The sequence below is a fragment of the Sphaerisporangium krabiense genome (assembly GCF_014200435.1).
GTDB classification, from domain to species: domain Bacteria; phylum Actinomycetota; class Actinomycetes; order Streptosporangiales; family Streptosporangiaceae; genus Sphaerisporangium; species Sphaerisporangium krabiense.
In genome coordinates, this window is record NZ_JACHBR010000001.1 from 5,643,500 (window position 1) to 5,874,185 (window position 230,686).

Genomic DNA, 230,686 nt, shown 5'->3' on the forward strand with positions numbered 1-230,686 from the left:
TCACCGCGCACGGCCGGTGGGGGCTGCGCGAGGTGTTCACCCGCATGGGCCTGGCCGCGCCGGTCGCCCCCGACCCGGCCGAGGGCGACGCCGCCGCGCTGGTCGCCCTGCTGGTGGAGGGCCACCCGGCCTGGCTCGCCGAGCAGGACATCGCCGCCTGGCTCGGCAGGCGGGAGCCGGAGGAGGCGGCGGGCGAGCTGCTGGCCGCCGTCCAAGGGGGCGAGGCCGCCGCGCGCGGGGTCGCGCTGACGATCGTCGACCGGCTCGGCCCCGAGGCCGCGCCCGCGGTGCGCGACGTCCTGGACGACCCCTGCCTGCGCCCCCACGCGCTCGTCTGGCTGGCCTCGCACGACATGGAGGCCCCCGCGCCGACGCCGCGGGAGGCGCTGTGGGCGGGCGTGGACACCCTGGCCTTCGCGCTGGCCCGCGAGGCCGACGATCCGGACGAGATCGCGAGGAGCCTCGCCCAGTCGGCGCCGTCGGCGCAGGTCATCGAGGACATGTGGCAGGTGGACCACCCGGACGTCGCCGAGGTGCTCGACCTGCTCGGGCGCCACCTTCCGGACCGGGCTCTGGCCAAGGCGGCGCGCAAGGCCGCGTTCAAGGCGCGCTCCCGCGGCATCCACTGACCCCACGCCGAACCCGGTGAAGGCCGCGCGGAGAGCCCGCGCCGGAGCCGTGCCAGGGCCGCGCCCCGGCGTGCTTTGAGCGTTCTTCGCCGGACGGACGGGCGCCGGTGTGGTGATCATGCCGAACGTCCGCGGACCCGTCATCGGGTGTGGCTGGTGTGGAGTAAGTTGCCTGAATGGCCAACAGCGGGAACGGCGGCGTCTTCGATCTCGGAGAGCTGCGCAACCTCATCGACGAGCTGGGCACCGTGTCCGGCGAGGAGCGCGAGGCGCTGCTCTCCGAGATGGCGGGCGAGAGCGACCCGTGCGACTGCGAGGACTGCGAGAGCGAGGTGCTGAGCTTCCCTCCGGTCGAGCTGGCGCCGGAGGCCGAGCTGGCCGGCGCGGTCCTCTCGGTGCCGCTGGTCCGCGACGCCCGGCGGCTGGCCGCCTGGACGGGCTCGCGCGAGGTCACCGAGGAAGGCCACCTCACGCCGGGCGACGCCCGCGAGGCCTCCGGCGAGCTGGGCCTCACGCTCGACCGGCTGCGCCTGGTGTGGGTCGTCGCCGTGAACGGCGGCCTGGCGCGCGTCACCCGCGCGGGCGCCGTGCCCGGCCCCGGCCTGCCGCCCGACCTGATGAACTTCTGGGACGGCGTCGTGATGGACGTGCTGGACCGCACCGAGGAGGGGCTGACCGGCTCGGAGGTGGCCGACGAGCACCTCACCGAGATGCTCGCCACCATCTACGCCACCAGCGACGGCATCACCTACGCCGGCCTGGTCGAGGGCATGCTGCAGGCCCACGAGATCGGCTGCGAGGCCCGCGCCCACGAGATGCGGCGGCTGCGCGAGGTGCTGCCCGGCGAGCTGGACGCCGCCCTCGACCTCCTGGAGTACTGCGGGCTGTTCGAGCGCACGGCCGACAGCGTGCGCCTCACCCCGCTCGGCGTGTGGGCCGTCCGGCAGGACCTGCTGCGCGAGGGCCATGACGCGCCGCTGCTGTCGGAGATCGCCGGGTTCGCCGAGCTGAGCGCCGCCGAGCTGGTGGACGCGATGCTGAGCGGCGAGGCGCCCTCCAGCGCCCCGGCGCTGTGGGCCGAGCGCCGCGTCCCCGAGGACGCCGCCCGTGAGCTGATCAAGGTCGCCGCCTCGGGCACGCCCGGCCAGCGCGGGGTGATCGGCACCGTCCTGGCCGAGATGGGCCCGGAGGCCGAGCCCGCCCTGCGCGAGGCCCTGGCCGAGCCCGCGATGTGGCGGCACGCCGCGGTGTGGCTCGCCGTCCGGGACCTGGACGCCCCCGTCCTGACCGAGGAGGACGGCACCTGGCTCGCCGTGGACACCCTGGCCACGCTCCTGCACATCCCCGACGTCCCCGAGGCCATGGGCGAGTTCGAGGCCCTGGAGCCGGGGGAGGAGCTGCTGCGCCTGGTCGACGACATCAGCCGCAGCGGCCACCCCGACGCCATCGCCGTCCTGGAGCTCCTCGGCGCCCACCACCCGGACACCACGGTGGCCAAGGCGGCGCGCAAGGCCGCGATGAAGGCCCGCTCCCGCTGAGCCCGGCGCCGCCCGGCGGTCAGACCGGGCGGCTCGCGGCGCCCCATAAACTTAGGTGACCTTTCCTTCCTGACGTGATCGGAGTCGTCCGTGGCAATTCAGCCGATCCGCCTGTTCGGCGACCCGGTGCTGCGTACCCCCGCGGAGCCGGTCGTCGACTTCGACAAAGAGCTGCGCAAGCTCGTCAAGGACCTCACCGACACGATGATGGACGCGCCGGGCGCCGGTCTCGCCGCGCCGCAGATCGGGGTGAGCCTGCGCGTCTTCACCTACTACGTCGACGAGCGGCTCGGCCACCTCATCAACCCCACCCTCGACCTGTCGGACGAGCAGGACGAGGAGGGCGAGGAGGGGTGCCTGTCGTTCCCGGGCCTCGCCTTCCCCACGCCGCGGGCGATCCGCGCCGTGGCCAAGGGGTTCGACATGCACGGCGAGCCGATCACCATCGAGGGCACCGACCTCATGGCCCGCTGCGTCCAGCACGAGACCGACCACCTCGACGGCGTCCTGTTCATCGACCGCATGGACGCCAAGCAGCGCAAGCTGGCGATGAAGGCCATCCGCGAGGCCGAGTGGAGCGGCCTCGCCGCGCCGGTCGTGAAGGTCTCGCCGCACGCCACTCAAGGGAAGGCCATCTAGCCCGTGCGCCTCGTCTTCGCCGGAACCCCGGAAACCGCGCTGCCCTCGCTGCGGGCGCTGCTGGACTCGCCCCGGCACGAGGTCGCGGCGGTGGTGACCCGCCCGGACGCCCAGTCGGGGCGCGGGCGCCGGGTCCAGCCGAGCCCCGTCGCCGAGCTGGCGGCCTCGGCGGGCGTCGAGGTGCTGCGCCCGGCCAAGGCGGGCGACCCGGACTTCCTGGCCCGGCTGAAGGCCATCGCGCCCGACTGCTGCCCGGTCGTGGCCTACGGCGCCCTGCTGCCGCAGGCGGCCCTGGACGTCCCACGGCTCGGGTGGATCAACCTGCACTTCTCGCTGCTGCCCGCCTGGCGGGGCGCGGCGCCCGTCCAGCACGCGGTGCTGCACGGGGACGAGATCACCGGCGCGGCGACCTTCCAGATCGTCAAGGAGCTCGACGCCGGTCCGGTGTACGGCGTGGTGACCGAGGAGGTCCGGCCCGCCGACACCAGCGGCGAGCTGCTGGCCCGGCTGGCGGAGTCCGGCGCGGGCCTGCTGCTGGCCACGCTGGACGGCGTGGAGGACGGCGAGCTGGTGGCGCGTCCCCAGCCCGCCGACGGCGTGAGCCACGCCCCCAAGCTGGAGGTCTCGGACGCGCGGGTCGACTGGACGGCTCCGGCGCTGCGCGTGGACCGGCTGGTGCGGGCCTGCACCCCGGCGCCGGGCGCCTGGACCGAGTTCCGCGGCGAGCGGCTCAAGCTCGGCCCCGTCACGCTCGTGGCCGAGGGCGCCGGGCCGGTGCCGGGCGCGGGGCCCCTCGGCCCGGGCGAGATCGCCGCGGCCAAGAACACCGTGCTGGTGGGCACCTCCACCCGCCCGGTACTGCTGGGCGAGGTGCAGCCCGAGGGCAAGCGGCGCATGACCGCGGGCGAGTGGGCGCGCGGCGTGCGCCTGACCCCGGCCGACCGGCTCGGCTGAGCGGCCGCGGGGGAGCGTCGACGTCCGGACATGAGGCGACATGATGGGCTTGATGGCGGGGGAAGTGTGACAGGGGACGACGCCGCGCCGGGCCGCGGGGCCGCGCGGGGAGGACGACGCGGGCAGAGCAGGCCGGCGGGCAAGAGGCGGCCGGTCCGCGACGAGCCGCGCAACACCGCCTACGACCTGCTGAGGGCCGTCGACGAGCGCGACGCCTACGCCAACCTGCTCATGCCCACCCTGCTGCGCGAGCGCGGGCTGGCCGGCCGCGACGCCGCCCTGGCCACCGAGCTGGCCTACGGCACCCTGCGCGGCCTCGGCACCTACGACGAGATCATCGCCGTGTGCAGCGACCGCCCGCCCGAGCGGATCGACCCCCCGCTGCTGGACGCCATCCGCCTCGGCGTCCACCAGCTCCTCAGGACCCGCGTGCCCTCGCACGCCGCCGTGAGCGCCACCGTCGACCTCGCGCGCCTGCGCGTCGGCGTCGGCGCCTCCAAGTTCGCCAACGCCGTCCTGCGCAAGGTCGCCACCCGCGACTACGACCGCTGGCTCGCCATCGTGGCCCCCGACCCGGCGCAGGACCTCATCGGCCACCTCGCCGTCGCCCACAGCCACCCCCGGTGGATCACCTCGGCGCTGCGCGACGCGGTCGGCGGCGACCCGGAGGAGACCGCGGCGCTGCTGGCGGCCGACAACGAGCGCCCGGGCGTCACCTTGATCGCCTGGCCGGGCCGCAGCACGGTCGGCGAGCTCGTCGAGGCCGGCGCCGTGCCCGCCCGCTACTCGCCGTACGCCGCCTACCTGCCCGAGGGCGACCCGGGCGCGGTCCCCGCGGTCGCCGAGGGCCGCGCGGCCGTCCAGGACGAGGCGAGTCAGCTCGTCGCCCTGGCGCTGACCCGGGTGCCGCTGGAGGGCGACGACCGGCTGTGGCTGGACATGTGCGCGGGCCCCGGCGGCAAGGCCGGCCTGCTCGACGCGCTCGCCCTCCAGGAGGACCGCCACCTGCTGGCCTCCGACCAGCGCTTCCACCGCGCCCGGCTGGTCTGGCGCGCCACGCGCACCGCGGGGGTCATCACCGCGGACGGCACCACGCCCGCCTGGCGCGCGGGCGCGTTCGACCGCGTGCTCGTGGACGCGCCGTGCACCGGGCTCGGCGCGCTGCGCCGCCGTCCCGAGGCCCGCTGGCGCCGTGACCCGGCCAGCGTGCCCGAGCTCGGCGACCTGCAGCGGCGGCTGCTCGGCTCGGCGCTGTCGTCCGCCCGGCCCGGGGGCGTGGTGGCGTACGTGACCTGCTCGCCGCACCTCGCCGAGACCCGCGCCGTGGTCGAGGACGTCGTGCGGCGCCGCGGCGGCGCCGAGGTGCTCGACGCCCGCGCGTTCCTGGACGAGGTGGACGGTCTGGGGGAGGGGCCGTACGCCCAGTTCTGGCCGCACCGCCACGGCACCGACGCCATGTTCCTCGCGCTGCTACGCCGCACGCCCTGAGCGTTCTCGCACGACACGGAAGGCTTGTCATGTCATATCCGGAGCCGCTCTACCACGCCGAGACCGGCGAGGTCAGCGGGACCCTCCGGCCGGGCGGCTCGGAGCCCGAGCTGCGGATCGGCGGCCCCGACGGCACCCACGTCCGCTACCTCGCCACCGGCGCCACCACCGGCGGGCTGTTCGGGCTGTACCGCTGGGACATGGGCCCCGGGCCGAGCGGCCCCGGCGCGCACTTCCACCGCACCATGGCCGAGTCGTTCTACGTCCTGTCCGGCACGATCCGCCTGTACGACGGCGCGCGCTGGGCCGAGGGGACCGCGGGCGACTTCCTGCACATCCCCCCGGGAGGCGTGCACGCCTTCCGCAACGAGTCGGGCGAGCCCGCCTCGATGCTGCTGCACTTCGCCCCCGGCGCGCCCCGCGAGGCGTACTTCGAGGAACTGGCCGAGATCGCGGCGACCGGCCGCACCCTCACGCCCGAGGAGTGGACGGAGCTGTACCTGCGCCACGACCAGTACATGGTCTGAAACAGGCGGCCGCCGGGGACCCGGGCGGGCGCTTCGTCGACGTGGTGCAACACAAGGTCCACCGGGACGGATGACCTTCACCCCGGCCGCGTCCCGAAAGGTCATCACAACAGGTAATCGATCGTAAACTCTCCGTGCTGTCCCGAGACGGGAACGGAACCCCGTCCGGCCTGATTCGGAGGTCCCTCATGACGATCGGTTCAGGGCACGTCCGCGCCCTTTGCGGCAGGCTCACGCTCGTGATCGCGGGCGGGCTCGCCGCCGCCCTCGCCACGGCGTCCGCCGTCCCCGCCGCCGTGGCGCCGCCCCGCATCGGCGTGCTCAAGAGCGACGGCAAGGCGCTGGTCAAGGAGGGCGGCCTGTCGGCCACCTGGGTCACCGAGCACGACGGGATCAAGCAGATCGCGCTGGCGGGCGACCGCATCGGCGTCCTCAGGGCCGACGGCGCCGCGCTGGTCAAGGAGGGCGGCCTGTCCGCCACCTGGGTCACCGAGCACGACGGGATCAAGCAGATCGCCCTCTCCGGCAACCGCATCGGCGTGCTCACCGGCGACGGCAGGGCCCTCGTGAAGGAGGGCGGCCTGTCGGCCACCTGGGTCACCGAGAACACCCACGTCAAGCAGATCGCGTTGTCCGGCAACCGCATCGGCGTCCTGAAGAGCGACGGCACCGCCCTGGTCAAGGAGGGCGGCCTGTCCGCCACCTGGGTGACCGAGAACACCCGGGTCCGCCAGATCGCGCTCTCCGGAAACCGCATCGGCGTCCTCAAGGGCGACGGCACGGCCCTGGTCAAGGAGGGCGGCCTGTCGGCCACCTGGGTCACCGAGAACACCGACGTCCTCGAACTGGCCCTGTCCGGCGACCGCATCGGCGTCCTGAAGAGCGACGGCGTGGCGCTGGTGAAGGAGGGCGGCCTGTCCGCCACCTGGGTCACCGAGAACGACGACGTCATCCAGCTCGCCCTCGCCGGCGACCGCATCGGCGTCCTCAAGGGCGACGGCGTGGCCCTCGTGAAGGAGGGCGGCCTGTCGGCCACCTGGGTCACCGAGAACGACGACGTCACCCAGCTCGCCCTCTCCACCGGCAACGACTGACCCCCCGAGCCCGGCCCGCCCCACCCACCGCCCGGGGCGGGCCGCCCCAGTGGACCGGGCCGTTCGCCTGCCATGACGGGCGGGCGGCCCGGTTCGCGCCAGGTGGGGCGAGTCGTTCACCCGTCACGACGGGCGGATGGTCCGGTTCACGCCCAGGTGGGACGCCCGTTCTGCGGCCGGGCGGCCGGGTTCTAGACTTCGGCATCATGGCCGTACAGATCTCACCGAGCATTCTCAGCGCCGACTTCGCCAGGCTCGCCGACGCCGCCGCCCAGGTGGGCGCCGCCGCCGACTGGCTGCACGTCGACGTCATGGACAACCACTTCGTGCCCAACCTGACCATCGGGCTGCCGGTGGTCGAGTCCCTGCTGAAGGCGACCGACCTCCCGCTCGACTGCCACCTGATGATCGAGGACCCGGACCGGTGGGCGCCGGCCTACGCCGAGGCGGGGGCGGGCAGCGTGACGATCCACGCGGAGGCGGCCAAGGCCCCGGTGCGCACGCTCCGCGAGATCCGCAAGGCGGGGGCCCGCGCCGGCTTCGCGCTCAACCCCGGCACGGCCGTCCAGCCCTACGAGGACCTGCTCGGCGAGATCGACATGCTCCTGGTGATGACCGTGGAGCCCGGCTTCGGCGGCCAGCCGTTCCTCGACATCGTGCTCCCCAAGGTCCGCAAGGCGCGCGAGCTCATCGACAAGCACGGCGGCGAGGTCTGGCTCCAGGTCGACGGCGGCGTCTCGGCCGCGACCATCGAACGCTGCGCCGAGGCCGGCGCCGACGTCTTCGTGGCCGGCAACGCCGTCTACGGCGCCGCCGACCCCGCCGGCGCCGTCCGCAGCCTCCGCGCCCAGGCCGAGCACGCCTCCTCCGCGCCCTGATCGGGCCGGCGCCGCACGCGCCTCCTCGGGCCCAGGCCGATCGCCCGTTCTTCGCGCGCTGATCGGCCGGGCCCGTGGACGCGTTCTCCGCGCCGTGGTGAGGACGTCACGGACGGTGGGTCAGGCGAGGCCGCCGGTGGCGTGGATGTTCTGGGACGTGATCCAGCGGGCGTCGGGGCCGGCGAGGAAGGCCACGACGTCGGCCACGTCCGCGGGCTGCCCGAGACGGCCGAGGGCGGTCACCTGGGCGGCCGTCTCCAGGGCTTCCGCGGAGTTGGTGCCGCGCAGCAGGTCGGTGTCGGTGGCGCCGGGGGAGACGGTGTTCACGGTGATGCCCCGCGCGCCGAGCTCCATCGCCGCGACCGCGGTGAGCTGCTCGACCGCCCCCTTGCTGGCCGCGTACGGGGCGATGCCGGGCGCCGGGCGCGTGGTGTTGAGCGTGGAGATGTTGATGATCCGCCCGCCGTCGGGCATGTGCCGGGCGGCGTGGCGGACGGTCAGGAAGACCGCGCGGGCGTTCACCGTCATCGCCTGGTCGTACAGCTCCTCGTCGAGTTCGGCCAGCGGCGCCGGGGTGAAGCTCAGCGCGGCGTTGTTGACCAGGATGTCCACGGCCCCCAGCCGCTCCTCGGCGATCTCCATCAGCCGCTCGGCGGCCCCCGCCTCGGCCAGATCGGCCCGCACGGCGTGCGCCCGTCCCCCCGCCTCCGCCACGACCTTCTCGACCTGCGCCGCGGCCTCGGCGTTGCTCGCGTAACTGAACACCACCGCGGCGCCGTCCCGGGCCAGCCGCTCGACGATCGCCCGGCCGATCCCCCGGGAACCCCCGGTGACCACGGCCCTCTTCCCCTGAAGCGCCGCCATGACGCCCTCCTCGCCGGTGAATCGTGATGGGACTTCCGGTTTCGAACCTACGGCCTCCGGTTCACCCGCGCACGCCCGGATGATTCGGTGAAACAGGCACGCGTTACTGAAACGCCGCGGCTTTGGCGACCTCGCCGCCTCGCGGGGCGGGATAGCCCTCCGAACCCTGTTCGATATGGCGGGAACGCCCTGAAGATCGGCCGTCACCGACCGTGATGATCATCCGGGATCTCGCGGCCATGGGGGCCCAATCGTGCAGGGCTTGCGCGGGGACTCAACTGGCGGGATCACACAGCGTCGCCGCCGGTTGGCGTTCGAGGCATTGACACTGCCTCTAACCCGCCATGATCATGGGGGCGCTCGGTGCGATTTATATCTCTTTTATGCGCGTTTCAATGAGGGCCATGGCGCGCCTCGCCGCTGGCTGACGTGGTTATCGGAGGTTGTGCTGTGCGCCTTCAGCGTGTCCGCATTTGGTTACCCGCGATCCTTTCCATGGCGTTACTCATTTCGTCCGTGGACGCGGTCACCGACCTGACCGCGCCGGCCGTCTCGTCGGCGGAGTCCCCGGTCGAACCGTCGGTGGAGGGACGTCCGATCCGCGAGGTCGCCGCCGTGCGCGGGGCCGAGGACACCGCGCCCGTCACCGGTCCCGCGACCAGGAGCGCGACACCGCCCGGCGCGGGAGCGGCGGAGGTCGCGGTGGGCGCCGCGCCCGCCCGCGCGGCCGGCCTGCCGATCACCGTGCGGAAGGCCGCCGGCACGGACGCGCCGGGCAGGGTCCGGGTGGAGTCGCTCGGCGCCGACGCGGTCGAGCGCCTGGGCGGCACGGCGGTGGGCCTGCGGGTCACCCGCGCCGACGGCGGACCGCGGCCGGCACGCGTCCGGATCGGGGTGGACTACTCCACGTTCGCCGCCGCGTTCCCCGCCGGGGCCGCGTCCCGGCTCGGAGTCATCGAGATGCCGGCCTGCGTGCTCGCGGCACGGCCGGACGCGGCGTGCGCCAAGGCGGCGGAGAGGGCCCGCGTCGTGCCGAGCGGCGACGACGCCGCCGCGCGGCGGGTGACGGTGGACGTGGAGGCCGCCCCGGACGGGTCGCCCGCCGCCGGGAAGGTGTACGCCCTGACCTCGCTGGCCGCGGCCGGCGACCCCGGCGAGGGGACCACCAACTTCGCGGCGACGGACCTGAAGGCCGCCGGATCCTGGCAGGTCGGACTGTCGGGGGGTGGCTTCTCCTACTCCTATCCGATCCCCCTGCCCCCGTCCGTGGCCGGCGAGGCCCCGGAACTGGCGCTGTCGTACTCCTCGTCCGCCGTCGACGGCCTGACCAACTACACCAACAACCAGGCGTCGGTCGCCGGGATGGGCTGGGAGATCTCCCCGGGCTTCATCGAGCGCCGGTTCCGGCCGTGCGCCGACGACGCCGAGGAGACCACCAAGAACACCGAGCAGCGCGACTGGAAGCACCAGTGCTGGGAGTCGCCGGACGAGAACGACGGCGACCCGGCGACCACCGACCACACCACCTCGCACCTGACGCTGTCGATCGAGGGCAAGTCCTCGCCGATCGTGAAGGACCGCACGAGCGGCGGCTGGAAGACCGTGGAGGACTACGGCTGGAAGATCGACTACCAGCCCTCCGCCGCGACCGGGCAGCCGTACTGGACGGTGACCACCACCGACGGCACCCTCTACCGCTTCGGCTATAACCGCGATGCGATGTGGCAGACCGCCTACGTCGGCGACGACCCCGGCGAGCCCTGCAAGGACCGGTACTCCAAGACCGGCCTGCCCGGTCTGTGCGACGCCCCCTGGCGGTGGAACCTGGACCAGCGGATCGACCCGGACGGCAACGTGGCCGACTACACCTTCGACCGGGAGGAGAACTGGTACTGCAAGGTGGTCGGCGCGCTGTGCCAGCCCGGGCCGTTCGGGGACGGCCGGGAGTTCCGGGTGCCCTACGACCGGGGCGGCCACCTGGCTCAGGTGGCCTACGGCCGCAACGTCAACGTGGCCGGGTCGGCGCACACCGCCAAGGTCGTCTTCAACGCCGTGGACCGGGGCAGGCCGCCCGCGTCCGGCGCGCCGTGGGACGACGACACCCCCAAGGACCTGGACTGCCCGTCGAGCCCGCGCGACGTGATCACCGCCTGTGACACCCCCGGCCCGGCGTTCTACATCTCCAAACGGCTCGACACGGTGGTGACCTCGGTGCTCAACGCCTCCGGCGGCTGGGACGAGGTCTACCGGCTGGAGGCCGGGTACAAGTGGGTCTACACCCAGATCCTGCAGAGCCTGCCGCCCGCGGGGCCCGTCCTGTGGCTGGACACCCTGCGCCCGGTCGGCCTCGCCGGGACCGGCCCCGACATCCCCATGCCCCCCGTGGACTTCGAGGCCACCCTGCTGGACAACCGGGCCGACCACGACGACGCCCAGGGCAGGCCCCGGCTGCGCATGCCGCGGATCTCCTCGGTGTACAACGGGCTCGGCGGCCGCACCGACGTCACCTACGGCCAGGCCAACCCCTGCCCGGTCCCCTCGGGCTACCCCACGACCGGCTGGGACACCGGCGCCCGCGACTGCTACCAGGCCACGCTCGGCACCTACTACGACGACGGCGGCATGCGGCACACCAGCCGGGCCGTCTACATGAAGTGGCTGGTCACCCAGGTCGTCGACAAGGACCTGGTCGGCGGCTCGCCGGACGTGCCCATCCGGTACGAGTACCTGGGCGCCCCTGCCTGGGCGCGGGCGTTCGACTACGCGCGCGCCGACACCACCCCGGGCGTGCTGTGCAGCCCGCCGTCGACCGGCTCCTGCAAGACGCTCGTCGAGGACTGGGACCAGTTCCGCGGCTACCAGACCGTGCGCACCGTCAAGGGCGCCGGGAGCGGCCCCGACGACTTCACCGTCAACACCTCCACCTTCTACCGCGGCATGTACGACGACGTGCGCGCCGACGGCGTCCGCAAGGGCGCCCGGATCACCGACTTCGACGGCAACGCCCGCGACGACCTGCGCGCACTGGCCGGCCGCACCCTGCAGGAGCAGTCCTGGCGCGCCACCACCGTCAACGGCGCCGCCCCTGAGCGGGCCACGCCCGGCACGGCGGCGGGACCGCGGCCCGGCGACGCCGAGACCGCGCGGCCGGGGCCGGGGAAGGCCGGAACCGCCGCCCTGGGCTGTACGTATCCGGCCTGGCAGCAGTTCGCCTCCTACACCAAGGGCGCCAAGGTCTCCTGGACCGGCCACCACTGGGAGGCGCTCGGCCCGAGCGTCAGCGCCGAGCCCGGCAAGGTGTCCGGCGCGTGGAAGGACCTCGGCGACTGCGCCGCCGGCCCCACCCCCACGCCCACTCCCACCGGCGGCCCCACGACACCCCCGGGCGGCCCGGGTCTGGGCGGGTACACCGAGATCGGCTCGACCCGCTACGAGTACACCACCCGCCAGGCGGGCGACGGGCCGGGCATCTACGACCCGCTGCTGATCACCACCACCCGCCAGGTCGCCCGCGAGGCCGTCACCTCCGGCTTCCGCTACACCGACCAGCGCACCACCTACGACGCCTACGGCCTGCCCACCAAGGTCAACGACTACGGCGACACCACCGACCCCGGCGACGACAGCTGCACCTCCACCACCTACGCCCGCGACACCGCCAGATGGCTGCTCGACTACCAGGCCACCGTGGAACGCAGAGCGGGGGAGGACTGCGCCGGCGGCGCCCTGCTGGCCAGGACCGTCACCCTGTACGACGGCGCCGCGGGACCGGCGGCCAACACCCCGAGCCGGGGCAACGCCACCGAGACCCGGGTGTACACCGGCGACGACGACTACGCGGCGACCCGGAGCGGCTATGACGGCTACGGGCGGGTCACCTCCAGCGTCGACGCGGCCGGCAAGACGACCCGGTTCGCCTTCAGTCCGGCGACCGGCTGGCCGGCGGGCGGGGTGGTCACCACCAATCCGCTCGGGCACACCACGACCACCTGGCTGTCGCCGTACCACGGCCAACCCGTCCAGACCCGTGACCCTGACGGCAACGACACGGTCATGGACCACGACGCCCTCGGCCGGGCGACCGCGCTGTGGACGCCCCAGCAGCCCAGGAGCGGTGGCACCGCCGCCGCGTCCATCACCTACACCGTCCCCTTCGACGGCGCGCTCGGCCAGCCGACGGCGGCCGTGCGGACGACGCTGCGCCGGCTGCGGTCCGGCTCGGGCGCCACGGCCACCTGGCTGACCGCCCACACCTACATCGACGGCCTCGGCCGGGTCCGGGAGAACCAGTCGGCGTCCCCGGCGGGCGGGCGGATCGTCACCGTCACCGCCTACGACGCCCGCGGGCTGGCCGCCGCGGCGTCCGAGCCCGCGCACAACACCGCCGACCCGGGCTCGGGCCTGCTGAATCCCGCGCTCACCAGCCTGCCCCAATGGTCCAAGACCGTCCACGACGGCGCCGAGCGCGCGACGGCCGAGATCGAGTACTCGTTCGGCGGCGAGCTGCGGCGCACCACCACCGCCCACTACGGCGACCGCTACGACGTCCAGCCGCCCGCCGGCGGGAAGAGCGTCCACTGGACCGACGCCGACGACCGCGTCGTGAAGATCGAGGAGTGGACGGACGCCACGTCCCACAAGGACACCTCCTACGTCTACGACCGCGACGGCCGCCTGACGACGATGACGGACGCCAACGGCAACGTGCGCAGGTTCGCCTACGACCTCGCCGGCCGCCGGACCGCCTCCCACGACCCCGACGCCGGAGACGTGGAACAGCACTACGACGCGGCGGGACGGGTGAGCTGGACCAAGGACGGGCGGGGCCAGAAGCTCTCCTACGGCTATGACGACCTCGGCAGGAGGACCGCGTTGTGGGCCGGGGACGAGGGGACCGGCACCAGGCTGGCCTCCTGGACCTACGACACGCTGGCCAAGGGCAAGCCGGTCTCCTCCACCCGCTACGTCGGCGGGGCCGCCTACACCGATCGGATCACCGGCTACGACACCATGGGCCGCCCGACCGGCTCCACCCTCACCATCCCCGCCTCCGAGGACCTGCTGGCCGGCGACTACACCTTCACCACCGCCTACGACGCCGCCGGCGAGATCACCGAGATGGGCATGCCCGCCGCCGGAGGGCTGCCCAAGGAGAAGGTGACCTTCACCTCCACCGACCTGGGGCTGCCCAAGGGCGTGGCGTCCGACTACGGGGGCGGATTCACCTACGTCAAGGACACCCGGTACACCCCGACGTCCCAGCTCGCGGAGCGTTCGTACGGCGCCACGGGGGCGATCAGGCGCGCCGTGGCCTGGGACGCGTCCACCGGCTGGATCTCGCGGGTCACCACGACCGCCAAGGCCGACACGAGCACGCCGGTGCTCGCCCAGGACGACCGGTACTCCTACGACGTCGCCGGCCGGATCACCCGCCTCCAGGACGCGGCGTCCGCCGTCGCCGGCGCGCCGCAGGGCCAGTCCGAGTGCTTCGCCTACGACGGCCTGCGCAGGCTCTCGGCGGCCTGGACCACGACCGCGTCCTCCTGCGCCGGCGGCGTGGCGGGCGCGGACGGGCTCGGCGCCGACCCGTACCGGCAGCAGTACGCCTACGACCCGGTCGGCAACCTGACCACGCTGAACGACAACGGCCAGGTGTCCACCTACAGGTACCCCGCGCCGGGCGCCTCGGCCGTCCGCCCGAACGCCGTCACCTCCGTCGAGCGCCCTGGCGGCTCCGACACCTACGCCTACGACGGCGCGGGGCAGCTCGTGTCGCGCTCGGTGGCGGGCAAGCCGGCCGCCTTCCAGTGGAACGAGCTCGGCCAGATGGCGAAGGCCACCGTCGGCGGCCAGGACACCTCGATGGTCTACGACGCCGACGGCGAGCGGCTGATCCGCCGCGACCCCTCCGGCAAGGTGACGCTGTACGCCGGGGACATGGAGATCGAGCTCGCCGGGGGCAGGCTCACCGCCAAGCGGTACTACACCACCCCCGACGGCGCCCTGGTCGCGGTGCGCACCGGCGGTTCGGAGCTGAAGTGGCTGACCTCAGGGGCGCACGGCAGCATGCAACTGGCCATCGACGACGCCACCGGCCGCGTCGACAGGGAGCGATACCTGCCGTACGGCGCGCGTCGCGGCGCCGACGACCTGCCGTTCACCGACCGCGGCTTCCTCGGGAAGATCGAGGACGACCAGACCGGCCTCGACTACCTGTCGGCCCGCTACTACGACCCCGCGCTCGCGAAGTTCGTCTCCACCGACCCCCTGCTCGACCTGACCAGACCGGGCTGGGCCAACCCCTACGCCTACGCGGGCGGCGACCCGGTCGGACTGTCCGACCCGACCGGTCTGCGGCCCGCGCCCCTACCCCCGTCCGGTCCGTGCGACAAGCCCAACAGCCTCGCGTGCGCCAAGTACAAGGCCGACCTGGCGAAGGGCAAGGTCAAGGACTGGGAGAAGCGGCTCCTCGACGCGCTCATGGCCCTCGGCAAGATCGCCGCGGACGAGCTCGGCATCACCGCGGGCATCGAATGCCTCACCACGGGCGACCTCGGCGCGTGCGGCGAGACGGCGCTCAACATCCTCGGCTCGCTCGCCGGCGGCCTGGTGGCCAAACTCGGCGTCAAGTACGCGCTGCCCTGGAAGTGGAAGAAGGGCGTGCGGCTCGCCGAGTCGGTCTGGAAGCACGCCCGTCAGGCGATCGACTCCTTCAAGGGCTGGGTGAGGTCGAAGGACGAGCTGAAGGCGGCGGAGGGCGTCGTCGGCAAGATCATAAAATCCTGCAGCAGCTTCGTGCCGGGGACCGAGGTTCTCATGGCCGACGGCACGCGCAAGGACATCGAGGACGTACGCGCCGGGGACGAGGTGCTCGCCACGGACCCGCAGACCGGTGTGACGGCGGCGAAACGGGTCATCGCCGTCGTCACGAGCGCCGGGACGAAGAACCTCGTACGCGTCACCCTCGCAGTCCCCGGTTCGCGAGGCGCCACCGACGTCGTCGCCACCGGCACCCACCCGTTCTGGGTCGCCGGCGAAGGCCACTGGCTCAACGCGTCCGACCTACGGCCCGGAATGACGCTGCGGGACGCCGACGGGAGTGCCGTCACGGTGCTCGGCGTGGTCAAGTACCAGGTCGCGGGTCAGCGGGTGCACAATCTCACCGTCGAGGACGTCCACACCTACCATGTGGCGGCGGGAACGGCCGATGTCCTGGTCCACAACGCGGGCGCGTGCTCTCTCGCCCAGGCCGGTGAGGTGCTCGCCGACCGGTGGGGCAAGAATCGCGTGACCGTTCAGTCGGGCGACGTGCGGTACGCCGTCGACCTCCGGGGAAGGTCGCACTTCGACAAGAAGACCGGCACGTACATCGACACACCCCACGTCAAGATCTACCGCTACCACCGGGGGCCGAACGGACGCGGAGGCTGGCAGGCCGAAGACACCCGTGCCGCCACCTGGGCCGACCTGAGAATGGTCAGGAAGTACTTCGAGAAACTAGGCAAGTAGGGCACACGGTGAGCATCTGATCATGGCCGAGTTCCTGGGTCTGGACCCCTGGCACGACGAGGGCCCGGTAGTCGACTTCTCGACACCGACCGGCATCGTCGACCTGCACAACAACGCGACGGTCGAGCAAGTGATCTTCGCGCCACGCGAGGCGGTCCTGCGGATACTCTTCCGGTACGCGGAGGACTGGCGCACGATCGACACCGAGGGCCGTCTCGTCGAACTCGAATTCCGCGAGGTCAGAGATTTGCGCATCGCCCAGGCCGCCGACTACGACCCAAGATCCTCCACCACCTTGGAAGGGCTGGTCCACCGTCTCGAAGGCCCCATGTCCGCCTTCGAGGTGGACATGGGAGACATCACATGCTCACTACTCGCCGGAGCACTGACCCTGCACCTGCCGGAGTGACCCACCCCGTCGCCCGTCGCCCTCCCGGCGCCGGGCGACGGCCGCACGGGCCGCCACCGTCCCATGCCGATACCGGTGCGCAAGTTCATGGTCGAGGCGTGGTCGGCGCAAGAGTTCGCGCAGTGGTGCTCAGAGCAACCGCGTCGAGGTTCGGTTCGATGGTGCCACCGTGTGGCTGCGCTCAGAGTCGCGAAGTTCGCTCTGGCGAGCGCGATGTCGATTCCGTGGATGGTTGGGGGAGGCAAGTATGAGGCAAGAGACCTGACCGTGCCGTTCGCTCGCTGATCGGCGTCCGGTTGAGGACTGCTCAAAGGACTGGCAGTCCAACGAACTTTGTCATTCGTTTCTGTTGAGGAACGTGATCAGATCCTCGTTCTCCGAAGGTGTCCGGAAACCAACGTTCCGGCGAGCCAGCTCACGTAGCGTTGGGGAACGATAAGGCTTGGGCAGAACTGCCGACCCTATACTGTCCTGCCATACTGTCCCTGCAATCAAGACCGATCCGTCTATGGCCGACATGGCAAATCCTGGATGACCATATTCTGATCCGAGAACGCCGGACGCCGCCCCTGCGCCTGCGAGATCCCACTCGTCTGACAGTTCCACCAATCCCCACGAGTGCTCCCACCATGCAGGGTCTTCCCAGTCGTCGGCTTCCTCGCGAGCGCTGTTGAAGGCTGGATCAATGGCGGGGGTCAATGAGACCAGGAAACGGCGATCCGCCGAAAAAAGCCCGTACTCGGTAGATAGTTCGTACCAGTCGGCATTGAACTTCCCGACGCGTTGCGGGTCGTCAAGTCCGACAACCCGGTCTCGTCGCCCCTCCTCCGGGCTGCACGAGGTCGCCATTCCCGCGATGAAGGCAGGAATCCCGGTCCTACGTGTAAGGCAGACAAACCTCATGCCGAAGCCCGCCATCAACCTCGCCACCAGCTCTTCGTTCAATACTTCCTCCGGCCTGCCTGGGAATCGTGAGCATCCAAGCCGCTCGGCGTAGAACCCCCGGTCGGGCAGCACGAACGTGACCGGGCACCTGATCCGCGCGTACACGTCCACGCTCGGATGGATCACCGCGTCCGGAGCGGGCGCGCTGACGGTGGCGATCTCCTCGATGGCCGGGCGGCGTTCCCAGAGTCCGTCCGCGCGACGCAGGAAGGCGCGCAGCGTGACCTCACGCACCGCCACCAGGCGACAGTGATCCACCAGACGGGACGCCACCTCCGTCCACACCGCGGCGTTGTGACCGCTGCCATGGACCAGCGACACGCCCGTGGTCCCTGGCCGCCGAAGTCCAGCCCCGCCGGCACGCCGTCGCCGACGGGGAACTCGATCTGCCTTACCGACATCTTCGACACCCTGCCCGTCGGTACCCGAGCAAGGCGACCCGTTGACACCGTCGTCCGGGTCCTGGCCGCCGGCCTCCCGGCTCCGACGTGTGGTCCGGTCAGGCGAGGGCGGGGTCGAGGACGATGTCCTCGCCGTGGGTGGTGGGGGCCTCGGGGTAGTGGCAGGCCGTCAGGTGGCCCTCGTGGTTGCCGTCCAGGCGGACCAGGGGGGGCTCCTCGGTGGCGCACTTGTCCTGGGCCTTCCAGCAGCGGGTGCGGAAGCGGCAGCCGGACGGGGGGTCGATGGGGGAGGGGACGTCGCCGGCGAGGCGGATGCGCTCGGTCGTGGCGTCCTCGCCGGGGTTGACCTCGGGGACGGCGGAGAGGAGGGCGTGGGTGTAGGGGTGGCGTGGGCGCTCGTAGATGGACGTGCGGTCGCCGACCTCGACGATCTTGCCGAGGTACATGACCGCGACGCGCTGGGAGAAGTGCCGCACCACGGCCAGGTCGTGGGCGATGAACAGGAACGCGATGCCGAGGTCCCGCTGGAGTTGCTGCAGCAGGTTCACCACCTGGGCCTGGATCGAGACGTCCAGGGCCGAGACCGGCTCGTCGGCGACGATCAGGCGCGGCTCCAGGGCGAGGGCGCGGGCGACGCCGATGCGCTGGCGCTGGCCGCCGGAGAACTCGTGCGGGAACCGGTTGTAGTGCTCGGGGTTGAGCCCGACGATCTCCAGCAGCTCGCGCACGCGCTTCTGCCGCCCGCCGGGCGGGGTGATGCCGTTGACCTCCATGGGGCCGCTGATGATGGCCCCGACCGTGTGCCGGGGGTTGAGCGACGAGTACGGGTCCTGGAAGATCATCTGGATCTCGGACCTGATCGGCTTCAGCTCGCGCCGGCTCGCGTGGGAGATGTCCTTGCCCTTGTACGCGATGGTGCCCGCCGTCGGCTCCAGCAGCCGTGACACCAGGCGGCCCGTCGTCGACTTGCCGCAGCCGGACTCGCCCACCAGGCCGAGGGTCTCGCCCGCGCCGACCGAGAGGTCGATGCCGTCCACGGCGTGCACGCGCCCGACCTGGCGCTTGAAGACCAGCCCGCCGAGGACGGGGAAGTGCTTGGTCAGGCCGGACAGCTCCAGCAGGGTCTCGGTCACAGGCGTTCCTTGATCGTGCCGTCGAAGATTTCCCGCTTCTGGGCGAGGGTCAGGTAGCAGGCGTCGCGGTGTCCCTCGGCGGGGGAGAGCTCGGGGCGCTCGGTGGCGCACACGTCCGAGCCGACCCGCGCCATGTGGTCGCACCGGGGGTGGAAGGGGCAGCCGGACGGGGGCGCGAGCAGGCTGGGCGGGGTGCCGCGCACCGGCAGCAGGGGGATGTCGACGTTGGAGCCCAGCTTGGGCATCGATCCGAGCAGCCCCCAGGTGTAGGGGTGGCGGGGTTCGCGCAGCACCTCGCGCACCGTCCCCTGCTCGATGGCGCGGCCCGCGTACATGACCAGCACGTCGTGCGCGGTCCTGGCCACCACGCCGAGGTCGTGGGTGATGAGGATGATCGAGGTGCCGAACTGCTGCTGGAGGTCCTTGAGCAGGTCGAGGATCTGCGCCTGCACGGTGACGTCCAGCGCCGTCGTGGGCTCGTCGGCGATGAGCAGGTCGGGGTCGCAGACCAGCGCCATCGCGATCATGACCCGCTGGCGCATGCCGCCGGAGAACTGGTGCGGGTAGTCGTCCACCCGCGTCCTGGCGTGCGGGATGCCGACGCGCTCCAGCATCTCGACCGCGCGGTCGCGCGCCTCGCGCTTCCCCACGCCCTTGTGCTTGCGGTACACCTCGGAGATCTGGCGGCCGACCGTGTGGTACGGCGACAGCGAGGTCAGCGGGTCCTGGAAGATCATGGCGATGCGGTTGCCGCGCAGCCGCTCCAGGGTGTGCCGGCTCGCCTGGAGCAGGTCCTCGCCCTCCAGCAGGATCTGCCCGCCGAGCGAGGTGTACGCCCGGTCGTGCAGCCCGAGGATGGCCAGGTTGGACACCGACTTGCCCGACCCGGACTCGCCGACGATGCCGAGCGTGGTGCCCTTGGCCAGGTCGAACGACAGGTTGTCCACGGCGTGGACGACGCCGTCCTCGGTGGAGAACTCGACCGTCAGGTCGCGCACCGACAGGAACGGCGCACGGCCGCCGGCGGCCGCGGGCTCGCGCTCCCAGGTCACGGTGGTCACGGGCCGCTCCTTCGCGTTCTCGGGGCGCGCGCCGGTCATCCGAGCCGCACGCGGGGGTCGATGACGGCGTACAGGACGTCCACCACGATGTTCAGGATGACGATCGCGAAGGCGCCGACGAGGGTGACGCCGAGCAGCATGGGAAGGTCGGTGTTCTGCACGGCGCGCACGGCCAGTTCGCCGATGCCGTGCAGGGTGAACGTCTGCTCGGTGATGATCGCGCCGCCGAGGAGGGTGGCGAGGTCCACGCCGAAGATGGTCACGATGGGGATCATCGCGCCGCGCCAGGCGAACCTGAGGAACACCGTCCGGCCGGACATGCCCTTGGCCCGCGCCGTGCGGACGTAGTCCTCGGCGAGCTGCTCGACCATGGTCGAGCGGGTCATGCGCGTGTAGTTGGCGGTGAAGATGATCGACAGCACCACCCACGGGATCAGCAGGTGGACGAACCACCCCAGCGGGTCCTCGGTGAAGGGGATGTAGGAGGGGCGGGGCAGCAGCCCCAGGCTGTCGACGATGAAGAACACCAGCAGCGGGCCGACGAAGTAGATCTGCAGGGACGCGCCGATCACCGAGGACGTGCTCGCGATCTTGTCGAGCGGCTTGCCCTGCTGCCAGGCCGCGATCATGCCGGTGACGACGCCGAAGGACAGGATCACGACCGCCGCGCCGAGCGTCACCGACAGCGTCACCGGGAAGCGGTCGAGGATCGCGCCGAAGACGGGCTCCTGGGTGGCGAACGAGTAGCCGAGGCAGGGGGCGGCGCACACGCCGAACTGCACCAGGTCGCGGCCGGTGAAGATGCCGGCCAGCCAGTGCCAGTACTGGACGAACAGCGGCTGGTCCATGCCGAGGTTGTGCCGGATCAGTGCCAGGTTCTCCGGCGAGCAGATCTTCCCGCAGAACGCCCGCGCGGGATCACGGGGGACGGCGTAGAAGAGGAAGAACGTGACCACACTGATGATCAGCAGGATCACGACGGCGCCGATGAGGCGGCGTACGAAGAACCGGAACATGGCCTCGGGCTTCTTCTGCGGGACGTGCGGGGGACGGGCGCCGCCGCCCGGGCGTTGCCGGGCGGCGGCTCAGGACTACTTGACGTACACGTTCAGCGGGGACTGCTCGCCCTGGACGAGGCTGAACTCCACCCCGCCGAGGCCCGAGCCGTACAGGCCGAAGTAGGTCTGGTAGTACTCGGGGACGATGGGCGCCTGCTCCATGATCTTCTTGTCGAGCGCGGCCCACGCCTTGCCGGCCTCGGCCGCGTCGGTGATCTTGTTGGCGGCGTCGATCGCGGCGTCCACCTCAGGGTTGCTGAAGTGGCTGTAGTTGGTGGAGTTGTCGGCGATCAGACGGCTGTCGAACAGCGGCTGGATCGCGGTCTGGCCGGTCGGCCAGTCGGCGGCCCACCCGGTCCAGTAGATGTCGTACTTGTTGTCCACCGGGCCGATCGCGTCGTAGTAGGTCGCCGGGTTCAGCGGCTTGGCCACGACGTTGAAGCCGGCCTTGCCGAGCGCGTCCTTGATCGCGACGGTGATCTTCTCCTGCGTCGGCGTCTGGTTGTAGGCGTAGACGACCGTCGGGTTGGGCTTGCCGGCCTCCTGCAGCAGCTTCTTGGCGCCCTCGGGGTCGCCGTTCGGCTTGGCCAGCGTGCCGTACAGGTCGAAGGCCTCGTAGCCGAGCACGGTCGGGCTCATCACCGTGGTGGCGATCTTGCCGCTGTTGATCTCGCCGCCCGAGATGAGCTGGAGCTGCTTGGACGGCCACGCCTTGATGATGGCCTGGCGGACCTTCACGTCGGTCAGCCGCTTGCTGTTGAGGTTGTAGAACGTGGTGAACGGCGTCAGGCCCTGGATGGACCGCTTCATCGCCTCGGCGTTGCCGAGGACCTCCTGCACCCGCTCGGGCGCGACCGCGTTGTGGAACGTCATCGCGGTCTTGTCCGGCCCGCTGTCGGCCAGGAAGCGCTCGGTGGACTGCTGCGACTGCAGGCCGAACTCCATGTGCCACTTGTCGGGGAAGGCGTTGCGGATCGGGTCGGTGTTCGGGTCCCAGTGCGGGTTGCGCTCCAGGTCCATCGACTTGTCGGTGATGTGGCTGACGATCTGGTACGGGCCCGAGGAGAACGGCTTCTTGTCGTACTTCTCCTTGGTGTCCTGCGCCTTCGGCACCGCGCCGTAGCCGGTCATGGCCACCGTGAAGTTCAGGTCCGGGTGCGCCTCCTTCAGCTTGAAGACGACCGTCTTGTCATCGGGCGTCTCGATCGCGTCCAGGGACTTGCCGTTGTACGGGCCCTCGTAGGCCTTGCGGTAGTCGGCGCCGGCCAGCCACTGCTGCAGGTAGGTCGGACCCTCGGTGATGAACGGCGCGAAGAGCCGCTCGACGCTGTACTTGATGTCGGCCGAGGTGATCGCCGAGCCGTCCTGCCACTTCAGGCCGTCCTTGAGCGTGAACTTCCACGTCTTGCCGCCGTCGGTGGTGGTGCCGGTGTCGGTGGCCAGGTCGCCCACCAGCTTGAGCGAGCCGTCGGCGGCCTGGCGGTAGCCGGTGAGCTGCCGGGTGAACAGCAGCGACGCCGTGGCGTTGTAGTTGAGGTAGACCCGGCCCGGGTCGAGGTGGGAGAAGTCGTCGCGGTCGATCATGTTGACCGTGCCGCCGCGCTTGGCGCCCTCGACGGGGTTCGCCGGGCCGTTGGAGTCGGCCGCGGTGCCCACGGTGATGGCGCTGACGGCCTTGTTCTCCAGGGACTTGGTGGGCGTGGCCGCGCCGCCGCCGGTCGCGGCGGGGCCGCCGCCTCCGCCCTTGGCGCAGCCCGCAAGCGTGAGGGCCCCGGCCGTGAGGATCGCCGCCGCCGCGGTGACCCTCCTGCGTGAGACTGTCATAACGCCCTTCCTGATCATGTACGTGCTGGTCCTGGTCCGCAGGTCAGCGGGGGGTGGAGCGGCTCATCGCCGGGTCTTGGGGTCGAAGGCGTCCCGCAGGGAGTCGCCGAGGAGGTTGAAGGCGACGACGAAGATCACCATGGAGACGCCGGGGAAGATCAGATAGGTGATGTCCTGGTGGTAGACGTTGGAGCCGACCAGGAACATGCGCCCCCAGTCCGGGGTGGGCTCGGTCATGCCGACGCCGAGGAAGCCGAGGCCGGCCTCCGCGCCGACGTACAGCGGCAGCGCGAGCGTGGACTGGATGATGATCGGCGTCCAGAGGTTGGGCAGCAGCTCCTTGAAGATGATCCGCGCCGGTGACGCGCCGGTGACCCGCGCGGCCTCGATGAACTCGCGCTCGCGCAGCGAGAGCACCTGCGAGCGCAGCAGCCGTGAGATCGTCGCCCAGCCCAGCACGGTGAGCACCACGCAGATGGAGACGTAGCGCAGCCAGACCGGGGTCTCCTCCTCGGGGGACACGAACGCGGCCTCGACGACCGGCAGGAACACGATGAGGAAGAGCTGCGACGGGAAGGCCAGCAGGGTGTCGATGATCCGGCCGATCACGTAGTCGGTCTTGCCTCCGGCGTATCCCGACCAGATGCCCATGACGACGCCGATGATCGTCGTGACGATCGTGACGATGATCGCGATGGACAGCGAGGTGCGGATTCCGTAGACGAGCTGCATGAACACGTCGCGGCCCAGCCCTGGTTCGAGGCCGAACCAGAAATCCCCGCTCATGCCCCCGTTGGGCGCGATCGGGTAGCCGTACTCGTTGAGCAGGCCATCGGCGTTCTGGCCATAGGGCGTGTAGGCGTCCTTGCCGTATAGCCAGGAGATGACCGGCGCGAGCAGCGCGACGAGGAAGTAGAACGCCACGACGAAGGCGGCCGTGACCCCGGTGCGGTCCCGGCGGAAGCGGCGCCACATGAGCTGGGCCGGCGAACGGCCCACCAGGGATGAGCGGGCCTCGTCCGCGGCCGCCGGGCCTTCGCCGGGGCCGGGGGCCGTCTCGGACCTGGCCTGTGAGGGGAGTGTCATTGTCCGGGTGCCACCAGAGATCGATCGCGGTAAATCGTGACTTGAGGGAACCTTGGCAATTTATTACCTGCCGGTCAATGTCCCAGACGCATCCTTTACACGATTTCGCCGTTCGTTGTGCAATGTCAATCAGGTTGTGTCCACAGCCCTCTTGACCTGCGGTGATCAGGTAGGACAGACTGCGCATTACACGCAGATTCAAGTGTCACGATTTTGTGACACAAGCAAGACCTGGACAAGACGATTTCATCGGATTATTCGTGATGTGCCGCCAATTACCCCCGCGCGGCGCTGGTCGTCCCCCTCCGCCCGAGCCCGCCACCCCGGCTCGCGAGCGTCCGGGTGAGATAGGGGTGCCGAGGGTTACGTCCTCTTTGCGTGGCATGGCACACTGAGAGCAGAGCAGCGTGCTCCGGGGTCGGTGAAATTCCGAACCGGCGGTGACAGTCCGCGACCCGGCCGAGTCCATCGGCCGGTGGACCTGGTGGAACTCCAGGACCGACGGTGAAAGTCCGGATGGGAGGCAGCGCGCGCGTCCGGCGACCCCTGTCGCCGGGCATCTGTGTGGTGCGCGTGCGCCGCACTCTTCCCCGGGGCCCGCCGTGGCAGCAAGCCGCAGGCGAGGAGGGGCCGGGTGCGACGACAGACGTCACCGTGTACAGCACGTCCACCACGTGTCATCGCGTTCATCGCGTTCTTGGCGTTCTCAGCGCCGGCCTCGCCCTCCCTGCCACGCCCCTGCCGCCACCGCGCAGGAAGACGCGGGGGCCGCTCCGGGTTGCTTCCTGTCGCAGGACCTGATCGTCCCGGGCCCCGGCCGCCCCGGCCGGCAAAGGAGCGTTGATGTTCACTGGAATCGTTGAGGAGCTCGGCGAGCTCGCCACCGTGGAGACCCTGCCCCGCGCGGCGCGCCTCGCCATCCGGGGGAAGATCGTCGCCGACGGCGCCCGGCACGGCGAGTCGATCGCCGTCAACGGCGTCTGCCTGACCGTCGTGGACGCCACCGGCGACACCTTCACCGCCGACGTCATGCAGGAGACCCTGGACCGCAGCTCGCTCGGCTCCCTCGTCCCCGGCGCGCGCGTCAACCTGGAACGCGCCGTCCGCGCCGACCAGCGGCTCGGCGGCCACATCGTGCAGGGCCACGTCGACGGCACCGGCGCCGTGCTGGCGCGCGAGCCCGGCGAGCACTGGGAGGTCGTGCGGATCTCCCTGCCCGCCGAGCTGGCCCGCTACGTCGTCGAGAAGGGCTCGATCGCCGTCGACGGCGTCAGCCTCACCGTCGTGTCCGTGCGGGACGACGGGCCGGACGGCGGCCCGGAGTTCTCCGTCAGCCTCATCCCCACCACGCTCCAGCTCACCACCCTCGGGCACAAGGCCCCGGGCGACCCGGTGAACCTGGAGGTCGACGTCATCGCCAAGTACGTCGAACGGCTCGTCACCGCGAGAGGCCCGGCGTCATGAGCTGGACCACGGCGGGCTTCGAGGTCTTCGGGCAGCACGTCCTCTGGACCGACCTCGCGGGCAACGCCGGCGCGCTGTCCACCGTGTGGCTGGCCATGCGGCGCACCGTGTGGACCTGGCCGGTCCAGCTCGCGGGCTCGGTCCTGCTGCTGGTGGCGTCCCTGCAGGCCCACCTGACCGGCAACGCGCTCAAGCAGGTCATGTTCGGCGTGCTCGCGATCTACGGATGGGTCAGGTGGACGCGCGGCGTCAGGGGCGGGCACGACCTGCGCGTGCGCCCGGGCACCGACCTGGAGCGGGCCGCGCTGATCGCCGTCATGGTGGCGGGCACCGGCCTCGTCGCCCTCTTCTTCGCCGCCACCGGGTGGTCCTGGGCGCCGCTCCCCGACGCCTACATCTTCGTCGGCAGCGCCGTCGCCACCTACGCGCAGGGCAGGGCCCTCATCGACTTCTGGTGGATCTGGGTGGCCGTGGACCTGGTCGGCGTCCCCCTGGCCTTCACCTCCGGGCTTTACGTGTCCGGGGTGGTCTACGGAATCTTCTTCGTCCTGGTCATGCTCGGCGTCCGCGAGTGGTCGCGGCAGTACCGGACGCGCACCCCGGAGGTGGCACCAGCATGAGCGACATCACGTTCGACACGATCGAGCGCGCGATCGCCGACATCCGCGCGGGCAGGCCGGTCGTCGTGGTCGACGACGAGGACCGCGAGAACGAGGGCGACATCATCTTCGCCGCGTCCAAGGCCACCCCCGAGCTGCTCGCGTTCACGATCCGCTACACCAGCGGCGTGATCTGCGTCCCCATGACGGGCGAGCACCTGGACCGCCTCGGCCTGCCCCTGATGGTCCAGCAGAACCGCGAGCGGCTGCGCACCGCCTACACGATCAGCGTGGACGCCCGCGACGGCGTCACCACCGGCATCTCCGCGGCCGACCGGGCCAGGACCATCCGCGCGCTCGCCGACTCGGCCACCGAGCCCTACGAGCTGGTGCGGCCCGGCCACATCTTCCCCCTGCGCTACCACGAGGGCGGGGTGCTGGCCCGCCGGGGCCACACCGAGGCGTCGGTCGACCTGGCCCGGCTCGCCGGGCTCACCCCGGCCGGGGTGCTCGCCGAGATCGTCAACGACGACGGCACCATGGCCCGCCTGCCCGAGCTGCGCAGGTTCGCCGACGAGCACGGCCTGGCGCTGATCTCCATCGAGCAGCTCGTGGAGTACCGCAGGCGCACCGAGAAGGTCGTCTCGCGGGTCGCCGTCACCGACATCCCCAACCGCTACGGCATCTGGCGGGCCTACGGCTTCGCCAGCGGCATCGACGGCGGCGAGCACGTCGCCCTGGTCTACGGCGACCTCGGCGACGGCGAGAACGTGCTGGTGCGCGCGCACTCCGAGTGCCTCACCGGGGACGTCCTCGGCTCGCTGCGCTGCGACTGCGGCGTCCAGCTCGACCACGCCATGCGCGCCGTCGCCGCCGAGGGCAGGGGCGTCATCGTCTACCTGCGCGGGCACGAGGGGCGCGGCATCGGCCTGCTGGCCAAGCTCAGGGCCTACAGTCTCCAGGACAACGGCAGCGACACCGTGGACGCCAACCTGGAGCTCGGCCTGCCCGTGGACGCCCGCGAGTTCTCCAACGCCGGCCAGATGCTCGCCGACCTCGGCGTCAGGTCGGTGCGGGTGCTGACCAACAACCCGGCCAAGCTCCGCGGCCTGGACGGGTACGGCATCAAGGTGATCGGCAGGGAGCCCATGCCGGTCGCCGCCAACGAGTACAACATCAAGTACCTGACGGCCAAGCGCGACCGCCTCGGCCACCAGATCGAAGGAGTCAGATGAGCGAGCAGCGCCCGGCGGCCGGCGGGGAGCGCCGATGAGCGGCGAGGGGCGGCCCGCCGCGGCGCCCGTCCGCGCCGAGGGCCTCACGGTCGGCATCGTGGCCGCCCGCTGGCACGAGCGGATCACCGACCGGCTGGTGGCCCGCGCCGAGCGCGCCGCCGACGACTGCGGCGCCCGGCGCCGCACCGTGCGGGTCGCCGGGTCGCTGGAGGTCCCCGTCGTCGCCCAGGCCCTGGCAAGGACGCACGACGCCGTCGTGGCGCTCGGCGTGGTCATCCGCGGCGAGACCGCGCACTTCCAGTACGTATGCGATTCTGTGACATCCGGGCTGACCCGGGTGTCGCTGGACGAGTCGACTCCGGTGGGCAACGGCGTCCTCACCTGTGACACTCTTGACCAAGCCGTAGATCGGGCCGGTCTGCCCGGCAGTCACGAGGACAAGGGGTACGAGGCCACGGTCGCGGCGATCGAGACCGCTCTGGTCCTGCGTGAGCTGAAAGGATGACCCAGTGCCCCGCCGATCCGCCCGCCTTCCGCGTCGTGTCTGAGCCCGAGCCGCCGCCGCTGCCGGTGATCTGGCGGCCGCGCCGGGCCCGCGTCATGGCCTACTCGGCCGCCACGGTGATCGTGGTCGGCGCGGTCGTGCTCGCGGTGGTGCTGCCGCCGCCGTTCCGGCTGCCCGACAAGATCGGCGTGGTGGTGTTCGCGGCGCTGGTGGCGTTCATCCTCCACCTGCTCGGGCGGCTGCGGGTGGAGGCGGACGAGCGGGGCGTCACGGTCGTGAACGCCGCGCGCGTCCACCGCTACGAGTGGGCCGAGGTGCTGGGCGTCACGCTGCCCGAGGGGGAGCCGTGGCCCAAGCTGGACCTGGCCGACGGCTCCAGCGTCGGCGCCATGGGCATCCAGGGCACCGAGAAGGCCAGGTCCCGCAAGGCGGTGGCGGAGCTGCGCGCCCTGATCCAGAAGTACGGCGAGGCCCCGGACCGCGGCTGAACCCGCGGCCGTGGCTCAGGCGTCGTCTCCGGGGCGCTGGGCGGGGTGGCGGCTCTTGCGCCGTGACTCGGCGGTCGCCTGCTCCTCCAGCTGGCGGGCCAGGTCGTCGAGGTCGTCGGCGCCGAGGACGTTGGACACGCCGAACCGGGCCGCGGAGGTCGACCACGGGTTGCGCCGGTATGCCACCCACCCGCCGTAGAAGTCCAGGATCTCCCACGTCCTGCCGTGGCGCTGCCGCACCTCGGCGAGCGACAGGCGTTTCACGAGCGCCATGAGGCGTGGCCGATGAGAGTCACGATGACAGCTTCCCTTCGCCGGTAACCCGAGTCAACATCGCATTCACGGAATGTCATGCGAAGCGTTCAAGTGCTGGTCGCCGCGGGACCCGCCGCGGACACGCCCGAGTAGCGATTCAAGTACATTCCGTGGTCCCGCGGGCGGGAAAGACCGACCGGGTCAGGCCGTATGCCGTGCGGACGGCCCCGCCGAAGGCGGGCGCGGGCACGCCGAAGGCCGGCCGCCCCCGGAGGGAGAGGGCGGCCGGCCGGGCGGGAGGGTCAGGCGCTGAGCCGGACGGGCGCCCGCGCGCCGTCCAGGGCTCCCCGGCGGCGCAGCTCGGGCAGCACGCCCTCGCCGAACCAGTACGCCTCCTCCAGGTGCGGGTAGCCGGACAGGACGAACTCGGCGACGCCCTGCGCGGCGTACTCCTCGATCAGGTCGGCGACCTCGGCGTGGCTGCCCACCAGGGCCGTGCCCGCGCCGCCGCGCACCAGCCCCACCCCCGCCCACAGGCCGGGGTGGATCTCCAGGTCGTGGACGCCGCCGCCGTCGCGCCGGAAGCCCTCGTGCAGGGCCAGCATGCGCTTCTGTCCCACCGACTCGCTGCGGGCCAGGGTCTGCTGCGCGGTGCGGACGTCCTCGGGGTCCAGGCCCGCGAGCAGCCGCCCGGCCTCCGCCCACGCCTCCTCGGAGGTGTCCCGGGCGATGACGTGCAGGCGGACGCCGAACCGCAGCGTCCGTCCCTCCTCGGCGGCCAGGCCCCGCACCCAGGCGATCTTCTCGCCGACCTGCGCGGGCGGCTCCCCCCAGGTCAGGTACGTCTGCACGTGGCGCGCCGCGACGCGGCCCGCCGCCGCCGACGAGCCGCCGAAGTACAGCTCGGGGACCGGCGCGGGCGGCTCGGCGACCGTCGCCCCCTCCACCTGGTAGTGGACCCCGGAGAAGTCGTAGGGCGTGCCGCTCCACGCGCCGCGCACGATCGACAGGAACTCGTCGGTGCGGGCGTACCGCTCGTCCTTGGACAGGCGGTCGCCGAAACGGCGCTGCTCGGCGGTCTCCCCGCCGGTGACGACGTTGAGCAGCAGCCGGCCGCCGGAGATGCGCTGGTAGGTCGCGGCCATCTGCGCCGCCAGCGTGGGGGAGACGAACCCGGGCCGGAACGCCACCAGGAACCGCAGCGTCCTGGTCTGCTGGGTGAGCGCGGCGGTGACCAGCCAGGCGTCCTCGCACCAGGTGCCGGTCGGGGTGAGCACGGCGTCGAACCCGAGCTGCTCGGCCGACCGCGCGATCTGGCCGAGGTAGTCGATGGACGGCGGCCGGTACGCCGCCGCGGAGGCCCGGCCGTGGCCGCGCTGGAGCCCGTGGCCGCCGCCGATGAGGGACCGGCTGTCGCCGGAGGTGGGCAGGAACCAGTGGAACCTCAGGCTCATCAGGCGTCCTTCTTCACGAGGTCGTTGAAGCGCCGGTCGGCGAAGCCGGCGAAATCGATCTTTCCGGGGATGAGGCCCTCGGCGCCGAAGGCGTCGGCCATCTCCTGCTCGGAGGCGACCAGGGCGTCGTCGATCCGCACGATCCTCGTGACGCGGTTCGCGGCGGCGGGCCCGGTCACCTCGACGGGCAGGCCGGTCTCCTCGGCCCAGACCTTCGCCCATTCGTCCTGGTGGGTGTTGGCCCAGATCTTCGCGCGTTGCAGGCGTGCCAGGTAGTCGCGGATCGCGGCGGTCTTGTCCTTGTCGGCGAGCGCGTCGCGGCCCGCGACCTGGAAGTTGTAGCCGTTGACGTAGCCGGTGCCGTCCACGAGGATCCTGGCCTTGTTCTGCACCACCGCCTGGGAGGTGTAGGGGTCCCAGATGGCCCAGGCGTCGATCCGGCCGGAGGTGAACGCGGCCAGGGCGTCGGCGGGCTGCAGGTAGCTCACCGTGATGTCCTTGAAGGACAGGCCGTCCTTCTTGAGCACGGCGAGCAGGTGGTAGTGCGCCGAGCTGCCCTTGGCGACCGCGACGCGCCTGCCCTTGAGCTGCGCGGTGGCGGTGATGGGGGAGCCGGGCGGCACGACGACGGCCGAGGACTTGGCGTTCATCTGGTCGGCGGCCACCACGGCGATCTTGGAGTTCGCGGCCGCCGCGAAGATCGGCGGGGTGTTGCCCACCGCGCCGATGTCCACGCCTCCGGCGTTGACGGCCTCCAGCAGCGGCGGCCCCGAGGTGAACTGGGCCCAGGTCACCTTGTAGGGGAGCTTGTCGAGCTCGCCGGAGGCGGTGAGCAGCACCTGGGAGCCCGCCTTCTGGTCGCCGACCCGCAGCGTGACCCCGGCGAGGCCGCCCCCCGAGCCGGAGGACCCCTGGGAGGACGCGGACGCCCCGCAGGCGGCGAGCGTCGCGGCCAGGCCCGCCGCGGCGAGCAGCCGGACGGCCTTGGCGATCATGGTGCGGCCTCCGGTGCGAGGGGTGGGGTGGTCATCGCGGTTCCTCCGGGGGGGTCGGTGCGGTGCTCGCGCGCCGCCACGCCGAGGGCGCGGAGCAGGCGGTCGCGCAGGTTCACGAGGTCGGGATGGTCGCGGTGGCGGGGCCGTGGCGCGGTGATGGCGTACTCGTGGGCGATGCGGCCCTCCGACAGCACCAGCACGCGGTCGGCGAGCAGCAGCGCCTCGTCCACGTCGTGGGTGACGAGCAGCACGGCGGGGCGGTGCAGGGCCCACAGGTCCAGGACGAGCTGGTGGACGGTGATGCGGGTGAGCGCGTCCAGGGCGCTGAACGGCTCGTCGAGCAGCAGCAGATCGGGCTCCCTGACCAGGGCGCGGGCGAGGCTGGCCCGCTGGGCCTCCCCGCCGGACAGCGTGAGCGGCCAGGCGCCCGCGCGCTCGCTCAGCCCGACCTCCTCCAGAGCGCGGTCGGCGCGCGCGCCCGCGTCGGGGACGTCCAGGCCGAGGGCGACGTTGGCGTGGACGCGTTTCCAGGGCACCAGGCGCGGCTCCTGGAAGGCGACGGCCACCGAGCCGCCGACGCTCAGCTCGCCTTCGAGGTCGCGGTCCAGGCCGGCCAGCGCGCGCAGCAGGGTGGACTTGCCCGAGCCGCTGCGGCCGAGCAGGGCGATGAACTCGCCGCCCTCGATGTCCAGGTCCAGGCCGGAAAGGACGGCGCGGTCGCCGAAGCGGCGGGTCAGCCCGCGCAGCCCGGCTACTCGGCGAGGAATCCGCGTCTCCATGAGAGCGCCCTCCGTTCCAGCAGCCGTACCAGCGCGTCGGTGAGCAGGCCGAGCGCGCTGTAGACCAGCAGGCCGACCACGATGACGTCCGTGCGCAGGAACTCGCGGGCGTCGTTGATCATGAAGCCGAGCCCGGCGTCGGCGTTGACCTGCTCGGCGACGATGAGCGCCAGCCAGGCCACGCCGAGGCTCTGCCGCAGGCCGACCAGCGTCTGGGGCAGCGCGCCCGGCAGCACGATGTGGCGCAGCAGCGCGGCGCGGCCGAGCTTGAGGGTGCGGGCGACCTCGGCGAGCTTGCCGTCCACGCCGCGGATGCCGGCGAAGGTGTTGAGGTAGAGGGGGAAGGACACCGCGAGCGCGACCAGGGTGACCTTGGGCGTCTCGCCGATGCCGAACCACAGGATGAACAGCGGGATCAGGCCGAAGAACGGCAGCGCCCGCAGCATCTGCATGATCGGGTCCACGGCGTACTCGCCCGGGCGGCCGAGCCCGGCGACCACGGCGAGCAGCACGCCGGCGATCGCGCCGGCGGCGAAGCCGATGGCGACCCGTTGCAGGGACACCGCGATCGCCGTGGGGAGGACGCCCTCGGCGATCAGGTCGGTGGCGGTGGCGGCGACCGTGCTCGGCGCGGCGAGCAGGCGCTCGGGCAGCAGCCCGGCGCCGCTGGCGATCTGCCAGAGGACGACGACGGCCAGAGGGCTGAGCCATCGCCGCCAGGCCCGGGCGCGGCGCGGGGCACGGGACGCGCGCGGGGGCGGAACGGAGACGGTGGACGGCCCGGCGGCCGGGCCAGGGGCCCGTGCCGCCTGAACGTCCAGTGCGGGGGACGACATCAAGGAACCTCGCAGGGGTTGTTCTCGTGCGGCCTCCTCCCCATAATTGCCGTCATTTCCTACCGGGTCAATAGGGTTTTATGACCGGCCCCAGACGCGCACCGGCAGCCCTCCCGGGTCGTACGGCCCCCGAGCGGACGGGGGCCGCCGCGCGTAGTCTGATGAGGTGTCCGAAGAGGTCTCCGCCGTGGCGTCCGGCACGGTGCCGGATGCGGCACCCGGTACGGTGCCCGATGCGATGCCGGATGCAGGTGCCGATGCGGCTTCCGGCACGGTTCCTGATGCGGTGCCCGATGCGGTGCCGGATGTAGGTTCTGATGCGGCTTCGGGCGCGGTTCCTGATGCGGTGCCCGATGCGGTGCCGGATGCAGCTTCTGATGCGGCTTCCGGCGCGGTGACGGAGCCGGTACGCCGGGCGTCCGAGATCGGCGGCCCGGCCGCGCTCGCCGAGCTCCTCGACGCCCACGCCTATCTGGCCGGCGAGGGGCTGGCCACCGCGTGCTTCCTCGCGCTCAAGATGGGCAGGCCGCTGTTCCTGGAGGGCGAGGCGGGCGTCGGCAAGACCGAGCTGGCCAAGACCCTCGCCGCCGTGCTCGGCGCGCCCCTGATCCGGCTGCAGTGCTACGAGGGCCTGGACGCCGCGCAGGCCCTGTACGACTGGGACTTCGCCCGCCAGCTCCTGCACCTCAAGGCCGCCGAGGCCACGGGCGCCACCGGGGCCGCCGAGGCCGCGCGCCTGGAGGGCGAGCTGTACGACCGCAGGTTCCTCATCGCCCGTCCCCTGCTCAGGGCCCTGGAGACCCGGCCCGCCGTGCTGCTCGTGGACGAGATCGACCGCGCCGACGACGAGTTCGAGGCGTTCCTGCTGGAGGTCCTCTCCGACTTCAGCATCTCCATCCCCGAGCTCGGCACCGTGCGGGCCGCCGAGCCGCCCGTGGTGGTCGTCACCTCCAACCGCACCCGCGACGTCCACGACGCGCTGAAGCGCCGGTGCCTGTACCACTGGCTGGAGCACCCTCCGTTCGAGCGGGAGGTGGCGATACTCCTGCGGCGGCTGCCCGCCTGCACCGAGGCGCTCGCCGCCCAGGTCGCCGCCGCGGCCGGGCGCCTGCGCGCGGCCGGCCTGGTCAAGCCGCCCGGCGTCGCCGAGACCCTCGACTGGACCGGCGCCCTTCTCACGCTCGGCGCGCGCGACCTGGACCCGGGCCTGGCCGCCGCCACGCTCGGCGCCCTGCTGAAGTACCGCGAGGACCAGCAGACCGTCCTGACGAACGGACTGCTCCGCCATGCCTGACCCCGCCCGTCCCCCCTCCGGCGCCCGTCCGGCACCCGGCGGCGGTCCCTTCGGGACGGTCGTCACGAGCCCCGCGCGCACCGGGGACGCGGCCGCCCTGGCCGCGACGGTCACCGGATTCGCCCGCACCCTGCGCGCCGCGGGCGTTCCCGCCGACCACGAGCGCACCCAGGCCATGCTGGACGCCGCCGCCCACCTGGGCGCCGCCGACCGCGCGGCCGTCTACTGGGCCGGCCGCCTCACCATGTGCGCCGGCCCCGACGACCTGCCCCGCTACGACCGCTGCTTCGCCGCCTACTTCGGTGGCGAGCGCCCCGGGCCGGGCCGCCCGGCCCCCGTGGTCACCGTCGTCCGCCACACGATGGCCCTGGACGGCGACGGCCCCTCCGGCGACGCCTCCCGCGAGGCCCTGGCGGCCACGGCGGCCTGGGCCGAGGTGCTCAGGCACCGCGACGTCGCCCGCATGACCCCCGCCGAGCTGGCCGAGGTGCACCGCATGATCGGGCTGCTGCGCGCCCGCAGGGAGCCGCGCCGCTCCCGCCGGTTCGCATCCTCCCCTCGGGGCAGGCTCGACCCGCGCCGCACGATGCGCGAGACCCTGCGCAGGGGCGGCGAGATCGCCCGCCTGCGCCGCAGGTCGCGCCGGGTGCGGCCCCGCCGCGTCGTGCTGCTGGTCGACGTCAGCGGCTCCATGGCCCCCTACGCCGACACGCTGCTGCGGTTCGCCCACGCGCTGGTGCGGTGCGAGCCGCGCGCCACCGAGGTGTTCAGCGTCGGCACCCGGCTCACCCGGATCACCCCCGCGCTGCGCCACCGCGACCCCGGCGCGGCCATGCGCGAGGTCTCGGCCGCCGTCCCCGACTGGCGCGGCGGCACCCGGCTGGGCGAGGAGCTCAAGCGGTTCCTCGACGCCGGCTCCACGGCCAGGGGCGCCATCGTCGTGATCGCCTCGGACGGCTGGGAGCGCGGCGACCCGTCCCTGCTCGGCCGGCAGATGGCCCGGCTGTCCCGCCTCGCCTATCGGGTCGTGTGGGCGAACCCCCACAAAGGGCACGAGGGGTACCAGCCGCTGACCGGCGGCATGCGCGCCGCGCTGCCCTACGTCGGGGCGTTCGTCGCCGGGCACAGCCTGGCCGCCTTCGAGGAGCTCGCGGAAAGGCTGTCGCATGCGTGACGTGCTCTCCCAGATCGTGCGCTGGTGGGAGGCGGGGGAGCGGTTCGGGGTGGCCACCGTCGTGGACACCTTCCGCAGCGCGCCCCGGCCGCCCGGCGCGTCCATGGCCGTCCTCGGGGACGAGGCCGTCGGCAGCGTGTCCGGCGGCTGCGTCGAGGGCGCGGTGTACGAGCTGTCGCGCGAGGTCGCCGCCGGAGGGCGCCCGGTGCTCCAGCGGTACGGGGTCAGCGACGACGACGCCTTCTCGGTCGGGCTCACCTGCGGCGGGATCATCGACATCCTCGTCGAGCCTGTGTCCAAGGACGACTTCCCCGAGCTCGGCGAGATCGCGGCCTCGGTGCGCCGCCACGAGCCGGTGGCCGTCGCCACCGTCCTGCCCGGCCCCCGGCGGCGGGGCGCGCGCCGGGTGGTGTGGCCCGGCCGCGCCTCCGGCTCGCTCGGGCCCGCCCGGCTCGACGCCGCCGTGGACGACGACGCCCGCGGCATGCTCGCCCAGGGGCTCACGTCCGTGCGCAGGTACGGGACGCGCGGCGAGCGGCGTCTGGACGAGCTGCCGGTCTTCGTCCACTCCTTCGCCCCGCCGCCGCGCATGCTCGTCTTCGGGGCCATCGACTTCGCCGCCGCCGTCGCCAGGATCGGCAGGTTCCTCGGCTACCACGTCGTGGTGTGCGACGCCCGCCCGGTGTTCGCCACGGCCAAGCGCTTCCCCGAGGCGGACGAGGTCGTCGTCAAGTGGCCGCACGACTACCTCTCCACCGCCCACGTCGACGCCCGCACGGTGATCTGCGTGCTCACCCACGACCCGAAGTTCGACGTCCCCCTGCTGGAGGTCGCGCTGCGCACCGAGGCCGGGTACGTCGGCGCGATGGGGTCGCGCCGCACCCACGAGGACCGCCTGGCCCGGCTGCGCGAGGCGGGCCTCACCGCGGACGAGCTGGCCCGGCTGCGCTCCCCGATCGGGCTGGACCTCGGGGCGCGCACCCCTGAGGAGACCGCCGTGTCCATCGCCGCCGAGCTGATACAGCTCCGCTGGGGCGGCTCGGGCCGCGCGCTCAGCGACACCACCGGCCGCATCCACGGCCCGGCGGACGGCGGGCACGACACGGGCGCGACCGGTCCCGGCACGCGGGGCGGCGGATGAGCATGGCAGATCCCGGCACGGGGGGCGGCGGATGAGCGGGCCGTGCGCCGGGCTGTTGCTGGCCGCGGGGGCGGGGACGCGGCTCGGCACGCCCAAGGCGCTGCTGGAGTTCCAGGGGGAGCGGCTGGCCGACCGCGGGGCGCGCCTGCTGCGCGAGGGCGGCTGCCATCCGGTCGTCGTGGTGCTCGGCGCGGCCGAGGTGCGGGTCGGCGGGGCCGTCGCCGTCCGCAATCCCGACTGGCGCACCGGCATGGCGTCCTCGCTGCGCGCCGGGCTCGACGCGCTCCCGCCCGCCGCGGACGCGGTCGTGGTGGCCCTGGCCGACCAGCCGCTGGTCCGCGCCGAGGCCGTGCGCCGGCTGATCGTGGCGCGGGCGGCGGGCGCGGCGGTGGCGGTCGCCACCTACGGCGGCGCGCCGCGCAACCCGGTGCTGATCGGCCGCGAGCACTTCGGCGAGGTCCTGAGGCTCGCCGCCGGGGACGCGGGCGCGCGCCCCTTCCTGCGCGCCCATCCCGAACTGGTCACGCCCGTGCCCTGCGACGACGCCGGGGACCCGGCCGACATCGACACCGTGGCCGACCTGGAGCGCCTCACCGCCGTGCCGCGGCCGCCGGTCGCGCCGGACGGCCGCGACCGGCCCTGAGGGGCGGCAGCGGCGGCCGGGCGGGAGACGCCGCGCGCGCCGGGCTTTCCCGCCGCCGGGGGACTCGGTAGCCTGTCCGTGACTGGAACATCATTCGGTTTCTTTGGCGAGGGGACTCGACATGCGCGTGGGCATGGCGCTCAACTACGCGGGTGGCTTCAAGGAGACGGTGGCCGAGCTGGCGGACTACGAGAGCGCCGGGCTCGACATCGTCTTCGTCGCCGAGGCCTACGGCTTCGACGCCGTGAGCCAGATGGGCTACATCGCCGCCCGCACCCGGCGCGTCCAGATCGCCTCGGGCATCCTGCCGATCTACTCGCGCACCCCCTCCCTGCTCGCCATGACCGCCGCCGGCATGGACTACGTCTCCGACGGCCGCTTCGTGCTCGGCCTCGGCGCCTCCGGGCCGCAGGTCGTCGAGGGCTTCCACGGCGTGCCCTACACCGCGCCGCTCGGCCGCACCCGCGAGGTGATCGAGATCTGCCGCAAGGTCTGGCGGCGCGAGCGGCTCACCTACGAGGGCGCGCACTACACGCTGCCGCTGCCCCCCGGCCAGGGCACCGGGCTCGGCAAGCCGCTCAAGCTGATCAACCACCCGGTGCGCCCGCGCATCCCCATCGTGCTCGCCGCCATCGGCCCGAAGAACGTCGAGCTGACCGCCGAGCTGGCCGAGGGCTGGGAGCCGATCTTCTACGTCCCCGAGAAGGCCGCCGAGGTGTGGGGCCCGTCGCTGAAGGCGGGCACGGCCCGGCGCTCAGGCGACCTCGGCGAGCTGGACGTCATCGCCCAGGCCGCCCTCGCCATCGGCGAGGACGCGGGGGACCTGCTCGAGCTCGGCCGCCCCATGGCCGCGCTCTACATCGGCGGCATGGGCGCCAGGGGCAGGAACTTCTACAACGACCTGGCCCGCCGCTACGGCTACGAGAAGGAGGCCCGGCTCATCCAGGACCTCTACCTGGACGGCAAGAAGGACGAGGCCGCGGCGGCGGTGCCGAGAGAGCTACTGGAGAAGATGTCGCTCGTCGGCCCCGAGGGCTTCGTCAGGGAACGCGTCGCCGCGCTGAAGGAGTCCGGGGTCACCACGCTCAACGTCGCCCCGCTCGCCGCCACCCACGAGGAGCGCGTCCGGCTCGTCGAGAAGATCCGCGACATCGCCGCCTGATCCCCGGCGGGATATGACGGGCGAGGCCGTACAGTCTCGGACATGACCGCCATTCACCACACGCGGCGCACCCGGCTCGCCGCGCTGCTGGCCGGGCACGACGTGGACGCCCTGCTGGTCACCCGCGGCGTCAACGTGCGCTACCTGACCGGGCTGGCCAGCTCGAACGCCGCGGTGCTCGTGCGGGCGGACGCCTCGGCCGTCCTCGCCACCGACTCCCGGTACATCGAGACCGCGCGCCGCCACTGCGCCGGCGTCGAGGTCGTCGAGCGGCGCGACGTGGCCGGCTCCCTGGCCGGGATGGCCGCCCGGCCCGGCATCGAGGCGCACGACATGTCAGTGGCCCTGTACCGGCGCCTCGGCGGCGACCTCGTCCCCCTGGACCGGCCGGTGGAGGCGCTGCGGGTGGTCAAGGACGAGAGCGAGATCGACGCGCTGCGCGTCGCCTGCGAGCTGACCGACCAGGCGTTCGCCGACGTCCTGCCCGCGATCGCGCCCGGCACGACCGAGCGGGAGCTGGCCCGCGCGCTGGAGGCCCGCATGGGCGAGCTCGGCGCCGACCGGCCCGCCTTCGACACCATCGTGGCGAGCGGCCCCAACGGCTCGGTGCCCCACCACGCGCCCACCGCTCGTCCCATCGAGCGCGGCGACCTGGTCACCATGGACTTCGGCGCCCTGTACCAGGGCTACCACGCCGACATGACCCGGACGGTCGCCGTGGGCGAGCCCGCCGCCTGGCAGCGCGACCTGTACGAGCTGGTCCTGCGCGCGCAGCGCGCCGGGCGCGAGGCCCTGGCCCCCGGCGCGGACATCGCCGAGGTGGACGGGGCGGCGCGCGGGCTCATCGAGGCGGCCGGGCACGGCGAGCACTTCGGGCACGGGCTCGGCCACGGCGTCGGCCTGGAGATCCACGAGGATCCGTTCCTGCGTTCCACGGGTGCCGGTAGACTTGAGGATCGAGTTCCGATCACCGTCGAGCCCGGTGTCTACCTGCCGGGCAGGGGCGGCGTCCGGATCGAGGACACTCTCGTCACGCGTGCCGGCGGCCCGGAACTCCTCACCCGGACGACCAAGGAACTGCTGGTCCTGTGACGGGCGGGAAAGCGGCCGAGCTCAGCGTGACCATCACGACGCAGGAGATTACGAGTGGCGACGACCAACGACCTCAAGACCGGCCTTGTGCTCAGGCTCGACGGCGGCGAGCTGTGGAGCGTGGTGGAGTTCCAGCACGTCAAGCCCGGTAAGGGCGGCGCCTTCGTCCGCACCAAGCTGAAGAACGTGCTCTCGGGCAAGGTCGTGGACAAGACCTTCAACGCGGGCGTCAAGGTCGAGGTGGCCAACGTCGACAAGCGCGAGATGCAGTTCTCCTACCTCGACGGCGACGAGTTCGTGTTCATGGACACCGAGACCTACGACATGCTGAACGTCCCGCGTCCCACGGTCGGCGACGCGGCCAACTACCTGCTGGAGAACGGCCTCGCCACGGTGGCGATCAACGACGGCAACGTCCTGTACGTCGAGCTTCCCGCCGCCGTCGAGCTGACCATCGCCCAGACCGAGCCGGGTCTGCAGGGCGACCGCTCCACCGGCGGCACCAAGCCCGCCACGCTGGAGACCGGCGCCGAGATCAAGGTCCCTCTCTTCATCACCACGGGTGAGAAGGTCAAGGTCGACACTCGCACCGGCGAGTACCTCGGCCGGGCCTGAGTGTCCGCGCGGGGAAAGGCGCGCAGGCGCGCACTGGACATCCTCTTCGAGGCGGAACTGCGGAGCGAGCGGGCGACCAAGGTGCTCGCCGAGCGCGTCGAGCGGGCCGAGCCGCCGGTCAACGAGTACACCTCGGCCCTGGTCGAGGGCGTGGACCGGCACCGCGCCCGCGTCGACGAGCTGATCTCCACCTACTCCGAGGGCTGGACCCTCGACCGCATGCCCGCCGTGGACCGCAACCTGCTGCGCGCCGGCACCTACGAACTGCTGTGGATGCCCGACGTCCCGGAGGCCGTGGTCATCAGCGAGTGGGTGCACCTGGCCTCCGAGCTCTCCACCGACGAGTCGCCGCAGTTCGTCAACGGCCTGCTGGCCCGGTTCAAGCAGCTCAAGCCGTCCCTCGTCCTGTAGGGCGCGCCGCCTCCCGCGCGTGGGGGGCCGTCGGCCGCGGGTAGGCTGGGCCCCTACCGACGTCCCCGATCGAGGTTCCGATCGGCGTCCTCGCGAGGAGGCGAGCTGAACGTGCCCACCGAAGGCCCCACACGCCAGGCGGCCGCCACCCCGGCGGTGCGCACCGCCGTGGTCTGGGAGGCCCTGCGCGCCGCGCTCGCCGGACTGGCGGACGCGACCGGGCGCGAGCGGCTCGACATCGTCGACGCCGGGGGCGGCACGGGCGGCTTCGCCGTGCCGCTGGCCGGGCTCGGCCACGCCGTCACCGTGGTGGACCCCAGCCCCGACTCCCTGGCCGCCCTGGAGCGCCGGGCCGCCGAGGCGGGGGTGGCGGTCAAGGGCATCCAGGGCGACACCGCCGACCTGCGCCACGTGCTGGACCCCGGCTGCGCCGACCTGGTGCTGTGCCACAGCGTCCTCGAGTACGTCGAGGACCCCGCCGGGGCGCTGGCCGCCGTCGCGGGCCTGCTGCGGCCGGGCGGGCTGATCAGCGTCCTCGCGGCCAACCCGGTCGCGACCGCGATCCACCGTTCGCTCGCCGGCCACTTCGACGAGGCGCGCCAGGCCCTGTCCGACCCCTCGGGCCGCTGGGGCGACCAGGACCCGACGCCGCGCAGGTTCGGCGGCGCGGCGCTGGCCGGCCTGCTGTCGGCCGCGGGGTTCGCGCCCGGCGAGGTCAGGGGCGTGCGCGTCTTCGCCGACCTGGTGCCGGGCCGCCTGCTCGACGGCGAGCCCGGCGCGGCCCGCGCGCTGGTGGCGCTGGAGCAGGCCGCCGCCGCCCACCCCGTGCTGCGCGACATCGCCACCCAGCTCCACGTCCTCGCCCGGCGCTGACCACGTCACGGCGTGCCGCCCGGCGGCTAGAACGCGTGTTCGGGTAGGATCGAGGTGTGTCGCGCAAGCAGGTTCTGCGGCCCGAGCCGGGGCGGAGGCGCCCCCCGGCCCAGGCGCCGCCGGCCGACGACACCGGGTGCCCGATCCTGCACGTCGACATGGACGCCTTCTACGCCAGCGTCGAGCTGCTGGAGCGTCCCGAGCTCAAGGGCACCCCGGTGATCATCGGTGCGGCGGGCGCCCGCGGCGTGGTGCTCAGCGCCACCTACGAGGCCAGACGGTTCGGCGTCCACTCGGCGATGCCGATGACCCGCGCCCGCCGCCTCTGCCCGCAGGCCGTGGTGATCCCGCCGAGCCACGGCAAGTACTCCGAGGTCTCCAAGAGCGTGATGGAGATCTTCTACGCGGTCACCCCCGAGGTCGAGCCGATCTCCTCCGACGAGGCGTTCCTCGACGTGCGCGGGGCGCTGCGCAGGCTGGGGTCTCCGGCGGCCATAGCCGCCCGCATCCGCGCCGAGGTCGCCGAGCGCCACGGCATCACCTGCTCGGTCGGCGTGGCGAGCAGCAAGTTCGTCGCCAAGCTCGCCTCGCGCCACTGCAAGCCGGACGGCCTCCTGGTGGTCCCCGCCGACGGCGTGGTGGAGTTCCTCCACCCCCTGCCCGTCGCGGCCCTGTGGGGCGTGGGGGAGCGCACGGAGCAGGCCCTGGTCCGGCTCGGCATCAACACCGTGGGCGATCTGGCCCAGGTGCCGCCCGCGACGCTGCGGCGCGAGCTCGGGGCCGTGGGGGACCATCTGGCCGCCCTGGCGTGGGGCCGCGACGACCGCCGCGTCACCCCGCACGCCCCCGACAAGAGCATCGGCGCCGAGGAGACCTTCTCCCACGACGTGGACGACCCCGAGGCCGTCCGCCGCGAGCTGCTGCGGCTCTCCGAGCGCGTGGCCGCGCGGCTGCGCGCGGCCGGTCACATCGGGCGCACGGTGAGCGTCAAGCTGCGCCGTTCCGACTTCACCACCATCACCCGTTCGCGTACGCTGCGTGAGGCTACTGATGTGGCGAAAGAGATATATGCCACTGCCTGTGAGCTGTTCGCGGCGGCCGGGCTGGAGCGCGTGCGGCTCCGTCTGGTCGGCGTGCGGGTGGAGAACCTGCGTCCCGCGGCCGCGGCGACCCGCCAGCTCGGGCTCGGCGAACGCGAAACAGGCTGGCGGGAGGCCGAAATGGCGATGGACAGGGCCGCCCGGCGCTTCGGTCCCGAGGCCGTGCGCCCGGCCTCGCTCGTCCGCCCTCCGTTCGATGGATCGGATCTATGACGTCACCTCCGGTTTGGTCTACGTTGGACGTTTTCTTTCGCCTACGTCTACAGCCTCGTATTCTGGGGATAACCGACCGCGAGGTCCGGACACCCTGTGGTGCCCGTTGCCGTCTTCCCCGTCAAGGGGCCGTCCTTGGGAGGCGCCGTGCCGCTCTCTGAGCACGAGCAGCGCCTGCTCGACCAGATCGAGCAGGCCCTCTATAGCGAGGACCCGAAGTGGGCCAACACCGTTCGGATCAGTGATCCACGCAACCATTACAAACGCCGCCTTGTGAAAGCCTCCATCGGCTTCGTCCTCGGTGTCGTCCTGCTGATGGTCGGCGTCGTGGCACCGATCATCCCACTCGGTGTGGGCGGCTTCGTGGTCATGCTCGCCGCGTGTTTGTGGGGTCTGTCCAGTTGGAAGCGTATGAACGGGCTCGGCGGCGACGCCAGGGCGCAGGGCGGCCACGGCCGGCCCGAGCGGCGCCGCGGGTCCCGGCAGGGATTCATGGAACGCATGGAGGAACGCTGGCGCCGCAGGAGCGACGAGCGCTGACCTCGCGGCGGGGCGCGGGACCGCACGGCCACCGGCGGATCCCGGCGCCGTGCCCGCGCGCCGGCCCTTGACGACCTCGCCGGGACATCCGACGGCTCGACCTCGCGGTGACGCCCCCCACGGGCGGTGCGACCTCGCGGCGTGACGAGGCCCGGGCCGTGACCCCTGGAATCCCCTTCCAGAGCTCACGGCCCGGGCCTCGTCACGTCCCGGTCCCGGCCCGGCCACCCCGGGCCGGCGACGTCCCGGGTGGCCGCAGGGCCGGGGCCCCTGCTCTCAGCGGCGCGAGCCGGTGAGCACCCGGGTCTCCTCCGCCGGCTCCGGCCCGCCCGCCGCGTCCTGGTGACGGCGGCGCGGCCACAGGCGGATGTTCTCCAGGCGGTCGAAGCCGTCCAGCATCGCCGCGCCCGCCCGGCGCACCCGCATCAGCGTCGAGGCCGGCATCAGCGTCGCGCGCAGCCGCCGCCCGCGCGGCACGGCCCGCCGCAGCGCCCGCCGCACGACCCGCAGGTCCGCGGTCAGGGGCGGGATCTCGCCCGGCGTGCGCGCGTACCGCAGCCGTTCCTCGGCCGAGGCGATCCTGGCCACGGCCGCCGCGGCGTCCGCGTCCAGCTCGTGCCGCTCGGCCAGCCTGCGCGCCAGCGCGCGGGGCGTCTCGCTGAGCTCGTACCCGAGGCCGAGGTCGTGCAGGGTGTCGATCAGCTCGCGCCACGTGCCGTGCACCGCGCGCGCGACCCGTCCATCTCCGGAGGAGACCTCGGCCCCGCCCCCGGTGACCATCGGGACGCCGGCCGCCGTGACGCCGGACCCCGCGCGGGCCCGCACGTGCTCACGCCGGTACCGGGTGGCGGCCCGCCAGGCGGCGGGGACGAGCAGGATGAGCAGCAGGACCGCCAGCCCGATCCCGATCATGGCGGGGACCGGCGAGCCGGTCTCCGCGTCCACCGAGCCCTGGGGAAGGTTCGCGTCCGGGTCGCGGACGGCGCGCCGCGGCGCCGAGGAGGTCTCCGGGTCGCCGCTCTCGGGCCCGGCCGTCGGCGCGGTGCTCGTGGAGTCGGGGCCGCCGGTCGTGACGGGCGGGCGCGAGTAGTCCGGGACCCTGGCCGTGGCCTGGCCGAGCCCGCCCGAGGGCGTCGGCTCGAAGCGCAGCCAGCCCGCGCCCTCGAAGTACAGCTCCGGCCAGGCGTGCAGGTCGTGCGTGCGGACCTGCCAGACGCCGTCCGAGAAGGTGCCGCCGGTGTAGCCGATCGCGACCCGGGCGGGCACGCCGAGCACCCGCGCCATGACCGCCATCGCCGCGGCGAACTGCTCGCAGTAGCCGGTCTTGTTCCGCAGGAAGTCCACCAGCGCGTCGCTGCCGTTGCCCTGGGTGCGCAGGCTGTAGGTGAACCCGCCCGTGTTGGTGAACCAGTTCTGCAGCTTGACGGCCGCCTCGTACGGGCTGTCGGTGTCCGCGACCAGGCCGTGCGCGGTGAGCGTGATCTCCGGGGGCATGTCGTCGGGGAGCCGCAGGTACCGGGCGTCGACCTCGGGGTCCGGGCTCGCCGCCAGGTCCGCCAGCAGCTCGGGGGTCGGCCGCGGCTCGCGCTGGCCGACCTCGTACTCCTGGCCGCCCGCGGTGTCGCGCGTGGAGAAGACCATGAGCGTCGACTCGTCGGCGCGCCAGTCGCCGTCCACCTGGACCGTGGTCGCGGGGTAGGGCAGCGGCAGGAAGCTGAGCCCCTCCACCGCGTCGCTCACCTTGAGCCGGGTGGTCACCTGCTTCACCGGCACGTCGGGGGCCAGGCCGGGCGGCGCGGGCAGCGCGCCCTCCGCCACGCTGTTCTCGGGGCGGCCCTTGGGCTGCGACATCGTCCACCGCCGCCCGTCGAAGATGTCCAGCGAGTACATCCGCAGGTAGCGGGCGGTGTTGTCGCTGTTGGTGTAGGTGAGGACGGTCGCGTTGCCGGGCTGGGTGAGCCGGCCGCGCAGGTTCGCGATCGGGTCGGGGATCTCGATCGTGTTGCCGCCCGCGCCGGTGCCCGAGCCGACGCCGAACCCGAACAGGGGGTTGGGCGCCAGGGTGGGCATGAGCGCGGGCACGCCGACGGCCAGCGCGATGGCGGCGATGCCGATGCGCTTGCCCGACAGGGAGATCGGCGTGCTGTCGGGCTTGGCGGTCGCGGCGGCGGCGCGCGTCCTGCGCACGAGGACGGCCCGGCCCCAGGTGCTGAGCCGCTCGCGCCCGTCCGCGGCGAGCAGGCCCACGTACCCGAGCGCGCCGAGGATGAACGCCGGCCACCCGAGGGGCTCGGTCATCACCGCCGCGGGCACGGTGAACAGGGCCAGCAGCGGCAGCCCCGCCGGCGCCGCGCGGCGCAGCCGCACGGCGAGCAGGTCCACCGCCAGCGCGATCAGGCCGACGCCCCCGGCGGTGAGCAGCGTGATGCCCGGGTTGGCCGGCACCGGGGCGGCGTACCGCTGGATGTCGGCGAATCCCTCGCCCAGCAGGCCGGCCAGCGCGACCAGGGACTCGGCGGTCGGGACGACCCGCCCCCAGGAGTGGTCGGCGGCGAACACCATGTTCAGGTAGAGGCCGAGCATCAGCAGGCCGAGCGGGGGGCCGAGCCAGCGCGGCACCGCGGGCCGGGTGGTGAGGACCGACACGGCGCCGACGACCAGGATCGCCCCCATGCCGGTCCAGAACCAGTCGCCCTCGCGGAACAGGGGATAGAGGGTGAGCGACACCGCGGCCGTGGCCAGCGCCGCGGCGATCGGGAGTCTCATGCCGCGTCTCCTGAGGTGATGGTGCCGACCGGCCCGGCGAACCGGCTGTTCTGGGCGGCCTCCTGCCAGACCGCGGCGATCGAGGTGCCCGCGGGCAGGCGCACGACCCGCCACCCCGCGCCGGCGAGCACGGCGCGCGCCAGTTCGTAGGGCTCGTTCTCGGCGGTGTGGTGCGCCGGGGTCTGCTGCCAGCCGCGCACGTCCAGCAGCACGGCCACGCCGGTGACCCCGCCGTGCCGCAGGCGGGCGAGCGCCCTGGCCTCCTCGGGGTCCAGGTCGCCGAGCACGGCCACGATGAGCCCGTCGCCGCCGCCCTGGCGCAGCGCCGCGACGCCGGACTCCAGGGACCGCGCGGTGCTCTGGCGCACGACCGCGAGCGCGTCCAGCAGCCCGTGGCCGCCGGAGGCGTCGGCGAGGTGCTGGGCGCCCTGGTCGGTGACCAGCCGCAGGCCGAGACCGTCATGGGCCAGGTGTGCGCCGATCGAGGCGGCGGCCGACACCGCGACCTCGAAGGACGAGCGCGGTCCCTCGCCGCGGTGGGCGTGCCTGCGGGTGTCCAGCAGCAGGGCGCCCCTGCTCTGCCGCTGCTGCTCCTCGCGGCGCACCATCAGCTCGCCGTAGCGGGCGGTCGAGCGCCAGTGGACGCGCCGCAGGTCGTCGCCCTGGCGGTACTCGCGCGGGCCGACGTCGTCGTCCCCGGCCGCGGCCACGCTGGCCGTGCGGCTGTCGCCGCCGCCGGTCCACTCGCCCGAGAGCCTGACGTGGGGGAGCGGCACGACCTCCGGCACCACCGTGAGGGTGTCGGTGGCCGCGAACCCCCGGGTGAGCTCCACCAGGCCGAACGGGTCGGCGATGCGCACCGACAGCGGCCCGATCGGGAACCTGCCGCGCAGGTCGGAGCGCACCTTGTAGTCGATCTCGCGGACGCCCTGCGACTCGACCCGGTCCAGGACGAACCGGGGACGGGTGCCGACGGCGTAGGGGACGGTGTCCTCGATGAGGAGCAGGCCGGTGGGCAGCCGGGTGACGTTCTCCAGCCGCAGGGTCACGGTGCTGTCGGTGCCGACGGGCACGCGGGCCGGGTAGAGCCTGCGGGCGCAGCTCAGCCGGTAGCGGGTGCGGGCGACCACCATCGCCGACAGGAGCGGGAGCGCGATGACGAGCACGCTGACCCGCAGCAGGTCGTGCTCGCCGAGCGCCACCGCGCACAGCAGCGCGGCCACGCCCGAGGCGAGGAAGGAGCGGCCGCGCGAGGTCAGCGCCCTGAGACCGGCGATCACCGCGGCGCCGCCCCGCCCGCCCCCCTTTCCCGGCTCTCGGGCACGGGGACGCGGCGCAGGAGGTCGGCCATGACGTGTTCGGGCCGCAGGCGCTGGCCCTGGGCCTCCAGGCTCGGGAGAAGACGGTGGGCGAGGACAGGGACGGCCAGGTCCTGCAGGTCGTCGGGGATGACGTAGTCGCGGCCCGACAGCGCGGCGTGCGCCCTGGCCGCCCGCACCAGGTGGAGCGTGGCGCGGGGCGAGGCGCCCAGGCGCAGGTCGCGGGTCTGCCGGGTGGCGGCCACCAGGTCGATGGCGTACCGCTTGATGGGCTGGGAGACGTAGACGGCGCGCACGGCGTCGATCAGCGCGCGCACCTCGGCGGTCGTGGCGACGGGTTGCAGCTTGTCCAGCGGCGAGGAGGCCCCGTGGACGTCCAGCATCTCCAGCTCGGCGGCCGGCTCGGGGTAGCCCATGGCGATCCGCGCCGTGAAGCGGTCGCGCTGGGCCTCGGGGAGGGGGTAGGTGCCCTCCATCTCGATGGGGTTCTGGGTCGCGATGACCATGAAGGGCGTGTCGAGCCGGTAGGTCGTGCCGTCGACGGTGACCTGGTGCTCCTCCATGCACTCCAGCAGGGCCGACTGCGTCTTGGGGGAGGCCCGGTTGATCTCGTCGCCCACGACGATGTTGGCGAAGACGGGCCCCGGCTTGAACTCGAACTCCCGCGACTGCTGGTTGAAGGCGCTGACGCCCGTGATGTCGCTGGGGAGAAGGTCCGGGGTGAACTGGACGCGGCGCACGGGGCAGTCGATGGACCGCGCGAGTGCCTTGGCCAGCATGGTCTTGCCGACGCCGGGGACGTCCTCGATGAGGAGGTGCCCCTCCGCCAGCATCACGGTGAGGGTGAGACGGACGACGTCGCCCTTTCCCTCGATCACCGATTCGATCGCCTCGCGGATCCGGTGCGCCGTCGCGACCAGACCCCCCAATTCCTGTCCGACATCGTGGGTCACTCCCACCGGGCCTCCATGAGGGTGTGGTAGCCCACGCGGGGTGGTATTGCGGGGGCTTTGCCGTTCTTCTTCATTCTGTGTACCGACACTATGATGCGGGGAGTTTCCAGGCGACGTTCCGTGATATTCCGGGAGAACTGGCCCCAAGTGTTCTGGCCGGTGGTCGCGGTGCCGTCCCGCCGGTGTCCGAATCCCGTGACATTCGGCTGCGAGATCCCCCCACTTTCCCCCACCCGCGGCCCTCCCGCCGCACGATCGCCCAGACAGGTGCGGCATGCCCGCCCGGACGGTGTCAAGGGGGCGATTCCGACACGCCCGTGCGCACGCGCGCCCCCTCAGGGCGCCCCACTCTGCTCCACCTGCTCTGACCTGCGGAAATGTCGGCGAATTGGCGCGCTGAAGTTGTTTGGATCAGTTGACGGTGGGGAGAAGTGGAGTATGGTGGTGCGCAGTGGAGGGGCTGGGGCCATGGCGTCAGTCGTTCCATGTGGCACGGGAGGTGGGGCCGGTGTTTCTCGGCACCCATCACCCGCGTCTGGATGAGAAAGGACGACTGTTCCTGCCGGCGAAGTACCGTGAGGAGCTGGCGGAGGGTCTTGTGATCACCAAGGGCCAGGAGCGGTGCCTCTACGTGTTTCCCGTGGAGGAGTTCCAGCGCATCACCGAGGCGCTGCGTACCGCACCCGTGACCGCCAAGGCCGTCCGCGATTACAGTCGCGTCCTTTTCGCCGGCGCCTCCGACGAGACGCCCGACAAACAAGGGCGGATCACCATTCCCCAGGGCCTGCGCGAGTACGCGGGCCTCCGCCGGGACTGCGCCGTCATCGGGGCGAACACCCGGCTGGAGATCTGGGACGCCGCGGCCTGGGACACCTACCTGGCCGCCCAAGAGCAGGCTTTCTCCGATCTCTCGGAGGAGGTGCTGCCAGGGATCCTTTGACAACGGTCGACTCGTCGGTGAAAGACGTCGTTCGGCGAGGTCTCCACCCGCTCCCGAGGAGCCCGGCACGTTCGCGCGGGCACCACGGCGCCGCCGTCAGCTGATGCACCTTCCCCGGTGTCAGGTGACGGCGCGTCGGCAGGGGACGCGGATGGGGACCTGGCCGGGCGAGCCGTCACCAGGGTGGGGTGAGAACCGGCGAGAAGACGCACGACAGGCCGCGCATCCGCGAGCAAGGTCCGTGTCCCGGGGGTCCACCGACACGGTCATGGCGGCAAGAGGGGGTTTCATCATGCATGTCGACGAGCATGCCGGAGTTCACGGCGAGCCGGGCGGTCACGTCCCGGTGATGCTGCGCCGTGTCCTCGAACTGCTGGCACCGGCCCTGGACAGGCCCGGCGCCGTGCTGGTCGACGCCAACCTCGGTCTCGGGGGGCACGCCGAGGCGCTGCTCGCCGCGCACCCCGGCCTCCACCTGGTCGGCATCGACCGCGACCCCGACGCCATCGCGCGCTCCACCGCCCGCCTCGCGCCCTACGCCGGGCGCGCCACCCTGGTGCGGGCCGTCTCCGACGAACTGCCCGGCGTGCTCGCGCGCACCGGGCACCCGAGGGTCGACGGCGTGCTGTTCGACCTCGGCGTCTCCTCTCCCCAGCTCGACGAGGCCGGGCGCGGCTTCGCCTACTCCTACGACGCCCCGCTGGACATGCGCATGGACTCCGAGCAGGAGCTCACGGCGCACATCGTCGTGAACACCTACTCCGAGGGCGAGCTCACCCGCATCCTGCGCGACTACGGAGAGGAGCGCTTCGCCTCCCGCGTCGCGCGCCTCATCGTCAGGCAGCGCGCCGCCGGGCCCATCGCGTCCACCAAGCGGCTCGCGGAGATCGTCCGTGAGGCGATCCCGGCCGCGACCCGCCGCACCGGCGGGAACCCCGCCAAGAGAACGTTCCAAGCACTGCGCATCGAGGTGAACGGAGAGCTGAGCGCCTTCGAGGGCGCCCTCCCCGCCGCGCTCGACGCCCTGACGGTCGGAGGGCGGGTGGTCGTCCTTTCGTACCACTCGCTGGAGGACCGGCTGAGCAAGCAGATCATCGCCGAGCGGACCAGGGACACGAGCCCTCCGGGGCTCCCCGTCCCCCTGCCGGCGCACGCGCCGAGGTTCCGCTCGGTGACCAGAGGGGCGGAGGTCCCGGACGAGGACGAGATCGCGCGCAACCCGCGCGCGGCCTCGGCCCGGCTGCGGGCCGCAGAGAGAATCCGGGAGCCGGAATGAGAAACGACGAGGAGCACACCACCGAGACCGGCGGAGGCACGGCGACCGCCGTCGACGACAGGCCCGTGCGCGCGCGGGGTGTCGCCGCGCCGCCGTCCCGGCCCGCCCGCGCCCCGCGCAGGGCCGTGCCGTCGCGCCCGGCGCGCCGCGGCCCCGCGCCCGCGAGCCCGGCGCCCGCCGCCGCGCGCCGCCCGGCCGCCGCCCGGCCGCGCCACGCCCCGCGCACGCCGTTCGTGCTGCTGGTCGTCGGCCTGCTGTGCGGGGGCCTGGTCACGCTGCTGCTGCTCAACACCGTGCTCGCGCAGGACTCCTTCCGGGTGAGCGACCTGCGCGACAGCACGCGCGAGCTGCACGAGCAGGCCCAGGACCTGAACAAGGAGCTGCTGCGGCGCTCCCAGCCCGGCGCGGTCGCCGACGAGGCGCGCAAGCGCGGCGTCAGGCCGGACAACTCGGCCCCCGAGATCCTGGACGTCCCCGGGGGCAGCGTCGTGGGCGGGCAGTCGCAGGTGGAGGTCCCGGTTCCGTGAGAGAAGGCGGCGGCCGTCCTCCGGGGCCCGGCCGCGGCGGGCGCGGCGGCTCCGGCGGCGCCCGCGGCGGTCCTGGTGGCTCCGGCGGTCCCGGCGGCCCCCGGCGCGGCCGTCCCGGCCGCCCCGAGGGCGAGGGACGCCCCGGCAGGTCCGAGGGCGACGGACGCCCCGGCCCCACCGGACGGCCCCGCCAGGACGGCGACCCGCGCGCCGGGGCCTCCGGCCGATCGCCCAAGGAAGGCGACGGCCGCCAGGGTTCCCCCGGACGTCCCCGCCCCGAGGGCCGGGGCGGGCCGGACGGCGACGGCCGGGCGGGCGCGCAGGGGCGCCACCCGCGTTCCGGGGCGCAGGGCAGGCGCGGCGACGCCGAGACGACGGTCCCCGCGCCGCGCCGCGTGGTCGGCGACGGGCGTGGCCAGCGCCGTCCCCCGGGCGAGCCGCCCCGCCGTCCCGGCGGCGCGGGGCGACCGTCCGGACGCCGGCCGCCGGGCGACCGCCGCGACGGGCAGGGAGACGGACGCGGAGACGGGGACGGCGGCCGGTTCGGCGAGCGCTTCGCCGGCCGGTTCGCCGATCGGTTCCGTGACGGCCCGGGCGACGGGTACTACCTCCGCATCCCGTCCCTTCGCTCGTGGATGTCGCGCCCGGCGGCGCCGCTGCGGCTCGGCAACCCGCGCCGGCGCATCAACATCGGCCTGATGGGCATGGCGGTGGTGCTCTCGCTGTTCGCGGGGCGCCTGGTCCAGCTCCAGGGGCTGGACTCCAAGGTCTTCGAGGCCAAGGCCGCCAAGCTGCGCGTCCACGACGACCCGCTGCCCGCGCGCCGCGGCACGATCAGCGACGTCAACGGCCACCCGCTCGCCATCACCGTCGAGGCCCGCAAGATCTCCATCGACCCCACCAAGGTGCCCCCTCAGCAGCGCGAGCAGGTCGCGGCGGCGCTGGCGCCGCCGCTGGGCGTGCCCAAGGACGATCTCGTGGCCAAGCTCGCGACCCAGCGGACCCACTACGCGCTGCTGGCCCGCGACGTGCCCATCGGCGTGGCCAAGAACGTCCTCGACCTCAAGGTGGGCGGCGCCAAGATCCCCAGCCTGTCCGCGGATCCGACGTACCAGCGGCTCTACCCCGGCGACGACCTCGCCGGCGGGCTGGTCGGGTTCGTCGGCGACGAGGGGGGCGGCCTGACCGGGTTCGAGCAGGCCTACGACAAGCTGCTCAGCGGCAAGGACGGCAAGCAGACCGTCGAGGTCGGCGGCGCGGGCCAGCGCATCCCCATGACCCGCAGCACGCGGGTGGAGCCGGTAGCCGGGCAGGGCCTGCGGCTGACCATCGACCGCGACGTCCAGTGGGCCGCCCAGCAGGCCATCGCCCGGCAGGTCAAGGCCACCGGCGCCCGCAGCGGCAGCGTGATCGTCATGGACGTCCGCACCGGCCAGGTGGTCGCCATGGCCAACGCGCCTGAGGTCGACCTCAACAAGTGGGAGTCGGTGTCGCCCGCCGACTGGGGCAACCGCGCGGTGTCGGAGGTGTTCGAGCCCGGCAGCACCAACAAGGTCATCACGGCCGCCGCCGCCCTGGAGACGGGCGCGGTGCGGCCCGAGACCGTGTTCGAGGTCAAGGACAAGTACCAGTGCGCCGACCGCGTGCTCAGCGACGCGCACCCGCACCCGCCGGAGCGGCTGACCTTCACCGGCATCATGGCCGAGTCCAGCAACGTGGGCACGCTGATGGCCGCCGAGCGGGTCGGCGACGAGACGCTGTACAACATGCTGCGCGGCTTCGGCTTCGGCGCCAAGAGCGGCGCGGGGTTCTACGGCGAGGAGGTCGGGCTGCTGCCCAAGGCCGACACCTGGTCGGGCAGCCAGCGCTGCACGATCGCCTTCGGCCAGGGCGTCTCGGTGACGGCCCTGCAGATGGCCAGCGTGTACCAGACCATCGCCAACGACGGGGTGCGGATCACGCCGCAGATCGTCGCGGGCACGGTCGACCAGCACGACAGGTTCGTGCCGGCCAAGGCCCCGAAGCAGACCCGCGTGGTGAGCCGGCGCAGCGCCAAGGACATCGCGCGGATGCTGGAGGCCGCGGTCAGCGCCGACGGCAGCACCGGGTCGCTGGCCGCCATCAAGGGATACCGAGTGGCGGGTAAAACCGGCACCGCGATGCGATACGACGAGAACTGCCGAGGGTATTGCGGCTATACCGCTACCTTTGTGGGGTTCACTCCCGCAGACGCGCCGCGTCTGGTGGCCCTGGCCGTCCTCCAGGCGCCCAAGAACGGCAGCCACTTCGGCGGGGAAATCGCCGCACCCGTGTTCAAGGAAGTCATGACGTTCGCGTTGAAGAGCCGCAAGATCCCGCCGACCGGCACGACCGCCCCCCCGGTGCGGTTGAGCGCCGACGGCTGACGGGGAAGGTACGCTCTCGCCCGTGCGTCCCCCGTCCATGCGTCCCGCCGCCGGCCAGGTCCGACCGTTGTCCGGCCTCGCGGCCCTGCTCGGCGCGCCCTCCGGCGGCCCCCGAGCGCCCCTCGCCGCCGTCACCGGCGTCACCATCGACTCCCGTCAGGTCAGGCCCGGCGACCTGTACGTCGCGGTGCGCGGCACGAGCGTCCACGGCGCGGCCTTCGCGCGCGCGGCCGCGGAGGCCGGCGCCGCCGCGGTCCTGACCGACCCCGCGGGCGAGCGCGACGCCGTCGCCTCCGGCCTGCCCGTCCTGGTGGTGCCCGACCCGCGCGCGGTGCTCGGCACGGTCGCCGCCTGGGTGTACGAGCGGCCCTCAGAAGGGCTGCTGCTGCTCGGCGTGACCGGCACCAGCGGCAAGTCCACCACCAGCTTCCTGCTGGAGGGCGGCCTGCGGGCCGCCGGGCACCGCGCCGGCCTGGTCGGCGGCGTCGAGATCCGCGTGGGCGACCTGCGCTTCACCCCCACCCTGACCACCCCCGAGGCCAGCGACCTGCAGGGCCTGTTCGCGCTCATGCGCGAGCAGGGGGTCACGGCGGCGGCCATGGAGGTCTCCAGCCACGCCCTGGCCCTCGGCAGGGTGGACGGCACCCGCTACGACGTGGCGCTGTTCACCAACCTCTCCCAGGACCACCTGGACTTCCACCGCGACCTGGACGACTACTTCAGGGCCAAGGCCCGCCTGTTCACCCCCGAGCTGTCGCGGGTGGGCGTGGTCAACATCGACGACCCCCACGGCCGCGAGCTGGTGGGCCTGGCCAAGATCCCGGTCACGACGTTCTCGGCCGCCGGCGCGGCCGAGGCCGACTGGCGGGCCCGCGACGTCCGCCTCGGCGCGGACGGCAGCACCTTCCGCGTGGTCGGCCCCGGCGGCGTCGAGGCCGACGTGTCGGTGGCGCTGCCCGGCCCGTTCAACGTCGCCAACACCCTGGGCGCGCTGGTCGCGCTCGTGGAGGCCGGCGTGCCGCTGCAGACGGCCGTGCACGGCGTGGGCACGGTCACCGGCGTGCCCGGGCGCATGGAGCGCGTCCCGGGCGCTCAGGGCTTCCAGGCGATCGTCGACTACTCCCACAAGCCCGGCGCCGTCGAGTCGGTGCTGCGCGCGCTGCGCGAGGTGACCTCGGGCGAGCTGATCATCGTCCTCGGCTGCGGCGGCGACCGTGACCGGGGCAAGCGCCCGATGATGGGGGAGGCCGCGGCCCGTCTCGCCGACGTGGCCGTCCTCACGAGTGACAACCCCCGCTCGGAGGACCCGGTGCGCATCCTCTTCGAGATGCTCCAGGGCGTCCTGCGGGTGCCCGGGCGCGACCGCGCCCATGTGATCATGGAACCGGACCGCGCCGCCGCGATCGGCCTCGCGATCGGCCGCGCGCGGCCGGGTGATGTCGTCGTGGTCGCGGGCAAGGGCCACGAGCAGGGTCAGTACGTCGCCGGCGAAGTGCTGCCGTTCGACGACAGGCAGGTGGTCGCAGAGGCGATCGGCAGACGTGAGCGAATGTGAGCTGCGGTGTTGTGCGAGGCTGAGGCGCGTGGCGCCCCGGTCGCGCCGGCCGGTCGCCGGCGCCCCGCGTACGCACCAACGAGCTTGTATGGAGAGTAGGGATAACGAATGATCCCGTTGCCGCTGGCAAGGATCGCCGAGATCACCTCGGGTGCCCTCACGGGCATGGCCGATCCCCGCGCCGTGGTCCGGGGGCCGGTGCTCATAGACTCCCGCGCCGCGAGCCCGGGGTCGCTGTTCGCCGCGATCAAGGGCGCCCGGGTGGACGGGCACGACTTCGCGGCCCAGGCCCACCGGGCCGGAGCGGTGGCCGTGCTGGCGGGCAGGCCCGTGGACGCGCCGTCGGTGGTCGTCGCCGACGTCGTGGCCGCGCTCGCCCGGCTCGCCTCGGCGGTGGTGGCCGAACTGCCCCGCGCCACCGTCATCGGCGTCACCGGGTCGGCGGGCAAGACCACCACCAAGGACCTGCTCGGCGGCCTCACCGCGCTGGTCGGTCCCACCGTCGCGCCCGTCGGCTCCTTCAACAACGAGATCGGCCACCCCCTCACGGTGCTGAGGGCCGACGAGGACACCCGCTTCCTGGTGCTGGAGCTGAGCGCGCGCGAGGAGGGCCACATCGCCCATCTCGCCGGCATCGCCCCGCCGAAGATCGGCGTCGTGCTGAACGTCGGCAGCGCCCACCTCGGCGTGTTCGGCGGCAGGGAGCAGATCGCCAAGGCCAAGGGCGAGCTGGTCGAGGCCCTGCCCGGCGACGGCGTCGCGGTGCTCAACGCCGACGACCCCAACGTCGCGGCCATGGCCTCCCGCACGCGGGCGCGGGTCCGGTGGTTCGGCCGCTCGGCCGAGGCCGACATCCGCGCCCAGGACGTCGCGCTGGACGAGCGCGGCCGGGCCGGCTTCACGCTGGTCACCCCCTCGGGCCGCGCGGCCGTGCGGCTGCGCCTGCACGGGGCCCACATCGTCGAGAACGCGCTGGCCGCCGCCGCGGCGGCCTACGAGCTCGGCCTGCCGGTGGCCACCATCGCCGAGGAGCTGTCCCGCGCCGAGCCGCGCAGCCGCTGGCGCATGGAGGTCACCGAGCGCCCCGACGGGGTGATCGTGATCAACGACGCCTACAACGCCAACCCCGAGTCCATGCGCGCCGCCTTCGACGCCCTCGCCACCGTCGGCGAGGGCCGCCGCCGGTTCGCGGTGATCGCCTCGCTGCGCGAGCTCGGCGAGGACTCCGACACCCTCAACGAGGAGGTCGGCCGCACCGCCGCGGAGGCGGGCCTGACCGGGCTGTGGGTGGTGGGGGACAACCCCTGGCCGGTCCTGGCGGGCGCCAAGGGCTCGGGCGCCGTCCACGTCCCCGGGCCGGAGGACGCCGCCGCCGAGCTGGTCGCCGAGCTGCGGCCCGGCGACGTCGTGCTGGTCAAGGGACCACGCGCCGCCGGGCTCGAACGGGTCGCGGAGAGGCTCCTGGCCGGTGCGGGGGGTGGCGCCCGATGAGGGACATCCTCATCGCCGCGGGCGTGGCGCTGCTGCTGTCCATGCTCGGCACCCCGCTGGCGATCCGCCTGTTCAGCCGCAGGGGATACGGCCAGAACATCCGCGAGGAGGGCCCGTCCGGGCACCACGAGAAGCGCGGCACCCCCACCATGGGCGGCACGGTGTTCGTGATCGCCGCGCTGATCGGCTTCGCCTGCGCGCACCTGGCCACCTTCACCCCGCCGACCGCCTCCGCCGTGCTCGTGCTGTTCCTGATGACGGGCCTGGCCACGGTCGGCTTCCTCGACGACTTCATCAAGATCTACAAACAGCGCAGCCTCGGCCTGCGCAGCGGCGCCAAGGCCCTCGGCCAGCTCATCGTCGGCGCGGTGTTCGCCGTCCTGGTCGTGCGGTTCCCCAACGCCTACTCGATCACCCCCGCCGAGACCCGGGTGTCCTTCCTGCGCGACTTCGGGCCCTCGATCGGCATCGTCATCTTCACGATCTGGGTGCTCATCATGATCGTGGGCTTCTCCAACGCCGTGAACCTCACCGACGGCCTCGACGGCCTGGCCAGCGGCGCCACCGGCGTGGTGCTGGCCGCCTACGTGCTGATCGGCAACTGGCAGCTGCGCAACAGCTGCCTGAACCAGCTCGGCCCCAACTGCTACTGGGTGCGCGACCCGCTGGACCTGGCGGTGGTCGCGGCGGCCGTCCTCGGCGCGCTGGTCGGCTTCCTGTGGTGGAACGCCCCGCCCGCCAAGATCTTCATGGGCGACACCGGCTCGCTGGCGCTCGGCGGCGTGCTCGCCGGGCTGGCGATCACCACCCGCACGCAGATCCTGCTGTTCATCCTCGCGGGCCTGTGCTGCATCATCACCGCCTCGGTGATCATCCAGGTCGGGTTCTTCAAGATGACCGGCAAACGGGTGTTCCGCATGGCGCCGCTCCAGCACCACTTCGAGCTGGCCGGCTGGGCCGAGACCACCATCGTGGTGCGCTTCTGGCTGATCGCCGTCCTGTGCGCCGCCGCCGGCCTCGGCCTGTTCTACGTCGAGTGGATGCCGAAGGCCTGAGGCGGCGTGCCGGCGCCTCGCGCGGTGTGAAACGAAAGAGAGCGCAATGTACACAGTGGCCGGGCTCGGCGTGTCGGGGATCGCGGCGGCGCGGAGCCTCGCGCGCGACGGGCACAAGGTGGTGGTCGTCGAGGGCGTGGACGGCGAGCGGCAGCGGGCCGCGGCGGCCGGGCTGGCGGACGCCGGGATCGAGGTCCGCTTCGGCGGCGGCCTGCCCGAGGGCACCACGGTCGTGGTGACCTCGCCCGGCTGGCCGCCGTCCCACCCCCTGCTGGTGGAGGCCGCGGCGAGCGGCGTCGAGGTCATCGGCGAGGTCGAGCTGGCCTGGCGCGGGCGGCCCCCGGGGGCGGCCCCCTGGCTCGCGCTGACCGGCACCAACGGCAAGACCACGGCCGTGCGCATGCTGACCGCGATGCTCCGCGCCGCCGGGCACGACGCCGTCGCCGTGGGCAACGTCGGCACCCCCGTCGTCCAGGCCGTCGCCGAGCCGCACGACGTGCTCGCCGTCGAGCTGTCGAGCTTCCAGCTCCACTGGTCCTCCACCCTGGCCCCGGCCGCCGCCGCCGTGCTCAACGTCGCCGAGGACCATCTGGACTGGCACGGCTCCATGGAGGAGTACGCCCGCGCCAAGGGCCGCGTCTTCGAGCGCGCCGGCGTGGTGGTCTACAACGCCGACGACCCCGTCTCCGCCCGCCTGGCGGCCCCGTACGCGGGCGCGGCCGGCTTCACGCTGGAGGTGCCCGCCCCCGGGCGGCTCGGCGTCGTGGAGGACCTCCTGGTGGACCGGGCCTTCACCGGCGACCCCTCCAAGGCCGAGGAGCTGGCCACGCTGGAGGACGTGCGCCCGTTCGCGCCGCACAACGTCGCCAACGCCCTGGCCGCCGCCGCGCTGGCCCGCGCCTTCGGCGTGCCGCCCGAGGCCGTGCGCGCGGGCCTGCGGGCCCATGTCCCCGACCCGCACCGCATCGCCCACGTCGCGCGCGTCGCCGGGGTGGACTACGTGGACGACTCCAAGGCCACCAACCCCCACGCCGCCGCCGCGTCCCTGGCCGCCTACCCCTCGGTCGTGTGGGTCGCGGGCGGGCTGCTGAAGGGCGCCGAGGTCGACGACCTCGTCCGCCGCGCGGCGGGACGGCTGCGCGGGGCGGTGCTCCTCGGCGCGGACCGGGCGCGAATTCGCCAGGCTCTGGCGCGACACGCGCCGAATGTTCCGGTCGCCGAGGTCGAGGGGCAAGACACTGGGGTGATGGATCGTGTCGTCACCGAAGCCGCCCGGCTGGCCGCCCCCGGAGACACCGTGCTGCTGGCGCCCGCCGGGGCCTCCATGGACATCTTCGCCGACTACGGCGCCCGCGGGGAGGAGTTCGCGCGGGCCGTGCGCCGCCTGGCGGCCCCGTGACCGCCGAGGCCACCGGGGCCGCCGCCCCCGCCGAGGGGACGGTGGCGTCCGGCGCGCGCCGCGGCCACGCGGGCGGCAGGCTGGCGGCGCTCGGCGAGCTGCTGAACCGCCCGCTCACCTCCTACTACCTGGTGCTCGGGTGCAGCCTGCTGCTGCTGGCGCTCGGCCTGATGATGGTGCTGTCGGCGTCCAGCATCGAGGCGCTGCAGAAGACCGGCAACCCGTTCTACTGGTTCATCAAGCAGTCGCTGTCGGTCGGCCTGGGCCTGCCCGCGATGTGGATCTGCTCGCGGCTGCCCCAGCGCTTCTTCCGCCTCGCCGGGTACCCGCTGATGATCCTCTCGATCATCGGGCTCATCATGGTCATCTTCATCGGCGAGACCGAGCTCGGCGCGCAGCGGTGGATCTACATCGGCGGGCTCACCATCCAGCCGTCGGAGCCCGCCAAGCTCGGCCTGATGCTGTGGGGCGCCGACCTGCTCGCGCGCAAGGCCAAGAACGGGCGCATCGAGTGGCGGCAGCTCCTGCTCCCGCTCCTGCCCGGCACCGTGATCCTCGCCGTCCTGGTCCTGCTCGGGAGCGACCTCGGCACCACGCTGGTCCTCATGCTGATCTTCCTGGCGCTGCTGTGGGTGGTCGGCGCGCCGCTCAAGCTGTTCGGCGTCATCCTGTCGGTCGCCGGCCTCGCCACCATCATCATGATCAGCGTCGAGGGCTACCGCTCCGACCGCATCACCGGCTGGCTGGACGTCTGGGGCAACGCCCAGACGTCGGGCTACCAGGCCGCGCAGGGCCAGATCGCGATGGGCTCGGGAGGCTGGTTCGGCCTCGGCCTCGGCAGCAGCCGCCAGAAGTGGAGCTGGGTGCCGCACGCCGAGAGCGACTTCATCTTCTCCATCATCGGCGAGGAGCTCGGCCTGATGGGCACGCTGGTCGTGATCGCCCTGTTCGGCCTGCTCGGGTACGCGGGCCTGCGGGTGGCCTCCCGCGTCAAGGACCCGTTCATCCGCCTGGCCGCCTCCGCGGCGGTCGCCTGGATCGCCGGGCAGGCCATCGTCAACATCGGCGCGGTGATCGGCGCGTTGCCCATCACGGGCATTCCGCTGCCGCTGGTGTCGTACGGTGGTTCGGCACTGTTGCCCACGCTCGCGGCGCTCGGCATGTTGTTGTCGTTCGCCAAACGGGAGCCGGGCGCGGCCGACGCACTGGCCGCTCGCGGCCCCGGCCCCTTGGCGCGGGCTCTAAGCTGGCTTGGTTTGGGTCGTCCATCGGCGAAGGGGCGCCGTCCCGGGCGTCTCCGGGCCGACATCGAGGCACGTGGAGTGAAAGGACCGACATGAGGGTGGTCCTCGCAGGCGGCGGCACGGCCGGCCACATCGAACCCGCTCTGGCGCTCGCCGACGCGCTGCGCAGGTACGACCCCTCCATCGGGGTCACCTGCCTCGGCACCGAGCGCGGGCTGGAGACGAGGCTGGTGCCCGCGCGGGGGTACGAGCTGGCGCTGGTGCCCGCGGTCCCGTTGCCGCGCGCCATCACGCCGCAGCTTCTGACGGTGCCGGGCCGCCTGGCGGGCGCGATCAACACCGCCGCCGGCATCCTGGACCGGTCGCAGGCCGACGTGCTCGTCGGCTTCGGAGGGTACGTCGCCACGCCCGCCTACCTGGGCGCGCGGCGGCGCGGCGTGCCGATCGTGGTGCACGAGGCCAATCCGCGGCCGGGCCTGGCCAACCGGCTCGGCGCCCGGCTCACCGAGCACGTCTTCACCGGCCATCCCGACGCCGTCCTGCCGCGCGCCCAGTACGTCGGCATCCCGCTGCGCCGTGAGATCGCCATGCTGGACCGGCTGTCCATGGGCGACAAGGCGCGGTCCTACTTCGGGCTGGAGAGCGACCGGCCGACGTTGCTGGTGTTCGGCGGCTCCCAGGGCGCCCGCGCGATCAACGAGGCGGCCCTCGCCGCCGCGCCCGCGCTGCGCCAGGCCGGCGTCCAGGTCGTCCACGTGGTGGGCCCGAAGAACGAGCTCATCGCGGAGCCGCCGCCCGGCGACCCGCAGTACGTCGTGCTGCCCTACATCGACCGCATGGACCTCGCGTACGCGGCGGCGGACTTCGTGCTGTGCCGCAGCGGCGCGCTCACCTGCGCCGAGCTGACCGCCGTGGGGCTGCCCGCGGCCTTCGTTCCGCTGCCGCACGGCAACGGCGAGCAGAGTCTCAACGCGGCGCCGATCGTCCAGGCCGGGGGAGGCATCATGGTGGACAACGCCGACCTCACCACCGAGTGGATCCTCCGCAACGTGCTGCCCATCCTGCGCGACCCCGAGCGGGTCGTCGCCATGTCGGCCGCCGCCGCCCGCATGGGGCGCAAGGACGCCGACGAGGTGCTCGCGGGCAAGGTGCTCGGCGTGGTGGCCGCGGGAGGCCGGCGATGAGCCTGGTCAAGCCGGTCGCCCCGGTCGCCGCCGGCGAGCTCGGCCGCGTGCACTTCATCGGCATCGGCGGCGCGGGCATGTCCGGCATCGCGCGCATCCTGCTCAAGCGGGGCGTGAAGGTGTCCGGCAGCGACGCGCGCGGCTCCGCCATGGTCAACGAGCTGCGCGAGCTCGGCGCGCTGGTCCACGTCGGCCACGCCGCGTCCCACATCAAGAACGTCGACACCGTCGTGGTGTCCACCGCCATCCGCGACTCCAACCCCGAGCTCGGCGAGGCCCTGCGCCAGGGGCTGCGCGTGATCCCGAGGGCCGCGGCGCTGGCCGCGGTCATGGTCGGCCGCAGCGGCATCGCGATCGCCGGCACGCACGGCAAGACCACCACCTCCTCGATGCTCACCGTCGCCCTGCAGAAGTGCGGCCGCGACCCGTCCTACTGCGTGGGCGGCCAGCTCGTGACCACCGGTCTCGGCGCCGACGAGGGCGCGGGCGAGGTGTTCGTGGCCGAGGCCGACGAGAGCGACGGCTCGTTCCTCATGCTCGCCCCCGAGATCGCGGTGGTGACCAACGTCGAGGCCGACCACCTGGACAACTACGGCGACCCGCAGGCGGTGTACGACGGGTTCGCCCGCTTCGCCGAGCGCGTCGGCTCCACGCTGGTCCTGTGCGCCGACGATCCCGGGTCCGCGGTCCTGGCCGCCCCCGCGCGGGCCAGGGGCCTGCGGGTCCGCACCTACGGCGAGTCCGAGGGCGCCGACCTGCGCGTGTCGGGCATCGAGCCGGACGGCTTCGGCGTCGCCTTCCACGTCGAGGGCAAGGGCGAGGTCAGGCTCTCGGTCCCCGGCCGGCACAACGCCCTGAACGCCACGGCGGCGCTCGCCGTGGCCGAGGAGCTCGGCGTGCCCTTCGACGAGTTCCGCGACGGCCTCGCCGCGTTCACCGGCGCCAAGCGGCGCTTCGAGGCCAAGGGGGAGGCCGCCGGGGTGGCCGTCTTCGACAGCTACGCCCACCACCCCACCGAGCTGGCCGCCGACCTGCGCGCCGCCCGCGACGTCGTGGCGTCCTTCTCCGGGCCCTCCGGACGGGTCATCGCGGTGTTCCAGCCGCACCTGTACTCGCGCACGCGCTTCTTCGCCGACGAGTTCGGGGCCGCGCTGGCGCTGGCCGACGAGGCGGTCGTCCTGGACGTCTACGGCGCCCGCGAGGACCCCGAGCCGGGCGTGTCCGGGGCGCTGGTGGCCGGGAAGGTGCCGCTCCCGGCCGAGCGGGTCGCCTACGCGCCCGAACGCGGCGCGGTGCCCGCCCTGGTGGCCGGGCGGGCCAGGCCGGGGGACATCGTGCTCACCATGGGCGCGGGCGACGTCACCGAGCTCGGGCCGCTCATCGTCGCGGCGCTCGCCGCGCGGTGAGCCGCCGGGCCTGGCGCGTCGTCCTGGCCGCCCTGCTGACCTGCGGGGTGGTCGGGGCTGCGGCGTGGCTCGTGTTCTTCTCGCCGGTCCTCGGCGTGCGCCACGTCGCCGTGTCGGGCAACGTCATGGTCACCGACGAGGAGGTCAGGCGGGCCGCCGCGGTCCGCGAGCTGACCCCGATGGCCACCGTCGACCTGGAGGCCGTGCGGCGCGCGGTCGCGGGGCTGCGCCGGGTGGAGTCCGCCACCGTGGAGCGGGCCTGGCCGGACACGCTCAAGGTCCGCGTGGCCGAGCGCAGGCCCGTCGCCGTCGTCCCCTGGGGCGGCGCGGCGGCGGTCGTCGACCGGCACGCCGTGGTGATAGAGACCAAGGGCTCGGCGCCGTTCGGCCTGCCCGCGCTCCAGGTGCCCCGCTTCGCCGCGGGCGACCCCGCCACCATGGCGGCGCTCAAGGTCGCCGGCGGGCTTCCCGAGGATCTGACCCGCATGATCAGGACCGTGAGCGCGACATCCGCCGCGGATGTCTCGCTCCGGCTCGGCGACGGCCGTACGATCATGTGGGGAGGGGCAGAGCGCACGCGCGACAAGGCGCGCATCGCGCTCACGCTGCTGGAACGCCCCGCCCAGCGGTACGACGTCAGCTCTCCGGACGTCGTGACGATCAAGTGACCTGTCCCACAGCCCGGCGGGAAGCCGCAGGAGCGAAAGGGACAGGCGGCAACACGCCGGGCGCGCTTGCGGCGCGGTGAGTTGACCCTGGGGGACGGGCAACCCTACTGTCCGTATCATTCCTCAGGTTGACATAACTCTAAATCTCAACTTGAGGGTGAGAGTTAAACAAGAAGGTCCGGCACCGTTTCGGGCTTCACGTAATGCAAGTAAACGAGCGGAAAGGCCCCTCGTCGTGGCAGCACCGCAGAACTACCTCGCGGTCATCAAGGTCGTCGGCATCGGCGGCGGCGGAGTGAACGCCGTGAACCGGATGATCGAGGAGGGACTCAAGGGCGTCGAGTTCATCGCCATCAACACCGACGCCCAGGCGCTGCTGATGAGTGACGCCGACGTCAAGCTGGACGTCGGGCGCGAGCTCACGCGGGGCCTCGGCGCGGGGGCCAACCCCGAGGTCGGACGCAAGGCCGCCGAGGACCACCGCGAAGAGATCGAAGAGGTCCTCAAGGGCGCCGACATGGTCTTCGTCACGGCGGGCGAGGGCGGCGGCACCGGCACCGGCGGCGCGCCCGTGGTGGCGAACATCGCCCGCTCGCTCGGCGCGCTCACCATAGGCGTCGTCACCCGGCCCTTCAGCTTCGAGGGCCGCCGCAGGGCCATGCAGGCCGAGGCCGGCATAGAGACCCTGCGCGACGAGGTCGACACGCTGATCGTCATCCCCAACGACCGGCTGCTGTCGATCTCCGACCGCCAGGTCAGCGTGCTGGACGCCTTCAAGGCGGCCGACCAGGTCCTGCTGTCCGGTGTCCAGGGCATCACCGACCTGATCACCACGCCCGGCCTGATCAACCTCGACTTCGCGGACGTCAAGTCGGTCATGTCCGGCGCGGGGTCGGCCCTCATGGGCATCGGCCACGCCCGCGGCGACGACCGCTCGGTGGCCGCGGCCGAGATGGCGGTCTCCAGCCCGCTGCTGGAGGCCAGCATCGACGGCGCCCACGGCGTGCTGCTGTCCATCGCCGGCGGCTCCGACCTCGGCCTCTTCGAGATCAACGAGGCGGCCCAGCTCGTGTCCAACGCCGCGGCCCTGGACGCCAACATCATCTTCGGCACGGTGATCGACGACGCCCTCGGCGACGAGGTCCGCGTCACGGTGATCGCCGCCGGGTTCGACGAGCCCGGGGCGGAGAACCAGCCGGCCGCGCAGCCGATGGCGCGCCCGCAGGCGGCCGCGAGGCCCGCCCCGCAGACCCCGCCGCCCGCCGCGTCCCCGGCCCGCGCCGCCGCCCCGGCCCCGCAGCCGGCCCCGCAGCCGCCCAAGGCCGAGCCGTCGCGCGCCGAGCGCCCCGCCCCGGTCCGCCCGCTGCCGGCCTCGCACGCCGCCCCGGCGAGCACGGCACCGGCGCACCCCGCCCCGGCGCATCCCGCCCCGGTGCACTCGGCCCCGCACCCGGTGCCGCAGGCCGCCCCGGTGGCGCCCGAGCCCGTCCCGGCCCCCGAGCCCGCCCCGGCGCCCGCTCCCTTCGCGCGGGAGGCCGCCGAGCCCGCCCCGCACGCCGAGCCCCAGAGCCCGGTGTCGATCCCGCGGCCGGCGCCCGAGCCGCCCACCCCCATCACCTCCCGCGTCTCCGAGCCCGCCCGGCGCCGTCCGGTGGTCTTCGAGGAGCAGGAGGAGGAGCTGGACGTCCCCGACTTCCTGAAGTGAGCCCCCGGCGCGCGCCACCCGTACGGGGGCGCGCGCCGCGGCGGCGGGGGCGGCGCGGCCGGGGTCCCGCGCGGCCCGTACGCTGATGCCCGGCCACCCGTACCGACCACCGAAGTGACGCGGACCCCCACGTGAACGACACCCACACGACGCGGCGCGACGAGATCGCCGCGGGCCTCGCCGAGGTCGAGCGCCGCATCGCGGACGCCTGCGAGGCCGCGGGCCGCGCGCGCGGCGAGGTCACGCTCGTGGCGATCAGCAAGACCTACCCCGCCTCCGACGTGCGGATCCTGGCCGCCCTCGGCGTCCGCGACGTCGGCGAGAACCGCGACCAGGAGGCGGCGCCCAAGGCGGCCGACTGCGCGGACCTCTCGCTGACCTGGCACTTCGTCGGCCAGTTGCAGACCAACAAGGCCAGGTCCGTCGTCTCCTACGCCGATGTGATCCACTCGGTGGACCGGGAGCGCCTGGCCGGGGCGCTCTCCCGCGAGGCCGTCCGGGCGGGGCGCCGCCTCACCTGCCTGGTGCAGGTCGCCCTCGGGGACGAGCCCGGCAGGGGAGGGGTCGCCCCCGAGGGGCTCGCGCCGCTGGCGGACGCCATCGCCGGCGCGGAGGGCCTGGTGCTCGGCGGCGTCATGGCCGTGGCGCCGCTCGGCGCCGACCCCGCCCCCGCGTTCGCGCGGTTGCGCGACCTGTCCGAGGCCCTGCGGGCCGATCATCCAGGAGCGACGGTCGTATCGGCCGGAATGAGCGGAGATCTGGCCGAGGCCATCGCCCACGGAGCGACACACGTGCGTGTCGGTACGGCGTTGCTCGGTCGCCGGAAGCCCTTCGTCAGGTAATGTCCCCCCGAGTGGACCTTGATGTCCATGTATCCGAGGTCGATGGCGGTGCCTTAGGTTGCCCTGGGTACGGCGACCGTGAGCAGGAGGACGACGTAGCGATGGCCGGCGCGATGCGCAAGATGGCGGTCTACCTCGGTCTCGTGGAGGACGACCGCTACCCGGATTATGGCACTTACGCCGAGGACGAGGACTACCCCGACGAGTACGTCGACCGGCGGCGTGGCGACGAGCGTGGGCTTGGAACGCCCCAAGACGGCCCGGAGGAGACCGAGACCCCGGTCCCGGCACCCCGGGCGGGGGCGGCGGTCGCCGAGCGCCGTACGACCGATCTGGCGCGGATCACCACGCTTCACCCCCGCACGTACAACGAGGCGCGTACGATCGGGGAGCACTTCCGTGAGGGCACACCCGTCATCATGAACTTGACCGAGATGGTCGACAGTGACGCGAAGCGGCTTGTCGATTTCGCGGCAGGTCTGGTTTTTGGCCTACATGGAAGCATTGAACGTGTTACGAACAAGGTGTTCCTGTTGTCCCCAGCCAATGTCGAGGTGACCGCCGAGGACAAGGCCCGAATCGCGGAACGCGGGTTCTTCAATCAGAGCTAGAGTTCCACCATGAACAGTTCACGGCCGGACACGGCCGGCACGACCAGCTTGGCCCACAGGGCCCACCCCGACCGAGGCCGGCAGCGCGGAACGGAGGCAGGACGCGACCGTGGGGGTTCTTAGAGAGATCGTGGTCGCGATCCTGTCGATCTATCTCGTGCTCCTGATCGGCAGAATGATCTTCGAGACGGTGCAGGCGTTCGCCCGTTCATGGCATCCACGTGGTGTCGTGCTCGTGCTCGCCGAGGCCACGTACACCGTGACCGACCCTCCGCTCAAGTTCCTCCGCCGTTTCATTCCGCCCCTCCGGTTGGGTACGGTGGCCTTTGACCTAAGCTTCACAGTGCTGTTCATTGTGGTCTTGGTCATGATCCAGATCGTGTCCGCGCTTTGATCGGGTACCGTCCTCCGGACAGACTCCGAGCGCGCCAAGGAGACCGAAATGCCGCTGACGCCCGCTGATGTGCGGAACAAGCAGTTCAGTACCACCCGGCTGAGGCCGGGGTACGACGAGGAAGAGGTCGACGCCTTCCTCGACGAAGTGGAGGCCGAGCTCGACCGCCTCATCCAGGAGAACGAGGAGCTTCGGGCGAAGCTGACCGAGTGCCTGCGGGGCAAGGTGCCCGGCGGCATGGGCATGAGCATGGCGCCCGCCCCCGTGGCCGAGCCCAAGCCCGAGATGATGATGCCCCAGCCGGAGCCCATGAAGGCCCCCGAGCCGATCAGGCCCGAGCCGGTGCCCGTCGGCATGGGAATGCCGCCCGCCGAGGACAACATGGACACCGCGGCCCGCGTGCTCGCCCTCGCGCAGCAGACCGCGGACCAGGCCATCGCCGACGCCCGCCGCGAGGCGGACGAGACCGTCACCCGCGCCCGCCGCGAGGCCGACGAGATCCTCGGCAAGGCCCGCCGCCAGGCCGAGCAGATCATCGGCGACGCCCGCGCCCGCGCCGAGACGCTGGAGCGCGACGCCCAGGAGCGCCACCGCCAGGCCATGGGCTCGCTGGTCCAGACCCGCGACGAGCTGGAGCGCAAGGTCGACGAGCTGCGCAGCTTCGAGCGCGAGTACCGCAGCAGGCTCAAGCTGTACCTGGAGAACCAGCTCGCCGAGCTGAACGTCTCCGCCGAGGGCAGCGGCGCCTTCCCCGTCGTCGGCGCGCAGATGGGCGGCGCCCCCGCCATGTCCCACGCCGGCGCCCCCGGTGGCCAGCCCCAGATCCCCGGCCCCCAGAACAACCCGTTCGGTCCCGAGCCCGCACAGCACTCCGGCGCCTTCCAGGGAGTCGACGGCCCTCACAACGATCGCCGTTAAAGTAACGGGTCGGCTCTTTCCGGCCCGTGACCGGGAGTATCTGTGATCTACCTCAGCGCCATTCTGGTCGTGCTCGCCTTCGGCCTCCTGGTCGCGGGCGTTGTGACCGGAACAGCGGTCCTGGTCATGTGGTCGATCGTGGTCAGCGTGCTGTCCGCGGTCTTCCTGATGATCGGCGCCCTGCTGCGACGCCATGAGCTCTTCCCCTCCGGCGGCGTGCCGGCGGCGACGCCGCACATGCCCCCGGCCGGAGCGGGCGTCGCCGATGGCCTGATGGCCCGACCCGGGGCGGTGGCCTCCTCAGCGGCCCCGCCGCGAGGGCCCGCCTCCCCCGTGGCCCGCCCCATGGCCACACCCCAGATGGCGCATCCCACGGCCACCCTGGCCGCGCCGCCCGCGTTTCCCGCGACCGCGACGGTCGCGGGGGCGAGTGGCAGGCTCGCTCCCGACGCGATCGTCTTCGTCGTCCCCGGGCGCAAGCGGTTCCACCAGGCCGGGTGCCGCCAGCTCTCCGGCCGCCAGACCGAGGAGCTCACCTACGAGGAGGCCCGCGAGGAGGGCTTCTCTCCCTGCACCACCTGCCTGCCCGACGGCGCCCAGCCCGTCAACGCCCCTCTGAAGGCCGAACCGGTCGTCTCCCTGGACACGCCGCAGTGGTCGGCCACGGTCGAGCGGCCGACGCGGTCCTCCTCCAGGCCGTCGCTGGAGACCTCCTCACAGACGTCGCCGTCCTCCTCCGTTCCGTCGCTGGAAGGGCCCCGTCCGTCTCTGGAGGCCCCGCGCCCGCCGGTCGCGAACCCCATCGTCATCCCCCCGGCCGCGGACCCGGTCGTCATCTCCTCCGTGGACACCCCCAAGGCCGCGGCGTCCGCCCCCGCCGGCCGCCCCGCGGCGCCCTCGTCCGCCGACCGCCCCGCCACGCCTCCGCCGGCCGACCGCCCCGTCGCGTCGCGCGCGGAGTCCTCCGGCGAGTACCGCTCCGAGGAAACCCGTCCCGTACGGCCGCCTTCCGTCCCCCCGCGCCCGGCCGCGGACGCTCCCGCCGAGCCCGCCCCCTCCAAGCCCACGCCCCCGCGGCCGACGCCCGCCGAGGCTCCGTCCCGGCCCGCGCGGCCGGTGATCTCCTTCAACGCGCCGGTGGTCCCCGAGGCGTCCAGCCCGTTCAACGCCTTCCAGCGCCCGGACCCCGCCGGCCCCGAGCCCTCCGCCAAGGAGGACGAGGACGACGACCCGATCGTCGTCGTGGCCGCGCGACCGGTCGAGGCGAAGTCCGAGCCGGAGAAGGCGCAGGACGAGAGCGTCGCCGGCCGCGCGCCCGCGCGCTCCGAGGACGGCGCCGAGAAGCCGAAGGCCGCTCAGGACCGTAAGGCGTCCCAGGACTCCGAGACGGCTCAGGAGAAGGGCTCCGGAACAGTGAAGGTCATCCCCGGCACCCGCCGCTACCACAGCTCGGCCTGCCCGCTGATCCAGGGTTCGGACCCCGACACCCTCGAATCGATGACGGAGTCCGAAGCCGAGTCCAAGGGCCTCAGCCACTGCTCGGTCTGCGACTACGCCTGAACGTCGCGGCCGCGGTGGCCGGATGACCTGCGAACGCCGTCGTCCCGCGCATACGGAGCGTCGCGAAGCGTGGCGCTCCAGGGGGGAGGCGCGGGAGATCGGTCGGTCGCGGCGGCGGAACGCCCATCCCGGCACCTGCTCGCAGTGGCCGCCGCGCACGACTCTAGGGTGGTAGATCCGTCCCCCTATCGAGAGAGGCTTCCGTTCATGTCCACCGCGGCCCTGCCCGACCATCTCCTCACGGCTCTCGCCCGCCCGAATCCCTGCGTCATCAGCACCGTGCGCCCGGACGGCGCGCCCGTCTCCGTGGCCACCTGGTACCTGTGGGAGGACGGGAAGGTGCTGGTCAACATGGACGCGGGTCGTAAGCGTCTCGACCACCTGCGCGCCGATCCCCGGGTCTCGCTGACGGTGCTGGACTCCGACAGCTGGTACCGCCACATCAGCCTGCAGGGGCGCGTGGTGTCACTGGAGGACGACCCGGACATGAAGGACATCGACCGGGTGTCCGTCCACTACACCGGCGAGCCGTACCCGAACCGCGAGCGGCCGCGGATCACCGGCTGGATCGAGATCGACAGCTGGCACAGCTGGGGCTGGCCCCAGGCCGACCAGGACTAGCCCCGCCGCGCGTCACGACAACGGGCTCCCGGGACCGGCAAAGGGTCCCGGGAGCCCGGGTGAAAGGACGGCCCGGGCGGTCTCCCGTGTGCGGCCGGGCCACGAAGGTCACAGAACGCGGAGGATGTCCTCCACCCGGGCCTTCGCGTCGCCGAAGAGCATCGCGCTGTTCTCCCGGAAGAACAGCGGGTTCTGCACGCCCGCGTAGCCGGAGGCCATCGAGCGCTTGAACACGATCACGTTGTCGGCCTCCCACACCTTGAGGACGGGCATGCCGGCGATGGGGCTGCCCGGGTCCTCCATGGCCGCGGGATTGACCGTGTCGTTGGCCCCGATGACCAGGACGACCGAGGTGTCCGCGAAATCGTCGTTGATCTCGTCCATCTCCAGGACGATGTCGTAGGGCACCCTGGCCTCGGCGAGCAGCACGTTCATGTGGCCGGGGAGGCGTCCCGCCACGGGATGGATGCCGAAGCGGACGTTGACGCCCTTCTCCCGCAGTTTGCGGGTGAGTTCGGCGACGCCGTGCTGCGCCTGGGCGACCGCCATGCCGTACCCGGGGGTGATGACGACGGAGTCGGCCGTGGTGAGCAACTTCGCGACGTCCTCGGCCGTGACCTCGCGGTGCTTGCCGTACTGGGTGTCCTCGGCGGGTGTCCCGGCCTCGATGCCGAACCCGCCGATGATCACGGAGATGAAGGACCGGTTCATCGCCTTGCACATGATGTAGGACAGGTAGGCGCCCGAGGAGCCGACGAGCGCGCCGGTGACGATGAGCAGATCGTTCTCGAGCAGGAAACCCGAGGCGGCGGCGGCCCAGCCGGAGTAGCTGTTGAGCATCGACACGACCACCGGCATGTCGCCCCCGCCGATGGAGGCGACCAGGTGCCAGCCCAGCAGCAGGGCGATCGCGGTGACGACGATCAGCGGCCAGAGTCCCGGCTCGATCACGAACCACGCCGTGAGAACGCCGAACGCGGCGAGCGCCCCGAGGTTGAGTACGTTCTTGCCCGGCAGCATCAGGGGGTTGGACTTGATCCGGGCGGACAGCTTCAGGTAGGCCACGATCGAGCCGGTGAAGGTCACGGCGCCGATGAACACGCCGATGAAGACCTCGGCGCTGTGGATGCCGAGCATGTGCTGGGCGAGCAGCAGGCCGGCCTCGGCGCCGCCCGGGTCGGCCTCCACGTGGAGGTACCCGTTCCAGCCGACGAGCACGGCGGCGAGACCCACCAGGCTGTGCAGCAGCGCGATCAGCTCCGGCATGCTGGTCATCTCGACCCTGCGCGCCCGGTGCAGCCCGATCGCGGCGCCGATGAGCACCGCCACGATCAGCAGGGCCAAGCCGGGGCCGCTGATGTCGTGATTCACCGCGAGCGCGGTGGTCGCCGCCAGCGCCAGGGCCATGCCGGCGACGCCGAAGGCGTTGCCCGCCTTGGCGGTCTCGTGCTTGGACAGACCGGCCAGCGCCAGGATGAAGAGCAGGGCGGCGACGATGTACGCCGCCTGCGCCACCGTTTCGATGGTCACCGGATCAACTCCTGGAGAACATGGCGAGCATGCGGCGGGTCACCGCGAAGCCGCCGAAGACGTTGATGCTGGCGACCAGGATCGCCACGAACGCCAACGCGGTCACGACGTTGCCGCCGTGCCCGAGTTGCAGCAGGGCGCCGACGACGATGATCCCCGAGATCGCGTTGGTCACCGACATCAGCGGTGTGTGCAGAGCGTGGTGCACGTGCCCGATCACGTAGTAGCCGATGACGATCGCCAGCGCGAAGATCGTGAGATGTCCCCGAAGGGCGGCCGGCGCCAGCGCCGTGACCGCGAAGAGCGCCGCGGCCCCGACCAGCGCCCACCGCCATCGCCCCAAGGCCGGCCGTTTCTCCTGCGGTCCGGCCGGGGCGGTCGTCGAAGGAGCGGCGGAGGGCTTCGTCGCCGCGGGCGCCGCGGACACCGCCACCGGCGGAGGCGGCCAGGTCAGCTCGCCGTCGCGGACGACGGTGATCGAGCGTTGGACGACGTCCTCGAAATCCAGCACGCACCGGCCGTCCTTGGCCGGTGTCATCAGCTTCATCAGGTTCACCAGGTTGGTGCCGTGCAACTGCGACGCCTGCGCCGGCAGACGCCCCACCAGATCGGTGTAGCCGATGATCGTCACTCCGTTGCCGGTGACCACCGCCTCGCCCGGGACGGTGCCCTCGACGTTTCCGCCGTTGGCCGCGGCCATGTCGACGATCACGCTGCCCGGTCTCATGCTCGCCACCATCTCGGCGGTGATCAGGCGCGGCGCCGGCTTTCCGGGGATGAGGGCCGTGGTGATGATGATGTCGACGTCCGTCGCCTGCTGGGCGTACAGCCGGGCGGCGCGCTGGTTGTAGTCGTCCGACATCTCCTTGGCGTAGCCGGTCGCGGACACCTCCACGTCCGCCGTGTCGATGGCCAGATACTCGCCGCCCAGCGACCTGACCTGATCGGCCACCTCCGGCCGCGGGTCCGTCGCCCGCACGATCGCGCCCAGGTTGCCGGCGGTACCGATCGCCGCCAGGCCCGCGACGCCCGCTCCCGCCACGAGCACCTTGGCCGGGGGGACCTTGCCCGCCGCGGTCACCTGGCCGGTGAAGAACCGCCCGAACACATGCGCGGCCTCCACGACCGCACGGTAACCGGCGATGTTGGCCATCGATGACAAGACGTCCAGCGACTGCGCCCGCGAGATCCGCGGCACGGCGTCCATCGAGAGCGCCGTGATGGGCCGCCGGGAAAGGTCCTCGACCATGCCCGGGTTGAGACGCGGGTTCAGCATGCTGATCAACATGGCGCCTCTGGACAGCCGGTCCAGGCGCTCGACCGGAGGCGGGTTGATCGAGAACACGATGTCGGCCGCCAGCGCGTCTCCGATCGCGGCCCCGGCCTTCAGGTACGCGTCGTCGGAGAACGAGGCGGCCAGACCGGCGCCCGGCTCCACCACCACCTCATAACCCAGCTTGACCAGTTCCACAACGCTCGCGGGCGTCGCCGCCACGCGAGCCTCGCCCGGAGGCGACTCCCTGAGCACACCGATGATCATCGCTGACCTCCACTGTCCGGCTCGGCGAAGCGGGTCGAGATCGTCAAGCTGAACAAAGTGTGCCAAATCTGCAAGAATACGACTACTAGATCGAATCCGCTCTGTGTGAATGGTTATCGAAGGGACCGCCGGGCGTCTGTCGCCGGGGGCGCGCCCCCACGCCTCTCAGCCGCGGGCCGCTCACGACCCCAAGGTGAGGGTCCCGTGCCGGGACCGGCCTCACCGCAGGACCGGGTGGCCGTTCACCCAGCCCAGCCCTGCCGTGTACATCCACCGCGCCTTGCCCGCCCAGCCGTGGAAGAAGACGCGCTCACCGAGCACGTCCGCGCCGCCGGGGCCCTGGACCGCGCCGCCGAGGCTGCCGGTCGTCATCAGCGGCCGCCCCGCCTTGGCGAACGGGCCGGTGAGCGTGGCGGAGGTGGCGTAGCCGGTGAAGTAGCGGTCGCCGGTGTAGGAACCGCCCGCGTAGATGAGCACGTACCGGTCGGGGCGCCTGACCAGGACCGGCGCCTCGATCACGCCCTGCTCGTCGGGACGGTCGTTGCGGATCAGCTCCCGGCGCGGGCCGGCGAGGGTCACGCCGTCGGCCCGCACCTCCTGAAGCCAGATGACCGAGGGGGCGGGAGGGGTCAGCGCGTTCCCGTCGTTCTTGTAGAGCAGGTACCTCTTCCCGTCGGCGTCGACGAAGCTCGCGGGGTCGATGTCGCCGCCCTCGGCGGCGTCGCACACGAGCGGGCCGTCGCCCAGCGGCCGGAACGGGCCGAGCGGGCCGGGGGAGAGGGCAGCGCCGACGCACATCCGCCCGGCCGCGGCGCTGGGCGCGGTGAAGTACATGAGATACCGCCCGTCCGCGCGCCGCGACACGTCGGGCGCCCAGAAGCCTCCCTCGCCCGCCCAGGAGGGCTTGCCGGGCAGGGCGTCGCCGCGCATGGTCCACGGCCCGGTGGCGGACGGCGCGCTCGCGACCGGAACCGTCCCCGCCGGGCTGCTGGTGGAGTAGGCGTACAGCGTGGACCCGGCGCGGACCACGTCGGGATCGGGGAAGTCGGCGGTGATGACGGCCACGGGACGCACCGTCGCCGCGGGCGGCACGGTGGCCGCGGCGGGAACGAGCACGGCGGGCAGGATGGCCGCGGTCAGGGCGGTGGCCGGCAGCATGGGGCGACGGGACGATCGCATCGCTATCTCCTCTGGGTACGCAGGGGTGCCGACGGCACGAGGGGTCGGTGCCGCGGGCGTACGGGCAGGTGACGGGATGTCGCTCTGGGGGACGGTCAGCCGATATGTCGGGCCGAGGGGGGATAGTCGAAGGTCCGGGTGCCGTGGAAGGTCTCGCCGGTGATGCGGTAGCCGTGGGCGGCCTCGCTGCGGGGGTCGCCGACGTCGAGGCTGTCGGCGGTCGACCAGGCTCCGTTGATCTTCTGCTGGACGAGGTAGAAGAACTCGTTGAAATCCCAGACGGAGGACACGAACGTGTTGGTCACGGTGAGCGAGCTCCGGCCCGTGGTCAGCGCCGCCGGGATGTCGACGCTCTGGTCCAGCCATCCGTAGGTGCCGCCGCGCAACGGCTTCCATTCACGCGCCCGGACGCCGTCCACGCTGATGGCGGCGCGCTGCCAGGGGACGTTGGCGTCCAGGCGGCGGATCAGCCGCACCCCGTCGTTCGCCGGATCGATCTTGACGGTGAACCGGCTCGAACCGCCGGGCCCGAACGCCCGCCCGTCGTCGGTGACCCCGTTCAGCGCCTTCCACACGACGGCCCCCGCGACAATGATCACCAGTGCGCCCACCACGGCCAGCACCGGCAGGAGCCTTCGGCGCAGCACGCCACGAAAGCGGGCGGGCCGCGCCCGGGCCGGTTTCGCCCGCTCCGATTCGGTCGGATTCGGTCCCATGTGGGCAGGTTCGGTCTGGGGCGGCTCCGCTTGGACCGGTTCGGTCGGGGCCCGTTCCGGCGTGGCCGTGGCGGACTCGACACCTCCGCTGAGGTGGAACGTCCGGTCAGTTCTATAGGCGGCGGGCAGGTGGGCGATCCGGACCCGTTCCCAGGCCCGTTCCCAGGCGGGAAGCCGCTCCTCGGGCACGCGGCACGCGCGCAGGAACGCCACCATCACCGCCTTCTTGGGAAAGCGCCGCCCCGCGAGCATGTCCGAGCAGGTGGCACGGGGCAGCCGGGTGCCGCCCGCCTTGTCGGCCCGGGTCTGCAGCTCCCGCAGCGACACGTCGGCGCGCGCGAACTCCTCGGCCAGAAGCCTGACCAGCTCCTCGTGGCGGGTCACCTGGTCGACCGCGGCGTCGTACGCCTCGCCGGCCGTCCGGCGCGCCCTGCCGCCACCCGGGTCCGTGCTCATCGCTCCTCAGGCCCGTCCTCGTCCGAACCGGGCCATCCGGCCCACCCCACCCTCGTCGTGTCCGACAGTGTACAAACGATTACCCTCCGCTGTCCGGCCGTGGGCGCGTGGTGGACCGGTTCGGACGAGTCCGTCCGAAGCCCTGTTGGACACCTGGACGGCCCGGCTTGGCTGACGTTCGAGCGTGGTGACCGGCCGAGACCCGAACGGCGCACCACGACGACGAAGCGCCGGCCGACGGTCACCCGAAGGAGACCGCCCCGGCGGGGACACGCGAGGGGAGATCCCACATGAGCAAGACCACCAGGGCACGCCACATGAGCAAGACCAACGCGGCAGGCCACACGAGCGGGACGAGCGCGGCGCGTCACGCGAGCGGGACGGACACGTCGCGCCACGTCGGCAGGACCGGCGCGGCGCGATGGGCCGCGCTGACCCTGGCCCTGTCCATCGGCACCGGCCTGCCCGCCGCCGGCACGGCCGCCACGGCCGCGACCGGCCACCTCACCTCCGGCAGGGCCGCCGCCTGCGGCCTGTACCGCGACGAGGACGCCGCCCAGTACCGCAACTGCTCCGCTGCCGCCGAGAAGATCTACGTCACCTACATCTGGAGCTCCAACCAGACGTACTGCGTCCCCCCAGGCGCCGTGAAGCACCTCGGCCGCTGGAACAACGTCTTCCGGGTGTACAACCAGGGCGGCTGCTAGCCCGCCCGCCACCGCACCTCCGGCGACGGCCCACCGGTGACGACGAGCGGCGTTCCCGCGACGCCGGCATCGGAGCACCGCTAATTGATCTACAAAGTCAAGGGCTCCGGACTTGTCCGGAGCCCTTCTCGACGGCGTGCGGCCGACTTCGGATGGCGGAATCCCGGATGTGCCGGCGGGTCAGCGGCCAGGCGGGAGCAGGTCCGGGAGCGGCGGCCATGGCGCGGGCCGGGCGTCGGACAGGGCGCTCTTGGGAGGCGCCGGGGGTACGGCGGGGCAGCGGGTGCCGGGGGAGGGGGGCCGCACCGAGATCAGGTAGCGATCGATCGTGGTCGTGGTGCAGGCGCTGCGTTGGTAGACGCCGTGGCCCCAGCCCTCGTAGGTGAGCAGGTGGGCCTCCTTGCCGATCTGGGCGGCGGCGTCCAGAGCCCAGAGGTAGCCGGTGGCCGGGTCATGCAGGGCGTTGGCGAGCAGCAGGGGCGGTGTGCCCTTCACCCTCAGGCGGTGCTGGGGGTTCGGGATCGGGTCCGGCGAGGACAGGCATATGCCGGTGAGCGTCAGGCTGGTCGGGACGATCCCCATGTCCGGCGCGACGGCATCGGCGCGACGGAGGTGCTTGGCGTACTCCTTGTAGTCGCGGATCGGCCAGCGGAAGTCCGCGCAGAAGATCAGGTTCGGGTAGGTCCACGGCGGATTGTCGGCCATCGCCTCGCGCGGGTCCGTGTTCGGATCGCCGGTCGCCGTCTGGTCTGTCTGGGTGCCGGTCGTCGTGTCCATGAGGGTGGCCGTCGAGGCGGGTGGACGCGAGCCCGCGTCGAGGGCGGTGAGCAGGGTGGCGAGTTCGTACCAGGTGGGTCCGTAGCCCGCCCGGAAGGCGGAGCGGATCACGTCCATTCTGGTGAGCAGCCTGCCGGGGGCGCTCGGGTTGCGGAGCTCGCCGCGGTCGGCGCGCTCCAGCAGGCCGGTCCAGAGCGCGCGTACGTCCTTGCCGTGCAGTGCGCACCGGGTCTCGGTGCCGCACCACTTCACGAACTCGTTGAAGGAGTCCTGGACGTTCGCGGCCCAGGAGGCGAGGTAGGGGCCGGAGCTCAGGCTGTGGTCGACATTGCTGTCCAGGACGAGGGCGCGGACCCGCCGGGGGAACAGCTCGGCGTACATCTGGCCGATCAGCGTGCCGTAGGAGAGGCCGTAGTAGGTGATCTTCTGCTCGCCGAGCGCGGCGCGGATCGCGTCCATGTCCCGGGCCACGCTGACGCTGTCGATGTGGTCGAACACCGGCCCGGTCCGGGCGCGGCAGTCGGCGCGGAGCCGCCTGCTGTAGTCGAGCCAGGAGTCGAACTCCGCCTGGTTCTTGATGAGCGTGTCGGGCATCTGGCGCATGATGTGATCCGAGCACAGGACGGGGCTGCTGCCCTCCACGCCGCGGGGGTCGAAGCCCACGACGTCGAACCGGCGTTGCACCTCGGGGGTGAAGGTGTTCCCGAACTGCGTGTAGGTGACCCCGGAGACGCCGGGTCCGCCGAGGTTGAACAGCAGCGTGCCGATCCTGGCCGCGGGGTCGGTGGCCTTGAGCCTGGCCACGGCGAGCTCGAACGTCGGCCCGCCGGGATCCTTCCAGTCCACCGGCACGGTGAGCGTGCCGCAGTCGGCGGCGGGGTTGCGCGGGCACGGCGTCCAGGCGATCTCACCGGACGCGGCGGCGGGCGCCGTGGGTGTGGCCCCCGCGGGTGCGAGCGGGGATAACGCGACGGTGGCCGCCAGGACGGCCATGAGTGACAGAAGGGTTCTACGCACGCGGTCTCCAATCACGGGGCGCATGTCGAAGTCTTCGACGCCCGAGATTGTCCGCCGATCGATATTCCCTGACCATAGTAAAATTACGTAGACAGGATATTCTTCGCATAACCGGCTGGAACCCGGTTCCGGTTCGGTGTCACGGCCACCGCGTGTGAGGCTTCGGCGATCGCCGGCGCCGGCCTGTCGGTTTCGCGTGGTCGTCCGGCGTGTGAGGTTTCCGTTCTCGCGGCACGCGAGCCTCCCTGGGGCGATCAGTGATCTTCTTGTACGGCCCGGCGGGGCGGTCGCGGAGAAAGGCACGGCCCGGTTTGTGGTCTCGTGGGATCAGGGCATGAGAAAGGGCCCCGGAGTGGTTCCGGGGCCCTTTCTTTGTGCGGCGCCGGCGGGCGCCTTATGCCGGGGTCAGGACGACGCGCGGGACAGGTGGAAGCCGAGGCCGAGGTCGGGGTCGTGGTGGGCGGGGAGGGCGGCGTCGGGGGTGCCCTCGGTCATCGTCGTGGCGAGGACCTCGTCCGCGACCTTGGCGCCGTCGGCGCGCAGGGCCTCGGCCAGGTCGCCCGAGGCCGTCCACCACAGGGTGATGCGGTCGGTGATGGACAGGCCGGTGGACTTGCGGGCGTCCTGGACCAGCCGGATCACCTCGCGGATCAGCCCGGCACGCAGCAGTTCGGGCGTGACGGTCAGGTCCAGGGCGACGGTCTCGCCGCCGCCAGAACCGGCGGCGCCGTTCTCGACCGCCCAGCCGGCCTTCGGCTGCTCGGTGACGATGACGTCGTCGGCGCCGAGCGTGACCTCCTCGCCGTGCACGGTGAGCGTCGCCGTCCCGCCGCCCCGGATCACGGCCGCCAGCTCGGCCGGGTCGGCCGCGGTCACGGCCGCCGCGACGTCCTTGGTGCCGCTGCCGAACTTCTTGCCGAGGGCGCGGAAGTTGGGCTTGACCGTGAAGGACACCAGGTCGGACGAGTAGGAGGACAGGTCCTCCAGGGTCTGGACGTTCAGCTCGTCGGCGATGAGCTCGCGCAGCGAGCCGGGGAGCGACGCCCAGCCGGGGCTGGCGACGAGGGCGCGCGCTAGCGGCTGGCGGGTCCTGACGCCGCTGCCGGCCCGCGCGGACCTGCCCAGCTCGACGAGCCGCCGCACCAGCGCCATCCGCTCCGACAGCTCCGGGTCGAGCAGCTCGCGGTTCACCTCGGGCCAGGTGGCCAGGTGGACCGAGGAGGGCGCGTCGGGCGCGCGCAGCACGTCCCACAGGTAGTCGGTCAGGAACGGCACCAGCGGGGCGAGCAGCCGGGTGACGACCTCCAGCGACTCGTACAGGGTGGCGAACGCGGAGGTGTCGCCGGACCAGAAACGGCGGCGGGACCTGCGGACGTACCAGTTGGACAGGTCGTCGAGGAACTCGGTGAGCCGCCGCCCGGCCCGGGTGGTGTCGAAGGACTCCATGGCCTCGGTGACCTCGGCCACCGTGCGGTTGAGCTCGGCCAGCGCCCACCGGTCGATCAGCGGCCGGTCGGCGTACGCCGGGGCGGCGGCGAGGTCGGACGGCGACCAGGACTCCGCGCCGGCGTACAGCGTGAAGAAGGAGGTCGTGTTCCAGTAGGTCAGCAGGACCTTCCTGACGATCTCCTCCAGCGCGGCGTGGCCGACGCGGCGCGGCGCCCACGGGGAGCCGGAGGTCGCCATGAACCAGCGCAGCGCGTCGGCGCCGTGCTGGTCCATCAGCGGGATCGGCTCCAGCACGTTGCCGAGGTGCTTGCTCATCTTGCGGCCGTCCTCGGCGAGGATCAGGCCGAGGCACAGCACGTTCTCGTAGGAGGACCGGTCGAACACCAGCGTGCCGACGGCCATCAGCGAGTAGAACCAGCCGCGCGTCTGGTCCAGCGCCTCGCAGATGAACTGGCCGGGGTAGGCCTGCGCGAACGTCTCCTGGTTGATGTGCGGGGCGCCCCACTGCGCGAACGGCATGGACCCCGAGTCGTACCAGGCGTCGATGACGTCGGGCACCCGGCGCGCCTCGGCGCCGCAGTCCGGGCAGGGCAGGACGACGTCGTCCACGAACGGCCGGTGCGGGTCCAGGGCGGACAGGTCGCGCCCGGCGTGCTCGCCGAGCTCCTTCAGCGAGCCGACGCAGGTGACGTGGGACTCGTCGGCCGTGCACACCCACAGCGGCAGCGGCGTGCCCCAGTACCGCGACCGGGACAGCGCCCAGTCGACGTTGTTGCGCAGCCACTCGCCGTACCGGCCCTCCTTGATCGTGGAGGGGAACCAGTTGGTGCGGGCGTTCTCCTCCAGCAGGCGGTCCTTGACGGCGGTGGTGCGGATGTACCAGGAGGGGAGCGCGTAGTACAGCAGCGCGGTGTGGCAGCGCCAGCAGTGCGGGTAGGCGTGCTCGAAGTGCGAGCCGCGCAGCAGCAGGCCGCGCGCCCGCAGGTCCTCGGTCAGGCCCTCGTCGGCGTCCTTGAAGAACTTGCCGCCGACCTGCGGGACGGTGGGCAGGAAGCGCCCGTCGGGGCCGATCGGGTTGACCACCGGCAGGCCGTACCTCTTGCAGGTGGTCATGTCGTCGGCGCCGAACGCGGGGGCCTGGTGGACCAGCCCGGTGCCGTCCTCGACGGTGACGTAGTCGGCGAGGACGACGTAGTGGGCGCCGGGGATGTCGACCAGGTCGAACGGCCGGGAGTACGGCGTGTGCTCCAGCTCGGTGCCGGGCACGCGCTCGGTGACCGTCCAGCCGTCGCCGAGGGCGGCGTCCACCAGCGGCTCGGCGACGATGACCGGCTTCTCGCCCTCCCGGGACGCGACGACGTAGGTCACCTCGGGGTGGACGGCGACGGCGGTGTTGGACACGAGCGTCCACGGCGTGGTGGTCCAGATGAGCAGGTCGGCGCCCTGGAACCGGCCGGAGGTGACGGGCATGCGCACGTACACCGAGGGGCTGGAGACGTTCTCGTACCCGCCGGGCTGGCCCAGCTCGTGGTCGGACAGCCCCGTGCCGCAGCGCGGGCAGTACGGCGTGATGCGGAAGTCGCGGAACAGCAGGCCCTTGTCCCAGATGACCTTCAGCGACCACCACACGGCCTGGACGTAGGAGGGGTCCATGGTGCGGTAGGCCTGGGACATGTCGACCCAGTAGCCCATGCGCTCGGTCATGGCCTCGAAGGCGTCGACGTGGCGCTCCACCGACTCCCGGCAGCGGGCGTTGAACTCGGCGATGCCGTACGCCTCGATCTCCGGCTTGCCGGACAGGCCGAGCTCGCGCTCGACGGCGACCTCGACGGGCAGGCCGTGGCAGTCCCACCCGGCCTTGCGCCCGACGTGGAACCCGCGCATCGACTTGTAGCGGGGGAAGACGTCCTTGAAGACGCGGGCCTCGACGTGGTGGACGCCGGGCATGCCGTTGGCGGTGGGCGGCCCTTCGAAGAAGACCCAGGACGGCCCGCCGGCGTTCTGCTCCAGGGAGCGCTCGAACACCTTGCCGTCACGCCAGCGGTCGAGCACCTCGGCCTCGAAGGCGGGCAGGTCGGCCTGCGGCGGGAGCGGCCGGAAGTACGGTGAGGAAGGTGACATCGTAGGGGTGGACCTCCACGCGAGCTGTTTCTCCATGGCGTGGAGGGACGAGGCCGGAGGCCCCGCGGTACCACCCTCCTTGACCCCCTCCGAGAGAATCTCCCGAAAAGAGGCCCACTCTTGTCTGCCGCTGCCGGTTCTACTGGGCCGCCGGCGGGCTGGGCCCGGCCTCGGCCGTTCTTCCGGCGGCTCCGGGTGATATTCCCTCCGGCTCTCGCCCCGGGCTCGCACCGTCCCCGGGTCGCTCCTGCGAGGTGGGCTCGGAGGTACTCGTCCCATCAACGCCTTGCAAACTAAAACGATATCCCACCCGGGCGAGAGGACCGACACGTTTATGAGGCTCGCGATCAGAGTACGGCCGGGCTCGGCGCGCGAGGGCGTCGGCGGGGCGTACGGTGACCAGGCCGTCGTGGTGCGGGTGAACGCCCGCGCGGTCGACGGCAGGGCCACCGAGGCGGCCCTGCGCGCGGTGGCCGCGGCCTTCGGCGTGCGCCGTGCGGACGTCCTCCTGGTAAGCGGAGCGACAAGCAGGGATAAGGTCGTGGAGATCCTCGGCAACGACCAGGAATTGACCGAAAGGGCCAGGGCGTTACGGATGGCGTAAACGGTCGGCGCGTCGTTTGTTCTTCCGAAATGGCCGACCTATGCTTCCCGCACTGTTCATCTGGTCCATCGGCGAGGAGACCTTCATGGCGGGCATGACGCGGGCGGCCAAGACCGCCACAGAGACGGGCGGCGACGCCGCCTGGACCACCCAGGAGCTGGCCGAGGTCAAGCACCGCCTCCAGGGGGAGATCGAGGAGCTCACCGCCGAGGTCGCCAAGGCCGAGTCGCAGATCGCTTCGGGGGACATCAGCGACAGCGCCGGGGACGACCAGGCGGACGCCGGCGCCAAGACCTATGAGCGGGAACGTGAGATCGCCCTTACCCTGAATGCGCGCGACCTCATCGCGCAGAACGAGCGGGCGGTCGCCCGCATAGACGCGGGAACCTACGGAGTGTGCGAATCGTGCCACAAGCCGATCGGCAAGGAACGCCTTCAGGCGTTCCCGAGGGCGACGCTGTGCGTGTCGTGCAAGCAGCGGGAGGAGCGCCGCTGAACGCGACGCCGGACGCCACGGGCCGCCCCCCCGGCGGCCAGGGGCCCGCGCGTGCCCGGCGCCTGGCGTGGCTCGCCGTCGTCGCGGTCGTCGTCTACGCCCTGGACCTGATCAGCAAGACCATCGTGGTCGCCGAGCTGGAGGGCGAGGAGCCGCTGCGCCTGATCGGCGATCTGCTGCAACTGCGCGTGATCCGCAACTCCGGGGCGGCGTTCAGCATCGGCGCCGGCACGGGCATGACGATCATCCTGACGGTCATCGCCGCGGGCGTGGTGGTCGCGATCCTGCGCACGGCCCGCCGGCTGCGCAGCCTCCCCTGGGCGATCACCCTCGGCCTGCTCCTCGGCGGCGCGCTCGGCAACCTGACCGACCGCGTCTTCCGCTACCCCGCCCCCTTCCAGGGGCACGTCGTCGACTGGATCGAGACGTTCCCCGGCCACTTCCCGGTCTTCAACGTCGCCGACTCCGGGATCGTCTGCGGCGGCATCCTCGCCGTGCTGCTCGCCTGGCGCGGGCACCAGCTCGACGGCACCCGCGCCGGAGACGAGCCCGCGGCGTCCGCCGGGTCCGCCGGGCAGGAGGGCGGCAAGCCCTCGGAGCGGGCCTCGGAGCGGGACGGTGAGGCCGGTGCCTGAGCAGCGGAGTCTCCCGGTGCCCGACGGGCTGGAGGGCGAGCGCCTCGACGCCGCGCTGGCCCGCCTGTTCGGCTTCTCGCGCACCCGCGCCGCCGAGCTGATCTCCGCGGGCGACGTCCAGGTCGACGGCGCGCCCGCCGCCAAGTCCGACCGCGTGCACGCCGGCGCGTGGCTCGACGTCGTGATCCCGCCGCCGCCCACCGCGCCCGCGCCCGTGGCCGAGCCGGTGCCCGGCATGCGCGTCCTCTACGAGGACGACGACATCGTGGTGATCGACAAGCCGATCGGCGTGGCCGCGCACCCGACCGTCGGGTGGACCGGCCCGACCGTGCTCGGCGGCCTGCTCGGCGCGGGCCACAAGGTCGCCACCAGCGGCGCCGCCGAGCGCCAGGGCATCGTTCACCGCCTGGACGCCAACACGACCGGCGTCATGGCGGTCGCCAAGAGCGAGGTCGCCTACTCGCGGCTGAAGCGGGCCTTCAAGGAGCGCACGGTCGACAAGCGCTACCACGCGCTGGTCCAGGGCCATCCGGACCCCCTGCGCGGCACCGTGGACGCCCCCATCGACCGCCACCCGGCCGGGGACGGCAGGTTCGCGGTCGTCGCGGGCGGCAAGCCGTCCGTCACCCACTACGACACGATCGAGGCGTTCCGCGCCGCCTCGCTGCTGGACATCAAGCTGGAGACCGGGCGCACCCACCAGATCCGAGTGCACATGGCCGCCACCCGGCACCCCTGCGTGGGGGACCTCGCCTACGGAGCCGACCCGACGCTCGCGGCGCGGCTCGGGGTGACCCGCCAGTGGCTGCACGCCGTGTCGCTGGGCTTCGAGCATCCCGTCGGCGGCGAGTGGGTCTCGTTCACCAGCGACTACCCCGCCGACCTGGCCCGCGCGCTGGAGATCGCGCGCGAGGAGTCCTGAGTCACACCTTCGTGGCGGGGTCGCCCTGCAGGACGGCGTGACCGTCGGTCTGGACGCCGTCGGTCGTCGCGTCGTCGCCGTTGCGGGCGCCCGGGTCGTCCTGGGCGCCTCCGGGGTCGTCCTGGGAGGAGTCCGGGCCGTCCGCCGGGGGCACGGTGTTGTTCTCGCCTTCCCCGTCGTTCTTCTTGCCGCCGTTGGAGCCCGTCGGCTTGGGGGAAGGGCTCGGCCGATCCTTCTTGTCCGGCTTGTCGGTCTTATCGGGCTTGCCGGACTTCTGCTCGGTGGGCTGCGGGGTGGAGCGGCTCGGCTGCGAGGACGGCGGCTCGTACCGCCGCGGCGTGGTGCCGCCGCCGGAGGAGCGCCTGGTCACCGGCTCGGCCGTGGAGGGCTCCGCGGTGGGCGTCACCGACACCGTCACCCGCACCGTGGGGGACACCGTGGGGGTCTGGGCGGTGTGCTGCGTGCGGGCCAGCACCCACGCCAGCCCGCCCGCGACCAGGCCCACCGACAGGATGAGCGAGGTCAGGCCCGCGACCGCCATGCCACGCCCTCCTGCGGGCCGCCGCGGCGGCACGGGGGAGGGCTGCGGGGCGGCGACGGGCGCGGCGACGGGGACGGGACCGCTGTTCTCCGGACGCCGGGGGGCCGGGACCGGCACGGCGGCGGGCGCGGTGGGCTCGGGCTGGAGGCCCTCGGCCACCATGCGCAGGCTCCGCTCGGCCTCCGCCGCCGTGAGCCTCTGCGCCGGGTCCTTGCGCAGCAGCCCGGCGAGGACCGGGGCCAGCGCGCCGGCCCGGCGCATCGGCGCGGGCGGATCGTGCATGACCGCGCCCAGCGTGGCCAAGGGGTTGCCGCGCTGGAAGGGCGAGCGGCCCTCCACCGCCACGTAGAGGGTGACGCCCAGCGACCACAGGTCGGAGGCCCGCGTCGCCTGCCCGCCCTCCGCGCGCTCCGGCGCCATGAACGCCGGCGTGCCGATGAGCGTGCCGGTCCGCGTCACCGGGGAGTCGTCGTCGAGCATCGCGATGCCGAAGTCCGTGAGCACCGCGCGGCCGTCCCGCTTGTCCAGCAGGACGTTGTCGGGCTTGACGTCACGGTGCAGCACCCCGGCCTTGTGGGCGGCGCGCAGCGCGCCGAGCAGCTCCAGGCCGATGCGGGCGACGCGGTCCGGCGGCAGCGGGCCCTGGTCGCGGACCACCGCGCCCAGGGTGTCCGAGGGCACGAACTGCATGACGATCCACGGGTGACCGTTCTCCTCGAAGACGTCGTACACGGTGGCGACGCCCGCGTGGCTCACCCGGCCCGCCGCGCGGGCCTCCCTGAAGGTGCGCGCGGTGAAGATCTCGCGCTCGGGGCCGGTGAGCTCCGGCGGCGCGATCAGTTCCTTGACGGCGATCTGGCGGCCGAGGATCTCGTCTCGGGCCAGCCAGACGGTGCCCATACCGCCGCGGCCGATGTGCTCCAGCAGACGGTACCTGCCTGCCACGACTCTGTCTGTGACCTGGGAGGATTCCGGCATACAGGCCGAGCTACCCGAAATGCCAAGGGGCATGCCCGCAAAATCAGGATGGTCGGAAACTAGTCGCAAACGTGTCAAAATAGGCAGACTCTGCTGCCCATCGCTTCTCGGCCGTGTGCAGGTAGACCGCGACCTGGCGGCCGTCGGCGTCGTAGAAGGCGCGGTCCTGGACGTGCGCCACGCCCGAGTCCATCCGCCAGGTGAACTCCCAGTCGGCCGCCTCCCGGCCCTTCATGGTGAGCGCGCGCAGCGCCAGCAGCCGGTAGCCGGGCAGCCTCTGCCGGCCCAGGGCCTGCCGTTCGACCGTCCGCAGCGCCGTCAGCGGGTCGTCCTCCCCCCAGGGGGTCAGATCGACCAGGAGGTAGCTCTGCGAGCCCTTCGGGCGGAACCAGACGCGGGTCGGCTCGCGGTCCACCGGACGCCAGCCCTTGGGCAGCGCGATGCGGAACCCCAGCGGGTCGGCATGGGTGCGCCAGCCGTCCGGCAGACCGGTCGCCGCGGGCGACGGCACCAGGGGGGTGGGCGGGTCCGTGGGCGACGGGCTAGCGGAGGCCGTCGGCGACGGTTCCCCCGTCGTCGGGGAGGGCAGTAAGGCCGAGGCGGTCCCGCGGTCGTCCTCGGAGACCGTGACGGTCACCCGCCCGTCGGTCAGCACGCCGTAGCCGAACCACCCGGCCGCGCCGAGGGCGACCAGCAGCGGCACGCCCACCAGCACCAGCACTCCCGGCCGCACCCGCCTGCGCCTGGGCGAACCGGCGCCGGACCCGTGGGGGCCGTACGCGCCGTGCGGGCCATAGGGGCCGTGGGAACCCTGCGGACCGTAGGGCCCCTGGGGTCCGGCCGGACCGTGCGGGCCGGGCGCCGCCCACGGGATCACGGGCTCCGAGGTCGCCGCGGGCCGCCGCGACCCCTCGGCCGGGCCCGTCGCGGCGGGATCGCCCGCGGCCACCCCGCCCAGCGCCTCGGCGGCCCAGGCGGCGGGCGCGCGCAGGGCGGGGTCCTTGCGCAGCAGGCCCTCCAGCACCGGGGCCAGCGGCCCGGCGCGCCGCGGCGGGTCGGGCTCGTCGTTCAGCACCGCCGCCATCGTCGGCACGGGCGCGCCCCGGTCGAACGGCGGACGGCCCTCCACCGCCGCGTACAGCGTCGCCCCGAGGGACCACAGGTCGGACTCCGGGACCGCGGGCAGGCCCCGCAGCCGCTCCGGCGGCAGGAACGCCGGCGTGCCCGACAGGCTCCCGGTCGTGGTCAGCGCCGTCTCCTGCGGCATCGTGGCGATGCCGAAATCGGTCAGCACGACCCGGCCCGCCTCGGTGATCAGCACGTTCTCCGGCTTGACGTCGCGGTGCAGCACCCCGGCGGCGTGCGCGGCCCGCAGCGCGCCGAGCACCTGGGCGCCGATCTCGGCCACCCGGCGCGGGGGCAGCGCCCCGTCCTCGCGCAGCACCTGGCCGAGCGAGCGCGACCGCACGAGCTGCATGACGATCCAGGGACGGCCGTCCTCCTCGATGACGTCGTGCACCACGATCACCGACGGGTGGTCCAGCCGCCCGGCCGCCCGCGCCTCGCGGACGGTCCGCAGGTTGAAGGCCGCGCGGTCCTGCTCGCTCGTCGCGTGGTGCAGGACCTCCTTCACCGCGACGGTGCGGTCCAGCAGTTCGTCGTGGGCGCGCCAGACCACGCCCATGCCGCCGCGGCCGATCTGCTCCAGCAGGCGGTACCTGCCGGCGATCCGGCGCTGCGTCTCCGCCGTCACCGCACCCCTCCCGTCGCCCGGCACTGATCGTCCCATATCCCGACACCGCCGGGCACGGGACCGGCGCCCGCGACCCGACGGAGTCGAGGCGGAGTCGGCGCGGTCTGAGACCCCGCGGGCCGCCCGGCGGCGTGCCCGCTACTTGCCGGGCTTGAAGGTCGCGGCGAGCTTCTCGAAGAGCTTCTTCCTCTTCTTCCAGTCCTTGTCCTGGGTCTTGTAGAGCAGCGCGTAGCCGTTGTTCTTGTCGGTGACGAAGCCGCGGTCGATCACGCGCGACCGGAACCGGCTGTCGCCGAAGGTGAACTCCCAGTCGGCCGCCGTCTTCCAGAAGCCCTTGACCTCCCGGATCGCGATCAGCCTGTAGCCCGGGAAGTTGCCGCTCATGCCCGGCACGTCCCGCCGCCAGGTCTTCAGCGCGTCGGACTCGGGGTTGGAGGTGTGGTGCACCTCCAGGTAGGTGTGCGCGTCCCCGCGGAAGCGGATCTCGCCGTTGCCGCTGCCGTCCACGCGCCAGCCCTTCGGCAGCGCGAGGGAGAACCCGCCGTGCTTGTGCTTGCGCCAGCCCTCCGGGACGTCCCCCGGGCCGATCTCGTCCGGCTTCGGGGTGGACGACGGCTTGGGCTTCTCGCTCGGCGACGCCGACGGGGACGGCGGCGGCGAGGAGGAGGCCTGCGTGGGCGAGGCGCCCGCAGAGGACGTCGTGACCGGGGGGGTGGCGTTCTTGCCGGACTCCGACGGGTCGGGGCTCTCGGACGCCTCGCGCAGGCCGAGCCACAGGGCGACGCCCGCGACGATCAGCACGACCGGGAGGGTGACCAGGACGATGCGCGCCACCGGGAGCGGACGCCTCGGCGGGCCGTCGTCCCCGTCCTGCCGGGCGGGGGCGCTCTGCCAGAGACCCGAGAACGCCGACGACTCCCCGGACCGCACGGCCGTGGCCGGTCCCTGGGCGTCCTCGGCCGCGGGCCTGTCGGTGCCCGTGTCCCCGTACGGACGCCTGCGCGTGTCGGGACGGGTCTCGCCCACGGACCGTCCGCCGGGCCGGGGCACGCGCGTCGGCCGCAGGGCCTCCCGCGACTCCGCGCCGTACGGGGCCGGGTCCCCGCCCTGGCCGGGGACCTCGGGCGTGACCGGCTGAACGGGAGCGGCGACCGCCCCGGTGACCGGCGCGGAACCCGGGGAGGGCCGGGCCTCCTCGAAGGACGGCGCGGCGTCCTCGGGCGCGGCCGGCGCGGCGTCCTCGGAGGCGGCGTCGGCCTGGGGAGCGGCCCCCGCGGCCAGGCCCGCAGCGGCCTTGGCGGGCCTCGCCGGTTCGGCGGACGGCTTGGACGGGGCGGGGCGCGGGGCCTGCTCGGAGCCGGCGGACGGCGCATCGCCGTCACCCGCGCCGCGGACGCCCTTTCCGCCCGCCGCGTCCGCCTTCGAGGAGGCCGGGGGAGCCTCGGCGGGCGCCTGTGCGGCATTGGGGGCGGCCTCGGCGGGGGCGGCCTTCCCGGACCGGCCGGGCGCCTGACGGAGCGCGCGCATGCGGTCCAGCCCCCCCGCGTCCTGCTCGCCGGCGGGCGCGGCGTCGTCCCCCGCGCCCTCCTGCGGGGGGAGCGGCGGCGGAGGGACGTCCTGCCGGGGACGCCGGCGCGGCGGGCTGGTCTCGGGCACGGGCCGCGGCGTGGCGGGCATCGTCCGCATGCTCGACGTCGGCGCGGCGGAACGGTCCTCGGCGATGGCGCGCAGCAGGCGCTCGGCCTGGTCGGCCGTGAGGCGGCGCTCGGGGTTCTTCTCCAGCAGCCCGAGCAGCACGGGGCCGAGCCGTCCGGCGCGCGGCGCGGGCTCGGGCTCGTCGGTCAGCACGGCGTGCATGGTCGCCATCGCCATGCCCTTGTCGTGGGGCGGGCGGCCCTCGACGGCGGCGTACAGCGTGGCGCCGAGCGACCACAGGTCCGACTCGCGCTGGGCCGGGTACCCGCGCAGGCGCTCGGGCGCGATGAAGGCGGGCGTGCCGACGAGCCCGGTGCGGGTCATCGTCGTGTCGGTCTCCATGCGGGCGATGCCGAAGTCGGTCAGCACCACGCGGCCGTCATCGGTGAGCAGGACGTTCTCGGGCTTGACGTCGCGGTGCAGCACCCCGGCGGCGTGCGCGGTGCGCAGGGCCTCCATGACCTGCAGCCCGATCTCGGCCACCATGCGGACCGGCAGCGGCCCGTCCTCGCGCAGCACCTGGCCGAGCGAGCGGCTCTCGATGAGCTGCATGACGATCCAGGGACGGCCGCCCTCCTCGATGACGTCGTGCACCACGACGACGTTCGGATGGCTGAGGCGGCCGGCGGCGCGGGCCTCGCGCAAGGTGCGGCGGTTGAGCTCGGCCACCTCGTCGTCGTCCGGGTCTCCGGGGTAGCGGACCTCCTTCACCGCCACGGCCCGGTCCAGAAGTTCGTCGTGGGCGCGCCAGACCACGCCCATGCCGCCACGGCCGATCGGCTCCTCAAGCTGGTAGCGTCCGGCCACGCGGCGTCCCTGGCGCCGCCCACCCGGCCGTGCTTCCGACATCACCCGCCGCTACCCCCTTTCAGGCGAGTGAATCGTCCCATAGCGGTGCGCACGTGCAAACGCGGCTCCGGCGGAAGAGTCCGATATGTGAGAAAGAGTGTCCACCTGGTGGCCAGGTCCTGATAACCTCGGAGCCGTGACTAGCTGTTTCATGTTTACCAGGCCGGTTCCGGGAGGGGCCGGTCGCCGAGGCATGATCTAGCGACCATTTCCGGAGCCGGCACAGGCGGAGACGATGGCGTCTCTGCCTTTCGTCATTTCAGACCCCGCCGGCTCGCGGTCAGCGCGCGGCCGGCGCCCAGCGAGGGAGCCGACATGTCATCGACCGGGCAGCCGGGCAGGCGCGTGGTACGCATCGGAAGCCTCACCGTGGGGGACGGCCCCGCGGTGGTGCTCGGAGGAGCGCAGGGGACGGGCCCCGGCCCCGACGGCCTGCGGCTGAGCCTCGCGCGCGTCACCCCGGGCGACCGTCCCGCCGTGCTGGCCAAGGCCCGCGCCTCGTGGGAGGGCCCGCTGCTCGCCGAGCCCGCGGAGCCGGGCGACCTGGCCGCCGTGGCCGAGCACGCCGACGCCGTGGTGGTCGGGACGGAATGGACCGAGGACGCCGCGCGGCTGCGGGCCGCCGCGGGCCTGGGCCTTCCCATGATCGTGCGCCGTGCCCCGGGGGCCTCCCTGGCGGCGTGGCTGGAGGTCGCCGGCCGCTGCGCCGGGGCGCCCGGCGTGGTGCTGTGCGAGGACACCGGCCAGGGGGTGGACCTGGGGCTCGCGCGGGCGGCGCGCGAGCGCGGCGGCCTGCCGGTCCTGGCGTCGGCCGGGGACGGCGCGGGGCTCGCCGCCGCGGCGGTCGCGGCCGGGGCGGACGGGCTCTGGCTGGCCGAGGACGCTCCCGCCGGCCAGGTCGCGGCGGCCCGCGAGGCCGTCACCGTGGTCGGCGCGCTCCTGCGGGACGAGCGTCCCGCCACCGTCGCGGCGGCCCGGGACGCGATCGACAGGACGGACGCGGCGCTGGCGGTGCTCCTCGAGCGGCGGGCCGCGCTGGCGGGCGTCGTCCAGCGCCTCAAGCCGGTGGGAGGGTTCGCCGGTCGCGACCCCGAGCGGGAGCGCCGGATCGTCGCCGCGATGGCCCGGCGCGCGCCGCGCCTGGGCGAGCGGCGGCTCGCGCCGATCATGAAAGCGGTGATCGAAAGCGGCCTCCACCTCGCCGAAGAGCTCAAGGAGACGCCAGGGGACAATGACGGGGAGCACGCGCCCGGCCCGGGGGCGGCGGCCGCGGGACGCCGGCATCACGATTGAGACTGCTGCGGCCCGTGTGCTCCGGGAGACCGCCGCGACGGCGTAGGCTCTGATCCGCCGCACCGGATCGAGGGGAGAGGGACGGCCGCATGGCTGATTCGTTTGTGCATCTGCACGTCCACACCGAGTACTCCATGCTGGACGGAGCGGCCCGGCTGAAGCAGATGTTCAAACAGGTCGGCGATCTCGGCATGCCCGCCATCGCGATCACCGACCACGGCAACATGCACGGCGCCTACGACTTCTACAGGCAGGCGACGGCGGCCGAGATCAAGCCCATCATCGGCATCGAGGCCTACGTCGCCCCCGAGTCGCGGTTCAACAAGAAGCCCGTCGTGTGGGGCGAGCCGCACCAGAAGAGCGACGACGTCTCGGCCGGTGGCTACTACACCCACATGACCATCTGGGCGCGCAACGCCACCGGCCTCGGCAACCTGATGAAGCTCTCCTCGCGCGCCTACACCGAGGGCTTCGTCCGCAAGTGGGCCCGCATGGACGCCGAGCTGCTCGCCGAGCACTCCGACGGCCTCATGGCCACCACCGGCTGCCCCTCCGGCGAGGTCCAGACCCGGCTGCGCCTCGGCCAGTACGACCAGGCCCTCGCCGCCGCCGCCCGCTACCAGGAGCTGTTCGGCAAGGAGAACTACTTCCTGGAGATCATGGACCACGGCCTCGACATCGAGCGCCGCGTCCGCGACGGCCTCACCCGCATCTCCAGGGAACTCGCCATCCCGCCGCTGGTGACCAACGACTCGCACTACACCTACGAGTCGGACTCCACCTCCCACGACGCCCTGCTGTGCATCCAGACCGGCAAGCAGCTCTCCGACCCCGACCGCTTCCGCTTCGACGGCAGCGGCTACTACGTCAAGACCGCCGACGAGATGCGCGCGGTCGACTCCTCCGACCTGTGGGCCGAGGGCTGCCGCAACACGCTGCTCGTCGCCGAGCGCGTGGACCCCGAGGGCATGTTCGGTTTCAAGAACCTCATGCCCACCTTCCCGGTGCCCGAGGGCCACACCGAGGAGAGCTGGTTCCGCGAGGAGATCGCCCGCGGCATGGGCCGCCGCTTCCCCGAGGGCGTCGACGAGGTCCACCAGCGCCAGATCGAGTACGAGATGGACGTCATCCTCCAGATGGGGTTCCCCTCGTACTTCCTCGTGGTCGCCGACTTCATCATGTGGGCCAAGAACAACGGCATCCGCGTCGGCCCCGGCCGAGGCTCCGCGGCGGGCTCGCTGGCGGCGTACGCGCTCGGCATCACCGACCTCGACCCCCTCCCGCACGGCCTGATCTTCGAGCGGTTCCTCAACCCCGACCGCGTCTCCATGCCCGACGTCGACATCGACTTCGACGAACGTCGCCGGGCCGACGTCATCCGCTACGTCACCGAGAAGTACGGCGCCGACAAGGTCGCCATGATCGCCACCTTCGGCACCATCAAGGCGAAAGCGGCCATCAAGGACGCCGCCCGCGTCCTCGGCTACCCCTACGCCCTCGGCGACAAGGTGTCCAAGGCGTTCCCGCCCGCCGTGATGGGCAAGGACATCCCGCTCTCCGGCATCTTCGACAACGACCACCCCCGGTACAACGAGGCCGGCGAGCTGCGCAAGCTCTACGAGGAGGACGTCGACGTCAAGGCGGCCGTCGACCTCGGCAGGGGTCTGGAGGGCCTGATCCGGCAGACCGGCGTGCACGCCGCCGGCGTCATCATGTCGGCCGAGGTCCTCACCGACTACATCCCGATCATGCGCCGCGACTCCGACGGCGCGATCATCACGCAGTTCGACTACCCGACCTGCGAGACGCTCGGCCTGCTGAAGATGGACTTCCTGGGCCTGCGCAACCTCACGATCATCGACGACTGCCTGAAGATGATCGAGGGCAACACCGACAGCATGATCGACCTGCTCAAGCTGCCGCTGGACGATCCGAAGACCTACGAACTGCTCGGCCGGGGCGACACGCTCGGAGTGTTCCAGCTCGACGGCGGCGGCATGCGCTCGCTGCTGCGCCTCATGAAGCCCGACAACTTCGAGGACATCTCCGCCGTCGGCGCCCTCTACCGTCCCGGCCCCATGGGCGCCAACTCCCACACCAACTACGCGCTGCGCAAGAACGGCCAGCAGGAGATCACCCCGATCCACGAGGAGTTCCGCGAGTCGCTGGCCGAGATCCTCGGCACCACCTACGGCCTGATCGTCTACCAGGAGCAGGTCATGGCCATCGCGCAGAAGGTCGCCGGGTTCTCGCTCGGCAAAGCGGACCTGCTGCGCCGCGCGATGGGCAAGAAGAAGAAGGCCGAGCTGGACAAGCAGTTCGAGTCCTTCGAGAAGGGCATGAAGGACAACGGCTACTCGGCCGCGGCGATCAAGACGTTGTGGGACATCCTTCTCCCGTTCTCCGACTACGCCTTCAACAAGGCCCACAGCGCCGCCTACGGCCTCGTCTCGTACTGGACGGCGTACCTCAAGGCCAACTACCCGGCCGAGTACATGGCCGCCCTGCTCACCTCCGTCAAGGACGACAAGGACAAGTCGGCCCTCTACCTCAACGAGTGCCGTCGCATGGGCATCAAGGTGCTCCCCCCGGACGTCAACGACTCCGACTTCGACTTCACCCCGCGCGGCAGCGACATCCGCTTCGGCCTGTCGGCGATCCGCAACGTCGGCGGCAACGTCGTGGACGGCATCATCACCGCCCGCAAGCAGAAGAGCCGCTTCGCCGACTTCAAGGACTTCCTGCGCAAGGTGCCCGCGCTGGTCTGCAACAAGCGCGTCATCGAGTCCCTGATCAAGGCCGGCGCGTTCGACTCCCTCGGCCACCAGCGCAAGGGCCTGGTCATGGTGCACGAGCAGGCCGTCGACGCCATCATCGACATCAAGAAGAACGAGGCCATCGGGCAGGACTCCCTGTTCGGTGCCATCGACGGCGCCGAGGACCAGACCTTCGACGTGCAGATCCCGCCCGGCGAGTGGGACAAGTCCACGCTGCTGGTCTTCGAGCGCGAGATGCTCGGCCTGTACGTCTCCGACCACCCGCTGTTCGGCGTGGAGCACATCCTGTCCGCCGGGGCCGACTGCTCCATCGCCGCCCTGCAGGACGACCAGCGCCCGGACGGCCAGGTCGTCACGGTCGGCGGCATCCTCACCGGCCTCCAGCGCAAGGTCACCAAGAAGGGCGACACCTGGGTGCTCACCACCCTGGAGGACCTCGAAGGCGCCATCGAGGTGATGATCTTCCCCTCGGCCTACCAGCTCTGCTCCACCGTCCTCGCCGAGGACGCCATCGTCTTCGTCAAGGGACGCCTCGACAAGCGCGAGGACGTCGCCAAGGTCGTCGCCATGGAGGTCACCGCCCCCGACCTCACCCAGGAGGCCGGCGGCCCCCTCGTCGTCAGCCTCGCCCTCACCCGCTGCACCCCCCCGGTGATCGGCCGCCTCAAGGAGGTCCTCACCACCCACCGCGGCACCACCGAGGTCCACCTCCAGCTCCACAACGGCCCCAAGACCACGATCATGCGCCTGGACGACCGCCTCCGCGTGGCCCCCTCCCCCTCCCTCATGGGCGACCTGAAACAACTCCTGGGCCCCACCTGCCTGGGCGCCTGACCTGTTGAGCACCGAAGCGCCCGCGAAACCTCGCGGGCGCGAGTCGAGGTCGGCGCGCGACGGCTCGTACTCGTCATGGACACGAGCGTCCTGCGCGGAGAGTCCGGCGAGACCGGCGCCCACGAAGGCAGCGCAGCCGCGCTCTCCTCGACCCACCTGCGGCGGAACATAGGGATGCCCTGTCCCGGAAATGGAGCCTTCGGCGCGCCCTATCTCAGGCGACCCTGACCTCGTCCAAGTCCCGCCGCCCCGCCCTACCGCCCGGCGGCGCGGGCGTGGGTCTCGCCGAGACTCCTGAGGCCATTCCCGCTCTTCCCGTCTTCATGGATGTGGAGCCGCAAGCTCGATCGACGTCCTGGGAAGCGCATCGACGCCGACCGGTACATGCCGCTCAGGGGGCTGGCGTCGCAGGGTGCGGCTTCCCTTGCCAAGCGCCACGAGCAGAACCAGACCATCTTCCCCAGCGATGATCCCTCGTCCACTGCGGGCACACTGGTGGGATGCGCATTCGATGGACGGTCGTCGCTCTGACGCTGGGGCTGGTCGCGTGTAGCTCCGGTGGGCCGAGTGGTCCTCAGGTTCGGCGGGGGCCGGCCGTCTCTGCGTCGGGCTCTGCGTCGGTCTCTGTGTCGGGCTCGCCGGCGGGGGCCGTGACGGTCAGGTGTGATGCGGCGATCGGGAGTGAGCACGTTCCGCCTGCTGGATTCGAGGTCATCGGTGGCGCGGTCGCGCTGCCGGCGGGGCCGGCTCGCACGCGAGCCTTACAGGCGGGGGTGGGGGACCTGCCTGACGGGGGCACGGGGTTGTTCGCGAAGCAGGGGCTGCTCGTGCGGCGCGGTGAGATGGTCGAACTGATCGTTCCGGAGGAACTCCGCGGCCGGTTCTGGCTGGAGTGGGGTGGCCTGCGGACGCCGAGCGATCACGTGGTGGTCGATCGCTGTGATGGGAACGACGAGTGGGTGGTTTTCGTGGGGGGCTACTTCGTGCGGCGAGCCGCATGCCTCCCGGTGATGGTGCGCGTCCGGGGTGGTGAACCACGGCAGGTCCACATCGGTGTCGGCGCGCCGTGCCCGGGCCAGAGCCCGGCTCCCCGGATATGACGCCCGGCTCCCCGGTGTGACCGGTCGTGCGTGCGCGTCATGCGGCAGCGGCGTGTGGTCGACGCCCTGGCGATGTGCCGCGCGTGGTGTTGATCGAATGGTCGGGTCTGGGTGTTCTGGTGGCCGGGGTGTGGTGAGCCCACCCGTGCGGCGCCGTCGTGGCCGAGCGCCGTGATCCCACCCAGAAGTACGCCCCAGGCCGGGCGCCCTATCAGGGATGCCGTCGGGTGCCGTTGAGAGCCGTTGCGGAACGTGTCGGCGGCACGTGCCGACGTCATCTCTTCAGAGCTTCCGCGGCAAGCCTGGGGCAGCGGCTCAGCGTGCCGCAAGTGCCCATGGAGGGCTGAGAAACCTAGCCGCGACGGCTGGTCCCGGAGGCGGCGGACAGCAAGGTGAGTGCGGCTTCGCGTGCGTGCTCGCCTGCGCTGGTCCCGTCCTGATGTGTGGCGACGACGGTGGCGCCCTCGACCAGCATGAGCAACTGCCGGCCCAGCAGGTGTGGATGGGACGCTCCGGCGCGCTCGGCGATGCCGGTGAAGAGCTCCAGGTAGCGGTCGAGATGGCGCGTGGTGATGGCGCGGACGGCCTCGACATGGTGCTGGGCGGCGGCGTTCAGCATCGCACAGCCGCGGAAGACCGGGTCGTCGTACCACTCCTGCAGGGCGTCGAACACCGCGGCGAGCTGGGCGCGGGGGTCGTCCCCCGCGGCCGCGGCGGCCCTGGCCAGCCAGTGCGTCACCCGTTCGCTGCGCGCCCTGAGCATGGCCTCGACCAGTCCGTCCTTGGTGCCGAAGTGCCGGTACAGCGTCTCCTTGGACACGCCGATGCGGGCGCACAGCTCGGCGACGCCGATGCCGTCGAGCCCGCGCTCGTACAGCACTCGGGTCGCCGCTTCGAGGATGGTGGCGCGTGTGCGCTCCGGGTCGAGCGTCGAGCCCTTGGGTACCGGCATACCCAGATGGTACCGGTCGGTTCGATCGCTGCTAACATCCGAGATCGTACCGATCGGTTCCATCTCTGGAGTCCGCCTTGTCCGACCCTCACCTCCTCGGCCCGTCGATGCGGCAGGCGGCGCGGCTGGCCCTCGGCACCGCCTCGGCCCTCGGGCTGGCACGCTTCGCCTACGGACTGCTGCTGCCCGCCATGCGCGACGACCTCGGCTGGTCGTTGGCCGAAGCCGGGGCGATGAACACCGCCAACGGGCTCGGTTACCTGGTCGGCGCGGTGGCGACCGCCGTCGTCGCGCGCCGCCGGGGCGCCGCCGCCACCTTCCGCTGGGGCATGGTCCTGATCGCGGCGGCGCTGGCCGCCACCGCGATCACCGATGACTATTCGGCACTGCTGACCGCACGAGCCGCCGCCGGGGCGGCGGGAGCGGCCGTGTTCGTCACCGGCGGCGTGATCGCCTCACGCATCGCCGCCCGCGCCGCCTCCAGCGCGCCCATCACCGTGTACTTCGCCGGCGCCGGGCTGGGCATCGCCGCCGGCGGCGCCGCCATCCCCCCGGTGGCCGATCACTGGCGCCTCGCCTGGATCGGCCTGGGCCTCGCCGCCACCGTGGCCGCACTTGTCAGCCGGACCGCCGCGAACACCGGACGGGAAGAGCCGGCCGCCACCGCCGGCCGGGCCCGCCTGCGCCCGCTGTGGGGAATCGCCCTGGCCTACCTGCTGTTCGCCGCCGGCTACATCACCTACATCACCTTCCTGTCCGCCTACCTCGCCGACCTGCGTGCCCCGCTCGGGCAGGTGGTGCTCACCTGGACGGCGCTGGGCCTGGCCGTCGTGGCGGCGCCCGCGCTGTGGAGCCGTCCGACAACCCACTGGCCCGGCACCCGGGCCCTGACCTGTCTGCTCGCCACCCTGGCCGGCGGCGCGGCACTGGCCCTGGCCGCGCCGGCGCCACCGGTCATCCTCGCCTCGGCGATCGTCTACGGGGCGACGTTCATGGGCGTCCCCGCCGCCGTCACCACGCTCATCAAGGTCCACACCCCGTCCGCCGACTGGACCGCCACCCTGTCGGCCTTCACCATGCTGTTCGCGGCCGGTCAGACCGCGGGCCCATGGCTGGCCGGGCACCTCGCCGACCGCACCTCGACCGATGCCGCCCCCGCCTGGACCGCGATCCTGTGCGCCGCCGCGGCGCTGATCGCCGCGATAGCGGGCCGCTCCCTTCGGGACGCGGCGCCTCGGCCGAGCGTCATCGAGACGAACACCTGACGCGGGACCCGACGGGCTCCGCGGCAGGCATCCACGAACAGCATCCGACAGCGACATCCGACAACGACAAGGAGCATGGCCATGGCCACGTTCGTCCTGATCCCTGGAATGTGCCACGGCGGCTGGTGTTTCGACGAGCTCGCCGAACGACTACGCGACCATGGCCACCGCGCCTGCCCGCTGACGTTGACCGGCCTCGGTGAACGCAGCCACCTGCTGCACGGCACGGTGAACCTCGACACCCACATCCAGGACGTGACCGGCGTCCTGGCGGCCGAGAACATCCACGATGCCGTGCTGGTCGGCCACAGCTACGGCGGAATGGTGATCACCGGAGTCGCCGACCGCATGCCCGGCCGCGTGGCCGCCTTGGTGTACCTGGACGCCATGGTGCCGGGGAACGGGGACTCCTGCTGGAGTCTGGTCACCGATCGCGAGCGGCAGTGGTACACCGACGTGGTGGAGACCGGCTACGCGGTACGACCGCTGCCGTTCTTCGATACCCGCGCCACACCCCACCCGCTGGCCTCGCTGTTCCAGCCGCTCCGGCTCACCGGCGACGTCACGAAGAGCCGGCGCCAGGTCTACGTGTACGCCGCCGGATGGGACGGCGAGTCCCCTTTCACCCCTGTCCACGAACGGCTGCGCGAGGACCCCGCGTGGACCACGCACGCGCTCGACGGCGGGCACAACCTCATGCGGGACACGCCGCTGGAGCTGCTGAAGATCCTGCTCGACGCCGGGGAACCGTACTGATCGATTCGGAGCGGCGTCTCCAGGTGGGAGACTGCCTCAATGGGTTTCAACGGCATTGCGGCGGCGGCGGGGACTTGGGAGCTGGGGGACCTCACGGTCAACAGGCTGGGGTTCGGGGCCATGCGGCTGACGGGGAGCGCCGCGTTCCATCTGGGGGCGCCGAGGGGCCGCGAGCAGTCGATCGCCGTGCTGCGGCGGGCGGTCGAGCTGGGAGTGAACCACATCGACACGGCCGCGTTCTACTTCTCGGCGCTGCGGTCCGCCAACGAACTGATCAACCGGGCGCTGGCCCCGTATCCGGACGGTCTGGTCATCGTCCCCAAGGTGGGGCCGAGGCGCGACGAGTCGGGCGGGTGGGCCACGTGGGCGACCCCAGAGGAGCTGCGCGGCCAGGTGGAGGAGAACATCCGCCAGCTGGGGGTGGACCACCTCGACGTGGTGAACCTGCGGGTCAACAGGACCGGGTCGATCGCCGAGCACTTCGGCGCCTTGGCCGACCTTCGGAAAGAGGGGCTCGTTCGCCATCTCGGCGTCTCGAACGTCAGCGTGAAGCAGCTCGCCGAGGCACAGGACATCGCCCCGGTGGTGTGCGTGCAGAACCGCTACGGCATCGACACCCGGCCGGCCGACTCCGAGGAGGTCCTGCGGGTCTGCGGCGAGCAGGGCATCGCGTTCGTGCCGTTCTTCGCGATCGCCGGCGAAGGACGTGAACAGGGCGCCCCCGCCACCCACGACGCGGCGGTGACCGAGATCGCCCGCGCGCACGGCGCGACCCCGGCGCAGGTCCGCCTGGCCTGGACCCTCCACCAGGGCCCGCACGTCCTGGCCATCCCCGGCACCGGCGACCCCGCCCACCTGGAGCAGAACGTCGCCGCCGCCGCCCTCCGCCTCTCCGCGGCCGACCTCACCCGCCTGAGCTCTCTCCCCTCCGGCGACCCCCAGCGTCTCCCGCGGCCATGACAAGCGGAGAGGACGCGACGCCCGCGTACGGTCGGTGGACGCCGGTCGCACGCCGAGTCCGCGGCCCGTCATCCGCGGACGGTGTCCATCCGGCCGGTGGCGACCGTACTTTCGGCCGAGGACCTCATCCGCGTCCGATGGGGACCATGGCACTCCATGAAGCGAACGCTCACGGCCTCCCTGCTCGCGTTGGCGGCCGTCCTGCCGGTCACGCTGGGCGGCAGGACGGCGGCCGCCGCCGACGCCCCGATCTCCTGGCGGCAGTGCGGTGACCGGCCCGGAGCCGAATGCGGCTCCCTGGAGGTCCCCCTCGACTGGACGCACCCCACCGGCGCCACGATCAAACTGTCCGTCACCCGCAGGAAGGCGGCCGATCCCGCCGCCCGCGTCGGCACGCTCTTCTACAACCCCGGCGGGCCGGGCGGGCAGGCGGTGCTGATCGTCCGCGACTACCCCTCCACCGCGTTCAGCGCGGAACTGCTCCGCCGCTTCGACGTCGTCGGCGTCGACCCGCGCGGCGTGGGGGAGAGCCAGGCGGTGCGGTGCGGTCTGCCCGTCCACGATCCCGAGGTCAGCGCGTATCCCGACACCCCCGCCGGCTACGAGGCGCTCGTGGCGCACAACAAGGCCGTCGGGGAGAGCTGCCTGGCGGAGACGGGCCCGCTGCTGCGGCACATCGGCACCATGAGCGTGGCGCGCGACTTCGACGCCGTGCGTGCCGCGCTCGGCGAGACGAAGATCACCTTCCTCGGCAAGTCCTACGGCACCATCCTCGGCACCCGGTACGCCCAGCTGTTCCCGGACCGGATCCGCGCGATGGCGCTGGACGGCGCGGTCGACCACGGCATGGGCTCCCGGCGTCTGGTCACCGACGCGACGAGGGCCGTGGAGGACTCGTTCGAGCGGTTCGCGGCCTGGTGCGACCGCACGGACAGCTGCGCGCTGCACGGCCGCGACGTGGGCCGCGTGTGGGACGACCTGGTGGCGCGGGCCGAACGCGAACCGATTCCCGTCAAGGACGGACGCCCGCTGACGGCAGAGGAACTGCGGTACGTCGCGTACGCCTTCCTCACGATGGTGCCCGAGTTCGCCGGAGGCTTGGCGACGGCCCTCACCCAGGCCGAGCAGGGCGACGCCTCGATCCTCGCCTCCATGCGGGGGCAGGCGCTGGACGACCCGGCGAGCACCGCCGCGTACCGTTCCGTGCTGTGCCTGGACATCGACCCGGAGATCCACGGCTACCGTGACCTGCGAGCGCGGCTGAAGAAGGTCCGCGCGCTGTCACCGCACATGAAGGGCACGTCGGAGTTCTGGGACATGACGACCGGCTGCCTCGGCTGGCCCGTGCCGCCCGCCGATCCTCAGCGGCCCGTGGACGTCCACGGCGCCCCGCCGATCCTGGTCGTCGGCACGACCCACGACCCGGCGACCCCGGCCGGCTGGGCCCGCAGCCTGTCGTCCCACATCAGCGGCTCGGGCCTGCTGACGTACGACGGCACCGGCCACACCGCCTACCTGCGCTCCGCCTGCGCCACCGGCCACGTCGACCGATACCTGCTCACGGGCCGGCTCCCCGCCCGGGGAACCGTCTGCGAGGCCGGCCGGTAGCGCTCGACGCCCGCGTCGCCCCGCGCGCCCGTCCGTCGCGGCCGGAGCCGCCGGCCGGGCGCCGCGAGGTGACGGGATCTCAGAGTTTGCGGATGGCGATGGCGTTGTCGCCGAGGCCGCCGGAGCGCGGGTAGATGCACTGGTACGCCTGGACCACGGCGGTCGTGGTCCAGCCCGGCGGGGACGACTGGAGACCGCAGATGATCGCGGTGGACCCGGCCGGGCGGCCGTTGAGGTTCGTCAGCGTGTGCTGGTCGTTGAAGAGCCGGTTGGGCGTCTTCGTCATCTCGCAGGAGAACGAGTAGGAGAAGGACGTCGCGTAGAAGCCGGCCGGGGGCGGGGTGATGCAGGCGGTCACGGTGCCGCCGGAGGGCGTGCCGGTGGCGTCGGCGATGCTCTTGGCGTTGTAGTACACCGAGCCGGGCGTGCCGCAGGTGTACCAGTCGAAGTACGCGGTCTGCACCCAGCCGGTGGGCGTCGTGGCGCTCAGGCAGACGGTCTGGTCCAGGTTGAGCAGACGCGCCGGGGACGCTTGGGCGGCGGTCGCCGCCGTGGCCGAGAGGGCCAGGAACGCGGCCGCTCCGAGGACGAACGCGGTCGGCAGTCTCATGTGCCACTCCTTTGGGAATCGGGCAGCAGAGAGATCAGGTTTCCGGGGCTGGGAACCTGAGCGAGCGATCGCCTGAATGATGGCAGCGCGCGCGGCCCGCGAGTATGGCCGTCCGGACTCAACCCGCATTCCTCTGGGGTCATGGGAGTCACGCGCCTGGGGGTTGCGCTTTATGGTCCGTCACCTGCGACGATACGGCCATCGCGTCGGCTCCGGGTGCATGTTTCCGGCCGCGTGATCGCCGCCGCACGCGTCGCGACCCCGGCCGCGCGCGCGGGCCCCTGCCCGGCATGCCACGCGCGGCCGGTTCATGGCCCGGCCGTGTAAACCCGGAACAGGGGCATGCGCGTCATTCATCGGGAACAAGTGATTGAGTGAATATTCCGGCCTATGGAGCGAAGACGGCTTCCGCCTGAATGGTGAGAGACGATCTTTTTCCGCCGGTTTCAACCGACCTGGGTGGAACTGCGTTATTTGTGCCGAGCACCGTGGTGGCGGGAGCACGTTGATCCGCCCGTACCTGATATGCCGAGGAGATATTCGAGGGGGATACACATGGCCATCGACCTGGCGGTCGCCTTGGGGGTCATCGTGGCGCGGACGGCCGTCGCCGAGCTGATCCGCGGCGTCTCCATGAGCAACGATGACTGGGCCGGCGTCGCGGCCCAGGTGGTGGACGCGCTCGTCACCACCACGACCGGGCAGCGGTCCGGGTTGCAGCAGATGGGCCAGAGACTGGATCAGTTCGGGCGGCGGATCGACGATCTCGGGCGGCAGATCGACGGTCTCGGACGGCGGATCGACGCCATTCCCGCACGGGAGTTCGACGACCACATGGCCGCGGGCCGCAGATATGTGCGCGATTTCCCGGACTCGTGGCGCACCGCGCAGGACCGCCGCGAGCTGATCCGCGACGCCCGCCACGAATTCGTCCGGGCGTTCGGCATCGCCGAGCGGATGAAGGACCCGTACCGGCAGGCGCTGGCGGACGTGGCGATCGCGGGCTGCTGGTTATGGGTGCCCTCGATCAACGACGTGACCAAGACCGTGGGGGCCGCCCGCCGCATTCTGGAACAGGAGATCCTCTTCGGCACCGCCCCGCTCGCGGCCTCGTACAAGGACGTGCTCTCGTTGTGCAAGGCGCTGGGCGAGCGCCCGGCCTCGACCGGGGTTCCCCTCATCCCCAAGAGCGGGCAGGCGCCCACGCCGGGGGCGCGTCTCGCCGTGACGGCGGTGCAGGGGCACTGGGTCGGATGCGCGGACGTGGAGGTCACCGTGGAGGCCGTGACGGCCCCGGAGCCCCCGGCGGCGCCAAGTCCGGGTTCGACGGCCCCCGGCCTGCCCGCGACCCGGTTCGTCCGGCGCTCCGGCGGAGGGATCGTCCCGTCGGCGGACCCGAGTTCATGGCCGCTGGGCACCCCCGTGCCGCCCCGGCCGGCGTTCTTCCCCAGGACACCCGGACGGCGGCCTCTCGCGAGTCCCCTCACGAGTCCCCTCACGAGTCCCCTCACGAGTCCTCTCGGGAGCACGGCGTCCGGCGGGACCGTGAAGTTCAAGGTCCGCAACAAGAGGTCCCAGTGGATCTCCGTGTCGCTGACCCACGCCGCGGTGATCGTCGAACTCCCCGTGAACAACACGCTCCCCGACCAGAACCGCGTCGCCCCCGGCAAGACCAAGACCTTCACCCTGACCCGTCCCTCCCTCACGACCCTGAACCGGGCGCTCCCCGCCAAGCCCCGCATCGGCTTCGTCCTCCCGAACCCACCCCAGCCCAGCACACCCGGCACACCGCCCCCGGCACGCCGCCAACTCCCCACCCCGGCGAATCCGCCGACCCGCCGGCCATTCCCCCGCAATCCCCAGCGCCCGACCTTCCGCTTCCCACCCGGCGATCCGTTCGGAAGCCGCTGACCCCTGAGGTCCGCGATGGCATCCAGCCGGCCGGCCCAGTGGTGCGCCGCGATCTTGTGGATGTGTGGCGAGCAGGGCATCGCGTTCCTGCCGTTCTTCGCGACCGTCGGCGGAGGCAGGCCGGACGCCGTCGCCACCCAGGACGATGCCGTGACCGAGATCGCCTCCGCGCATGGCGCGACACCGTTCAAGTACACGCGAACATCCACGCATGTGTAGGTGTTCGTGTCTTTCGACGCGACGAAGCACGGCCGTGAACCCGATTCTGCTTATCGGCGGCATCCTCAGTGCCGCGATTCGCTGGTCCGTAATCAACCGGCACCCTGTGACCAGTCGTTCGGCGTGCCACCCATGTGACGCTACGCGGTCACCTTCGAACCTTCCTGAGCTGACGGGCCATGCCCGGGTGTGGCGATAGAGAAATCAGTGGACGGTCAGGAGTTCTGCCGGTCCGCGTTGTCCTCCTGTGACCGGTGATAATTCGGAGAGGCTCCGTAATCGGTTACAGCCGGTGGACGATCACTCTCTGTGGTTCGTTCCATTCAACCAAGCAATGTGATCCACGTCACTATTGCTGGGCATCTTCTCGTGTCATACGGTCCGACTGTTGTCTTGATCGACCTGTACAGAGGTCAGTAAAGGGTGCGGTATTCGCTTTGAGGCGCGAGTGCCGCGGTTCTTTTCGGCGTGCACACTGGGATGGCCTTATGTGGCGTTCGTGGTTTCCTCGGCGACTGAGAATTGCGGTACTCTTCACCGCCGCGACGGTGGTGTTCATCTCCGGAGTCGGAGTTCCGGGTGACCTGGCATTCCCTGCCACGGCGGAAACGGCGCCCTCGCCGGGCGGCTCGTTACACGGTCCGGACCAGATGGCGGGTTCTGCGGCGGGATTACCGCACCTGGTCGACTCCAAGGCGACGCGGATGGCCGCTCAGGCCACGGCCGGCCGCGTCGATACCGGTGACGACATCGCCGGGGTGCGGAAAAGCAAGCCCCCCGGCGGCGCCGTCTCCCCGGATTTCCGAACCTATGGCGGAACGCCGGAACGCGGGGAAGCACGGCCGTCCGAGCGCGTGACACCGCGTTCCTCGCGCGGCGATGGCAAAGCAGCGGGCAAGGACTCCGGGGCGCGTCTGGCCCGCGACTGCTTCTACGCGGCGTACAGCTCGATCAGGACCTACAGGTCGGGTGACAAGGCCTCCTACCAGGATCACGATTGGGAAGCGCTGAAGACGGCGGTGGCCGTTCGTCCCGGCACGGACTCCTCCTACTGGAGGGATCTGGGGTTGTGTTACGTCTTGCCGCCGGCGGCCCCCGAGATCCTCGACATGTTCCCGATGGATCAGGACCTGGTCGGTGTCACGCCGGTGTTGTCGGCCTACGCGCGCAGTGCCGGCGGCGTCTACGGCATCGACTACGTTTTCGAGGTCTGTGACGAGCAGCTCACCTGTTCTTCCTCTGGAGTGATCGGTGACCACGGCGCCTGGCGAGTGCCGCAAGGCAGACTCAGCTGGGGCAAGCCCTATCAATGGACGGTCACCGCGACCGACCGCGGCACCGGCGGCGTGACCTCCAAGACACGGCGGTTCCTCACCGGCGTGCGACAGCCGGTCCTGACCTCACAGCTGGCCGCGAATGGTGCGAACGGCCAGGAGTTCGAGCAACTCACCGGCAACTACACCACGTCGTTCACCGACGCGGCGGTCACCACGGTCGGGCCGCCGCTGACGGTCTCCCGCTCCTACAACAGCATGGACCCGCGCACCGATGGCATGTTCGGTGCCGGCTGGTCCTCCCGCTGGGACATGAAGGTGCTGGAGGAGGCCGCGGGGCAGGACCCGACAGCCGTGGTCACCTTTCCCGACGGGCGGCGTGTGCGCTTCGCCGCCAAGGCCGACGGCTCCTACCAGCCGCCTCCCGGCCTGTTCGCCACGCTCGCCAAGACCCAGAGCGGTGGTGTCCCGGGTTGGCGGCTGATGGACAAGTCCACCACCGTTTACGTTTTCGACGCCCAGGGCCGTCTGACCGGCGTCACCGACAACCGTGGCCGTTCGCAGACGCTGACCTACGGCGGTGACGCCAAACTGGCGAAGGTCACCGGAACCGGCGGGCGTTCGCTGACCTTCGTCTGGACCGGCTCCCACGTCACCGGCGTGTCCACGGACCCGGTCGACGGCGCGGCGCTGACCTGGACCTATCAGTACGACGGTGACCGGCTGACCCGGGTCTGCTCCCCGGCCGCCGCGCCGAACTGCACCGCCTACGACTACGGCACCGGGTCGCAGTATCGCAGCCGGGTCCTGGACGCCGACCCGGTCGGCTACTGGCGGCTGGGCGAGTCGAGCGGCACCGTGGCCGCCGACACGGCGCAGGAGACGGGTGACGCCACCTACTACCAGCCGACGCTGGGACAGCCGGGCGCGCTGGCCGGCACACAGGACACCGCAGTCAAGGGAAGCGTCAAGCTGCCGGAGAACACGATCGCCCGGTTGGGCGGCCGGATGTCGGTGGAGCTGTGGTTCAAGGCGCCCGCGCCCGGCACCATTCTTTCCGCAGGCGACACCGGCGACAGTATCGGCGCCAACCGGCCTGTGCTGTACGTGGGCACGGACGGCAAGTTGCGCGGGCAGCTATGGGACGACCCCCAGGCACCGGCGGTCACGCCGATCACCTCCGCGGCGCCGGTGAACGACGACCAATGGCACCACGTGGTGCTCACCGCCGAAGGACAGGCTCAGATCCTGTACCTGGACGGCCAGAGAGTCGGCACGCTCGCGGTGGGACCGGACGGGCTGCGGCGCCAGTACGCCTATCTGGGCACGGGCTGGGTCTACAACTATCGGGGGTGGCCGGCCACGCCGCCGATGCCCGGCAACACTTACGCGGTCGGTTTCCCGTTGACCGGCGGCACACTGGACGAGCCGGCCGTTTACGACAGGGCTCTCACCGAGGCCGAGGTGCGAGCGCACCATGCCGCCCGCGTCGACATGCCGTTCAAGCTGACCAAGATCACCCTGCCGTCGGGACGGGTGTGGGCCGAGAACGTTTACGACACCACGACCGAGCGGGTCAAGACCCACACCGATGAGCACGGCGGCACCTGGCAGATCGGCGTTCCGGTCTACAACGCGACCACCGGCCTGTCGACCGTGACCGTGACCGACCCTCATGCCGGCAAGCTGGAATACCGCCACGACGCCTGGCGCGGCTACCGTCTCGTGTCCTACAGCGACCAGCTCGCGAAGGTCGCCGGCTACGAGTACGACGACAGCGGATACCTGTCGAAGGTGACCGACCGCAACGGGAACACGACCGGGCTGTACCACGACGACCGGGGCAACCTGATCGGCCGGGAGAACTGCCGGACCGTCGGCAACTGTCAGACGGCCTATTACCGCTACTACCTGAACGCCTCCAACGCCTTCGATCCGCGCAATGACAGCCTGATCGCGGCACGTGATCCGAGATCGTCGGGTTCGGCGGACAACACCTATGCCAGCACCTGGGACTACAACGCCTACGGGGAGCTCGCGGCGAAGAAGACTCCCGCCACGCCGGACTTCCCGAGCGGCAGGTCGCAGATCTACGCCTACACCGACGGCACAGAGGCGGCCGTGGGCGGCGGCACCACCCCGGCGGGCCTCCTGAAGTCCTCCAAGGACTACAAGGGCAACGAGAAGACCTACCGGTACACCTCCGCGGGAGATCTCGCCGAGGGAACCCTGCCGTCGGGCCTGGTGATCAAGTACGGCTACGACGCGCTGGGACGGCTGACCTCGCGAACGTCGGTCTCCGCCGCCCATCCCACCGGCGTGACCACGACCTTGGCCTATGACGGACTGGGACAGGTGGTCAAGCACACCGGCGCGGCGGTCACCAACGAGATCACCGGGACGACGCACACTCCCGAGGCGCGGTACACCTACGACGCCGACGGCAACAAACTGACCGACTCGGTGGTGGACCTCACCGGCGGCGACCCCACGCGCACCACCACCTACACCTATGACACCTACGGGCGCGCGGAGACGGTCACCGACCCGCTGGGGAAGGTCGTCACGACCTCGTGGGACCACACCGGAGCCCGCGTCAGCACGGTGGACCAGGTCGGCACGCGGTTCGCCTACGCCTACACCCCGCGCGGCGAACTGGCCTCCCGCACACTGAAGGGCTGGACGGGCAGCCCCGTCCGTCCGCAGGCGCCCGCGGACGTCGTCCTGGAATCGTACGCCTACGACCCGGGCGGCCGACTGGCCTCTGTGACCGACGCGATGGGCCGCAAACGCTCCTACACCTACTACAACGACAACCAACCCTCACAGGAGATCGCCGACGACGTCCGCCTGAACGGGTCGGCGACACCGGCCGACGTCGTGCTCGGCTCCCTCACGTACGACGCGGCGGGCAACATCACCCGGTGGGTCGACGGCGGGCTGACCCGCATCGACTACGTCTACGACGCCGCCGACCGCATGACCTCGCAGACGATCGACCCGGCGGCGCGGGCGCTCAAGACCACCTACGCCTACGACGCCAACGAGAACGTCACCAAGGAGACCAGGACAGGCGCGGGCAGCGCGCGGACCGAGGTGACCGACTACGCCTACGACGTGTCCGACCAGTTGATCAGAAGCACGGTCGAGAACGGCGCCGACGATCTGGTCACGACCTGGACGGTCGACGACCGCGCCCTGGTCACCGGGACGACCGATCCGCGAGGCAACGTCACGGGAGCCGACCCCGACCGGTTCACGACGACCTATCGCTACGACGCCGCCGAACGGCTGATCGAGACCAAGGGACCGCAGGTCCAGATCGAGAAGCTGGGGTCTGCGACGGCCGGGCGGCCCGTCGCGCGATACGGATACGACGCCGCGAGCCGGCTCACCCACGTGACCGACCCGGAGGGCCGTACCACCATCACCGCCTACGACAAGGCGGGGCAGGTCGTCTCCGAGACGATGCCGTCCTACACCCCGCCCGGAGGCGGGACCACGCTGACGCCGGCCGTCGCCTACACCTACGACGACGCCGGGCGGCTGACCGGCGTGACCGACGAGCGCGGTTTCAATACCTCGGCGGAGTACGACGCCCTGGACAACCTCGTGCGCGTCACCGACCCGGCGGCCGGCGGAGGGACGCGCGGCCAATGGGTGGCCGAGTACGACCTGCTCGGTGAGACTCTCGCGGCGGCCGACCCGACCGGGGCGCGCGTCGAGGCCACCTACGACGATCTCGGCCGCCAGATCACACGGACGCAGATCGAGCGTCGTCCCGTCTCGGCGGCGCTCACGACACAACTGCGATACAACAACGCGGGACACCTGTCGAGCGTCGTCGCCCCCGGAAACAAGACCACGACCTACTCGGTCAACGCGGCGGGCGAGCTCACCTCCATCTCCGACCCGCTCGGGCACGCCTCCACCTTCGCCTACGACATCGCCGGGCGCACGGTGAAGGTCACCGACCCGCTGAACAACTCCACGGAAGCCGAATACGATCTGGCGGGTCGTCAGGTGACCGCCAAGGACCTGGGCGGCAGTACGACGCTGCGGACGTTCACCTACGGATGGGACGCGGCGGGCAACCAGACCAGCTCGTCCACCCCTGCGGGCTACACAACCCGCCGGGAGTACGACGCGTCCGGGCTGCTGGTACGGCTGATCGAGCCGGTGAGCGGTGCCGAGAACATCACCACCACCTACGGCTACGACGCGACCGGCGCCCTGACCCGCACCACCGACGGCCGCGGCAACTCGGTGTGGACCACCTACAACAGCCTGGGACTGGCCGAGTCGACGGTGGAGCCGTCCACGACCGCCTACCCCGCCGCCGACGACCGCACCTGGACCAACGCCTACGACGCCGCCGGCAACGCGGTGAAGCTGACCCAGCCGGGAGGCGTCCGGATCGACCGGCAGTTCGACGAACTCGGCCGCCTCGTCAAGGAGAGCGGTACCGGCGCCGCCGTCGCCACCCCCGACCGTACCTACACCTACGACCTCGCCGACCGGCTCACCGGCATCGGCGACTACACGCTGGAGTACAACGACAGGAGCCTGCTGTCCAGGGTCGCGAAGCCGTCCGGGCAGGTCGCGGCCTTCTCCTATGACTCCCGCGGCAACCCCTCCCAGCGAATCGACACGACAGGTACGGCCACTTTCACCTGGGATGACGCCGATCGGCTCGCCACGGCGGCCGAGCCGGTCTCCGGCCGCTCGTTCACCTACGGCTACGACAACGCCGACCGCCTCACCTCGCTGAACTCCTCGACCCCCGCCACCAGCCAGACGTTCACCTACGACGACATGGACCGCCTGCTCACCCACACGCTGAAGAACGGGTCGGGCGCCCAGCTGGCGAAGGTGACATACGGCTGGGACAAGGACGACCGGCTCCTCTCCAAGATCACCAGCGGCACGGCCGGGGCGGGCACCAACACCTACGGCTACGACCAGAACGGCCGCCTGACCTCCTGGACCGCGCCCAACGGCAACGTCACCTCCTACACCTGGGACGCCGCCGGCAACCGGACCGGAGCGGGGCAGCAGACCTACACCTATGACGAGCGGAACCGGCTCCTCTCGGGCGGCGGAAGTCAGTACACCTACACCGCGCGCGGCACCCTGGCCACCGAGACGAAGTCGGGCGCGACGACCGCCCTGACCTTCGACGCGTTCGACCGGCTCATCTCCGATGGCGACACGACTTACGCCTACGACGCGCTGGGGCGCCTGACCTCCCGTACCAAGAGCGGCGCGACCCAGCGGTTCACCTACTCGGGGCTCGGCAACGACATCGCCACGATCACCGACGGCTCAGGCGCGATCCAGGGCAAGTTCGGGCGCGATCCGTTCGGGAGCCTGCTGGGACTGCAAGAAGGCGGTGGCTCCGCTCTGGGCGCGCTCAGCGACCTGCACGGCGACCTGGTCGGCACGTTCTCCGGCACCGCCCTGGTCGACTCGGCCGCCTACGACCCGTTCGGCCAGAACATCGCGCAGTCCGGGGCCCGCCGATCGCTCGGATATCAGGGCGAGTGGACCGACCCCGACACCGGCAAGGTCAACATGAACGCCCGCTGGTACCAGCCGGGAACCGGCGCCTTCGCCTCCCGCGACGACTGGGACCTCGACCCGTACGCGTCCAGCCGGCTGAACAGATACTCCTACGCGGACGGCTCCCCGCTGACCCGCTCCGACCCCTCCGGCCACTGCAGCTCCGCCGCCGGCGGGTGGCCTCCGGCCCCATGCCCGGTGCAGGAACCGCGGACGCAGAAGAAGACGCAGACGCAGAAGAAGCCCGAGCCCAAGCGGGTTCCTCCGACCCCCAATGTCCCCACCGGCGACACCCTGACCAGGGAGAAGAACCAACAGAAAGAGCATAAAAAACCTAAGCCCAGAGAGCTTCCCCCAGACGGAAAGAAGGATCCCCAGACTGTCAGAGAGCCGAAGTCGGAGCCTGTGACCGTTCGGAATCCTTCGACTCCTACGACTACACCGAAGACGCCTCCGAAGTCGCCGAAGGAAAGGAAAAAGGACAAGACCCAGAGCAGGACCAAGACCATATCCAAGCAGCTGGAGCCCATGAGCACAGACGTGCTGGAGGGGGCGCCCAACTGCGGGCGAAATCCAGATCATCCGCTGTGCGGCGACAATCCGGCGAACATCTGCCGGTGGAACAGGTTCATCCCGGGCTGCGACGGCCATCCGGACCAGGACGCGCCGATCAAGAAAAAGAAGAAGAAGTCCGTCAAGCCGGACGATGGCATCGGATACGACCCCACGATCACCATCACTCCGCAGGGCCCCCCGCGGGACGTCACGCCCGACCCCGCCGAGATCCCGGTCGGCTCGGACACCGACGACGTCGTGAATGACATCGTCAACCAGGTGGCCCCCGACCTGCCCCTGGGCGGCGTCCCCCAAGCCGACCCCGGCTGCGACGCGCCCACACCGAACAGCTTCGTCGCCGGCACCCAAGTGCTCATGGCCGACGGTAAGCACAAGCCGATCGAGGACATAAAGATCGGCGACGAGGTCTTGGCCAGTGATCCCGCCACAGGGCAGAACGCGGCAAAGCCTGTCGTGACTCTGATCACAAGTATGGGCCTCAAGAAGCTCGTGGATCTCACCGTCGACACCGATGGCACAAGTGGCTCCGCGTCTGACGTGATCACGGCGACCGCTCCGCACCCGTTCTGGGTTCCCGACCTGAAGAAATGGGTGCCCGCCGGTGAGCTCAAGCCGGGGATGTGGCTGCGGACCTCGACCGGTACATGGGTCCAGGTCACCGCCATCGGTCGGCGCACCGTCGGTCAGCGCGTCTACAACCTCACCGTTGGTGATCTCAACAGCTACCATGTCGTCGCAGGTGGCCAGGCCGTCCTCGTCCACAACGAAGGCCCCCCGTACACCGACGAAGAGTGCTGGGCACTCGCGGACAAGTACAGGGACGAGGAGGTCAAGCGCATGTCCAACACCCAGAGGCGCAAGCACGTAATGATCGTGGGAGGTGTGGACTGCTTGACTGGTAAGTGGGCTGTGGGCAAGAAGAGGTCAAGAGCGGGTGACTTCTGCGCCGAGACCCTGGTGACTCAACAGCTTGTCGAAGGCGGATCCGATCCGAAGAACATCCGGTTCGGCCACCCGATGCATCCAGACTCGCAGAAGCTCGCGCCACCCTGTGCCAAAAGGTGTGAGATGGACTACGAGAAAAGGCAGTTTCCCCAGGATATCGACTGGGATCCCGACGGTACCTGGAAGGATATGGACTGACCATGGAATGGGACTGGTCCACCGTCCAGGCCTGGGGAGGTAGCGTAGAAGATATTCCGAGGACGCTGGGCGCCCTTTTGTCGGGCGATGAATCCGCACGTGACTCGGCATTCAACATGCTCTACTCGCAGGTCGCATCTTCGGGCGATCTGGTGTCGGCGGCCGCCCCCGTGGTCGATCACATTCTCGGGGATCTCGCCCGCAGAAGATCGCTTTCTGCGGAGGCGTGGCTCCTCCTGAATGTGATCTTCAGTGGGGGATCGTATGGTCGGCGAGTAACGGTGGACGGGGCCGATGTGGAGCTGGAGGAGTACTGCAGGGGAAGGATCATAGAGAGCCTGCCCCTCATCGGAGCCGTCACGCCTGGGCTACAAGATAAGCAATTCGAGTATCTGATGATACTCCTGAGCAAAGTCGGGGAGTTCTCAGTCGACGTGATCCCCATTATCGAACGTGAGGTGGCCGCCTCGTCGGGGGAAAGGTTGACCCATGCAGAGGACGCGCTGGAAGTGGCTCTCGAGATGGCCGCGGAAGCGGGGCTTCTCGACTAGGAGATCCCGGCCTTCTCTGGGTCACCTTCCGATTTCGATGCCGGGGCTCGGAGCGTGTGACGCGCTGTCAGTCGTCGTGGCGGCGGGTGGTCCAGGGCGGGTCGGGGTGATGGGTCGTCGAATGGTTCCACGGGTGCCTGGGGGCGCCGGCCAGGCTGTCTAGGTCGTCGTCCAGGTACCACGGGCGGCGGTGGCCGGGATCGTGGTAGGGGTCCCACAGATAGCGGTAGGGGTCGATGGAGGATCGCCTCCAGTGGGGGCGGGGGCGGTGGCCGCGGTCCTCCTCGGCGAACGGGCCATCCGCGTACCGGCCGGGATCGCCGTGGTCGTCAGGGCCGCTGCGGGGGTCCTCGCCGTCGCGGCGTTTGCGGGGGTCGGTGGTTTCCAGGTCCTCGGGTTTTAGGCCGGGGGTGGTGCCGCCGCCGAAGCGGGAGGTGTTGGGGGCGTGGAAGGGGGTGGCGGGGGTGTCGCGGAGGGCGTTGTCCATGGAGTGGACCCAGATGGGGCCGGGGAGGGTGGCGCCCTGGACGCCGCCGTAGGAGCGGCCGCCGATCTCCACGCCGGTCAGCGGGTGTTTGTAGGCGCCGCGGATGTCGCCCAGGCTGACGGCGGCGGCCAGGTCGGGGGTGTAGCCGGCGAACCAGGCCGAGGTGTAGTCGTTGTTGGTGCCGGTCTTGCCGGCGGCGGGGCGGCCGATGCCCTGGCCCTTCATCGTGCCGCGGGTGAAGACCCCGGACAGGATGTGGTTGACGGCGTCGGCGACCTCCTCGTCGAGGGCGGGCGAGCAGCTCGGGGCGACGGTGGTGCGCCGGCCGCGCCGGTCGGCGATCTCCAGGATGGCCATCGGGCGGCAGTACCGGCCGCGCGCGCCGAACGCGGCGAACGCGCCCGCCACCGTCACAGGGTCCATCTCGTTGACGCCGAGCGTGAAGGTGGGCACCTCTTTGAGCGGCTTGCCGTCGGCGCGGACCACGCCGAGCGCGCGGGCGGTCTTCACGACGTCGCACAGGCCGACCTCGCGCTCCAGCATCATGTAGAAGATGTTCACCGACTGCCAGGTGCCGGTGGCCAGGCTGTGCGGGCCGCCCTTGCCCTCGCCGCCCGCGTTGTGGATCACCGTGCCGGGCGCGTTGACCCGTTTGCCGGAGCAGTCCTTGTACCCCGAGGACGGCACGAAGCTGCCGGGCGTGTCGAAGCCCTGGTCGAACCTCCAGCCCTTGGCCAGGGCGGTGGCCAGCGTGAACACCTTGAACGTCGACCCGGCCTGGAAGCCCTGCCCGCCGCCGTGCGCCATGTCCGCGGCCAGGTTGTAGGTCGTCTTCGGCCCGTCGTCGCCGGGGTTGACGCCGTACTTCTTGCTCGCGGCGAGGGCCCGGATCCTGCCGGTGCCGGGCTCCACCATGGCCTCGGCGGCCACCTGGTGGTCCTTGGGGCTCACGTGGGCGGCGAGGGCCCGCTCGGCGGCCCGCTGCACGACGGGGTCGAGCGTCGTCTTGATGACCAGCCCGTCGCGGTACAGGCGGCGCTCCCGCTCGGCCCGGGTCCGCCCGAACGCGGCGTTGTTGACGATGTCCTTCTGCACGTAGAGGCAGAAGTACGGGTAGTCGCTCTCGGAGCACCCGCCCGGTTCGGCCCGCAGGTTCAGCGCGAGCGGCCCGGCCTTGGCGGCCTCGGCCTCGGCGCGCGGCGCCATGCGCAGCTGGGACATGCGGTCCAGGACGAGGTTGCGGCGCGTCAGCAGCTCGGCCTGGTGCTCGGGGCCGAGCGTGGGGTCGGTGACGAACGGTGTGCGCACGGCCCCGGCGAGGGTGGCGGCCTGGGCGAGGGTCAGCGCGGAGGCCGGCACGCCGAAGAACCGCCGCGCCGCGGCCTCCACGCCGAACGCGCCGCCGCCGAAGTAGGCGATGTTGAGGTAGCGCAGCAGGATCTGGTCCTTGGTGTACTTGCGCTCCAGGCCCATGGCGTAGCGCAGCTCCTGGATCTTCCGGCGGATGCTCGGCGCGCGGGCGAGGTCGCGCTCGCCCTCGGAGCGGGCGTTCTGCAGCAGGATGTTCTTGACGAGCTGCTGGGTCAGCGACGATCCGCCCTGCCGGATGCTGCCCGCCCTGGCGTTGGTCACCAGCGCGCGCAGCGTGCCCTTGACGTCGAGCCCCGCGTGCTCGTAGAACCGCGCGTCCTCGATGGCGACGATCGCCTTGCGCATCATCGGGGTGATCGCCGCGAGGTCGACCGACTGCCGGTTCTGGACGTAGAACTGCGCGAACTGCCGGCCGTTCTTGTCCAGCAGCCGGGTCCGCTCCGGCAGGGGCAGCTCGCGCAGCATGGTGGGCACCTCGAAGAAGTCGTGCGCGGCGTCCCGGGTCAGGACGCCCGCCCCGCCCACGGCCGGGAGCGCGATGGCCGCCACGAGCAGCCCGCCGACCACGCCCGCCAGGCCGAGCGTGGCGATGGCGAGCGGCACCGACGGCCCCGGCCACCGGAGCCGTGCGGGCTCGCCACCCGCCGCGGTGCGGCGGTCGGATCCCGAGGTCACGTGATAAAGGTGCTCACAGGAGGAACGTCCGCAAACGCCCCCCGCGGAACCTTTACGCTCCCCGGCTGATCTTCAACCCAAGTGAGGTGAACTGGTCGAAAACGCGATGGTAGCCACGCTCGATGTGGTTCACCCCGCGCAGCGTGGAGGTGCCCTCGGCCACCGCGGCGGCGAGGACGGCCGAGAACCCGGCCCGGATGTCGGGCAGCGTGACGTCGGCGCCGCGCAGCTTGGACACCCCGCGCACGACCGCCGAGTGCTTGGCGTTGGTGTCGTGGTAGCGGCACGCGGGCCCGCCGAGGCACACGTCGAACGTCTCGATCTCGCAGCCCATCTTCTGCAGCGCCGGCACGTACACCAGGCGGTTCTCGAAGACGGTCTCGTGCAGCACCGACATGCCCTCGGCCTGGGTGAACAGCACCATCAGCGGGGTCTGCCAGTCGGTCATGAACCCCGGGTGGGTGTCGGTCTGCACGGCGGCGGCGCGCAGGCCGTGCGGCGCGGAGGCGGTCAGCCACTCGTCGGTGATGTCGAACTGGGCCCCCATGCGGGCCAGGGTGGTGATCGCGGTCACCAGACGGTCCTGCGGGCAGCCGTGCACCCGCACCTCGCCGCCGGTGATCAGGCCCGCCACCAGGTAGGAGAACGCCTCGATGCGGTCGCCCGCGAGCCACGTCGAGGCGCCGCGCAGCCGCTCGACGCCCTCGATGACGATGCGGCGGTCCGGGCTGAGCTCGATGCGCGCGCCCATGCGCTGCAGGAACAGCGCCAGCTCGACCACCTCGGGCTCGGTGGCCGCCCCCTTGATCACCGTCTTGCCCTCGGCGAGCACCGCCGACAGCAGGATCGTCTCGGTGGCGCCGACGCTGGGGTAGGGCAGCTCGATGCGGGCGCCGCGCAGCCGGGTCGCCTTGGCGAATATGCCCGTGTCGCGCACCTCGATCTCCGCGCCGAGCGCGCGCAGCGCCTCGACGTGGAAGTTCACCGGCCGCCGCCCGATCGGGTCGCCGCCGACCAGCGGGACGTACGCCTCGCCCGCCAGGTGCAGCAGCGGGCCGAGCATCAGGATCGGGATGCGGTTGAGGCCGGTGAAGGCCTCGGGCACGCGGGGACGGATCTCGGGGCCGCGCTCCAGGGTGATCTCACGCTGGGTGATGTCGACCTCGATGCCGAGGGCCGAGAGCATCGCGGCCGTGATGCCGACCTCGCCCACCTCGGGGGCGTTGTGCAACGTGCTCGGCCCGATGCCCAGCATGGCCGCGACCATGTGCTTGGACACCGCGTTCTTCGAGCCGCGTACCTCGACGTCCCCGCGCAGGGGCCCGCTCGGGTCGATCAGCCATACCTCTTCGCTCACGGGGGACAGCCTAACCATGCGGCGCGCGTGGCCGAAGGTACGCGGGCGCGCTCACGTGGGTAACATATGCGGATCCGCACGCTGGTGCGGGGGCGCGTGACAGGACGGAGTGATCCGGTGCGGCATGTGCGCGATTTCGGAGCGACCGTGGGCGTCCTCGTCGTCCTGGGGGTGGTCGCGGGGTTCACGTGGTCGGCCCTCGCCCCCCGCACCCCGTATCTGATCACCCGGACGGGTCCCCAGCTCACCGATCCCACCACCCAGTCGCTGATCGCCGCCGACGGCTGGTTCGCCGTGGTCACCGGCGTGGGCGGGCTGGCCTGCGGCATCGTCGCCTACCTGGTCGCCCGTAAGGGGCGCCCGGTCGCGATGCTGGCGGGGCTGGCCGTGGGCGGGCTGCTCGCCGGGTTCCTGACGCTCAGCGTCGGCATGTCGCTCGGCGACTCCACCATCCGCGCGGCCGCCGCCGGCGCGGCGGCGATCGGCTCCCGGGTCGACGTGCTCACCGTCAACGCCAACGGCGTGCTGCTGGCCTGGCCGCTGGTCGCGGTCGCGGTCTTCGGCATCGTCGAGTCCGTGGACGGCTACCGCGAATCGCCCCTCCGCAAGCCGTACGCGGGGGAGCCGGGCACGCTGGACTCGTAGTACTCCAGTGACACTTCGCGATCTTGAGAGGTCGGGGTCGCATGGCGACGGCCACCGCGTGATCATTCGGAGTTTGTGAGGACAACCAAAGATCGTGCGGTGGCCGCGAGCCGCAGCGTAGACCCTGACGGTTGGACGGTCATCTTCAACGAGCTGATGGCCCGGATCGCTGGCCGGTTCGGCCGCGTCGAACCGCGCCGCGCCGCTGGCGTCTACGTGCGCGGGCTGCTGGCCGACATCGACCGTGAGAACTGCTGGAACCTGGCCGAACACGCCGCCGCCAACGGCCCGCAGACCCTGCAGCGGCTGCTGCGCACCGCCCGCTGGGACGCCGATGCGGTTCGCGATGACGTCCGAGCCTTCGTCGTCGGCCAACTCGGTCCCGACGGCGTGCTCGTCGTCGATGAAACCGGCTTCGTCAAGAAGGGCACACTCGGCAGGTGTGCAACGCCAATACGGCGGCACCGCCGGCCGGATCGAGAACTGCCGGATCGGCGTGTTGCCGGCCTACGCCACCCCAGCCGGGCGGGCGTTGCTGGATCGGCGGCTCTACCTGCCCGAGCACACCTGGCTGGCCGACTCCGACCGGTGTCACGCGGCCGGGGTCCCCGATGAGGTCGGCTTTGCCATCAAGCCCGCCCTGGCCATCCAGATGCTCTTGGCCGCGCTCGAGGCGGGCGTGCAGGCCTTGTGGGTGAGTGGTGATGAGGTCTACGGCCAGGACCCGCGCCTGCGCGCGGCCCTGCAAGAGCGGCGGATGGGCTACGTGCTGGCCATCGCCGGCAACCGGCGCGTCAATCTGGAGAGTGAAGCAGGTGAGCGCGGCCCAGGTCGCAGCGCGAGCCGCGGATCGGCACCGGCACCGCTACAGCGCCGGGGCGGGCGCCCAGGGCCCGCGCTTCTACCTGTGGGCCTGGGCCCGCATCGACGCCGACCAGCCGGCTGGCGATCCGCCGCCATCCGCTCACCGGGGAGCTGGCCTTCTACCGCTGCTACGCGCCCACCCGACAGCCGTTGATGAGCCTGGTGCGAGTAGCGGGGATCCGCTGGGCGGTGGAGGAGTCCTTCCAGGCAGCCAAAGGCCAGGCCGGACTGGATCACTACCAGGTGCACGGCTGGACGCTCTGGCACCGGCACATCACCCTGGCCATGCTCGCCCTGGCTCTGCTGGCTGCCATCGCCGCCGCCCAGCCACCCAACAGCCCAGACCACATCCCGCTGACCCTGCCCAAGATCCGCCGACTGCCGGCCATACTCGTGCCGGCCCGAGACCACTCGATCGCGGACATCCTGCGCTGGTCAGATTGGCGCCGCCATCACCAGGCCACAGCCCGACGCTGCCACTACAGCGCAGATCCGAACCATGATCGCGAAATGTCACTGGAGTACTAGGGCGCGTTCGGTGAGCGCGCCGTAGCCCAGTCCCAGGACGGTCCACAGCACCCCATGGATCCCGAGGGAGGTAGCGCTCACCTTGTCCCAGTAAGAACTTACGGGTGAGCATTGGGCGACGGTTGGCCAGCGCTTACTCTTCGAGGAGCTGGCACCGGTGTGTCGCAATCCGGACGATTTACAGCCTGAGGAGATCCAGATCGCTGACTATCTCGCGGCAGCAATGGCGACAAGCGGGCTCCACCGAGGAAACGACGGCTTCACTCGAGTACAGCCTGTCTCGGCCGGAGGAACTGGTCGATAGACCGCAGAGGGATTCGTCAGCCCGACGACCAGTCACTCCGTACGGCATCGCGCGTTTGCAACTCCTCGGCCAGTCTGGACATAAGTTGCGTCCATGCGCGTCCCTGTAACCAGAGTGTGCCGCCGTCTCTCTTCGAGGCGGCGGCACACCTGTTCATTAAGGCTGGTTTAGGTTTGTTCAGGTGATCCCACCCTTGGAGGTTCCTAGGGATCCTTGGAGCTCTCCACGAAGAATTCCTCGACAAGATCGAACAGCGCCCGAATCCTGTCCTCCTCGCTCCATTCAGCGTCGCCCGCCTGCCCTGACCCGGCCCTGCGCGCGTCGAGCAGCCTGGCCGCGATAAGAGGCCACGCGAGATTGCGCTGGCTGCCCCATAGCTCGGCCACCCATTCCTGGAAGCCATGCAGCAAGGTCCAATCGGTGGCCATATCCGCACCGATCAGGAACGCTGCGGCCTCATCGAAGGTCCTCATACCGTAGGAGGTGGGACGACGCCGCGCGTCTCTCAGTCTGTACTGAAGATCGATGTCCATGTCACATGAGTTTCATCGGGGGTAGTTCCGGTGAAATAGGCGTGAAAACGAGGTCCTCCTTATATTGCCAGTGGTTTCGATACTCTTCCATTGATTCACCTTTGGGGCCTGTCCAGGCATCGTAGACGCGATTGTCCTTGACCAGGACGTCATGGTGGCCCCAGAAGGTATCCTGTTCTCGATACTTGGGGAGATATGGAGCATTGTATCGGTCGGTTATGCGATGACGTGTTCCGCCGAGTATCCTCTGTATCTCCTTAGCGACCTCCTCGCAACCGCTGCTCCTGCAGATCTCGGAGACCGGCCGAGGCCTCCAGTTGGGGCCCAGATTGGGGACCGGTTCGCGCCCCATCGGCGCCGCGGGGCCGCCATACTCCATCCCTCCGACGAGGCCCAGGCGCCCCACCGTGTCACCAATGAAAGACCAATTGTCCTTCCACGCCCCCTCTGCACAGGTGTGGAGCATGCAGTCCACGAAGCCGGGGCCGTCGCCTCCGAAGTTTCCGCCGCCGTAGTTCTGCGAGGGATCGTACCCCCACCCCTCTGTGGGCGGCAGGCTCGGTGAGTTCTGCGTGACGGTATCGCTGCGCGGCTGGACCGGAGTGGGCGAAGCCTGCGGTACACGCGTGGTCGGCACGACGACTTCCACGCAATCACATTCGACATATTCATTCCCATTGCCGCTGGCACCCCCACCGCCGTCATCCTGTTTGCAGCCTTTCTTACACGGCTGGTTTCCGCAGTTCTTTTTACAAGACTGACCACCACCGCAGTTCTTTTTGCAATTAGTTCCCCCGCCCTTGCCGCTCGGACCCATTCCAGAGCAGTTCTTGGTGCACCTGCTTCCCGAGCAGTTCTTTATACAGCTTCCGTGGCAGTTCTTGACGCACGTGCTCACGCAGTTCTTAACGCATCTGCTGGTGCAGTTCTGTTTGCACGTGCCGTGGCAGTTCTTGAGGCAGGAACTGGTGCAGTTCTTCGTGCACTTGGTGGTCGGCGAGCCGTTCCCGCTGGAGCGGTTGCCGCCGCTCTGGCCGCCGCCGCTCCCGCTGCCGCCCTTGCCGCCGCTCCCGCTGCCGCCCTTGCCGCCGCTCCCGCCCTTGCCGCCGCTGCCGCCCTTACCGCCCTTGCCGTCCTTCCCTCCACCCTTCGGGGATTTCTTGGCTGGCGGGTCATATGTTTCGGGATACCTCTCGTACCGCGGCGGCATGACGATGACGGTCGCCACGTCGTCAGGGTCACTCGGCCACCCGTCGTCTGCGCTTGTCGGCTGCAACCCGACGTGACCGGACGGGTCGATGGTCGTCATGGGGTTGGCGTTGCCGTAGACGTAAGCGTTCTGCTGAATGGACGGGTCCGGAAAGAGGTTCCAGCCGTCGCGGCTGGTGAAGGCGCCAGTACCGGGCTCGTACCAGCGGCTGAGCATGTTCACCTTCCCGGAGTCCGGGTCGGTCCATTCGCCCTGGTATCCCAAATCGTGCCGGGTGCCGTTCCGGGCGATCTCCTCGCCGAACGGGTTGTAGGCGACCGAATCGCTCAACGTGTTCCCGGCGCCCTGGAAGGTGCCGATGACGTCCCCGTGCAGGTCGGTCAGTGCGTAGCGCGGGCCGGTGCCGTCCGAGACGCTGACGGGCTCACCGTTGACGCCTCTGCCGTAGGTCGCCTGCCTGACGCCGGCGGCGTCGGTCGTCGCGACGACGTCATTGCCCAGATCGGCGTAGAGGAAGCGGCTGACCGCAGTACCTTGGGTGCGGCCTGTGACCCGGTCCAGGGCGTCGTAGGTGTAGGTCGCCTGCCCGTCGCTGAACATCCGGTCGAAGGCGTCGAACTGGAGATTCTTGGTCACCCCGCTGGTGGTCTTGCTCTGCAGGGTGCCTCGCGCCGTGTAGGTGTAAGTGGATCCGCCACCGGTCAGCAGCCTGTTGCGTTCGTCGTAGGTGAAGGTCTGGGATCCCGCCTTGACGCGGTTCCCCGAATCGTCCCAGGCGTAGTCGGTGACGGCCCCGCCGGGGGCGGTCCAGGAGGTCAGCCGGTTGCTCCAGTCGTAGGTGTAGGTGTTGATCCCCGCGCCGGCCGTACCTGTGGTCGTCTTGGTGGTGAGGTTGTCGTCACGGTCGTAGCCGTAGGTGATCGAGGCGAGTGTGGCGTTGGACGAGGACTTCAGCGTGTCGCCGGTGAGCCGGTTCATCGGGTCGTAGGTGTAGGTGCGCTTAGGCCCTCCGGCGCCGTAGTCGATGCCGGTGAGCCGGTCACCGGCATCGTAGCCGTAGGTCAGCGTGGTTGAGGTCACCGGATCGCTGAAGGTCTTCAGCCGGTTGGCGTCGTCCCAGGTGAAGGAGGCGGAGCCGGCCGCGTCGGTGCGCTGGACCAGGCGGTCGTCGGCGTCGTAGCCGAAGGACGACAACGTACCCGGCGTGCCCTGCTTGGCGGTCGTCAGCAGCAGGCCACGGTCGTTGAAGTCGAAGACGAGATTGCCAGCGCCGGTGGGCCGGTCGGCCAGGTCCCAGGTGAAGGTCTTGGCCTGGGTGGAGGCCTCCGCACCGGTGCCCTGCTCGCTCACCAGCCGGTTGAGGTGATCGTAGGTGTTGTCGACCCGGACGCCGCCCGGCCGCAGCAGGCTGACGAGGTTGCCCGCCGCGTCATAGACGCTGGTCGAGGTGCGGTCCTGCAGGTTGGGATGGGCCTGAGTGGAGGGCTCGATCCGGCTCTCCGGCAAGCCCATCGTGTTGTACGTGGCCAGGAAGGAGTTGCCGCGCCCGTCGGTGGTGCGGGTGAGCTTTCCTTCGGCGTCGTAACCGAAGGACGTGGTGATGCTCTTGGTGACCGACACGGGCTCGATCAGCTGGGTGAGTCGATCGGCGCCGTCGAAGGACCGGCGGGTGATGTGACCCTCGGGGCTGGTCTCCGTGATGAGGTTGCCCGCGCCGTCGTAGTCGAAGCCGTAGGTGCGCAGAACGGTGCCGGAGGAATTGAGGTCCTTGACGACGGTCTCGCGCCCGGCCAGGTCGTACTCGGAGGTGGTGGCGTTTCCGAGCGCGTCGGTGACCTTGGCTGTCCGTCCGGCCAGGTCGTAGCCGAAGGTCCTGGAGTGTCCGAGCGCGTCGGTCTGCGAGGTGGGCTCGCCCATGGGGTTGTAGGCCGTCTGGCTGCGGTTTCCCGCCGGCAGTTTGACGGTCAGTAGGTTTCCGGCGGTGTCGTACTCGGCGGTCGTCGTCAGCGCGACGGCCGTGGGCTTGCGTTCGAGCTGTGTCGAGGTGACCTGGCGGCGGAGTCCGTCGTAGGTGGCCTCGGCGCGCGATCCCGTCGGATCGGTGGACGAGAGCACCTCGCCGGTCAGGGTGTAGCTGTAGTCCCAGGTGCCCCGGGGGGCTTCATCGGCGGCAGCGGCATCGGTGACGCGCACCATCCGCCCCAGCGCGTCGTAGGTGGCGTTGGTGACGTTGCCTCGCGGATCGGCCGCCGACACGACCTGACCCGCCGAGTCGTAGCCGAACACGACCTTGGGTGTGACGGCCGCGCCACCGGGAGGCGTGTACGATGCGCCGGTGATCGAGGTCATCCTGCCCGCCTTGTCGAAGGCGACCACGCTGATGTGGTTCTCCGGGCTGACCTGATGGGTCAGCTCTCCCGATGTGTCATAGCCCATCTGGGACGTGGGGCGCTGGGTGATCGCGGGTGAGCCGCCGTGCTCCACCTTCACCGGCGGCGTCTGAACCTCTACCCTCCTGCCGAGCGCGTCGTAGCTGATGAGGGTCGTGTAGTCCATCCGGTCGGCGCCGGGAAGGTTGCCGCGCGGATCGGTCTCCTCGATGACCAGGCCGCGGTCGTCCACCGTCCAGGAGGTCTTCAGGTCGATAGCGCCGTTCTCGGTGGTCCGCTCGATGAGCCGGTCACCGGCGTCGTAACCGTAGGACTCCAGTTCGGTCCGCGTGCTGCCCGCGGCCTGCCATTTCGCCTGGATGACGTTGTCGTCGGCGTCGTAGGTGTAGCTGGTCTTCCTGGCCAGCCCGGCCGGGTCCACGGTCGTGGAGGTCAGGCGTCCCGCGGCGTCGTAGACGCTGTCGGTCCTGGTCTTTCCGCCTCCGGTGATCTCCTTGGTGAGGTTGCCCGCGGCGTCGTAGTTCGTCGAGGTCATCACCACGTCGACCGGTGTCGTCGAGGCGTTGAGCTTGACCTGACTGGCCACCTCCTCAGCGAGGGTGTCGTCACCGTTGTAGGTATATCGTGTCGTCCGGCCCAGCGCGTCGGTCTCGGACGCCAGGCGCCCGCCTGGGTCGTAGGCGTAGGAGCGCACCACGACGTCGTGCGCTGTTTCGGGGCTGGTGGGGCTGCCGGTCCAGGCTTTCAGTGTGACGATGGCGGACTCACCACGCGTCGTATATCCGTAGTCGAACCGGGTTCCTCGCGCGTCGGTCGTGCTGACCAGCCGACCCAGATGGTCGTACGCCCGCAGGGAGGTCGCCCCTTCGGGTCCGGTCACCTTCTGCACGCGCCCGTAGGTGTCATATTCGTAGGTGGTCGCCCGGTCGGGGTCGCCGCCGGTGAGGTCGGCCACGGTGGTGATGAGCACGTTACCGTCGGCATCGTAGGTATTGCGCAGCTCAGCGGTGTGCGTGACCCCGCTGACCCGGTTCTTCACCCCCGAACCCGTCTCACTGGCGATACGGCCCATGGCGTCGTAGACGTACATGGTCGTCGTGGTCGTGGCCGCCGTCGCGACGGCCGCCGGCTGAGCGGTGCTGGCCACCGGGGTGTCCTTGTCGGACTGGATCTCACTCGCCGACAGCGCCCGGTTGTAGACGCGCACCTCGTCGATCGCCCCGGCGAAGTATTCGCCCCAGACGCTGTTGCCGCCGATCCGCAGCGGCCCGCCGTCAGCGCGCAGTGTCCCGGAGAAGGCGGATTCGGCGACCTTGTTGCCGTTGACGTAGAGCTGGAGCTTGGTGCCGTCGTAGGAGAGGGCCAGGTGCGACCAGGTGTTGGCCGGCAGATCCTGAGGAGCGTCCACGTTGCCCTCGGTCCCGCCGGTGTTCACCAACCACCCGTTGGGCTGCGCCCCGTTGGACGCGTAGAGCGCGTAGGACAGCCCGCCGCTGAACTCCTTCATCAGGACCTGCCGCCAGCTGTCCTGGGTGCTCGGTTTGACCCACGCCATGAGGGTCATCCCCTGGGTCAGGCGCAGTGAAGGGGAATCGGGGACCGTGACCCACGAGGAGGTGCCGTTGAACGACAACGCCTTGCCGAACTTGCCGGCGGCCACCCAGGAAGTACCAGTGGCGACGCCCGCCTGGTTCTGACCGGAGTCGTCGTCGATCGCCGTCCCGGTACCCGCTTCGAAGCCGTACGCGGCCACGAGCCCCGCCGGACCCGGATCTCCCGGGTCGGGATCGGAGTCACGATCGGGGTCGGGCGTGCTGGAGATCTGGGTGGTGGCGGCCGGGCGCCCCACGGCGTCGTAGGTGTACTGGGTGATCAGGCCGGTCGGCTCGGTGACCTGCGCCAGGTCTCCAGCGGCCGTGTAGGCGTATGTCCGCTGATTACCCTTGGGGTCGGTCTCGGTCTTGAGCAGACCGGCCGGCGTCAGGCCTCCGCCCGTCGCGGGCTCCGAACCGTCGGTGTAGGCGTAGACGGTAGAACGCCCGTTGGGGAAATCTGTGGTGGCAGGGCCGGTCTCTTTGCTCTCCTCCCCGAACGTCGTGTACTCCCACTTGGCCGCGTACGTGTTGTCCGTGCTACTCGCTGACCGCGCGTCACGATAGGCGATTATCCGATCGTTGCGCGGGTCAAACTTGTCGGCAATGTTCAGGTAGAAGGCGGCGTAGGAAGTCTGGCAACTGTTCACGGATCGGCACGTGGTCACACTGAGCTCGTTGCCTCGCTCGTCGTGGCTGACCTCCGTGGTGTTGCCGTTCCGATCGGTGACCTTGTCCAGGTAGCCAGCGGTGTCGTACTCGTAAGTGGTGCTCTGGTTCAGCTGATCGGTCTGGCGGGTGATCCGCATGTCCCGGAGCGCGTCGTGTACCGAGACCAGCGTCCCGTTGTGGGGATCGGTCACCGTGACCGTGGCCTGCGGGTCACCCTCCGGGTCCGCCATATATTGCGGCACGCCGAGCTTCCACAGGCCGCCGTGGGAGTCGGTGTGGGTCCGCAGGCGCCCGCCGTCGGCGGCGTAGGTGTTCTCGGCCCACACCCGTCCGGACGGCAGCGTGGCCTTGGTCATCTGCGGCGCTGCCACACCCGCCTGATAGTGGGCGCGGATCTCGGCCCCGTTCAGCGACCGACTGTAGATCGCCACCTCGTCTAGGTCGCCCGCGAAGGGGAAGACCCGCGTGAATGCGGTGGAGGAAGGCCAGGCGGACGAGGTGTATCCCGACCCGAGGCGCGTGTAGAACTGGTCACGGTGATCGATGGCGCCGATGCGGGTACCTGCGGCCTCTCCGTCCAGGAACAACGTCTGGCTAACCCCGTCGCCTGTCAGCGCCACGTGATGCCACTGGCCGTTGTTCACCGCCGAGGCGGAGGTGATGGGCGACATCTGCCCGTTCCAGAATTCCGCGCGCAGCTTTCCGTCAGTCCCTACGTACATCACGGGCGTGAAATTCTCCGGCTCGCCGGAGGATGTGGAGCTGTTCTGCCCGACCACGACGCCCGACCCAGTGGTCTTGAACCACGCCTCTATGGTCAAGTGCGTTCCCCTGCCACTGATCGCGGAATCGGGGAGCCTGACATATGAGCTGTTGGGCGAAGCACCCGAGAATCGCACGGCGGTATCGGCCGAACCGCTGAGCGCTCCTGGAACCCCAGTGGTGGCGTCGTAAGTGCCAGGGGCGCCGTCGAAGAACGCGGAGTCCTCGCCGAGCCTACGTCCCAGAGCGCCAGCGAGCTTCGAACCGCGAGAGCCGGTGCTCTCATCGAGCCGCCAGTAGCTGTAGGGAACCGAGTTCTCCACGCTGCTGCTGTAGCGAGACGCGTTGACGTAGGTGAACTCGGTGCAGGCGGTGGCGGATCCCGGACCGCACACCTTGACCAGCTTGTCCCCGTCATAGGTGTACGCCCAGCTCAGCGGGCTTCCGTTCACCGGATCGGTCGAGACGCCGACCGCATGCCCTCCGTCCCAGGTGAAATACAGCGACCGCCCGCCGGTGGCCGTCACCTTCGACAGCCTGCCGTCGGAGCCATACACGAGTTGCTGGGCACGCCCGCGATTGTCGGTCACGCTGGTGACCCGGCCTTGCGCGTCGAACGTGTAGGAGGTAGCGGACTTGTCCATCAGCCGCCACCCGCCGCCGGTGACCGTGGCCAGGGTGACGTAGACACCTTCCGGCGGCGCGTAACTGCCGTCGCCCGTGGCACCGAACCGCATCTGTCGACCGTCCGGATAGGTGACCAGCACCGTCTGGCTGTCGGGTTCGTTCACCAGCCGCATGTCCCACCGGGTGCTCCAGCCAGCGCCGAACATGCCCTCGATACGCGGGTCCAGGCTGTTGTAGGTCCGCGTAACGGCCAGCGGCGGACCTACCGTGGTCACCGAGGCGTCCGTCACCGTCTGGACATAGTTGCCCACCACCCGATTGAATTCCCGATCACCGGTGCCGCTGCCCAGCAAAGAGTTGATCGACGGCTGCTCCTGCTGAGGGATGAAGCTCATCCAGTCCGAGGTGTGGGACAAGCTGTTCGAGGTGTCCTCGGCCTGCACCGACCACCAGTAGGTTTTTCCCCACTTAAGGTTGCCCGAGGGGATGTCCCAGGTACCCGTGACGTTCCAGCCCGAGCTGCCCTCGCACCAATCCCAGCTCCCCGAGGGTCCCGAGGGGCCTGAACACACCTGGAACCAGTACAAGACCTGCCTGCCTGTGGCGGAGCTCGCCCACGCACCGAGCGTCGGGGTCAACGACCCGACGAACGCCTCGTCCCCCGGCCAGAACATTTCGAAGGTTGGCGGCTCGGGCTCGGGGGCCACATAGCACGGACCCAGATCCTGCCACGCCGTTGTCGTGGTCGGCGGCAGCCCTTGTGGGTCACGCGAGGCTTTGAAGTCGTGGGGCTCGGTCATGCCCTGGGTCACGTTGAAGTACGAGACGATCTGACCCGCACCGTAGTGCCCGAACAGTGACCATTCCGGGTAGTAGCAGTCCGACACCGTGGTTTCCCGCGCCACCGCGGCGGAACCGCCCGCGGGCGACACGCTCCACGCAGGTGACGGCGGCGGATTCAGCCCGCCCTTGGCAGGTTCATGAGTGGCCGGATGCCGGACCTCAAGCGGCAGCGCGCCCTTCGGCCTCTTTCCCCCTTCTCCTCCCGCCTTGGACGCGGACCCGCCCGAAGCGGTCGTCTCCTTGGCGGGCACAAGGTGTGGACGGTTGGCCGCGGATCCCATCTCCTGCACAGGTGTTTTCAAGCCTGCGGTCGACATCGGCATGATCGACCCAACAGCGGCCTCCGCCGACGCGATCGAGGGCACCCCGTCGCTCAGCACGGCCCCTGAGCTCAACAACGCCACAAAGATCAAGAATGAGGTACAGGATCGTAATCGCCGCTGAATCCGGGCATGGAACATCTTTCGCCTTCCTTCTTTAAGGCATGGAAGTCAGCAGGTCAGCAAGTGGATAGGCGCAGTACGGCGCCGGAGAGACCTCGCGAAAGTTGCCCGAGGCGACTAATTGCATAGTAAATAGCGAAGATCGCCTTGCCAATAGTGAGCTAGATCACAACACCAGTAGTACGAAGGTTGTGAGCCAGGTGGTTGCGGCGCCCAGGCCGCCGCACGATCGTTATGCTCTGGAGCCTAAGCGACCAAGCTCCAGGCGTTCGCCACCGTCTCGGCCTTCCGCCCCTTTTCGAACTCGATCCTGGACTCGGCCGCATCCTTTGCCGCCTGCGGGATGTCCTCCCAGCGGTCGCGGTCGAAGAGCGCGCCGACGCCTCGTCCTCGTCGGTGGCCTTCCGTGCGGCTTCGACGGCCTCAGAAGGAGTCCACCCGTTTCTGCGATAGAGCGGCTGGATACGAAAGGCTGCCTGCCTTGGCCATCGCTGTCCCCGAACTGCTCGTTCAGATGCCGTAGATGGTCCGGTTCAGTGGATTCACCCTCGCAGGCCACGTAGAACACCCGTACCTGCTGAGAGCCGGGACTGAACCTCGACGCCAGCGGACGTTCGTCGTCCAGGCTCCCGCGCCTCCTCCGCCTTCCCTATTCCTGTTCTCTCCTCGCCCGCCTGCTCACGCCGTCGCCCTAGCCTCTAGTACTCCAGTGACATTTCGCGATCATGGTTCGGATCTGCGCTGTAGTGGCAGCGTCGGGCTGTGGCCTGGTGATGGCGGCGCCAATCTGACCAGCGCTGGATGTCCGCGATCGAGTGGTCTCGGGCCGGCACGAGTATGGCCGGCAGTCGGCGGATCTTGGGCAGGGTCAGCGGGATGTGGTCTGGGCTGTTGGGTGGCTGGGCGGCGGCGATGGCAGCCAGCAGAGCCAGGGCGAGCATGGCCAGGGTGATGTGCCGGTGCCAGAGCGTCCAGCCGTGCACCTGGTAGTGATCCAGTCCGGCCTGGCCTTTGGCTGCCTGGAAGGACTCCTCCACCGCCCAGCGGATCCCCGCTACTCGCACCAGGCTCATCAACGGCTGTCGGGTGGGCGCGTAGCAGCGGTAGAAGGCCAGCTCCCCGGTGAGCGGATGGCGGCGGATCGCCAGCCGGCTGGTCGGCGTCGATGCGGGCCCAGGCCCACAGGTAGAAGCGCGGGCCCTGGGCGCCCGCCCCGGCGCTGTAGCGGTGCCGGTGCCGATCCGCGGCTCGCGCTGCGACCTGGGCCGCGCTCACCTGCTTCACTCTCCAGATTGACGCGCCGGTTGCCGGCGATGGCCAGCACGTAGCCCATCCGCCGCTCTTGCAGGGCCGCGCGCAGGCGCGGGTCCTGGCCGTAGACCTCATCACCACTCACCCACAAGGCCTGCACGCCCGCCTCGAGCGCGGCCAAGAGCATCTGGATGGCCAGGGCGGGCTTGATGGCAAAGCCGACCTCATCGGGGACCCCGGCCGCGTGACACCGGTCGGAGTCGGCCAGCCAGGTGTGCTCGGGCAGGTAGAGCCGCCGATCCAGCAACGCCCGCCCGGCTGGGGTGGCGTAGGCCGGCAACACGCCGATCCGGCAGTTCTCGATCCGGCCGGCGGTGCCGCCGTATTGGCGTTGCACACCTGCCGAGTGTGCCCTTCTTGACGAAGCCGGTTTCATCGACGACGAGCACGCCGTCGGGACCGAGTTGGCCGACGACGAAGGCTCGGACGTCATCGCGAACCGCATCGGCGTCCCAGCGGGCGGTGCGCAGCAGCCGCTGCAGGGTCTGCGGGCCGTTGGCGGCGGCGTGTTCGGCCAGGTTCCAGCAGTTCTCACGGTCGATGTCGGCCAGCAGCCCGCGCACGTAGACGCCAGCGGCGCGGCGCGGTTCGACGCGGCCGAACCGGCCAGCGATCCGGGCCATCAGCTCGTTGAAGATGACCGTCCAACCGTCAGGGTCTACGCTGCGGCTCGCGGCCACCGCACGATCTTTGGTTGTCCTCACAAACTCCGAATGATCACGCGGTGGCCGTCGCCATGCGACCCCGACCTCTCAAGATCGCGAAGTGTCACTGGAGTACTAGACGCCGCAGGCGGCCCGGGGGCGAGGAACCCTCCGGGCCGCGGGGAGCGTCTGTCCGGCTCCGTCAGCGGTCGACGTGCAGCGTGTTGAAGGTTATCTGCGGGGTTCCGCCGGTGAAGTTGCGCTCGACCTGCGCCTTCTCCGCCGCGTTCGGGTTGGGGTTGGTGCAGCTCGTGCCGGCGCTGGCGCCCGACATCAGGTCCGTGCACAGGCCGGTGCGCCGGTCCGGGAGCCCGAGGATGTGGCCGATCTCGTGGGTGGCGATGCGCAGCGGGTTGTGCCCTTCTGCGGTGGCCTGGCGGCCCATGTATATCGTTCCCCTGCCGAGGCTGGTGGGCAGCGTGCGGGGCCACCCGTTGTCGGCGTAGACGACGAAGTGCGCGGGCGTTCCGGGTTCCAGCCTGACGTTGCGGACGCTGGAATTCCAGACCGCGGCGGCCTGGTCGATGTAGGTGCGGAACTCCTGGGCACGGCTGGCGTCATAGCGCAGAACCGTGACGAGGGACTTCGCGTGGCCGGCGGGGGCGCTGATTAGAAATGACGTGAGGGTGACGGCCAGGATGGCGAGAAAATGCACAGCTCTTCGCATCGGGGTCCTCCGGGGGGCTGGGGGTTACCCAATTGGATGACATATGTCATCTTCGCCGTCAAGGAGCCCGAAGTCGTGGGTGTTTCAGGCCGTTCAAGGGCCTGGCCTGCGGTGATGAGAACGCCGGAACGTGATATAGCACCGGCGTTACTGGGAAATGTTATGCGCGCGGGCGCCCGGGTGAGCGTTATATGCGCTGGTCCGGGGCGGGCCGCCGTGACCGCGAAATTCCGCGACGCGGGGCGGGAGCGGTACGGCCGGGCCGGGAACGAGGGTCCGCCCGGGAAGGGCTCAGCCTGAGGGAGGGCTCAACGACGGGCGGCGGGCGCCGTGGCCGGTGGCCCGCTCGAAGGCGTGCGCGACCTTCAGCACGGTCAGGTCGGCCCACGGCCTGGCGATGATCTGGACGCCGACGGGCAGCCCCTCCGGGGTGAAGCCGCACGGCACCGAGGCCGCGGGCGCGTGCAGCACGCTGATCCAGTACGCCGAGCGCATCCAGGCCAGGTAGTCGGGCATGGGCGTGCCGGCCACCTCGGTGACGTACGGCTCCTCGACCGGGAACGGCGGCACCTGGCTGACCGGGGCGAGGAGCACGTCGTAGGTGTCGAAGAAGGCGGCGGCGCGGTGGAACAGCAGGCTGCGCAGGCGCTCGGCGCGGGCGAGGTCGGCGGCGGTGACCCTGCGCCCCTGGTCGACGTTCCAGGCGACGTTGGGGCCGACCTGGTCGGCGGGCAGGCCGCCGAAGGCGTTCAGGTAGTGCCAGGCGCGCAGCACGCGGAAGGCGTCCTCGGCGCCGGACAGGTCGAGGTCGGCCCGCTCGACGCGGGCGCCGAGCCCGGCGAGCACCTCGGGGGCCCGCGCGGTGACGGCCGCGGTGCGCGGGTCGACGGGGAGGCCGCCGAGGTCGGGGCTGTAGGCGACGCGCAGGCCGGACAGGTCCGATTCCAGCGGCCCGGCGAACAGGGAGCCGTCCTCGCGGACCGCGAACGGCGAGGTGGGCGCGAACCCGGAGATCACGCTCATGAGCAGCGCCGCGTCCGCGACCGTGCGGGCCATGGGCCCGGGCACCCCGAGGGTGAACCACGCCGCGGTGGGGGAGTGGTCGGGCACCCGGCCGGGGGTGGGGCGCAGGCCGACGACGTTGCAGAAGGACGCGGGGTTGCGCAGCGAGCCGCCCATGTCGGAGCCGTCGGCCAGCGCGACCATGCCGGCGGCCAGGGCGGCGGCGGAGCCTCCGCTGCTGCCGCCCGCGCTGCGCGTCAGGTCGTAGGGGTTGCGGGTGGCGCCGAAGACCGCGTTGACGGTGTGGGAGCCGGTGCCGAACTCGGGCGTGTTGGTCTTGCCGATCGTCACCGCGCCCGCCGCCCTGGCACGCCGCACGACCAGGGCGTCGGAGCCGGGCACATGGTCGGCGAACAGGGGAGAGCCGTAGGTGGTGCGGACGCCCGCGGTGTCGGTGAGGTCCTTGTAGGCGATCGGCAGGCCGTGCAGGGGGCCGGGTTCCTCGCCGCGGGCCATGGCGTCGTCCAGGGCCCTGGCCTGCGCGAGCGCCAGGTCGGCGGTCACGGTGACGACCGCGTTGACCCGGCCGTCGACCTCCTCGACGCGCCGCAGGCTCGCCTCGGCGACCTCCAGCGCGCTCACCTCGCGGGCGCGCAGCAGCGCGAGCGTCTCGGTGGCGGGCAGGTAGATCAGCTCGCTCCCCATGGCGCCGCCTCAGGACTTGGCGATCGGGGCGGTGACGGCCCGGGTGAGGCGCACCAGCTCGGCGGGGGCGGTCTCGATCTGCAGGCCGCGGCGGCCGGCGGAGAAGTAGATCGTCTCCTGCTCCAGCGCCGAGGCGTCGACCACGGTGGGCAGGGCCTTGCGCTGGCCGAGCGGGCTGATGCCGCCGACGACGTAGCCCGTGACCCGCTCGACCTTGGCGGCGTCGGCCATCGCCGCGCGCTTGCCGCCGAGCGCGGCGGCGAACGCCTTCAGGTCCAGGCGGCCGGAGACGGGCACGACCGCGACCGCGAGGCCGGTCTCCACCTCGGCGACCAGCGTCTTGAAGATGCGGTCGTAGGGGAGGCCGAGCGCGTCGGCGGCCTCCTCGCCGTACGCCTGGGCGTTCGGGTCGTGGTCGTAGGGGTGGAGGGTGAAGGCGGCCCCGGCGCGGGTCAGGGCCACGGTCGCGGGAGTGCCCTGGCCGCCCTTGCTCTTCGTCTTGCTCACGCCGCCCAGCTTAACGGCAGGTTAAAATCTACAATGTAAAGCGACTGTCCGAATGGCGGACCAAGACCGGTTCCATGTCCCGGCCTTCGTAGACTGGTCCGGTGATATCCCGTATCGACCTGCGCGGGTCCCTCCCGGAGAACCTGCGCGACGTGCTGCCCCGCGCCGAACTCGACGTCGAGGCCGCCCTGGCACAGGTGCGGCCCGTGTGCGAGGACGTGCGCCATAGGGGCCTCGCGGCCGTGCGGGAGCTGACGGCCCGGTTCGACGGCGTCGAGCTGGAGAGCACGCGCGTGCCCGCGGACGCCATCGCCGCCGCCCTGGCCGGGCTCGGGCCCGACGTGCGCGCCGCCCTGGAGGAGTCGATCCGCCGCGCCAGGCTCGTCCACCGCGACCAGCGGCGTACCGACACGACCACGCGGGTCGTGCCGGGCGGCACGGTCACCGAGCGCTGGATCCCGGTCGAGCGGGTGGGCCTGTACGTGCCGGGCGGGCGCGCGGTCTACCCCTCCAGCGTGGTCATGAACGTCGTCCCGGCGCAGGAGGCGGGGGTGCCGTCCCTGGCGGTGACCTCCCCGCCGCAGGCCGAGTTCGGCGGCCTGCCGCACCCGACGATCCTGGCGGCGTGCGCGCTGCTCGGCGTCGAGGAGGTCTACGCGGTGGGCGGCGCGCAGGCCGTGGCGATGTTCGCCTACGGCACCGAGGAGTGCGCGCCGGCCGTCATGGTCACCGGGCCGGGCAACATCTACGTCGCCGCGGCCAAGCGCCTGCTCAAGGGCCGCATCGGCATCGACTCCGAGGCGGGCCCCACCGAGATCGCGATCCTGGCCGACGACACCGCCGACGCCGCGCACGTCGCCGCCGACCTGATCAGCCAGGCCGAGCACGACGTGATCGCCGCCGCCGTGCTGGTCACCCCCAGCGAGAGGCTGGCCGAGGCCGTGGAGAAGGAACTGCCCGGCCAGGTCGCCGCCACCCGTCACTCCGAGCGCATCGCCGAGGCCCTGGCGGGCCGCCAGTCGGGCATCGTGCTGGTCTCCGGCCTGGAGGACGGCCTGAAGGTCGTGGACGCCTACGCCGCCGAGCACCTGGAGATCCAGACCGCCGGCGCCCGCGACGTCGCGGCGCGGGTGCGCAACGCGGGGGCGATCTTCGTCGGCCCCTACTCCCCGGTGTCCCTGGGCGACTACATGGCCGGCTCCAACCACGTGCTGCCGACCGGCGGGTGCGCCTGCCACTCCTCGGGCCTGTCGGTGCAGACGTTCCTGCGCGGCGTCCACGTCGTGGACTACACGCGCGAGGCGCTGGCCGAGGCCGCCGCCCACGTGTACGCGCTGTCGGAGGCCGAGGACCTGCCGGCCCACGGCGCGGCCGTGCGGGCGAGGTTCGGCGGTGGCACGCGATGACCGCCCCCGAGAGCCCGGCGGCCGCGATCACGCTCGCCGACCTGCCGCTGCGCGACGACCTGCGCGGGCGCTCGCCCTACGGCGCGCCGCAGATCGACGTGCCGGTCCGGCTGAACACCAACGAGAACCCCTACCCGCCCTCGCCCGGCCTGGCCGCCGACCTGGCCGAGGCCGTGCGCCGCGACGCCGTGTCGCTCAACCGCTACCCCGACAGGGACGCCGTCGCCCTGCGCGAGGAGCTGGCGGCCTACCTCGGGCACGGCCTCGGGGTGGAGCGGGTGTGGGCGGCCAACGGGTCCAACGAGGTCCTGCAGCAGATCCTGCAGGCGTTCGGCGGGCCGGGCCGGTCGGCCATGGGCTTCGAGCCGTCCTACTCCATGCACCCGATCATCGCGACCGGCGCGGCCACCCGGTGGATCTCCGGCGCCCGCGAGGACGACTTCGGCATCGACCCGGACAAGGCCGTGGCCGCCGTCGAGGAGCACCGGCCGGACGTCGTCTTCCTGACCAGCCCGAACAACCCCACCGGCACGGCGCTGCCGCTGGAGGTCATCGCGCGGATCGCCGAGGCCGCGCCGGGCATGGTCGTGGTGGACGAGGCGTACTTCGAGTTCGCCCGCACCGGCACGCCGAGCGCGCTGAGCCTGCTGCCGGGCCACCCGCGGCTGATCGTCACCCGCACCATGTCCAAGGCGTTCGCCATGGCGGGCACCCGGCTCGGATATCTCGCCGCCGACCCGGCGGTGATCGAGGCGCTGCTGCTGGTCCGCCTGCCGTACCATTTGTCGACGCTCACCCAGGCGGCGGCCCGAATCGCGCTCGCCCACCGCGGCGAGCTGCTCGGCACGGTCGACCGTCTGCGCGCCGAGCGCGACGCCTGCGTGGCGTGGCTGCGCGGGCGGGGGCTGGCCGTGGCCGACTCCGACGCCAACTTCGTGCTGTTCGGCCGTTTCCCCGACCGCCGCGCGGTGTGGGAGGCCCTGCTTCGGCACGGCGTGCTGATCCGCGAGGTGGGCCCGCCCGAGTGGCTGCGCGTCTCGATCGGCACCGAGGACGAGATGGCGGCCTTCCGCGCGGCCATGGCGGCGGTGCCGGCTGCCGGCGCCCGCTCTACCCGAGACACCCCCGCGGCCGGAACGTCCGGGCGCGGCGACCTGGAGGCGATCCTGTGACCAGTCCCGCCGTACGCGAGCCGAGGCCGCGCACCGGCCGCGTGGAGCGTACGACCAAGGAGACCTCGGTGCTGGTGGAGGTCGGCCTGGACGGCACCGGCCGCGTCGACGTCGCCACCGGCGTCGGGTTCTTCGACCACATGCTCGCCCAGCTCGGCAAGCACGGCCTGTTCGACCTGACGGTGAAGACCGACGGCGACCTGCACATCGACTCCCACCACACCATCGAGGACACCGCGCTGGCGCTGGGCGCCGCGTTCCGCGAGGCGCTGGGCGACAAGTCCGGCATCCGGCGGTTCGGTAACGCGTCCTGCCCGCTGGACGAGGCGCTCGCCGAGGTCACCGTCGACCTGTCGGGCCGCCCCTACCTCGTGCACGCCGAGCCCGAGGGCATGGCCCCGATGATCGGCCCCGACTACGACACCACGATGACCCGCCACATCCTGGAGTCGTTCGTCGCCCAGGCCGCCGTCTGCCTGCACGTGCGCGTGCCGTACGGGCGCAACGCCCACCACATCGTCGAGGCCCAGTTCAAGGCGCTGGCCCGCGCGCTGCGCGCCGCCGCCGAGCGCGACCCCCGCGCCACCGGGGTGCCGAGCACCAAGGGAGTCCTGTGACCTCCAACTGGACGGCCATCGCGATGATCGCCATCGGGCTCTTCCTGGTCGGCGGCGCGTTCTCCTTCGCCCGGCAGGGCATCAAGTCCGGCGCCGTCCTCGTCGGGGCCGGAGCGGTGCTGGCCTTCGTCGCGGGGGTGCTGTGGTGGTGAACGTCGTCGTCCTGGACTACGGCTCGGGCAACCTGCGCTCGGCCGAGCGGGCGCTGGCCCGCACCGGCGCCGCGGTCACCGTGACCTCCGACTTCGACGCCGCGCTCGGCGCGGACGGGCTGGTCGTGCCCGGCGTGGGCGCGTTCTCGGCGTGCATGGCCGGCCTGCGGGCCGTGCGGGGCGACCAGATCATCGGCCGCCGCCTGGCCGGCGGGCGGCCCGTGCTCGGCATCTGCGTCGGCATGCAGATCCTCTTCGCCGAGGGCGTCGAGCACGGCCGGCGCACGGAGGGCTGCGGCGAGTGGCCCGGCGTGGTCGAGGGGCTGGAGGCCCCCGTGCTGCCGCACATGGGCTGGAACACCGTGCAGGCCCCGGAGGAGTCGGTGCTGTTCGCCGGGCTCGACGCCGCCACGCGCTTCTACTTCGTCCACTCCTACGGGGTGCGCAAGTTCGAGCTGGAGGCCGGGCCGGGGTTCCGGCCGCCGCTGGTCACCTGGGGCGAGCACGGCGTGCCGTTCGTGGCCGCGGTCGAGAACGGCCCCCTGTCCGCTACGCAGTTCCACCCCGAGAAGTCGGGGGACGCCGGGGCCGCGCTGCTGAAGAACTGGCTGGGCACGCTGTGAGCGCGGGCACGTCCTTACCCGGCGGCTCCGCGTGAGCAAGGAGCGCGCCCGCCGCCGCGCCGAGCGCGAGGCCGAGCAGGCGCGGCTGGCCGCGCGGCGCGCCGAGCGGGACGCGCGGGCGGCCCGGTGGCGCCGGCGGCGCGGGCGCCTGCTGGCGCTGGTGCCCCGGCCGGTGCGCGTGGCCCGTCAGGGCGGCCTGATCGCCCGGCGTCAGCGCGCGCAGAACGCCGTCGTGGCCGTGCTGTTCGTGCTGGTCCAGGCGCTGGCGTGGATACTGCTCGACGGCTGGGCCGCCCGGGTGGGCGTCCTGGTGTTGTCCCTTCTGCTCGTCCCGGTGCTCGTCACCGTCGTATTCGACCGGAGGTCGTGAACATGTCGCTGGTTCTGCTGCCCGCCGTTGACGTCGCCGACGGCCAGGCCGTGCGCCTGGTCCAGGGGGAGGCGGGCACGGAGACCTCCTACGGGGACCCCTTGGCCGCCGCGCTCGCCTGGCAGGACGCGGGCGCCGAGTGGATCCATCTGGTCGACCTGGACGCCGCGTTCGGCCGCGGCTCCAACCGCGAGCTGCTGGCCTCGGTGGTGGCCGCGCTGGACGTGCGGGTGGAGCTGTCGGGCGGCATCCGCGACGACGCCTCCCTGGAGGCGGCGCTGGCCACCGGCTGCCGGCGGGTCAACATCGGCACCGCCGCCCTGGAGGACCCGGCCTGGTGTTCCAAGGTCATCGCCGAGTACGGCGACCGGGTGGCCGTCGGGCTGGACGTGCGCGGCACGACGCTGGCCGCGCGCGGCTGGACCAAGGAGGGCGGCGACCTGTGGGAGGTCCTGGACCGCCTGGAGTCCGACGGGTGCCCCCGCTACGTCCTCACCGACGTCACCAAGGACGGCACCCTGCGCGGCCCGAACCTGGACCTGCTGCGCCAGGTCTGCGCCCGCACCGACAAGCCGGTGATCGCCAGCGGCGGCGTCTCCTCGCTGGACGACCTGCGGGCGCTGTCCACGCTGGTGCCCGAGGGCGTCGAGGGCGCCATCGTCGGCAAGGCGCTGTACGCGCAGGCGTTCACGCTGGAGGAGGCGCTGGCGGCGGTGCGGGCATGACGGTCGCCGTACGCGTGATCCCCTGCCTGGACGTGGACGCCGGGCGGGTGGTCAAGGGCGTGAACTTCGAGAACCTCAGGGACGCCGGGGACCCGGTGGAGCTGGCCGCGCGCTACGACGCCGAGGGCGCGGACGAGCTGACGTTCCTGGACATCACCGCCTCCTCGGGCGACCGCGGCACCATGCTCGACGTCGTGCGCCGCACCGCCGAGCAGGTGTTCATCCCGCTCACCGTGGGCGGGGGAGTGCGCTCGGTGGAGGACGTCGACCGCCTGCTGCGCGCGGGAGCGGACAAGGTGTCGCTGAACACCGCCGCCATCGCCCGTCCCGAGCTGCTCACCGAGGCCTCGCACCGCTTCGGGGCGCAGTGCGTGGTGCTGTCGCTGGACGCCCGGCGGGTCGTGGACGGCCCGCCGACGCCGTCGGGGTACGAGGTGACCACGCACGGCGGGCGCAGGGGCACCGGCATCGACGCGGTGGAGTGGGCCCGCCGCGGCCAGGAGCTGGGCGTGGGCGAGATCCTGCTGAACTCGATGGACGGGGACGGCACCAAGGACGGCTACGACCTGCCGATGATCAGGGCCGTGCGCGCGGCGGTGACGGTGCCGGTGATCGCCAGCGGCGGCGCGGGCACGCTCGACCACTTCCCGGCCGCGGTCGAGGCGGGCGCGGACGCGGTGCTGGCGGCCAGCGTCTTCCACTTCGGCCAGCTCACGATCGGGGACGTCAAGCGCACGCTGCGTGCGGCGGGGCATCCCGTCCGGTGACGGAGGGCCGCCGGGACAGGCCGGGGTCCCGGCGGCGTCTGTGGTCGGGGTTCCAGGGATGGGGCGCGTCCGGGAGCGGGCCCGCGACATGCCCGCAATACAGGGCAAACTTGTCTAGCCCTCTGGGAGCGGTCCAAACCCGCTCAGATGGTGGAATGTCGTCCCATAGTGGTTGATGATCCGCTACGGTCAGGCGCGTCGTTCGACGATCCCGTTTGACCACAAGGATTTCCGTGACCACTCCTCCTTCTTCAGGCCGGCACGGTTCGCCCTACCAGCCGGACCCCTACCAGCAGCCCCCCGCGGGCGCCGGGCAGCCGTCCTATTCGCAGCAGAGCGGGTATCCCCAGCAGGGCGGTTACCCCGAGCAGGGCGGGTATCCGCAACAGGGCGGGTACCCCCAGCAGGGCCACGGCCCGCAGGACCCGTACGGGCAGCAGGGGCCAGGCGGCGGACAGCCGTACGGCGCGCCGCAGGACCCCTACCGGCAGGCCGGCGCGCCCCAGAACCCGTACGGGCAGCAGGCGGGGCCCGGCGCGGCCCAGGACCCGTACGCGGCGTACCCGGGGCAGTCCCAGGACCCGTACGCGGCCCAGGCCCCTTACGCCCAGCAGGGCGGCGCGCAGGGCCACCAGGACCCGTACCGGCAGGGCGGGCACGCGCAGCCTCCCGGCGGCGACCCCTACGCCCGGCAGCCCTCCGGCGGCGACCCGTACGCCCAGCAGTCGTCCGGGAACGGGCCGCAGGCCGGGTTCGGGGCTCCGCCCGCCACGCCGGCGCCGTCGTTCAAGAAGAAGGTGGGCGGCAAGCTGCTCAGCATCGTGGGCGCGCTGGTCGTCATCGCCGTGATCGGCGTGGTGAAGTTCGGCGTCCGCGAGGGCGCGCACGCGGTCCAGGACGAGATCAACGGCGCGCCGCGCGTCGCGGCCGTGGGCGACTGCATGGCCGGCCAGGACGAGAAGACGCTCAAGGTGGTCGAGTGCACGGACGCGACCGCCGAGTGGAAGATCTCCCGGAAGGTCGAGGGCAAGACCGAGGCGCAGTTCGACGCGGACAAGACCCTCAAGATGTGCAAGAACGAGAAGGTCGAGCAGGCCTACTGGGAAGGGGAGCCGGGCGGCGTGGGCTGGGTCCTGTGCCTGCTCGCCGTGAAGAAGTGAGGACCACCCGCGGGGGGCGGGCCAGGGTCAGTTCAGCAGGCGCGTGAAGAACGTGGCCAGCTGGCCGGCGCCCGAGCTGACGCCCTGGAAGATGCCGTCGACGGCGTTCGCGGCGTCGGCGGGGCGGGACAGGGTGTAGAAGACCGCGAAGGCGATGGCGAGGTACAGGAGCACCTTTTTGGTCTTCATCTGCCGCCTCCCGCGGTTCCGGTGACGGGGTCCTACCCGGAAGCCGAAAGCCCTGATCTCCACAGTCGGTCATGGATCAACCCCGCTGTGATCATATCGCCGACATGGCCGGGATGTCCGAAAACCGAATAATCGACGTCCGGGGGAGGCTCAGACGCCGAGGCGGGCGGCGGTGAGACGGCCGACGGACGGAGGGTCGCCCGCGCAGGTGACGCGCGCGTGGTCCTGCCGCCCGAAGGCGAACATCAGCAGCTCGGCCGGGTCGCCGGTCACGATCACGTGCGGCTCGGCCTTCTTGGCCCCGGCCTTTCGCCCGTCGGTGTGGCGCAGGATCACGCCCACCGGCGACCTGCGGAACATCAGGCGGGCGCCGGCCGTCACCCGCTTCCACAGCAGCTCGGCGAGGTCGGCGGGCAGCTCGCGCGGCTCCCAGCCCGGCCGGGCCCGCCGCACGTCCTCGTGGTGGACGAACATCTCCAGCGTGTTCACCGCGGCGTCCAGCCCCGGCACCAGGCCGTAGGGGGACCAGCGCGGCGGGCCCTGGCGCACGGCGTCCACCAGCTCGCGGTAGCCTCCGCGGTTCTTGATCCGCTCCTGCACGGCGGCGGTGCGGCCGGCCAGGGCGGGGACGGCGATGCCGGCGGCGGCGTCGAGCCGCCGCTCACGAAGCACCAGGTGGGCGGCCAGGTCGGCGGTCGTCCACCCCTCGCAGAGGGTGGGGGCGTCCGGGCCCAGCTCGTCGAGAAGGTCACAGAGGGCGGCGCGCTCGGCGCGTGCGTGGTTCACCCTGATCACCCTACTCAGGCGGGTGGTGCGAAGATCGGGCGTGGTAGGGGTGGGAATAAACGTTTCGCTAAGAATGATAGGCATTTAGTCAGGCGAACCCCATCGCATCCCCCCGGAAGCCCCCGTCCCGTCGGACGGGCCCCCGTTCGAGAGGACCTCCCGCGTGCCGAGCGAGCGCGACTCCAATCCCACCGTCATGCGCGAGGGTTTCCACGTCCTCGGGCATGCCATCAAGACCGAGAGGGGCGTCTTCACCGGCGCGGTGCTCGCCAGCGGACTCTACGGGGTCATGACGGTCGCCTCCTCCTGGGCGCTGGGCTGGGCCACCGAGCACGCCGTGCTGCCCGCCTTCCGCGACGGGCAGGCCCGCACGGGCGCGCTGACCGCCGCGGCCCTGCTGATCGTCGGCGTGGCCGTGCTGAAGGCCACGGGCGTGATCGGCCGCAGGACGCTGGCCGGCATCATGCAGTACCGCATGCAGGCCCGGTCGCGGCGCGACGTCACCCGCCAGTACCTGCGGCTTCCCCTCGCCTGGCACCACCGCCACCCCACCGGCCAGCTCCTGTCCAACGCCAGCTCCGACGTCGAGGCGGCCTGGGCCCCGCTCGCCCCGCTGCCCATGGCCGTCGGCGTGGTCATCATGCTGGTCACCGCGGCCGTGGCGATCCTGCTGGTGGACCCGATGCTCGCCCTGGTCGGCTTCCTGATCTTCCCGCTCATCGCCGTGCTGAACTTCGTCTACCAGCGCCGCCTGTCGCCCCTGGTGATGCGCTCCCAGCAACTGCGCGCCGAGGTCAGCGAGATCGCCCACGAGAGCTTCGACGGCGCGCTCGTCGTCAAGACCCTGGGCAGGGAGGACGCCGAGGCGGCCCGCTTCCGCGCCAGGGCCGACTTGCTGCGCGACGCCAACATCGCCGTCGGCCGGGTGCGCGGCCTGTTCGACCCGCTCCTGGAGGCCCTGCCGACGCTCGGCGTGCTGGCCGTCCTGCTGTTCGGCGCGCTGCGGTTGCAGGCGGGCGGCCTCTCCTCCGGCGAGCTGGTCCAGGTGGCCTACCTGTTCACGCTGCTCGCCTTCCCGGTGCGCGCGCTCGGCTGGGTGCTGGCCGAGCTGCCGCGCAGCGTCGTCGGCTGGACGCGGGTGCGCGCCGTCCTTGACGCCACCGGGTCCATGGAGCACGGCGCCGAGGGACTGCCCGCCGGCGGCCCCGCCCGGGTGGAGGCGCAGGACCTGACCTACGGGTACGCCGTGGACGCGCCGGTGCTCTCCGGGGTGTCCTTCGAGGTGCGCCCGGGACGCACGGTCGCCGTCGTCGGGCCCACCGGCTCGGGCAAGTCCACGCTCACCCAGCTCCTGGTCCGGCTGATCGACCCCGACGACGGGCGCGCGCTCGTCGACGGCGTGGACCTGCGCGCGCTGGCGCCGGGACGGCTCAGCGCCGCCGCGGCCCTGGTGCCCCAGCAGACCTTCCTGTTCGACGACACCGTGCGCGGCAACCTCAGCCTCGGCGCGGCGCAGGACGTCCCCGACGAGGAGATCTGGGCGGCGCTGCGGCTCGCCCAGGCCGAAGGGTTCGTCAGCGCGCTGCCCAAGGGCGTCGACACGCGGGTCGGCGAGCGCGGCGCGACCCTGTCCGGAGGCCAGCGGCAGCGCCTGGCCCTGGCCAGGGCCCTGGTGAGAAAACCCCGCCTGCTGATCCTGGACGACGCGACCTCCAGCGTGGACCCGCAGGTCGAGGGCAGGATCCTGTCCGGCCTGCGCGAGGGGTCCCCGGAGACGACGGTGATCGTGGTCGCCTACCGGATGTCGACGATCGCGCTGGCCGACGAGGTGGTCTACCTGGAGCACGGCCGGGTGGCCGACCGCGGCTCCCACGACGAACTGCTGGCCCGCTGCCAGGGATACCGCAACCTCGTCACCGCCTACGAGCGCGACGAGGCCGAGCGCGCGGCGCTGGACGCCGGTGAGGAGATCGTGGCATGACGCTGACCACCAACGAGCGCTCGGCGGTGGCGACGTTCCGCCGCGGGCTCGCGCTCTCGCCGGAGTTCCGCACGGGCCTGCCGGTCACGCTGCTGCTCGCCGTGGCCGCCACCATCGGCAAGGTGATCGTGCCCATCGCGATCCAGCAGGTCATCGACCGCGGGCTGAAGGGCGCCACCCCCGACATCCCCTTCATCAGGGGCGCGGTCGCGTGGTGCGCGGTGGCGGTGCTGGTGACCGCCGTGTGCGGCTACCTGATGAACGTCCGCCTGTACCGCTCGACCGAGTCGGGGCTCGCCACGCTGCGCGGCAAGGGGTTCCGGCACGTCCACGACCTGTCGGTGCTCACCCAGAACACCGAGCGGCGCGGCGCGCTGGTCTCGCGGGTGACCGGCGACGTCGACCAGATCAGCACGTTCATGCAGTGGGGCGGGCTCATGGTCATCGTCTCGCTCGGCCAGCTGCTCATCGCGAGCGTGCTGATGACCGTCTACTCCTGGCAGCTCGCGCTGCTGGTCTGGGCCTGCTTCGTGCCGCTGGTGATCGCGCTGCCGCGGTTCCAGCGCTGGGTGGCCCGCGCCTACACCGAGGTGCGCGAGCGCACCGGCGACATGCTCGCCGCGGTCAGCGAGAGCGTGGTCGGCAGCGCGGTGATCCGGGCCTACGGCTCCGAGGAGCGCACCGCCCGGCGGATCGACCAGGCCGTCGACGCCCACCGCGCGGCGCAGACCCGCGCCCAGAAGATCATCGCGTTCACCTTCCCGATCACCGAGATGGTGGGCGCGGTCGCCATCGCCGGCGTCGTCCTGCTCGGCGTCGGGCTCGGCGTGGACGGCACGATCTCCGCCGGGCGGCTGATCGCGTTCCTGTTCCTGATCACGCTGTTCATCAGCCCCCTCCAGACCGCGACCGAGGTGCTCAACGACGCCCAGAACGCGCTCGCCGGATGGCGCCGGGTGCTCGGCGTGCTGGACACCGTCGCCGACGTGGCCGACCCCGGCGAGGCCGGCGCCGTGCTGCCGCGCGGCGCGATCACGGTGACCTTCGAGAACGTCGGCTTCTCCTACCCCGGCGGCCCTCCCGTGCTGCACGAGGTGAGCGTGGAGATCCCGCCGCGCACGCGCGTCGCGGTCGTCGGCGAGACCGGCTCGGGCAAGAGCACCTTCGCCAAGCTGCTCACCCGGCTCATGGACCCCACCGAGGGGCGCGTCCTGGTGGACGGCGTGGACCTGCGCAGGGTGCGGTTCTCCTCGCTGCGCGAGCGCGTCGTCATGGTGCCCCAGGACGGGTTCCTGTTCGACGGCTCGCTGGCCGACAACATCCGCTACGGCCGTCCCGAGGCCACCGACGAGGACATCGCGCTGGCCGTCACCGAGCTGGGGCTCGCCGACTGGCTGGAGGGCCTGCCCGCGGGCCTCGCCACGCCGGTCGGCCAGCGCGGCGAGTCGCTGTCGGCGGGCGAGCGCCAGCTCGTCGCGCTCGCCCGGGCCTACCTCGCCGACCCCGACCTGCTGCTGCTCGACGAGGCCACCTCCGCGGTGGACCCGGCGACCGAGGTGCGCATCGCGCGCGCCCTGGACGGGGTCACCCGGGGCCGCACGGCCGTGTCGATCGCCCACCGCCTGTCCACCGCGGAGGCGGCCGACGAGGTGCTGGTCTTCGACCGCGGCCGCATCGTCCAGCGGGGCCCGCACGCGGAGCTGCTGCGGGTGGACGGGATATACGCCGACCTCTACGCGTCCTGGACCTCCGCCGCCCGGACCTCCTGACCCGCCGCCCCGCCGGGCAGGTCCTTCTCGAAGGCCAGGTGGTGCAGCGTGTCGGGCGGCGCGGTGACGTCGTACAGCGGACGGTACCCGGTGCTGAGGTAGAGGGCCGCCGCCTCGGGCTGGCGCGGGCCGGTGGTGAGGTAGACGCGCCGGTATCCCCGGCGCGCCGCCTCCTCCTCAAGGGCCCGCACCACCAGCTTCCCGAGGCCCCGCCTGCGGTGGCCCGGGTGCGCCCAGACGCGCTTCAGCTCGGCCGTCGTCGCGTCGTACCGGCGGAACGCCCCGCCCGCGACCGTGTGCCCGTCCTCCACCAGCACCAGGAACGCGCCGCCCGGCGGGGCGAACTCGGCGTCGGGATACCGGTTGAGCTCCTCGTTCGGCCCGTACCTGGTGGTGTACTCCAGATGGAGGTCCTTCAGCAGGGGAGCGGCGGCGGGATCGCGCACCGGGACGATGCGGACCTCGATGGGGCCGGAGGGCTCTGCGGTCGTGCGCTGGGTGCTCAGGGGTGGCTCATTTCTTCGTCGGCCGCGGCAGGCCAGGGGGATTGACCTGCGAGGCCGGGAGGGCTTCGTTCGAAAGGCCCCAACGCTTGAGCACCGCGCCGTACTTCCCGTTCTTGATCACCGTGTTCAGCGCCTCGGACACCGGCCCGACCACCCCGTTGCCCTTCTGCGTCATGCCGGCGATCAGCCCCTGCAGCGAATCGCCGCCGCCGGAGACCGTGCCGACGATCCGGGTGTCGCCGCTGACGGCCGCGTGGTAGGACGAGGTCGGGTTCGGGCCGAAGTAGAGGTCGATGCGGCCGGACTTCAGGGCCAGGTAGTAGTCGGCGGGCCGCTGGTAGTACTGCACCTCGATGGGGGCGAGCCCGGCCTTCTTGTTGCGCTCGTCCCAGTCCAGCAGGATCTTCTCCTGGTTGGTGCCCGACCCCACCGCCACCTTCAGCCCCGCGATGTCCGACGGCTGCGCGATCTTGGTGATCTTGCCGTCGGCGGCGGCCTCGAAGGCGAGCTGGTCGACGCGGTAGGTCGCGAAGTCGTAGATGTCCTTGCGCTCCTCGGTGACCGTGATGTTGGAGAACCCGACGTCGTCCTTGCCGGACTTCACGGCGAGGAAGAGGTTCTCCCACGAGGTGCGCTCCAGCCGCAGCCGCAGCCCGAGGACGTCGGCGACGAGCTGGGCGATGTCGGACTCCACGCCGATCACGGTGCTGTCGTCATCGGCCAGGAAGGTCAGCGGCGGGATGCCGTCCCCGGTGACGCCCACGACGAGCTCCCCGCGGGCGCGGATCGCCGCGGGCACCTTCGCGGCGACCTCCTCCGCCTTCTCGGCGCGGATCCGGTTCTGCTCCGGGCTGGTGTTGATCTTCAGGGTGGACGCGGCGGCGGCCGGGGCCGCGGCGGCGGACTCCTTGCCCCCGGAGGTGCCGGAGCCGCAGGCCGTCAGCAGGAGCGCGGGGAGCAGACCGAGCGCGGCGATCGGGCGCAGGGCGCGGTGAACCGCATGCGGGGATAACGTGCGCATTTCAGATCCTTTTTCGGGTGGTCAGAGCACTTTGCTCAGGAAGGCGCGGGTCCGCTCGTGCCGGGGGGCGTCCAGCACCTGGCCGGGCGTCCCCTGCTCGACGACGCGTCCCGCGTCCATGAAGACCACGGTGTCGGCGACCTCGCGGGCGAAGCCGATCTCGTGGGTGACGACGATCATCGTGGTGCCGCTGCGCGCCAGGTCCTTCATCACGTCGAGGACCTCGCCGACCAGCTCGGGGTCCAGCGCGGAGGTCGGCTCGTCGAACAGCACGACCTTCGGCCGCAGGGCCAGGGCCCGCGCGATGGCGACCCGCTGCTGCTGCCCCCCGGACAGCCGGCGCGGGTACTCGCCGGCCTTGTCGGCCAGGCCCACGCGGTCGAGCAGCCGGGTGGCGAGCTCCTCGACCTCGGCGCGGGGACGGCGCTGCGCCGACAGCGGCGCCTCGGTGACGTTCTGGCGCACGGTCAGGTGCGGGAACAGGTTGAAGTTCTGGAACACGAAGCCGATGCGCGCCCGCCTGCGCAGGATCTCCCGCTCGGGCAGCTCGTGCAGACGGTTCCCGGACCTGCGGTAGCCGACCAGCTCCCCGTCGATGAGCACGACGCCCCTGTCCACCTTCTCCAGGTGGTTGACGCTGCGCAGCAGGGTGGACTTGCCCGACCCGGACGGCCCGATGACGACGGTCACCTCGCCGGGGTCGACGCGCAGGTTCACGTCGTGCAGCACCTCCAGCGTGCCGAACCGCTTGTGCACGCCGCGCAGCTCCACCATCGGCCGGGTCACGGCGCGCTCCCCGTCGCGGTCGCGCCGCGTCCGGCCAGTGCGCGGCGCAGGCGCCGCAGCGGCGTGTCGGGCAGCAGCCTGCTCGTGCCCCGGGCGTAGTGGCGCTCCAGGTAGTACTGCGCGATCGACAGGACGGTGGTCAGGATCAGATACCAGATCGCCGCCACCAGCAGCAGCGCGATCACCCGTCCGCTGCGGTTGTAGATCACCTGCGCCTGGTAGAACAGCTCGGGCAGCGCCATGATGTAGACCACCGACGTCCCCTTGACCAGGCCGATGATCTCGTTGCCCGCCGTCGGCACGATCGTCCGCATGGCCTGCGGCAGCAGGATCCTGAAGATCTGGCGGGTGCGCGGGATGCCCAGCGCGGCGGCGGCCTCCAGCTGGCCCGGGTCCACCGACAGGAACCCGGCGCGCACGATCTCGGCGGCGTAGGCCCCCTGGTGCAGGGCGAGGCCGATGGCCGCGGCGGTGACCGGGCCGATCAGCTCCATCGTGCCGATCGAGAAGAACGACGGGCCGAACGGCACGCCGAACTCGATGTACTTGTACAGCAGGGCCAGGTTGTACCAGAACAGGAGCTGGAGGATCAGCGGCACCGAGCGGAACAGCCAGGTGTAGCCCCAGGCCACCGAGGTCAGCAGCGGGTTGCTCGACATCCGCATGAGGGCCACGACGGTGCCGATCACGAAGCCCAGCACGATGCCGAGCGCGGTGAGCTGCAGCGTGAACGCCACCGCGCGCAGGATCGCGGGCGCGAACAGGTACTCGCCGACCACGGGCCAGTCCCAGGCGGGGTTGGTGATCAGGGCGCTGGCCGCCATGGCCAGCAGCACCAGCACGACCGCGGCGGAGGCCAGGCGCCAGGGGTGCCGTGCGGTGACGACCCGGAGCGCCTCGCCGTCGTGGGCGGTCCCGGGGGCCGGCCGGGGGGCCGGCGTCTCGTCCGGCGCGGTGCGGGCGTGCGCGGTGTCAGGGGGAACGGTCATGAGTGCGGCTCCGTCCTCAGTTCCCGGAAAGGCCGGCCGGCCGGGGCTCGGGGACGCGCGCCGTCTCGCGCCGCTTCCTCTCGGCGTCCCGCTTGGCGACCTCCTCGCGGACGATCGGGATGACGTGCCGCCCGAAGTCGATGGCGTCGTCCAGCAGGGCGTAGCCGCGCGCGGACAGGATGTCCACCCCGAGGTCGTGGTAGTCCAGCAGGGCCTGGGCGACGGTCTCGGGGGTGCCGACGAGGGCGTTGGAGTTGCCGGCCCCGCCGGTGGCCGCGGCGGTGGGGGTCCACAGGGCGCGGTCGAACAGCTCGCCGCGCTCGGCGATGGCGATCAGCCGCTGGGAGCCGGTGTTCTCCGGGTCGCGCCGGGGGTGGTTGCCGCGGCCGGACGCGCCCGACCCGTTCTGGCGGCCCTTGATGGCGGCCACGGTGCGGTGCGCCTTCTCCCAGGCCAGTTCCTCGGTGGGCGCGATGATGGGCCGGAAGGCCACCTGGATCCTCGGCACGTCCTCGCGCCCGGCCTCGCGGGCGGCGCGCCTGACCGACTCGATCTGTTCGGCGGTCTCGGCGAGCGGCTCACCCCACAGGCAGTAGATGTCGGCCTCGGCGCCGCCCGCGCGGTAGGCGGCGGGGGAGGAGCCGCCGAACGAGACCAGCGGCCTCGGGCTCTGGACGGGGAAGACGTCGGCGACGAAGTCGGTGAACCGGTAGTGCTCCCCGTCGTGGTCGAACGGGGTGCGCGAGGTCCAGCCCTTCTTGACGATCTGGATGTACTCCCGGGTGCGCGAGTAGCGCTCGTCCTTGGTCAGGAAGTCGCCCTCGCGCTGCTGCTCGTGGTCGCTGCCGCCGGTGATGAAGTGGACGGTCAGGCGGCCGTCGCTGATCTGGTCCAGGGTGGCGAAGGTCTTCAGCGCGAAGGTGGGGGTGGAGAGGTTGGGGCGGTGGGCGAGCAGGATCTCCAGATCCTCCACCCGGCTCGCCACGTACGCGGCGACCTGGGCGGGGTCGGGGGAGCCCGACCCGTAGGCGAACAGCACCCGGTCCCACCCGTACTCCTGGTGGGCGCGGGCGAGCCTGAGCGTGTACTGCTTGTCGAAGGAGGGGCCGGAACGCTGGGTGGTCTCCGACCCGTCGTGCGTGCCGCCGATTCCGAGGAACTCGATGGGCATGGCGGAAGCCTTTCTGGCCGTGCGGCCATGGGTGCCATGGGTGGGGTGACGGCCCGCGGCGGGACCGGGGGAGGGCCGGGTCGCGGGCCCGGCGGCGCCGGGCCGCCGCCTCAGCGCTGACAGGAGGAGGACCACACGCGGCACAGATCGATGTGCCCGCGAATCACCAATCGGATATCGGCCCGCATGCGTCCACTCCAGCACAGGCCCAGATTTCCGTCAAGACCTACTGATTTAGTGGGTTTTATGGAAGGCGAGGCCCCGGCGCCCCCCCGGCGCCGGGGTCACTCGCGGGCGCGGCCCGCCGGCGTCAGCACCCCGCACACGCGGGTGACGGCGGTGGCCAGCTCCTCCACCGGCGCGATGCGCTCGGCCCAGGACCACCAGAACCACCAGGAGCCGTCGCTGCGCGCCGCGAACACCACCTCCGACAGGCTCGGCGCCGCCGTGCTGAGCACGATGAGCTGGGGAAGCCCCCCGCTGGTCTCGCCGACGCGGGCGTGCAGGCCCCGCGCGCGCAGCGAGTCGCCGAGCGCCTGCAGGTGCGCGGTGGCCGTGGTGGCGCCCGCCACCTCGCCGGCAGCGGTCATCGGGGCCTCCCTGGTCGGCGGCCCGGCGACCGGGCCGTGGATCGTGCGGTCACTCGGGGTGGGCGTAGAGCCGGGGGATGTGCCGGGCGCGCAGCGTGGCGTAGTGCTCGGCCAGGCGGACGGCGGCTGTGGCGGGCGCGACCGCGAAGGTGCGCAGCGCCCCGCCCCGGTGGCTCGGATGCGGGCTGGTCCACCAGATGATGCGCCCGTCGACGCGGGCCAGCAGCCCCTGCCACAGGGAGACGGCGGCCTGCCCGTCCTCCAGGTAATAGATGTACGACGGGACGTCCCGGCGGGCGAGCGACGCCTGGAGCTCCTCGGCGACGCGCCTGATCTCCGCCGAGGGACGCCTGCAGACGAGGGCTGCCGCTTCGACGTGGACGGCGGGCACGGCGTGACTCCTCACCGGCGCGGCGAGCGCGCCTGGCTTGTCCGGAAGGGTGCGTGGGAGGGAAGCCCCGCGCCGTGAAGGACTTCTGCCGTGAGGCTAGGCTCCCCGCGATCGCGAGATCAACGATGTTGCTTCATGTTCCTCGCAACTCGTCCGCGGTCGCGTTGATCAGGTCACGGGCCGCCTGACCATAGACGGCGGCGTCGGCGAGCGCCGAGAACGCCTTCTCGTACAGGGCCACGTCGGTGGGCGTCTTGATCCGGTACTGGCCGGGAATGGTGTCGACCCGGACCTGATTGTCGTCGTATATCCAGAAATTTTCGGGCGGCATGAGTGCGGGACGCCCCCGAGCCGGAATCACCCCGAAGCTGAGTTGCGGCATGTTGATCGTGAGCTCGGCCAGCCGCGCGAGCTGCGCGGACATCTCCTCGGCGTCGCACACCGGCGTGCGCAGCGCCTGCTCCCCGACGATGAACATGAACCGCTTGCCGCCCGAGGTCAGCACCTCCTGGTGCCGCAGGCGCGCCCGCACCGCCTGCTCCAGGTCGTCGGGGATGCCGCGGAACGCGATCACGGTCCGCAGATGCGCGCGGGCGTACCCGGCGGTCTGCAGCAGGCCGGGCACCGCCGAGTGCTGGAACACCCGGAACTGCTGGGTCTCGCGGTACAGCGGGTTGAAGGACTCCTGCATGTGCCGCAGCCCGGTCGCCTCCAGCCGCCGCCACTCGGTGTACATCGAGTCGATGTTGCGCACCGCCGCGATCAGGTCCACGACGTACTCCTCGGCGTCGCAGACCCGGCACCACACGCGGATGTCGTTCTCGTTGGGCATCTGCGAGGCGTGCTCGATCTTGGACACCTTGGAGTAGTGCCAGCCGGCCCTGGAGGCCAGGGACCTCCCGGTCAGGCTGGCCTCGTTGCGGATCTCGCGGAGCCGTGCGGCGAGTATTCCCTTCGCCTCGGTTATGCGCGGTGAGGCCATGGGGGCACCTCTGGGGATGTGTCCTTTTCGCTGACACCCCGACCGTAGCGTGAGATTTTCCGCTTATGCCCATATGTTGCGTGATGTTGCATGAGGCGGTGGGATGTCAGGGAGCGCGGGGCGGTCACCGGCACCGGCGGGCCTCTGCGGCAGAATTGGGCCATGCCTCTTGACCCGAAGATCGCGGACCGCCTGAAGCGTGATCGCGACGGCCTGGTGCCCGCGGTCGTCCAGCAGCACGACACCGGCGAGGTGCTCATGCTGGCCTGGATGGACGACGAGGCGCTGCACCGCACGCTGACCACCGGCCGCGCCACCTACTGGTCGCGCAGCCGCCGCGCGTACTGGGTGAAGGGCGAGACCTCCGGGCACGCCCAGTGGGTCAGGCACGTCGCGCTCGACTGCGACGGCGACACGATCCTGCTCAAGGTCGAGCAGGTCGGCGCCGCCTGCCACACCGGCGACCGCACCTGCTTCGACGCCGACGTCCTTTCGGTCCCGTGAGCCCCGCCGACCCCGGCGGCCCCACGGCGACCGCCGCCGCGCCCGCGCCCGGCCCCGCGCGGTCCGCGCGCCGGGCGCTGCTCGTCTGGCTGGCCCTGGCCGCGGCCGGCGCCGTGCTGACGCTCGCCGCCTCCGGCCGCACCTGGGCCACCGTCGCCCTCGGCGCGGGCCCGGCGGGTGGCCGCGCCGCGCCCGTCCCGCTCTCCGGCGGCGACATCGCGCCGGTCCTCAGCCCCCTCGCCCTGGCGGCCCTGGCCGCCGCCGTCGCCGTGCTGGCGACCCGCGGGGCGTGGCGCCGGGTCGTGGGCGCGGTCATCGCGCTGATCGGGCTGGCCGTCGCCGCGTCCGCGCTGCGGGGCGTCACGCCCTCCTCGCGGCTGGTCGCGCTGGCCGAGGAGCACACCAGCGTCACCGGCGCCGCCGCGCACGCCGCCGTGGCCTACTCCTGGGCCTGGCCGGTGGCCGCGGTCGCCGGCGGGGCGCTGCTGCTGGCGGCGGGGGCGCTGGCCGTCGCGCGCGGCGCCCGCTGGCCCGGCATGTCCGACCGGTACGAAAGGCCGGGCGGATCCACCGCCGGCCGCGCCGAGCGCGCGGGCCGGGAGGAACGGTCGCTGTGGGACGCGCTCGACCAGGGCGTGGACCCGACCGAGGGCGGCCCGGGCGAGCGCGACGGCGGCCGGGGCTGACGCGCCGGACCCGCGCCCCGCACGTCCGGCCTGTTCGCCGGATTGTGTGACGATCTGCCGACAATGTCGCTGTGATGCCCCTGGCGTCGCTAAGCTGCCGCAGCGCGACGCGCTACGCCGGCCGGGCATCGAGCCCGGCCCCGCGTCACGGCAAGGAGACCATCGATGAGTTACGGCCAGCAGGGCGGCGGCTACAACGCGCCTCCCCCCGGAGGCGGTTACCCCCCGCCCGGCGGCTACCCGCCCGGGGGCTACGGCCAGCCCTACGCCCCCGAGCCGCCGAACAACCAGCTCCTCCCGGCGATCCTCACCACGCTGTTCTGCTGCGGCCCGTTCAGCCTCCCGGCGATCTACTACGCCGGCAAGGTCAACGGCAAGTTCGAGGCCGGGGACTACCAGGGCGCCCTGGAGGCGTCCCAGCAGGCCAAGAAGTGGTGGATGATCTCGCTGTTCGTCGGCCTCGGCATGTGGGTGCTGTACCTGATCCTGTGGTTCGTCGTCGGCGTGTCGATCTTCAACGGCCTCGAGAGCGTGCAGAACAGCGGCTCATACTGATGACGTGGGCGGCGCGGACGGCGTGGACGGTGTGAGCGGCGTAGAGGGCGCGCACGGGACGCACGCCGGGGGGCGCGGCGCCGGACGGGCGCGGGCACTGCTCGCGCCCCTCGGGCTCGCGGCGGTCGCGGCGGCGGCCGTCGCCTACGTCGGCGTCGTGGACCCGAACCGGCCCGGCCACTACCCGACCTGCCCGTTCCTGCTGCTGACCGGGCTGTACTGCCCGGGTTGCGGCACGTTGCGCGCCCTGAACGCGCTCGCGCACGCCGACCCGGTCGCGGCGCTCGGGCTGAATCCGCTGGCGGTGCTCACCATTCCCTTCCTGGTGTTCTGGTGGGGGCGATGGCTCGTCAGGGCCTGGCGCGGGCGGCCCGTCCGCACCCGCCTGGCGCCTCCGATCTACATCTGGTCCTTCCTGGGATTGATCATCGTGTACTGGATCGTGAGGAATCTGCCGTTCGGTGCCTTTCTCGCACCGTGACGCCCCCCGACTCGGCGCCGCGAGCCCCCCAGACCCGCCACCCTGTGGCGAGCCGACGGCGGTAAGCCCGATACCATCGGCAGGGCAAGGTCGGGATGAGGGCGGAAGGTCCCCGCGGCGATCGGCCGATCGCGGGCCGAAACGTCCTCGCCCGCGGCGCAGTCGACCGGAGGGGACCCTGATCGGGTGAGCGAGCCAAGCGAGGAGATCAAGTGAGCGTGCTCGACGAGATCCTGGACGGCGTGCGTGCCGACCTCGCCGATCGGCAGCGTGACGTGGCGTTGACCGAGCTCCAGGAGCGCGCCCAGCGCGCGCCGGCCACCAAGGACGCCTACGCCGCGCTCGGCGGCGACAAGGTCTCGGTCATCGCCGAGGTCAAGCGGTCCAGCCCCTCCAAGGGCGCGCTGGCCGCCATCGCCGACCCCGCGGCGCTCGCGAGCGACTACGAGGCGGGCGGCGCGCACGTCATCAGCGTGCTCACCGAGCGCCGCCGCTTCGGCGGCAGCCTGGAGGATCTGGCCGCGGTCCGCGCCGCCGTCGACATCCCCATCCTCCGCAAGGACTTCGTGGTCACCTCCTACCAGCTGTGGGAGGCCCGCGCGTACGGCGCCGACCTCGCGCTCCTCATCGTGGCGGCCCTCGACCAGAACGCTTTGATCTCATTGATCGAAAGGGCCGAGTCGATCGGCCTCGCGCCGCTGGTCGAGGTGCATACTGAGGAGGAGCTCGACCGGGCTCTGGACGCCGGCGCGCGCATCATCGGCGTGAACGCGCGCGATCTCAAAACCCTTGAGGTCGACCGCGACGTGTTCGCCAGGCTGGCCCCCAAGATCCCGGACGGCGTCATCAAGATCGCCGAGTCCGGTGTCCGGGGCCCGCACGACCTGCTGGCCTACGCCCGCGCGGGCGCCGACGCCGTGCTCGTGGGCGAGAGCCTCGTCACCGGCAAGGACCCGCGGGCCGCCGTGGTCGACCTGGTCACGGCCGGGGCGCACCCCGCGTCCCGATTCGACAACGGACCCGAGAGGCAGCAGTGAGCACAGAGGGCAGCCTGATCACCGCGGCCGACCTCGCCGGCGGCGGCGTGGCAGGCGACGATCCCGACGTCCGCGGGCGTTTCGGGGTGTTCGGCGGCAGATTCGTGCCCGAAGCCCTGATCCCCGCCCTCGACGAGGTCGCCAAGGCCTACGAGGACGCCAAGTCCGACGTCGCGTTCCTGCGCGAGTTCGACCACCTGCTGCGCACCTACGCCGGCCGGCCCACCGCCGTGACCGAGGTCCGCAGGTTCTCCGAGGTCGCCGGCGGCGCCCGCGTCCTGCTCAAGCGCGAGGACCTCACGCACACCGGCGCCCACAAGATCAACAACGTGCTCGGCCAGGCCCTGCTCACCAGGCGCCTCGGCAAGACCCGCGTGATCGCCGAGACCGGCGCCGGCCAGCACGGCGTCGCCACCGCGACCGCCTGCGCGCTGCTCGGCCTCGAATGCGTCATCTACATGGGCGAGGTCGACTGCGAGCGCCAGGCGCTCAACGTCGCCCGCATGAAGCTCCTCGGCGCCCGGGTCGTCCCCGTCGCCAACGGCAGCCGCACACTCAAGGACGCCATCAACGAGGCCTTCCGCGACTGGGTCACCAACGTCGACAGCACGCACTATCTGTTCGGCACCGTCGCCGGCCCCCACCCGTTCCCCGAGATCGTCCGCGACTTCGCGCGCATCATCGGCGTCGAGGCCCGCCGCCAGGTCCTGGAGCTGACCGGCCGGCTGCCCGACGCGGTCGCCGCGGCCGTCGGCGGCGGATCCAACGCCATCGGCATCTTCCACGCCTTCATCGAGGACGAGGGCGTCGCCCTGCACGGCTACGAGGCGGGCGGCCACGGCCTGGAGTCCGGCGAGCACGCCCTCACCCTCACCGAGGGCTCGGTCGGCGTCCTGCACGGCGCGCGCACCTACGTCCTGCAGGACGACGAGGGCCAGACCATCGAGTCGCACTCGATCTCCGCGGGCCTGGACTACCCGGGCGTCGGCCCCGAGCACGCCTGGCTCAAGGACTCCGGCCGCGCCACCTACCACGGCATCACCGACGCCGAGGCCATGGAGGCCTTCTCCGTCCTCGCCCGCACCGAGGGCATCATCCCGGCCATCGAGTCGGCGCACGCCCTCGCCGGGGCGATCAAGCTCGGCCGCGAGCTCGGCCCCGAGGCCACCATCCTGGTGAACCTCTCGGGCCGCGGGGACAAGGACATGGGCACCGCGATGAAATATTTCAACCTGTAGGCCTGTGGGCCCCGGAAACCTGTGAGCGGGACTCTCTGACATGACGACTCTTCAGACGGTGTTCGAGAAGGCGCGGGCCGACAAGCGGGCCGCCCTGGTCGGGTACCTCCCGGCCGGCTTCCCCGGCAAGGACGGCGCCATCGCCGCCGCGACCGCGATGGTGGAGGCCGGCTGCGACGTCATCGAGATAGGCCTGCCCTACTCCGACCCGCTCATGGACGGCCCCACCATCCAGGCCGCCGTGCACCGCGCCCTCACCGGCGGCACCCGCATCGCCGACGTGCTGCGCACCGTCGAGGGCGTGGCCAAGACCGGCGCCGCCGTTCTGGTCATGACGTACTGGAACCCCATCGACCGCTACGGCGCCGAGCGTTTCGCCCGCGACCTGGCCGCCGCGGGCGGCGTCGGCACCATCACCCCCGACCTCACCCCCGAAGAGGCCGGGCCCTGGCGCCGGTACAGCGCCGAGGCCGGCATCGACACCGTCTTCCTGGTCGCCCCGAGCTCCACGGGCGAGCGCATCCAGGCCGTGGCCGAGTGCTGCACCGGCTTCGTCTACGCCGCCTCCCTCATGGGGGTCACCGGCGCGCGCGACTCGGTGAGCTCGGCGGCCGAGGGCCTGGTCGAGCGCACCCGGGCGCACACCTCGCTCCCGGTGTGCGTGGGCCTCGGCGTCGGCACCGGCGCCCAGGCCGCGCAGGTCGCCAAGTACGCCGACGGCGTCATCGTCGGCTCGGCGTTCATCCGCCGCCTCCTCGACGCCCCCGACGAGGCCGCCGGTCTGGCGGCGGTGCGCGAGCTCGGCGAGGAGCTCGCCGCGGGCGTGCGTTCCTGATCCTCCCGGCTCCGAGCACGGCCCCGGCGGGCACGGCGGCGTCCGGCTTCGGCCGCGCCACCAGCGCTTAGCCGGGGCTTATCGCGTTCATGATGAGCTTGGTGGCCGGTACCCTCGGCATGAGCGCCGACGCCGGCCCGGTCCGCCGGCGGGCCGCCGCGTGCCGGCCGGGCGCCGCGCGGCGCCGTCGGGCGCCCGTACAGGCCTAAGGAGACGTTGACGTGCCAAGCGGGAAGAGGCCGCGCCGATGAGGTGGCTTTACGTGCATCCGGCGGTACCCTGGGTGACGACCGTCGCCCGGCTGGTGGTCGCCGCCGTGCTCATCACGGCCGGCTGGCTGAAGATCGGCACGCCCGCGCTGTCCGTCCAGGCGGTGGAGGCGTACGAGCTGCTGCCGGAGTCGGTCGCGTCCGCGGTGGGCCACGGCCTGCCGATCATCGAGATCGTCGTCGGAGTGCTGCTCGTCGCCGGGTTGCTGACCCGGGTGGCGGGCGTCGTCTCGGCGCTGCTCATGCTGGCCTTCGTGGTCGGCATCGCGTCGGCGTGGGCGCGCGGCCTGCGCATCGACTGCGGCTGCTTCGGCGGCGGCGGTCAGCTCGCCGCGGGGGCCGATCCCGGCTACCTGTGGGAGATCCTGCGCGACGCCGGGCTGTTCCTGCTGGGCGCGTGGGTGGCCTGGTTCCCGCCGGGCCGCCTCGCGCTCGACGCGGCGCTCGGGCTCGCGCCCGGGCGGGACAGGGACGACGACCTCGATGTCGACGATCTGGGCGAGGAGCCCGCATGAAGGGGGAGCACTGATGGGAAAGGCCGCGCGGGAGGTCTCCGCCCGCGAGCGGATCAAGTCGCAGCGCGAGCGCGAGCGCAAGGAGCAGGCCAGGCGCCGCGTCATCACCATCGTCGCCGTCGTGGCGGTCGTGCTCGCGGTCGTCGGCGGCGGCTGGTGGTACTACCAGCGGGGCAAGTCCGAGACGGTCAGCGGCGGGCTCGCGCCGATCACCTTCCAGCAGGACGGCTCGATCGCCATGGCCAAGCCCGGCGTCCAGAAGCCGGTGGTCGACGTCTACGAGGACTTCCAGTGCCCCGCCTGCAAGCTTTTCGAGGAGAGCAGCTCGGCGACGCTGAAGAACATGGCGGCGGACGGCCAGGTGAAGGTCGTCTACCACCCGATCAACATCTTCAGCCAGGAGCCCACGCTGGGGAACACCATGCGCGCCTCCTCGGCCGCGCGATGCGTGCCCGCCGGGCAGTGGTCGGCCTTCCACGACCGGCTCTTCAAGGAGCAGCCCCCGGAGACCCGATCGGGCTTCTCGCTGGACGACCTGGTGAAGTGGGGCAAGGAGGCCGGCGTCACCGACCCGGGCTTCGAGTCCTGCGTCAGGTCCCAGAAGCACGCGCAGACCCAGGCCGCCTTCAGCAAGAAGGTCTTCGACGCCAAGCTCGTGCCGGACGGCACGCCCACGCTGCGCCTGAACGGCGAGATCATCGACAACAACGTCGCGTTCAGCCCGGGTTCGCTGCGTCAGGCCATTCTTGATGCCGCGAAGTAGGCACGGAAACGGTAACGTCACCTGACATGCCCCTGGCCTCCATTCCCAGCCCGTCCGAAGGGGTCTGGTACCTCGGACCGATTCCCCTGCGGGCCTACGCGTTCTGCATCGTGCTCGGCGTCATCGTCGCCGTCTGGATCGGGGAGCGCCGCTGGCGCGCCCGCGGCGGCGAGCCGGGCACCATCACCGACCTCGCCGTCTGGGCCGTCCCGTTCGGCCTGGTCGGCGGCCGGCTGTACCACGTCATCACCGACTGGCAGCTCTACTTCGGTCCTGACGCGCGCAACCGGCCCATCGACGTCCTGTACGTCTGGCACGGCGGCCTCGGCATCTGGGGCGCCATCGCGCTCGGCGCCGTCGGCGTGTGGATCGCCTGCCGCAGGCGCGGCATCTCCCTGTCGGCGGTGGCCGACGCCTGCGCGCCCGGCATCGCGGTGGCCCAGGCCATCGGCCGCTGGGGCAACTACTTCAACCAGGAACTCTTCGGCGGCCCGACCGACCTGCCCTGGGGTCTGGAGATCGACCCGGGGCGGGACGGCACGGTGGCGGGCGTGTCCACCTACCACCCGACGTTCCTGTACGAATGCCTGTGGAACCTGGCCCTGGCCGGCGTGCTGATCTGGATCGGCAAGCGCTACGGCCTGCGCCACGGCCGCCTGTTCGCCCTGTACGTCGCCGGGTACACCCTGGGCCGCTTCTGGATCGAGGGCATGCGGGTCGACGAGGCCCACCACATCCTCGGCCTGCGGCTCAACCAGTGGACGTCCCTGGCCCTGTTCGCCGCCGCCCTGGTGTACTTCTACCTGACCAGGAACAAGACCTCCGAAGAGATCGTCGTCCCGGCCGCACGCGAGGCCCACGTCGACCCGGCGCACGGCGCGGACCAGGCCGACGAGCACGAGACGGCCGCGGCCGACCCCGCGCACGACGCCGGGCAGGCCGACGAGGACGAGGTGGCCGACCCCGGCGGGCCCGAGCCGTCCGGGGACGCCGAGGCGCGCGAGCCCGGCGCGGACGAGCCCAAGGTCGCCGGAGCCGCGACCTCCACGACGGTGGCGTCCGACCCGGAGGCGAATCCGCGATGATCCAAGGCCGCTCCTCGGGGGGGCGCGCCGAGGTCCATGACCGGCACCGTGACGCGCCCGGCGCCCGCCGGGCGCGTCACGGCTCGTCGCGCGGAGCCGGCGGCCTGTGAGCGCCCGCAACAAGAGGCGCCGGTCCTCGTTCGAGCTCCCGGCCCTGGCCGAGCGCGGGCTGACCCGGCGTCAGCAGCGCGCGCTGATGATCGTGGGCACGGTCCTGGCCGTGTTCGCGGGCGGTTTCGCGCTGACCGCGATCGTGAGCACGCTCGGCGTCTCCGACGCCGCGCCGGGCCAGAACTCCGGCGACCTGATCGGCCTGCCGGAACCCGACGACTACCAGGCGTGGCCCTCGCCCAAGCTCTTCGGCCCCATCGCCGACCGCGGCGCCGATCCGGCCCCGCTGCGGGCGGAAGAGGTGTTCAACGTCAAGACGCTGAAGAGCGGCGGGGTCACGCTGCGGCTCGCCGAGCGCCGCCTGGACGACACCTGCGCGCCCGCCGTGTGGGGCGGCGGCGTGGTGTCCCGGCTCGGCCAGACCGGGTGCACGCAGGCGGCGCGGGGCGTGTACCTCAGCGCCGACCGCCGCTACGTCGCCCAGTACACCCTGTTCAACATGGCGAGCGCCCAGGCCGCCGACGCCTTCGTGCGGGACATGGCGACGCTGTACCGCGGCGGCGGGTGGATGCGCGCGCTGCAGTCCGAGGCGACCGTCTTCTCCGGGGACGGCTACACCGAGGGCAGCGGCCACGCGATGGGGCACTTCGCGGGGTTCGTCTGGGTGGGCCGGGCCGATCGCCGGGAGCCGGGCCCGAAGGACGACTTCGTCTCGCTGTCCCTGGCCGTCCGGGGAGCCGAGAAGGCGATCTACCGCCGTGTGGTGGCCGTCACCGGGCCGCAGGCCTCCCCGGCGGGGTAGGGTCGGCTGCCGTGCCAAGCCGTACGTTGATCGTCGCCGCGGTGGCCGGGGTGCTGGCCGCGGCAGGGGCGGTCGTGTTCCTCCTCACCCGGCCGGAGACCGGCCCGAGCCCCGCCTACTTCCGGGGAGAGGGCACCTCCGCGCTGTACGCCCCCATCGCCACCCGCGGCCAGGATCCGGCGCCGCTGACCGAGCAGGAGCTGTTCGGGCAGGCCGCCCGCCTGGTCGAGCAGGGGGTGACCATGGAGCGCCGCGGGGCCGCGCTGTCGGCCGACTGCGGGGAGGCGTTGTGGGGGAGCGGGGTGAAGGCCGCGGCGGCCGGGTGCGCGGGCGTGGCGCGGGCCTCGTTCACCGGCGCCGGCGGCGCGGTGTCCGGCCAGTACGCGGTGTTCGACATGCCCGACGGCGCCGCCGCCGACCGGCTCGTGGCGGCGCTCGACCCCCGGCGCGGCGGGGGCTTCCTGCGGGCGGCGCCCGGCCAGCCGCCGTCCTTCGACGCCGGGCACAGCCGCGCCGCGGCGCGCGCGCTCGGCCATTTCGTCGTCGTCAACTGGGTCGGCCCGGTGGGGGACGAGCGCACCGCCGATCTGACCCTCCCGCAGCTCGCGCTGGAGCGGCTCGGCGCGTTCGCGCAGCGGCGCGTCCTGGCCGCCGGGTGATCGCGGCGGGGGCGCGCTTGACCGGTCCCTGACCGGGTCCGGGGCATTCCCGGGTGCTTTGACCTGGAATAACGCCCTGTCGTGCGCCGTTCCTTTGACTGCGGCCTGGGACGTACGGCTGAGGACACCAAGATGTGGGCACTTCGATGGTGAATGTTCGCGATCCCCACCTGGCGGGCACCATTCCGGCAGGGTGAGGTAGTCTCTACACACCTAACAGCAGCAGGGCCAACGTCGTCCCTCTTGCCTGCACTCGCCAATCCGACGAAGCAGACGAAGACGACGGGAGGGATTCAATGCCTGCTGCCCGCCTCGGTCTCCCCGAGCCCCAGGGCCTGTATCACCCTTCGCACGAGCATGACGCCTGTGGTGTCGCCATGGTGGCCGACGTCAACGGCCGGCGCACCCACGAGATCGTCGCGAAGGCCTTGACGGCACTGTGCAATCTCGATCACCGAGGAGCCAAGGGTAGCGAACCGGACACCGGCGACGGCGCCGGCATCCTGACGCAGATGCCCGACGCGTTCCTCCGCGTCTCCGTGGACTTCCCCCTGCCGCTCGCCGGCTCCTACGCGGCCGGCATCGCCTTCCTGCCCGCCGACGGCCAGGCCCGCGCGATCGCCACCGGCATGATCGAGGAGATCGCCGCCGAGGAGGGCCTCACGGTCCTCGGCTGGCGCGAGCTGCCCATCGACTCCACGCAGGCGGGGCCGAGCGCCCGGGCCGTCATGCCGTTCTTCGCGCAGCTCTTCGTCTCCTCCCCGGGCGGCGAGAGCGGGCTGGCGCTGGACCGCCTGGCCTTCTGCCTGCGCAAGCGGGCCGAGCACGAGGCGGACGTGTACTTCGCCTCGCTGTCGTCGCGCACGATCGTCTACAAGGGCATGCTGACGACGCCGCAGCTCGAAGGGTTCTTCCCCGACCTGTCCGACGCGCGCTTCGAGAGCGCGATCGCGCTGGTCCACTCCCGCTTCTCGACCAACACCTTCCCGTCGTGGCCGCTGGCGCACCCGTACCGCTACGTCGCCCACAACGGCGAGATCAACACCGTCAAGGGCAACCGCAACTGGATGCGCGCCCGCGAGGCGATGCTGGCGAGCGACCTGATCCCCGGCGACCTCGCCCGGCTCTTCCCGATCTGCGACCCCGACGGCTCCGACACCGCCTCGTTCGACGAGTGCCTGGAGCTGCTGCACCTCGGCGGCAGGAGCCTGCCGCACGCCGTGCTGATGATGATCCCCGAGGCGTGGGAGAACCACGCCGAGATGGACGCCGCGCGGCGGGCGTTCTATGAGTTCCACTCCACCGCCATGGAGGCGTGGGACGGCCCGGCGTCGATCACCTTCAGCGACGGTACGCTGGTCGGCGCGGTTCTGGACCGCAACGGCCTGCGTCCCGGCCGTTTCTGGGTGACCGAGGACGGCCTGGTCGTGCTGGCCTCGGAGGCCGGTGTGCTGGACGTCGAGCCGTCCAAGGTGGTGCGCAAGGGCCGCCTGCAGCCGGGCAAGATGTTCCTCGTCGACACCTCCCTCGGCAAGATCATCGAGGATGACGAGATCAAGGCCGAGCTGGCCGCCGCCAACCCCTACGGCGAGTGGCTGCACGCCGGGCTGGTCCGCTTCGAGGAGCTGCCCGAGCGGGTGCGCCCGATCCTCACCCACGAGGCCCTGGTCAAGCGCCAGCAGACCTTCGGCTACACCGAGGAGGAGCTGCGGATCATCCTGGCGCCCATGGCCAGGACCGGCGCCGAGCCGATCGGTTCCATGGGCACCGACTCGCCCGTCGCGGTGCTCAGCGAGCGGCCGAGGCTGCTGTTCGACTACTTCAGCCAGCTCTTCGCCCAGGTCACCAACCCGCCGCTCGACGCGATCCGCGAGGAGCTCGTCACCTCGCTGCAGACCACGATCGGCCCCGAGGGCAACCTGCTCGCCCCGGGCCCGGCGTCCTGCCGCAGGCTCGTGCTGCCCTACCCGGTGATCGACAACGACGAGCTCGCCAAGATCATCCACATCAACGACGAGGGCGCGCTGCCCGGTTTCCAGCCGCACGTGGTGTCGGGCCTGTTCGAGGTCGCGGGCGGCGGCGAGGCGCTGCTGCACCGCCTCGAGGAGATCTGCGCCGAGGTCTCGGAGGCCATCGCCGGCGGCGCCCGCATCATCGTGCTGTCCGATCGGGGCTCCGACGCGCGCATGGCGCCGATCCCGTCGCTGATGCTCACCGGCGCGGTGCACCACCACCTGATCCACGAGAAGTCCCGCACCCGCGTCGGCCTGGTCGTCGAGACCGGCGAGGCCCGCGAGTGCCACCACATGGCGCTGCTCATCGGGTACGGCGCCTCGGCGGTCAACCCCTACCTGGCGATCGAGACCGTCGAGGACATGATCGCCTCCGGCGCGCTGGCCCTGGAGCCGCGCGCGGCGGTGCGCAACCTGATCAAGGCGTACGGCAAGGGCGTCCTGAAGGTCATGTCCAAGATGGGCGTGTCCACGGTCGCCTCCTACACCGGCGCGCAGATCTTCGAGGCGCTCGGCCTCGGCGCGGACGTCATCGACGCCTGCTTCGCCGGCACCACCTCCCGGCTCGGCGGCGTCGGCTTCGACGTGCTCGCCCGTGAGGCGGGCCTGCGCCACCGCCGGGCCTACCCGCGCGCGGAGAACGCCCACCGCCGCCTGGAGGTCGGCGGCGAGTACCAGTGGCGCCGCGAGGGCGAGCCCCACCTGTTCAACCCCGAGACGGTCTTCCGCCTCCAGCACGCCACCCGCACCCGGCGCTACGAGATCTTCAAGGAGTACACCGGCCTGGTGGACGGCCAGGCGGAGCGGCTGATGACGCTGCGCGGCCTGTTCCGGCTGCGCGAGGGCGTGCGCCCGCCGGTGCCGATCGAGGAGGTCGAGCCGGTCGAGAGCATCGTGCGCAGGTTCTCCACCGGCGCGATGTCCTACGGGTCGATCTCGCAGGAGGCGCACGAGACCATCGCCATCGCGATGAACCGCCTCGGCGGCAAGTCCAACACCGGCGAGGGCGGCGAGGACCCGGAGCGGCTGTACGACCCGGTGCGGCGCAGCGCGATCAAGCAGGTCGCCTCCGGCCGCTTCGGCGTGACCAGCGAGTACCTGGCCAACGCGGCCGACATCCAGATCAAGATGGCCCAGGGCGCCAAGCCCGGCGAGGGCGGCCAGCTCCCCGGCCACAAGGTCTACCCGTGGATCGCCAAGACCCGGCACTCCACGCCGGGCGTCGGCCTCATCTCGCCGCCGCCGCACCACGACATCTACTCGATCGAGGACCTGGCCCAGCTCATCCACGACCTGAAGAACTCCAACCCCGACGCCCGCGTCCACGTCAAGCTGGTCGCCGAGGTCGGGGTCGGCACGGTCGCGGCGGGCGTCAGCAAGGCCCACGCCGACGTCGTGCTGATCTCCGGGCACGACGGCGGCACCGGCGCCTCCCCGCTGACCTCGATCAAGCACGCGGGCGCGCCCTGGGAGCTCGGCCTGGCCGAGACCCAGCAGACCCTGCTGCTGAACGGCCTGCGCGACCGCATCGTCGTGCAGGTGGACGGCCAGCTCAAGACCGGCCGCGACGTGGTCGTGGCCGCGCTGCTCGGCGCCGAGGAGTTCGGCTTCGCGACCGCGCCGCTGGTGGTGTCCGGCTGCGTCATGATGCGCGTGTGCCACCTGGACACCTGCCCGGTCGGGGTCGCGACGCAGAACCCCGAGCTGCGCAGGCGCTTCAGCGGCAAGCCGGAGTTCGTGGTCAACTTCTTCGAGTTCATCGCCGAGGAGGTCCGCGAGTACCTGGCCGCGCTCGGGTTCCGCTCGATCGAGGAGGCCGTGGGCCACGCCGAGTTCCTGGACACCGCGGCCGCCGAGGACCACTGGAAGGCCGCGGGCCTGGACCTGTCGCCGATCCTGCACGTGCCCGCCCTGCCCGAGGGCACGCCGCTGCGCCGCACCATCGCCCAGGACCACGGCCTGGACAAGGCGCTGGACAACACGCTGATCCAGCTCGCCGAGGGCGCGCTGGCCTTCGGCGACCGGGTGACGCTCGAACTGCCGATCCGCAACGTCAACCGCACCGTCGGCACCATGCTCGGCAACCAGGTGACCCGCCGGTTCGGCGGCGAGGGCCTGCCGGACGACACCATCGACGTCGGCTTCACCGGCTCGGCGGGCAACTCCTTCGGCGCCTTCGTGCCGAGGGGCGTGACGCTGCGGCTGACCGGCGACGCCAACGACTACCTCGCCAAGGGACTGTCGGGCGGCCGTGTCACCGTGCGGCCGCACGACGACGCGCCGTTCAGCGCCGAGACGCAGGTCATCGCCGGCAACGTCGGCCTGTACGGCGCGACCTCCGGCGAGGTGTTCATCCGCGGCGTCGTCGGCGAGCGGTTCTGCGTGCGCAACTCCGGCGCCACCGCCGTCGTCGAGGGCGTGGGCGACCACGGCTGCGAGTACATGACGGGCGGCCGCGCGGTCGTGCTCGGCCCGACGGGCCGCAACTTCGCGGCGGGCATGTCCGGCGGCATCGCCTACGTGCTGGACCTGAACCCGGCGCGGGTCAACCGCGAGATGGTCGAGATCGAGCAGCTCACCGAGGACGACGCGGAGTTCCTGCACGAGATCGTCGAGCGCCACCTGGCCGAGACGGGCTCGACCGTCGCCAAGGCCCTGCTGGACGACTGGGACGTCGCGCTCACCCGGTTCGGCAAGATCATGCCGTCCGACTACAAGAGGGTGCTCAAGGCCGCCGAGACCGCGCGCGCCGAGGGCCGGGACATCGACGAGGCGGTCATGGCCGCCGTGCACGGTTAAGGGAGGTTCACCGATGGCCGACCCCAAAGGGTTCCTGACGCACGCCCGCGAGCTGCCGCAGCGCCGCCCGGTCGACGTGCGCATCCGCGACTGGCGTGAGGTCTACGAGGACTTCTCCAAGCCCGCGCTGACCAAGCAGGCCGCACGCTGCATGGACTGCGGCATCCCGTTCTGCCACAACGGCTGCCCGCTCGGGAACCTCATCCCCGAGTGGAACGACCTCGTGTACCGGGACGACTGGCGCGAGGCGGTCGAGCGGCTGCACGCGACCAACAACTTCCCCGAGTTCACCGGGCGGCTGTGCCCGGCGCCGTGCGAGACGGCGTGCGTGCTCGGCATCAACTCCGACCCGGTGGCGATCAAGCGCGTCGAGGTGGAGATCATCGACCGCGCCTTCGACGAGGGGTGGGTGACGCCGCAGCGGCCCACCTCCAAGTCGGGCAAGAAGGTCGCGGTGATCGGCTCGGGGCCCGCGGGCCTCGCGGCCGCCCAGCAGCTCACCCGCGCCGGGCACGACGTGGTGGTGTTCGAGCGCGCCGACCGGATCGGCGGCCTGCTGCGCTACGGCATCCCCGAGTTCAAGATGGAGAAGCGGCACCTCGACCGGCGCCTGGCGCAGATGCGCGCCGAGGGCACCGAGTTCCGCGCCGGGGTGAACGCCGGCGTGGACGTCACGGCCGAGCGGCTGCGCGCCGAGTTCGACGCGGTCGTGCTGGCCGGGGGCGCCACCGCCTGGCGCGACCTGCCGGTCCCCGGCCGCGAGCTGGACGGCGTCCACCAGGCGATGGAGTACCTGCCGCTGGCCAACAAGGTGCAGGAGGGCGACCTCGCCGCGCCTCCCATCTCGGCGGAGGGCAAGCACGTCGTCGTGATCGGCGGCGGCGACACCGGCGCCGACTGCATCGGCACGGCGGTGCGCCAGGGCGCGGCCTCGATCACCCAGCTGGAGATCATGCCGCGGCCCCCGGAGCGGCGGCCGGCCGCCCAGCCGTGGCCGACCTACCCGATGCTCTTCAAGGTGGAGAGCGCCCACGAGGAGCTGGAGGCCGACGGCGGCGCCCGGGTCTACGCGGTGTCCACGACCGGGTTCGTCGGCGACGAGCAGGGCCGGGTGAAGGCCCTGCGCCTGGTGGACGTCGAGGGCCCGTCGGGCGGGTTCAAGCCCGTGCCCGGCACCGAGCGCGAGATCCCGGCCGAGCTGGTCACGCTGGCGATGGGCTTCGTGGGCCCGGAGAAGGGCGCCCTGCTCACCGACCTCGCCGCGCTCGCCCCGGACCGCGAGGCGTTCTTCGACGCCCGGGGCAACGTGGCCAGGGACAAGAGCTACATGAGCGGCGTCGACGGCGTCTTCGTCGCCGGCGACATGGGACGCGGGCAGTCGCTGATCGTGTGGGCGATCGCGGAGGGCCGCACGGCCGCGGCGGCCGCCGACCGCTACCTCACCGGCCAGACGGCCCTGCCGGAGGTGATCCCGCCGACGGCCAGGCCGCTGGTCTGACGCGCGCCGCCGGCCGGAGTCCCTCATCGGGAGCCCGGCCGGCCCGCTGAGCTGCGAGGACGGCGTTTCCCCACCGGGAGCGCCGTCCTTTTGCGGGTTTAAGCGGATGTCACATATAGCTTGTAGTTACATATGCATAGGTGGGGTGGATTGCCGTTGCAATCGGCGGACGAGTTGCTTTGGTCCTCGATCCACTGAAAGATGCTGCCTCGTCATAGAGACAGCTTGAGGAGAGGGTCAATGGTGCGGGGGTACGGTCGCCTGAGAGGCGCTGTCGTTTCGGTCACGGTGGGCGCGCTCGCCGCCGGATCTCTTCTGACCGGTGCGGCCTCCGCCGGCGCCGCGCCCGCGAAGGGAACGGCGGCCGAGTACCTGGTCTTCTACGCCCCCGGCGCGCGCGACGACGCCCTGGCCGCGATCAAGGGCGCGGGCGGCACGCCCGGCGCCGTCGACGCCAAGCTCGGCTACGTCCTGGCCCGCGGCGCGGGCGCCGGGTTCGCCGAGCGCCTCGGCGCCTCCGCCTCCATCGTCGGCGTGACCGCCGACCGGCGGATCGGCGCGGCGACCTCCCTGGCCGCCTCCGGCGCCTCCCGCACGGCGAGCACCTCCACCGCCGCCGCCAGCGCCGCCACCACCGGCGCGGCGGCGTCCACGGCGGGGGCGGACCCGCTCTCGTCCCGCCAGTGGGACATGAAGATGATCGGCGCCACCGCCTCCGGCTCCTACGCCAAGGCGCGCGGCAACAAGAAGGTGCTGGTCGGCATCATCGACACCGGCGTGGACGGCAAGCACCCCGACATCGCCCCGAACTTCAACCGCGCGCTCAGCCGCAACTTCGTCACCGACCGCCCGAACGACCCGAACGGCAAGGAGCTGGACGGGCCGTGCGAGGTCAAGAGCTGCAAGGACCCGGCCGACGTGGACGACGACGGCCACGGCACCCACGTCGCCAGCACCATCGGCTCGCCGCTCAACGGCCTCGGCGTCGCCGGCGTCGCGCCCGACGTGTCGCTGGTCAACATCCGCGCCGGCACGGACTCGGGGTTCTTCTTCCTCAAGCCGGTGCTCGACGCGCTCACCTACGCGGGCGACGCGGGCATCGACGTGGTCAACATGAGCTTCTTCGTCGACCCCTGGACGTTCAACTGCGCGAACAACCCGCAGGACTCCCGGGCCGAGCAGCTCCAGCAGAAGGGCGTCATCACCGGCGTCCAGCGGGCCCTGGACTACGCCCGCGCCCGCGGCGTCACGCTCATCACCGCCCTCGGCAACGGCTCCACCGACCTCGGCCACCCGACCGTGGACAAGGAGAGCCCCGGCTACCCGCTCGGCGGCGAGCGCGAGCGTAAGATCGACAACTCGTGCGTCAACGTCCCGGCCGAGTCCCGCGGCGTCATCTCGGTCTCGGCTCTTGGCCCGAGCGGGCGCAAGGCCTGGTACTCCGACTACGGCATCGAGCAGACCGACCTGTCGGCCCCCGGCGGCGACCCCAGCGACTCCGGCACCTCCCTCAAGGGCAACGCCCGCGAGATCCTGGCCGCCGCGCCGGAGAAGGCCCTGCGCAGGCAGAAGCTGATCGACGCCTCCGGCAAGCCCACCGGCCCCTCGGTGGTGCGCGACTGCCGCAACGGCCGGTGCGCCTACTACCAGTACCTCTCCGGCACCTCCATGGCCTCCCCGCACGCCGCTGGCGTCGCCGCGATCCTGGTCGCCCGCTTCGGCAAGCCCGGCAAGGGCGGGCTCGCCCTGGCCCCCGCCACCGTGGAGCGGCTGCTGTACGCCACGGCCACGCCCACGGCGTGCCCGGCGTCCGGCTCCACCCGCTACTCGGTGAGCGAGGAGACCCACGTCTGCGCCGGAAGCCGCGCCAAGAACGGCTTCTACGGCCACGGCATCGTCAGCGCCTCGCGCGCGGCCACCGTCAAGGGCTGACCCGGCCCCGTCACGGCCGCCCGGCGCGGGCGGCCGTGGCCCGGAAACCGGCGCGCGCGCCCGCGCGCGGCAACTATCCTGTGAGACGCACGGACACCATGACGGGCCACGCGGGCCCGGCCGCGCCGTCCCGGCGCCCGCCCTGGCGACAGGGCCTGCGACCTGCGACGGAACGCGTCGGCGCCCCAGAGGCGATCTCACGTCACCTGGATTTCCCCAGGCGCTGCGCACTTCGTCATCGCCAAGTGGTCTGTACCAATTAGGGTAGGGCTTGTGAGTCGTCGAGCGAAGATTGTGTGCACACTGGGGCCGGCCACCTCCTCCCCGGAGCGCCTGCGCGAGCTGATCGTCGCGGGCATGAACGTCGCCCGGTTCAACCTCAGCCACGGGAGCCATGAGCTCCACAAAGAGATTCACGGGCGGGTGAGGGAGGCCGCCGCCGAGCTCGGCGCGGCCGTAGGGGTCCTGGCCGACCTGCAGGGTCCCAAGATCCGGGTGGGCCGCTTCGCCGAGGGCCCGGTCCGCCTCGGCTACGGCGACGTCTTCACGATCACCACCGAGGACGTCCCGGGGGACCGCTCCCTGGTGTCGACCACCTACGAGGGCCTGCCCTCCGACGTCCGCCCCGGCGACAAGATCCTCGTCGACGACGGCCGCCTGGTCCTGGAGGCCACCGACGTCGACGGCCCGCGCGTGGTCACCAAGGTCCTGGTCGGCGGCATGATCTCCGACAACAAGGGCCTCAACCTGCCCGGTGTCGCCGTCTCGGCCCCGGCCCTCACCGAGAAGGACGAAGAGGACCTGCGCTGGGCGCTGCGCACCGGCTTCGACATGATCGCCCTGTCGTTCGTCCGCAGCCCCGACGACGCCTCCCTGGTCCGCGCGATCATGGACGAGGAGGGGGTGCACCTCCCGCTGCTCGCCAAGATCGAGAAGCCGCAGGCCGTCGAGTGCCTCGAAGAGATCGTCGACGCCTTCGACGGCATCATGGTCGCCCGCGGCGACCTCGGCGTCGAGCTGCCGCTCGAACAGGTGCCGATCGTCCAGCGGCGCGCCATCGCCCTGTCGCGTGAGAAGGCGCACCCGGTCATCGTCGCCACCCAGATGCTCGACTCCATGATGAGCGCCCCCCGGCCCACCCGCGCCGAGGCGTCCGACGTCGCCTTCGCCGTCATGGACGGCGCGGACGCCGTCATGCTCTCCGGCGAGACCTCGGTCGGCAGCCACCCCATCGAGGCCGTCGCCACCATGGACCGCATCGCCTGCGCCGCCGAGGTGGAGTCCCTGCAGTCCACCCACACCTTCGAGCGCGTGCCCGAGACCACCGGCGGCGCCATCGCCCGCGCCGCCGCCGAGGTCGGGGCCATCGTCGGAGCCAAGGCCCTGTGCGCGTTCACGATGTCCGGCGAGACCGCGCGGCGGCTGGCCCGCTACCGCTCGCCGATCCCGCTGCTGGCCTTCACCTCGGCCCCGGAGGTCCGCGGCCAGCTCGCGCTCACCTGGGGCGTCGAGACCTTCGAGGTCCCCTTCGTCCACCACACCGACGACATGGTGCGCCAGGTCGAGTCGGCCCTGCTGTCGCTCGGCCGCTGCGAGAAGGGGGACAAGGTCGTCATCGTGGCCGGGTCGCCCCCCGGGAGCCACGGCTCCACCAACGCCCTGCGCGTGCACACCATCGGCTCGGCGGTCTCCAGCTCCGGCTGAGCCCCGCCGCCCGCGCGGGCGGCCACACACGGCAACGGGAGCGGCCCCCGCGCGGGGACGCTCCCGTTTCGTATGGATCTCGCCTGCGATGTGCCGTCCGCGGACGCGTCGCGCGCCGGCTCAGTGCCCCGAGTGGGATTCGAACCCACACTTGATGGATTTTGAGGCCATTGACTCTGCCGTTGGTCTATCGGGGCGCCGTGAGGCTCGTGCCCCTAATCTAGCGGACGTCGGTACCCTCTTGGTCGTGAGTACGCAGCGGCGAGTGGTGATCGCGGAAGACGAGGCACTGATCCGCCTCGACCTCAAGGAGATGCTGGAAGAGGAGGGCTATGCCGTCGTCGGCGAGGCCGGGGACGGCGAGGCGGCCGTCGGCATCGCCTTGGAGCAGCGTCCCGATCTGGTGATCCTGGACGTCAAGATGCCGATCCTGGACGGCATCTCGGCCGCCGAGCGCATCGTGTCCAAGCGCGTGGCGCCCTGCCTGATCCTGACGGCGTTCTCCCAGCGCGACCTGGTCGAGCGGGCCAGGGACGCCGGGGCCATGGCCTACCTGGTGAAACCGTTCACCAAGTCCGACCTGGTCCCCGCCATCGAGATGGCCGTCAGCCGCCATGTCGAGATCATCGCCCTGGAGAAGGAGGTCTCCACGCTCGGCGAGCGCCTGGAGACCCGCAAGCTCGTCGAGCGCGCCAAGGGCCTGCTGATGGCCCAGCACGGCTGGACCGAGCCCCAGGCGTTCCGCTGGATCCAGAAGGCCTCGATGGACCGCCGCCTGAGCATGCGCCAGGTCGCCCAGGCGGTCGTCACCGACGCCGACACCGGCACCCCGCAAACCTGACCCGCCCTCGCGCCGGCCTGCGGGCCGGGCCGGCGCGGGAGCCGAGGCGGCCGGCCCTGCCGGGCCGCGTGCCTACGCCGGGTCGAGCGCCTCCACGAGGCGCACGCCTGGCATGTTCTGGACGGCCTCGCCGACGGTCCTGATGACCCGGCGGTCGGTCAGCTTGACGTAGAACGCCTCTTCCAGGGGCTCCCGGGTGACCATCGGGTCGCCGCGGGGGGTGGTGTCGTCGGTCGCGTAGTGGGCGGCCACCTTGGCGACATGGGGGCGGTCCTCGAAGTAGATCTTCTCCACGCCCTCGATGTCCCAGAGCAGATCGACGATGTCCTGTTTCTGCGCCTCGCTGATCGGCGGGTCGTTCACGCTGGTGCAGTCCATGCCCGGCTCGTTCGGGCATAACCGGATCACCACGTCCGCCTTGCCCGGCCAGAAGCCCGGCGTGCCCGGAAGGACGTCCCGTACCCCGAGGATGGACCTGGCACGTTCGGCGGCACGTGGGTAGTCCTCCCGCCGTGCCAGGTGCCCGACCAGATATCGCACGTAGACGACATCAGTGTCGCGGACGTTGTTCCTCTCCAGGAGCTGCGGCATCCATATGTCCTTCTCCTGTACGTTCCCGGGGTCGAAGAACCGGATGGAGGTGACTCCGGTGGCGGCCCGCACGGCGGCGCCCACGGCGGCCGGGTCCTTCGCCGCCGCGTCCCCCTCGGCCGGGCAGTCGGGGAGACGGGGGTGGCACAGGGCGACCATGATCTCGGGACGCTCCGGCCAGGGGCCGTCCGGGGGAGGGAGCGGTCTGCGGGACAGGTCGCGCAGGTACCAGGAGCCCGCCCCGGCCGCGCAGACCACCAGCGTGGCCGCCACGCATACGGCCAGCGCGCGGCGGCGGGCGAGGATCCAGGCGTGCAGACGGGCACCGCGCTCGGAGACCTCGCCGAACGATAACTCCTCGGGTTCCGGCGGATCGGGATGATTGTCCACGGCGTTCACTTTGGGCGAGATGACGAGATGCGGGCAACCGATTCGGGAACACCGGACAGAGGGCTGTGATCTTCGTTACGTTTTCGCACCAGGGATGCACCCAGCGTGTCAAGATTCCGGTGCCGGTCGTGTCAAGCACGGACGCCGGCCCTCTGCGGGCCGGTCTCCGGGCGGGGCGCGGAGGGGCCACCCATGCCGCCCCGCCCCATGTGACCTTTACTTTTCGAGTCGATCGCCGAAGAGGACCGGTGTGATAACGAAGCGGTAACGTGATGTGACTCTGTACCGACCTGTGACTTGTGCTGGGTGTAATGCCGTCAATGACCCCTGGCCAGATCGCCAGGGGGGCACTGTGAACCCGATCCCGACACGGGATCAGGCGAAAGGAAGGCAACCTTGCGGCCCAAGATTGCTCGCCTCGGGGGCGTGCTCGCCGTCGGTGTGGCACTTACCGTTGGTCTCGCCGCATGTGGCGGGTCGGAAGAACCGGGCGGGGGCAGCTCCGGCTCGGCGGCCGCGCCCTCCACGCTCAAGATCGGCTTTATGGGCGACCTGTCGGGCGAGAACTCCGGCATCGTCATTCCCCCCAAGAACGGGGCGCTGCTGGCGGTCGACGAGTACAACGCCACCAACCCCAAGGTCAAGCTTGAGCTGGTCACCTACGACAGCCGCGGTGACGCCACCACGGCCGTGAACCTGGCCCAGAAGGGCATCAAGGACGACAAGATCGTCGCCCTGGTGGGTCCCGCCTTCTCCGGTGAGTCCAAGCAGGCCGTCCCGGTGCTGGAGGAGGCGAAGATCCCGAACATCTCCGCCTCGGCCACCGCGGTGGACCTGGCCAAGCAGGGCTGGAAGTACTGGCACCGCGTCGTCCCCAACGACGGCGTGCAGGGCCCGGCCATCGCCGACTTCATCGTCGGGGCCGCCGCGGCCAAGAACGTGGTCGTCGTGGACGACAAGTCCGAGTACGGCAAGGGACTCGCCGACGCGGTCCGCACCCAGCTCAAGGCCAAGGGTGTCACCCCGGCCGACGACGCGCTCGACCCGGCCGCCACCGACTACTCCTCCACGGTCAACAAGGTCAGTTCGGCGAAGCCGGACGCGATCTTCTTCGGTGGTTACTACGCCGCGGCCGGCAAGCTGCTCAAGCAGCTCCGTGACAAGGGCGTGACGGCGAAGTTCTTCTCCGGCGACGGCTCGCTGGACAAGGGCATCATCGAGAGCGCCGGCTCCGCGCAGGCCGAGGGCGCCCTCATCGGCTGCCCCTGCCGCATCCCGACCGCCGCCGAGACCGACGAGAAGGTCAAGAAGTTCGCGGCCGACTACAAGGCCAAGTTCGGCGCCGACCCGCTGATCTACGCGACCGAGGGCTACGACGCCATGACGGCGTTCACCAAGGCCCTGGCCGGCGGCGCCACCACGTCCGACGCCATCAACGAGGCGATCGGCAAGTCGGACTTCGAGGGCATCTCCAAGCACATCAAGTTCGACCCGAACGGCGAGCCCGCGGCGAAGTCGATCTACATGTACCAGGTCAAGGGAGGCCAGATCGGCCTGCTCGGCGACACGACGACGGCCAAGCTCGGCTGACGGACCACAGTTACCGGCCAGGTAGAGGGGGGCGGGAACGCCGTGCGCGATCCCGCCCCCTCCCCTTCCCGAGGGAAGGCTCCCCTGAAAGCGATACTCCGTGTTCGATAACCTTCTCGGTTCTTTCTGGCCGTACACGATCGACGGCCTCATCCTGGGCGCGATCTACGGCCTAGTCGCCCTCGGCTACACGATGGTCTACGGCGTCCTGCGCCTCATCAACTTCGCGCACTCCGAGATCTTCATGATCGGCACCATGGCGTCGGCGTTCGTGGTGATGACCCTCGGTTTCACCGAGCCGCTCACCGGCTTCGCCCTCGTCGGCGGCCTGCTGCTGATGCTGCTCGCCGGAGGCGCCGCCTCGGCCGGCTCGGCCATGCTGCTGGAACGCATCGCCTACCGCCCGCTGCGCAAACGCGGCGCCTCCCGCCTGGCCGCGCTCATCTCGGCCATCGGCGCATCGCTGTTCCTCCAGGAGCTCTTCGCCCTGGTGATCATCCCGCACGTGTTCAACCGTCCGCAGCAGGGCCGTAACCAGATGGGCGTCGCGCGCATCATGGAGAAGGAGACCCTGTTCACGATCGGCGGCGCGCAGGTCCGGGTCGACCAGGTCCTGATCTTCGTCGCGGCGATCGGCATGATGATCCTGCTCGATCTGCTCGTCAACCGCACCAAGATCGGCCGTGGTATCCGGGCGACCTCGCAGGACCCCGAGACCGCGGTCCTGATGGGCGTCGACATCGACAAGATCGTGCGGGTGACGTTCCTGATCGGCGGCCTGATGGCCGGCGTCGCGGGCGCGCTGTTCATCCTCCAGTTCGAGGTCACCAAGTTCTCCATCGGCTTCCTGCTCGGCATCAAGGCGTTCACCGCCGCGGTGCTCGGCGGCATCGGCAACCTACGCGGAGCGCTGGTCGGCGGCCTGTTCCTCGGTCTCATCGAGAACTACGGCGCCGCCGTCTTCGGCTCGGGATGGAAGGATGTCATCGCGTTCACGATCCTCGTCCTGGTCCTGATGTTCCGGCCCACCGGCATCCTCGGTGAATCACTCCAGCAGGCGCGCGCATGAGCACGAACTCGATCACCACACGCAGGAACGCCGTCGGTTCGTTCCTCGACCGCATCCGCGACCGCTGGGCGACCGCGCCCGGCTGGCAGCGCTGGACGGTCTACGTCCTGCTCTTCATCGGGGCGCTGCTGCTGCCGTCGGAGTCCATCGGCTCCTTCATGTCGCCCTACGCCGACTGGGCGAGCGTGCTGTTCTTCCCCATCGGCACCTACGTCCTGCTCGCGATCGGCCTCAACGTCGTGGTCGGGCAGGCGGGCCTGCTGGACCTCGGCTACGTCGCGTTCTTCGCCATCGGCGGGTACTCGATGGCCATGCTGGGCACCAAGGTCGGCCTGAACTTCTGGGAGATCATGGTCGTCGGCGTCGTGCTGTCGGCGATCTCCGGCATCGTGCTCGGCGGGCCCACGCTGCGGCTGCGCGGCGACTATCTGGCGATCGTCACGCTCGGCTTCGGTGAGATCGTCCGGCAGACGGCCGAGAACACCGACGCGATCGGCGGCCCCCGCGGCATCGCCGGCATCCCGCACCCGCCGAGCTTCGAGGCCATCGAGATCTTCGGCGTCCAGCCCTTCAAGTACGGCGTGCTCGACCCCCGGCCGTACTACTACCTGCTGGTCGTCCTCGCGACGCTCATCATCATCTTCGTGAAGCGGTGGGAGAAGAGCCGGGTCGGCCGCGCGTGGGCCGCGATCCGCGAGGACGAGGACGCCGCCGAGGTCATGGGCGTGCCGACCTTCAAGTTCAAGCTCCTGGCCTTCGCGATCGGCGCCTCGATCGGCGGGGCGATGGGCGTGATGTGGGCCGGCAAGACGATCTCGATCAACCCGAACGACTTCCTGTTCATGCTGTCGGCGACCATCCTCGCCGCGGTCGTGCTCGGCGGCTCGGGCAACATCCCCGGCGTCATGCTGGGGGCGTTCCTCGTCGCGTGGCTGCCCGAGCGGTTCCGCGGCCTGTCCGACTACCGCATCCTGGTCTTCGGCGCCGCGATCGTCGCGCTCATGATCTTCCGTCCCGAGGGCCTGCTGCCGTCACGCAGACGGAAGGCCGAGCTGGCCGAGGGCACCGGTGGCATGGGAAGCATGGGCGCCGAGGTCCCGGGTCCCGAGACCCAGGCCGCGGCCGAGGGAGCAGCCAAATGACCGATCCACGCCCGCTCCTCGAACTGCAGAACGTCAAGATGCAGTTCGGCGGCGTCGTCGCGCTGCGCGACGTGGAGCTGACCATCAACGAGGGCGAGATCTTCGCCCTCATCGGGCCGAACGGCGCCGGCAAGACGACCGTGTTCAACGTCGTCACCGGCGTCTACCGCCCCACCTCCGGCATGGTGGTGTTCGACGGCGACCGTATCGACGGAATGAAGCGGTACAAGGTCACCAAGCGCGGTGTCGCCCGTACGTTCCAGAACATCCGGCTGTTCCACAACATGTCAGCGCTGGAGAACGTGATGGTGGGGGCCGACGCCCACCACCGCGCGGGCATGGTCAGCGCGGCGCTCGGCCTGCCGTGGCACCGCCACGAGGAGCGCGACGGCAAGGCCATGGCGCTGGAACTGCTGGAGTTCGTGGGCATCCCGCACCGCGCCGAGGAGACCGCCAAGAACCTGCCCTACGGCGACCAGCGCAGGCTGGAGATCGCCCGGGCGCTGGCGACCAAGCCCAAGCTGCTGCTGCTGGACGAGCCCGCGGCGGGCATGAACCCCGCGGAGAAGGAGTCCCTGCAGGGGCTGATCCGCAAGATCCGCGACGGCGGCCGCACGGTGCTGCTCATCGAGCACGACATGGCCCTGGTCATGGGCATCAGCGACCGCATCGCGGTGCTGGACTTCGGCCAGAAGATCGCCGACGGTCTCCCGGCCGAGGTGCAGAACGACCCGCGGGTCATCGAGGCGTACTTGGGAGCTCCGGCAGATGCTTCTTGAAGTCAAGGACATGCGCGTCCATTACGGCAAGATCGAGGCCATCAAGGGCATCTCGCTGGAGGTCGCCGAGGGTGAGATCGTCACGCTCATCGGCGCCAACGGGGCCGGCAAGACCACGACCCTGAAGACCATCTCGGGGCTGCGGGCGCTGACCTCGGGCACCGTCACCTTCGACGGCGCCGACATCAGCAAGATGCCCGGCCACAAGCGGGTGCTGGCCGGCATCGGCCAGTCACCCGAGGGCCGGGGGGTGTTCCCGGGCATGACCGTCACCGAGAACCTCCTCATGGGCGCCTACACCCGCACCGGCGACCTGACCAAGGACCTCGACGAGGTCTTCGAGCTGTTCCCCCGGCTGGCCGAGCGCAGGAACCAGGCCGGCGGCACGATGTCGGGCGGCGAGCAGCAGATGGTCGCCATCGGGCGCGCGCTGATGAGCAAGCCCAAGGTGCTGCTGCTGGACGAGCCGTCGATGGGCCTGGCCCCGATGCTGGTCGCCCAGATCTTCTCGATCATCAAGACGATCAACGAGCGGGGCACCACCGTCCTGCTGGTCGAGCAGAACGCCCAGCAGGCCCTGCAACTGGCGCACCGCGCCTACGTCCTGGAGACCGGCAAGGTGGTCAAGTCCGCCCCGGCGGCCGACCTTCTCAACGACCCGCAGGTGCGCGCGGCGTACCTGGGCGGCGAGTTCGGGCAGGCCGAGTCCGGCAAGAGCTGAGCACGCGACGGGCCGGGCACGGCGACGAGGCTCTTCCGGGGCACGCCCGGAAGAGCCTCCTCTGTTCCCGGGTCAGCGCCGGGAACGGATCATCCGGCGTCTAGCAGGTGATCGAGGTCTGGTAGCAGGGCTGGCAGTCGTACGGCCCGCCGGCGGCGCCCCTCCAGCAGCAGGTGCGGTACCAGTAGTACCTGATGAGGCCGGCCTGGCAGCCGCAGGTCTGGGTGAAGCAGTCCGCCGCCTTGGCGGCGACGTGAGGCACCACGCGGGCGAGCATCCGGTCGCTGATCTTGCCTAAGAGCGTCATGGAGGTTCCTCTCTGGGTTGGCACGGCCCGCCGGGTGGAGTACCCGGACGGAGGACGGACCGCCGCGCTGGGATGGGTCGCGGGATCCACGGGTCGGGCACGGGGCGCTGCGTCGTCGCTATGTCCTCGCTATGTCTCTGTCATGCATCACCACCCCTACGATCTGCTCCCGGCGCAGGTAGCCGTAGGTCCGGGAGTCCGCACTGAACCGCGGATTGTCGCCCGCCACGACGATCTTCCCGGGCGGTACCACGTCCCCGGGGGAGTCGTGCAGGGCCTGGAACCCGGCGCGGGGCACCCGATCGCCCGGGACCGCGACGATCCGCTTGATCAGGTGCCCCCCGCCGAGGGGAGGCAGGACGCGCCCGGCGGCGGCCGCGTCCGGCGGGAGCGCCGCGAACACCTCCTCCGGGGTCGCGCTCCGCAGGACGACGACGTCGCCCGCGCGGACGGCGCGCAACGCCCACCTGCGGGCGATCAGCCGGTCGCCCGGCCGGAACGTGGGCGCCATGCTGACGCCGTCGACGGTGACGACGAGGAAGCAGCGGCGCAGTGCGGTGACGAGAAGGGCGATCAGGACGGTGGCGGTCACGACGGGGATGACGGGCATGGTCATGGTCCTGCCATGTCGGGGGAGTGGGGGGGCACGGATCAGCGTGACCGCGGGGACAGGCCTTCCGGCCGGAAGAGGTCCACGATCTCGTCGAGCATGACGACGACGATCGCGACGACGCCCGCCGTCGCGGCCACCAGGGCGAGGGCGCCCGGGTCGGCCGGCGCGGGGCCGGTGGACGCCGCGACGAGCCCGGTGACCGCGACGAGGGCGAGCACGGCGTTCCTCACGACGTGGTGAGGTCCCATCGGGGCGCCCGAGGGGCCGAAGCACCGGCACCGCACGCTCACGCGCCTTCTGAGCACGGCGACGATACTCGCGGTGAAGGCGGCCAGCAGCGCCGCGGCCAGCAGGAAGCCCAGGCGGGCCGTCCCCGGCGCGAGGAGCAGCGCCGGGACCGTGAGCTCCGCCGCGACGACCGCCGCCGCCACCAGCCGCGCCGTGCCGCGGGACAGGGGCCGCAGCTCGCGGATCGTCGCGACGAAGCCGGCGGCGGCCCCCCGTCCGATGATCTTGCTCGCGGCGGCGAAGGCGAACGTCAGGCCGATGAGGCAACGGCAGGCGATCTCCAGGTAGGTCATGGCTCACTCCTCGGCGAAGGCCGGCAACTGCTCGTTCCCCGGCGCGTAGGCGTTCGCCTGCAGGTGGAACAACCCGGCGTAGTGCCCGTCACGGGCGATCAGCTCGTCGTGCGTGCCCACCTCCACGATCCGCCCCTCCGCCAGCGTCACGATCCGGTGGGCGTCGCGGATGGCGCCCAGCCGGTGCGAGATCAGCACGCTCGTCCTCCCCGCCCGGGTGCTGCGGAGCCGGGCCTGCACCTCGTGCTCGGCGACGGGGTCGAGGCCGGAGCTCGGCTCGTCCAGGATCAGCAGGTCGCGGTCGCCGCGCAGCAGGGCCCGGGCGAGGGCGACCCGCTGCCACTGGCCGCCCGACAGCATCACCCCGGTCTCGCTGTTGTTCTTGTCGGCCTCGCTGAAGAAAATGCGCGTGAGCAGCGTGTCGTAACCGTGGGGAAGGGCGGCGAGCACGTCATGGACGCCCGCCGATTCCGCGGCGTATTCCACCCGGCTCCCGTCCTGTGCGGGGTCGCCGAGACCGATGTTCTCGCGCGCGCTCATGTCGTACTGCATGAAATCCTGGAAAAGCGCCCCTATTCTCGTCCTCAGCTCCGATATCTGGAATTCGCGTATATCGACGCCGTCCCAGAGAATGGTGCCCCTGGTCGGATCGTAGAATCTGCACAACAGTTTGACGAGAGTGCTCTTTCCCGACCCGTTTCTGCCGACCATCGCCATCGTGTGCCCGTGCGGAATGAACAGATCGACCCCGCGGAGCACCCAGGGATGGTCGTCGGCGTAGCGGAACCAGACGTCGCGCAGTTCGATGCCGTGGCGCATTTCCGGCACGGGGACGGACGGTTCCGCGACGGGCAGGTCGGGCTTCGCGGTGGTCACCGCCACGTAGTGGCCGAACAGCAGCAGTTGCCGGTGGGTGACGGCGACCGAGGCCGTCACCTGCGTCACCGCGCCCTGCACGCCCGTGAGCGCCGCGATCGACATGGCGATGTCGCCGGGGCTGATCCGCCCGCCGAGGGCCAGCCGTACCGCCACGAGCAGTCCGGCCCCGGTGACCAGGGCGGACAGCAGGGCGAGGCCGCCCTGGACGGCCAGCTCGCGCCGGTCGAGCTCGTGATGGCCGGCGTCGACCCTCTCCCGTTCGCCCATCATGCGGCGGCGCAGGAACGGGCCGGCCCCGAACAGGCGGATCTCCTTGGCCGCCTCCACGCTGGTCAGCAGGATGCGGTAGAACATCTCGCGCCGCTCGAACGGGCTGAGCCCCAGCATCGCCGAGGCGTGCCGCCGCGAGAGCCCGATCTGGGCGGCGAACATCGGGGCCGCCGCCACCAGGACGATCAGCGCCATGAGCGGGCTGAGCGCCAGGACCGAGCCGAGGAAGCCGGCGATCATGATGAGGCCGCCGACGGTCTCCAGCGAACCCTGCGTGACCTGGCCCGGCGTCTGCGCGGTCGCCGACTGCGCCAGGCGCATCCGGTCCAGGAAGCCGGGGTCCTCGAACCGGGCGAGCCCGGTGAAGCGCTCGACCGCGGCGAAGATCCGTTCCTGGGCGAGCCGCCCGGCCGCCCGGTCGGCGTCCGAGCGCAGGTAGCGGGTGAGGTGGGGGATCATCGCGATGGCGAGGGACGTCGCCACCAGTCCCGCCGTGGCGGGGAGGACACCCGGGCCGGAGCCGGCCCGGGTGAGCCCGTCGATGATCGCTTTCAGGAACCACGCCGACCCGATCGGGAGGGCGGCGGCCACGGGCGTGAGGAGCACGATGAGCGCGAACTTCCCCCGGGCGGAGTGCCAGTAGAGCTCAAGGGCGGTTCGCATCGCGCGCGCCCGTGGGCGCCATGGTTCGTCGGAGCCTGCCTCGGGGCTCATCTCCCGAAGGCGCCACGGGGCAGCGCCGCCAGGTCGAAGGCTCCGGCCTCGACGACCCCCTTGTCCCTGGTCAGGTAGTAGGAGGGGTATCCCTGCACCTGGAAGGCCCTGGAGATCTCGTCGTCGCCGTGTTCGCCGGTCACCACGTGCGCGACCGGCTCGAGGGCCGCCACCATGTCGGCGCTCTCCGCCGTGTCGCCGATGACGACGCAGACCGTGGCGTCGCGGCCGCCGGAGTACCCGTGCGCCTGCTCGACGAAGGCGGGCAGTTTGTCCCTGCACGGCCGGCAGCTCGACGAGAAGAACGCCACCAGCGTCCGGCCGGGCAGGGTCTCACGGGTGAGGGGGACGCCGTCGGTCGTGAGCACCGCGAAGTCGCCCACGGTCGTGCCCGGCTCCAGCATGGTCATCGGCGGTCCGCCGGACATCGCGCCGCCCTCGATGAGGGTGGCGTGCCGGCGGAGCCGGCGGATCACACCGTAGGTCAGGAGGAGGTTGAGTACCGAGAGCACTCCGATGAGGAGCAGTGCGGCGATGATGAGAGGCACATCGGCCCTTTCGTCTCTCCGGGGGCGCGGGTGGACGGGCGGTGGTGCGCGTTCTGTTTTTCGTCCGCCTCTGGCTTTTTCAGCAGGGGATATTGCTGCGGTAGCAGATCAGGCAGGTGTACGGCCCGCCCGGCTGGTCGATCCAGCAGCATTCCCGATACGAATAACGGTTGGCCTGGCATCCGCAGCTCTGGGTGAAGCAGCTACTCGCGCCGGCGGCGACGCTCGGTACGAGCTTGGCGACGATTCGGTCACTGATGGCGGCTACGCTCGGCATTCTGTTTCCATTCGTTCGGCGGGGACTTGGGAATGGCACTTGTAGTTGACCATCAATTCGCCGACCTGGTCAAGGACCATGAGAGAGCTTTTCTGAATATCGTCCACGGGTCGTCGTGTAACTACGTGGAGTCATTTCGGGCATGGCGTGGTGCAATTCGATTCGTATGGTGGGGTTCCTGTGGCCGGTGTTACCGGCGATATGGCGGCAGGGCGATAGGACGCGCGGGACGTGGCGGACGTGGTGTGGAGGCGCGCGGGTGGGCGCCGCCGGCGGGGGCGCGGCGGGTCAGCGCAGGGGGACGTCGACGCCCTTGGAGGGGCCGATGGCGCCGAGCGGCGGGTCGGCGACGAAGCGGATCGCGGTGATCCTGGCGTCCTTGGGCACGTCGTACCAGAGGTCGAACTCCATGCGCACGAAGCTGCCGACGGGGATCTCGTCGGGCTGGCGCTTGATGGCCTGGGTGAAGTCGTCGACGTGGAAGACCCGACCGTCGGCCGCGACCAGCAGTTGCTGCTTGGCGTCGAACTTCTGGTTGGTGCGGTCGGTGCTCTCGATGAGCACGCGCACCCGGGCGTACTGCCCCTTGGCGTTCCACTCGGCGTGGCTGCCGACGATGCTCGGCATGCCGTCCTGGAAGCCGAGCACGCGGAAGCGCATCTGCCCGTCGACCACCGGCTTGGCCGTGATCACGGTCTCGCCGGGCCGGGCGGTCTCGGCGGGGATCGCGTAGGTGGGGGAGGGGCGTGCCGACGGCGTGGCGGGGGCGGCGGGCGTGGCGGTGCATCCCGAGGCCAGCAGCGCGGCCGCGAGGCCGAGAACGAAGATCGGTGCCCGCACGATCGCACGATATTCCGGCCGCCACGCCGGGGGTACCGGACGGCGGGAGGTGTTGTGCGATCGTTTCATTCCGATGGCGCCCCTGGTGACCAGGTGTCTCGCTCGCGCCGGGCGCCGCGGTCACCGGGTCATCCGGCGTATCACCTTTCCCGCCACCCACCGGGACGGCAGGTAGCCGTGCTGGCGGGAGTCCTTGCTGGACGCGCCGTTGTCCCCCAGCACCACGATGCCGTCGGCGGGGACGACGGTCTCGTGGAACACGTTCCCGAGATCGCGCAGCTCCGCCGGGAGGGCTTCGCCCGGCAGGCCCACCAGCCGTTTGAGCATGGGGATGTGGCCCCCGTTCCCCAACAGGACCGGTCTGCCGGCGGGCCAGCCGAGCGGCCGGTCGAGGTGGAGCAGGACGATGTCCCCGCGCCGGGCCCGCGAGACCGTGCAACGCCGCACCAGCACTCTGTCTCCGTCCAGGAGGGCCGGCTCCATGCTGTTCCCCAGCACGGTCACCACCTCGAGATTGCGGCGTAGCAGCCCCGCGCACAGCAGGAGGGCGACGATCGCCAGGGCGGCGGCCACCATCGGCAGGATGTTCATGGCGCCGTCGCTCTCCGGGGCCGGGAACGGGGGGCGCCGGGGGAGCCGGCCGCGTCCGTGATCGGTTCGGCGCGGATGAGGAACAGGAAGACGATCTCGTCGAAGGTGATCAGGGGCAGCGCCGCCAGCGCTCCGTACGCGGCGCCGACGGCGAGGTCCGCCACCGACGCGACCGGGGGAGAGCCCATGCCGAGGCTCACCAGGACGACCGCGCAGATGAGCATGTTGCGCACCAGGTGCCGCTTTCCGAGCGGAGAGTTCGAGATCCCGAAACACCGGCACTCCACCGTGAGCCCACGTCGTACGCTCCGGAGGATCACGCCGCTGAACGCCAGGAGGAGCGCCGCCGCGAGCGCGTGACCATAGGGGGCCGCCGACGGATCGGCGAGCGCCACGGGGACGACGCCTTCCGCGCAGACCACCGCGAACGCGGCGGCCCTTGACGCCCGGCGCGGCAGAACCCGGCCGGCCGCCACACTGGCCGCGAAGGCGTCGAACGCGGCCCGGCTTCTGATCTTGCTGAGGAACGAGACCAGGAAGACGAGCGCCACCGCCGTTCTGCAGGCGTAGGCGAGATGGATGGTCATGTCACGCACCTGTGGACGGGTGGACCGTCGTTCGCCTCCGGATGCGTCATATCTGGTTCGCCGGTGTGAGCAGCGAGTCCAGGTCCCACCCGGTGGCGGTGACCGTGCCGGACTCGTTCAGCAGGCACAGCGCCGGAAACGAGTGGACCTTGAACGCCCTGGCCAGCGGCCCGTTCTCCGGCTCGACGGTGACACGGCTCACGCGTTCCAGTTCGCGCGTCATGTCGGCCGTCGACCTCTGGTCGCCCACGACGACGCTGATGATCTCTTGGTCCACGTGCTGGAGCTCCCGCGCCCGCCGTACGAACGTCGGGAGCTTCTCCCGGCAGGCCGGACAGTGATCGGAGAAGAACGCGACGATGGTCCACTTCGGCAGCAGGGCGGAGCTGAGAGAGTGTCCGTCCGTGAAGGTGACGGCGAAATCGTCCGGTGACGAGTCGACACCGACGATGTCGATCCTCGGCCTCGCCTGCGGCCGCGCCATCGCGACGGGCTGTTCGCGGAGCCGCCTGATGATTCCGTAGGTGAGGAACAGGTTGAACACGCTGAGCAGGCCGATGAACACGACGACCGTGGCCGACAGCATCGAGATATTCCTTCCTTGGCCTTCATGGTGGCGCCTTCATTCACGCGCCGGGAACGCACGCCGATAACACGTCCGGGTCACGGATGAAGGTGTGCGATTCTCCGGCGCCTGCCGAGTCCCCCGGGTGAGCATTTCTCTGATCGGCGCCTTCGAATACCCGGGCTCCGCTCATCTGCGCGCATTGGCGGATCGAGATGACCGCAGGTTTCGGTTTCGACACCCGGGTGCGCCGGGATCCTCTTTCGCGGACATGGTGCCGGGCAGGAACGAACGGTCGCCGGCGTGACCGGCCGTCCCCGCCGGTGACCTACTGGTGTCTCACAGGCTCAGCAGGAGCCGCACTCGGTCCAGTAGCAGTACGTCTGCGGGAAGGGCGGCAGGGTGGTCATGCAGATCTGCTGGTTGTAGTGCGCGCCGGCGCATTGGACGCAGCCGCCGGCCTGTGCGACCCTCCTCGGCGCGACGAGCGACAGCAGGCCGTCGCTGATTCGGTCGATGACCTTCATGATGATGCCCTTTCGTTCGCGCGCCCGGAACGCACGCCAATAGAACTCCTGGGTCAGGGATGAAGGCGTGCGATTCCCGGACGCCTGCCGGGTCTCACCAGATGATTACTCCGTGATCGGCTCTCGTCAATACCCGGCGCGCCGCTTATCCGGCATGCATTTGAATTCGGCGGCGAGTCCGGTCCCTTGAATTCACAATTGGAATGGTGATTGGCCCTTGACAGTGATGCTCCGCGACGTCCGCGCGCCGGCGAGAAAGCGGTCCGTGGAGGATCGTGGACCGTGCGCGACGAAGCCGCCGAGTCGCCGTCGCGGGCGGGTGGCGTTCCCGGTTCCCGCGCCGGAGTCCCGTGGTGGCGTCCGGGGCGGCGGTCTCAGCGGACGGGGCGGCTCTTGACGCGACGCGGAGAGTCGCCGGGGCGCTCCCACCGGTTGGGACACCAGGTGTTGTGCGATCGTTTCATTCCGGTAATACCCCTGGTGACCAGGTGCGGGACCATGGCCAGGGTTACGGTAAGTTAACTTGACTCCGACACACGGCTACAGAGGAGGACGTAGTGGTCTTTTGGTCCAGGCGTCACCGTTTCGCCACAATCGGGGCGGTCGCCGTGGGCGCCGCATGTCTTCTCTCCGCCTGTGGGGGCGGGTCGGGCTCCGACACGAGCGCGAGCACGGGCGGGTCGAGCGCCACGGCGCAGGCCGGCGGGATCAAGCTCATCAAGCCTGGAAAGCTCACGACCTGCACCAACCTGCCGTACGAGCCCTTCCAGTTCAAGCAGGGCGCCGATGTCGTCGGCTTCGACGTCGACATCGTCAACCTCGCCGCCAAGAAGCTCGGCGTGAAGCAGGACATCGTGGACATCGACTTCGCGGTGATCAAGAGCGGTGCGGCCCTGAACGCCGGCAAGTGCGACGTGGCAGCGGCGGGCATGACCATCACCGACGAGCGCAAGAAGAACATGCTCTTCTCCGAGCCCTACTTCGACGCCACGCAGGCCCTGCTGGCCAAGAAGGGCACCGGGGTGAAGTCGCTCGACGACGTGAAGGCCAAGGGACTCAAGCTCGGCGCGCAGGCCTCCACCACCGGCCTGGACTACGTCAAGGGAAAGGGCTTCAACCCGACCGAGTACGCCGACTCGCCGAAGGAACTGCTCGGTCTGCAGTCCGGCCAGGCCGACGTCATCGTCCAGGACCTGCCCGTCGTGCTCACCTGGCTGAAGAAGCCCGAGATCGCCGACAAGTTCGAGCTGGTCGCGAGCCTGGACACCGGGGAGCAGTACGGCGTCGGCATGAAGCTCGGCAACGACGCCCTGGCCAAGGTGATCAACGAGGAGATCGCCAAGGCGAAGTCCGACGGCACCTACGAGCAGATCTACGTCAAGTGGTTCGGTAAGAAGCCCGGCGAGCTCGGAACCTCCTGATCCATGACCGACCAGTCCACGGCGGCGGGGCCCGCCGGCCCCGCGCCCGGCAAGGTGCGGATGAGCCCGCGCAAGAGGCAGCGCGTCAGCCGCGGCGTCCAGTACGCGGTGCTGGTCGCCGCGCTCGTCGCGCTCGCCCTCCTCACCAACTGGCAGGGGCTGGCCCAGAACTTCGCCAAGCTGGACGTGGCGGAGCAGACCCTGCCGGACCTGTTCACGGTCGCGCTCAAGAACACCATCATCTACACGGTCGGCGGCTTCGTCTTCGGCTCGCTGGGCGGCCTGCTGCTCGCCCTCATGCGGCTGTCCTCCGTGCGGCCCTACCGCTGGATCGCCACCGTCTACATCGAGATCTTCCGCGGCCTGCCCGCGCTGCTGATCTTCCTGCTCATCCTGTTCCTGCCACTGGCCCTGCCGGGCTTCGAGGTGCCGGGCGGCACCTACGGCCAGGGCGTCCTCGGCCTGACGGTGGTCAGCGCGGCCTACATGGCCGAGACGCTGCGCGCCGGCCTGCAGGCCGTGCCGAAGGGCCAGATGGAGGCGGCGCGCTCGCTCGGCATGTCGCACGCGCGGGCCATGGTCTCCGTCGTGATCCCGCAGGCGCTGCGCATCGTGATCCCGCCGACGACCAACCAGTTCGTCGCGCTGCTCAAGGACTCCTCGCTGGTGCTGTTCCTCGGTGTGAGCGGCGAGTACGTCGAGCTGACCAAGTTCGGCAACGACCTCGCCTCCACCACGGCCAACGCCACGCCCATCATGGTCGTGGGCCTGACATATCTGATGGTGACGATCCCGCTCGGCTACCTGGCGGGGCGTCTGGAAAAGCGTCAGGCGAAGGGACGGTGACCCGGTGGCCCACGCGGTCGAGATCAAGGACCTGCACAAGTCGTTCGGCCCTCTGGAGGTCCTGAAGGGTGTCGACTTCACCGTCGACCAGGGCCAGGTGGTCTGCGTCATCGGCCCGTCAGGCTCGGGCAAGTCGACGCTGCTGCGCTGCGTGAACCTGCTCGAAGAGCCGACCAAGGGCAGGGTCGTGGTCGGCGGCGTCGAGCTGACCGACCCCGACGTCGACATCGACGCCGCCCGGCGCAGGCTCGGCATGGTGTTCCAGTCGTTCAACCTCTTCCCGCACATGACGGTCCTGCAGAACGTCATGATCGCCCAGCGGCGGGTGCTCGGGCGCGGCAGGCAGGAGGCCGAGCGCGTCGCCCGCGAGAACCTCGACAAGGTCGGCGTCGGCGCCAAGTGGGACTCCTACCCTCCCCAGCTCTCCGGCGGCCAGCAGCAGCGGGTGGCCATCGCCAGGGCCCTGGCCATGGACCCCGACCTGATGCTCTTCGACGAGCCGACCTCCGCCCTGGACCCCGAGCTGGTCGGCGACGTGCTGTCGGTGATGCGCAAGCTCGCCCAGGACGGCATGACGATGCTGGTGGTCACCCACGAGATGAGCTTCGCGCGCGAGGTGGCCGACCGCGTGGTCTTCATGGACGGCGGCGTGATCGTCGAGGAGGGCCCGCCGGAGCAGGTGATCGGCGACCCGCGGCACGCGCGCACGCGCGCCTTCCTCAGGAGGGTGCTGGACCCGACGCACTCCGATGACGAAGGCCCGGCGGACGGCGAAGGCCCGGCGGAGGAGACGGCCACCAGGCCCTCCGGGGCCTGACCCGGCCGCCGCGGCGCGAGGAGCCCGCGGGTGATCTTTGGGGCCATGTAGGGCTTCCCCGGCCGCACACGTTGTCTACTCGATCACCCACGGGCTCTGGTGTCACCACGCTAGCGAGACCGGACGCCCGCGTGCAAAGAGAGTGGCAAATCGTGCCCAGATAGAGGGCAAATCTCACGGGGCGTCACGAAGCATGCACGTAAGCCGGGACGTGCACACCAGGCGGCCCTCGTCATCGGTGATCGAGATGTCGTAGGTCGCCAGGCTGCGGCCGCCGTGCAGCAGCTTCGCCACACCCGTCACGTGACCGGAGCGCGCGGAGCGGTGGTGGGTCGCGTTGATCTCGATGCCCACGGCGATCCTGCCGGGACCGGCGTGCAGGGCCGCCCCGGTGGAGCCGATCGTCTCGGCCAGGACGCAGGACGCGCCCCCGTGCAGCAGGCCGTACGGCTGGGTGTTGCCCTCGACCGGCATGCGCGCCACGACCCGCTCGGCCGCGACCTCCAGGAACTCGATGCCCATGCGCTCGACCAGGGTGCCGGAGTGCTCGCCGCCGTTCAGGGCCGCGAGCCGGGCCAGATCATCGGTATTCATCGTGGTCAAGGGAGACCCTCCAGTGGCACATCGAGGGGTGTTCTGTCGTACATGGAGACTAGGCTGCGGGTGTGCCGAAGAAGGAAGCGACCCCCACCCGTCCCTGCCTGCTCCTGCTGGACGGGCACTCGCTGGCGTACCGGGCGTTCTACGCGCTCAAGGACGCCAATCTCATGACGACCGAGGGGCAGCACACCGAGGCGGTGTACGGCTTCACCTCGATGCTCATCAACGTCCTGCGCGATGAGAAGCCGACGCACGTCGTGGTGTGCTTCGACCGGTCGGAGCCCACCTTCCGGCACGAGTCGTACGCCGACTACAAGGCCAACCGCCAGGAGACGCCCGACGATTTCCGCGGCCAGGTCAGTCTCATCTTCGAGGTGCTCGACGCGCTGCGCCTCCCGTACCTGTCGCTGGCCGGCTTCGAGGCCGACGACCTGATCGCCACGCTGGCGCACCGCGCCTCCGAGCGCGACATGAACGTGCTCATCGTCACCGGCGACCGCGACGCCCTCCAGCTCGTCGACGAGCGGGTCACGCTGCTCATGACCCGCCGCGGCATCAGCGACATGACCCGCTTCGACCCCGACGCCGTGGTGGAGAAGTACGGCCTGACCCCCCGGCAGTACCCCGACTTCGCGGCCCTGCGCGGCGACCCGAGCGACAACCTGCCGAGCATCCCGAGCGTGGGCGAGAAGACCGCGGCCAAGTGGGTCAGGGAGTTCGGCTCGCTCACCGAGCTGGTCGACCGGGTCGACGAGGTCAAGGGCAAGGTCGGCGACAAGCTCCGCGAGCACCTCGGCCAGGTCATCCACAACCGCCAGCTCACCGAGCTGCGGCGTGACGTCCCCCTGGACGCGGACGTCGCCGAGCTCAAGATGGGCCAGTGGGACCGCGACGAGATCCACAAGCTCTTCGACACCCTGCAGTTCCGCGTCCTGCGCGACCGCCTCTACCAGAGCATCGGCACCGCCGAGCCCGAGGCGGAGGAGGGCTTCGACGTCGAGGTCGTCACCCTCGGCTCCGGCCAGGTCGCCGGCTGGCTCGCCGCGATGCCGCGGGGCCGGGCCGGGCTGGCCGTCAAGGGGGTCTACGGCAGCGGCACCGGCCGGCTGGACCACCTGGCGATCGCCGCCCCCGCCGACGCCGAGGGCCGCCGCCGGGCCGCCTACCTCGGCCTCACCGCCCTCACCCCGGAGGACGAGGCCGCGCTCGGCGGATGGCTGGCCGACGAGGACGCGCCCAAGGCCCTGCACGACGCCAAGGGCCCCCTGCTGGCCCTGTGGGCGCAGGGGCTGGACCTGCGCGGCCTGACCTGCGACACCGCGCTCGCCGCCTACCTGGCCATGCCGGGGCAGCGTTCCTTCCCCTTGGACGACCTGGTGCTGCGCTACCTGCACCGCGAGCTGCGCGCCGAGGCCGACACCGGCGGCCAGGCCGCCCTCTTCGACGATCCCGAGGACGACGCGGGACAGGAGCTGGCCGTCCGCGCCCAGGCCGTCCAGGAGCTGGCCGAGGCCCTGGAGGCCCACCTGGAGCCCCGGGGCGGCATCCGGCTCATGCGCGAGGTCGAGCTGCCGCTGGTGCGCGTGCTCGCCGAGCTGGAGCGCGCGGGCATCGCCGCCGACCGCGAGTACTTCACCGGCCTGGAGGCCGAGTTCGGCGCCGCGGTCAAGCAGGCCGTCGAGGAGGCCCACCGGGTGGTGGGCGAGCAGTTCAACCTCGGCTCCCCCAAGCAGCTCCAGGAGATCCTCTTCGTCAAGCTCGGCCTGCCGAAGACCAAGCGCATCAAGACCGGCTACACCACCGATCAAGATGCCCTGGCCCAGCTCGCCACCCAGACCGACAACGAGCTGCCCACCATCCTGCTGCGCCACCGCGACCAGACCAAGCTGCGCGTCACCGTCGAGGGCCTGATCAAGGAGGTCGCCGACGACGGGCGCATCCACACCACCTACAACCAGATCATCGCGGCGACCGGCCGGCTGTCGTCGGAGAAGCCCAACCTGCAGAACATCCCGATCCGCACGGCGGAGGGGCGGCGCATCCGCGAGGGCTTCATCGTGGGGGAGGGGTTCGAGAGCCTGCTCACGGCCGACTACAGCCAGATCGAGCTGCGCATCATGGCCCACCTGTCCGGCGACGAGGCCCTGATCGCCGCCTTCGAGTCCGGGCACGACTTCCACCAGGCCACGGCCTCGCGCGTGTTCGACATCCCGCCGCAGGAGGTGAGCGGCGAGCTGCGCGCCCGCATCAAGGCCATGAACTACGGCCTGGCCTACGGGTTGTCCGACTTCGGGCTCTCCGGCCAGCTCAACATCCCGGTCGCCGAGGCCCGCGCGCTCAAGAACGAGTACTTCGAGGAGTTCGGCGGCGTCCGCGACTACCTGGAGGCGATCGTCGCCCAGGCCCGCCACGACGGCTACACCGAGACCATCCTCGGCCGCCGCCGCTACCTCCCCGACCTGACCAGCGACAACCGCCAGCGGCGCGAGATGGCCGAGCGCATGGCGCTCAACGCCCCGATCCAGGGCTCGGCCGCCGACATCATCAAGGTCGCCATGCTCCACGTCCACCGGGCGCTGTCCGAGGGCGGCCTGCGGTCGCGCATGCTGCTGCAGGTCCACGACGAACTGGTCTTCGAGGTCGCCCCCGGCGAGCTCGAGGCGCTGCGCGAGCTGGTGGTCGGCCAGATGTGCGCCGCCTACGAGCTGCGCGTCCCGCTGGACGTCTCGGTCGGCGTCGGCCGCACCTGGCAGGACGCCGGCCACTGACGGCGCCGATCGAGCGCCGGAAGACCGGGCACCGCGAGATCGAGCACTGACCGAAGGGCGCCGCCGAAGGACACACACGGAGGGTCCCCGGGCCGCGATCTGCTTATCCGCGGCTTCACCTGCGCGTCCCTTCCCGGGGACGCGCCCGCCCGGGTTCACAATCGAATATCGGCACAGGACAGACGTGTACGCTGGCCGCGGACGAGGCCGAAAAGGGTCTCCCAGGGAGAAAGACGACCCCCCGCCGACCTTGGAGCGAACCTGTGCGGAGCACGCCCGGCCTGACGCCTCTCATCGGCATCGTCAACGTCGGTGTCATGATCGTCGCAGCGGTCGTGCTGCTCGTCTACCCCCTGGGCGGTGACGACGAGCCGACCACGGGACAGGTCGCCGCGCCGTCTCCCCAGCCCTCGCCCACCGCGACGCCCAGCCGCGAGCCGCAGCGCGCCTCGGCCGAGTCCGCCCGCCGGGTCCGGGCCAACGAGCTCGGCATGGTGCCGGTGCTGATGTACCACCGCATCCTGCCCAAGCCGATCGCCTCGATCGACCGCACCCCGAGCCAGCTGCGCCGCGAGCTGGAGCGGCTGGCCAAGGGCGGGTACGTGCCGATCACCGCCGCCCAGTACGCCTCCGGCGCGATCGACGTCCCGGCCGGCGCCCACCCGGTCGTGCTGTCCTTCGACGACGGGCATCCCTCGCACTTCGCCCTCGGTCCGGACGGCGCCCCGAAGCCGGACACGGTGGTCGGGGTGCTCTACGACGTCGCGGCCAGGTACCCCGGCTTCCGCCCCGTGGCCACGTTCTGGATCAACAAGTACCCCTTCGGCCTGCGCGACCGCGAGCGGCAGGCGCAGGCCGTGCGCTGGCTGGTGGAGCACGGCTTCGAGGTGGCCAACCACACCTACTCCCACCCCGACCTGTGGCGGCTGCGCACCAAGAAGGTGAGCGAGGCGATCGTGCGCGGCGAGCGGCTGGTGACCTCGCTCGGCGCGCCGCCGTCGTACACCTTCGCCCTGCCCTACGGCAGCCGGCCGAAGAAGAGGTCGGCCGCGCGCAAGGGGAAGTGGGACGGGACCTCCTACGCCTACCACGCGGTGTTCATGGCCGGGTCGGAACCGTCGATTTCGCCGTACGCGAAGGCGTTCGATCCGTATAACATCCCAAGAATCCAGTCGAACGGTAAAAAAGGGGAATGCCGCCGATGGTGCTCCGAGTACTGGCTCGGATGGCTCGACAAGCACCCGGACAGGCGGTATACCTCCGACGGCGACCCCACACGCGTCTCCATGCCCCGTCGATTTCAGGGTAAGATCCAGGCAAAGCTCCGCGAGGCGATGATCGTCTATTAGCCGGTGACGGGGTTGTGCGGGTGGACGCCGGATTGACCACGCCCGCGTACTCTCATATGCTGATCGCTGCGTTGTGGGCTCGCGTGCCTCGGACGGAGCGGGCTCGCGATCGGTCATGTCGACCTCGGGTCATCAACCCATCTTCGGCTTGAGCGAAGCAAGAGGGCCTGCCGCGCGTCCGCCACATCGACATCTGTCCGCGTTCGGAGCAATTCCACACATGACGAGCAGCACCGAGGCCACCTCGAACACCCCGCAGGTAGCGGTCAACGACATCGGTTCCGAGGAGGCCTTCCTCGCCGCGATCGACGAGACCATCAAGTACTTCAACGACGGCGACATCGTCGAAGGCACCGTCGTCAAGGTCGATCGAGACGAGGTCTTGCTCGACATCGGCTACAAGACCGAGGGCGTCATCCCCTCGCGTGAGCTCTCGATCAAGCACGATGTCGACCCGGCCGAGGTCGTCGAGGTCGGGGAGCACGTTGAGGCGCTTGTCCTTCAGAAGGAGGACAAGGAAGGCCGCCTCATCCTGTCCAAGAAGCGCGCCCAGTACGAGCGCGCCTGGGGCACGATCGAGAAGATCAAGGACGAGGACGGCATCGTCACCGGCACGGTCATCGAGGTCGTCAAGGGCGGTCTCATCCTCGACATCGGCCTGCGCGGCTTCCTGCCCGCCTCGCTGGTCGAGATGCGCCGCGTCCGCGACCTGCAGCCGTACGTCGGCCGCGAGCTCGAGGCGAAGATCATAGAGCTGGACAAGAACCGCAACAACGTGGTCCTGTCCCGCCGCGCCTGGCTGGAGCAGACCCAGTCCGAGGTCCGCCAGACCTTCCTCAACACCCTGCAGAAGGGTCAGGTCCGCAAGGGCGTCGTCTCCTCGATCGTCAACTTCGGCGCCTTCGTCGACCTCGGCGGTGTGGACGGTCTGGTCCACGTCTCCGAGCTGTCCTGGAAGCACATCGACCACCCCTCCGAGGTCGTCGAGGTCGGCCAGGAGGTCACGGTCGAGGTGCTGGACGTCGACATGGAGCGCGAGCGGGTCTCGCTGTCGCTCAAGGCGACCCAGGAGGACCCCTGGCAGCAGTTCGCCCGCACGCACCAGATCGGCCAGGTCGTTCCCGGCCGGGTCACCAAGCTGGTGCCGTTCGGCGCGTTCGTCCGGGTCGAGGAGGGCATCGAGGGCCTGGTCCACATCTCCGAGCTGGCCGAGCGCCACGTGGAGATCCCGGAGCAGGTCGTCCAGGTCGGCGACGAGATCTTCGTCAAGATCATCGACATCGACCTCGACCGCCGTCGCATCTCGCTGTCGCTGAAGCAGGCCAACGAGGGCGCGATCGGCGCCGACGTCGAGTTCGACCCCACGCTGTACGGCATGGCGGCGACCTACGACGAGCAGGGCAACTACATCTACCCCGACGGTTTCGACCCCGAGACCGGCGAGTGGCTCGAGGGCTTCGAGAAGCAGCGCGAGGAGTGGGAGCGGCAGTACGCCGAGGCCCAGACCCGCTTCGAGGCCCACAAGTCGCAGGTGGAGAAGGCCCGTCAGGAAGAGGCCCAGGCCGCCGGCGCGACCGGCTACTCGGGCGAGTCGGCCGCCCAGCAGGGCGGGGGCGGCACGTCCCCGGCCGCGGGCGCCCTGGCCTCGGACGAGGCCCTGGCCGCGCTCCGCGAGAAGCTCGCGGGCGGCCAGAGCTGAGGCTCTGAGCACGAGGACAGCACGACGACAGAGGGCCCCGCCATCCGGCGGGGCCCTCTTCGCGTCCGGGCCCGCGTGCCGCGGTGGCCCGGCCGCCCTACAGTGGTGCGGTGACGCGGATCGAACGGGCTTCGCCCGAGGACGCCGGAGAGATCCTCACCCTCCAGCGCGCCGCCTACGTGACCGAGGCCCAGCTCTACGGAGACCCCTTCATCCCCCCGCTCGTCGAGTCGCTGGAGCAGATGCGCGCCGCGATCGGCGGCGGCACGGTGCTGAAGGCGCTCGGCGGCGGCCGGATCGTCGGCGCGGTGCGCGGCCAGATGGCCGACCGCACGGCCGTCATCGGACGGCTGGTGGTGGCCCCCGACCACCAGGGACGCGGCCTCGGCACCGCCCTGCTCGCGGCGATCGAGAGCGAGCTCGGCACGCGCGCTGCGGCGTTCGGCCTGTTCACCGGCCACCTCTCGGAGGGCAACCTGCGGCTGTACCGCCGCCTCGGGTACCGCGAGACCCGGCGCGAGCGCGTCCACGAGCACCTGACGCTCGTCCACATGCGCAAGCCCGCCCCGGCCGCTCCCTGAGGCCGTCCGCTACCCTTCCAAGCGTGCTGAAGGTCGGGCTGACGGGCGGGATCGGATCCGGGAAGAGCGAGGTGTCCCGGCGCCTCGCCGGGCACGGCGCGGTGGTGATCGACGCCGACCGGATCGCCCGCGAGGTCGTCGAGCCGGGCACCGGCGGCCTGGCCGAGGTCGTCGCGGCGTTCGGCCCCGGCGTGCTGCGCGAGGACGGCACTCTGGACCGCGAGCGGCTCGGCCGGGTCGTCTTCTCCGACCCCGGCGAGCTCGCCCGCCTCAACGCCATCGTGCATCCCCGGGTGGGCGAGCGCATGGCCGAGCTCCAGCGGCGGGCCCCGGACGGCGCGGTCGTGGTGTACGACGTGCCGCTGCTCGCCGAGAACGGCCTGGCCCCCACCTACGACGTGGTCATCGTGGTCGACGCGGCCGACGAGGTCCGCCTCGACCGGCTGACCGCCCGGCGCGGCATGACCCGCGAGGACGCCCTGGCCCGGATCAGGGCCCAGGCCTCCAGGGAGGACCGTCTGAAGATCGCCGACATCGTCGTGGTGAACGAGGCCGGCCTCGGCGAGCTGGACGCCCGCGTGGCCGAGGTGTGGACGGAGCTGCTGGCCCGCCGCGACGCCTGACCCTCAGAGCCGGCTCACAACCGGCTCACAACCGGCTCGGCACCGCTTCAGAAGGGCGCGTCGAGGGCGATCTGCCGCACGCCGGGCAGGTAGGGGTCCAGCTCGCCCGGGTCGAACCGGCACATGCCGATCACGAACCAGAACTGCCCGGCCACGTCCCCCTCGGTCTTGTACCGGCCGTCGGGGCTGAACGCCGCCCACCCCTCGGGCAGGCCGAGCAGCGTGGCCCGCTGGACGGGCGCCTCGCCGGTGAGGTCCCAGAGGATCACCACGCCGTCGTCCCCCGCGCTGGCGAGCTGGTCGCCCGAGGGGCTGAACGCCACCGACCAGACCCGCCGCGTGTGTCCCACGAGCGTGTGCAGGTGGTCGCCCGAGGCGGTGTCCCACAGCCGGACGACCAGGTCGTCCCCGGCGGTGGCGATCATGGCGCCGTCGGGGCTGAAGTCCAGCGTCCACAGGCGGCCGGTGTGCCGCTTGAGCGTGTGCAGCAGGTCGGCCGACCAGGCGCCGTCGGGGCCGAGCCGCCAGATCCTGGCCGTGCCGTCGTTGCTCGCGCTGCCCAGCAGGCGGCCCGACGGGTCGAACCGCACGGTGTACACGCGGTCGGAGTGGCCCTCCAGGGTGGCCAGGCGCATGCCGGAGCCGGTGTCCCACAGCCGGACCAGACGGTCGTCGCAGCCGGTGGCGACGGTGGCGCCGTCGGGGCTGAAGGCGATCGAGCGGACGCGGCCGCGGTGGTCGGCGAGGCTGCCGACCTGCCGCCCGGAGGTGCGGTACCAGAGCCGGACGCTGTCGTCGTCGTTGGCCGTGGCGAGGATCTCGCCGTCGGGGCTGAACGCCTCCGCCCAGACGTGGTCGGTCTCGACGTTCAGCTCGCGCTCGAATCCGCCGGCCGTCAGGTTCCACAGGTAGACCCCGCCGTCGTTGCTGGCGGTGGCCAGCAGGGGACCGGCCGGGCTGAAGATCGCGGAGATGAGCCGGTCGGCGGCGCCCGTCATCTCGCGCAGCCGCCTGCCCGTGCGCGGGTCCCACAGCCGGACGTAGCCGTCGTTGCCGCAGGTGGCGAGCATGGAGCCGTCGGCGCTGAACCGGACGGCGACGATGCGGCGGCCGTGGCCGCGCAGGGTGTGCCGGCACTGGCCGCTCGCCGGGTCCCACAGCCGGGCGGTGCCGTCGTTGCTGGACGTGGCGAGCTGGCGGCCGTCCGGGCGGAAGGCGAACGGCCACACCGACGCGCGGTGCCCGGCCAGCTCGGCCCGCTGGCGGCCGGTCTCCGGCTCCCACATGCGCACGACGCCGTCGCTGTCGCCGGTGGCGAGCGTGGCGCCGTCCGGGCTGAACAGCACCTGGTAGACGGCCCCGGAGTGGCCCTGGAGCGCGCTGAGGGGCCGTCCGTCGCGGGGGTCCCACAGGCGGACCGCGCCGGTGGTGTCGCCGGAGGCGAGCAGCTCGCCCGAGGGGTGGAAGTCCAGGGCGTAGACGCGGCCGGTGTGGCCGCGCATGTCGTGCAGCGGCTCGCCGGTGACGGGATCCCAGACGCGCACGACCCCGGCGCCGTCCCCGGCGGCCAGCATGCGGCCGTCCGGGCTGAGCACGAGCCGGTACACCGTGCCGCGGTGGCCGGTCAGGGTACTGGCGAGCCCGCCGGTGGCCAGGTCCCAGACGCGGATGACGCCCGCCGCGTCGCCGGTCACGAGCTTGCCGGGCAGGAAGACCACGGTGTAGATCGGCGGGGTGTGGCCGGGCAGCGTGACGAGGTGGGCTCCGGTGCGGGCGGACCACACGTTCATCACGCCGTCGGCGCCGCCAGCCGCCACCAGGTCGCCCGCCGGGCTCACCGCGACCGGCCAGACCCCTTGCGGGTGCCCGGCGCGCACGTGGCGCACCTCGCCGGTGAGCGGGTCCCACACGCGCACGGTGCCGTCCGCCGCGCCGGTCACCAGCACGCCGGGGCCGTACGCCACGGTGTACACCCGGCCCCGGTGGCCGTGCAGCGTGCGCAGCGGGGCGCCGGTGACGCTGTCGCAGACGAGCACGCCGCCGTCCTCGCTGCCGAGGGCGATCAGCCCGCCGTCCGGGCTGTAGGCGACCGGGCTGGGCAGGCGGCTGCTCTGGTAGTGGTACCCGTACGGCACGCCGACCTGCGGCGGCGCCAGCTCGGGCGTCACCGGGTGGCCGGGCGCGATGGCGGCGCCGTACAGCGCGGGGTCGGCGGCCAGCGCGGGGGAGGCCGTGACGTCGATGAGCGCCGCGCGGTTCCACCGGCCGCCCTCCACGGCGACGTCGCGCAGGTCGGTGCGCGAGAGGCGGGCGCGGGTGAGGTCGGCGCCGCGCAGGTCGGCGCCCGCCAGGACGGCCTCGTCGAGCCGGGCGCCGGCGAGGCGGGCGTCGCGCAGGACGGCGCGGGAGAGGTTCGTGCCGACCAGCCGCGCGTCGGTCAGGTCGGCTCCGCTGAGGTCCACGCCGGCGAAGTGGCGGTAGGACAGGTCCTCGCCGCTGAGGCGGGCGCCGCGCAGGTCGGTCCTGGCCGGGGTGCGCAGCCGGGTGGTGATCTTTATGGCGTTGGCGCGCGCGGTGTCGTCCGACTCCGGGTCCGCCAGGGTGGCGCCCGCCCACGCCTGGAGCCGCGCGGTGTCGGCCAGGTCGCACAGGAAGTCGACGACCAGCGCCGAGAACGGCCGCCGCGTCAGCCGTTCGTCCAGGGTGAGCGCGAGGTGCCGGGCGACGAGCCACTCCATCACCGAGGAGTGGATGAAGCCGAACAACCCCTCGTCGGTGCGCACCAGCAGGCTGCCGGTACCGACGGCGTGGGCGGCCTGACCGGCGGAAAGGGGGCTGTTCGCCAGCTCGCCGAGGGTCTCGGCCACCTCGGTCAGCTCGGCCGGCCGCAGGTAGGACTCGCCGCTCTCCCACAGGCGCAGCGCCAGCGTCGTCGCCGCCCCCCACAGCTCGTCCACCCCGAGCCCGCCCGGCGCGCCGGGCACGTGGGTGCGGTGCTCCTCGAACCGCAGCCAGTGGCCGAGGATCTCGGCGTACAGCCCGGCCGCGCTGAGGGTGTCGCCGGCCTGCGCCGCGGCGCGCAGCCGCTCGGGGGGAAGGTCGGCGATGAAGCTCAGCATGCGCGGGTTCTGGGCCAGGCCGAGCAGGTCCGAGATGCGGGTGATCATGCTCATCCGCTCGTCGGCGGCGTGCTGGTCCCCGCCGTACCGGTTGACCAGGTAGGCACGGACCTGGGCGGTGGTGAACTTCTCGACGCTGAGCACCCGGCGGTGCGGCAGCGTGCCCACCCGCTCGCCGAGCGCGGTCAGCACCTGGGCGTGCGACTTGAAGTGCTGCGTGCGGCTCGCCACCACGATCTTCGCCTTGTCCTCGGCCGCCCGCAGCAGCGTGTCGAGATGGTCGGCGGCGCGCTCGTAGGTGACCCGCGTGACCAGCTCGTCGAAGCCGTCGAACAGCAGCACGATGCGGCCCTGGCGCAGCATGTAGTGGAACGCCTTGAGGTCGATCAGCTCCTCGCCGTGGTTGGCCAGGTGCGCGGCCACCAGGCCGTCCACCGAGTGCGCCTTGTCCAGGGCGCGCAGCTCGATGAAGATCGGCGTCAGGTGGGGCAGCTCGGCGGGGATCCTGCGGGCGACCTCGCGCAGGGCGAAGGTCTTGCCGCGCCCGAAGTCGCCGAGCAGCAGCACGAACCTGCCGTGGTCGGCGGCCAGCAGGCGCATCAGCTCGCCGGCCAGGTCGTCGCGCACCTCGGAGGCCCGGTCCAGCTCCCTGAACCGCTGCGGGACGTACAGCTCCGGCGGGTAGCGGCGGTCGTCGCGCAGGCGCGCGCTCTGGTCGGCGACGTGGTCGGACAGGTCCAGCAGGCCCTGGAACTCGGTGAAGCTGCGCAGGCGAACGCCCCGGCGCAGCGCGTCGTCCCGGACCTGCCGCGCGGGCCCCTGACCCTGGTACACCAGCTCGGCGCCGTGGTCGAGCCCCGCCGCGTGGACGTGCCGCAGGAAGGACGTGACGGCCTCCGTGGTCGGCGGGCCGGCGTGCGCGCCGATGAGCTGCCGGCTGACGAAGCCGTCCTCGGCGAGGGTGACGAGCAGGTGCGGCGGGTCGCCGGGCACCTTGCGGATGCGGGCCCGCTCGCTGCGCGTCTCGCACACCTCGGCGATCATGTCGAGCAGCAGGGTCGACGGGTCGGCCTCGCGCTCCGGCCCGCTACCGTCCGGAGGGGCCTCCAAGGGGTCGGCGGCGGGCCGGGACGCCGTGGCCGGGGGGAAGGCGCCGTGCAGCGCCCGGCGGTCGTAGGAGAGCTCCTGGGGCGGCGGGACGTCGATCCGGTCGCGCGCCCAGCGGCGCAGGCCCGCGGGGCCGGCCTCGATGATCTGGTGGCGCCCCGGGGCCAGGGACGGCAGGCACGGCACCTCGCCGATCCAGCCGACCTCGTCCGGGCCGCCGCCGTGCAGCAGCAGGTTCAGGCGCGGGCCCAGCAACTGGCCGAACGTCGCGGCGTCGCGCAGCGCGGCCGGGGGATGGCCGGCCACCCCCACACGCAGCCAGCCCGTCTCCTCGAAGGGCCGCAGGCGCTCGGCGAACCACGCCGCCTGCGCCTGGCCGACCCAGCCGTAGGCGTCCTCCTCGCGGTGGCTCATCGCCATGGTCGAGTTGATCCCCGCCACGACCGCCCGCAGCTCGGGCTGGGCGAACAGGCTCCACGGCTGGGCGCTGTCGAAGTCGAGGTCCGTCAGACCCTGGTAGACGTCCTTGAACAGGCCGGAGAAATGACGCCACTTCGGCCAGTACGGCGGCTGGGGGGCCACGTCGTCGGCCTCGCACGTGGCGAAGTAGGCGCGGCTCGCGGCCTTGGTCACGTCGCGGGGGCCCGGCACGATCACCAGACGCTTCGGCTCCAGCCCCAGCAGGACGCGCAGGCCGGTCAGGAACGCCAGCGCCTCGCCGTACTCGCGGACGCTGCCGGACTCGGTGAGGTCGCCGGTGACCAGCAGCAGGTCGGGGCGGGGGACGCCGGCGTCGGCCAGGCGCGTCAGGTCCGCCCAGATGCTCGACTGCAGCTCGCCCGCGCCCAGCGGCTCGTCGGCGTCGGCCAGGCCGCGCCCGAAGCGGGGGCCCGCGACGTGCAGCAGCGTGATCGCCTCGCGTTCCCTGGCGGCCGGGGCCTCCCCGGGGAAGGCGGGGGGCGTCACGGGCGTCCTGCGCGCGGAGGGGACGGCGGGCGGCCGCGGCGGCTCCGGCCGTCGCGCCACCCCCGCGTCGCGGACCACGGTGCCGGGAATGGTGCGGGCGGGGACGGCGGGGAAGCCGGGTTCCTCGGCCGGCTTGGCGCGTCCGGCCAGCGTGTGGCGGATACGGCCGAGCAGCAGCGACCGAGCCTCCGCCGCGTCCGTGACGCCGACCATGTCCACCCACGTGATCGTGGACAGCAGGCCCTCCAGGGGGCAGTCCTCGATGCGGATGGTCACCAGCCGGTTGCCCGGGTTGTCCGGGTCCGCGCGGAAGGCCGTCAGCCATTCCTGCCGTCCGAACCGCGAGCCGAGATAGTTGCGGGACAGGACCGCGACGATCAGGCCCGCCTCGCTGACCCCGCGGTCCATGAAGTCGACGAAGTTCGTGCCCGGCACGAAGTCCCAGGCCTGCAGCATGGTGCGGTAGCCCGCCGCCTCCAGTTGCCAGGCGATCCAGGACGCCCAGCCTTCGTCGGCGGGGGAGTAGCTGACGAAGATGTCGGTCCGCGTGCCGTTCCGGTGGTCCATGCCGGTCCCTCACCTCTCGTGCCCCGCGCCGCCGCCCGCCGGCCCCGTGCCGTCCCGAGTGCCGCCCGCCACACGACGCCCTCCGCCGTACGGCCGCCGCGTGATGCCCTTTGCCGTGCTCCGGTGTCGCCCTGTCGTCGCCGCGCCACGACCGGTCCTGTCGTCGTCCGGTGGTTCTGCGTTGATCGCGGCCTTTGTGGGTGTTCTGCTGCCGTGTGGGCCCGGCTCGCGCGATGTCCCCGAAGGCCCTCGTTCCTATGACAGCCGCCTCGGCGCGCCGGTTCACCGGCGTCATTATCTCCTTTGCGGGCGGGGCTTTCGAGATTTTGATCGTCTGGGAGGTGTGCGATCATGGCGGGCGTGAAGTGGCGGCTGACGGTCCTCGACTGGGTGAGGATCGGCGTGCTGGCCGCGGGCCTGCTCTGCGTGGCCACGGGGCTGCTGCCCGGCGCGGAGGCCGCCGCGAACATCCGGCGCATCGGCCCCTTGCTGCTGTTCCTGGCCGCGGTGATCGTGCTGGCCGAGCTGACCAAGGAGGCGAACGTCTTCGACGTGCTCGCCGGCCGGTTGGCGATCATCGGCCGCGGCAACTATGCCGCCCTTTTCGTGCTTTGCACGGCCTTCGCGTCGTTCGTCACGATATTTCTGAACCTGGACACCACGGCCGTGCTGCTGACGCCGGTCATGCTCGCCCTCGCCCCGCGCGCCCGCATCACCCCGCTGCCCCTGGCCATGACCACGATCTGGCTGGCCAACACCGCGAGCCTGCTGCTGCCGGTCTCCAACCTGACCAACCTGCTCGCCATGGGACGGGTCGGCCTGTCCACGCGCGACTTCGCCGGCCGCATGTGGGCGCCGCAGGCCGCCGCCATCGCCGTCACCATGCTGCTGCTGTGGATCTTCTTCTGGCGGCGCGGCGAGCGCGGCGAGGACCGGTACACGCCGCCGCCGCCCGCCCCCGCCGGCGACCCGGTGCTGTTCGGCGTCGCCTCCGCGGCGTGCGTGCTGTTCATCGCTGCCATCCTCGCCGGCGTCCAGATCGGCGTCGCCGCCGCCGTCGCCGCCGTGGTCGTCATCGCGGCCTTCGCCTGGCGCGACCGCGCCAAGCTCACCTGGTCGCTGTTCCCCTGGCAACTCCTGGTCTTCGTCAGCGGGCTCTTCCTGGTCGTGCCCACCCTCAGCCGGTACGGCCTGAACGACCTGATGCGCGCCCTGATCGGGTCGACCGGCGACGCCCTCGGCGACTACCGCGCCGCCGCCGCCGGGGCCGCGCTGTCCAACGTCGTCAACAACCTGCCCGCCTACGCCGCGGGCGAGGCCGTGATCCCGGCGACCGGCCACGACCAGCTTCTCTCGCTGCTCATCGGCACCAACGTCGGTCCCGTCATCACTCCGTGGGCGTCCCTGGCCACGCTGCTGTGGTTCGAGTGGTGCCGCCGCCGCGGGGTGAAGGTGCCGATGGTGAAGTTCGTCCTCACCGGCCTGACCCTGGCCGTGACCGGGCTCGCCGCCACGATCGCGGCGCTGCTGCTCACGGCCTGAGTCCCCGTTCTAGGCGCGGGCCCGCGCGGTGGCGTCCGTGACGAGGCCGAGCAGGTCGTCCACCAGGGCCGGGCGCGCGGCGACGAAGCTGCGCCGCTCCGGCGGCAGGTCGGTGCGCCCGTCGAAGGGCGTCCCGTCGAAGCCGCGCACGGTCAGCCCGGCCTCCTGCGCGATGAGCAGGCCGCCGGGCAGGTCCACCGCCTCGGCCCGGTAGCCCACCACCGCGTCGATGTCGCCCCGGGCCAGCATGACCCAGCCCAGCAGCGGCGCCCACAGTTGCAGCACGCGCCGCGCGCGCACGTCCAGCGCCGCCTTCAGCTCGCGCAGGGCCGGATCGTCCCTGGCCACGCCGTGCCCCTGCGTCCAGGCCAGCACCGGGCCGTGCGGGGCGGCGCGGCCGGGGCGGCCCGCCAGCGGGCCCGCCGGCCCCGACGCCCCCTGCCCGCGGACCGCCCACCAGGTCTGCCGGGCCACCGGGTCGTGGACGACGCCGAGCCGGGGCAGGCAGGCGTGGCACAGCGCGACGCCCACCACGTACAGAGGCAGCCCGAGCGCGACGTTGCTCGTGCCGTCCAGCGGGTCCACCAGCCACGTCCACTCGCCGTCCGGAGCGCCCGACACGCCCGACTCCTCCGCGACGACCCGGTGGCCGGGGAAGGCGCCCTGGATGCGGTCGAGCAGGAGCTTCTCGGCGGCGACGTCCAGGTCGGTGACGATGTCGCCGCCCTCCTTGGCCCGCACCCGCAGCGCCCCGTGCACGCGCTCTCTCAGGAGATCTCCCGCGGCCTCCACGGCCGCCACCGCCACCCGGCGAGCGTGATCGAGATCCATGAGCCCTCCAAGGTCCGCGCTAGGTGCGCGCCAGGTGGTCCGCGGCCAGCCGGGCGGCCCGCGCGGTCTCCTCATCGTCGCAGCGTTCCCGCGTCACGCGGTGGGAGCGCGTGCCGAGCGGGCCGAGCGACAGGTCCGCCGCGCCCGGACGCCCGCTGCCCAGCGCGATCGTCGCGGTGTCGACGCCGTCGGGGATCACGCTGCGGTGGAACACCCCGGCGGGCATCGTGTAGACGTCACCGGCGCGGTACACCCCGGCGGCGCCCTCGCGGAAGGTGACCGTGCGGCCTGTGGGGCTGAGGTTGTCCACGCCGCCCGCGCTGACCACCCGCATGAGCTGGTGGGTCGCCCCCGTCGCGCTGTCGGTCACCCCGACCAGTTCGTTGCGCACCTGGCCGTACAGCACGTAGCTCACCAGGTCCCAGCTGTGGCAGTGGACCTCCGAGGTGGTGTTCCCCGCGCGCGGCAGGTCCGCCGACCACAGGTGGAGGCAGACGCCGCAGGCGCCGCCGCGCGCCACCGGCAGGCAGACGAACCCGAGCGGGTGGCGCACCGCCCTGATCGCGGAACGCCCCGCGGCGATGTCCTCCAGCAGGCCGAGGACCCGGCGCGGCACCGACGGGGAGACGGCGCCCGAGGTCAGCTCGTCGTGCAGCTCCTGATACTTCATGTCTAATACGGATTCTTCGCGCGGATGGCCTTGCGGATGATCTCGACGACGTCGCGGTCCCCATAGGAGCTCGGCAGGCCGAGGCCGAGCACCTCGAACAGCTTGCGCGTCTCGTCCACGGTGGGCTCGTCGCCGAGCGTGGCGGACTTGGCCGCCTCGATGGGGACCCGGCGCGTCTGGTCCAGGCTGGCCAGCAGCTCGGTGGAGCAGTGGTCGTAGTAGAAGCTTCCCCGCCTGCTCATCAGGGCGCGGTTCGGGTCCTCGACGGTGATGATGACGTAGCCGGACGACATGTCCCAGCGGAACGTCGTCATCGTGGACGACAGGCCGAGGTCGATGTCGAGCAGGCTGAACCTCTGACGGTGCCAGCAGGCCGCCAGGATCGTCGCGTACGACTCCTTGCGGGTGCGGTCCACCGTCCAGAACTCGCCGGTGCCGTCGGGGGTGTCCGACACCGACCTGCGGAAGCGGACGTACGCCTCGCACACCCCGGCGTGGGTCGGGTCGATGATCTCCAGGCGCACGAGCAGCGCCTTGCGCTCCCTGCGGGCGGCGAGCACCAGGTCGGGCAGCGTCACGGCGCGCATGTACGTGCCCGTGCCGCCCTTGAAGATCCAGCGGTCGGTGGCGCGCCTGGCCTCGGCGTGCGCCTCGGCGATCTCGTCGGCCCCGTTGAGCACCTCGACCACCTGCAGGTCGTCCAGCACGCGGCGCGCGCTCTCGACCACGGCCTCCAGCCGCTCCAGGCGGTCCAGCCGCGCCGGAAGGCTCGCCAAGGCGCCGGAGGTGGTGCGGAAGTTCTCCTTGATCGTGTCCTCCATGGGCTCCTGACGCCACCGGTCGCGCAGGATGGCGGCGGTCAGCAGGCCCAGCACCAGCAGCGTGACGCCGCTGATCAGGTCGCTCTTGCTCTGGCCGAGGATCTCGTCGTCGGAGGTGAGGCCCAGGAAGGCGATGAACAACGCCAGGACGAGGGCGATGACGCCGTCGGCGTTCTTGCCCACCCACGCGACGAACTTCCCCATGCGTCCCACAGCGTTACCGCGCCCGCCCTCGACGATCAGTCAGCCCCCGCCGTCATATCCCCGCCGTCATGGTAACGAGAAGGCAAAACCTGGGCCAGTGCCGCGCGGGACGGCACCTGTTCACGCCGCGTTCCCCACGGCCTCACGCGGTCCCGCCCCGGCGCCGTCCGGCGGGCGGGCGGAAATGTCGGTGGCCCGGCGTAGGTTATGGAGGTGTGAGGCCGGTAACTGATTTGCAGCGCAAGGTGGCGCCCTTCGAGGTCGTCACCGACATGTCCCCGTCCGGTGACCAGCCGACGGCCATCGCCGAGCTGGAGCGCCGCGTGAAGGGCGGAGAGAAGGACAACGTCCTGCTCGGCGCCACGGGCACCGGCAAGACGGCGACCGTGGCCTGGCTCATCGAGCGGTTGCAGCGCCCGGCTCTGGTGATGCAGCCCAACAAGACCCTCGCCGCCCAGTTCGCCAACGAGCTGCGCGAGATGCTGCCCAACAACGCCGTCGAGTACTTCGTCTCCTACTACGACTACTACCAGCCCGAGGCGTACGTCCCGCAGACCGACACCTACATCGAGAAGGACTCCTCGATCAACGACGAGGTCGACCGTCTGCGCCACTCGGCGACCAACTCGCTGCTCACCCGCCGCGACACCGTCGTGGTCGCCTCCGTCTCGTGCATCTACGGCCTCGGCACCCCGCAGGAATACGTCGACCGCATGGTCCGCCTCAAGGTCGGCCAGGAGATCGAGCGCGACCGGCTCCTGCGCCGCCTCGTCGACATGCAGTACTCCCGCAACGATCTCGCGTTCACCCGCGGCACCTTCCGCGTGCGCGGCGACACGATCGAGGTCATCCCGCAGTACGAGGAGCTCGCCGTCCGCATCGAGATGTTCGGCGACGAGATCGAGAAGCTCGCCACCCTGCATCCCCTCACCGGCGAGGTCATCACCGAGGACGCCGAGCTGTACATCTTCCCGGCCTCCCACTACGTCGCCGGCCCCGAGCGCATGGAGCGCGCGATCCGCGACATCGAGGCCGAGCTCGGCGCCACCCTGGCCCGCATGGAGAAGCAGGGCAAGCTGCTGGAGGCCCAGCGGCTGCGCATGCGCACCACCTACGACATCGAGATGATGCGCCAGGTCGGCACCTGCTCCGGCATCGAGAACTACTCGCGCCACATCGACGGCCGCGAGGCCGGTTCCGCGCCCAACACCCTGCTCGACTACTTCCCCGAGGACTTCCTGCTCGTCCTGGACGAGTCCCACCAGACCGTCCCCCAGATCGGCGCGATGTACGAGGGCGACGCCTCGCGTAAGCGCACGCTGGTCGAGCACGGCTTCCGCCTGCCCTCCGCCATGGACAACCGGCCGCTCAAGTGGGAGGAGTTCCTCGACCGCATCGGCCAGACCGTCTACCTCTCGGCGACCCCCGGGCCCTACGAGCTGGGCCGGGCCAAGGGCGAGGTGGTCGAGCAGGTCATCCGCCCGACCGGCCTGGTCGACCCCGAGGTCGTCGTCAAGCCGACCAAGGGGCAGATCGACGACCTGGTCCACGAGATCCGCGAGCGTGCGGAGAAGGACGAGCGCGTCCTGGTGACCACCCTCACCAAGAAGATGGCGGAGGATCTCACCGACTACCTGCTGGAGCTCGGCATCCGCGTCCGCTACCTTCACAGCGAGGTCGACACGCTGCGCCGCATCGAGCTGCTCCGCGAGCTGCGCATGGGCGAGTTCGACGTCCTGGTCGGCATCAACCTGCTCCGCGAGGGCCTCGACCTGCCCGAGGTGTCGCTGGTGGCCATCCTCGACGCCGACAAGGAGGGCTTCCTGCGCAGCGAGACCTCCCTGATCCAGACCATCGGCCGCGCGGCCCGCAACGTCTCCGGCCAGGTCCACATGTACGCCGACCGCGTCACCCCGTCCATGGAGCGCGCGATCGACGAGACCAACCGCCGCAGGACCAAGCAGGTCGCGTACAACGAGGCCAACGGCATCGATCCCCAGCCGCTGCGCAAGAAGATCGCCGACATCCTCGACTCGCTGGCCAGGGAGGACGCCGACACCGACCGCCTGCTCGGCGCCGGCCGCCAGCAGAGCCGCGGCAAGGCGCCGGTCCCCGGCATGGCCGCCGCCCGCCAGGCCGGCCAGCACGCCAAGGCCATCGCGGGCGAGATGCCCCGCGCCCAGCTCGAGTCGCTGGTCCAGTCGCTCACCGAACAGATGCACACCGCCGCCGCCGACCTCCAGTTCGAGGTCGCCGCCCGCCTCCGCGACGAGATCAAGGAACTCAAGAGAGAACTCAGAGACATGCAGGAGGCCGGCGTCCACTAGCCCACCGGCCGGACATCTCCACCGCCCCGTCCGGCTGGAGCCGTCCACAATGCCTCTCCCTGCATTGTCGAGCTGCCCCTTTTCCGCGGCGTGGTCGGCGCGTCGGCTTCGGTGTCATGGGGAAGTAGGGGACGTCGCACGTTCTCGGTGACGTCGCCGGGCGTTAGGGTGGAGATCACGCGGCGGAAGAAGCGCCGGTTCGTCGGAGATGTGGTCGCCGGCCGATGCGCGGGGTCATGGGCGGCGGTCACCGGCGGGCATGCGGAAAAGTCCGGCGGGGATCAATGGCGGCCCCACGCCGGGCGGAGCCGCACGCACGTCCCCTGTACGCCTTCCGGCGGACTGCGGGCCCCCAGGTCGATCGGTACTGGCCGGAGCCGACCAGTGGCCGTCGGCCGGCGCCGATCAGTGAAGATCGGCCCAGGTCAACCAGTGCCGACCAGGGCGGATCAACGCGCATCTGTGCCGATCAGTGCCGATCAGTGCCGATCAGTGAAGGAAGGTGGCCGTGATGACCGCCGGACCGGCGCCTGGCCATAGGTGGCAAGTTCATGGGCCCACCAGTGAGCGCATCCTCGCCGGCATGTCGCAAGACTGGCCGTGGCTGGTGGAGGAGGCGTCCCTGGTGCTGGTCGAGGTGACGCTCGACGCGGTCGCCGAAATGGGAGATCTGTCGTTGACCCAGCTCAGAGCCCTCCTGGCCGTCGATCGGCACGGGCCACTGAACCTGAGCTCCCTGGCGACCCGGCTGAACATGTCGCTGTCGGCGGCCGGCCGAATGGTGGACCGTCTCGACGGCTTGGGCCTTTTGCAGCGCTTCCCCGCCCCGCACAGCAGGCGCGAGATCCGCATCGACACCACCTCGGACGGACGTGAGGTCCTGGAACGGCTGCGCTCAGCACGCCGGCGACGCATCGGCACGGTACTCGAACGCCTCACCCCCGACGCCCGCACACAACTCACCCACGTCCTCCAGGAGTTCACCGCCGCAGACGCGTCCCGAGACCACGACGACCTCACCCTGTAGAACCCCTTCACAGCCACGTGAGCGCGGAGCCGGTGCTTTTATGGCCGGAAGAGGTCTTGTGACGCCCACCCGTGCAGGTCTGTCGTGGTTGGCCGCCGTTAGCCCACCCATGGGTACGTGCCTCAGGGCCGGTCAGGGGTATCGCGGTGGTCATGGCGGGTGTGGGTGGTGGGCGATGTCGTGAGATATGTCCTGGGGTCGACGGCGCGAGTGCTCGGCCCTGCACACCGAGCGGCACGTGCGTCGGTAGTACCGATCATGACGCTGGTTGCAGCTGCGGGCGCGAGGTCGTAGACGCGGAGCCGGTGGTTTCGGGCGCGAAGAGGTCTGTGAGGCCCACCCGTGCGGGTCCGTTGTGGTTGGCCGCCCTTAGCCCACCCATGGGTACGCGCCTCAGGGCGGGTCGGGGGGTATCGCGGTGGTCATGGCGGGTGTGGGTGGTGGGCGATGTCGTGAGAAATGTTCTGGGGTCGACAGGCATGAGCACTCGGCCCTGCACACCGAGTGGCGCGTGCGTCGGTAGTACCGATCATGACGCTGGTTGCAGCTGCGGGTGCGAGCTTGTAGACGCGGAGCCAGTGGTTTCAGGGCGGGAAGAGGTCTGTGAGGCCCACCCGTGCGGGTCCCCTGTGGCTGGTCGCCGTTAGCCCACCCAGCAGTCGCTCACATCGGCGACCATCGCCCTGCCCTGATCGCCGCCGGACCCCGCCCCCATCGCGGCCACCGTGAAGATCCAGTGGTATCGGTGACCACCGCCCCGCTCTGATCACCGCGAAATTCCCGCCAGTCCTCTGGCCACCGTAAAAGATCCTGCGTCCCTTGGCGACCAACGCCTCCTGATCACCGCTGGAACCCGCTACCCATCCCGGCTCCGTGAGAGATCCCACCGCATCGGTGACCACCGACCCTCGCTCTGATCACCGCGAAGTCCCCGCCAGTCCTCTGGCCACCGTGAAAGATCCTGCGCCATCGGGACCGTCGGCCCCGCAATGCCCCGTCGCCGTCTTGTGGCCTGCACTTCTGGGTGGGCTAACGGTGGCCAACCACGACGAACCCGTACGGGTGGGGCTCACAGACCTCTGCCCGGCCTAAAACCATCGACTCCGCGCCCATAACCTCGCACTTCCAGCTATAAGCAGCGTCACAATCGGTATTACTGACATACGCACTGCTCGGCGCGTTGAGCCGCCTGCTTGTGTTTCCTCCCCCGACAAAGATCTCGACATCACAACCGCCGTCACCGATCTTGATCGCCGTGATGCTCTCCCTCGCCCGTCTTGTGGCGCGCACTTCTGGGTGGGCTAACGGCGGCCAGCCACAACGGACACGCGCGGGTGGGCTTTCAGATCTCTCTCCGCCCCACATCCACCGACTCCGGACCCATGACCTCACACCTCCGGCTAGAACCAGCTCCACAGTCGGTGTCACTGACGTGTGTGGTGGCTTGGGGTTGGGCCGGCTGATCGGGTTCGCCGCCCCGGATATGGAACACGCGACATCAACGACCGCCCGCACCCACCCTGATCACCGCGATACGCCCCAGGCCCCTCCCATGGCGGGCGGGGCTGATGGGCCGGCGATGTCGTGGGCTGTCGTGGGATCGGGAGGGGGTGAGGGGGCGGCGGGGTGGGTTCGGGGTGGCCGTTATTGGTGGGGGGATTGGGTTTTTACTTCTTTGTGTTTAGGGATTTGACACTCTTTGTTAACCATGTCGCCTTTTGGTGGGGTCTGAGGGCTTTTTCGGGTGCGAATGAATGGCTGGTGTCGGAGACAGATTCCATCTGATGACTGTTGCATGATAGAAACTGTTTCTCGTCGGACAGTTACCGTGCGTCCTGGATCAACGTCCCTGAGCGTCGATCAGCGGATTCGGCGTCGGTCGTGTTCGTGAGGGCGGCGGCCATGGCCAGTGTTGTGGCGCCATGCCACGGAGAGGTCGGCGGCATGTTCGGTCGTGCGCCCAGAGCGCTCGCGGAGAAGGCGGCGGCGACCGCCGCACGGCGGCTGCTGGAGGCGGGCAAGCTGCTGCACCGCTCCGACACCTCACCCGACCTGCGGGCCCTGTACCGGCCCGGTGACCGGGTCAACGACGCCCCCTACCGCGAGCGGTGGGCCCATGACCGGGTGGTCCGCTCCACGCACGGCGTGAACTGCACCGGATCGTGCTCCTGGAAGGTGTACGTCAAGGACGGCCTGATCACCTGGGAGACCCAGCAGACCGACTACCCGAGCGTCGGGCCGGACCGCCCGGAGTACGAGCCGCGCGGCTGCCCCCGTGGCGCCGCGTTCTCCTGGTACACCTACTCGCCGACCCGGGTGCGCTACCCCCACGCGCGCGGCGTGCTGGTGGAGATGTACCGCCAGGCCAAGGCCGAGCTGGGGACCCGGTCGCGGCGTGGGGGAGTGTGGTCGGGGACCCGGACCGGCGCCGGCGCTACCAGTCGGCCCGGGGCAGGGGCGGCCTGGTGCGGATCGACTGGGACGAGGCCCTGGAGATCGCCGCCGCCGCGCACGTCCACACGATCATGACCTACGGCCCCGACAGGGTGGCGGGGTTCTCGCCGATCCCGGCCATGTCGATGGCCTCGCACGCGGTGGGCGCCCGGTTCATGGCGCTGATCGGGGCGCCGATGCTGTCGTTCTACGACTGGTACGCCGACCTGCCGATCGCCTCGCCGCAGGTGTTCGGCGACCAGACCGACGTGCCGGAGTCGGCGGACTGGTGGGACGCGGCGTACCTGATGCTGTGGGGCTCCAACGTGCCGGTCACCCGCACCCCGGACGCGCACTGGATGGCCGAGGCCCGCTACCGGGGCCAGAAGGTGGTGGTCGTCTCGCCGGACTACTCGGACGCGACCAAGTTCGCCGACGAGTGGCTGCACCCGCATCCGGGGACCGACGGCGCGGTGGCCATGGCGATGGGCCACGTCATCCTGACGGAGTTCTTCGTCCGTGACCCGGTGGCCCGCTTCACCGATTATGTGAAACGCTTCACCGACCTGCCGTTCCTGGTCACGCTGACCGAGCGGCCCGACGGCGGCCACGCGCCCGGCAAGTTCCTCACGGCCGCCGACGCCGGCCTCGGCCCCGAGGAGGGCGCGCGCTGGCGTCCGGTCCTGGCCGACGCGCGCGACGGGCAGGTCACCGTCCCGGGCGGCACGCTCGGGGACCGGTGGACCGGGGCGGGGGCCGGGCGGTGGAACCTCGACCTGGGCGAGATCGATCCGCTGCTCAGCCTGCATGAGGAGGGCGGCGAGACCGCCGAGGTCGTGCTGCCGCGCTTCGACGAGGAGGGCGGCGTGGTCCGCCGCGGCGTCCCGGTACGCCGCATGGCGGGCCGCCTCGTCACCACCGTCTACGACCTGCTGCTGGCCCAGTACGGCGTGGCGCGCCCCGGACTGCCGGGCCGGTGGCCCACGGGGTACGACGACGCGTCGCTGCCGTGCACGCCCGCCTGGCAGGAGCGGATCACCTCGGTCCCGGCCGCCCGCGTGACCCGCATCGCCAGGGAGTTCGCCGAGACGGCGCACAAGTCCGGCGGCCGGGCGATGATCGTGATGGGCGCGGGCACCAACCACTGGTTCCACTCCGACACGATCTACCGCTCCTTCCTGTCGCTGCTGCTGCTCACCGGCTGCCAGGGCGTCAACGGCGGCGGCTGGGCGCACTACGTGGGCCAGGAGAAGGTGCGCCCGCTGGCCGGATGGCAGCAGCTCTCCACGGCAGCCGACTGGGCGCGCCCCTCGCGGCAGATGGCGGGGACGCCCTACTGGTACGTCCACACCGACCAGTGGCGGTACGAGAAGTTCGCGGCATCCGCGCTGTCCAGCCCGGCGGGGCCCGGCCTGTTCGGCGACCGGCACACCGTGGACCTCGTGGCGCAGTCGGCCCGGCTGGGCTGGATGCCGTCCTACCCGACCTTCTCCGCCAACCCGCTGAGGCTCGGCGCCGAGGCGCGGGCGTCCGGGCAGGACCCGGCGCGGTGGGCGGCCGGCGAGATCGCGGCCGGGCGGCTCGGCTTCGCCTGCGAGGATCCCGACGCGGAGGAGAACTGGCCGCGCGTGCTCACCGTGTGGCGGGCCAACCTGATCGGGTCCTCGGCCAAGGGCAACGAGTACTTCCTGCGCCACCTGCTCGGGGCGCGGGACAACGCCGCCGCGCACGAGGCTCCCCCCGAGGCGCGCCCCCGGGAGGTGACGTGGCGCGAGGAGGCGCCGCGCGGCAAGCTCGACCTGCTGCTGGCCCTGGACTTCCGCATGACCTCCACCACGTTGTTCGCCGACCTCGTGCTGCCCGCGGCCACCTGGTACGAGAAGCACGACCTGTCCAGCACGGACATGCACCCGTACGTCCACGCCTTCTCCCCGGCGATCAGCCCGCCCTGGCAGGCCCGCACCGACTTCCAGATCTTCCACGGGCTGGCGCGCCGGGTCGGTGAGCTGGCCGTGGGCCGCCTGGACACCGCCTACGACCTCGTCGCCACGGCGCTGCAGCACGACACGCCCGGCGAGATCGCGCAGCCGGGCGGGACCGTCCCCGACTGGCGCGGCGACGGGCGCGCGCCGGAACCGGGCCGGGACATGCCCGCCCTCGCCCTGGTGGAGCGGGACTACACCGCGATCGCTGGCAAGCTCGCGGCGTTCGGCCCGCTGGCCGAGCGGCAGGGCATGACGGTCAAGGGCGTCACCGTCCACCCGGTCCCGGAGTCCGGCTGGCTGGCCGCGCGGTGCGGCCGGGCCCCGGACGGGCCCGCCGAGGGACGTCCGCTGCTGGACACCGACGTGAAGCTGTGCGAGGCGATCCTCGCCCTGTCGGGCACCACCAACGGCCGCCTCGCCGCGGCGGGCCTGTCCGCGCTGGCCGCGCGCTGCGGGCCCGGCACGGGGCTGGCCGAGCTGGGCTCCGCCGTCGCGGAACGCCGGGTGGTGTTCTCCGACACCCAGGAGCGGCCGGTGCAGGTCGGCATGAGCTTCGAATGGTCGGGCAAGGAGGCCCCCGACCGCCGGTACGCGCCGTTCACGATCAACACCGAGAACGCCAAGCCGTGGCACACGCTCACCGGCCGCCAGCACTTCTACCTCGACCACGACTGGATGGCCGAGTACGGCGAGCAACTGCCCGTCTATCGGCCTCCCCTGGACATGGCCGCGCTCGCCGAGGACGCCGGCGACACCTACGGTGCCGAGGCGTCCCCGGACGGCCGCGCGGTCGCCGTCCGCTACATCACGCCGCACTCCAAGTGGTCCATCCACTCCGAGTATCAGGAGAACCTCCTGATGCAGACCCTCGCCCGCGGCGGCCCGGTCATCTGGATCAGCGTCGAGGACGCCGCGGCGATCGGCGTGGCCGACAACGACTGGATCGAGGCGGTCAACCCCAACGGCGTGGTCGTCGCGCGCGCGGTCGTCTCGCACCGCATGCCGCCGGGCACGGTGTTCATGTACCACGTCCAGGAACGGCTGGTGAACGTCCCCAAGTCGCAGGCCACCGGCCGTCGCGGCGGGGTGCACAACTCCCTGACCAGGCTGCTGGTAAAGCCCACGCACCTGATCGGCGGATACGGCCAGCTCTCCTTCGCGCCCAACTACTACGGGCCCACCGGGAACCAGCGCGACGCGGTCACCGTGATCCGCCGCCGCTCTCAGGAGGTGATCTACTGATGCGCGTGATGGCGCAGGTCGCCATGGTGATGAACCTCGACAAATGCATCGGCTGCCACACCTGTTCGGTCACCTGCAAGCAGACCTGGACCAACAGGGCAGGCACCGAGTACGTGTGGTTCAACAACGTCGAGACCCGCCCGGGACAGGGCTACCCGCGCGGCTACGAGGACCAGGACAAGTGGAAGGGCGGCTGGCGGCTCAAGGGCGACAGGCTCGTGCCGCGCGCCGGAGGCCGCGTCCGCCGCCTGACCCGCCTGTTCGCCAACCCCGAGCTGCCGCTCCTGGACGACTACTACGAGCCCTGGAGCTACGACTACGAGAACCTGACCGCCGCGCCGCTCGGCGAGGACGTGCCGACCGCGCCGCCGCGCTCGCTGATCGACGGCGCGCCCACCGCCGTCACCTACGGCCCCAACTGGGACGACGACCTGGGCGGCGGGCCCGAGCACCTGGCGGGCGACCCGATCCTGCGCAAGATCGGGGGGCAGGTGCGCATGCGGTACGAGCAGTCGTTCATGTTCTACCTGCCGCGCATCTGCGAGCACTGCCTCAACCCGTCCTGCGTGGCCGCCTGCCCGTCCGGCGCGCTGTACAAGCGGATCGAGGACGGCATCGTCCTCGTCGACCAGGACCGGTGCCGCGGCTGGCGCATGTGCGTCACCGGCTGCCCGTACAAGAAGATCTACTTCAACCACGGCACCGGCAAGGCCGAGAAGTGCACGATGTGCTACCCGCGGATCGAGGCCGGCGAGCCCACCGTGTGCTCGGAGACCTGCGTCGGACGCCTGCGCTACCTCGGCGTCATCCTCTACGACGCCGACCGGGTCGGGCAGGCCGCCGCCGTCCCCGACGAGCGCGCCCTCTACGGCGCCCAGCTCGGCTGCTTCCTGGACCCGGACGACCCGGCCGTGGCCGCGGCGGCGGAACGGGCCGGCATCCCGCACCAGTGGGTGGAGGCGGCCCGCAGCTCCCCGGTCTACGCCCTCATCGCCCGCTACCGGGTCGCGCTGCCGCTGCACCCGGAGTACCGCACGATGCCGATGGTCTGGTACGTGCCGCCGCTGTCGCCGATCGTGGACGCGCTGGCCGAGACGGGCAACGACGGCGAGGACGCGGGCAATCTCTTCGGCGCGATCGAGACCCTGCGGATCCCGGTGGAGTACCTGGCCGAGCTGTTCACGGCCGGGGACACCGGGCCGGTCGAGGCGGCGCTCGGCCGGCTCGCCGCGATGCGCGCCCACATGCGCCGGGCCAACCTCGGGGAGGAGCCCGACCCGCGCATCGCCGCGGACGCCGGCATGACCGCCGGGCAGCTGGAGGAGATGTACCGGCTGCTGGCGCTCGCCAAGTACGACGAGCGCTACGTCATCCCCACCACGTACGCCGCGCCGTCCATCCCGGGCGCGGACGGGTGCAGCCTGGAGGGCCCCGGCGGGCCCGGCATGCTGGAGCCGTCCGCCGCCTCCGTCGAGGGGTTCCACGCGCGCCCGGCCGACGACCGCCTGCGCGGGCGCGTCAACCTGCTGAACTGGGACGGCAAGGGGCTGCCCGCCGGGCTGTTCCCCCCGCGCGGGGAGCAGACCCCGTGATCGGCCCTGTTGTCGGCGCGGTCGTCCATCCGGCGCCGCTCCCCGCGCTCGGCGCGGTCCTCCCGCCCGCGCTGGGCACGGCACTCGGCCCGGTGATCGGCGCCGTCGGCCGCCTGCTGCCGGGCCGCGCGTCGGGCCGGGCCGTGCACCAGGCGGCGTCCCTGCTGCTCACCTACCCGGGGGCCGACTGGCAGGACCGTCTCGCCCTCGTCCGGCGGGCGCTCGCGCCGCTGCGGGGCGCCCCCGCCGCGACGCTGCGCGGCTTCTGCGCCGGCATGGCCACCGCCGACCCGCTCGAGCTGGCCGCCGACTACGTCGCCACCTTCGACCGCAGCGCCCGCCGCACCCTGCACATGACCTACTACACCGACGGCGACACGCGCAGGCGCGGCGGGTCGCTCGCGGAGATCAAGGCGCTGTACCGGGCGCACGGCTGGCGGCCCGACGACGCGGAGCTGCCCGACTTCCTGCCGCTCATGCTGGAGTTCGCCGCCCGCTGCCCGCGGCCGGGCGCCGAGCTGCTGCGGCGGCACCGCCCGGGCCTGGACGTGCTGCAGACGGCCCTGCGCCGGCACCGCAGCCCCTACGCCGACGTCGTGGCGGCTGTGGCGGAGACCCTGCCGCCCGCCCGCCCGGGGCCCGCCGGTCCCGCCGCGCCGCCGGCCGAACGCGTGGGCCTGGACCCGTTCCCGGCCGCGCCCGCCGGATCCCCACGGGAGGTTCGCCGATGAACGGCCTGCAGATCGCGGCCTGGGGCGTGCTGCCCTACCTGGTGGTGACGCTGTTCGTCCTCGGCAGCGTGTGGCGCTACCGCCACGACCGGTTCGGGTTCACCACCCGCTCCAGCCAGATGTACGAGAGCCGCCTGCTGGCCGTCGGCGGCCCGATGTTCCACTACGGGCTGCTGTTCGTCATCGCCGGTCACGCCGTCGGGCTGCTCGTGCCCGAGAGCCTGACCGAGTGGATGCACGTCCCCGAGCCGCTGTACCGGCTCAACGCCCTGACGGTGGGCGGCCTGGCCGGCGCGGCGACCGTGGCCGGGCTCGCCGTGCTGCTCTGGCGGCGGCTGCGGGTCCGCGCGGTCCGCCGGGCCACCAGCCGCAGCGACCGCCTCGTCTACCCGATCCTGGCCACGGTGCTGCTCGCGGGGCTGTGGGCGACGCTGGGCGAAGTCGAGAGCCCCTACGACTACCGGCTGGGCGTCTCGGTCTGGTTCCGCAGCCTGCTGATCCTGCATCCCGACGTGCCCGACATGGCGCACGCGCCGCTCGTCTTCCAGGTCCACGCCGCGCTGGCCATGGCCCTGTTCGCCCTGTGGCCCTTCAGCCGTCTCGTGCACGCCTTCGCCGCCCCGGTCGGCTACCTGGTGCGCCCCTACGTCGTCTACCGCCGCCGCGGCGGAGCCGTGCCTCCTGTCCAGCCCCCCGCCCACACCACCGCGAGGCAGCGGCCATGACCTCCGCGACCGGCCCCGGCGGTCCCCTCCCTCCGGCGCCGGCCGGGGAGTCCCGATGGCATCGCGCGCTGGTCACCGCGGCGCAGGCCGCGGTGTGCATCGCCGTCCCGGCGGTGGTGGCGTGGGTCAGCGGGCAGCCGTTCGTGTTCCCCTCGCTGGGGCCGACGGTGTTCCTGGCGCTGACCTCGGCCTCCACCCCGGCCGCGAGCCCCCGCAACACCGTGGCCGGGCATCTGATCAGCGCGAGCGCCGGGTACGCCGCGCTGGCGCTCACCGGCCTGACCCGCGCCGTCCCCGACCTGTCCCACCCCAACGGTCACCGCGTCGCCGCGGTCGCCATCGCGCTGGCGCTGACCGCGGGCGGGATGCTGCTCGGCGACCTGCCGCACCCGCCCGGCGGCGCCACCACCCTCATCGTCGCGCTCGGCCTGCTGCGCACGCCCAGCCAGCTCACGATCCTCATGGCCGCCGTCGTGACCACCACGGGCGTCCTGGTCACCGTCAACAGACTGTCCGGCCGCTCCTACCCGCTCTGGGGCCCGGCGGGTCCCTCTCTCGCCGGCCCGTGGAAGCCGTTCGCCCGCAGGACCGGCGGGCGGCGCGGTGAGCGCGCCGCGGCGTCCGAGCGGATGTGCCGGGAGGCGGCGCGGTGCCTGGCCGGGGCCATGACCAGCGCGGTCTGGCCGGTCGCCCACGTCCGCGTGGCCCGCCTCCTCGGCCGGGGCGACACCCGGCGCGAGGACGCGGTCGCGGCCCGCCTGACCGCCTCCCGCGCGTCGCTCCTGGAGACCGGCGACCCCGTGGCGACGGCCGCTCACTGGACCGCCGACTTCCGCGCCCTCCTCACCCGCGACCCCGCCGCCGCCCGCACCCTTTCCGCCTTCACCGACACCATCACCTACCTCCTCAGGAAGGTTGGGAGGCCTGAGTGAGGCGGGCCTTCCTGCGGGCCCTGCGGCGGCGCAGGGCGCGGAGGACGAAGAAGGCGGGGATGGCCAGGAGGATGAGGGCGAGGACGACGAGGGCGGGGAAGAAGACGGCGACGAGGCTCATTCCGAGGGCGCCGGCGTCCTCGACGGTGCTGACGACGGGGGCGCCGGCGCCGACGGTGGTGGCGTTGACCACCGGGCGGGCCGTGGACTTCATGACGTGCACGGCCAGGGCGACGCCGATGCCGAGCACCCAGCCGACCCAGGGGTTGTCGGCCATCCAGGCGGAGTGGTCGAACTGGGAGGCGGCCTGGGTGGCGCTGAACACGACGCCGCCGGCCGCCGGCCGCACGGCCGTCTGGATCATGTCGTTGACGTGGTCGACGACGGGCACCTTGTCGAGCACGATCTCGGCGAGCAGCAGGACGGCGATCACGGCGAGCACCCAGCCGTTGGTGAGCCAGGCGTAGTCGCCCGGCAGTCGCACCCTGTCGGTGAAGTTGGCCAGCAGGCCGACCACCAGCAGCGGGATGTAGGCGTTCAGCCCCGCAGCCGTGGACAGACCGAGGCCGGTCAGCGCCGCCAGCATTTCGCATCCCTCCACCACGACGATTCCTCACACGGCAACGAAGACCGATTGCCCCGCGTTCCCGCGCGTAACCGCACGGGGCGGCGACCAGGAGAAGGGCGCAGGCCCGCGCGCTAGGGGAGGGCTCAGGCGCCGGGGCGGAGGGCGCGGAGGGGGTTGGGGTCGGCGGGGCCGGGGGTGTGCCAGCCGTCCTCGGGGGAGTAGCGGCGGACGATCCTGGCGGGCACGCCGGCGATGACGCAGTGGTCGGGGAACTCGCCGCGCACGACCGCGCCGCCGGCGACCACCGACTGCCTGCCGATGCGGGTGCCCGGCAGGATGACGGCCCCGGTGCCGAGCCAGGACCCCGATCCGATGACCACGGCCTTGTTGCGCGGCCACTGGCGGCCGATGGGCGTCTCGGGGTCGTCGTAGACGTGGTTCTGGTCGGTGATGTAGACGTACGGCCCGGTGAAGACGTCGTCGCCGATGTCGATGGAGTGGTGGCCGACGATGTGGCTGCCGCGCCCGATCGAGCAGCCGCCGCCGATGCGGACGATGGAGTGCGGGCCGAGGTCGACGCCGGGGCCCATGCCCGCCGAGATGGAGACGCGCTCGCCGACCAGCGTGCGGTCGCCGATCTCGATCCACTCCTCGCCGAAGATCGCCCCGGGCGGGAAGGAGAGGCACGCGCCCTCGCCGAGCAGGCGAAAGCGGTAGCCGGCGGGGGTCTTCGGCGTGATCGCGCCCGCCGTCCGGGCCGCCGACCACGCTCGGTGCACGAGGCCGGTCAAGATCCGGCGAATACCATCACGGGGTGACATAACCGGAAAAGTTACCCGTTGGTTAGCATGCTGGGAACGGACGCCCAGGTGATGTTCGGGCACTTCGCAAGCGTGCTTTGATATTCTGAGAGCCCGTGGACACGCGGTCGCCCGTCGGACGGCCACGCTCACAACGGACCACGGGAGAACCTCCTTGCGCAGCGCCGCAAACACCAAGCATCTGTTCGTCACGGGTGGCGTCGCCTCCAGTCTCGGCAAAGGGCTCACCGCCTCAAGCCTGGGGCGCCTGCTGAAGCTTCGCGGCCTGCGGGTCACCATGCAGAAGCTGGACCCTTACCTCAACGTCGACCCCGGCACGATGAACCCCTTCCAGCACGGCGAGGTGTTCGTCACCGACGACGGCGCCGAGACCGACCTGGACGTCGGCCACTACGAGCGGTTCCTCGACACCGAACTGCACGGCTCCGCCAACGTCACCACCGGCCAGGTGTACTCCAACGTCATCGCCAAGGAGCGCAGGGGCGAGTACCTCGGCGACACCGTCCAGGTGATCCCGCACATCACCAACGAGATCAAGGACCGCATCCGCGGCATGGCCGGCCCGGACGTCGACGTGGTGATCACCGAGGTCGGCGGCACCGTCGGCGACATCGAGTCGCTGCCCTTCCTCGAGGCCGTCCGCCAGGTCCGCCACGAGGTCGGCCGCGACAACGTGTTCTTCCTGCACGTCTCGCTGCTGCCGTACATCGGGCCGAGCGGCGAGCTGAAGACCAAGCCCACCCAGCACTCCGTGGCGGCGCTGCGCAGCATCGGCATCCAGCCGGACGCGATCGTCTGCCGCTCCGACCGGCCCATCACCACCTCGCTCAAGCGCAAGATCAGCCTGATGTGCGACGTGGACGAGGACGCCGTGGTCTCGGCGGTGGACGCCCCGAGCATCTACGACATCCCCAAGGTCCTGCACGCCGAGGGCCTGGACGCGTACGTGATCCGCCGCCTCGGCCTGCCGTTCCGCGACGTCGACTGGCACGAGTGGGACCAGCTCCTGCGCCGGGTGCACCGCCCCGCCAAGGAGGTCACGGTCGCGCTGGTCGGCAAGTACATCGACCTGCCCGACGCCTACCTGTCGGTCACCGAGGCGCTGCGCGCGGGTGGGTTCGCCTGCGACGCCCGGGTCAACATCCGCTGGGTCAAGAGCGACGACTGCGAGACCCCCGAGGGCGCCGAGCGCGAGCTCGACGGCGTGGACGGCCTGCTCATCCCCGGCGGGTTCGGCGTGCGCGGCATCGAGGGCAAGCTCGGGGCCATCCGCCACGCCCGCGAGCGCCGGGTCCCCCTGCTCGGCCTGTGCCTCGGCATGCAGTGCATGGTCATCGAGGCGGCCCGCAACCTGGCCGGCATCGAGGACGCCAACAGCGCCGAGTTCGACCCGGCCACCGCGCACCCGGTGATCAGCACGATGGCCGACCAGGAGGACGTGGTGGCGGGGGAGCGCGACATGGGCGGCACCATGCGCCTCGGCCTCTACCCGGCCAAGCTCGCCGAGGGCTCGATCGTCCAGCGGCTGTACGGCGCGGCCGTCGCCGACGAGCGCCACCGCCACCGCTACGAGGTCGGCAACGCCTACCGCGAGCCGCTGGAGAAGGTCGGCATGGTCTTCTCCGGGCTGTCGCCGGACGGCCGCCTGGTGGAGTACGCCGAGCTGGACGCCGAGACCCACCCGTTCTTCGTCGGCACCCAGGCCCACCCCGAGTTCCGGTCCCGCCCGACGCGCCCGCACCCGCTCTTCCGCGGCCTCGTCGAGGCGGCTTTGACGTACGCCGACGCGCGCGAGAGGGTCACCAAGGCCGGGCGCGGCGCGTGAGCCGCCCGGCGCGGCGACCGAGCGCACCGAAGCGATCGAGCCGATCCGACCGAGGACAGGGGGGCGCGTGAGCGGAACGACCGCGGACGGCTCAGGACCGGACGTCCGGGACGACACCCGGCGAGACGGCGCCGAGCCACAGGACCTGACCGTCGAGGACGTCCGGGACGTCCCGGCGTCCTGGGAGGTCCTGGAGTCCACCGAGCGGTTCCGGGCCCGGGTGATCGCCGTGCGCACCGACAAGGTGCGGATGCCCGGCGACGAGGTCGCCGACCGCGACTACGTCGTCCACCCCGGCTCGGTGGCCGTGGTGGCCCTGGACGAGCACGGCAGGGTGCTGCTGCTGCGGCAGTACCGCCACCCGGCGCGCCGCCTGCTGTGGGAGCTGCCCGCCGGGATCCGCGACGTGCGCGGCGAGCCGCTGGTCGACTGCGCCGCCCGCGAGCTGGCCGAGGAGGCGGGGTACCGTGCCAAGACCTGGCACACGCTGATCGACGTCTACACCACGCCCGGCGCGAGCGACGAGCGCATCCGCGTCTTCCTCGCCCGCGACGTCGAGGCCATCCCCGACGAGGAGAACGGGTTCGTCCGCAGGCACGAGGAGGTGGACATGCCCGTCGTCTGGGTGCCCCTCGCGGACGCGGTCGGCAGGGTACTGTCCGGAATGATCCACAACGCACCTGCGGTCGCCGGTATCCTCGCCGCGTACGCCGCTTCGCCGGACGGTTTCACCACCCTGCGTCCCGCCGACGCGGAGGAGGCCTGACAGGGAGGTTCCGTCCTGCGCCCCCACGCCGACCCCCTCGCCGGCCCTTTAGCCGACCCCTTCGCCGGGATCGAGGCCGCCATCGCCGGCTACCTCGCCCACCTGGGGGCCGAACGCGGGCTCGCGGCCAACACCCTGGCCTCCTACCGGCGTGACCTGCGGCGCTACCTCCAGCACCTGCGCTCGCGCGGTCGTCCCTCCCTGGCCGAGGTCGGCGAGGCCGACGTCCGGGAGTTCCTGACCTCGCTGCGCGAAGGGGACGCCCACCACCGGGCCCTGGCGGCCGGCTCGGCCGCCAGGGCGGTCTCGGCCGTGCGGGGCCTGCACAGGTTCGCGCTGCGCGAGGGGCTGGCGGCGCACGACCCCGCGGGCGCGGTGCACCCGCCGGCCAGGCCGCACCACCTGCCGCGGGCCATCGGGGTGGCCGACGTGGAGCGGCTGATCGCCGCCGCGGGCTCCGGCGACGCCCCGCTCATCCACCGCAACCGCGCCCTGCTGGAGGTCCTGTACGGCACGGGCGCGCGGATCTCCGAGGCCGTCGGGCTGGCCGTGGACGACGTCGAGGCGGGCGGCGAGGTCGTGGCCGGGCACGTGCGCCTGCGCGGCAAGGGCGGCCGGGCGCGCGTCGTCCCCCTCGGCCGGTACGCGGGGGAGGCGCTGCGCGCCTACCTGCACCGGGCTCGTCCGCTGATCTCGCCGAGCGCCCCGGAGACCCGCGCGCTGTTCCTGAACGCGCGGGGCGGCAGGCTCACCCGCCAGGGCGCCTGGGAGGTGCTGCGCTCGGCCGCGGAGCGTGCCGGGCTGCAAGGGGTGTCGCCGCATATGTTGCGCCATTCGTTCGCAACTCACCTCCTTGACGGAGGAGCGGACGTTAGGGTTGTGCAGGAACTGCTCGGGCATGCCTCGGTGACGACGACCCAGGTCTATACCCTGGTCGGCGTCGACGGGCTCCGAGACGCCCACGCGGCGGCCCCACCGGGGGCCGGGCGCCCAACTTCATAGCTCTAGGGCGCGTCGCCTTGCCGCATACGTGCCGACCCCATAGTGTCCGTCCGGACGGTCCGGTTCGGGGCCGTCAGGGAGGTTCATCTGGTGACTGCGACCACAGACGCTTCAGCCCGGGAGATCGCCGGCAACCCCGGTCCCAACGCTTCCTGGGGCGACACCAGGAACGAGGGTCTTCTCGGTCCCACCGGGCGTCCGCGTCCCGTCTTCCCGGAGCCGGTCCCGCCGACCACCCACGGCCCCGCGCGGGTCGTCGCCATGGTCAACCAGAAGGGCGGCGTCGGCAAGACCACCACGACCATCAACCTCGGCGCCTCGCTCGCCGAGTGCGGCCAGCGCGTCCTGCTCGTCGACTTCGACCCCCAGGGCGCCCTCTCGGTGGGCCTCGGCATCGACCCGCGCCCGCTCGAGGCCACGATCTACGACCTGATCATGGAAGAGCCCGACGTCACCGCAGAGGACGTCCTGCTCGCCACCAGCGTCGAGGGCATGGACCTTCTGCCCAGCAACATCTTCCTGTCCGGCGCCGAGATCCGGCTGGTGAACGAGGTCGCCCGCGAGTACGCGCTCGGGCGCGCCCTGGAGCCGCTGCTTCCGCACTACGACATCTGCCTGATCGACTGCCAGCCCTCGCTCGGCCTGCTGGCGGTCAACGCGCTGACCTGCGCCCACAGCGTCATGGTGCCGCTGGAGTGCGAGTTCTTCGCGCTGCGCGGCGTCGCCCTGCTCATGGAGTCGATCACCAAGGTGCAGGAGCGCCTCAACAAGGACCTGGAGATCGACGGCATCCTCGCCACCATGTACGACCCGCGCACGCTGCACGCGCGCGAGGTCCTGCAGACCATCATGCAGGGCTTCGGGGACAAGGTCTTCCACACCGTGATCAACCGCACCGTGCGCTTCCCCGACGCCACGCTGGCCGGCGAGCCGATCACCCAGTTCGACCCCGCCTCCATGGGCGCGACCGCCTACCGCGAGCTGGCCCGCGAGCTCCTGTCCCGCTGGTCATAAGCGCCCGCCGGCGCCCATCCGTGCCCCTTCCGTGCCGGTCCGGTCCGGTACGTGACCACGCGGACGCGTGGCGTGCACGGCCGCCCGCGTGCGGGAGAATGGACCGGTGACCGAGCAGCCCGCGACCGGCCAGGCCAGGCCCGACGCCTTCCAGGTACACCTGGAGGTCTTCGAGGGCCCGTTCGACCTGCTGCTCGGGCTCATCGCCAAGCACAAGCTGGACATCACCGAGGTCTCCCTGCACCAGGTGACCGACGAGTTCATCGCCCACATCCGCGCCCGCGGCCCCGAGTGGGACCTCGACCAGGCCAGCCACTTCCTGCTCGTCGCCGCCACCCTGCTCGACCTGAAGGCCGCCCGCCTGCTCCCCACCGGCGAGGTGGAGGACGAGGAGGACCTGGCGCTGCTGGAGGCCCGCGACCTGTTGTTCGCCCGCCTGCTGCAGTACCGCGCCTACAAGGAGGTCGCCAAGGTCTTCGCCGGGCGCATGGCCGAGGAGGCTCTTCGCTGGCCGCGGGTCGTCCCCATGGAGGCCCGGTTCGCCGGCCTGCTGCCCGAGCTGGTGCTGGGCATCGGCCCCGAGCGCCTCGCCAAGATCGCCGCCCGCGCGTTCACCCCCAAGCTTCCCCCCACGGTCTCGACCTCGCACATCTATCAGCCCGTCGCCAACGTCCGCGAGCAAGCGGCTATCCTGGTCGCACGGCTCCGGCGCGTGCGCAGGGCGACGTTCCGGGCCCTGACCGCCGACTGCGCGGGCACCTACGAGGTCATCGCGCGCTTTCTCGCCGTCCTGGAGCTCTTCCGGGAGGCCGCGGTCTCCTTCGAGCAGTTGGAGCCGCTCGGAGACCTGCACGTGATCTGGACCGGCGCCGACGACGGAGACATCGCGGTGGCCGACGACTATGACGAGGGCGCCCCGCCTGCGGAGCGCCCGGACGGCGACGACAGCGGGCCGGGCGAGCGCCCCGGCCGGGAGGATGCATCCGATGACTCCTGAGGACGCCACGGGCGTCCCCGCCCTCCAGGACGGGGCGGCCCTGCGCGCCGCCCTGGAGGCGATCCTGCTCGTCGTCGACGAGCCGGTGGCCGAGGTCACCCTGGCGCAGGTGCTGGAGCGTCCGGTGCGCGAGGTCGTCGAGACCCTGCGTGAGCTGTCGGCGGAATACACGCGCGACGACCGTGGTTTCGATCTTCGAGAGGTGGCGGGCGGCTGGCGTTTCTACACGCGGGCCGACCAAGCCGCCCACGTGGAGCGTTTCGTCCGCGACGGGCAGCAGACGCGGCTGACGCAGGCCGCGCTGGAGACGCTCGCGGTCGTCGCCTACCGGCAGCCGGTCAACCGGGCCCGGGTCGCCGCGATCCGGGGCGTCAACAGCGACGGTGTCATGCGCACCCTCGTGGCGCGCGGCCTGGTGGAAGAGGCCGGCACCGACCCCGAGAGCCAGGCGGTGCTCTACCGCACGAGCTCGTACTTCCTGGAGAGGCTGGGGCTGCGGAGTCTCGACGAGCTCCCCGCGCTCGCCCCGTTCCTCCCCGACGACGTGGAAACCTTAGAGGAGCGACAGAAGTGAACAGTAGGCGTGGCACCCCGTCCGGTGATGGACGCGGTCGAGGACGCGGCGACGCCCCCGGTTCCCGGGCGGGCGCGGGATCCCGTGGCGGTTCCGGCGGCCCCCGTGGAGGAGGCGCGCCCCGGGGTGGTTCCCGGGGCGGCTTCCGTGGCGCGGGCGACCGCGGAGACGCCTTCCGCCCGGAGGGGCGGCGCGGCACCGGCGAGCGTGGTGCCTCGAAGGGCGGGCGCGGCGCGTTCGCCCGTGACGACGACCGTGACCCCCGCGGGCGCGAGGGTTCCCGCTCCTTCGAGGGCGGCCCGCGGCGCGGCCCCTCCTCCGGGGGCTCCTCGGCGTACGGGGCGGCGCGGGGCGGGTCCACGGGCCGGTACGGCAGGCGGGACGACGAGCGCGGCGGCGAGCGCGGCGGGTCCATCCGCGCGGGCCGGGGCGGCTCCTCGGCCGCCGGCCGCCGGGCGGACTCCTACGACCGCGGGAGCTCCTACGACCGCGGCGCCTCCTCTGACCGGAGGAGCTCCTACGACCGCGGCGGATTCTCCGGCGGCGACCGGCGTGGCGCGTCCCGCGGCGAGGGTTCCTTCCGCGACCGCCGCGAGGACGACCGCGGCGCTCCGAGGGCCGAGCGCGGCGGCACGCGCGGCCGCTACACCCGCGACGACTCCGGCCGCGACCGCCCCCGCTTCGGGCGTGAGGACCGGCCCCGCTTCGGCGACGACGCGGGCCGTGACCGGCCGCGGTTCGGACGTGAGGACGCGGGCCGCGACCGGCCCCGCTTCAACCGGGAGGATTCCGGCCGTGACCGCCCCCGCTTCAACCGGGAGGATTCCGGCCGTGACCGCCCCCGCTTCAACCGGGAGGATTCCGGCCGTGACCGCCCCCGCTTCAACCGGGAGGATTCCGGCCGTGACCGGCCCCGCTTCGGCAGGGAGGACGCGGGCCGGGACCGGCCGCGCTACGGGCGGGAGGATTCCGGCCGTGACCGGCCCGCGCGCGAGCGGTCGCGGGAGTCCGGTGAGGGCCGGTACGGACGCGACGAGGTCCGCACCATCGGAGGCGCCCCGGCGAGCTCCCGTGGGCGCTACGGCCGCTCGGACGAGGGGCGCGGCGCGGTGGCCCGCGCGGGGGGACGGACCGGCGGCCCGGCCGGGCGGCGCGAGAGCGGCGTGGGCGGGCGGCGCGAGGCCGACGTCCGCGGGCGGCGGGGCGAAGGGCGTCCCCAGGCGCCGCGCGCCGGGCGGGGCGGGGCGTTCAAGAGCGCGCGCCAGCCGCTGCGCGACCCCGACTTCTACCCCTCCGACTACACCGACGAGCGCGACACCACCGAGGTGCCGGGCGGCGTCCGCCTGCAGAAGGTCCTCGCCGCCGCGGGCGTCGCGGCCAGGCGCACCTGCGAGGACATGATCGGCGATGGCCGCGTCACGGTGGACGGTCAGGTCGTGCGCCGCTTCGGCGCCCGCGTCGACCCGGCCAAGCAGGTCATCCACGTGGACGGCAAGCGCATTCCCACCGCCCCGGACCAGGTGTACTTCGCGATCAACAAGCCGATCGGCGTGATCAGCACGATGTCCGACCCCGAGGGCCGCCCCTCGCTGGCCGACTACGTCATCGACCGCCCCGAGCGGCTGTTCCACGTCGGCCGTCTGGACACCGAGACCGAGGGCCTGATCATCCTCACCAACGACGGCGAGCTGGCCCACCGCCTCACCCACCCGAGCTTCGGCGTGCAGAAGAAGTACTGGGCGAAGGTGCCCGGCCCGATCCCGCGCGGCCTCGGCCGGGTGCTGCGCGACGGGGTCGAGCTGGAGGACGGCGTCGTCAAGGCCGACGACTTCAAGATCGTCCAGGAGCACGGTCAGCAGGCCCTGGTGGAGGTCGTCATCCACGAGGGCCGCAAGCACGTCGTCCGCCGCCTGCTGGAGGCCGTGGGCCACCCCGTGATCGATCTGGCGCGCATCGAGTTCGGCCCCGTCAAGCTGGGCCGTCTCAAGCCGGGCACGATGCGGACGCTCACCCTCAAGGAGGTCGGCGACCTTTACGCGACCGTGGGAATGTAACCTGTCGGGAAGGTGAGGCCTGCCGGGGCGCACCGGGCAGACCGGGGACGTCCCCGGCCGCCCGGGGCCTTCCCGGGGCCGGGTCAGGCCCGCCGAGCGGGCGCGGCGGTAGCTGAAAGGAAATGCCATGGTGCGCGCGGTCCGGGGCGCCGTCCAGGTCGAGGCCGACACGCGGGAGGCCATCCTGGCGGGGGTGACCGAGCTGGTCACCGCGGTCATGGAGCGCAACGCCCTGACCACCGACGACGTGATCAGCGTGATCTTCACCGCCACGCCGGACCTCACCTCCGAGTTCCCGGCCCTGGCCGCGCGCAAGCTCGGCTTCCACGACGTGCCGCTGATCTGCGCGAGCGAGATCGACGTGCCGGGCGCGCTGCCCCGCGTGGTGCGCCTGATGGCCCACATCGAGACGGCCAGGCCCCGGCAGGAGATCCAGCACGTCTACCTCAAGGGCGCGGCCGCGCTGAGGGTGGACATCGCGCAGTGAACGCCGAGCCCCGGGCCATCGAGACCGTGCTGATCGTCGGCACGGGCCTCATCGGCACGTCCGTCGCCCTCGCGCTGCGCGAGCACGGGGTGACGGTCGCGCTCGCCGACCGCGATCCCGCGGCCGTGCGCCTGGCCAGCGAGCTCGGCGCGGGCGCCGCGTGGTCCCAGGACGGCCCGCCCGTCGATCTTGCGGTGATCGCCGTGCCGCCGCAGTACGTGGCCCAGTGGCTGCTCGACCTGCAGAAGACCGGCGCCGCCCGGTTCTACACCGACGTGGCCAGCGTCAAGGCCCTGCCCATCGCCCAGGCGGCCGCGCTCGGCTGCGACATGTCCAGCTACGTCGCCGGGCACCCGCTCGCCGGGCGGGAGCGCTCCGGCCCGGCCGCGGCGCGCGCCGACATCTTCCTCGGCCGCCCGTGGGCGTACTGCCCGGCTCCCGAGTCCGCGCCCGAGGCGGTCGCGGCGGTGCTGTCGCTGATCGATCTGTGCGGGGCCAACCCCGTGCCGGTCGAGCCGTCCGCGCACGACGAGGCCGTGGCCCTGGTCTCCCACGCCCCGCACGTCGCCGCCTCCGCGGTCGCGGCCCGGCTGGCCGAGGCGTCGGAGACGGCGCTCGGCCTGGCGGGGCCGGGCGTGCGGGACGTGACGCGCGTCGCCGGGGGCGACCCCCGGCTGTGGACGGTGATCCTGTCGGGCAACGCCCGCCCGGTGGCCGAGGTCCTGGAGGCGGTCGCCGACGACCTGCACGCCGCCGCGCGGGCGCTGCGGGAGGTCGCGGTGGGCGACGGCGCCCAGGCGGGCCCGGCGATCGGCGAGGTCACCGACCTGCTGCGGCGCGGCAACACCGGCCAGAGCAGGATCCCCGGCAAGCACGGCGGCCCCCCGAGGTCGTACGCCGTGGTGCAGGTGCTGGTCGGCGACCGTCCCGGCGAGCTGGCCCGCCTGTTCCAGGTGGCCAAGGACGCCGGGGTCAACATCGAGGACGTCCGCCTGGAGCACGCTCCCGGCCTCCCGCTGGGCGCCGCCGAGCTGTCGGTGCAGCCCGAGGCGGCCGAGGCGCTGGCCGAGGCGCTGCGCGCGCACGGCTGGCACGTGCCCTAGGCCGTCGATGCCCGGGTGGCGGAGGATTCCCGGTACCCTCTTTGCGGACAACTCAATCGGGAGGGCGGAGGGAGATGCCGTGACCGCACTGGTCGTCGCCATGGACGGTCCTTCGGGGTCGGGCAAGTCGAGCGCCTCGCGCGGAGTCGCGCGCGCGCTCGGGCTTCGCTATCTCGACACCGGGGCGATGTACCGTGCGATCACCTGGTGGATGCTGGAGCACGGCGTCGAGGTCGGCGATCCGGCGGCCGTGGCCGCCCGCGCCGGCGAACCCGCGCTCACCATCGCCACCGACCCCGACGCCCCTGGCGTCACGGTCGACGGGCGCGAGGTGTCCGCCGAGATCCGCACCCACGAGGTCACCTCCGCCGTGTCCGCGGTGAGCGCCGTCCCCGAGGTCCGCGCCCGGCTGGTCGCCGAGCAGCGCGCCCTCATCGACGGCGGCGACATCGTCGTGGAGGGGCGGGACATCGGCTCGGTCGTGGCTCCCGGCGCGCCGGTCAAGGTCTACCTGACGGCGAGCCCGGAGGCCCGCGCCCGGCGCCGCAGCGCCGAGCTCACCGGCACGACGGTCGAGGCGCAGCGCCTGGC

General features: G+C 71.8%; 182 protein-coding genes, 1 tRNA gene, 3 pseudogenes and 1 riboswitch (2 of these 187 cut by a window edge). Of the genes and pseudogenes, 122 read left to right on the forward strand and 64 right to left on the reverse strand.

Annotated features, from left to right (window positions below; translation table 11 throughout):
* The 8 genes from BJ981_RS24745 to rpe all read left to right on the forward strand — a co-directional run.
* On the forward strand, positions 1-629 hold the final stretch of the coding sequence (locus tag BJ981_RS24745; protein ID WP_184614204.1) for a hypothetical protein. It extends 1,087 nt beyond the left edge of the window; 629 of the gene's 1,716 nt are visible here — the last part of the coding sequence; its start codon lies beyond the left edge, outside the window; the stop codon is at positions 627-629.
* Positions 630-805: 176 nt separating this feature from the next.
* Entirely contained in the window at positions 806-2,167 is a 1,362-nt protein-coding gene (locus BJ981_RS24750) for a hypothetical protein (protein WP_184614206.1), read from the forward strand.
* 90 nt (positions 2,168-2,257) lie between these two features.
* A complete protein-coding gene (gene def, locus BJ981_RS24755; protein WP_184614207.1) occupies positions 2,258-2,806 on the forward strand; it encodes a peptide deformylase in 549 nt (182 codons plus the stop codon).
* Positions 2,807-2,809: 3 nt separating this feature from the next.
* Positions 2,810-3,760 (forward strand): methionyl-tRNA formyltransferase, encoded by a 951-nt coding sequence (gene fmt / locus BJ981_RS24760; RefSeq protein WP_184614209.1) that lies wholly within the window; start codon positions 2,810-2,812, stop codon positions 3,758-3,760.
* Between the two features lie 66 nt (positions 3,761-3,826).
* Complete coding sequence (locus BJ981_RS24765; protein WP_275422349.1) at positions 3,827-5,248, forward strand: RsmB/NOP family class I SAM-dependent RNA methyltransferase; 1,422 nt, start codon at positions 3,827-3,829, stop codon at positions 5,246-5,248.
* 29 nt (positions 5,249-5,277) lie between these two features.
* On the forward strand, positions 5,278-5,775 hold the full coding sequence (locus BJ981_RS24770) for a cupin domain-containing protein (RefSeq protein WP_184614213.1): 498 nt from the start codon (positions 5,278-5,280) through the stop codon (positions 5,773-5,775).
* 188 nt (positions 5,776-5,963) lie between these two features.
* Complete coding sequence (locus BJ981_RS24775; RefSeq protein ID WP_184614215.1) at positions 5,964-6,869, forward strand: peptidase S1; 906 nt, start codon at positions 5,964-5,966, stop codon at positions 6,867-6,869.
* Positions 6,870-7,075: 206 nt separating this feature from the next.
* Positions 7,076-7,747 (forward strand): ribulose-phosphate 3-epimerase, encoded by a 672-nt coding sequence (gene rpe, locus BJ981_RS24780; RefSeq protein ID WP_184614218.1) that lies wholly within the window; start codon positions 7,076-7,078, stop codon positions 7,745-7,747.
* 120 nt (positions 7,748-7,867) lie between these two features.
* On the opposite strand, the gene BJ981_RS24785 is transcribed toward rpe, so the two are convergent.
* Entirely contained in the window at positions 7,868-8,611 is a 744-nt protein-coding gene (locus tag BJ981_RS24785; RefSeq protein WP_184614220.1) for an SDR family oxidoreductase, read from the reverse strand.
* 495 nt (positions 8,612-9,106) lie between these two features.
* On the opposite strand from BJ981_RS24785, the gene BJ981_RS24790 reads away from it, so the two are divergent.
* Together BJ981_RS24790 and BJ981_RS24795 are read left to right on the forward strand one after the other, a co-directional pair.
* Positions 9,107-16,120 carry a polymorphic toxin-type HINT domain-containing protein gene (locus BJ981_RS24790; protein WP_184614222.1) on the forward strand — a complete coding sequence of 2,338 codons (7,014 nt, stop codon included), beginning with the start codon at positions 9,107-9,109 and terminating at the stop codon, positions 16,118-16,120.
* Between the two features lie 22 nt (positions 16,121-16,142).
* Positions 16,143-16,529, forward strand: coding sequence for a hypothetical protein (locus BJ981_RS24795; RefSeq protein ID WP_184614224.1), 387 nt, complete (start codon positions 16,143-16,145; stop codon positions 16,527-16,529).
* A 336-nt stretch (positions 16,530-16,865) separates the two neighbouring features.
* Here BJ981_RS24795 and BJ981_RS24800 read toward each other — a convergent pair whose 3' ends face one another.
* From BJ981_RS24800 to BJ981_RS24825, 6 genes are all read right to left on the reverse strand, one after another.
* Positions 16,866-17,795 carry a hypothetical protein gene (locus BJ981_RS24800; protein WP_184614226.1) on the reverse strand — a complete coding sequence of 310 codons (930 nt, stop codon included), beginning with the start codon at positions 17,793-17,795 and terminating at the stop codon, positions 16,866-16,868.
* Between the two features lie 178 nt (positions 17,796-17,973).
* On the reverse strand, positions 17,974-19,008 hold the full coding sequence (locus BJ981_RS24805; protein WP_184614228.1) for an ABC transporter ATP-binding protein: 1,035 nt from the start codon (positions 19,006-19,008) through the stop codon (positions 17,974-17,976).
* The gene (locus tag BJ981_RS24810; RefSeq protein ID WP_239139758.1) at positions 19,005-20,069 is read right to left on the reverse strand and encodes an ABC transporter ATP-binding protein; all 1,065 of its coding nucleotides are present in this window, start codon (positions 20,067-20,069) and stop codon (positions 19,005-19,007) included. The genes BJ981_RS24805 and BJ981_RS24810 overlap by 4 nt, the downstream gene beginning before the upstream one ends.
* Before the next feature lie 35 nt (positions 20,070-20,104).
* Complete coding sequence (locus tag BJ981_RS24815; protein ID WP_184614232.1) at positions 20,105-21,085, reverse strand: ABC transporter permease; 981 nt, start codon at positions 21,083-21,085, stop codon at positions 20,105-20,107.
* A gap of 75 nt (positions 21,086-21,160) precedes the next feature.
* Positions 21,161-22,951 carry an ABC transporter substrate-binding protein gene (locus BJ981_RS24820; RefSeq protein WP_184614234.1) on the reverse strand — a complete coding sequence of 597 codons (1,791 nt, stop codon included), beginning with the start codon at positions 22,949-22,951 and terminating at the stop codon, positions 21,161-21,163.
* Between the two features lie 63 nt (positions 22,952-23,014).
* The gene (locus BJ981_RS24825; protein ID WP_184614236.1) at positions 23,015-24,037 is read right to left on the reverse strand and encodes an ABC transporter permease; all 1,023 of its coding nucleotides are present in this window, start codon (positions 24,035-24,037) and stop codon (positions 23,015-23,017) included.
* 403 nt (positions 24,038-24,440) lie between these two features.
* Positions 24,441-24,571, forward strand: a riboswitch (FMN riboswitch).
* 309 nt (positions 24,572-24,880) lie between these two features.
* On the opposite strand from BJ981_RS24825, the gene BJ981_RS24830 reads away from it, so the two are divergent.
* The 5 genes from BJ981_RS24830 to BJ981_RS24850 are packed head-to-tail and all read left to right on the forward strand — an operon-like array spanning position 24,881 to position 28,328.
* Complete coding sequence (locus BJ981_RS24830) at positions 24,881-25,501, forward strand: riboflavin synthase (protein ID WP_184614237.1); 621 nt, start codon at positions 24,881-24,883, stop codon at positions 25,499-25,501.
* Positions 25,498-26,121, forward strand: a complete 624-nt coding sequence (pnuC, locus tag BJ981_RS24835; protein ID WP_184614239.1) for a nicotinamide riboside transporter PnuC — start codon at positions 25,498-25,500, stop codon at positions 26,119-26,121. Before BJ981_RS24830 ends, pnuC begins: the two co-directional genes overlap by 4 nt.
* Positions 26,118-27,335 carry a bifunctional 3,4-dihydroxy-2-butanone-4-phosphate synthase/GTP cyclohydrolase II gene (locus BJ981_RS24840; protein ID WP_184614241.1) on the forward strand — a complete coding sequence of 406 codons (1,218 nt, stop codon included), beginning with the start codon at positions 26,118-26,120 and terminating at the stop codon, positions 27,333-27,335. Before pnuC ends, BJ981_RS24840 begins: the two co-directional genes overlap by 4 nt.
* A gap of 34 nt (positions 27,336-27,369) precedes the next feature.
* Positions 27,370-27,840 carry a 6,7-dimethyl-8-ribityllumazine synthase gene (gene ribH, locus BJ981_RS24845; protein ID WP_184614243.1) on the forward strand — a complete coding sequence of 157 codons (471 nt, stop codon included), beginning with the start codon at positions 27,370-27,372 and terminating at the stop codon, positions 27,838-27,840.
* On the forward strand, positions 27,837-28,328 hold the full coding sequence (locus BJ981_RS24850; protein ID WP_184614245.1) for a PH domain-containing protein: 492 nt from the start codon (positions 27,837-27,839) through the stop codon (positions 28,326-28,328). The genes ribH and BJ981_RS24850 overlap by 4 nt, the downstream gene beginning before the upstream one ends.
* A 15-nt stretch (positions 28,329-28,343) precedes the next feature.
* Here the strand turns inward: BJ981_RS24850 and BJ981_RS24855 are convergent, their stop codons facing one another.
* The 5 genes from BJ981_RS24855 to BJ981_RS24875 form a co-directional block, all read right to left on the reverse strand.
* Positions 28,344-28,601: a hypothetical protein gene (locus tag BJ981_RS24855; RefSeq protein WP_184614248.1), complete on the reverse strand. Its 258-nt coding sequence runs from the start codon at positions 28,599-28,601 to the stop codon at positions 28,344-28,346.
* Positions 28,602-28,885: 284 nt separating this feature from the next.
* A complete protein-coding gene (locus BJ981_RS24860; RefSeq protein WP_184614250.1) occupies positions 28,886-30,037 on the reverse strand; it encodes an LLM class flavin-dependent oxidoreductase in 1,152 nt (383 codons plus the stop codon).
* Positions 30,037-31,032: an ABC transporter substrate-binding protein gene (locus BJ981_RS24865; protein WP_184614252.1), complete on the reverse strand. Its 996-nt coding sequence runs from the start codon at positions 31,030-31,032 to the stop codon at positions 30,037-30,039. Before BJ981_RS24865 ends, BJ981_RS24860 begins: the two co-directional genes overlap by 1 nt.
* A complete protein-coding gene (locus BJ981_RS24870) occupies positions 31,029-31,811 on the reverse strand; it encodes an ABC transporter ATP-binding protein (RefSeq protein ID WP_184614254.1) in 783 nt (260 codons plus the stop codon). The genes BJ981_RS24865 and BJ981_RS24870 overlap by 4 nt, the downstream gene beginning before the upstream one ends.
* Entirely contained in the window at positions 31,784-32,647 is an 864-nt protein-coding gene (locus BJ981_RS24875; protein ID WP_184614256.1) for an ABC transporter permease, read from the reverse strand. The genes BJ981_RS24870 and BJ981_RS24875 overlap by 28 nt, the downstream gene beginning before the upstream one ends.
* Before the next feature lie 394 nt (positions 32,648-33,041).
* Here BJ981_RS24875 and BJ981_RS24880 point away from each other — a divergent pair, with 394 nt between their 5' ends.
* The 11 genes from BJ981_RS24880 to BJ981_RS24930 all read left to right on the forward strand — a co-directional run bounded on the left by BJ981_RS24880 (position 33,042) and on the right by BJ981_RS24930 (position 42,905).
* On the forward strand, positions 33,042-33,941 hold the full coding sequence (locus tag BJ981_RS24880; protein ID WP_239139760.1) for an AAA family ATPase: 900 nt from the start codon (positions 33,042-33,044) through the stop codon (positions 33,939-33,941).
* Positions 33,934-35,115: a vWA domain-containing protein gene (locus BJ981_RS24885; RefSeq protein WP_184614258.1), complete on the forward strand. Its 1,182-nt coding sequence runs from the start codon at positions 33,934-33,936 to the stop codon at positions 35,113-35,115. The genes BJ981_RS24880 and BJ981_RS24885 overlap by 8 nt, the downstream gene beginning before the upstream one ends.
* Entirely contained in the window at positions 35,108-36,256 is a 1,149-nt protein-coding gene (locus BJ981_RS24890) for an XdhC family protein (protein WP_184614260.1), read from the forward strand. Before BJ981_RS24885 ends, BJ981_RS24890 begins: the two co-directional genes overlap by 8 nt.
* 31 nt (positions 36,257-36,287) lie before the next feature.
* Positions 36,288-36,899: a nucleotidyltransferase family protein gene (locus BJ981_RS24895; RefSeq protein ID WP_184614262.1), complete on the forward strand. Its 612-nt coding sequence runs from the start codon at positions 36,288-36,290 to the stop codon at positions 36,897-36,899.
* Positions 36,900-37,020: 121 nt separating this feature from the next.
* Positions 37,021-38,061 carry an LLM class F420-dependent oxidoreductase gene (locus tag BJ981_RS24900; RefSeq protein ID WP_184614264.1) on the forward strand — a complete coding sequence of 347 codons (1,041 nt, stop codon included), beginning with the start codon at positions 37,021-37,023 and terminating at the stop codon, positions 38,059-38,061.
* 42 nt (positions 38,062-38,103) lie between these two features.
* Positions 38,104-39,153, forward strand: coding sequence for a M24 family metallopeptidase (locus tag BJ981_RS24905; RefSeq protein ID WP_184614266.1), 1,050 nt, complete (start codon positions 38,104-38,106; stop codon positions 39,151-39,153).
* A 54-nt stretch (positions 39,154-39,207) separates the two neighbouring features.
* On the forward strand, positions 39,208-39,768 hold the full coding sequence (gene efp / locus BJ981_RS24910) for an elongation factor P (protein WP_184614269.1): 561 nt from the start codon (positions 39,208-39,210) through the stop codon (positions 39,766-39,768).
* Positions 39,769-40,179 carry a transcription antitermination factor NusB gene (gene nusB, locus BJ981_RS24915; protein WP_184614271.1) on the forward strand — a complete coding sequence of 137 codons (411 nt, stop codon included), beginning with the start codon at positions 39,769-39,771 and terminating at the stop codon, positions 40,177-40,179.
* Between the two features lie 111 nt (positions 40,180-40,290).
* Positions 40,291-41,052 (forward strand): class I SAM-dependent methyltransferase, encoded by a 762-nt coding sequence (locus BJ981_RS24920; protein ID WP_184614272.1) that lies wholly within the window; start codon positions 40,291-40,293, stop codon positions 41,050-41,052.
* A 56-nt stretch (positions 41,053-41,108) separates the two neighbouring features.
* Positions 41,109-42,365, forward strand: a complete 1,257-nt coding sequence (locus tag BJ981_RS24925; RefSeq protein ID WP_184614274.1) for a DNA polymerase IV — start codon at positions 41,109-41,111, stop codon at positions 42,363-42,365.
* Positions 42,366-42,512: 147 nt separating this feature from the next.
* The gene (locus BJ981_RS24930; RefSeq protein WP_184614276.1) at positions 42,513-42,905 is read left to right on the forward strand and encodes an SCO2097 family morphological protein; all 393 of its coding nucleotides are present in this window, start codon (positions 42,513-42,515) and stop codon (positions 42,903-42,905) included.
* A 276-nt stretch (positions 42,906-43,181) separates the two neighbouring features.
* Here BJ981_RS24930 and BJ981_RS24935 read toward each other — a convergent pair whose 3' ends face one another.
* The 3 genes from BJ981_RS24935 to BJ981_RS24945 are packed head-to-tail and all read right to left on the reverse strand — an operon-like array spanning position 43,182 to position 47,949.
* The gene (locus BJ981_RS24935; RefSeq protein WP_184614278.1) at positions 43,182-45,671 is read right to left on the reverse strand and encodes a transglutaminase TgpA family protein; all 2,490 of its coding nucleotides are present in this window, start codon (positions 45,669-45,671) and stop codon (positions 43,182-43,184) included.
* On the reverse strand, positions 45,668-46,951 hold the full coding sequence (locus tag BJ981_RS24940) for a DUF58 domain-containing protein (protein ID WP_184614280.1): 1,284 nt from the start codon (positions 46,949-46,951) through the stop codon (positions 45,668-45,670). Before BJ981_RS24940 ends, BJ981_RS24935 begins: the two co-directional genes overlap by 4 nt.
* A complete protein-coding gene (locus BJ981_RS24945; protein WP_372437207.1) occupies positions 46,948-47,949 on the reverse strand; it encodes an AAA family ATPase in 1,002 nt (333 codons plus the stop codon). The genes BJ981_RS24940 and BJ981_RS24945 overlap by 4 nt, the downstream gene beginning before the upstream one ends.
* Positions 47,950-48,451: 502 nt before the next feature.
* Between BJ981_RS24945 and mraZ the strand changes: the two genes are divergently transcribed.
* The 19 genes from mraZ (at position 48,452) to BJ981_RS25040 (ending at position 69,744) form a co-directional block, all read left to right on the forward strand.
* The gene (gene mraZ, locus BJ981_RS24950) at positions 48,452-48,883 is read left to right on the forward strand and encodes a division/cell wall cluster transcriptional repressor MraZ (RefSeq protein ID WP_184614282.1); all 432 of its coding nucleotides are present in this window, start codon (positions 48,452-48,454) and stop codon (positions 48,881-48,883) included.
* A gap of 292 nt (positions 48,884-49,175) precedes the next feature.
* A complete protein-coding gene (rsmH, locus tag BJ981_RS24955; protein ID WP_184614284.1) occupies positions 49,176-50,159 on the forward strand; it encodes a 16S rRNA (cytosine(1402)-N(4))-methyltransferase RsmH in 984 nt (327 codons plus the stop codon).
* On the forward strand, positions 50,156-50,686 hold the full coding sequence (gene ftsL, locus BJ981_RS24960) for a cell division protein FtsL (protein WP_184614286.1): 531 nt from the start codon (positions 50,156-50,158) through the stop codon (positions 50,684-50,686). Before rsmH ends, ftsL begins: the two co-directional genes overlap by 4 nt.
* Before the next feature lie 635 nt (positions 50,687-51,321).
* Positions 51,322-53,091, forward strand: a complete 1,770-nt coding sequence (locus BJ981_RS24965) for a peptidoglycan D,D-transpeptidase FtsI family protein (RefSeq protein WP_184616388.1) — start codon at positions 51,322-51,324, stop codon at positions 53,089-53,091.
* 37 nt (positions 53,092-53,128) lie between these two features.
* Complete coding sequence (locus BJ981_RS24970) at positions 53,129-54,646, forward strand: UDP-N-acetylmuramoyl-L-alanyl-D-glutamate--2,6-diaminopimelate ligase (protein WP_184616389.1); 1,518 nt, start codon at positions 53,129-53,131, stop codon at positions 54,644-54,646.
* A 108-nt stretch (positions 54,647-54,754) separates the two neighbouring features.
* Positions 54,755-56,137: a UDP-N-acetylmuramoyl-tripeptide--D-alanyl-D-alanine ligase gene (locus tag BJ981_RS24975; RefSeq protein ID WP_184614288.1), complete on the forward strand. Its 1,383-nt coding sequence runs from the start codon at positions 54,755-54,757 to the stop codon at positions 56,135-56,137.
* A complete protein-coding gene (gene mraY / locus BJ981_RS24980) occupies positions 56,134-57,192 on the forward strand; it encodes a phospho-N-acetylmuramoyl-pentapeptide-transferase (protein ID WP_184614290.1) in 1,059 nt (352 codons plus the stop codon). The genes BJ981_RS24975 and mraY overlap by 4 nt, the downstream gene beginning before the upstream one ends.
* A gap of 46 nt (positions 57,193-57,238) precedes the next feature.
* The gene (gene murD / locus BJ981_RS24985) at positions 57,239-58,591 is read left to right on the forward strand and encodes a UDP-N-acetylmuramoyl-L-alanine--D-glutamate ligase (protein ID WP_184614292.1); all 1,353 of its coding nucleotides are present in this window, start codon (positions 57,239-57,241) and stop codon (positions 58,589-58,591) included.
* Entirely contained in the window at positions 58,588-59,931 is a 1,344-nt protein-coding gene (gene ftsW / locus BJ981_RS24990; RefSeq protein ID WP_372437212.1) for a putative lipid II flippase FtsW, read from the forward strand. The genes murD and ftsW overlap by 4 nt, the downstream gene beginning before the upstream one ends.
* Positions 59,928-61,019, forward strand: coding sequence for an undecaprenyldiphospho-muramoylpentapeptide beta-N-acetylglucosaminyltransferase (gene murG / locus BJ981_RS24995; protein ID WP_184614294.1), 1,092 nt, complete (start codon positions 59,928-59,930; stop codon positions 61,017-61,019). Before ftsW ends, murG begins: the two co-directional genes overlap by 4 nt.
* A complete protein-coding gene (murC, locus tag BJ981_RS25000; RefSeq protein WP_184614296.1) occupies positions 61,016-62,425 on the forward strand; it encodes a UDP-N-acetylmuramate--L-alanine ligase in 1,410 nt (469 codons plus the stop codon). Before murG ends, murC begins: the two co-directional genes overlap by 4 nt.
* A complete protein-coding gene (locus tag BJ981_RS25005) occupies positions 62,422-63,093 on the forward strand; it encodes a cell division protein FtsQ/DivIB (protein WP_239139762.1) in 672 nt (223 codons plus the stop codon). The genes murC and BJ981_RS25005 overlap by 4 nt, the downstream gene beginning before the upstream one ends.
* 235 nt (positions 63,094-63,328) lie before the next feature.
* Positions 63,329-64,798 (forward strand): cell division protein FtsZ, encoded by a 1,470-nt coding sequence (gene ftsZ / locus BJ981_RS25010; RefSeq protein ID WP_184614297.1) that lies wholly within the window; start codon positions 63,329-63,331, stop codon positions 64,796-64,798.
* Positions 64,799-64,929: 131 nt separating this feature from the next.
* On the forward strand, positions 64,930-65,640 hold the full coding sequence (locus BJ981_RS25015) for a YggS family pyridoxal phosphate-dependent enzyme (RefSeq protein WP_184614300.1): 711 nt from the start codon (positions 64,930-64,932) through the stop codon (positions 65,638-65,640).
* A 101-nt stretch (positions 65,641-65,741) separates the two neighbouring features.
* Entirely contained in the window at positions 65,742-66,251 is a 510-nt protein-coding gene (locus BJ981_RS25020; RefSeq protein ID WP_184616392.1) for a cell division protein SepF, read from the forward strand.
* Between the two features lie 109 nt (positions 66,252-66,360).
* Positions 66,361-66,645, forward strand: a complete 285-nt coding sequence (locus tag BJ981_RS25025; protein ID WP_184614302.1) for a YggT family protein — start codon at positions 66,361-66,363, stop codon at positions 66,643-66,645.
* A 48-nt stretch (positions 66,646-66,693) separates the two neighbouring features.
* Positions 66,694-67,563, forward strand: coding sequence for a DivIVA domain-containing protein (locus BJ981_RS25030; protein ID WP_184614304.1), 870 nt, complete (start codon positions 66,694-66,696; stop codon positions 67,561-67,563).
* Between the two features lie 42 nt (positions 67,564-67,605).
* A complete protein-coding gene (locus BJ981_RS25035) occupies positions 67,606-69,123 on the forward strand; it encodes a hypothetical protein (RefSeq protein ID WP_184614306.1) in 1,518 nt (505 codons plus the stop codon).
* 207 nt (positions 69,124-69,330) lie between these two features.
* Positions 69,331-69,744: a PPOX class F420-dependent oxidoreductase gene (locus BJ981_RS25040; protein ID WP_184614308.1), complete on the forward strand. Its 414-nt coding sequence runs from the start codon at positions 69,331-69,333 to the stop codon at positions 69,742-69,744.
* Positions 69,745-69,852: 108 nt separating this feature from the next.
* Here BJ981_RS25040 and pntB read toward each other — a convergent pair whose 3' ends face one another.
* From pntB to BJ981_RS25060, 4 genes are all read right to left on the reverse strand, one after another.
* Positions 69,853-71,274, reverse strand: a complete 1,422-nt coding sequence (pntB, locus tag BJ981_RS25045; protein WP_184614311.1) for a Re/Si-specific NAD(P)(+) transhydrogenase subunit beta — start codon at positions 71,272-71,274, stop codon at positions 69,853-69,855.
* Between the two features lie 4 nt (positions 71,275-71,278).
* On the reverse strand, positions 71,279-72,814 hold the full coding sequence (locus tag BJ981_RS25050) for a Re/Si-specific NAD(P)(+) transhydrogenase subunit alpha (protein WP_184614313.1): 1,536 nt from the start codon (positions 72,812-72,814) through the stop codon (positions 71,279-71,281).
* A gap of 219 nt (positions 72,815-73,033) precedes the next feature.
* Positions 73,034-73,993, reverse strand: a complete 960-nt coding sequence (locus BJ981_RS25055; RefSeq protein ID WP_204070737.1) for a glycoside hydrolase family 43 protein — start codon at positions 73,991-73,993, stop codon at positions 73,034-73,036.
* A 95-nt stretch (positions 73,994-74,088) separates the two neighbouring features.
* Positions 74,089-75,165 (reverse strand): hypothetical protein, encoded by a 1,077-nt coding sequence (locus BJ981_RS25060; RefSeq protein ID WP_184614315.1) that lies wholly within the window; start codon positions 75,163-75,165, stop codon positions 74,089-74,091.
* 290 nt (positions 75,166-75,455) lie between these two features.
* Between BJ981_RS25060 and BJ981_RS25065 the strand changes: the two genes are divergently transcribed.
* The gene (locus tag BJ981_RS25065; protein WP_184614317.1) at positions 75,456-75,872 is read left to right on the forward strand and encodes a DUF6355 family natural product biosynthesis protein; all 417 of its coding nucleotides are present in this window, start codon (positions 75,456-75,458) and stop codon (positions 75,870-75,872) included.
* 180 nt (positions 75,873-76,052) lie between these two features.
* Here BJ981_RS25065 and BJ981_RS25070 read toward each other — a convergent pair whose 3' ends face one another.
* Positions 76,053-77,666 (reverse strand): alpha/beta fold hydrolase, encoded by a 1,614-nt coding sequence (locus BJ981_RS25070; protein ID WP_204070738.1) that lies wholly within the window; start codon positions 77,664-77,666, stop codon positions 76,053-76,055.
* 405 nt (positions 77,667-78,071) lie between these two features.
* Positions 78,072-81,236, reverse strand: a complete 3,165-nt coding sequence (gene ileS / locus BJ981_RS25075; RefSeq protein ID WP_184614319.1) for an isoleucine--tRNA ligase — start codon at positions 81,234-81,236, stop codon at positions 78,072-78,074.
* A 334-nt stretch (positions 81,237-81,570) separates the two neighbouring features.
* On the opposite strand from ileS, the gene BJ981_RS25080 reads away from it, so the two are divergent.
* From BJ981_RS25080 to BJ981_RS25095, 4 genes are all read left to right on the forward strand, one after another.
* On the forward strand, positions 81,571-81,840 hold the full coding sequence (locus BJ981_RS25080) for a DUF167 domain-containing protein (protein ID WP_184614320.1): 270 nt from the start codon (positions 81,571-81,573) through the stop codon (positions 81,838-81,840).
* A gap of 94 nt (positions 81,841-81,934) precedes the next feature.
* On the forward strand, positions 81,935-82,336 hold the full coding sequence (locus BJ981_RS25085) for a TraR/DksA family transcriptional regulator (protein ID WP_184616395.1): 402 nt from the start codon (positions 81,935-81,937) through the stop codon (positions 82,334-82,336).
* Positions 82,309-82,971 carry a signal peptidase II gene (gene lspA / locus BJ981_RS25090; protein WP_239139763.1) on the forward strand — a complete coding sequence of 221 codons (663 nt, stop codon included), beginning with the start codon at positions 82,309-82,311 and terminating at the stop codon, positions 82,969-82,971. Before BJ981_RS25085 ends, lspA begins: the two co-directional genes overlap by 28 nt.
* Positions 82,964-83,893, forward strand: a complete 930-nt coding sequence (locus BJ981_RS25095) for an RluA family pseudouridine synthase (protein WP_184614324.1) — start codon at positions 82,964-82,966, stop codon at positions 83,891-83,893. The genes lspA and BJ981_RS25095 overlap by 8 nt, the downstream gene beginning before the upstream one ends.
* Position 83,894: 1 nt before the next feature.
* On the opposite strand, the gene BJ981_RS37565 is transcribed toward BJ981_RS25095, so the two are convergent.
* The 3 genes from BJ981_RS37565 to BJ981_RS39365 form a co-directional block, all read right to left on the reverse strand.
* Entirely contained in the window at positions 83,895-85,379 is a 1,485-nt protein-coding gene (locus BJ981_RS37565; protein ID WP_204070739.1) for a serine/threonine-protein kinase, read from the reverse strand.
* 76 nt (positions 85,380-85,455) lie between these two features.
* On the reverse strand, positions 85,456-87,165 hold the full coding sequence (locus BJ981_RS25105; RefSeq protein WP_184614326.1) for a serine/threonine-protein kinase: 1,710 nt from the start codon (positions 87,163-87,165) through the stop codon (positions 85,456-85,458).
* Positions 87,166-87,303: 138 nt separating this feature from the next.
* Positions 87,304-89,667, reverse strand: coding sequence for a serine/threonine-protein kinase (locus BJ981_RS39365; RefSeq protein WP_184614328.1), 2,364 nt, complete (start codon positions 89,665-89,667; stop codon positions 87,304-87,306).
* 966 nt (positions 89,668-90,633) lie between these two features.
* On the opposite strand from BJ981_RS39365, the gene BJ981_RS38495 reads away from it, so the two are divergent.
* Positions 90,634-91,002 carry a chorismate mutase gene (locus tag BJ981_RS38495; protein ID WP_239139767.1) on the forward strand — a complete coding sequence of 123 codons (369 nt, stop codon included), beginning with the start codon at positions 90,634-90,636 and terminating at the stop codon, positions 91,000-91,002.
* Positions 91,003-91,091: 89 nt separating this feature from the next.
* Positions 91,092-94,613 carry a DNA polymerase III subunit alpha gene (gene dnaE / locus BJ981_RS25120; RefSeq protein ID WP_184614332.1) on the forward strand — a complete coding sequence of 1,174 codons (3,522 nt, stop codon included), beginning with the start codon at positions 91,092-91,094 and terminating at the stop codon, positions 94,611-94,613.
* 1,452 nt (positions 94,614-96,065) lie between these two features.
* Here dnaE and BJ981_RS25130 read toward each other — a convergent pair.
* The gene (locus BJ981_RS25130; RefSeq protein WP_184614336.1) at positions 96,066-96,665 is read right to left on the reverse strand and encodes a TetR/AcrR family transcriptional regulator; all 600 of its coding nucleotides are present in this window, start codon (positions 96,663-96,665) and stop codon (positions 96,066-96,068) included.
* A gap of 77 nt (positions 96,666-96,742) precedes the next feature.
* Here BJ981_RS25130 and BJ981_RS25135 point away from each other — a divergent pair, with 77 nt between their 5' ends.
* The 4 genes from BJ981_RS25135 (at position 96,743) to BJ981_RS25150 (ending at position 101,254) form a co-directional block, all read left to right on the forward strand.
* Positions 96,743-97,930 (forward strand): YbfB/YjiJ family MFS transporter, encoded by a 1,188-nt coding sequence (locus tag BJ981_RS25135; protein WP_239139764.1) that lies wholly within the window; start codon positions 96,743-96,745, stop codon positions 97,928-97,930.
* An 81-nt stretch (positions 97,931-98,011) separates the two neighbouring features.
* Positions 98,012-98,686, forward strand: coding sequence for an alpha/beta fold hydrolase (locus BJ981_RS25140; protein ID WP_184614338.1), 675 nt, complete (start codon positions 98,012-98,014; stop codon positions 98,684-98,686).
* A gap of 39 nt (positions 98,687-98,725) precedes the next feature.
* Positions 98,726-99,646 (forward strand): aldo/keto reductase, encoded by a 921-nt coding sequence (locus tag BJ981_RS25145; RefSeq protein ID WP_184614339.1) that lies wholly within the window; start codon positions 98,726-98,728, stop codon positions 99,644-99,646.
* Positions 99,647-99,802: 156 nt separating this feature from the next.
* Positions 99,803-101,254 carry an alpha/beta hydrolase gene (locus BJ981_RS25150; RefSeq protein WP_184614341.1) on the forward strand — a complete coding sequence of 484 codons (1,452 nt, stop codon included), beginning with the start codon at positions 99,803-99,805 and terminating at the stop codon, positions 101,252-101,254.
* Between the two features lie 79 nt (positions 101,255-101,333).
* Here the strand turns inward: BJ981_RS25150 and BJ981_RS25155 are convergent, their stop codons facing one another.
* Positions 101,334-101,864 carry a hypothetical protein gene (locus BJ981_RS25155; protein WP_184614343.1) on the reverse strand — a complete coding sequence of 177 codons (531 nt, stop codon included), beginning with the start codon at positions 101,862-101,864 and terminating at the stop codon, positions 101,334-101,336.
* Positions 101,865-102,419: 555 nt separating this feature from the next.
* Here BJ981_RS25155 and BJ981_RS25160 point away from each other — a divergent pair.
* From BJ981_RS25160 to BJ981_RS25175, 4 genes are all read left to right on the forward strand, one after another.
* Positions 102,420-103,775 (forward strand): hypothetical protein, encoded by a 1,356-nt coding sequence (locus BJ981_RS25160; protein ID WP_184614345.1) that lies wholly within the window; start codon positions 102,420-102,422, stop codon positions 103,773-103,775.
* A 15-nt stretch (positions 103,776-103,790) separates the two neighbouring features.
* A complete protein-coding gene (locus BJ981_RS25165; protein ID WP_184614347.1) occupies positions 103,791-103,994 on the forward strand; it encodes a hypothetical protein in 204 nt (67 codons plus the stop codon).
* A gap of 854 nt (positions 103,995-104,848) precedes the next feature.
* Positions 104,849-112,549 carry a polymorphic toxin-type HINT domain-containing protein gene (locus tag BJ981_RS25170; RefSeq protein WP_184614349.1) on the forward strand — a complete coding sequence of 2,567 codons (7,701 nt, stop codon included), beginning with the start codon at positions 104,849-104,851 and terminating at the stop codon, positions 112,547-112,549.
* A 2-nt stretch (positions 112,550-112,551) separates the two neighbouring features.
* Positions 112,552-113,100 (forward strand): hypothetical protein, encoded by a 549-nt coding sequence (locus BJ981_RS25175; RefSeq protein WP_184614351.1) that lies wholly within the window; start codon positions 112,552-112,554, stop codon positions 113,098-113,100.
* Between the two features lie 67 nt (positions 113,101-113,167).
* On the opposite strand, the gene BJ981_RS25180 is transcribed toward BJ981_RS25175, so the two are convergent.
* Together BJ981_RS25180 and murA are read right to left on the reverse strand one after the other, a co-directional pair.
* Positions 113,168-115,633: a transglycosylase domain-containing protein gene (locus BJ981_RS25180; protein ID WP_239139765.1), complete on the reverse strand. Its 2,466-nt coding sequence runs from the start codon at positions 115,631-115,633 to the stop codon at positions 113,168-113,170.
* 52 nt (positions 115,634-115,685) lie between these two features.
* Positions 115,686-116,990 carry a UDP-N-acetylglucosamine 1-carboxyvinyltransferase gene (gene murA / locus BJ981_RS25185; protein WP_184614353.1) on the reverse strand — a complete coding sequence of 435 codons (1,305 nt, stop codon included), beginning with the start codon at positions 116,988-116,990 and terminating at the stop codon, positions 115,686-115,688.
* 126 nt (positions 116,991-117,116) lie between these two features.
* Between murA and BJ981_RS25190 the strand changes: the two genes are divergently transcribed.
* The 3 genes and pseudogenes from BJ981_RS25190 (at position 117,117) to BJ981_RS39700 (ending at position 119,027) form a co-directional block, all read left to right on the forward strand.
* A complete protein-coding gene (locus BJ981_RS25190) occupies positions 117,117-117,635 on the forward strand; it encodes a hypothetical protein (protein ID WP_204070740.1) in 519 nt (172 codons plus the stop codon).
* A 156-nt stretch (positions 117,636-117,791) separates the two neighbouring features.
* A pseudogene (locus BJ981_RS25195) lies at positions 117,792-118,653 on the forward strand (IS701 family transposase).
* Positions 118,653-119,027: a hypothetical protein gene (locus BJ981_RS39700; RefSeq protein ID WP_239139818.1), complete on the forward strand. Its 375-nt coding sequence runs from the start codon at positions 118,653-118,655 to the stop codon at positions 119,025-119,027. Before BJ981_RS25195 ends, BJ981_RS39700 begins: the two are co-directional and overlap by 1 nt.
* 507 nt (positions 119,028-119,534) lie before the next feature.
* Here BJ981_RS39700 and BJ981_RS25200 read toward each other — a convergent pair.
* The 7 genes and pseudogenes from BJ981_RS25200 to ybaK form a co-directional block, all read right to left on the reverse strand.
* Positions 119,535-119,864 carry a hypothetical protein gene (locus tag BJ981_RS25200; RefSeq protein ID WP_184614357.1) on the reverse strand — a complete coding sequence of 110 codons (330 nt, stop codon included), beginning with the start codon at positions 119,862-119,864 and terminating at the stop codon, positions 119,535-119,537.
* A gap of 1 nt (position 119,865) precedes the next feature.
* Complete coding sequence (locus BJ981_RS25205) at positions 119,866-128,340, reverse strand: LamG-like jellyroll fold domain-containing protein (RefSeq protein ID WP_184614359.1); 8,475 nt, start codon at positions 128,338-128,340, stop codon at positions 119,866-119,868.
* Between the two features lie 761 nt (positions 128,341-129,101).
* On the reverse strand, positions 129,102-129,476 hold the full coding sequence (locus BJ981_RS39705) for a hypothetical protein (RefSeq protein ID WP_375784211.1): 375 nt from the start codon (positions 129,474-129,476) through the stop codon (positions 129,102-129,104).
* Positions 129,476-130,337, reverse strand: a pseudogene (locus tag BJ981_RS25210) (IS701 family transposase). Before BJ981_RS25210 ends, BJ981_RS39705 begins: the two are co-directional and overlap by 1 nt.
* A 223-nt stretch (positions 130,338-130,560) precedes the next feature.
* Positions 130,561-131,085: a snapalysin family zinc-dependent metalloprotease gene (locus BJ981_RS25215; RefSeq protein WP_184614361.1), complete on the reverse strand. Its 525-nt coding sequence runs from the start codon at positions 131,083-131,085 to the stop codon at positions 130,561-130,563.
* A 291-nt stretch (positions 131,086-131,376) separates the two neighbouring features.
* The gene (locus BJ981_RS25220; protein WP_184614363.1) at positions 131,377-132,792 is read right to left on the reverse strand and encodes an amidase; all 1,416 of its coding nucleotides are present in this window, start codon (positions 132,790-132,792) and stop codon (positions 131,377-131,379) included.
* A gap of 9 nt (positions 132,793-132,801) precedes the next feature.
* The gene (ybaK, locus tag BJ981_RS25225) at positions 132,802-133,299 is read right to left on the reverse strand and encodes a Cys-tRNA(Pro) deacylase (protein WP_184614365.1); all 498 of its coding nucleotides are present in this window, start codon (positions 133,297-133,299) and stop codon (positions 132,802-132,804) included.
* 101 nt (positions 133,300-133,400) lie between these two features.
* Between ybaK and hisD the strand changes: the two genes are divergently transcribed.
* The 9 genes from hisD to BJ981_RS25270 all read left to right on the forward strand — a co-directional run bounded on the left by hisD (position 133,401) and on the right by BJ981_RS25270 (position 140,291).
* On the forward strand, positions 133,401-134,705 hold the full coding sequence (gene hisD / locus BJ981_RS25230) for a histidinol dehydrogenase (protein WP_184614367.1): 1,305 nt from the start codon (positions 133,401-133,403) through the stop codon (positions 134,703-134,705).
* On the forward strand, positions 134,702-135,877 hold the full coding sequence (locus tag BJ981_RS25235) for a histidinol-phosphate transaminase (protein WP_184614369.1): 1,176 nt from the start codon (positions 134,702-134,704) through the stop codon (positions 135,875-135,877). The genes hisD and BJ981_RS25235 overlap by 4 nt, the downstream gene beginning before the upstream one ends.
* Complete coding sequence (gene hisB / locus BJ981_RS25240) at positions 135,874-136,494, forward strand: imidazoleglycerol-phosphate dehydratase HisB (protein WP_184614371.1); 621 nt, start codon at positions 135,874-135,876, stop codon at positions 136,492-136,494. Before BJ981_RS25235 ends, hisB begins: the two co-directional genes overlap by 4 nt.
* Positions 136,491-136,646 carry a CG2302 family histidine operon protein gene (locus BJ981_RS25245; protein WP_184616461.1) on the forward strand — a complete coding sequence of 52 codons (156 nt, stop codon included), beginning with the start codon at positions 136,491-136,493 and terminating at the stop codon, positions 136,644-136,646. The genes hisB and BJ981_RS25245 overlap by 4 nt, the downstream gene beginning before the upstream one ends.
* A complete protein-coding gene (gene hisH, locus BJ981_RS25250) occupies positions 136,637-137,269 on the forward strand; it encodes an imidazole glycerol phosphate synthase subunit HisH (protein ID WP_184614373.1) in 633 nt (210 codons plus the stop codon). Before BJ981_RS25245 ends, hisH begins: the two co-directional genes overlap by 10 nt.
* Positions 137,270-137,300: 31 nt before the next feature.
* On the forward strand, positions 137,301-137,639 hold the full coding sequence (locus BJ981_RS25255; protein ID WP_184614375.1) for a hypothetical protein: 339 nt from the start codon (positions 137,301-137,303) through the stop codon (positions 137,637-137,639).
* A 2-nt stretch (positions 137,640-137,641) separates the two neighbouring features.
* The gene (priA, locus tag BJ981_RS25260; protein ID WP_184614377.1) at positions 137,642-138,364 is read left to right on the forward strand and encodes a bifunctional 1-(5-phosphoribosyl)-5-((5-phosphoribosylamino)methylideneamino)imidazole-4-carboxamide isomerase/phosphoribosylanthranilate isomerase PriA; all 723 of its coding nucleotides are present in this window, start codon (positions 137,642-137,644) and stop codon (positions 138,362-138,364) included.
* Positions 138,361-139,131: an imidazole glycerol phosphate synthase subunit HisF gene (gene hisF, locus BJ981_RS25265; protein ID WP_184614379.1), complete on the forward strand. Its 771-nt coding sequence runs from the start codon at positions 138,361-138,363 to the stop codon at positions 139,129-139,131. The genes priA and hisF overlap by 4 nt, the downstream gene beginning before the upstream one ends.
* 233 nt (positions 139,132-139,364) lie before the next feature.
* On the forward strand, positions 139,365-140,291 hold the full coding sequence (locus BJ981_RS25270) for an LppU/SCO3897 family protein (protein WP_184614381.1): 927 nt from the start codon (positions 139,365-139,367) through the stop codon (positions 140,289-140,291).
* 27 nt (positions 140,292-140,318) lie between these two features.
* Here the strand turns inward: BJ981_RS25270 and BJ981_RS25275 are convergent, their stop codons facing one another.
* Positions 140,319-140,480, reverse strand: a complete 162-nt coding sequence (locus tag BJ981_RS25275; protein WP_184614382.1) for a hypothetical protein — start codon at positions 140,478-140,480, stop codon at positions 140,319-140,321.
* A 150-nt stretch (positions 140,481-140,630) separates the two neighbouring features.
* Positions 140,631-141,266 carry a TIGR03085 family metal-binding protein gene (locus BJ981_RS25280; RefSeq protein ID WP_204070623.1) on the reverse strand — a complete coding sequence of 212 codons (636 nt, stop codon included), beginning with the start codon at positions 141,264-141,266 and terminating at the stop codon, positions 140,631-140,633.
* A gap of 196 nt (positions 141,267-141,462) precedes the next feature.
* On the opposite strand from BJ981_RS25280, the gene BJ981_RS25285 reads away from it, so the two are divergent.
* Together BJ981_RS25285 and BJ981_RS25290 are read left to right on the forward strand one after the other, a co-directional pair.
* On the forward strand, positions 141,463-143,247 hold the full coding sequence (locus BJ981_RS25285; protein WP_184616398.1) for an ABC transporter ATP-binding protein: 1,785 nt from the start codon (positions 141,463-141,465) through the stop codon (positions 143,245-143,247).
* A complete protein-coding gene (locus tag BJ981_RS25290; RefSeq protein WP_184614386.1) occupies positions 143,244-145,016 on the forward strand; it encodes an ABC transporter ATP-binding protein in 1,773 nt (590 codons plus the stop codon). Before BJ981_RS25285 ends, BJ981_RS25290 begins: the two co-directional genes overlap by 4 nt.
* Here BJ981_RS25290 and BJ981_RS25295 read toward each other — a convergent pair.
* The 8 genes from BJ981_RS25295 to BJ981_RS25330 form a co-directional block, all read right to left on the reverse strand.
* Entirely contained in the window at positions 144,980-145,462 is a 483-nt protein-coding gene (locus tag BJ981_RS25295; RefSeq protein WP_239139633.1) for a GNAT family N-acetyltransferase, read from the reverse strand. The two genes, BJ981_RS25290 and BJ981_RS25295, sit on opposite strands and share 37 nt — an antisense overlap.
* Positions 145,463-145,529: 67 nt before the next feature.
* Positions 145,530-146,543 carry an ABC transporter substrate-binding protein gene (locus tag BJ981_RS25300; RefSeq protein WP_184614388.1) on the reverse strand — a complete coding sequence of 338 codons (1,014 nt, stop codon included), beginning with the start codon at positions 146,541-146,543 and terminating at the stop codon, positions 145,530-145,532.
* A 21-nt stretch (positions 146,544-146,564) separates the two neighbouring features.
* Positions 146,565-147,317 (reverse strand): amino acid ABC transporter ATP-binding protein, encoded by a 753-nt coding sequence (locus BJ981_RS25305; RefSeq protein WP_184616400.1) that lies wholly within the window; start codon positions 147,315-147,317, stop codon positions 146,565-146,567.
* 8 nt (positions 147,318-147,325) lie between these two features.
* Positions 147,326-148,318, reverse strand: coding sequence for an amino acid ABC transporter permease (locus BJ981_RS25310; protein WP_184614390.1), 993 nt, complete (start codon positions 148,316-148,318; stop codon positions 147,326-147,328).
* A gap of 16 nt (positions 148,319-148,334) precedes the next feature.
* Positions 148,335-149,489 carry an LLM class flavin-dependent oxidoreductase gene (locus BJ981_RS25315; protein ID WP_184614392.1) on the reverse strand — a complete coding sequence of 385 codons (1,155 nt, stop codon included), beginning with the start codon at positions 149,487-149,489 and terminating at the stop codon, positions 148,335-148,337.
* Positions 149,490-149,773: 284 nt separating this feature from the next.
* Complete coding sequence (locus tag BJ981_RS25320) at positions 149,774-150,079, reverse strand: hypothetical protein (RefSeq protein ID WP_184614394.1); 306 nt, start codon at positions 150,077-150,079, stop codon at positions 149,774-149,776.
* A 49-nt stretch (positions 150,080-150,128) separates the two neighbouring features.
* A complete protein-coding gene (locus BJ981_RS25325) occupies positions 150,129-150,470 on the reverse strand; it encodes a hypothetical protein (RefSeq protein WP_184614396.1) in 342 nt (113 codons plus the stop codon).
* A 133-nt stretch (positions 150,471-150,603) separates the two neighbouring features.
* Entirely contained in the window at positions 150,604-151,452 is an 849-nt protein-coding gene (locus BJ981_RS25330) for a helix-turn-helix domain-containing protein (RefSeq protein ID WP_184614398.1), read from the reverse strand.
* 162 nt (positions 151,453-151,614) lie between these two features.
* Here BJ981_RS25330 and hisI point away from each other — a divergent pair, with 162 nt between their 5' ends.
* From hisI to pyk, 16 genes are all read left to right on the forward strand, one after another.
* Positions 151,615-151,956, forward strand: a complete 342-nt coding sequence (gene hisI / locus BJ981_RS25335; protein WP_184614400.1) for a phosphoribosyl-AMP cyclohydrolase — start codon at positions 151,615-151,617, stop codon at positions 151,954-151,956.
* Positions 151,953-152,642, forward strand: a complete 690-nt coding sequence (locus BJ981_RS25340) for a TIGR02234 family membrane protein (RefSeq protein ID WP_184614402.1) — start codon at positions 151,953-151,955, stop codon at positions 152,640-152,642. The genes hisI and BJ981_RS25340 overlap by 4 nt, the downstream gene beginning before the upstream one ends.
* A 165-nt stretch (positions 152,643-152,807) precedes the next feature.
* Entirely contained in the window at positions 152,808-153,197 is a 390-nt protein-coding gene (locus tag BJ981_RS25345) for a CD225/dispanin family protein (protein ID WP_184614404.1), read from the forward strand.
* Positions 153,198-153,201: 4 nt separating this feature from the next.
* Entirely contained in the window at positions 153,202-153,678 is a 477-nt protein-coding gene (locus BJ981_RS25350) for a DUF2752 domain-containing protein (RefSeq protein ID WP_239139632.1), read from the forward strand.
* A gap of 212 nt (positions 153,679-153,890) precedes the next feature.
* Complete coding sequence (gene trpC, locus BJ981_RS25355) at positions 153,891-154,715, forward strand: indole-3-glycerol phosphate synthase TrpC (protein WP_184614406.1); 825 nt, start codon at positions 153,891-153,893, stop codon at positions 154,713-154,715.
* A gap of 14 nt (positions 154,716-154,729) precedes the next feature.
* Positions 154,730-155,953 (forward strand): tryptophan synthase subunit beta, encoded by a 1,224-nt coding sequence (trpB, locus tag BJ981_RS25360; RefSeq protein WP_221315343.1) that lies wholly within the window; start codon positions 154,730-154,732, stop codon positions 155,951-155,953.
* Between the two features lie 40 nt (positions 155,954-155,993).
* Entirely contained in the window at positions 155,994-156,788 is a 795-nt protein-coding gene (trpA, locus tag BJ981_RS25365; protein ID WP_184614410.1) for a tryptophan synthase subunit alpha, read from the forward strand.
* A gap of 262 nt (positions 156,789-157,050) precedes the next feature.
* The gene (locus BJ981_RS25370; RefSeq protein WP_239139631.1) at positions 157,051-157,572 is read left to right on the forward strand and encodes a DoxX family protein; all 522 of its coding nucleotides are present in this window, start codon (positions 157,051-157,053) and stop codon (positions 157,570-157,572) included.
* A 13-nt stretch (positions 157,573-157,585) separates the two neighbouring features.
* On the forward strand, positions 157,586-158,335 hold the full coding sequence (locus BJ981_RS25375) for a DsbA family protein (RefSeq protein ID WP_184614414.1): 750 nt from the start codon (positions 157,586-157,588) through the stop codon (positions 158,333-158,335).
* Positions 158,336-158,361: 26 nt separating this feature from the next.
* Positions 158,362-159,420, forward strand: a complete 1,059-nt coding sequence (gene lgt, locus BJ981_RS25380; protein ID WP_184614416.1) for a prolipoprotein diacylglyceryl transferase — start codon at positions 158,362-158,364, stop codon at positions 159,418-159,420.
* A gap of 106 nt (positions 159,421-159,526) precedes the next feature.
* Positions 159,527-160,333 carry a hypothetical protein gene (locus BJ981_RS25385; RefSeq protein ID WP_184614418.1) on the forward strand — a complete coding sequence of 269 codons (807 nt, stop codon included), beginning with the start codon at positions 159,527-159,529 and terminating at the stop codon, positions 160,331-160,333.
* A gap of 11 nt (positions 160,334-160,344) precedes the next feature.
* A complete protein-coding gene (locus tag BJ981_RS25390; protein ID WP_184614420.1) occupies positions 160,345-160,992 on the forward strand; it encodes a hypothetical protein in 648 nt (215 codons plus the stop codon).
* 296 nt (positions 160,993-161,288) lie between these two features.
* A complete protein-coding gene (gene gltB / locus BJ981_RS25395; RefSeq protein ID WP_184614422.1) occupies positions 161,289-165,803 on the forward strand; it encodes a glutamate synthase large subunit in 4,515 nt (1,504 codons plus the stop codon).
* Between the two features lie 13 nt (positions 165,804-165,816).
* Positions 165,817-167,301, forward strand: a complete 1,485-nt coding sequence (locus BJ981_RS25400; protein ID WP_184614424.1) for a glutamate synthase subunit beta — start codon at positions 165,817-165,819, stop codon at positions 167,299-167,301.
* A gap of 288 nt (positions 167,302-167,589) precedes the next feature.
* The gene (locus BJ981_RS25405; RefSeq protein WP_239139630.1) at positions 167,590-169,233 is read left to right on the forward strand and encodes a S8 family peptidase; all 1,644 of its coding nucleotides are present in this window, start codon (positions 167,590-167,592) and stop codon (positions 169,231-169,233) included.
* Between the two features lie 273 nt (positions 169,234-169,506).
* The gene (pyk, locus tag BJ981_RS25410) at positions 169,507-170,937 is read left to right on the forward strand and encodes a pyruvate kinase (protein ID WP_184614427.1); all 1,431 of its coding nucleotides are present in this window, start codon (positions 169,507-169,509) and stop codon (positions 170,935-170,937) included.
* Between the two features lie 124 nt (positions 170,938-171,061).
* Here pyk and BJ981_RS25415 read toward each other — a convergent pair.
* A tRNA-Leu gene (locus BJ981_RS25415) sits at positions 171,062-171,134 on the reverse strand.
* A 50-nt stretch (positions 171,135-171,184) separates the two neighbouring features.
* Here BJ981_RS25415 and BJ981_RS25420 point away from each other — a divergent pair.
* Complete coding sequence (locus tag BJ981_RS25420) at positions 171,185-171,778, forward strand: ANTAR domain-containing response regulator (protein WP_184614429.1); 594 nt, start codon at positions 171,185-171,187, stop codon at positions 171,776-171,778.
* A gap of 72 nt (positions 171,779-171,850) precedes the next feature.
* Here the strand turns inward: BJ981_RS25420 and BJ981_RS39370 are convergent, their stop codons facing one another.
* Positions 171,851-172,759, reverse strand: coding sequence for a permease-like cell division protein FtsX (locus BJ981_RS39370; RefSeq protein WP_184614431.1), 909 nt, complete (start codon positions 172,757-172,759; stop codon positions 171,851-171,853).
* Between the two features lie 441 nt (positions 172,760-173,200).
* On the opposite strand from BJ981_RS39370, the gene BJ981_RS25430 reads away from it, so the two are divergent.
* The 5 genes from BJ981_RS25430 (at position 173,201) to BJ981_RS25450 (ending at position 178,060) form a co-directional block, all read left to right on the forward strand.
* Positions 173,201-174,349 (forward strand): branched-chain amino acid ABC transporter substrate-binding protein, encoded by a 1,149-nt coding sequence (locus BJ981_RS25430; RefSeq protein ID WP_311745743.1) that lies wholly within the window; start codon positions 173,201-173,203, stop codon positions 174,347-174,349.
* Positions 174,350-174,449: 100 nt separating this feature from the next.
* On the forward strand, positions 174,450-175,418 hold the full coding sequence (locus tag BJ981_RS25435; RefSeq protein ID WP_184614435.1) for a branched-chain amino acid ABC transporter permease: 969 nt from the start codon (positions 174,450-174,452) through the stop codon (positions 175,416-175,418).
* The gene (locus tag BJ981_RS25440) at positions 175,415-176,560 is read left to right on the forward strand and encodes a branched-chain amino acid ABC transporter permease (RefSeq protein WP_184614437.1); all 1,146 of its coding nucleotides are present in this window, start codon (positions 175,415-175,417) and stop codon (positions 176,558-176,560) included. The genes BJ981_RS25435 and BJ981_RS25440 overlap by 4 nt, the downstream gene beginning before the upstream one ends.
* Positions 176,557-177,339: an ABC transporter ATP-binding protein gene (locus BJ981_RS25445; protein WP_184614439.1), complete on the forward strand. Its 783-nt coding sequence runs from the start codon at positions 176,557-176,559 to the stop codon at positions 177,337-177,339. The genes BJ981_RS25440 and BJ981_RS25445 overlap by 4 nt, the downstream gene beginning before the upstream one ends.
* Entirely contained in the window at positions 177,329-178,060 is a 732-nt protein-coding gene (locus tag BJ981_RS25450) for an ABC transporter ATP-binding protein (protein WP_184614441.1), read from the forward strand. Before BJ981_RS25445 ends, BJ981_RS25450 begins: the two co-directional genes overlap by 11 nt.
* Positions 178,061-178,160: 100 nt before the next feature.
* On the opposite strand, the gene BJ981_RS25455 is transcribed toward BJ981_RS25450, so the two are convergent.
* From BJ981_RS25455 to BJ981_RS25500, 10 genes are all read right to left on the reverse strand, one after another.
* Positions 178,161-178,367 carry a hypothetical protein gene (locus BJ981_RS25455; protein WP_184614443.1) on the reverse strand — a complete coding sequence of 69 codons (207 nt, stop codon included), beginning with the start codon at positions 178,365-178,367 and terminating at the stop codon, positions 178,161-178,163.
* Positions 178,368-178,485: 118 nt separating this feature from the next.
* Entirely contained in the window at positions 178,486-178,983 is a 498-nt protein-coding gene (gene lepB, locus BJ981_RS25460) for a signal peptidase I (protein ID WP_184614445.1), read from the reverse strand.
* A 35-nt stretch (positions 178,984-179,018) separates the two neighbouring features.
* Positions 179,019-179,561: a MauE/DoxX family redox-associated membrane protein gene (locus BJ981_RS25465; RefSeq protein WP_184614447.1), complete on the reverse strand. Its 543-nt coding sequence runs from the start codon at positions 179,559-179,561 to the stop codon at positions 179,019-179,021.
* A gap of 3 nt (positions 179,562-179,564) precedes the next feature.
* Positions 179,565-181,373: an ABC transporter ATP-binding protein gene (locus BJ981_RS25470; protein WP_239139628.1), complete on the reverse strand. Its 1,809-nt coding sequence runs from the start codon at positions 181,371-181,373 to the stop codon at positions 179,565-179,567.
* 47 nt (positions 181,374-181,420) lie between these two features.
* Positions 181,421-181,972: a TlpA disulfide reductase family protein gene (locus tag BJ981_RS25475; RefSeq protein WP_184614451.1), complete on the reverse strand. Its 552-nt coding sequence runs from the start codon at positions 181,970-181,972 to the stop codon at positions 181,421-181,423.
* A gap of 565 nt (positions 181,973-182,537) precedes the next feature.
* Entirely contained in the window at positions 182,538-183,089 is a 552-nt protein-coding gene (locus BJ981_RS25480; RefSeq protein WP_184614453.1) for a DUF4352 domain-containing protein, read from the reverse strand.
* A 120-nt stretch (positions 183,090-183,209) separates the two neighbouring features.
* Positions 183,210-183,680 carry a S26 family signal peptidase gene (locus BJ981_RS25485; protein ID WP_184614455.1) on the reverse strand — a complete coding sequence of 157 codons (471 nt, stop codon included), beginning with the start codon at positions 183,678-183,680 and terminating at the stop codon, positions 183,210-183,212.
* Positions 183,677-184,267 (reverse strand): MauE/DoxX family redox-associated membrane protein, encoded by a 591-nt coding sequence (locus BJ981_RS25490; protein ID WP_184614457.1) that lies wholly within the window; start codon positions 184,265-184,267, stop codon positions 183,677-183,679. The genes BJ981_RS25485 and BJ981_RS25490 overlap by 4 nt, the downstream gene beginning before the upstream one ends.
* A 46-nt stretch (positions 184,268-184,313) precedes the next feature.
* On the reverse strand, positions 184,314-184,853 hold the full coding sequence (locus BJ981_RS25495; RefSeq protein ID WP_184614459.1) for a TlpA family protein disulfide reductase: 540 nt from the start codon (positions 184,851-184,853) through the stop codon (positions 184,314-184,316).
* 326 nt (positions 184,854-185,179) lie between these two features.
* Positions 185,180-185,359 carry a hypothetical protein gene (locus BJ981_RS25500; protein ID WP_184614461.1) on the reverse strand — a complete coding sequence of 60 codons (180 nt, stop codon included), beginning with the start codon at positions 185,357-185,359 and terminating at the stop codon, positions 185,180-185,182.
* A gap of 608 nt (positions 185,360-185,967) precedes the next feature.
* Here BJ981_RS25500 and BJ981_RS25505 point away from each other — a divergent pair.
* The 3 genes from BJ981_RS25505 to BJ981_RS25515 are packed head-to-tail and all read left to right on the forward strand — an operon-like array spanning position 185,968 to position 188,443.
* Complete coding sequence (locus BJ981_RS25505) at positions 185,968-186,780, forward strand: ABC transporter substrate-binding protein (protein ID WP_239139627.1); 813 nt, start codon at positions 185,968-185,970, stop codon at positions 186,778-186,780.
* A 3-nt stretch (positions 186,781-186,783) separates the two neighbouring features.
* A complete protein-coding gene (locus tag BJ981_RS25510; RefSeq protein WP_184614466.1) occupies positions 186,784-187,626 on the forward strand; it encodes an amino acid ABC transporter permease in 843 nt (280 codons plus the stop codon).
* Positions 187,627-187,630: 4 nt separating this feature from the next.
* Positions 187,631-188,443 carry an amino acid ABC transporter ATP-binding protein gene (locus BJ981_RS25515; protein WP_184614468.1) on the forward strand — a complete coding sequence of 271 codons (813 nt, stop codon included), beginning with the start codon at positions 187,631-187,633 and terminating at the stop codon, positions 188,441-188,443.
* A gap of 174 nt (positions 188,444-188,617) precedes the next feature.
* Here BJ981_RS25515 and BJ981_RS25520 read toward each other — a convergent pair whose 3' ends face one another.
* Positions 188,618-189,037 (reverse strand): PaaI family thioesterase, encoded by a 420-nt coding sequence (locus BJ981_RS25520; protein ID WP_184614470.1) that lies wholly within the window; start codon positions 189,035-189,037, stop codon positions 188,618-188,620.
* Between the two features lie 71 nt (positions 189,038-189,108).
* Here BJ981_RS25520 and polA point away from each other — a divergent pair, with 71 nt between their 5' ends.
* The 5 genes from polA to coaE all read left to right on the forward strand — a co-directional run bounded on the left by polA (position 189,109) and on the right by coaE (position 196,063).
* The gene (polA, locus tag BJ981_RS25525) at positions 189,109-191,811 is read left to right on the forward strand and encodes a DNA polymerase I (RefSeq protein ID WP_184614472.1); all 2,703 of its coding nucleotides are present in this window, start codon (positions 189,109-189,111) and stop codon (positions 191,809-191,811) included.
* Between the two features lie 317 nt (positions 191,812-192,128).
* Positions 192,129-193,160, forward strand: coding sequence for a polysaccharide deacetylase family protein (locus BJ981_RS25530; protein ID WP_184614474.1), 1,032 nt, complete (start codon positions 192,129-192,131; stop codon positions 193,158-193,160).
* Between the two features lie 220 nt (positions 193,161-193,380).
* A complete protein-coding gene (gene rpsA / locus BJ981_RS25535) occupies positions 193,381-194,859 on the forward strand; it encodes a 30S ribosomal protein S1 (RefSeq protein ID WP_184614475.1) in 1,479 nt (492 codons plus the stop codon).
* Positions 194,860-194,969: 110 nt separating this feature from the next.
* Positions 194,970-195,440, forward strand: a complete 471-nt coding sequence (locus tag BJ981_RS25540; RefSeq protein ID WP_184614477.1) for a GNAT family N-acetyltransferase — start codon at positions 194,970-194,972, stop codon at positions 195,438-195,440.
* Positions 195,441-195,463: 23 nt separating this feature from the next.
* A complete protein-coding gene (gene coaE / locus BJ981_RS25545) occupies positions 195,464-196,063 on the forward strand; it encodes a dephospho-CoA kinase (protein ID WP_184614479.1) in 600 nt (199 codons plus the stop codon).
* Positions 196,064-196,110: 47 nt separating this feature from the next.
* Here the strand turns inward: coaE and BJ981_RS39375 are convergent, their stop codons facing one another.
* Entirely contained in the window at positions 196,111-201,822 is a 5,712-nt protein-coding gene (locus BJ981_RS39375; protein WP_184614481.1) for a WD40 domain-containing protein, read from the reverse strand.
* 351 nt (positions 201,823-202,173) lie between these two features.
* Here BJ981_RS39375 and BJ981_RS25555 point away from each other — a divergent pair, with 351 nt between their 5' ends.
* Positions 202,174-203,364, forward strand: coding sequence for an ArsB/NhaD family transporter (locus BJ981_RS25555; protein WP_184614483.1), 1,191 nt, complete (start codon positions 202,174-202,176; stop codon positions 203,362-203,364).
* A gap of 9 nt (positions 203,365-203,373) precedes the next feature.
* On the opposite strand, the gene BJ981_RS25560 is transcribed toward BJ981_RS25555, so the two are convergent.
* Genes BJ981_RS25560 through BJ981_RS25570 form a run of 3 tightly spaced genes read right to left on the reverse strand, consistent with a single transcriptional unit; the run spans position 203,374 to position 205,890 of the window.
* Positions 203,374-204,195 (reverse strand): inositol monophosphatase family protein, encoded by an 822-nt coding sequence (locus BJ981_RS25560; RefSeq protein ID WP_184614484.1) that lies wholly within the window; start codon positions 204,193-204,195, stop codon positions 203,374-203,376.
* A gap of 19 nt (positions 204,196-204,214) precedes the next feature.
* Positions 204,215-204,865 (reverse strand): hypothetical protein, encoded by a 651-nt coding sequence (locus BJ981_RS25565; protein WP_184614486.1) that lies wholly within the window; start codon positions 204,863-204,865, stop codon positions 204,215-204,217.
* A 2-nt stretch (positions 204,866-204,867) separates the two neighbouring features.
* On the reverse strand, positions 204,868-205,890 hold the full coding sequence (locus BJ981_RS25570; RefSeq protein WP_184614488.1) for a hypothetical protein: 1,023 nt from the start codon (positions 205,888-205,890) through the stop codon (positions 204,868-204,870).
* A gap of 215 nt (positions 205,891-206,105) precedes the next feature.
* Between BJ981_RS25570 and uvrB the strand changes: the two genes are divergently transcribed.
* From uvrB to BJ981_RS25605, 7 genes and pseudogenes are all read left to right on the forward strand, one after another.
* Positions 206,106-208,217, forward strand: a complete 2,112-nt coding sequence (gene uvrB, locus BJ981_RS25575; protein ID WP_204070622.1) for an excinuclease ABC subunit UvrB — start codon at positions 206,106-206,108, stop codon at positions 208,215-208,217.
* Positions 208,218-208,800: 583 nt separating this feature from the next.
* Positions 208,801-209,244, forward strand: coding sequence for a MarR family winged helix-turn-helix transcriptional regulator (locus BJ981_RS25580; RefSeq protein ID WP_184614490.1), 444 nt, complete (start codon positions 208,801-208,803; stop codon positions 209,242-209,244).
* Positions 209,245-211,188: 1,944 nt separating this feature from the next.
* Positions 211,189-214,904 (forward strand): annotated as a pseudogene (locus BJ981_RS25585) (nitrate reductase subunit alpha).
* An 8-nt stretch (positions 214,905-214,912) separates the two neighbouring features.
* Positions 214,913-216,496 (forward strand): nitrate reductase subunit beta, encoded by a 1,584-nt coding sequence (gene narH, locus BJ981_RS25590; protein WP_204070626.1) that lies wholly within the window; start codon positions 214,913-214,915, stop codon positions 216,494-216,496.
* A complete protein-coding gene (gene narJ, locus BJ981_RS25595) occupies positions 216,493-217,227 on the forward strand; it encodes a nitrate reductase molybdenum cofactor assembly chaperone (protein ID WP_204070621.1) in 735 nt (244 codons plus the stop codon). The genes narH and narJ overlap by 4 nt, the downstream gene beginning before the upstream one ends.
* On the forward strand, positions 217,224-217,952 hold the full coding sequence (gene narI / locus BJ981_RS25600; RefSeq protein WP_184614494.1) for a respiratory nitrate reductase subunit gamma: 729 nt from the start codon (positions 217,224-217,226) through the stop codon (positions 217,950-217,952). Before narJ ends, narI begins: the two co-directional genes overlap by 4 nt.
* Positions 217,949-218,884, forward strand: coding sequence for an HPP family protein (locus tag BJ981_RS25605; RefSeq protein ID WP_184614496.1), 936 nt, complete (start codon positions 217,949-217,951; stop codon positions 218,882-218,884). Before narI ends, BJ981_RS25605 begins: the two co-directional genes overlap by 4 nt.
* Here the strand turns inward: BJ981_RS25605 and BJ981_RS25610 are convergent.
* Complete coding sequence (locus tag BJ981_RS25610) at positions 218,859-219,485, reverse strand: DUF4126 domain-containing protein (RefSeq protein WP_239139625.1); 627 nt, start codon at positions 219,483-219,485, stop codon at positions 218,859-218,861. The genes BJ981_RS25605 and BJ981_RS25610 overlap by 26 nt on opposite strands.
* 110 nt (positions 219,486-219,595) lie before the next feature.
* Positions 219,596-220,243 carry an acyltransferase gene (locus BJ981_RS25615; protein WP_239139624.1) on the reverse strand — a complete coding sequence of 216 codons (648 nt, stop codon included), beginning with the start codon at positions 220,241-220,243 and terminating at the stop codon, positions 219,596-219,598.
* Between the two features lie 184 nt (positions 220,244-220,427).
* On the opposite strand from BJ981_RS25615, the gene pyrG reads away from it, so the two are divergent.
* From pyrG to cmk, 10 genes are all read left to right on the forward strand, one after another.
* Positions 220,428-222,098 (forward strand): CTP synthase, encoded by a 1,671-nt coding sequence (gene pyrG / locus BJ981_RS25620; RefSeq protein WP_184614500.1) that lies wholly within the window; start codon positions 220,428-220,430, stop codon positions 222,096-222,098.
* Positions 222,099-222,243: 145 nt separating this feature from the next.
* Positions 222,244-222,864, forward strand: a complete 621-nt coding sequence (locus BJ981_RS25625) for an NUDIX domain-containing protein (RefSeq protein WP_239139635.1) — start codon at positions 222,244-222,246, stop codon at positions 222,862-222,864.
* Positions 222,865-222,933: 69 nt separating this feature from the next.
* Complete coding sequence (locus BJ981_RS25630; protein WP_184616406.1) at positions 222,934-223,866, forward strand: site-specific tyrosine recombinase XerD; 933 nt, start codon at positions 222,934-222,936, stop codon at positions 223,864-223,866.
* A 90-nt stretch (positions 223,867-223,956) separates the two neighbouring features.
* The gene (locus BJ981_RS25635) at positions 223,957-224,880 is read left to right on the forward strand and encodes a ParA family protein (RefSeq protein WP_372437016.1); all 924 of its coding nucleotides are present in this window, start codon (positions 223,957-223,959) and stop codon (positions 224,878-224,880) included.
* A gap of 106 nt (positions 224,881-224,986) precedes the next feature.
* Positions 224,987-225,877 (forward strand): segregation and condensation protein A, encoded by an 891-nt coding sequence (locus BJ981_RS25640; protein WP_184614502.1) that lies wholly within the window; start codon positions 224,987-224,989, stop codon positions 225,875-225,877.
* Positions 225,867-226,451 (forward strand): SMC-Scp complex subunit ScpB, encoded by a 585-nt coding sequence (scpB, locus tag BJ981_RS25645; protein ID WP_204070620.1) that lies wholly within the window; start codon positions 225,867-225,869, stop codon positions 226,449-226,451. Before BJ981_RS25640 ends, scpB begins: the two co-directional genes overlap by 11 nt.
* Positions 226,448-228,505 (forward strand): pseudouridine synthase, encoded by a 2,058-nt coding sequence (locus BJ981_RS39380; RefSeq protein WP_184614506.1) that lies wholly within the window; start codon positions 226,448-226,450, stop codon positions 228,503-228,505. Before scpB ends, BJ981_RS39380 begins: the two co-directional genes overlap by 4 nt.
* A 127-nt stretch (positions 228,506-228,632) precedes the next feature.
* Complete coding sequence (aroH, locus tag BJ981_RS25655) at positions 228,633-228,992, forward strand: chorismate mutase (RefSeq protein WP_184614508.1); 360 nt, start codon at positions 228,633-228,635, stop codon at positions 228,990-228,992.
* Positions 228,989-230,095, forward strand: a complete 1,107-nt coding sequence (locus BJ981_RS25660) for a prephenate dehydrogenase (protein ID WP_239139623.1) — start codon at positions 228,989-228,991, stop codon at positions 230,093-230,095. The genes aroH and BJ981_RS25660 overlap by 4 nt, the downstream gene beginning before the upstream one ends.
* A 79-nt stretch (positions 230,096-230,174) precedes the next feature.
* Positions 230,175-230,686: the 5' portion of a (d)CMP kinase gene (gene cmk, locus BJ981_RS25665; protein ID WP_239139622.1), read on the forward strand. 145 nt of this gene lie beyond the right edge of the window; only the first 512 of its 657 coding nucleotides appear in the window; it begins with the start codon at positions 230,175-230,177; the stop codon falls past the right edge of the window.

Coding starts and splice junctions, on each gene's coding strand:
- BJ981_RS24830 (WP_184614237.1), top strand. CDS start 24,881: ATGTTCACTGGAATCGTTGAGGAGCTCGGCGAGCTCGCCACCGTGGAG.
- BJ981_RS24815 (WP_184614232.1), bottom strand. CDS start 21,085: ATGTTCCGGTTCTTCGTACGCCGCCTCATCGGCGCCGTCGTGATCCTG.
- BJ981_RS25165 (WP_184614347.1), top strand. CDS start 103,791: ATGGCATCCAGCCGGCCGGCCCAGTGGTGCGCCGCGATCTTGTGGATG.
- BJ981_RS25375 (WP_184614414.1), top strand. CDS start 157,586: ATGGGAAAGGCCGCGCGGGAGGTCTCCGCCCGCGAGCGGATCAAGTCG.
- BJ981_RS25275 (WP_184614382.1), bottom strand. CDS start 140,480: ATGAAGACCAAAAAGGTGCTCCTGTACCTCGCCATCGCCTTCGCGGTC.
- BJ981_RS25060 (WP_184614315.1), bottom strand. CDS start 75,165: ATGAGCACGGACCCGGGTGGCGGCAGGGCGCGCCGGACGGCCGGCGAG.
- BJ981_RS25445 (WP_184614439.1), top strand. CDS start 176,557: ATGACCGATCCACGCCCGCTCCTCGAACTGCAGAACGTCAAGATGCAG.
- murC (WP_184614296.1), top strand. CDS start 61,016: ATGAGCCTGGTCAAGCCGGTCGCCCCGGTCGCCGCCGGCGAGCTCGGC.
- BJ981_RS25580 (WP_184614490.1), top strand. CDS start 208,801: ATGTCGCAAGACTGGCCGTGGCTGGTGGAGGAGGCGTCCCTGGTGCTG.
- BJ981_RS25200 (WP_184614357.1), bottom strand. CDS start 119,864: ATGGACATCGATCTTCAGTACAGACTGAGAGACGCGCGGCGTCGTCCC.
- pnuC (WP_184614239.1), top strand. CDS start 25,498: ATGAGCTGGACCACGGCGGGCTTCGAGGTCTTCGGGCAGCACGTCCTC.
- priA (WP_184614377.1), top strand. CDS start 137,642: ATGTCGCTGGTTCTGCTGCCCGCCGTTGACGTCGCCGACGGCCAGGCC.
- BJ981_RS24820 (WP_184614234.1), bottom strand. CDS start 22,951: ATGACAGTCTCACGCAGGAGGGTCACCGCGGCGGCGGCGATCCTCACG.
- aroH (WP_184614508.1), top strand. CDS start 228,633: ATGGTGCGCGCGGTCCGGGGCGCCGTCCAGGTCGAGGCCGACACGCGG.
- BJ981_RS25315 (WP_184614392.1), bottom strand. CDS start 149,489: ATGCCCATCGAGTTCCTCGGAATCGGCGGCACGCACGACGGGTCGGAG.
- BJ981_RS25310 (WP_184614390.1), bottom strand. CDS start 148,318: ATGACCGTTCCCCCTGACACCGCGCACGCCCGCACCGCGCCGGACGAG.
- BJ981_RS39705 (WP_375784211.1), bottom strand. CDS start 129,476: ATGAGCCTGGTGCGAGTAGCGGGGATCCGCTGGGCGGTGGAGGAGTCC.
- BJ981_RS24975 (WP_184614288.1), top strand. CDS start 54,755: ATGATCCCGTTGCCGCTGGCAAGGATCGCCGAGATCACCTCGGGTGCC.
- BJ981_RS25345 (WP_184614404.1), top strand. CDS start 152,808: ATGAGTTACGGCCAGCAGGGCGGCGGCTACAACGCGCCTCCCCCCGGA.
- BJ981_RS25050 (WP_184614313.1), bottom strand. CDS start 72,814: ATGATCATCGGTGTGCTCAGGGAGTCGCCTCCGGGCGAGGCTCGCGTG.
- BJ981_RS25150 (WP_184614341.1), top strand. CDS start 99,803: ATGAAGCGAACGCTCACGGCCTCCCTGCTCGCGTTGGCGGCCGTCCTG.
- BJ981_RS24775 (WP_184614215.1), top strand. CDS start 5,964: ATGACGATCGGTTCAGGGCACGTCCGCGCCCTTTGCGGCAGGCTCACG.
- BJ981_RS24870 (WP_184614254.1), bottom strand. CDS start 31,811: ATGGAGACGCGGATTCCTCGCCGAGTAGCCGGGCTGCGCGGGCTGACC.
- BJ981_RS25085 (WP_184616395.1), top strand. CDS start 81,935: ATGACGCGGGCGGCCAAGACCGCCACAGAGACGGGCGGCGACGCCGCC.
- lgt (WP_184614416.1), top strand. CDS start 158,362: ATGCCCCTGGCCTCCATTCCCAGCCCGTCCGAAGGGGTCTGGTACCTC.
- BJ981_RS24825 (WP_184614236.1), bottom strand. CDS start 24,037: ATGACACTCCCCTCACAGGCCAGGTCCGAGACGGCCCCCGGCCCCGGC.
- BJ981_RS25220 (WP_184614363.1), bottom strand. CDS start 132,792: ATGGGGAGCGAGCTGATCTACCTGCCCGCCACCGAGACGCTCGCGCTG.
- BJ981_RS25155 (WP_184614343.1), bottom strand. CDS start 101,864: ATGAGACTGCCGACCGCGTTCGTCCTCGGAGCGGCCGCGTTCCTGGCC.
- BJ981_RS25495 (WP_184614459.1), bottom strand. CDS start 184,853: ATGCTGTCGGCCACGGTCGTCGTGTTCATCGGCCTGCTCAGCGTGTTC.
- ileS (WP_184614319.1), bottom strand. CDS start 81,236: ATGTCACCTTCCTCACCGTACTTCCGGCCGCTCCCGCCGCAGGCCGAC.
- BJ981_RS25055 (WP_204070737.1), bottom strand. CDS start 73,993: ATGCGATCGTCCCGTCGCCCCATGCTGCCGGCCACCGCCCTGACCGCG.
- BJ981_RS24890 (WP_184614260.1), top strand. CDS start 35,108: ATGCGTGACGTGCTCTCCCAGATCGTGCGCTGGTGGGAGGCGGGGGAG.
- BJ981_RS24750 (WP_184614206.1), top strand. CDS start 806: ATGGCCAACAGCGGGAACGGCGGCGTCTTCGATCTCGGAGAGCTGCGC.
- BJ981_RS25560 (WP_184614484.1), bottom strand. CDS start 204,195: ATGGATCTCGATCACGCTCGCCGGGTGGCGGTGGCGGCCGTGGAGGCC.
- scpB (WP_204070620.1), top strand. CDS start 225,867: ATGACTCCTGAGGACGCCACGGGCGTCCCCGCCCTCCAGGACGGGGCG.
- BJ981_RS25300 (WP_184614388.1), bottom strand. CDS start 146,543: ATGCGCACGTTATCCCCGCATGCGGTTCACCGCGCCCTGCGCCCGATC.
- BJ981_RS25030 (WP_184614304.1), top strand. CDS start 66,694: ATGCCGCTGACGCCCGCTGATGTGCGGAACAAGCAGTTCAGTACCACC.
- ribH (WP_184614243.1), top strand. CDS start 27,370: ATGAGCGGCGAGGGGCGGCCCGCCGCGGCGCCCGTCCGCGCCGAGGGC.
- BJ981_RS39700 (WP_239139818.1), top strand. CDS start 118,653: ATGAGCCTGGTGCGAGTAGCGGGGATCCGCTGGGCGGTGGAGGAGTCC.
- BJ981_RS24860 (WP_184614250.1), bottom strand. CDS start 30,037: ATGAGCCTGAGGTTCCACTGGTTCCTGCCCACCTCCGGCGACAGCCGG.
- rpsA (WP_184614475.1), top strand. CDS start 193,381: ATGACGAGCAGCACCGAGGCCACCTCGAACACCCCGCAGGTAGCGGTC.
- BJ981_RS25290 (WP_184614386.1), top strand. CDS start 143,244: ATGACGCTGACCACCAACGAGCGCTCGGCGGTGGCGACGTTCCGCCGC.
- narH (WP_204070626.1), top strand. CDS start 214,913: ATGGCGCAGGTCGCCATGGTGATGAACCTCGACAAATGCATCGGCTGC.
- gltB (WP_184614422.1), top strand. CDS start 161,289: ATGCCTGCTGCCCGCCTCGGTCTCCCCGAGCCCCAGGGCCTGTATCAC.
- BJ981_RS25565 (WP_184614486.1), bottom strand. CDS start 204,865: ATGAAGTATCAGGAGCTGCACGACGAGCTGACCTCGGGCGCCGTCTCC.
- BJ981_RS25555 (WP_184614483.1), top strand. CDS start 202,174: ATGGCGGGCGTGAAGTGGCGGCTGACGGTCCTCGACTGGGTGAGGATC.
- BJ981_RS25455 (WP_184614443.1), bottom strand. CDS start 178,367: ATGACGCTCTTAGGCAAGATCAGCGACCGGATGCTCGCCCGCGTGGTG.
- BJ981_RS25510 (WP_184614466.1), top strand. CDS start 186,784: ATGACCGACCAGTCCACGGCGGCGGGGCCCGCCGGCCCCGCGCCCGGC.
- BJ981_RS24840 (WP_184614241.1), top strand. CDS start 26,118: ATGAGCGACATCACGTTCGACACGATCGAGCGCGCGATCGCCGACATC.
- BJ981_RS25470 (WP_239139628.1), bottom strand. CDS start 181,373: ATGCGAACCGCCCTTGAGCTCTACTGGCACTCCGCCCGGGGGAAGTTC.
- BJ981_RS25235 (WP_184614369.1), top strand. CDS start 134,702: ATGACCGCCCCCGAGAGCCCGGCGGCCGCGATCACGCTCGCCGACCTG.
- BJ981_RS24770 (WP_184614213.1), top strand. CDS start 5,278: ATGTCATATCCGGAGCCGCTCTACCACGCCGAGACCGGCGAGGTCAGC.
- BJ981_RS24970 (WP_184616389.1), top strand. CDS start 53,129: ATGCGTCCCGCCGCCGGCCAGGTCCGACCGTTGTCCGGCCTCGCGGCC.
- murD (WP_184614292.1), top strand. CDS start 57,239: ATGTACACAGTGGCCGGGCTCGGCGTGTCGGGGATCGCGGCGGCGCGG.
- BJ981_RS25440 (WP_184614437.1), top strand. CDS start 175,415: ATGAGCACGAACTCGATCACCACACGCAGGAACGCCGTCGGTTCGTTC.
- BJ981_RS25320 (WP_184614394.1), bottom strand. CDS start 150,079: ATGACCGCTGCCGGCGAGGTGGCGGGCGCCACCACGGCCACCGCGCAC.
- BJ981_RS25065 (WP_184614317.1), top strand. CDS start 75,456: ATGAGCAAGACCACCAGGGCACGCCACATGAGCAAGACCAACGCGGCA.
- BJ981_RS24885 (WP_184614258.1), top strand. CDS start 33,934: ATGCCTGACCCCGCCCGTCCCCCCTCCGGCGCCCGTCCGGCACCCGGC.
- BJ981_RS24850 (WP_184614245.1), top strand. CDS start 27,837: ATGACCCAGTGCCCCGCCGATCCGCCCGCCTTCCGCGTCGTGTCTGAG.
- BJ981_RS39375 (WP_184614481.1), bottom strand. CDS start 201,822: ATGGACCACCGGAACGGCACGCGGACCGACATCTTCGTCAGCTACTCC.
- BJ981_RS24785 (WP_184614220.1), bottom strand. CDS start 8,611: ATGGCGGCGCTTCAGGGGAAGAGGGCCGTGGTCACCGGGGGTTCCCGG.
- BJ981_RS25215 (WP_184614361.1), bottom strand. CDS start 131,085: ATGCGAAGAGCTGTGCATTTTCTCGCCATCCTGGCCGTCACCCTCACG.
- rpe (WP_184614218.1), top strand. CDS start 7,076: ATGGCCGTACAGATCTCACCGAGCATTCTCAGCGCCGACTTCGCCAGG.
- hisF (WP_184614379.1), top strand. CDS start 138,361: ATGACGGTCGCCGTACGCGTGATCCCCTGCCTGGACGTGGACGCCGGG.
- BJ981_RS25020 (WP_184616392.1), top strand. CDS start 65,742: ATGGCCGGCGCGATGCGCAAGATGGCGGTCTACCTCGGTCTCGTGGAG.
- BJ981_RS25175 (WP_184614351.1), top strand. CDS start 112,552: ATGGAATGGGACTGGTCCACCGTCCAGGCCTGGGGAGGTAGCGTAGAA.
- BJ981_RS24795 (WP_184614224.1), top strand. CDS start 16,143: ATGGCCGAGTTCCTGGGTCTGGACCCCTGGCACGACGAGGGCCCGGTA.
- mraY (WP_184614290.1), top strand. CDS start 56,134: ATGAGGGACATCCTCATCGCCGCGGGCGTGGCGCTGCTGCTGTCCATG.
- dnaE (WP_184614332.1), top strand. CDS start 91,092: ATGGCTGATTCGTTTGTGCATCTGCACGTCCACACCGAGTACTCCATG.
- BJ981_RS25465 (WP_184614447.1), bottom strand. CDS start 179,561: ATGACCTACCTGGAGATCGCCTGCCGTTGCCTCATCGGCCTGACGTTC.
- BJ981_RS24855 (WP_184614248.1), bottom strand. CDS start 28,601: ATGGCGCTCGTGAAACGCCTGTCGCTCGCCGAGGTGCGGCAGCGCCAC.
- lepB (WP_184614445.1), bottom strand. CDS start 178,983: ATGACCATGCCCGTCATCCCCGTCGTGACCGCCACCGTCCTGATCGCC.
- rsmH (WP_184614284.1), top strand. CDS start 49,176: ATGCATGTCGACGAGCATGCCGGAGTTCACGGCGAGCCGGGCGGTCAC.
- BJ981_RS25040 (WP_184614308.1), top strand. CDS start 69,331: ATGTCCACCGCGGCCCTGCCCGACCATCTCCTCACGGCTCTCGCCCGC.
- BJ981_RS25520 (WP_184614470.1), bottom strand. CDS start 189,037: ATGAATACCGATGATCTGGCCCGGCTCGCGGCCCTGAACGGCGGCGAG.
- trpA (WP_184614410.1), top strand. CDS start 155,994: ATGACGACTCTTCAGACGGTGTTCGAGAAGGCGCGGGCCGACAAGCGG.
- BJ981_RS24865 (WP_184614252.1), bottom strand. CDS start 31,032: ATGATCGCCAAGGCCGTCCGGCTGCTCGCCGCGGCGGGCCTGGCCGCG.
- BJ981_RS24935 (WP_184614278.1), bottom strand. CDS start 45,671: ATGAGACTCCCGATCGCCGCGGCGCTGGCCACGGCCGCGGTGTCGCTC.
- BJ981_RS24895 (WP_184614262.1), top strand. CDS start 36,288: ATGAGCGGGCCGTGCGCCGGGCTGTTGCTGGCCGCGGGGGCGGGGACG.
- BJ981_RS25605 (WP_184614496.1), top strand. CDS start 217,949: ATGACCTCCGCGACCGGCCCCGGCGGTCCCCTCCCTCCGGCGCCGGCC.
- BJ981_RS25500 (WP_184614461.1), bottom strand. CDS start 185,359: ATGAAGGTCATCGACCGAATCAGCGACGGCCTGCTGTCGCTCGTCGCG.
- BJ981_RS24965 (WP_184616388.1), top strand. CDS start 51,322: ATGTCGCGCCCGGCGGCGCCGCTGCGGCTCGGCAACCCGCGCCGGCGC.
- ftsL (WP_184614286.1), top strand. CDS start 50,156: ATGAGAAACGACGAGGAGCACACCACCGAGACCGGCGGAGGCACGGCG.
- BJ981_RS25570 (WP_184614488.1), bottom strand. CDS start 205,890: ATGGGGAAGTTCGTCGCGTGGGTGGGCAAGAACGCCGACGGCGTCATC.
- BJ981_RS25400 (WP_184614424.1), top strand. CDS start 165,817: ATGGCCGACCCCAAAGGGTTCCTGACGCACGCCCGCGAGCTGCCGCAG.
- BJ981_RS25305 (WP_184616400.1), bottom strand. CDS start 147,317: ATGGTGGAGCTGCGCGGCGTGCACAAGCGGTTCGGCACGCTGGAGGTG.
- BJ981_RS24875 (WP_184614256.1), bottom strand. CDS start 32,647: ATGTCGTCCCCCGCACTGGACGTTCAGGCGGCACGGGCCCCTGGCCCG.
- BJ981_RS25490 (WP_184614457.1), bottom strand. CDS start 184,267: ATGACCATCCATCTCGCCTACGCCTGCAGAACGGCGGTGGCGCTCGTC.
- BJ981_RS25160 (WP_184614345.1), top strand. CDS start 102,420: ATGGCCATCGACCTGGCGGTCGCCTTGGGGGTCATCGTGGCGCGGACG.
- BJ981_RS25530 (WP_184614474.1), top strand. CDS start 192,129: ATGATCGTCGCAGCGGTCGTGCTGCTCGTCTACCCCCTGGGCGGTGAC.
- BJ981_RS25450 (WP_184614441.1), top strand. CDS start 177,329: ATGCTTCTTGAAGTCAAGGACATGCGCGTCCATTACGGCAAGATCGAG.
- murG (WP_184614294.1), top strand. CDS start 59,928: ATGAGGGTGGTCCTCGCAGGCGGCGGCACGGCCGGCCACATCGAACCC.
- BJ981_RS25140 (WP_184614338.1), top strand. CDS start 98,012: ATGGCCACGTTCGTCCTGATCCCTGGAATGTGCCACGGCGGCTGGTGT.
- BJ981_RS25485 (WP_184614455.1), bottom strand. CDS start 183,680: ATGAACATCCTGCCGATGGTGGCCGCCGCCCTGGCGATCGTCGCCCTC.
- BJ981_RS24905 (WP_184614266.1), top strand. CDS start 38,104: ATGACCGCCATTCACCACACGCGGCGCACCCGGCTCGCCGCGCTGCTG.
- narI (WP_184614494.1), top strand. CDS start 217,224: ATGAACGGCCTGCAGATCGCGGCCTGGGGCGTGCTGCCCTACCTGGTG.
- BJ981_RS25285 (WP_184616398.1), top strand. CDS start 141,463: ATGCGCGAGGGTTTCCACGTCCTCGGGCATGCCATCAAGACCGAGAGG.
- BJ981_RS25330 (WP_184614398.1), bottom strand. CDS start 151,452: ATGGCCTCACCGCGCATAACCGAGGCGAAGGGAATACTCGCCGCACGG.
- hisI (WP_184614400.1), top strand. CDS start 151,615: ATGCCTCTTGACCCGAAGATCGCGGACCGCCTGAAGCGTGATCGCGAC.
- BJ981_RS25130 (WP_184614336.1), bottom strand. CDS start 96,665: ATGCCGGTACCCAAGGGCTCGACGCTCGACCCGGAGCGCACACGCGCC.
- BJ981_RS25145 (WP_184614339.1), top strand. CDS start 98,726: ATGGGTTTCAACGGCATTGCGGCGGCGGCGGGGACTTGGGAGCTGGGG.
- BJ981_RS25080 (WP_184614320.1), top strand. CDS start 81,571: ATGAGGCTCGCGATCAGAGTACGGCCGGGCTCGGCGCGCGAGGGCGTC.
- BJ981_RS24900 (WP_184614264.1), top strand. CDS start 37,021: ATGCGCGTGGGCATGGCGCTCAACTACGCGGGTGGCTTCAAGGAGACG.
- BJ981_RS24790 (WP_184614222.1), top strand. CDS start 9,107: ATGGCGTTACTCATTTCGTCCGTGGACGCGGTCACCGACCTGACCGCG.